We start from the raw sequence: 223,868 nt of genomic DNA, 5'->3' as shown, positions 1-223,868 counted from the left end.
TGGCGATTAAGAAGACCGGGATCACGCCCGACGTCACGCATTCCCAGCAGTTCATCTTCGACAAAGGCCACGCTACTGAAGCCCTGGCCCGCCCATTGACTGAAGCGTTGATCGGCGAAGAGCTCTATCCAATCGTTGCCACCGAGGGCAACCTGCTGGCATCCATGGACGGCGCCACGATGCTCGGCGAGACCTTGTTCGAGCACAAACTGTGGAATGAGTCGGTCGTGGCCCAGGTGAAAGCTGGCGATCTGGCTCCGCACTACTACTGGCAGCTTGAGCAGCAACTGCTGGTGAGCGGCGCTGAGCGAGTCATCTTTGTTTGTTCGGATGGCACGCCGGAGAACTTCGTGCACATGGAGTACCGGCCCGTCGCCGGGCACGCGGCCCAGTTGATCGAAGGCTGGAAACAGTTCGAGGCGGACCTGGCCAACTTCGAAATGGCCGAAGCTCCTTCAATCGTAGTCGGCAAGGCACCTGATGAGCTGCCAGCCCTGCGCATCGAGCTGACCGGCATGGTTACCGCCAGTAACCTGAAGGTGTTTGAAGATTCGGCCCTGGCTGTCATCGACTCGGTGAAAACCACTCTTTCCACGGACCAGGACTTCGCCGACGCGAAGAAGGCCGTCAAGTGGTGCGGTGATGTCGAAGAGGCCGTGTCGATCGCCAAGAAACAGGCTCTGTCACAGACCCAAAGCATCGACGAGCTGTTTTCGTCGCTGGATCGCATCAGCGCCCATGCTCGCGAGACTCGCCTGAAGGTCGACAAGCTGGTGAAGGCTCAAGAGCTGCTGGTGAAGACCAACATCAAGCAAAAAGCCGAACTGTCGCTGGCGGATCACATCGCCGGAATCAACAAGACGCTGGGCAAAGTCACACTGCCTCATATCGTTTCGGACTTCGCCGGCGCCATGAAGAACAAGCGCACCATCGCCAGCCTCCAGGACGCAGTTGATACCGAACTGGCCCGGGCAAAGATCGACGCAAGTCAGGCAGCGGACAGCATTCGCTTGAATCTGACCAGCCTGGCGGAGCTCGCCGTTGATTACGCCTTCCTGTTCAGCGACGTGCAGCAACTGGTGACCAAGGCCAATGATGACCTGGTGACGCTGATCAAATTCCGTATCTCGGAACACCAGAAGGCGGAACAGGATAAGGCCGACGCGAAGCGAATCGCCGACGAACAAGAGGCCCAGCGCCTGGCAGCCATCAAGTCAGATCCGGTCGTGGAGAAAGTTTCGACATCAGAGCCCGTCCGCACCGCTCCTGTCCAGACGGCGGCCCCCGTAGCCCAGGCCACAAAGATAGTAACGAGCCATGCGGTCGAGCAGGTAACGCTGCAGGCCAACGTGACGGACTTCGAGGCCCTGGTGAAAGCCGTGGCATATGGTCAGGCGCCAATCACCGTCCTCTTGGTCAACTGGGAAGCACTCGACGCGATGGTCGCGGCGCAGGGATCAACCTTCAGCATGGCCGGGGTGACGCTGGCCAAGGCAGCAGCATGATCAGCAACCACCTCAGCCTGGTCGAGCAGCACCGCCAGGACGCTTACTCGATATCGGAGCGCACGGCGGAGTTCTTGGACGCTGGCGGGACAGTCGCGAAGTTGCCAAGCCCACCACGCAAACCGCTGCCGCCGCCCCGCTCCACCAAGATCGATCCCGAAACCATCCTCAAGCGCCGCAAGCCGCCCATCACCCGGGCCGAGCGTAACGCGCTGCGCAAACTCGCGGAGACCTTATGAGCAAGCGCAAACCGCACAACTTCAAGGCTCGTATTGACCGGTCCTGTCGGTCGCTGCTGGCTGCCAACCACGTCGCAGTGGTGAACATCGACCCCAGCGGCCACCAGGGCATGATCAATTACAAGTCGCTGAAGAACATCGCGCCTGGGAAGATCGGCCAGGCTGTCTGCGGCATTCCGCACCGCTGGACGATCTACCTCAGCGCGCTTTGCATCGACGCCCGCGGCAACCGCTACAGCAAATCAGTGGAGGTGGCGCCCGATGGCGTTTACCTCTCCGACCACCTGGAAGACGTGATCGAGCATTGCTACAAGAAGCTGCGCGATGAGGCAAACCAAAGCCAGATGGTTGCTTCAGGCTGGATCGCCATTCCGGAAGCGATGTCGCTTGATGAGGCGCACGCCGCACGGATCTTCGAAGCGGTCGGCGCGTGGAATCAGCAGAAGGTCGCGGCTTGAAGCGAATCAATAAACAGGTCAGCGCGAGACGCCGACCAACCTGGCTCGCACTGCCGGCCAGCGGAATAGAAGAGGCAGGCCATGGCAGCCGAACAAAAGGAGCGCACGGCAAAGCTTGCCGAGAAGCGGCAGGAACTGGGCGAGCAGGAGTTGCGGCACACGGTACCGCACGGCACCCGGCAGATGCTCGACGAGTTGATGCTCTGGCACAAGGTCGATGAAGTCAGCGAGGCGGTGCAACTGCTGGTGCTGAATGGCCGGGCCGAGGATCTGCAACCGGCGCAGCCAAAGATCAAAGGCCCGTCAGACATCATCCGCCATTACTTCCGCCAGGGAATGCGCGACCGTCTGGCAGCGCTCACCGCCGAGCTGGGCGAAACAAAAGACCGGACTACCATCTGGCGGCTGATCGCACATGCCCACTCGCTTGGCGCCGAAAAGTCCGCCTGCCTCTTCGATATTCCGCGCCACGATTTGACTGTGTCTGAAAACGTGGCGCGCAAATTACGACAGGCAGGCTTTGCCGAATCGCTCCAAATGGACGCCGACGACGACGGCGAGAACGACTGACAACCCACCCTGCTCGCTGCATTCGGTAACCTAGCCCTCTAATCGGAGACGCTTGACTACCACCCAATACAAGACTACCTCGCGCGCAATGCAACGCCTCAGTAAATAATCATCAAGACCAGCTTATTGGGCGCTTTTTACTGACATAGATATTACCCGACTAAAGACAAATGCCTCGGATGCAACATCCTAGAGATCCTCAGCTGAGATTTCGCGACCAAATGAACCGTCCAACCTCTTACTCAGTAGTTCTCTTACAATTTTAACAATTTTTGGCGTTCCCATACCCATTTTTACGAATCTGTTTAGTATCTCGTCTTCGTCGAGGCCTTCAGATAAAAGCTGCTTTATTTGTTCACTAATTGTAGCTTCCCAAAGCTGCTGATTTACGGGGGGAAAAGATCTTCGCGTCATATCGGGCAAGCGCGATTCTTTCTCAAGGGATCCAATTCTCTTACCTAGCGCTCGAGTACTATCCAAGATTTCCGCCAAAATATCATTATCAGAACGGGGCGTTGCAACCTCGCGCGGCATGTTTTCCTCCAGAGCGCTTTTAAAGGAAGTAAGGAAGCTCGGCCAATAAACATTAAATATTTTCTCAAGCACTCTCTCCTCTAAAGCTTGCTCACCGAGACAAATATTGAGTGTTTTCACAAGTTCAAAAACACTGTCCTCGTTAGGAAGAGTGTGGTTGAACTGGGCTAGCGGATCTACTAAATCTGACGGCTGGAGATCGACCAAAAACGTACATACACGACTACTACTCAATCCCTTTGCAAGCGCCCCAGTCTCAAACAATATCCAGGGTTTGCTTTTATTCTCCTGCGTTAGACAAACAATGCCTACCGATATATCCCTGAGCTTTTCGTTTATTTCTGAAAACCAAAGTGATCCGCGCTCAATATGGCGTGTTGATATCCATGGCTGCGAGGCCTGGAGTACGCATTTTATCCAATCACTCATAACCTCTGCGACGGCCCTGCTGCGGTCGCCAGACCAACTAATGAATACTTTCAACTCTTGCTCCTTGATCCGGCTCCATGCCGGTCACCCGTAATACCCCATATCAACGAATCACGCCAGCCGGCGAGGATCCCCTATGTCCGCACAACAGAAGAAACACCCATTCGACTTCAAAACCCAATACGGACTCGGCTTCCACCCTCAGGACGATGAGATCGTTGTCGACTTCTTCTGTGGTGGTGGCGGCGCCGGTACCGGGCTGGAAATGGGCCTGGGCCGCGCGGTGAATGTGGCGAAGAACCACAGCCCGCAGGCGATCAGCATGCACACCGTCAACCATCCAGGCGCAAGGCACTTCACCACCGACGTGTTTGAGGGTGATCCGGACACCGAGTGCGACGGCAAGCCGGTGGGCTGGTTCCACATGTCGCCGGATTGCACGCACCACAGCCAAGCGGCCGGCGGCCAACCGCGCAAACGCGAGATCCGCAACCTGTCGTGGATCGGGCTCAAGTGGGCAGGCATGAAGCGCCCCCGGGTGATCAGCCTGGAGAACGTGAAGCAGATTTTGCAGTGGGGCAGACTGATCGCCAAGCGCGACAAGGCCACTGGCCGCGTGGTGACACTGGACCAGGTTCCGCACCCGACCAAGAAGGGAAAGACCACCAACCGCGTGGCAGCGCCTGGCGAACAAGTGCCGGTATCTAATCAGTTCCTTGTGCCTGACCCAAAGCAACGCGGCCGCACCTGGCGCCGCTTTGTGGCCCTGCTGGAAGGCATGGGCTACGTCGTAGAGTGGAAGGTGATCAGAGCATGCGACTTCGGCGCGCCGACCAGCCGGGAGCGCCTGTTTATGATCGCTCGGTGCGACGGCCAACCGATTGTGTGGCCTGAGCCAACTCACGCAAAGAACCCGGCCAAAGGCCAGCAGAAGTGGAAGACCGCCGCTGACTGCATCGACTTCAGCGACCTGGGCAAAAGCATCTTCGGGCGCAAGAAAGACCTTGCTGACGCCACGCTGCGCCGCGTCGCCAAGGGCATGAAGAAGTTTGTCATCGACAGCCCGGCGCCGTTCATTGTGCCGATTGCGAACTGGTCGGGTGAGTCGGTGCAGTCCGCCGGCGAGCCGCTGCGCACGATCACCTCCTACCCAAAGGGCGGCGCGTTCTCCGTAGTCAGCCCGGTTATCGCGCCTGCAACGCACCAGGGCAGCGACCGGATCAACGACCCGCTCGACCCCCTGCCCACGGTGACATGCGCCAATCGCGGCGAGCTGACACTGATCAGCCCGACGTTGATTCAATCAGGCTACGGCGAGCGCCCAGGACAAGAGCCACGCGTGCCGGGCGTTGATCAACCCTTGGGCACCGTTGTGGCCGGCGGCGTGAAGCACGCACTGGCATCCGCATGCATCGTCCAGGCTGGCCACGGCGAAGGCTCAGGCGCAAACAAACGCCGCTCCCACGGGGTGAACGATATCTGCGGCCCGGTGGGCACCGTCACGGCCAGCGGCGGCGGCCAGTCCGTCAGCACTGCGGTTATGATCCAGGCCAATGGCGGATTCAACACCGTGCACGCCAAGGACATCCGCGACCCGATGACCACGGTGACCAACACCGGCAGCCAGCAGCAGTTGGCTACGGCGCACCTGGTGCACATGCGCGGCAACTGTGATGCACGGGACGTGAGCGACCCGCTGCACACAATCAGCGCCGGGGGTCAGCACCACGGCCTGGTCAGCGCATTCATGGAGCGGGCATTCGGCGGCAGTATTGGCCAGGGCCTGGAAGATCCGGCACCGACCATTACCGCCGGCGGTGGCGGCAAGAGCTCCCTGGTATCGCTCACCCTGTCGCCTGAGCATGAAGCTGGTGCGTTGCGCGTTGCAGCCTTCCTGATCAGCTACTACGGCACTGAGAACGTCAGCGCTTGCGATGCACCGGCTCCCACCATCACCACCAAGGATCGCCTGGCACTCGTCACGGTGATGGTCCAGGGCACGCCATACGTGATCGTCGATATCTGCCTGCGGATGCTCAAGCCGGCTGAGCTCTACAAGGCCCAGGGGTTCCCAGCCGACTACATCATCACCCACGGCGCCGACGGCAAGCCCTTCACCATCACCCAGCAGGTGCACATGTGCGGCAACAGCGTCAGCCCGCCGCCGATGGCTGCCCTGGCGCGGGCCAATGACCCGTGGAGAATCGCCGAGCGTCAGGCGGCTGCGGCTTAAACGCGCTCAGCAATCAGCTTGGCCCCGACCTCACGCCCAGCAACCTGCGCCAGGCCACGGTCAACATAGGTACGGTCACCCGCAACAACCGGCACCACCACCTCACCACCGCGCTTTACCTCGACGTTGATACGCCAGGTCTCCCGGCCTTCCTCGTCCTTGTCGCACTCCATGTAGTTCCAAACCTGAAAGCCTTCTATCTCATCGTAAATATCGTGCTTGGTCATGGTCCTGCCCATTTAGAGGAAGGGGCCATCGTAGCACCACACCGCCTGGGCATGGCCCGGCAAGGACTCCCCATGCCTACAGAAAACAAAATCGCTGAGCCCGTGCCGAGCCTGGCAACCGGCCACGGCCTCGACGCTGCTACCTGGGCCGACTTCGTGAGCCGCCTTCGCCATGACTGCGTTGGTCCTGGTGTGCACGATCACTGCACCTCTGCGGCGATATTCATCGTGCAGGCTAGGCGCATCGTCTACGGGATAGACACCGACTACAGCGACAACCGCGTGCTTATCGATCACTGCAATGAGGGTGAGTGGTTCTCGCCAAAGGATTACTGGGACGAACAAGACGAAGATGAGCGGGCCTCCTTGAACAAGGCTATGCAGGTTTGGTCAGGATGCCAGTTCATGAAGGCGGACGAGTCGGATCAGTGGTACGTCCTCGGCGAGCTGGAAGGGCATGCGGTCACTGGCTGGTGCGAAAACTGGGAATACATCAACGCGCATTTCACCAAGGACGCCGCCGAGGCCTTCATCCGGCGCAAGAAGCACGACTATGGCAAAGGCATGCGGGTCTACGTCGAATCCCAGTATTACGCCTGGGAGTTCAACGCCATCAAGGAAGCGATCCTCGACGGCACGCTGACCTACACACCGAAGGAGGCCGCATGAAGCGCATCTACCTCAGCGGCCCCATGACCGGCCTGCCCGGCCTCAACTTCGCCGCCTTCCACGCCATGACCACCAACCTGCGCGCCGGCGGCCACACCGTCACCAACCCCGCCGAGATCAACCCAGACGGCGGCACCTGGAACGACTGCATGCGCCGCGACATTGCCGCCCTGATGGACTGCGACACCGTGGCCACCCTGCCCGGCTGGGAAGAATCGAAGGGCGCCCAGCTCGAAGTCCTGATTGCCCAGAACCTCGGCATGACGGTTGTGAGTGCCCATGATCTGGTAACGAGGGAGGCTGTACGAGCAGCGCCAGGAAACTCACACCTCTGAATAGCTACAAGCGCTCATAAGCTTTGATTTTCTTTTCTAGCCGCTCGATTTGCTGCAGCAGCAGAAAGTTGATGCTGTCCTCTGCATCATTTAACCGATGCGACTCAAAAGACCTCTCTAGCCTCCCGACAATTTCATTATTCATGCTTCGTCTGTCTGCCTTTGCTGTGGCTTTAATCTTCGCATGAAGGTGGCTGGGGAGGCGGACGATAAAAGGCTCAAGATCGTTAGTCATGTTGCGCTCTGCTATTTCAAAGGAGAAATATCATATGGATACCATCAGACCGAAAGCTGTAGGAAGCGTCTGAAAGTGGCGATGAATTTTCCCTGAGCACCTGAATCTTCACATCATCCTCTCTGATAGCAAAACAGCTGTAACCCCTCCCCCTTCAAAGTCAGCCGCTATAGCGGCAAGGACGAACTCGCCCATGAAAAGAACAGTCGTGCTCACCGGCAAAGCAGTCGTGAACTTCCGAAAGGTCATTGAGAACGTCGATGACGATGAAGTGGAGGAGCTGCTGACAAGCAATGACCATCGGGAATCGCAGATTGACGACGATGACCTGCTCGATATCGAGTGGATCCATGACGATGTCGATATCAAGGTGACGCCATGATCGCCCCCCTCTGGTTCGCCTACGTCTTCATCTACAAGGGGCCGAGGCCATGAATGCGCAAGTGCTGGATCCCTGCAGCGCCAGCCGAATGATGTGGTTCGACAAGGGCGACCAGCGCGCCCTGTTCGGTGATATCCGCGATGAAGAGCATGTGCTGTGTGATGGGCGGGTGCTGAAGGTCGAGCCCGACGTGATCATGGACTTCCGGCGCCTGCCCTTCCCTGACGCCAGTTTCAACATGGTCGTGTTCGATCCGCCTCACCTGGTGCGCGCCGGTCGTGAAAGCTGGTTGCGGCTGAAGTACGGAATACTCACCGACGACTGGCGCGACGATCTGCGCAAAGGTTTTGCGGAGTGCTTCCGGGTTCTTCGGCTCGGACAGTTCCTGATCTTCAAGTGGAACGAGACCCAGGTTCGGGTCAGCGAAATCCTAGCGCTTACCGACGAGCAGCCGCTGTTTGGCCACAAGTCCGGGAAGCGAGAGAAAACGCACTGGATCACCTTCATGAAACGCCCCTAACTCCAATCCCCCTACATGCCTGCCGGTCAGCAGACTCAAACATCAAGCTTGGAATGCTCAAATGCTGAATAGGCTTCCTGGGCTTGCAGAAGTTCGGCATGAAGAGCAGAAAACTCTTTCTTATCAGCCGCCCTCCAGGGATCAGGGACCCGCTGGAGAAAGTCCTCCAAACGTTTGCCAGCGCTGGCGACTTGCCGAACTAAACCCGCCACTTCGTTCCAGTAGGCGTTCATAGAGACTCTCCTCTACCTACTGACAAATGAACAAACAAGTAATGAAGCGCCAAGGCCAAGCAGCACCGGCGATTTTAAGAACAAACCAAACACCATAGAAGAGACACCCACCAAAAACCATGGATCTATAAAAACGCTTAACACCTTCATTAATGCACTCCGAGGCAAGGCGATGAACCTTGCTAAAGAATGAAGCTGATCACACAAGTCAAGAGTTCGCCCAGTCCAGAAGCAAGTCCCCCGGTAAAGGCTGCTGTAAATACCCTGGATGGGCGAACGGCAAAACTCTAACTGAAACCCCAACCGAAATATGTAGGAATTTTCCAGAAACTCACAACGAAAACAGCCTTCCGTTGATCGGCTGGCGAGGTGACCCTATGCCACAAGAAAAGAATGCATTCCGCGAGGCCGCTATCGAAGCGATCTCGGATATGGAGCAGCACCTGCCGCTCGATTGCGAGCTGCTGGCGGTGGCCTGCCGCCCAGCGCGGCGAGGACACCCCATGTACGCAACGAAACTCACCCTGCTCCTGACGGCCATCGTGTTGTACGTGGCGGGGTCCACCTTCTGGTTTTTCTGGCAGGTGCCGGAGCTGCTCTCCACCGGTACCGACCAACACCTGATCGCAGCATTTGCCGGCACCGTCGCCTGGATGCTGCTCACCTTCGGTTTCATCATCCACATCATCAAGACGGCGCGGCCCACTGCCGGCGGGAGGTAGAAGTGGGCGCTCAGCAGCTGATCCCCAGATTCATACGTGCAAAGGAAGCACCTGGCTACCTGGGCATGTGCAGAGCGATTTTCGACGAGACCGTCCGGCCTTACGTCAGCGAATTCCCTATCGGTGGCCGCGGCGTTGGGTTCGACCGGCAGGAGCTGGACGACTGGGCCACGGCGTACGTCGAGGCAAAGGCGATTGATAAAAAAGGCGCAACGGAGCAACAATCGCCCCGCAGCGAGCGCCATAAAGGAGATAAATCATGGCGCGAAAATCGATCACAGGGCTCTCCGAGAGGAAAGGCATCTGGCATATCGACAAAAAAATCAACGGAGAACGACTTTACGAAAGCACTGGAACTGGTGACCGGGAAGAAGCGGAGCGCTACCTGATCTTCAGGCTGGAGCAGATCCGGCAGCAGAAGGTGTACGGCGTTAAGAAGGTCAGAACCTGGCGGGAGGCGGCGACTCGCTTCCTGCTGGAGTTCAAGGACCAGCCTTCAATCAAGTTGTCGGCACACCACCTTTCCCAGCTGGACCCCTTCATAGGCGACATGCCGCTGACGCACATTGATGACCAGGCCCTGGTGCCATTCATCAAGGATCGGTTAGCGACGAAGAAGCTTGAAGGCGGGAAGGTGAAGAAGGGTGTCAGCAACAGAACGGTGAATATCTCGATCGAGCGTGTGGTTCGGGTTTTATCGTTGTGTGCCAGGAAGTGGCGAGACGATGAGCGCAGGCCGTGGCTGGATAGCGTGCCGATGCTCACGAAGCTGGAAGAGAAGAAGTCGAGCCGCAAGCCATACCCAATGTCATGGCCGGAGCAGTCGATTCTTTTCGGTGAGTTGCCGGCTCACCTGCAAACGATGGCGTTGTTCAAGGTGAACACCGGCACCCGGGAGCAGGAGGTCTGCAAGCTGAGGTGGGATTGGGAGATCGCGGTACCGGAACTCGGCACCAGCGTTTTTCTGATACCCGCCGACTTTGGTGGCAGGCATGAGCGCTCTGGCGTAAAGAACGGTGACGAGAGGCTGGTGGTGCTGAACAGCGTGGCCAGGTCGATCATCGAAAAGCAGCGCGGCATAAGCAAGGAGTGGGTTTTCCCATACAACGGCACCGCGATGCACCGCATGAACGACTCGGCTTGGAAGAAGGCTCGGGTGAGAGCGGCGAAACTCTGGCATGAGGAAAACCTTCGCCCCGCTCACCCTGGGTATGCATCCATTAGGATCCATGACCTTAAACACACGTTTGGCCGCCGGCTGCGTGCAGCAGGTGTAACCGAGGAAGATCGCAAGGCCCTTCTGGGGCACAAGAACGGCAGCATCACCAGTCACTACTCGGGCGCCGAGCTCGGGCATCTTATTGAAGCTGCGAACATGGTATCAGCAACCGATTCTCGCGGACCGGTCCTGACAATTTTGAAGAGGAAGCAGGCGTGAAAAAACGACAAGTCACGCAAAAGTCACGCACATGAAAAAGGCCAATGCTGTGAACATTGGCCTAAGTCATTGAATAATATGGTCGGGACGGAGTGATTCGAACACTCGACCCCTAGCACCCCATGCTAGTGCGCTACCGGACTGCGCTACGCCCCGACTAGGCGTGAAACTGGGTTCGCTTCATAACGAAGCGATCAGGAATATACCGCAAGCATTTGAAATGTGGAAGTATTTTAAAGGCTTGTTTCACTTTTTCAAAACCACCAGTACATCTTCCAATTCGGAGATCATCTGGCGGATCAGTTGCTTGTATTGGGTGGTGTCGTCTTTGGCTTCATCACCGGACATACGCTGGCGTGCGCCGCTGATGGTGAACCCCTGGTCGTACAGCAACGCGCGGATCTGTCGGATCATCAGCACATCCTGGCGCTGATAATACCGACGGTTCCCGGTGCGTTTGACGGGGTTGAGTTGAGGAAACTCCTGCTCCCAATAGCGCAACACATGCGGTTTTACCGCACAGAGTTCGCTGACTTCACCAATGGTGAAGTAGCGTTTGCCTGGGATGACGGGTAGCTCGTCGTTATGACTTGGTTCCAGCATAAGCCTCAACTCGGGCCTTCAACTTCTGCCCTGGACGAAAGGTGACCACACGGCGAGCCGTGATCGGGATTTCTTCTCCCGTTTTTGGATTGCGGCCAGGCCGCTGGCGTTTGTCCCGCAGGTCAAAATTGCCGAAACCGGACAATTTGACCTGTTCGTTGTCTTCCAGAGCGTGCCTGATTTCTTCAAAAAACAGCTCGACCAATTCCTTGGCCTCGCGCTTGTTCAGACCCAACTCTTCGTACAGACGTTCCGCCATCTCAGCTTTCGTCAAAGCCCCCATACGTCACTTCCTTAACGTGGCGTTCAACCTTTGTTCGAGCGAGGTGAGGATATTTTGCGTCGTGGTATTCACCTCATCGTCATTAAGAGTGCGCGATGGATGCTGCCAGGTCAAGCCAACTGCAAGGCTTTTTCTATGCGGATCAATGCCTTTACCCTGATAGACGTCAAATAGCCTGAGGTCCGTCAGCCATTCGCCTGCATTTTCTCGGATTACTTGCAGCACGGCGCTGGCCGCGACATCACGATCCGCCACCAGGGCCAGGTCACGACGCACTTCCGGGAAACGCGACAGCTCGCTGAATTTAGGCATCTTGCCCGCAGCGACTTCAGCCAACACCAGCTCGAAGACGAACACGGGACGGTCGAGACCGAGGGTTTTCGACAGTTCAGGGTGGATCGCACCGACGAAACCGACCAGGCGACCTTCGCGCTCGATGCGCGCAGTCTGGCCAGGATGCAAGGCCGGGTGGCTGCCAGGGACAAACGCGAAGGCATCCAGCGCGCCGGCAAAGCCCAGCACCGCTTCCACGTCCGCCTTGACGTCAAAGAAGTCCACTGGGTCGCGACCCTGCGCCCAACCTTCCGGCAAACGGCTGCCGCAGACCACACCAGCCAGCATCGGCTCTTGCTTCAGGCCGTCCAGTTGGCCGACAAAGCGCAGGCCGCTTTCAAACATGCGCACGCGGTCCTGCTGACGGTTCAGGTTGTGGGAAAGTGCTTTCACCAAGCCTGGCCACAGGGACGAGCGCATGGCTGCCATGTCGTTGGAAATCGGGTTGGCCAGCAACAGCGGCTCGACACCCGGGGTGAACAGTTCGAACTGCTTGGGATCAATGAAGCTGTAGGTCACCGCTTCCTGATAACCACGGGCGACCAGCAGGCGACGCAGCTCAGGCAGGTGTGCACGGGCTTCGGTCTTGGGTTGCGGGGCCAGGCGCGCTTGCGGGTAACGAACCGGAAGGCGATTGTAGCCGTACAGACGGGCCAGCTCTTCGATCAGGTCGACTTCAAGGCTGATATCAAAGCGATGGCTTGGCACTTCTACACGCCATTGCCCTTCCCCATCAGCGCTGATGCCCAGGCCCAGACCGGTCAGCAGGCGCACGATTTGCGCCTCTTCAATCACCAGGCCGAGCATTTGCTCGACGCGCTGAGCGCGCAACGTCACCGGTGCAATCGACGGCAAATACTGCTCGCTGACCGTCTCGATGATCGGGCCAGCTTCACCGCCGGTGATTTCCAGCAGCAGGCCGGTGGCGCGCTCCATGGCTTCACGGGCCAGTTGCCAGTCCACGCCACGCTCGTAGCGGTGCGAGGCATCGGTGTGCAAGCCGTAAGAACGAGCCTTACCTGCCACAGCGATCTGGTCGAAGAACGCGCTTTCAAGGAACACGTCACGGGTCGTCGCGGACACACCACTGTGCTCACCGCCCATCACACCGGCAATGGCCAGGGCGCGGGAATGATCAGCAATCACCAGGGTATCGCTGCGCAGGGTGACTTCCTGACCATCGAGCAAGACCAGCTTTTCGCCTTCCTCGGCCATACGCACGCGGATCCCACCGTTGATCTCGGCCAGATCGAAGGCGTGCAGCGGTTGACCCAGCTCCAGCATCACGTAGTTGGTAATGTCGACAGCGGCATCGATGCTGCGCACGTCGGCACGACGCAGGCGCTCGACCATCCACAGCGGGGTCGGCCGGGACAGGTCGACATTGCGGATCACACGACCCAGGTAGCGCGGGCACGCGTTTGGTGCCAGCACTTCGATGGAACGCACTTCGTCGTGGACTGCTGGGACCGCTGTCACTACCGGACGCGTGACAGGCACACCGTACAGCGCACCGACTTCACGGGCCAGGCCAGCCAGGGACAGGCAGTCGCCGCGGTTCGGAGTCAGGTCGACTTCGATGCTGGCGTCTTCCAGGTCCAGATAGACACGGATGTCCTGGCCCACTGGCGCATCAGCCGGCAGCTCCATCAAGCCATCGTTGCCTTCGCCAACCTGCAACTCCGCCTGGGAGCACAGCATGCCGTTGGACTCGACGCCACGCAGCTTGGCTTTCTTGATCTTGAAGTCACCGGGCAGCTCGGCACCGATCATCGCAAACGGGATTTTCAGGCCCGGGCGCACGTTTGGCGCACCGCACACGACCTGGAAAGTTTCCGCGCCATTGCTGACCTGGCACACACGCAGCTTGTCGGCGTCCGGGTGCTGCTCGGTGCTCAGCACCTCGCCCACTACCACGCCACTGAAAACACCGGCGGCCGGCGTAACGCTATCGACCTCAAGACCGGCCATCGACAGACGAGCAACCAGCTCATCGCGATTTACCTGCGGGCTTACCCAGCCACGCAGCCATTGTTCACTGAATTTCATCCTGCTCTCCTAAAGGTTCGTTACGACTAGCGAAATTGCGCGAGGAACCGCAAGTCGTTGTCGAAGAACAGGCGCAAGTCGTTCACGCCGTAACGCAGCATGGCCAGACGCTCGACGCCCATGCCGAAGGCAAAGCCCGAGAATTCTTCTGGATCGATCCCGGACATGCGCAGCACGTTGGGGTGAACCATGCCGCAGCCCATGACTTCCAACCAGCCAGTCTGCTTGCAGACCCGGCAGCCTTTACCGCTGCACATCACGCACTCCATATCAACTTCGGCGGATGGCTCGGTGAACGGGAAGTAGGACGGGCGGAAACGTACCGCCAGTTCTTTTTCGAAGAACACCCGCAGGAATTCTTCGATGGTGCCTTTGAGGTCGGCGAAATTGATATCGCGATCAACCAGCAGGCCTTCGACCTGGTGGAACATCGGCGAGTGGGTGATATCGGAGTCGCTACGGTACACACGGCCTGGGCAGACGATGCGGATCGGCGGCTGCTGCGATTCCATGGTGCGGACCTGTACCGGCGAGGTATGGGTGCGCAACAGCATGTTCGCATTGAAATAGAAGGTGTCGTGCATCGACCGGGCCGGGTGATGGCCTGGGATGTTGAGCGCCTCGAAGTTGTGATAGTCGTCTTCGACCTCAGGGCCTTCGGCAATGCCGTAGCCGATGTGGGTAAAGAACTGCTCGATACGTTCCAGAGTCCGGGTAACCGGATGCAGACCGCCAGAGGTCTGGCCGCGGCCAGGCAGGGTCACGTCAATGGACTCGGCGGCGAGCTTGGCCGCAAGATCGGCCTCCTCGAACAACGCCTTGCGCGCATTGAGAACCTCTGTGACACGCTCCTTGGCAACGTTGATCAGCGCGCCGACTTGCGGGCGCTGTTCGGCCGGCAGATTGCCCAGGGTCTTCATCACCTGAGTCAATTCACCTTTTTTGCCAAGGTAGTGAACCCGGATTTGCTCCAGGGCATTGATATCTTCAGCGCTTTGCACAGCCTCAAGAGCTTGAGCGACCAGCGCGTCCAGGTTTTCCATGTACAGACTCCAGATACAAAATAGGGGAAGAGCTTGAAGGCTCTTCCCCTATTTATGACGTTTACCACCTTGGACTACGGCGTAGCCCAGGGTGACTGTCGGGGGTACTTAAGCCAAGGTGGCTTTAGCTTTCTCGACAATCGCAGCAAACACCGCTTTTTCGTTCACGGCCAGTTCAGCCAGAACCTTACGGTCGATTTCGATGGACGCTTTTTTCAGGCCAGCGATGAAACGGCTGTAGGACAGACCGTTAACACGAGCACCAGCATTGATACGAGCGATCCACAGAGCGCGGAACTGACGTTTTTTCTGACGACGGTCACGGTAGGCGTATTGGCCTGCCTTGATTACCGCTTGCTTGGCAACACGGAATACGCGTGAACGCGCGCCGTAGTAGCCTTTAGCGAGTTTCAGAATTTTTTTGTGACGCTTACGGGCAATGACGCCACGCTTTACACGAGCCATGAGTTACTTCCTCTATTCTTGATCCAAAATTAACGAAGGCGCAGCATGCGCTCGACTTTTGCCACGTCAGACGGATGCAGCAAGCTGCTACCGCGCAGTTGACGCTTACGCTTGGTCGACATTTTGGTCAGGATGTGGCTCTTGAAAGCGTGCTTGTGCTTGATACCGTTAGCAGTTTTCAGAAACCGCTTAGCAGCACCACTTTTAGTCTTCATCTTTGGCATGTTCGGATACTCCGCATTCAGTTGATAAACATAATCAGAAGGCCTGCCGTGCCCTATTGATTACTTCTTCTTTTTCGGGGCGATGACCATGATCAGCTGGCGTCCTTCCATCTTAGGATGCTGTTCGACGGAACCGTACTCCAGCAGGTCAGCTTCAACCCGCTTGAGGAGTTCCATACCCAGCTCCTGGTGGGCCATCTCACGGCCGCGGAATCGCAAGGATACCTTGGCCCTGTCCCCATCACTCAGGAAACGTACCAGGTTGCGCAGTTTTACCTGGTAATCCCCTTCCTCCGTCCCTGGACGAAACTTGATTTCTTTAACCTGGATCTGCTTCTGGTTCTTCTTGGCTGCGGCAATCTGCTTCTTCTTTTCGAAGATCGATTTGCCGTAGTCCATCAGCTTGCAGACAGGAGGTACAGCATCGGCGGAAATCTCCACCAAATCGAGCTTGGCTTCTTCAGCCTTAAGAAGCGCGTCTTCAATTGACACAATCCCAAGCTGCTCACCCTCAGCCCCAATTAACCGAACCTCGCGTGCCGAGATATTCTCGTTGATCGGGGCTTTCGGTGCAGCTCGTTTATCTTGTCTCATTTCACGCTTAATAATAATTACTCCGAATCTGGGCGACCACGCCGGGAAACCGCTTGCGCGAGGAACTCAGCGAACTGGGCGACGGGCATCGAGCCCAGGTCAGCACCTTCACGAGTACGCACAGCGACAGTCTGCATCTCGACTTCCCGATCTCCGATAACCAAAAGATAGGGAACCTTGAGCAAAGTATGCTCGCGGATTTTAAAGCCGATCTTTTCATTTCTCAAGTCGGACTTGGCACGAAATCCGCTTTCGTTGAGTGTTTTTTCAACTTCAGCGGCAAAATCGGCCTGTTTATCAGTGATATTCATGATCACTGCCTGGGTCGGAGCCAACCACGCAGGGAAAGCGCCCTCGTAGTGCTCGATCAGGATCCCGACGAACCGTTCGAACGAACCGAGGATCGCCCGGTGCAGCATAACCGGGTGTTTACGGCTGTTGTCTTCGGAGACGTATTCGGCTCCCAAACGGATCGGCAGGTTAAAATCGAGCTGCAAGGTACCACATTGCCAGACACGGCCAAGGCAATCTTTCAGCGAGAACTCGATTTTAGGACCGTAGAACGCGCCCTCGCCCGGCTGCAGATCGTACGCAAGGCCCGCACTGTCTAGCGCTGCGGCCAGTGCAGCTTCGGCGCGATCCCACAGCTCGTCGGAGCCAACGCGTTTTTCCGGACGAGTGGACAGTTTCATTTCCACTTCGGTAAAGCCGAAATCGCGATAAACGTCCATGGTCAGCTTGATGAACGCGGCGGACTCGGCCTGCATCTGCTCTTCAGTGCAGAAGATGTGGGCGTCGTCCTGGGTGAAGCCGCGCACGCGCATGATGCCGTGCAGCGCACCTGATGGCTCGTTACGGTGGCAGGCACCGAATTCGGCCAGGCGCATCGGCAGCTCGCGGTAGCTCTTCAGGCCCTGGTTGAACACCTGCACATGGCACGGGCAGTTCATCGGCTTGATGGCGTAGTCGCGGTTTTCCGACTGGGTCGTGAACATGTTGTCGGCGTAGTTGGCCCAGTGCCCGGACTTTTCCCACAGGCTACGGTCAACGACCTGCGGAGTCTTGATCTCCAGGTAGCCGTTTTCGCGCTGAACCTTGCGCATGTATTGCTCAAGCACCTGGTACAGGGTCCAGCCGTTCGGGTGCCAGAACACCATGCCCGGCGCTTCTTCCTGGAGGTGGAACAGGTTCAGGCGCTTGCCGATCTTGCGATGGTCACGTTTTTCGGCTTCTTCGATGCGCTGGATGTAGGCAGCCAGCTGCTTCTTGTCAGCCCAGGCAGTGCCGTAGATCCGCTGCAGTTGCTCGTTCTTCGCATCGCCGCGCCAGTAGGCACCGGACAACTTGGTCAGTTTGAACGACTTGAGGAAGCGCGTGTTCGGCACGTGCGGACCCCGGCACATGTCGACATATTCTTCGTGGTAATACAGGCCCATGGCCTGCTCGTCCGGCATGTCTTCCACCAGACGCAGCTTGTAGTCCTCGCCACGGGCGGTGAACACGTCGATCACCTCGGCGCGCGGCGTGACTTTCTTGATGACGTCGTAATCTTTCTCGATCAGTGCGTGCATGCGCTGTTCGATGGCTGCCAGGTCGTCCGGAGTGAAAGGACGCTCGTAGGCGATGTCGTAATAGAAGCCTTCGTCGATGACCGGGCCGATCACCATCTTCGCGGTGGGGTACAGCTGCTTGACCGCATGGCCAATCAGGTGCGCGCAAGAGTGGCGAATGATCTCCAGCCCCTCTTGATCCTTGGGCGTGATGATTTGCAGGCTGGCATCGGAGGTGACCAGGTCGCTGGCATCAACCAGCTTGCCGTCGACCTTGCCGGCCACGGTGGCCTTGGCCAGGCCTGCACCGATGGATGCGGCGACCTCGGCTACGGAAACCGGATGATCGAATGAACGTTGACTGCCGTCGGGAAGAGTAATAGTTGGCATGGCGCCTCCTCTCCTAGTGGTGACCCCTACCAAAGGTCACGTGGGTTGGGATGAGCCAGTACAAGATCCAACACCAGGCCGCTCATTGCTGAGCGCCTGCCTTACAGCGGCAGGAGCCTTTCGGCCAACCGATAATCGAACCAGAGTGACTGGAGTTAAACAAAAGAAGCCTGGCATGAAAAAAGCCAGGTCGTGGATGCTAGCACAGATGAACGGTCATGGCGCTGCCCTACCGCCTTGTAGCGACAAACTCCAGGCTTTTGCAGCCAAAAGTGAACTTGGGCTGTACGACGGGCCTCAAACACACTGAAAATCGCCGTTCGTCATATCGACTCAAGGAGCATCTAACCATGCGCAGCACCTCGATCTTCGCCCTTGCCGCTTCCCTGGCCCTGTTCTCCATCGGCGCACAAGCCGCCGCGCCCTCCAACTGGCCTGCCGGCGCCCGGGACAGCTTTGTTCAGGACTGCAGCGCTGCTGCAAGCCAGAACGTTGATGCCAAAACCGCCAAAGCCCATTGCGAATGTGGCGCGGACAAGATCAACGCAGAATTGAGCACTGCGGAAATCAAGGAGCTGATGACCAACCAGAACGCCAGCCCGGAGCTTAGAAACAAAGCAGTCGCGGCTATTTCGTCCTGCAAGGTCGTAAAGAAAAAGTAAGCACGACGAGAATTCAGTCCATCAAAAAGACCTGAAAACCCTGTGAAAACTGCTATTTCGCACAATTTACACAGCTTTTACGGCTTTTTTTACTAGCGGATATTTCGTGCTAAAGCCCCGTAAACCGGGGCTTACAGCCAGCCATGGCACTGAAGAAAACGCGATTGATTAGCAAACAGTGCCTTGGGGGGGCTCCCAAGCCGAACATTTCGACTATGATAGCCCAGTGTGCCCAGTTGGCCTGAGCAGCACAGTACTACTGAAAATATATGTTTCTTGGAGATACACCATGTCTAATCGCCAAACCGGCACCGTTAAATGGTTCAACGATGAAAAAGGCTTCGGCTTCATCACTCCTCAAGGTGGCGGTGACGACCTGTTCGTACACTTCAAAGCTATCGAAAGCGACGGTTTCAAAAGCCTGAAAGAAGGCCAAACCGTTTCCTTCGTGGCTGAGAAAGGCCAAAAGGGTATGCAAGCTGCACAGGTTCGCGGCGAGTAATTCTCCGCTGAGCTAAAAAACCCCGTCCATGTGACGGGGTTTTTTATGGGCGATACAAAAGCGCTGCGTTATCAGCCGCAGTTGACGCGGGTGATCACCAGGTTGTCATCGGTATTGAGGTTCAGGCGATCGGAGCGGTATTCAAGGGTGATCATATCGTTGGGCTTGAGAATGCGTGCATTCTGCGCACCTGCGCGGGTACGGGCCTGCTCCAGCAATTGCGGCGAGGCTTTCTGCCCGATTGCAAACTCCGCAGCCTTCGATTCACAGCGTGTATGAACAGCCGCAGCCGTGTCTTTGGCCGGCTCAGAGGTACCCGAAGTGCTGCAGCCCGCCAGGACGGTTGCCGCCAACAAAGTACCGAATGATGCGAGCTTCCAAGGCATGAAGCCTCCTATGATAAAAATGGACAGAGATCGTGCGACCGTGATTTGGCCAATAGGTTTCAGAATTGTCACAATTGGCCGTAAGCGAGTCTGCCTGACTCGGCCCTACGGCCGGATGAATCATTCGTCACCAGATATGAACAAGTGTCAGTAGACGTCGATGTAGTCAAACGGCGGATTCGGCCAATTCTGTTTCAGCGCGTTATAAATCTGTGTCACCCATACCTCATCACTGGCCGCTATCCGGCCCACATAGCCAGACCCTGCCGCCCAGGTCTCCAGGCGAAACAACAGGCCGTTGACGTCCATCCCGCCCACCACGCAGGAGGAGATATAGGCGATACCAGCCTTGGTCACCCGCAATTGGGTGTGCTGGTCGTCGCTGGCACTGGCAATCATTTGGCGAACGGCTTCCAATGTGAGGCTCTTGGGGTTGGTCAAATCGATGTGCACGTGGCTTGTCCTGGCAATTAAACAAAGTACCAGTGTCGCACAGCCCTCCCCTCATGCCTAAGTAGCAGTGCCAAACGCGGCGCAAGATGGTTAACTCTGCAGGCCATTCCAGCCTTTGCGAACCGCGAGAACCCGATGACCATCGTTACCATCAATGCCGATATCAAAGCCAAGTGGCCCCAAGGGCAAAGCTCCTACAGCCCAGGCAGCCCGGAAGAATTGGCAATCATCGGCATAGACCTGCTGGTCAAGGAACTGGGCACCCAGGCCGCACAAGCCTTTATCGGCCAGATATTCGAAAAATACCCGGCCGACCATATGGGCGTCGAAGACCCCCAGCGCGAATAGAAACCCGCCAACAGGCCGCTTACTTCAGGCGCGCCAGGCGTTCGGTGAGCAGGTCGAAGAAGCCCTGGGCATCGCCGCTTTCCACCCAGAACACGTTCTTGTCGTGCTTGAGGCCATCGTACCAATCGACGATGGTCTGGCCGAACGTCGGGCCTTCGCGGCTATCAACCACCAAATTGGCCTGGCGCCCGGTGAACAGCTCAGGCTTGAGCAGGTAGCCGATCACGGTGGCATCATGCACCGGGCCGCCGCTCATACCGTAGTGCTCCATATCGCCTTTGACGTATTCATTGAGAATATCGCCCACCACTTTGCTGGCGTTGTTGTTCAGGTCGGCGATCTTCTTCAGGCGCGCGTCGCTGGTGAGTATCTTGTGGGTCACGTCCAGCGGCAGGTAGGTCAGCTTGACGCCACTTTTGAGGACAATTTCAGCAGCCGCCGGATCGGCAAACAGGTTGAACTCGGCCACCGGGGTAATGTTGCCGCCATTAAAATGCGCGCCGCCCATGACCACCACCTCCTTGATGCCCTGGGTGATTTGCGGCGCCTGGGTCAGTGCCAGCGCCAGGTTGGTCTGCGGGCCGAGCATGGCAATGGTGATGCTATGGGGCTTGGCGGTGCTCAGGGTCTTGATCAGGTAGTCCACCGCATTGCCTTCGGCCAGGCCTTTTTTCGGCTCATGTACGGTGACCCCGGAAATGCCTTCCTTGCCATGGATATTCTCGGCATAGATCGGCGTGCGCAGCAGCGGCTGCGGCGCGCCGGCATACACCGGAATCTCTTCACGGCCCGCCCACTCACGGGCCAACCGGGCATTGCGCGAGGTCTTGTCCAGGCGCACGTTGCCGGCCACGGTGGTCAATGCCCGGATATTCAGTTCCTGTGGCGACGCCATCGCAAACAGCAGCGCGACCACATCGTCTGCACCCGGATCGGTATCAATGATCAGGTCGATTTTTTCCGCCGCCTGGGCGCTTGCAGCAGTTAGTACGGACAAAAGCAGCACACTCCGAAACAGGTGTCGCAGGGTTGGGGTTCTACGTTGCATGACGCACTCCTTGTCATTGTGGGAAATGCTAGAAAGTCACGCCAGACACCAGCGCGATATTACAGTACGGCTGGCACTCGCCTGTACGCACCACCGCGCGTGCCTTGTGGCTGAGCAACTTGAATTGTTCATGACTGAGCAGGCGACGCTCACCCAGGCCACCCTGGTCGAGCGCGTTGAGATCCGCCAGCGCCGGCGGCTGCTTGAGCAGGATTTCCTCGGCCAATACGTGGCTTTCAACCTGCATCTCGCTGAGCACCACGCGCAGGGTGCTGATGAAATCGGGAATGCCCTGGGTCAGCGCCAGATCGATCAGTTCCACGCCCGGCGGCACTGGCAGACCGGCATCACCGATCACCAGGATGTCGCCGTGGCCAAGAGAGGCAATCAGCCGCGACAGGGCAATGTTGAGCAATGGAGTCTTTTTCATGGGCGAGCAACGCCTTGAACGTCATGCAGTGTAGGAATGGAGGGTTGCGCACCGGCACGGGTGACCGACAGGGCCGCCGCGACCTGGCCGAAACGAATGGCCTCGGCCTCACCCTGACCATTGGCCAGTGCCGCGGCAAAACCACCGACAAAGGTGTCGCCCGCCGCTGTGGTATCCACGGCCTGCACCTTGGGCGCCAGCAAATGCTCGAAGCCCTGGCCATCGGCGAACAGTGCGCCCTGCGAGCCAAGGGTCACAATGACCTTGCCTGCCCCGGCTTTTAGCAAATGGGCAGCCGCGACCTTGGCTGTTTCCAGCGAGTCCACCGGCACACCGCTCAAGGCCGACGCTTCACTCTCGTTGGGGATCAGGTAATCGATCGCGGCGTACCAGTCTGCCGGTAACGGGCCACTGGCGGGCGCGGGGTTGAGGATTACCGTCTTGCCCAGTTCACGACCGCGCTTGAGGGCATACCCCACGGTATCCATCGGCACTTCGAGCTGGCAGACAATCACCTGCGCCGCTTGCAGCACGGCGTCGAACGCCAGCAGCGACGCGGGTGTCAGCTGGCCGTTGCTACCAGCGACAATCACAATCGCATTCTGGCTACTATCATCGACCACAATCAGCGCGACGCCACTGGAGCCCTGCACCTCACTGACCGCCTGGCAGTCGATACCCTCCACCACCAGCGCATCGCGCAGTTGGGCGCCGTAGGCATCGCTGCCCACACAGCCAATCATCGCAACGTCAGCCCCCAGACGCGCCGCAGCGACCGCCTGATTGGCGCCCTTGCCGCCCGGCACCGTGGCAAACGACTGGCCCACCAGGGTTTCACCGCCGCGAGGCAGCCGGCTGGCCCGGGTCACCAGGTCCATGTTCAAACTGCCTACTACCACTACTGTTGCTGGCATACATCAATACTCATCAATTCGTTCAGCGGTTTGAGGCAAACACGCCAGCCAACGGCGCCGTTGACTCACGCAAGACAATGCTCGGCGTGACAATGCGCTGGTCAGCCGGCAATTGTGGTGTCGCAATCCGTCGCAATAACAACTCCGCCGCCGTTTCCCCCAATTGCAGGATCGACTGGCCCACGGTGGTCAACGCGGGGTACACATAGCGGCTCATTTGAATGTCATCAAAACCTATCACCGACAGCTCGGCAGGCACCCGCAGGTTGCGCTCGGCGGCCGCGCGCAGCACACCGAAACCGATCATGTCGTTGCCGGCGAATATCGCGCTGGGCGGTTGGTCCGCCAACAACTGCACCGCCGCCGCATAGCCGCCGGTACTGGTAAAATCGCTCTCCAGCACGCGACTGGCAGACACGACAATCCCGGCCTCCTGCAACGCACGCTGGTAACCGGCCAGGCGCATCTGCGCGACACGCGTGTGCGCGGGCCCACCGATACAGGCGATATCCCGGTGCCCCAGCTCCAGCAAATGCCGGGTTGCCAGGTACGCGCCCTGCTCGTGATCGATGCGCACCAGATCCACATCAACGCCCTCCAGGCCCCGGTCGACAATGACCATGGGCGTGCGCACCGCCTTGAGGCCCGTGGCCAGGCCACTGTCATCACCGCCGACCGAGGTGACGATCAAGCCGTCGACACGCTTCTCCAGCAGCACCCGCAAATAATTGCGCTGCTTCTCGGCGTTATCGTCGGAATTGCACAGGATCACGCAGTAGCCATTGCGCTCGCAGTAGTCCTCGATGCCCCTGGCCAGCTCAGCGAAATACGGGTTGAGGCTGTTGGGCACCAGCAAGCCGATGGTCGCGGTGGTCTTGGCCTTCAGCGAGCGGGCGACCGCACTGGGTACATAGTCCAGCTGCTTGATCGCAGCTTCGACCTTGAGCCGCACGGGCTCGCTGACCGGACGGGTCCTGTTCACCACATGGGATACCGTGGTGTAGGAAATGCCCGCCAGCGCCGCCACATCCTTGATGGTTGCCATGGCTCAGCCCCGCCGACTGGCGCGTTGACTGCGGTAGGTGTCGAGCACCACTGCAATCACGATCACGGCGCCGGTAATGATGCGCTTGGTCGGTTCGGTCGCGCCGATCTGCGCCAGGCCGGCCGCCAATACCGAAATGATCAGCACCCCGAAGAACGTGCTGATCACCGAGCCACGCCCGCCCATCAGGCTGGTGCCGCCGATCACCACTGCGGCAATCACCTGCAGCTCCAGGCCGGAGCCCGCATTCGGGTCGGCCGCTTCCAGGCGGGAAATCTGGAACAGTGCTGCCACCCCAGCCAACAGCCCCATCAGGCTGAACACCAGGATCTTGTAGGGTTTTGGATTGATCCCCGCCAGACGCACCGCTTCTTCATTGGTGCCGATGCCGATCAGGTAGCGCCCAAAGACGGTACGCGTCAGTACTGCCTGGGCGACGATAATCACCAGCAGCGCAATGATGAATGATGGCGAGATACCAAAGGCCACCGGGTTGGACAGCCAGGCGAAAGAGTCGCCGATATAGGCAGTGCGCGACCCGGTCATCTGGTAGGCCGCGCCACGGGCCATTTCCAGCACGCCCAGGGACACAATGAACGACGGAATCCGCCAGGCCACGGTGATCGAGCCGGTGATGGTCCCGGCCAGTGCCGCGCAACCCATGCCGAGCAGCGCTGCCGGGACCACGCTCCAGCCCCAGCCGAGGATCGCCACGCTGACCGCAGACGCGGCCAGGGCCAGCACCGAACCCACCGACAGGTCGATGCCGCCAATGATCAGGATGAACGTCATGCCCACCGCCAGCACCATCAGGTCGGGAATCTGGTTGGCGATGGTGCTGAACGTGTCATAGGACCAAAAGTGGCTGCTCAGAGCCGAGAACAGCGCGATCATGGCCAGCAAGGCGCCGGCCAGGCCCAGGTAAGTGCCCAGGCCGTAGAAATTACCGCCGGCTTTTGCGGTTGGAGTAGCTGTTTTCATGGGGTTGTCCTGGGCGCCGCTTCATTGAGCAGCGCATCACGTTTCTGATAGCCGGCAAATGCGGCGGCAAGCAATTCGTCCTGGGTCCAGCTGTCCCGCTCAAAGGTCTCGATCAGGCGCCCGGCAGACAGCACCCCGATGCGGTCGCAGATCAGCATCAGCTCGCGCAGGTCACTGGACACCACCACCAGCGCCTTGCCCTGGCGGGTCAAGTCACCAAGCAGCGCATAGATATCGAACTTGGCGCCCACGTCGATGCCACGGGTCGGTTCATCAAACAGCATCACCGCACAATCGCGCTCCAGCCAGCGGCCAATCACCACCTTTTGCTGATTGCCGCCCGACAACTCGGACACCAATTGCGCCGGGCTGGAACTGCGGATACGCATCGCGTCGATCTGGCGCTTGGCCAGGGCCGCTTCATCGCGGCCATTGACCAGGCCGGCGCTGGACACTTTGGCCATATTGCCCAGGGCCGTGTTGGCGCTGATGGACTGGCTGAGCAACAGGCCCTCGCCCTTGCGATCCTCGGTGATCAGCGCAATGCCATGCCCCACCGCGTCCACCGGCGAGCGAATGCTCACCACCCGCGCCGGCGAGCCAAGGGCGACCGTGCCACTGTCGGCCAGGTCGGCACCAAAGATCAGGCGCAGCAACTCAGTACGGCCGGCGCCGATCAACCCAGAGATGCCGTAGATTTCACCGGCCCGCACTTCAAAGGACACATCACGAACCTTGTCCGAACGGGTCAGGCCCGTCACCGTCAAGGCCGGCGCGCCGATGGTGCGCGGGCCGAGGTCGATGTGCTCGCCCAGCTCGCGACCGACCATCAACGTGACCAGTTGCTCGCTGTTGTAATTGGCCATCGGCTCGACACATACCAACTGGCCGTCACGCAGCACCGCAATGCGCTGGGCCACCCGTGCCAGCTCTTCCAGCCGATGGGAAATATAAATAATTGCCACCCCCCGGGCCTGCAGGCGGGTGATTTGTTCAAACAGCATCTCGACTTCACGGGCGGTGAGCATCGCCGTCGGCTCGTCGAGGATCAGCACATGGCAGTCGCCGATCAGGTTACGGGCGATCTCGACCATCTGTTGATGGCCGATGCCCAGGCTGCCGACCAGGGTGTCTGGATCGATGGCATCCAGGCCCACTTGCGCCATGGCCTCGATCGCGGCCTTGCGCAGTTGCTTGCGGCTGATCCAGCCACCACGGCTGGGCAGGTTGTCGAGGAACAGGTTTTCGGCCACGGTCAGGGTCGGCAGCAGGTTGAGCTCCTGCATCACCATGCGAACCCCCTGCTTTTCTGCCTGGGTGCGGCTGGCCGGGGCATAGTCCTGGCCGTTGAACTGCATCTGCCCAGTGGTTGGCGTGACCAGGCCGCCGATGATCTTCGACAGGGTGCTTTTGCCCGCGCCATTCTCGCCGGTCAGTGCCAGCACCTCGCCGCGATTGAGCGTCAGGGTGATGTCGGACAGGACGGGCTGGGCATAGGTCTTACCGATACCGCTGACCGAGAGGACAGTGGCCGGTGCGGAAGATGACATAGGAAAATCTCCAGGCGCCCGCTCGACCTGAGCGGGCGCTGTAGTGCGCAGCCAGGGATTATTGCTTGAGGACGAGTTCAACCGGTGTTTCGATCACACCGTCCACGGACTCGACTTTTTCACCCTTGACCAGCTTCAGCGCATTCTGGATACCAAACACTGCTTGTTGTGCAGCCGCCTGGTCGGCGGTAGCCAGGACGCGACCGTCGTTGAGCATCGGCTTGATCGCGGCAATGTTGTCGTAGCCAACTACCTGCACCTTGCCCGCCTTGCCCGCCGCGCGCACCGCAGAAACGGCGCCCAAAGCCATATTGTCGTTACCGGCCAGCAGTGCCTTGAGGTCCGGGTATTCGCTCAACATGGCCGCCGCGACCTTGTTGCCCTGGTCAATTTCCCAGTTACCGGACTGCACGGAGACAATCTTCATGCCGGCCGCATCCATCGCATCCTTGAACCCGGCGGTGCGTTGCTGGGCGTTGGTGGTGGTCGGCACACCTTCGATGATCCCAACCTTGTCACCGCTCGCCAGTTGCTTGGCCAGGTACTCGCCGACCAGGCGCGAACCCTTACGGTTATCCGGGCCGACAAAGGGAACGTCGAGGTTTTTGCTTTTCAGCACTTCAGGGTCGAGGCGGTTATCGATGTTGACCACCTTGATCCCGGCGTCGGAGGCTTTCTTCAGCACGTTGACCAACGCCTTGGAGTCGGCGGGCGCGATGACGATGGCGTCGACCTTGGCGAGAACCATTTGGTTGACGATATCGATCTGCGCCGAGGTATCGGTTTCGTTCTTGATGCCGTTGGTGATCATGTCGAAATCAGCGGCGTGGGCTTTCTGATAGTCCTTGGCACCGTCTTGCATGGTGACGAAAAACTCGTTGGCCAAAGACTTCATCACCAGGCCGACCTTGGGTTTGACGGCGGTGTCATCAGCGAATGCAGAGGAGAGAGGCAGGGCAGCGGATGCGGCAGCCAGTACAGCGGCAGCCAGTAAACGTCCAGCGAATGGCAGCTTCATGGGTTCACTCCGATCTTATGATTATTGTGAGCAACGCCTGCACCTTCACCTCACTCATGGAGTGCTCGTGAAACAGCTCGCAAACGTTTGCGCTAAACAAACTATGCGAAGACTGCTGAATTTTGTCAACGAGAGAAATGTGCTTTTCCTGCGCAGGCTCTAGCGCCTGCCTTACAACTTGACCGCGTGCGGGCTAAACATTCGGGTTGGGTAATCGTTCTCTAAAACGACAGTTGCGCAGGAACACTTCAGGAGGGTGGTGCTGATTTTTCCAGGGTGATTTTCGGACAACCGAACGCCGAAGCCGCCAGCGTTCGGAAATTCGGACACGAGTTAAAGCCAGCAAATTTTCTAAATGTAAAAAAATGATTTAAATCAATAAGTTAAAATCAAACCTAGAACAAAATCCGCCTGGTACAAATCCTGCTCTTAAACAGCACCTTGTGGCGCTCAGCGCAGCCCTGGGTGTTCTGGATGAACCTGCACACGCACTCATCAAAACTAGAGAGAAAAATAATGAAATCTGCACTCAAGAACTTTGTTCCGGGCGCCTTAGCCCTGCTGCTGCTCTTCCCGGTTGCCGCCCAGGCCAAGGAAGTTGAATCCAAGACCAAGCTGTCCAACGTGGTCGTGCTGGCCACTGGCGGCACCATCGCCGGCGCCGGCGCCAGCGCTGCCAACAGCGCCACCTACCAGGCCGCCAAAGTCGGTATCGAACAACTGATCGCCGGCATTCCCGAGCTCAGCCAGATCGCCAACGTGCGTGGTGAGCAGGTGATGCAGATTGCTTCCGAAAGCATCACCAACGAAAACCTGCTGCAACTGGGTCGTCGTGTCGCCGAACTTGCCGACAGCAAGGACGTGGACGGTATCGTGATCACCCACGGCACCGACACCCTCGAAGAAACCGCCTACTTCCTCAACCTGGTGGAAAAAACCGACAAGCCAATCGTAGTCGTGGGCTCCATGCGTCCAGGCACTGCCATGTCTGCCGATGGCATGCTCAACCTGTACAACGCCGTGGCTGTAGCCGGTAGCAAAGACGCACGCGGCAAAGGCGTACTGGTGACCATGAACGACGAGATCCAGTCGGGTCGCGACGTCAGCAAAATGATCAACATCAAGACCGAAGCCTTCAAAAGTGCCTGGGGCCCACTGGGCATGGTTGTAGAAGGCAAGTCCTACTGGTTCCGCCAGCCGGCCAAGCGTCACACCATGAACTCTGAGTTCGATATCAAGAACATCAAGAGCCTGCCGGATGTTGAAATTGCCTACGGCTATGGCAACGTCAGCGACACCGCCTACAAAGCCCTGGCCCAGGCTGGCGCCAAAGCCATCATCCATGCCGGCACCGGCAATGGCTCGGTACCGGCCAAGGTAGTACCTGCCCTGCAGGAACTGCGTAAGGAAGGCGTGCAAATCATTCGCTCTTCCCACGTCAATGCCGGCGGTTTCGTTCTGCGCAATGCCGAACAGCCTGACGACAAATACGACTGGGTCGTGGCTCATGACCTGAACCCGCAAAAAGCCCGCATCCTGGCCATGGTCGCCCTGACCAAGACCCAGGACAGCAAAGAACTGCAACGCATGTTCTGGGAATACTGAGTCACTGATATAACCCTTGCCGGCGATGGTGGTCCCAGGGATGCCATCGCCGGCAAGTCGGCTCCTACAAAAAATCCTCGCTGTACACCAATCCGCGTAAACCGTTGTCACACGGACTTCTTGAATTTTAAGCAGTTGCGAATTTCCTCACAGTTAAATACTGTATGTTCGTACAGCTAATTAAGGACTCCTCCGTGGCCAAGCCCTCCTCCGCAGCACCGACACCTCCCGACGCCTATCAACGCCTGGCGATCCGCGTGCAAAAAATCATCAATTCCACCAACGCGCAAAAAAACAAGGCCGCGCTGATTTTTCGCCTGCCCGAGGAACCCGAGGACGAATGGGCACGACTACTGGAGGAAATCGCAGAAAACGACAACGTCACCCTCGCCTATCGCGATGATGGCGGCGTGCAGATTTTCTGGGTCGTACCGAAGGAAGATTGAGTCAATGAGTGTCCGTTTTATCGCCCTGTTCTGTGTGTTTTTTGCCACCACCGCCCACGCCCAAGCCCCACGCACCTTCAGTGAAGCCAAGAAAATCGCCTGGAAACTCTACGCCCCGCAATCCACGGAGTTTTATTGCGGCTGCAAATACACGGGTAACCGGGTAGACCTGAAAGCCTGCGGCTACATTCCCCGTAAAAACGCCAACCGCGCGGCGCGCATCGAGTGGGAACACATTGTCCCGGCGTGGCAGATCGGCCATCAACGCCAGTGCTGGCAGGACGGTGGTCGCAAGAACTGCACACGTACCGATAGCGTCTTCAAACGCGCCGAAGCTGACCTGCACAACCTGGTGCCGAGCATCGGCGAGGTCAATGGCGATCGCAACAACTTCAGTTTTGGCTGGTTGCCGGTGCAGGGTGGGCAATATGGTTCATGCCTGACCCAGGTGGACTTCAAGGCCAAGAAGGTCATGCCCAGGCCATCCATCCGCGGCATGATTGCCCGGACGTACTTTTACATGAGCAAACAATACGGCCTGCGCCTGTCGAAACAGGACCGCCAGTTGTATGAAGCCTGGAACCGTACCTATCCCGTTCAGCCCTGGGAGCGCCAGCGCAATCAGACCGTGGCCTGCGTGATGGGGCGTGGCAATGAGTTCGTCGGCCCGGTGAACCTCAAGGCCTGCGGATAAACGCGAGCGGGATCCACGGATCCCGCCAACCACCGTATTACGGGCGGGCCTTGTGCTCGATCACCAGCGACTCGGCGTCGGTTTTCTTCTTTTTCACCAGCCTTTCCTGCAATTGGGCCTGCTTTGCTTCGGCCTCGGCCTTGCTGGCGAACGGCCCTAACAGCACCAGGTCCTTGCCGTCTTCCTTGGCCAGATAGAACGTGAAGCCGTTTTCCAGCAACCAGGCGGTCAGGTCACTCAGCGCCTGCAGCTTGTTGTCGGGCGAGCGCACCAGGATGTCCCACTGCACAGCGGCAACCGCAGGAGCCTGGGCCTTGGCGGCTTCAGCCTTGTCTCGGGGGGTGTCGAGATTGGGCCCGTCACCGCATCCGGCCAACGCCAATACCACAATTGCCATCGCTACTTTACGCACTGCCCTGCCCCTTTAAGGATCAAAGAGGCAACTTTATCATTCACTGTCTATTCTGGCCGTCATAAACGTTGGCTTAAACATTGCGAAGGATGTTTCCCAGACCTGTATGATGGCGCCATGGGAATTAATGCCGCCTCCATGCGTCCTAAAGAGGCAGCCACAGGGAAGCGCTTCACAGTAAGCTACACACAACCGACATCCGCCCTGTTAGAAACATGCGTCCTTCAAAGCAATCAAGGAGAAGTCCATGCTGATACTCACCCGCAAAGTCGGTGAAAGCATAAATATCGGTGATGACATTACTATCACCATTCTGGGCGTTAGCGGCCAGCAAGTAAGAATCGGCATCAATGCTCCCAAGGATGTTGCCGTGCATCGCGAAGAGATTTACCAGCGCATCCAGGCAGGCCTGACTGCACCGGACAAACGCGAAACACCTTGAAGCCTCCCCAGTAGCCAGCCCGCTCGCCCCTGTAACGGCTGGCGAAAGCCCCTTGGCCTGCCCACGGAATCCCGTGATCCGCGCAACTTGCGCCAGGCCCCGCCACCAGTGGTCAGCACACAGGTTCAGCCACGGAACTTGCTGCACATTTAGCAGACAAATCTCTCCAGGAACGTAACAAAACCTTACGGTGCATTCGGAGCGCGTTGATGAGGCGATCCCTCAAAGAGCCTTATGCCTACAAATCCTGGATGATTGCCCTACTGATTGCCCTGGCTTTCGTGACAATCGGATACGGCCTCAGGTTTTACATGGAAGGCAGTACCCCCGCGCAGGATGCCGATTCTTGGCCTGACCTGGCGCTGTTTCTCGGTGGCTATCTGTTCTGCTTCTGCCTCAAGCCCCTTCAGGCTGCGATCCAGCGCAAACTCAACCGCCGCGCATTTGGGCGTGGTCACCAGAAAACCCCTTCTTGAAACACCGACTGGATCCTATATTCAAACTATGAGGAACTATCCACGTCGGTAGCACCCATACCCATATCTTTCATAAAAAACATTATCGATATGGACATAGAACATAACGCCAAGCACCTACAGTCCCTGATCGAACAACTCTCGGTAGATAACCCGAAATCCTCCAGCGAACTGCGGGGCAAGCCCGAAGAAATCCTCGCTGGCCTGCGCGAGCTTTATCTGCTGAAACTGATCACGGGCACCTTCACCCTTGGGCACATTGTCGACCCTCTGGGCCACCAGTGGATTGGCGCGCAAAACATCCTGCTGACCCGGCGCGGCATGGCATTCAAGCCGTTGTAGACGGCAGCAGGCGCAGCCGGCCATCAGCATCGCACTGGGCACGCACGTCGTTATAATTTGCAATAGTCCCATGCTCCGTCAGCATCGGCTCGCCATGGGTGGATGTCACCACTACCACGTCCGCGCCCGCCGCCTCGCCTGCACGAATGCCCGCCGCTGCATCCTCGAACACCAGGCACTCGCCTATCGGCACTCCCAAACGCTGCGCGCCGAGCAGATAACAGGTCGGGTCCGGCTTGCCATTGGTCACATCCTCAGCCGTAACCATGACGGCCGGCGGGACCAGGCCTGCGGCGTGCATACGGCTCAACGCAAGGGCCTTGGGCGCAGAAGTGACCACGGCCCAGCAGTGCGCAGGCAAGCTCTGCAAAAAGGCCACGGCACCTGGGATTGCCACCACGCCCTCCACGTCCTCGATCTCTGCCTCGGTAATAGCGCGCGCTTGCGCGTGCGCGTCCACCCCTGGCAAGGCCTGGCGGCTGATCGTGTCGATAGCCCGCACGCCATGGATGGTGGTCAGGAACGCCTCGACGTCCAGGCCATGGCGCAGCGCCCAGGCAGCCCAGACCCGCTCTGCGGCGGCGATGGAGTTAAGGAGCGTGCCATCCATATCAAACAGAAATGCACGGTACTGGCGATCAAATACGGCCGGATGTTTGGCGGACACTGCTGGGTTTCCTCGTGCGCTCGTCGCCCGTGGTTGGGCCGTGATGCAATCTACGGATCAGCCCAGGCGTTGTAAACGGCGGATCGGCCGTCATCAGCAGACCTGGCCAGCGCTCTCGGCGATGTCACGTGGCGTATTCCAGGCGGCCAGGATTGCCACCCGCAGCCCTTCAACCGTTGTCGCCAACGCCATCGAGGGCTGAGGCTCGGCCGCCTGCCCTGGCAGAAAAGGCACATGGATAAACCCACTGCGCACTCCCGACCCCGCCAACGCATGCTGCAAGCTGTAGAACACCTGATTGCATACGAAAGTGCCCGCTGTGTGCGAGACCGAGGCGGCAATTCCGGCCGTGCGTAGCGCCTTGACCATGGCCTTGACCGGCAAAGTGCTGAAGTAGGCAGCAGGCCCCCCAGGAATCACTGCCGTATCCACGGGCTGGGCACCGAGGTTGTCCGGGATCCGTGCATCGTTGAGATTGATCGCAACCCGCTCGATGGAAATATCACTGCGCCCAGGCCCCAGCCCGGTAGCAATCACCAGTTGCGGTCGATGCTCGGCCAATAACTGTTCCAGGCAGGCGCCGACAGTGGCGAAGGCACAGGGCAATTGGCGGGCGACGATTGTCACACCGTCTTGCAGTTGCACCCCATCGAGCAGGCGCACTGCCTCCCAGGACGGGTTGATCAGGTCTTGATCGAACGGCTCGAAACCCGTCAGCAGCACAGTCCCCATCACCACCTCACATCAATACATAAAGAAGGACGATATTGACCAGCAACATCATCAACGCCGTGGGCATCTGCGCCTTGATCACCGCGTTTTTGTCCGGTAACTCCAGGAGCGCCGCAGGCACAATATTGAAGTTCGCCGCCATCGGGGTCATCAGCGTGCCGCAGTACCCGGAAAACATGCCGATGGCCGCCATCACCGCCGGGTTGCCGCCATAAATGCCCACCAGTACCGGCACGCCAACCCCGCCGGTCATGACCGGGAAGGCGGCGAAGCCGTTACCCATGATCACGGTGAACAGCGCCATGCCCAGCACGTAGACCATCACCGCCACCAACTTGTAATCCAGGTTGATGTAGGTGGTGGTGACATGAGCCACGGCCGTGCCAACGCCGGCTTCGTTGAACAGCAGGCCGAGCATGGCCAGCATCTGCGGCAGCACCATGGCCCAGCCCAGGGCTTCGGTCAGGCGTCGCGATTCACGCAAGGCCTGCACCGGCGTATCGCGGGTCAGCCAGCAGGCCAACCCCAGGGCAATCAGGCAACCGAGCCCCAGGGACACGAACGTGGTGTTCTTCGGATCCAGCAGCGGCACGCCACCAATCTCGGTGTTCTTGAGCAGCACCGAGCCAATCACCGTGGTCAACGGAATGGCCAGGGCCGGAATAAATAGTTTATGGCCCAGCCGGCCAGCGCTGGCGCGGGACGCCTTGTCATGCAACTCGGCATGGGTGCCACGCCCTACCCCGCCGAGCCCGGCGATCAGTGCCATCAGCACCACGCCAACACCCACCACCACCGACGGCAGGTGCTCGCCCACCAAAAACGGAATGGCGAACAGCAACCAGAACAACGCGCTTGACCAACGCTTGGGATGGGTCCGGTCAGCCAGGATCATGCCCGCCGTAATCAGCAACAAAACGCCGGCGAGCCAGTACAGGTATTGGATGGAAATGATCATTGCGCGGCCTCCGACTGAGCGGTGACTGGCGCAGTGGCCGTCAGCTCACGGGTCAGCCTTCGGTCAAAGCGATGCAAGCGTATGGCATGCACAATGAACGCACAAATCGCCGTGGGGATGCCCCACACCGCAATATGCAGCGGCTCGACATCAATACCCGAACCCAGCAGGAAGGTATGCATCAGGGCAATCGCACCAAAGGCCACGAAGATGTCTTCACCAAAAAACAGCCCCACGTTGTCTGTGGCGGCGCACATCGCCAGGACCTTGTGCCGCACCTTGTCCGGCAGTTTTCCGAAGCGTTTCTCGGCAGCGCCTTCCGCCATGGGCGCCAGCAACGGGCGCACCATTTGCGGGTGCCCGCCAAGGCTGGTCAGGCCCATGGCCGCCGTGGACTCACGAACAAACAGATAGATGATCAACAGGCGCCCGACGGTGGCGCGCTCGAAGCGCGCAATCCAGTTCTGCGCGTGCAGGCGCAGGCCATGGCGCTCCAGCAGGCCGATAACGGCCAGGGGCAGCAACAGGATCAGTTGCAAAGCGCGGGTCTGCAGGAAGCCATCGCCCATGGTGGCGAGGATTTTTTCCAGGGGGAAGTGCGCGGCAAATCCGGTGGCAATCGCCGCCGCCGTTACCACCAGCAACGGATTGAAGCGCAACACAAAGCCGACCACGATGACGAGCACGCCAATCAGCGGCCACAGGTTCACAACAGTTTGCATGGCGTTGAGTCCTTGATTGCGTGCTGCGACGCCTGCATCGCCGATAAACGATAACGGGCAGCCCGACGCGGATTTTTATTATTGACCGGGTAGGTCGAGGGTCACTGGCGGGCATCTTTGCCGCTTGGAGCGGAGGGTGTCCAACAAGAAAAATTGTTGCTGCAAATCAATAAAGTTTGTGAGGGGATGTAATCCAATCAGGGCTTGCCACGATGTGCAAGGCTCAAACCGTGGCAAGCCCTTTTGGGTCAACCTGCTTGATCAGGGCTGCCAAGCCTTGGAGCCGGCTGCAGCCTTGAATTTGGCGCTGTTTTGCGGTGTGGCGGGCGGCTCGGAATCACCAAAGATGGCTTTGAGCCAATGCCCATCGGTGGGGTTGGGGAAGAGAATAAACTTGCGCCCGAACTGTTGTTTATCCTCGGTCATCAACGCCATGCGTTGCTGCACATCAGACACGTAGTACTTGCGTTTGAAGTCATTGAGGTTGTCGCCCAGCATCACGACCACCTCATAATCCTTGGCAATTTCTATCTGCCGGGGCTCTTTATTGGAAGAGTCGCGATAAACCGTCAGGTGCTTTTCATCGGCAAAGGGCAGCTTGTTCTTGCGCAGGTTGGCCAAGGCGTACTCATAGGTTTTTTCGCCCTGGTCACGGCTCGTGACGTAGAAAACCTCGACCCCTTTGGCTTGCGCATAACTCAAGAACTCCACTGCACCGGGGGTGGCCACCGGGCCGTTTTCAGCCACCCATTGGTCCCAGGCGGCATCATCGAAGAACTCTTTGTCCGAATTGATCATGTAGCCCCAATAGCTATTGCTGCTCAACACGGTGTCGTCGATGTCACTGATAATCGCCAACGGCCGATCACCGGCCTTATGCGCTTGCAGAGCGCTGTCCAGGCGCATCTTGGCGACGTTGAAACCTTGATAGTAGAGCGCCTCGAATTCAGCAGCCGTCTGCCTCCAGGCAACGGCTGCCGTCAAATCATTGGAAACAGCGCCTGTGACTTGCCCGGACCATGCGGGCGCGCACTGAAGCATCAAAAGCGAGAAGAGAATGGGAGCGGCCAGGATCTTGTTGGTTTTCTCTACTTTCATTTTCAAACCCATAGTTAAGCTCTAGACAGCCTCAGCAGGCACTGCAAGGGTGTTGTTCTATAACACCCGGCAGGCCGGCTCAATATGGGTGTCGCGATCATGGATCAATCAGACGCAACTTGCGCACACACTGTGCGGTTTACCACTGATGTGTGTAGCTTGCCGTCAGTACGGTGCCTGGCGCAGGCAGGTGGCTGGTGTTGTTGCTGCTACGCATCAGTTGACTGTAAAGCGGGTAGTAACTGCGATTGAACAGGTTCTGGACCCCCATGCTGACCTGATCATTTTCACTGAGTTGGTATTGGCTGATCATATCGACGGTGGTGTAACTGTCGACCTTGCGTCGCCCAAAGCTGGCAACACCATCCAGGCGATAGTCGGCGCCGTCAAAAAAGTTGGCCTGCAAGCGGTTGCTCCAGGCTTCAGTCGGCTTGAACTCCAGGTACGCGGTCAGTTTGAGCGGCGGGATGCGATACCCGGTCATGTCTTGCCAGCCACGGCCTTCGGGCTGCTCCCGGCCTTTGATCCAGGTAAAGGTGCCGCCGGCGCCCCAGCGCTCATCGTCGGTCAGCCAGTCGGCACTGCCTTCCACACCGTAGATTCGCTCTTGGGTGCGGGTCAGGATCAGGCCATTGTTGAAACTCTGCACATCCCCAAGCTTGGACGTGGTGTAGAACACGGCCAGCGAGGCCAATGTCTGCTCGCCCAGCGCGCCGCGCCAGCCCAGTTCGTAGTTGTTGGTTTTCACCGGCTCCAGGTTGGAGGAGCCGATATCGAATCCACGCCGGGCATTGCGCATTTGCACCCCGATATCGGGCAACTGGAAGCCCTGGCTGAACGCCGCGTAGACCTCCTGGCCCGCTACCGGCGAGTAGGTCAGGCTGATGTTGGACAGCACCGAATCATAATGCACCTTGCCCCCGCGAACAGTGGCCGGCTGGGTCGCTGCCGACTCCGAGAGCGGGATAAAGTCATCGTACTGGGCAGTGGCATATTCGTAGCGTACGCCGCCTTCCACCGACCATTGTTCGTTGAGCTTATGCTGCAACTGTGCAAAGCCGCCGAGGCTGCGGGTTGTCAGGTCGGGCATGTAGGTGAGCTTGCCGATCTTGTCAAACACCCTGCCGCCGCTGGCGTCAAAGGCTCGCGGGTCGAAGATGTCGATGGGCATGTCGCTGCGCTCCTGGTTGAAGTCAGCGCCCCATAACAACTCTGTGTTGCCCAGGCTCCCCAGCGGCGTGCGTAGCGTGACCCGGCTGCCAAACACTTCACTGTTCTGCATGACCTGGTCGACATTGCGTCCACGGGTCGCCACTGCGCGGGCATCGAACGGCGTGAACCGGGTGAAGTAGTCCCGGTAGTAGATCTGCGCATTGAGCGTGCCGCCCAGCACGTCGGCATGGGCGTACTCCAGGTTGAGCAGGGTGTTCTTGATCTGGTTCTGCTCCTCCAACGACAGGCCGGACAACGGGCGCGCAGGCACCGAGCCCGCAGGAAGCCTGGCCACGGACGGGTCGGAGGTGTAGTCGCTGTTTTGCTCGGCGTTGTAATGGCTGGCAGAAAGCTGGATGCGCTGCACATCATCAAGGCGCAAGCCCAACTTGCCGCCGACATTGAAGGTATTGGAGTCGAACAGATCGCCCTGGCTTGGCTCTGGCGCAAGGCGGTGCCCCTTGGCGTCGTAGGAGGCACCAATGTGGCGGGCACCAAAGTCCAGTGCGTACTCCACCCGGCCCTGGGACCCGGCAACATGATGCTGCAACTGGCCGCCCAGGCCATCGCTACCCAGTTTGCTCAAGGGCGAGACGGCGCTCAGGCTGGTGGTCGCTCGCGGCTCGCCGCCTGCCGGACGCGTCGTGATGGAGATGATGCCTCCAGTCGCACCGGCGCCGTAGATCGCACTGCTGCCACGGATCACTTCGATACGCTCGATCAGCGCGGGGTCGATGTTCGCCAGGTTGCGCGAGGAATCGCGGTTGGTATTGAGCGGAACACCGTCGACCAGCACCAGCATCGTCCGCCCGCGCAAGGTTTGCCCGTAGTCGGTAATGGTCCGGCTTGAGTCGGCCATGCCCGGGATGCTCTTGGCCAGCAAGGTGGCCAGGCTGTCCGAGCCCTGGCGCAGTTGCTCCAACTGTTTGTGTTCGATGACATTGACCTGGCGAGCCTGGGGCACCAGGTCGCTGTCGAGCCGCGAGGCGCTGATGGTCAGGCTGGACAGCTCCATTGTGCCTGGCGTGGGGGCCGGCGCCTGGGAGGTGTTGGCGGTATGCCCCTGGACCACCAGGAACGTTTGCTCATCACGCGCCTGCACCGTCAGCCCGCTTTGGCCGAGCAACCGTTCAAGCGCTTCCTGCAATGTGTAGCGCCCGCGCAAGGCCGGTGCGGTCTTGCCGGCCGTGATTTCACTGGCGAACAGGATCTGTGCCGAAGATTGCCGGGCTACGGCATTCAGGGATTTCTCCAGCGATGCGGCCGGGACATCGAAATCAACCGGTGCAGATTCTGCCAACGACCATTGGCTCAGGAGCAAGCTGCTGGCCAGCAAGGACATGCGCACCGGCGCGCGCAGGAAGGACTGACTCACGTTTTTATTCTCCACGAAGTAGGGTTACAGGGAGATAGCCGTCAGCACTGCGGCGCAACCCTACCTCGGTTGAAGATTATTTTTTCTGGCCGGGGGAATCGATCAGGACCGAGCCATCGGTCGCAGTGGAAACGCGCACCGGCAGGATCCCGGGCAACAGCGCCAGCAAGCGATCAACGTGACCACTGTCAAACACACCGGAAACCGGCAGGCGCGCAAGCCTGGGGTCCATGAGCCTTATGGGCTGGCGGTGATAGCGCTGCAGTGTGTCGATGACGTCTTCGAGCGGAGTGCTTTCAAAGACCAGCCGGCTTTGTTGCCAGGCGGTGACGTCATCCACGTCCACCCGTCCCAACCGAGCCTCTTGCCCCTTATGCACACGCAACTGCTGCCCGGGCTCCAGCGCAGCCACTGCCCCCGTAGCGGCCGCACGCACGGCGACCCTGCCTTCAGCCACCGTGACCTGCACATCCTGTTCCTGGCGCCTGACGTTAAAACGGGTGCCCACCACTCGCACCACAGCCAACCCGGCATCGACCAGAAACGGCCGGTAGACCATCGGCGACACTTCAAACAACGCCTGCCCCGCCTTCAGCTCGACCTGGCGGCTGCGCAGGTGCCAACTGATCGTCATCTCGGTGTTGCTGTCGAGCAACACCTGAGTGCCATCAGCCAGCAGCAGCGCCTGGCGCTGCCCTACCTGGCTGGCAACATGCTCGCTGCGGTAAGCAGGATCAATCCAGGCCACACCTGCAACAATCGCCAACAGCAGCAGCCCGAGGGTTTTTCCTGCCGGGCGTTTGTTTTTCGCGGGCGTCGGCGAGGGCAACGGAAATCGTTGCTTGAGGTCCTCACGAACCCGTGCGATGGCCTCGTCTTCCTGGCTGAAGTCCTTGCTCTTGTGCGGGTCGCGACTCATGGCAAGACCTCCGAGCCTAGATGTGCGCGGCACATCCCCATACCCAGGCGTAGGTGCTTTTCGACGGTCTTCAGGGAAATACCCAGGCGCGCAGCCACTTCGGCCTGGGGCAGTTCATGCACTTTGTGCATGACAAACACCATTTGGCAGCGCGGCGGCAGACTGGCAATCGCCTCGGTCAGCAGCTCCAGGGCCCTTTCCCCATCAAGATGACGCTCCTGGCTCGGCGCACCGCAGACCACTTGTGGCAACACCGAAACACCGACCACCCAACCCTGGCGCCGACGCTCGCTGCGATACCGGCTGATCGCCATATCGCTGGCGATCTTGCGCAACAAGGCCACTGGCGTGCGCACACCTTGCTTTTCATCCTGCTCAAGCAACTGCAGGCACAAGTCGTGTATCACCTCACGAGCGAAAATCCGTTCGCCAAAACGCCGGCGCACATGATCCACCAACTCGTCGTAGTGCCGAACCAATGCTGCCAGCAGTGTGGGTTTTGGAGGGTCGGCCTGCACAATGACCTGCGCGATGAGAGGAACGGATGACCTGGAGAAAGGTGCGATTGCGCGCAGTATAAATGCGAATGTTTTACATTTGAAGCGTAGAGATGGACCTTTAGGCGCAATCGCTAAGCGGGTCAGAAATGGCAAATTTCTCGGGATAAGCAACGCTACCTCTACCGGGTAGGTCGTCGGCCTTCAAGCGCAGAAACATGAAGCTGAAAGCCGACCTGAAGGTGCAGTGCAATTGTCGGGGCGAAGCTTTGCATGAAATCCCAGACAACAAAAAAGGGCCCACCTTTCGGTGAGCCCTTCTAGACCGCCCAGCAGAGCGGATTTTGTTTGGTAGGCGCGATTGGACTCGAACCAACGACCCCCACCATGTCAAGGTGGTGCTCTAACCAACTGAGCTACGTGCCTGCTGTGAGGCGGCATTCTACGGAATTCCCGAGGGGTGTCAACACCTTTTTTGCAGCTAAGCCTATGAATATGCGAATTTTTTATTTTTTATTGGCGCCGCTGCTTTTTCCGGGTGGCTGGCAGGGCATTTTCAACTGAGGTAGGATCGGCGCACTCGTAAAAAATATAAAACAGAGGTTCCAGTATGGCGAACACCCCCTACCCCCAGTCCTATTACGCCGCCTCCGCCAATGCGGTACCTCCCCGGCCAGTGCTGCAAGGTGAAGTCGAAACCGATGTATGCGTGATCGGTGCGGGCTATACCGGGTTGTCGAGCGCGCTGTTTCTGCTGGAGAACGGCTTTCGTGTGACGGTGCTGGAAGCCGCGAAGGTAGGTTTCGGTGCATCCGGGCGCAATGGTGGCCAGATCGTCAACAGCTACAGCCGTGATATCGATGTGATCGAGCGTAGCGTCGGTGCGCAGCAGGCACAGCTATTGGGGCAAATGGCATTCGAGGGCGGCAGGATCATTCGTGAGCGGGTCGCCAAGTACCAGATCCAGTGCGATTTGAAGGACGGCGGTGTATTCGCCGCGCTCAATAGCAAGCACATGGGCCACCTGGAGTCGCAGAAGCGCTTGTGGGAACGCTACGGCCATACTCAATTGGAACTGCTCGACGAGCGGCGCATCCGCGAGGTGGTGGCCTGTGAGAACTACGTGGGCGGCCTGCTGGACATGAGTGGCGGGCATATCCATCCGCTCAACCTGGCATTGGGTGAAGCGGCAGCCGTGGAGTCCCTGGGTGGCACGATCTACGAACAGTCCGCCGCCGTGCGCATCGAGCGTGGCGCCAACCCTGTCGTCCACACCGCCCAAGGCAAGGTGAAGGCCAAATTCATCATCGTCGCCGGCAATGCCTACCTGGGCAACCTGGTGCCCGAGTTGGCGGCCAAGTCGATGCCTTGCGGCACACAAGTGATTACCACGGCGCCCCTGGGTGATGAGCTGGCTAAAAGCCTGCTGCCCCAGGACTTCTGCGTCGAAGATTGCAACTACTTGCTCGACTACTACCGACTGACCAGCGACAAGCGCCTGATCTTCGGCGGTGGCGTGGTGTATGGCGCGCGGGACCCGGCGAACATCGAAGCGATCATCCGGCCGAAGATGCTCAAGGCCTTTCCACAATTGAAGGATGTAAAAATCGACTACGCCTGGACCGGCAACTTCCTGCTAACCCTCTCGCGCCTGCCCCAGGTCGGCCGCATCGGCGACAACATCTACTACTCCCAAGGCTGTAGTGGCCACGGCGTGACGTATACGCACCTGGCAGGCAAGGTACTGGCCGAAGCCCTCAGAGGCCAGGCAGAACGTTTTGATGCGTTTGCCGACCTGCCGCACTACCCGTTCCCGGGCGGCCAACTGCTGCGCACGCCATTTGCGGCGCTGGGCGCGTGGTACTACGGGCTGCGGGACAAGCTGGGTTTCTGATCGATACCCTGTAGGAGCCGGCAAGCCGGCTCCTACAAGTTGCATCATCAAATCGCAGACACAAAAAACCCCGGTCTTTCGACCAGGGTCTTTGCTATCGATCCAATCAAGCATAAAGCTCTTCTTGGCGCTCTCAGGGTGTTCAGTGGACCCTGGAACAGATATGGCGCAGCGGACGGGACTCGAACCCGCGACCCCCGGCGTGACAGGCCGGTATTCTAACCGACTGAACTACCGCTGCGTATCGCTCAGACTGCCGAAGTGTCACCTTCAACCGCCTTCAAACATCTGACCGAGCAGCCTTGGCTGTTCAATCTCAAATCCGAAACATCGGACCTGGAAAATATGGCGCAGCGGACGGGACTCGAACCCGCGACCCCCGGCGTGACAGGCCGGTATTCTAACCGACTGAACTACCGCTGCGCGTCGGTGCAACCTTTAACGTTGCGTCTTGCCCTAGGGCAAAACTCTCAAGAAGTGGTGGGTGATGACGGGATCGAACCGCCGACCCTCTGCTTGTAAGGCAGATGCTCTCCCAGCTGAGCTAATCACCCTTTGCTTCGTTGAGGCCGCGAAATTTACGCAGGTAGCGGACCTAAGTCAAGAGCCTGCTTGAAGTTTTTCTGAAAAAGACAAAATCGCTTCAAGACCGCTCCCCGCTCTACTCGCTGTAAATCATCTTCTTGCTCATGCCACCATCCACCACGAACTCTTGCCCAGTGACAAACCCGGCGCTACGCGACAGCAGCCATGCCACCATGGCCGCCACATCCTCAACCGTGCCTACCCGGCCCGCAGGATGCTGCGCATGATCGGCGTCACTCAGTGGCTCTGCACGGCGCGCAGCGGGATCACGGGCGTCGATCCAGCCAGGGCTGACGGCGTTGACCCGCACCTCCGGCCCAAGACTGATGGCCAGCGCGTGCGTCAGGGCTAACAGGCCGCCCTTGCTCGCCGCATAGGCCTCGGTGTCCGGCTCCGACTGCCGGGCCCGGGTCGAGGCCAGGTTGACGATGGCGCCACCATGGGCCCGCAGATAAGGCGCGCAGTGCTTGGCCAGCAACATCGGCCCACTGAGGTTCACCGCCAGCACCCGGTTCCAGTACGCCAGGTCCAGGCTATCCAGTGTGATATTGCGCGGATCGGCCACAGCAGCATTGCACACCAGCGCATCCAGGCGCCCGAACTGGCCCAGCACCTCGGCAACTCCCAGCGCCACCTGCTGCTCATCGGCCACATCCATGGTGATAAACCAGGCGTTATCGCCCAGCACCTTGGACACCTTGGCGCCCCGCTCGCGATCCAGGTCGGCCAACACCACTTGCCAACCTTCGCTGACCAACCAGGCCGCGATCCCCAGGCCGATACCCCGCGCCGCACCTGTCACCAACGCGACCCTGCCATTACTGGCGCCAGCCGCCTCCAGGGACCACTCGATCACAAGGCAGCCAGCCCGCGAGCCAGGTCGGCCTGCAAGTCAGCCACGTCTTCCAGCCCCACCGCAACGCGGATCAGGCTGTCGCGGATACCGGCAGCCTCACGCTCCTGCGGGGCCAGGCGGCCATGGGAAGTGGTGCTTGGATGGGTAATGGTGGTCTTGCTATCACCCAGGTTGGCGGTGATGGAAATCAGGCGCGTGGCGTCGATAAAGCGCCATGCGCCCTCCTTGCCACCCTTGACCTCGAAACTGACCACCGCACCGAACCCACGCTGCTGACGCTGGGCCAGTTCGTGTTGCGGATGGCTCTTCAAGCCGGCGTAGTGGACTTTCTCGATGCCGTCCTGCTGCTCCAGCCACTCGGCCAGGGCCTGGGCGTTGGCGCAATGGGCCTTCATCCGCAGGCTGAGGGTTTCCAGGCCCTTGAGGAAAATCCAGGCATTGAACGGGCTCAGAGTCGGGCCAGCGGTACGCAAGAAACCTACTACTTCCTTCATTTGCTCGCCACGGCCGGCCACCACGCCGCCCATGCAACGCCCCTGGCCGTCGATGAACTTGGTGGCCGAATGCACCACAATATCTGCGCCCAGCTTCAGCGGCTGCTGCAAGGCAGGCGTGCAGAAGCAGTTATCCACCACCAACATCGCACCTTTGGCGTGGGCCACTTCGGCGAGGGCGGCGATATCCACCAGCTCTGCCAACGGGTTGGACGGCGATTCGACGAACAGCAATTTGGTATTGGCCTTGATGGCCCCATCCCAGGCAGAAAGGTCCGCCAGCGGCACGTAGTCGACTTCAATGCCAAAGCGCTTGAAGTACTTCTCGAAGAGACTGATGGTCGAACCAAACACACTGCGCGACACCAACACGTGGTCACCGGCACTGCACAGGCTCATGACCACCGCGAGGATGGCCGCCATGCCAGTTGCCGTGGCGACGGCCTGCTCTGCCCCCTCCAGTGCCGCGATGCGCTCTTCGAAAGCGCGTACCGTCGGGTTGGTGTAGCGGGAATAGACGTTACCCGGCACTTCGCCAGCAAAGCGTGCCGCCGCGTCTGCCGCAGTGCGGAACACGTAGCTGGAGGTGAAGAACATCGGGTCACCATGCTCACCTTCCGGCGTGCGGTGCTGGCCGGCGCGCACAGCCAGGGTATCGAAAGCCACGCCATCGAGGTCGCTGTCCAACCGACCGGCATCCCATTCCTGACTCATGCTGCCACTCCTTCACTCAATTCTTTATTTAAGATACAAAACCGGCCCCTCAGGGCCGGTAGTTACTCAGTTGTTGTACAGATCGATGATCGCGCTGACCGCCTGGGTCTTGATCTTGGAGGAGTCGTTACGCGCCTGCTCGATCTTGTTCAGGTAAGCCTCGTCGACATCACCGGTCACGTACTTGCCATCGAAAACTGCGCAATCGAAATGCTCGATCTTGATCTTGCCGCCGCCAACCGCTTCGATCAAGTCAGGAAGATCCTGATAGATCAGCCAATCAGCGCCGATCAGGTCAGCCACATCCTGGGTCGAACGATTGTGCGCAATCAACTCGTGGGCGCTCGGCATGTCGATGCCGTACACGTTCGGGTACCGCACCGCAGGCGCAGCGGAACAGAAGTACACGTTCTTCGCCCCGGCTTCACGGGCCATCTGGATGATCTGCTTGCACGTGGTACCCCGCACGATGGAGTCATCCACCAGCATCACGTTCTTGCCGCGGAACTCCAGCTCGATGGCGTTGAGTTTCTGGCGTACCGACTTCTTGCGAGCCGCCTGGCCCGGCATGATGAAGGTGCGGCCGATGTAGCGGTTCTTGACGAAACCTTCGCGGAACTTGACGCCCAGGCGAGTGGCCAGCTCCAGCGCGGCGGTACGGCTGGTGTCCGGGATCGGGATGACCACGTCAATGTCGTGCTCCGGACGCTCGCGCAGGATCTTCTCGGCGAGCTTCTCACCCATGCGCAGGCGCGCCTTGTACACCGAGACACCGTCGATGATCGAATCCGGACGCGCCAGGTAGACGTGCTCGAAGATGCATGGTGTGAGTTTCGGGTTGATCGCGCACTGACGGGTATGCAGCTTGCCGTCTTCGGTGATGTACACCGCTTCGCCCGGCGCCAGGTCACGCACCAGGGTGAAACCCAGCACATCCAGGGACACGCTTTCGGAGGCGATCATGTACTCGACGCCTTCGTCGGTATGGCGCTGGCCGAACACGATCGGGCGGATGCCGTGGGGGTCGCGGAAACCGACGATCCCGTAGCCGGTGATCATTGCCACGACCGCGTAGCCACCCACGCAGCGGTTGTGCACGTCTGTCACGGCGGCGAACACGTCTTCTTCGGTCGGCTGCAACTTGCCGCGCTGGGCCAGTTCGTGGGCGAACACGTTGAGCAGCACTTCCGAGTCGGAATTGGTGTTGACGTGGCGCAGGTCAGATTCGTAAATCTCCTTGGCCAGCTGCTCAACGTTGGTCAGGTTGCCGTTGTGCGCCAGGGTGATGCCATAGGGCGAGTTGACGTAAAACGGTTGAGCTTCGGCCGAAGTCGAGCTACCGGCAGTCGGGTAACGCACATGGCCAATGCCCATGTGCCCGACCAGGCGCTGCATGTGACGTTGATGGAACACGTCACGTACCAGGCCATTGTCCTTGCGCAGGAATAACCGGCCGTCGTGGCTGGTCACAATACCGGCAGCGTCCTGGCCGCGGTGCTGGAGGACGGTTAGCGCGTCATACAGCGCCTGATTGACGTTCGACTTACCGACGATACCGACGATGCCACACATGCGACGCAACCCCTACTTAATGAATCTTGACTGAACACTACTTACTGCGGCGTGTTGCCCGGCAAGAGGTGCTCCTTGAACGGAAGATCAGCGGGTACGCTGATTCCGCTGGCCAGCCACTGACTGCTCCACCCCAATATGAGGTTCTTGGACCAGTCTGCAACCAATAGAAATTTTGGCACGAGACTCGACTCCTGCCACCACGAATCCTGCTGTACCGGGCCCAGGCTCAACAGCCCGACCGCAATGACCACCAGCAGCGCGCCACGCGCGGCACCGAAGGCCATGCCGAGAAATCGATCGGTCCCGGAGAGGCCGGTGACACGTATCAATTCGCCGATAAGATAATTGACCATTGCTCCCACCAGCAGCGTGGCGATGAACATGATGGCGCAGCCCGCGATGACACGAGCCGAAGGTGTTTCGATATAACCGGCCAGGTAAACGGCCAGGGATCCGCCGAACATCCAGGCGACGACTCCTGCAACGATCCAGGTCAGCAGCGATAATGCTTCTTTGACGAAGCCGCGGCTTAGACTGATCAATGCGGAGATGGCGATGATGGCTACGATCGCCCAATCAACCCAGGTAAATGGCACAGTGCAGCCTACAGACGGATAAGGCGGCGCATTTTAGCAGAGCGCCGGGCTATCGGTAAGCGGTGTTTGGTGGTCCATTGCAAATCAATGGGTTGTGGCAAGCTACGACCATCTCAAGACAGGCACAAACCAATGTGGGAGCGGGCTTGCCCGCGATAGCGGTGTGCCAGCCAACTGTAATATCGACTGGTGCACCGTCATCGCGGGCAAGCCCGCTCCCACACTGAGACCGCATTGGCAGAATCAGCCGCGCTCTGGCTGGAAGCGCACCACAAAACCTTTCAGGTTCTGCTGGCGACCCAACAGGTCACGCAGGCGGTCCGCCTCGGCGCGCTCGATCAGCGGCCCGACAAATACCCGGTTCTTGCCATCAGCAGTCCGGATATACGCGTTATAACCCTGGCTGCGCAGGGTTTTCTGCAAGGCTTCGGCACTTTCGCGATTGGACAGGCTGGCGACCTGCACCGACCAACTGATCGGCAAGCCATTCGGATCAATACGACTTTGCCCCACATCAGGCTTGCCCGGGGCTGCCGGCTGCGGCGCCACTGGCTTCGGGGCCGGAGCAGGTGTAGCAGGCTTGGCCGCCACCACCGGTGCAGGAGCAGGCTTTACCACCGGCACACTCGGCTGGATCGGCGCCGAAGGTGCTTGCTGCTCGGCAATTTCCGTATCAGTCGGCACCGGCTCTTCCTCGGGCAACGCCTGCGGCTCAGGCACCACCACTGGCTCGACCTGGACCTGCGGCATCACCGGGGCCTGGGGCGCAGCCGGGGCCTCAACCGTGACCTGGCGCTGCTCGTCCTGGCGAGAAAACAGCATCGGCAGGAAAATCACCGCCAACGCCACCAATACCAGGGCTCCGACCATTCGCTGCTTGTATGCGCTATCCAGTAATGCCATGTGCAGCTTCCTCCGTGGAGCGCCGGGCCAACCACTCAAGCGCCTCGGCAACACAATAAAATGATCCGAACAACAGAATCTCGTCCTCGGCCGTTGCCACCGCGCATTGAGCCTCCAATGCAGCGGTTACGCTTGCATGGGACGTCACCGTCGCGCCAAGGTTCTGCAACACCGCCTGCACATCATCGGCCGTACGGGTGCGCGGCGTATCCAGCGGGGCGACTGCCCAGGCTTGCACACTGCCCAGCAACGGCGCGACCACACCATCCAGATCCTTGTCCGCCAGCAGGCCGAACACCGCCAGGCGCCGACCCGCTGGCACTTGGCCGGCCAAACGGCGTGCCAGGTACTGTGCAGCATGCGGGTTGTGCCCAACATCCAGCAACAGGTTCAAGCGCTTGCCTTGCCATTCGAACGAACGACGATCCAGGCGCCCGACCACCTGCGTACGCTGCAAGGTATCGGCGATCTGCGCGCCATTCCACGGCAGATCCAGCAACAAGTAGGCCTGCAGCGCGAGTGCCGCGTTTTCCATGGGCAGGTTCAGCAGCGGCAGGCCGTGCAACTCGACGTCCTGGCCCCGCGTATCGACACCGCGCCACGACCATTGGTCACCAGACACTTCCAGGGCAAAATCACGGCCCCGCAGGAAAAACGGGCAATCCAGCTCGCGCACCTTGTCCAGCAAGGTATGCGGCGGATCCAGGTCACCACACAAAGCCGGCTTGCCCTGACGGAAGATCCCGGCTTTTTCATAGGCCACGGATTCGCGGGTATCGCCCAGGTAATCGGCATGATCCACACCAATACTGGTGACCAACGCCAGGTCGGCATCCACCACATTGACGGTATCCAGGCGACCACCGAGGCCGACTTCCAGCACCACCGCATCCAGCTGTTCACGCTCGAACAGCCAGAACGCGGCCAGGGTGCCCATCTCGAAATAGGTCAGGGAGATTTCGCCACGCCCGGCATCCAGCGCCGCAAACGCTTCGCACAACTGCTCGTCAGTGGCTTCGACGCCGTTGAGTTGCACGCGCTCGTTGTAACGCAGCAGGTGTGGCGAGCTGTAGACGCCAACCTTCAAGCCCTGGGCCTGCAGCAACGCCGCGACAAAGGCGCAGGTAGAGCCTTTGCCATTGGTGCCAGTGACCGTGATCACCCGTGGCGCAGGCCGACCCAACCCAAGGCGGGCCGCTACCTGTTGCGAGCGCTCCAGACCCATGTCGATGGCTGACGGATGCAACTGCTCAAGGTAGGCGAGCCATTCGCCCAGGGTTCGTTGGGTCATAGGTTTGCAGGCACCGGCGGCACAACGATGGGTTCGACCTTGGGCGCGACGTACACTGGTGTCGGCAAGCCCATCATCTGTGCCAGCAGGTTGCCCAGGCGCGGACGCAGTTCGGAACGGGCGATGATCATGTCGATGGCGCCGTGTTCCAGCAGGAACTCGCTACGCTGGAAGCCTTCGGGCAGCTTTTCACGCACGGTCTGCTCGATCACGCGTGGGCCGGCAAAACCGATCAGCGCCTTGGGCTCGCCGACGATTACGTCGCCCAGCATCGCGAGGCTGGCGGAAACGCCGCCGTAGACCGGATCGGTCAGCACCGAGATGAACGGGATGCCCTCTTCACGCAGACGCGCCAGCACCGCAGAGGTCTTGGCCATCTGCATCAGCGAGATCAGCGCTTCCTGCATCCGTGCACCACCGGAGGCGGCGAAGCAGATCATCGGGCAACGGTTTTCCAGGGCGTAGTTGGCGGCGCGTACAAAGCGCTCACCGACAATGGCGCCCATGGAACCACCCATGAAGGAAAACTCAAACGCCGACACCACAACGGGCATGCCCAGCAGCTTGCCACTGACGGAAATCAGCGCGTCTTTCTCGCCGGTCTGCTTTTGCGCAGCGGTCAGGCGGTCCTTGTACTTCTTGCCGTCGCGAAACTTGAGGCGGTCCACCGGCTCCAGGTCAGCGCCCAGCTCGGCACGGCCATCGGCGTCGAGGAAGATGTCGATACGGGCGCGGGCGCCGATACGCATGTGGTGGTTGCACTTGGGGCAAACGTCCAGGGTCTTTTCCAGCTCCGGGCGGTACAACACCGCGTCGCAGGATGGGCACTTGTGCCATAGACCTTCAGGAACCGAGCTTTTCTTCACCTCGGAACGCATGATCGAGGGGATCAGTTTGTCTACTAACCAGTTGCTCATGCTTTCTTTCTCCAGTACCGGTGGCTTGAACACAGCCCCGCGTATGCCCTTGAGCTAAATTCATTGATGTGGCGATAACAACCACAGGACGGGGTCAGACGTTCGACCAGCCATTTCCTGCACCTGCCCTCAGCCTTCCAGACAACCCGCCAGTGCGTGGCTGCCACTTCATTGGCGCCGCCCGAGGGCAACGCCGGCCTGTTTTACACAGTGGTAGTTACTGACGGCGGCAGACTGCCAGCCGTCACATCGCGCCACTGCTGCTGCGCACTGCCTGCATGAATGCGTGAATCTTGCCAGGATCCTTGATGCCCTTGGCCTGCTCCACCCCGCCGCTGACGTCGACGGCATACGGGCGAACCTGGGCAATGGCCTGCGCCACATTATCAGCGCACAAGCCACCCGCCAGGATGATCGGCTTGCTCAAGCCCTGGGGAATCAGCGCCCAATCGAAGGCCTCGCCTGTACCACCGGGAATGCCCTCGACATAGGCATCGAGCAAAATCCCGCTGGCCCCGGCGTAGGCGGCGCAACTGGCGGCGATATCGTCACCGGCCTTGACCCGCAACGCCTTGATATACGGGCGATGGTAGCCGGCGCACTCCTCCGGGGTTTCGTCGCCATGGAACTGCAACAGGTCCAGGGGCACGGCATCCAGGGTTTCATTGAGCTCGCAGGCGCTGGCGTTGACGAACAGCCCCACCGTGGTCACGAACGGCGGCAAGCCGGCAATGATCGCCCGGGCCTGCTGCACCGTCACCGCGCGCGGGCTCTTGGCATAAAACACAAAACCAATAGCGTCAGCCCCCGCCTCGACTGCCGACAGCGCGTCTTCCATGCGGGTAATCCCGCAAATCTTGCTGCGAACGCCTGACATATCGTCAAAACCTCAGGGGGCTGTCCAGGAAAGTCCCGGATGGTAACAAATGCTTTTCCGGGCGTCAGCCGCCAAGTTCAGTGAAACCTGTGAGGAAGTGTGGCCCGATGAAACGCTGCGGCAGCTCGAACTCATCTCGGTACTCCACATCCACCAGATACAGGCCGAACGGGTGCGCCGTCACCCCGCCGGTCCGCCGCACCCGGCTCTCCAGCACTTCCCTGGCCCACTCCACCGGGCGCTCGCCAGTACCAATGGTCATCAGCACCCCGGCGATATTACGCACCATATGGTGCAGGAACGCTCCGGCGCGGATATCCAGGACAATCATCTTGCCGTGACGTGTCACCCGCAGGTGGTGGACTTCCTTGATCGGCGACTTCGCCTGGCACTGCCCGGCGCGAAAGGCGCTGAAATCGTGGATCCCCACCAGATGCTGGGCCGCCTCGGCCATGCGCTCGGCGTCCAGCGGGCGGTGGTTCCAGGTGATTTCTTCGTTCAAGTGCGCAGGACGGATCTGATCGTTGTAGATCACATAGCGGTAACGCCGGGCAATGGCCTTGAACCGCGCATGGAAGTGCGCCGGCATGACTTTGGCCCAACTGACGCTGACATCGTGGGGCAGATTGATATTGGCGCCCATGACCCACGCCTTCATCGAACGCTCGGCCTGGGTGTCAAAATGCACCACTTGCCCGCAGGCATGCACGCCCGCGTCGGTGCGCCCTGCGCACATCAATGAAACCGGCGAGTCGGCGACCTTCGACAGGGCCTTCTCCAGGGTTTCCTGCACAGTCGGCACGCCAGAGGCCTGGCGCTGCCAGCCGCGATAGCGCGAACCTTTGTATTCCACGCCCAGGGCGATTCTGAAAAAGCCGGCGGCCGCCATTTCGGCGGCCGCGTTATCTATATTTGCCAAGAGCTGAGAGCCTGATAGTTGCGCAAAGGCGGCCATTATAAAGTGCCGGGCCTGGTCCTGGGGCATTTTGTGGAAGCTGGCTGGCCTGCGATAGCCTCGCCTCGACTCTACCGAAGGACCGAGTCGCCTCTATCGCGGGCAAGCCCGGCTCCCACCTTTAAATGCAAAACGGCGACCCGAAGGCCGCCGCTGCGTTAATTGCCAGTAATCACGCCAGGCGGCTAAGCATTTCCTTGGCTTCGCTGCGTTGGCCGTCGTCGCCTTCGGTGAGGACTTCGGCCAGGATGTCACGTGCACCACCCTCATCGCCCATGTCGATATAGGCCTGGGCCAGGTCGAGCTTGGTGGCGACTTCGTCGGTGCCCGACAGGAAGTCGAACTCTGGCTCATCGTCGCCCTTGGCGGCATCTTCAGCGGTGAAGCTCGGCTCGATCGACGGGCTTTCCAGGCTCTGGGACAGGCGCTCCAGCTCGGCGTTGACATCGTCAAGCTCGGAGGTGAACGCATCAGGCTTGTCCGATGGCGCAGGTTCGTCGGCCAGGGACAGGTCGAAGTCTTCCGGCAGGTCAAAATCTTCCAGCGCGGCGGGTGTCAGGGTCGGCGGCTCTACCGGTGGCAGGTCCTTCATCTCTTCTTCCAGGCCCGAGAGGAAGTCGTCGTCGGACTGGGAAGCCGGTGCATCCAGTTGCAAGTCGAGATCAAAGTCAGACAAGTCGTCCTCGCTGGCCTTGGCTTCGGTCTGCTGCTGCAAGACCGAGTCGAAGCTCAGGTCATCGACCTCGGGGGCGACCACCGCCGGCGACGCCGCCTCCAGGTCGTCCAGGCTCAGGTCGAAGTCGGTGTCGAACGCATCGGCTTGAGGTGTGGCGGCAGGCGCCGGTTCTTCCTGGAGCAGATCCTTGACGTACTGCGCATCCAGCGCGGCAGCGGCGACTGCAGCACTCACACCCGCAGCCAGCACGGCCATGGCCGGGTAGCGATTTTTCAACAGTTCGACCTGGGCGTGGTTCTCGCCATTGGCGACCAGTTGGCGCTCCTGGGTCACGAAACCATCCTTGTCGCCCTGCTGGCCGTAGACCTCCAGGAGTTTGAGGCGCAGATCGCTGCGCTTGGGCTCCAGCTTGATCGCTTCTTCCAGCACCGCAGCGGCCTGGTTCAAGTGACCACGGTCCAGATGGGACTGGGCCTGGGCCAGGGCATCAGAGGAACCGGGCTCGATGATGGGCTTGCTCGGCGGCGCCATGCTGGTCGCAACTGCAGCTACAGGCGCCACGGCAACCGGAGCTGGAGCTGGAGCTGGAGCTGGAGCCAGCTTGACGTTTGCCGCCGGGACTTCAAGGCCTTCGAAGCTATCGAGCGACAAGTCTTGTTCAAGTTTTGCGGAAAACTCTGGCTCTTCCGCCAGCGCCCGCGCCATGCGCAGGTGTTTTTCCTCTTCCAGGCGCGCATTGCGATGACGTGCCCACAGCAGCAGGAGCAACAGCACTAGGAGGCCGGCAGCGCCGCCGATCACCCCGAGAACAATGGGGTTGGTCAGCAGGTCATTGAATTTGCCTTCGGCGCTGGCCTCGGGCGCAGACTCAGCCGGGCTTTGCACGGGCGCAACCGCCGGCGTTTCGGCCGCCGGAGCAGGCGCAGTCGGCGCCGCAGCCAGTTCGGCAGGTATTACCGCCGGCTGCGCCGGGGCGCCGCCTTCGGCCTGCAATTTGGCCAATTGGTTGTTCTTCAGTTCGATCAGCCGCTGCAGCTTGTCCAACTGACTTTGCAGGTCAGACATGCGGCTTTTGAGTTCTTCGTTTTCGCGGCGGGTCGAATCCAGGCTTTCCTGGGTCACGGCCAACTTATTGTTCAGGGCCTTGCTGTCACCTGCGGCGCCTTTGACGCCGGCCTTGGCAGCCTCGGCCGAGACCAGGCTCAGGTTGTCCTTGGCGGCCGTTTGCGACGGCGCTGCGCCAGCCTGGGCGCGCTTGGTGGCGTCCAGCTGCTGACGCCCCGCTGCTTGATTAGCGGCACCGCGACGCCCCTGGCGCCAGGCCGCATTCTGCGCGGTCACTTCGGCAATCGCCTGGGGTTGCGGCAGGCTGGTGCTTTGCACCGGATCCGGCAGGCGCAATACCTGGCCGGTCTTCATGCGGTTGATATTGCCGTCGACAAAGGCGTCCGGGTTCAGCGCCTGGATCGCCAGCATGGTTTGCTGGATCGAGCCGCCATTGCGGTTTTTCGCGGCGATTTCCCACAGGGTGTCGCGAGAAGTCGTGGTGTGTTCAGCCGCCTTGGTCACGCTGGCAGCAGCCGGTGTGGCAAGGCGCGGCGCTGGGGCAATGACCTCTGGAGCCTTTTGCTCGAACTTGGCCGGGTCCAGCAAGACGCTGTAGTCCCGCATCAACCGGCCATTGGGCCATTGCACCTGCAACAAGAAGCGTACGTAGGAGTCGGGCAACGGCTTGCTGGAGGTGACGCGCACCACACTGCGGCCACTGGGGTTGAGCACCGGGGTAAAGGTCAGCTCATCGAGGAACGCCTGGCGATCGACACCCGCATCCACAAAGGCCTGGGAAGACGCGAGGCTGGGCACGATATCGGAGGCGCTGAGCCCGCCCACATCGAGCAGCTCGATCTCCACCGACAACGGCTGGTTCAACTTCGACTTGAGGGTCATCTCCCCAAGTTGCAGCGCTTGCGCCATACCGGAGGACAGCGCCGAGACGGCCGCTATTGCTAACACCAGTTTGCGAACTTGAACCATAGCCTCATCCTTTGTTTGAACACTCCTCGGCCCGCGAGAAGGTTGGGTACCGCTGCCATTCGGCATGGCGAGCCGATAGGTCACCGACGCGCAACTTTTCCTGCATGGGGCCAAGCATAGCGCTTGGCTAGAATCAATCTACAAATTGCCGCCAAGTATCTTTTACACAAGGTGTTTTATCAACAACTGTGCCAGTTGCACCGCGTTAAGCGCCGCGCCTTTGCGTACGTTATCTGACGTCAGCCACAAGTTTAGTTCCGCCGGGTCATCAATACCGGCCCGCACCCGACCCACGTAGACCACGTCCTGACCGACCGCATCCCCAACAGCGGTGGGGTAATCGCCCTCTTCCACCAGTTCGATGCCCGGCGCCGCCTCCAACACGCGATTGACGGCGCCAAGGTCCACGGCCCCCGCCAGTTGCAGGGACACGCTCAGGCTATCGCCAAAAAACACCGGAGCTTGAACGCAGGTTGCGGAAATCTTCAGTAAAGGTAATTCAAGCAGGCTACGCAGTTCGTGGACCAGGCGTTTTTCCAGGGCGGTGTGGCCCTGCGCATCCGGCGTGCCGACCTGGGCCAGCAGGTTGAAGGCCATCTGCCGATCAAAGAACTTGGGCTCCAGGGGCCGCACATTCAGTAGCTCGGCGGTTTGCCGGGCCAGTTCGCTGACGGCTTCACGGCCCTGGGCAGACACGGCCAGGTTGGCGGTGACGCTCACGCGCTGGATGTCCAACAGGCCGCGCAACGGTGCGAGCACCACCGCCAGGTGGGTGGCGCAAGGGCTTGGACTGCCCACCTGGAACGGCTTTTTCAAGCCGTCCAGTACCTGGGCATTGGCTTCCGGCACCACTTGGGGCGCCTGTTCGGCCGGCAGGGCGCCGGACAGGTCGATCAATGAGCAACCGGCTGCCGTGGCGCGCGGCGCGAAACTCAGGGTGACCGCCGGGCCTGCGGCGAAGAAGGCCAGTTGCACCTTGCTGAAATCGAACTCATCGACTTCCCGTACCCGCACGTTTTTGCCGCGAAACGGCACCGACGCGCCGGCCGACTCGCTGCTGGCCAGCAGGTGCAGGGCGCCTACCGGGAACTCCAGTTCTTCGAGGATCTGCACCAGGGTTTCGCCCACCGTGCCGGTGGCGCCGATCACGGCGATATCAAAGGTCTGGGTCATGGAGGCTGCCTCGGGCATTGCGGGGGGAGCGGCACTTTACCGGGTGGTGGGGGGTGAGGCAATTGGCCTGGGGTTTGTGGTGTGGCGCGGGCCGTCATCGCGGGCAAGCCCGCTCCCACATTTGGATTTGTGAACACATTCAAGTGTGGGAGCGGGCTTGCCCGCAATGACGGCCTCAGGCGCAATAAAAAACCCGCGCCTGTCACCAGAACGCGGGTTTCTTCAACACCACTAAGCGATCAACGCTCCAGCAGAATCCGCAACATCCGACGCAGCGGCTCGGCCGCACCCCACAGCAATTGGTCACCTACAGTGAAGGCGCCCAGGTACTGGGTGCCCATGTTCAGCTTGCGCAGACGGCCCACCGGTACATTCAGGGTGCCGGTGACCTTGGTCGGGCTCAGCTCCTGCATGCTGATATCACGGCTGTTGGGCACCAGCTTGACCCACGGGTTGTGCTGGCTGATCAGCCCTTCGATATCGGCGATCGGCACGTCTTTATTGAGCTTGATGGTCAGCGCCTGGCTGTGGCAGCGCATGGCGCCGATCCGCACGCAAATACCGTCCACCGGGATCGGGTTCTTGAAGCGCCCGAGGATCTTGTTGGTCTCGGCCTGGGCTTTCCACTCTTCGCGGCTCTGGCCGTTCGGCAGTTCCTTGTCGATCCATGGGATCAGGCTGCCGGCCAAGGGCACGCCGAAGTTCTCGGTCGGGTAGGCTTCGCTGCGCATGGCCTCGGCCACACGGCGGTCGATGTCGAGGATCGCACTGGCCGGGTCGGCCAGTTGATCGGCGACGGCCGCGTGGGTCGCGCCCATCTGCTTGATCAGCTCGCGCATGTTCTGCGCGCCGGCACCGGAGGCCGCCTGGTAGGTCATGGCGCTCATCCACTCCACCAGCCCGGCTTCGAACAGGCCACCCAGGCCCATCAGCATCAGGCTGACGGTGCAGTTGCCGCCGACATAGTTCTTGGTGCCGGCGTCAAGTTGCTGGTCGATGACCTTGCGGTTGACCGGGTCGAGGATGATCACCGCGTCGTCCTGCATACGCAGGCTGGACGCTGCATCGATCCAGTAGCCCTGCCAGCCGGCTTCGCGCAGCTTGGGGAAGACTTCACTGGTGTAGTCGCCGCCCTGGCAGGTCAGAATGACGTCGAGGGTCTTGAGCTCTTCAATGTTGTAGGCATCCTTGAGCGGGGCGATATCCTTGCCCACGGACGGCCCTTGGCCACCGACATTCGAAGTGGTGAAAAACACCGGCTCAATAAGATCGAAATCCTGCTCTTCCAGCATCCGCTGCATGAGCACGGAACCGACCATACCGCGCCAACCGATCAGACCTACACGTTTCATCGCAACTACACCTTGTTAAAAAGTGGGCCGCCTTGCAGCAACAACTGCAAGCGGGCCCGAGAGATTACAGATTCCGCAGCGCGGCGACTACTGCGTCGCCCATTTCCTGCGTCCCGACCTTGGTGCAACCCTGCGACCAGATGTCGCCGGTACGCAGGCCCTGGTCCAGCACCAGGCTCACCGCTTGCTCGATGGCATCCGCCGCTTCGCTGAGGTTGAAGCTGTAGCGCAGCATCATCGACACCGACAAAATCGTCGCCAGCGGGTTGGCAATGCCCTGGCCCGCGATGTCTGGCGCCGAACCGTGGCATGGCTCGTACATGCCCTTATTGTTGGTGTCCAGGGACGCCGACGGCAGCATGCCGATGGACCCGGTGAGCATCGAGGCCTGGTCGGACAGGATGTCGCCGAACAGGTTGTCGGTGACGATCACGTCGAACTGCTTGGGCGCACGCACCAACTGCATGGCGGCGTTGTCGACGTACATGTGGCTGAGTTCGACGTCCGGATAGTCCTTGGCCACTTCTTCGACGATCTCGCGCCACAGCTGGCTGGAGGCCAGGACGTTGGCCTTGTCTACCGAGCAGACCTTCTTGCCGCGCACGCGGGCCATGTCGAAACCGACACGGGCGATACGGCGGATTTCACTCTCGCTGTACGGCAGGGTGTCGTAGGCCTGGCGCTCGCCATTTTCCAACTCACGCACGCCCCGTGGCGAGCCAAAGTAGATACCGCCGGTCAGCTCACGCACGATCAGGATATCCAGGCCCGCCACCACTTCCGGCTTGAGGCTCGACGCGTCGGCCAGTTGCGGGTAGAGGATTGCCGGGCGCAGGTTGCCGAACAGGCCCAGTTGCGCACGGATTTTCAGCAGGCCGCGCTCCGGACGGATGTCACGTTCGATCTTGTCCCATTTCGGCCCACCCACGGCGCCGAGCAGCACCGCGTCGGCAGCACGGGCACGGTCCAGGGTTTCGTCGGCCAGGGGCACGCCATGCTTGTCGATGGCAGCGCCGCCGATCACGTCGTGACTCAGTTCAAAGCCCAGGCTGTACTTGCTGTTGGCCAATTCCAGGACCTTGACCGCTTCGGCCATGATTTCCGGACCAATGCCGTCGCCAGGGAGAATCAGAATCTGCTTGCTCATGGGTTCCTCATTTCATCAAGCGACCCGCCCTCGGGCAGGTCGGGAAAATTATTAGCGTTCGGCCCAGACCACCAGCACGTCGGTGCTGAAGGTGCCATCGGCTTGAATCTCAAAATAATCGCGCACTTCCTGGCCCATCGCCTTTTGCAGCTCCAGGATCGCGGCGCGCAATACCTCTGGCGTGCGCATGCGCTCGACCCACGAGGTGTATTCCAGGCGCAGGCGCTGGCGATTGCTGTTGCGTACATGCAGGCCGGCTTCGCTGAGCTGGCGCATCCACTCGCCGGCGGAGTAATCGCGCACATGGCTGGTGTCGCGCAGCACTTCGACGGTTTGCAGGTAAGTGTCCAACAGCGGGCTGCCCGGTGACAAGACATCGACAAACGCCGCTACGCCGCCCGGCTTGAGCACCCGGCGCACTTCGCGCAGGGCCTGGCCCAGGTCGCTCCAGTGATGGGCCGAGTAGCGGCTGAACACGAAGTCGAACTCGCCATCGGCGAACGGCAGGCGCTCGGCGGCGCCGTGCAGGGTACGAATATTGTCCAGGCCACGCTCTGTGGCAGCGGCGGCGACCACGTCGAGCATCTGCTGCGACAGGTCGTAGGCCACCACTTCCTTGACCAGCGGTGCTACGTGGAAACTCACGTGACCGGCACCACAGCCCAGGTCCAGCAGTCGTGCAGCGCCCTGCCCGGCCAGTTCGGCCTGCAGCAGTGCGAATTCGCTGCCCTGGGCGTGCACGGCACTGCTCAGGTAGGCCGAGGCCTGTTCGCCGAATTGTTTTTGCACGACTTGGGTGTGGGCGGTGTTGGTCATGGTGGCTTTCCTCAGGTTTTGGGGTGGCTGTACGGGCGCTATCGCAGGCAAGCCAGCTCCCACAGTTGGAATGCATTCCAGTGTGGGAGTCGGGCTTGCCCGCGATGGGGCCCGCACGGTTACCGCAAATCAGGCATCACGAAACAACCAAGGCTGGCTGGCCCGGTGCTTGGCTTCAAACGCGGCAATTGCCTCGCCGTCCTGCAAGGTCAGGCCGATGTCGTCCAGGCCGTTGATCAGGCAGTGTTTACGGAAGGCATCCACTTCAAAGTGGTACACCTTGCCATCCGGACGGGTCACGGTCTGTGCAGCCAGGTCGACGGTCAACTGGTAGCCCACGTTGGCTTCCACTTGCCCGAACAACTCGTCCACTTCGGCATCGCTCAGGATGATCGGCAACAAGCCATTCTTGAAGCTGTTATTGAAGAAGATATCGGCGTAGCTCGGCGCGATGATGCTGCGAAAACCATATTCTTCCAGGGCCCACGGCGCGTGTTCGCGGCTGGAGCCGCAACCGAAGTTTTCCCGGGCCAGCAACACGCTGGCGCCCTGGTAGCGCTCGGCGTTGAGTACGAAATCCTTGTTCAACGGGCGCTTGGAGTTGTCCTGGTAGGCGTAGCCCACGTCCAGGTAGCGCCACTCATCGAACAGGTTGGGGCCAAAGCCGGTGCGCTTGATCGACTTCAAGAACTGCTTGGGGATGATCTGGTCAGTGTCCACGTTGGCACGGTCTAACGGCGCGACCAGACCTGTGTGTTGGGTAAAAGCTCTCATCGGGTATTCCTCAGATCAATTCGCGAACGTCGATGAAACGACCGTTGACGGCAGCCGCAGCGGCCATGGCCGGGCTGACCAGGTGAGTACGACCACCGGCGCCCTGACGCCCTTCGAAGTTACGGTTGGAGGTGGACGCGCAATGCTCGCCGGACTCCAAACGGTCCGGGTTCATCGCCAGGCACATCGAGCAGCCCGGCTCGCGCCATTCAAAGCCGGCTTCGAGGAAGATTTTGTCCAGGCCTTCGGCTTCCGCCTGGGCCTTCACCAGGCCCGAACCTGGCACCACAATGGCCTGCTTGATGGTCGAGGCCACCTTGCGGCCCTTGGCGATCACCGCCGCGGCGCGCAGGTCTTCGATCCGCGAGTTGGTGCAGGAACCGATAAACACACGGTCCAACTGGATGTCAGTGATCGCCTGGTTGGCTTTCAACCCCATGTACTTCAAGGCGCGCTCGATGGAGCCGCGCTTGACCAGGTCGGCTTCCTTGGCCGGGTCCGGCACGTTCTGGTCAACGGCCAGGACCATTTCCGGCGAGGTGCCCCAGCTGACTTGCGGCTTGATCTGGGCCGCGTCGAGTTCAACCACCGTATCGAACACCGCATCCTTGTCGGACACCAGGTCTTTCCAGGCTTCTACGGCGGCATCCCAATCGGCGCCCGCCGGTGCAAACGGACGACCCTTGACGTATTCGACGGTTTTTTCATCCGCCGCGACCATGCCCACGCGGGCACCGGCTTCAATGGACATGTTGCAGATGGTCATGCGGCCTTCGATGGACAGGTCGCGAATGGCGCTGCCGGCGAATTCGATGGCATGGCCGTTGCCGCCAGCGGTGCCGATCTTGCCGATCACCGCGAGCACGATGTCCTTGGCGGTGACACCAAAGGGCAAGGTGCCTTCGACCAGCACCAGCATGTTCTTCATTTTTTTAGCAACCAGGCACTGGGTGGCGAACACATGTTCCACCTCGGAAGTGCCAATACCGTGGGCCAGGGCGCCGAACGCGCCGTGGGTCGAGGTATGGGAGTCGCCGCAGACCACGGTCATGCCCGGCAAGGTCGCGCCCTGCTCCGGGCCGATTACGTGGACGATGCCCTGGCGCACGTCATTCATCTTGAATTCGGTGATGCCGTACTCGTCGCAATAGTCGTCGAGGGTCTGGACCTGCAAACGCGAGACCTGGTCGGCAATGGCTTCGATACCGCCCTTGCGCTCCGGGGTGGTCGGCACGTTGTGGTCCGGGGTGGCGATGATCGAGTCGACGCGCCATGGCTTGCGCCCGGCCAGTCGCAGGCCTTCGAACGCTTGGGGCGAGGTCACTTCGTGGATGATGTGACGGTCGATGTAGATCAGCGACGAGCCATCATCGCGCCGTTTCACTTCATGGGAATCCCAGAGTTTGTCGTAAAGCGTTTTGCCGGCCATCAGTCGGTCCTCATCAGCGTCTTTCTATGCCCTGGGCGTTGAACGATTCAATAACCCTTTGGCTTGTGAGGCTGATGCTATGGCGTTACATTAAATAACTCAAATTCATATTTTTCATGCTTTGGATAACCAGCTGGAATACGACCATGGACCTGGCCAACCTCAATGCTTTTATTGCCATCGCCGAAACCGGCAGCTTCTCCGGGGCCGGGGAACGCCTGCACTTGACGCAACCGGCAATCAGCAAGCGCATCGCCGGCCTTGAGCAACAACTGAAGGTGCGCCTGTTTGATCGACTGGGCCGGGAAGTGGGCCTGACAGAGGCCGGGCGTGCCCTGCTGCCCCGCGCCTATCAGATCCTCAATGTGCTGGATGACACCCGCCGCGCCTTGACCAACCTGACTGGCGAAGTCAGCGGACGCCTGACCCTGGCGACCAGCCATCACATCGGCCTGCACCGCCTGCCCCCGGTGTTGCGCACGTTCACCCGGGAATACCCGAACGTGGCACTGGATATTCAGTTCCTGGATTCGGAAGTCGCCTACGAGGAAATCCTCCATGGCCGTGCCGAAGTGGCCGTCATCACCCTGGCCCCGGAGCCCCACAGCCTGGTGCGAGCCACCCCGGTGTGGGACGACCCCCTGGATTTCGTGGTGGCGCCCGAACATAGCCTGGCCAGCAACGCCAGCATCAGCCTGGCCGACATTGCCCGGCACCCGGCGGTATTCCCCGGTGGCAACACCTTTACCCACCATATCGTGCACCGGCTGTTCGAGGCCCAGGGCCTGACGCCGAACATCGCCATGAGCACCAACTACCTGGAAACCATCAAGATGATGGTCTCCATCGGCTTGGCCTGGAGCGTGTTGCCGCGCACCATGCTCGATGATCAAGTGGCCAGTATCGCTTTACCGGGCATACAGCTCAGTCGCCAGCTAGGCTATATCGTGCACACCGAAAGGACGCTGTCGAACGCTGCGCGGGCTTTCATGAGCCTATTGGATGCACAGGTCGATCCGGCTGGGATGCCGGCATGAGGCCGTGCGGCCTGTAGACCCTGCTCCCGCGCCGAACGCCCATCGAGCCAAGGCCCCTTGATAATGCCCAACCCTGTCGATCCCGTGCCGCCGCTGCCGCGCATTCACGCCCTGGACCCCCAGCAGGCGGAACAAAGCTGGGAAAACGCCCCGCAACTGCTGGCGGCGCTCAATGCCGCACGGCTCGGCGCCTGGAGCTGGGATATCGACAGCGGGCGGATCAGTTGGTCGCGCGGCACCCAGGCGCTATTCGGCTTCGACCCCCGGCAGCCATTGCCCAAGGACCTGGACTACCTCGACCTGCTGGCCGCCGAGGACCGCGGCCGCGTGATCCGGGCGTTTCACGCGGTCCTGGCCGGCGCACCCTTCGAACAAGCCATGCATCACCGCATCCAGTGGCCGGACGGCAGCCTGCACTGGCTGGAAATCAATGGCAGCCTGCTGCCGGATGCGTCCGGGCGCCGGCGCATGATCGGGGTGATCCGCGAAACCACCCAGCAGCGCGAACGCGAACATGCCCTGGGCCACTCCGAAAAACGCTTCGCCACGCTGTTCCACCTGTGCCCGAACATGGTCCTGCTGACCCGCCAGGAAGATGGCCTGATCAGTGAAGCCAACCAGTATTTTGAAAGCCTGTTCGGCTGGCCGGTGGCCGATGCCATTGGCCGCACCACCCTCGACCTGGGGCTGTGGGTCCACCCGGAGCAACGGGCCCTGTTGGTCAGGGCGACCCAGCGCAAGGGCGAGCCCATCACCATGGAGGTGCAATTTCGCGCCAGCAACGGGCAAATCCATGACGGCACCCTCAGCGCACAAAAGGTCGAGCTCGAGGGCCAGGCCTACCTGATCAGCACCTTCCTCGACACCACCGAACGCAAGAACGCCGAGCAGGCCCTCAAGGACAGCCAGGAACGCCTGGATCTGGCCCTGGACTCGGCCCAGTTGGGCACCTGGGACTGGCATATCCCCAGCGGCATGCTCTACGGCTCGGCGCGGGCCGCGCAGTTGCACGGCCTGGATCCGCACCCGTTCCATGAGTCGTTCGACGCGTTTTTTGAAGGCATGCCCGATGAAGAGCGCGCCAGCATGCGCGATGCCTATCGCACCTTGCGTGAGGGGCCGGCGGGCAACTACCAACTGACCTACCGCGTGCAACTGGAAGACGGCAGCTCGCGCTACCTGGAAAGCCGCGCCCGCCTCTACCGTGACGCGCAGGGCACGCCGGTGCGCATGGCCGGCACCTTGCTGGATATCACCGACCAGGTGGAACGCGAACAGCGCCTGAGTGCCTCTGAAGAGAAGTTCGCCAGCCTGTTCCTCGCCAGCCCCGACCCGATCTGCGTCACACGCCTGGCTAGCGGCGAGTTCATCGAAATCAACCCCAGTTTCAGCCAGACCTTTGGCTGGGCCGCCGCCGAAGTCATCAACCACACCGCCGAGCAGATCGGCCTGTGGGATCAGCCAACCCAGCGCCTGCAGCGCATCGAGCAGGTGATCCGCGAGCAGGCGCTGAACAACGTGGCGATCATCGTCCACCACAAGAACGGCCAGCGCCTGACCTGCATGATTTCCAGCCGGCTGATCAAGGTCGGCAACCAGCCCTGTGTGGTCACCACCCTGCGCGATATCACCCAGCAACAGCGCTCGGAGGCGGCGCTCAAGGCCAGTGAGGAGAAATTCGCCAAGGCCTTCCATTCCAGCCCCGATGCGGTGTCCATTACCGAGCGCGACACCGGGCGCTATGTGGAGGTCAATGACGGCTTCTGCCGCCTGACCGGCTACCGCGCCGAAGAAGCCATTGGCCTGACCCTGTATCAGATCGGCATCTGGGCCGATGAAAACCAGCGCGCCGCGCTGTTGGCCGAATTGCAGATCAAGGGCCGCATCCATCACCTGGACATGCTCTGGCACAACAAACGTGGCGAGTTGCTGGCGGTAGAAGTGTCGGTCGAGCCGATTACCCTCAATGAAACCCCGTGCCTGCTGCTGACCGCACGGGATGTCAGCCTGCTCAAGAGCGCGCAGGCGCAGATCCGCCACCTGGCCTATCACGACCCGCTGACCAACCTGCCCAATCGCGCCTTGCTGATGGACCGCCTGAGCCAGCAGATCGCCCTGCTTAAACGCCACAACCTGCGGGGTGCGCTGCTGTTTCTGGACCTGGATCACTTCAAGCACATCAACGATTCCCTCGGCCACCCGGTGGGCGACACCGTGCTGAAAATCGTCACCGCGCGCCTGGAGGCCAGCGTGCGCATGGAGGACACCGTGGCGCGCCTGGGAGGGGACGAATTCGTGGTGCTGCTCAGCGGGCTGGAAGGTACTCGGTTAGAGGTCAGCAAGCAGGTGCAGTTGCTGTCCGACACCCTGCGCGAACTGTTGTCCGAGCCGATGTTTCTCGATGGCCAGCGCTTGCAGGTCACCCCCAGCATCGGCGTGGCGCTGATTCCCGACCACGGCTCGACCCCGGCCGACCTGCTCAAGCGCGCCGATATTGCCCTGTACCGGGCCAAGGATTCGGGGCGCAATACCACGCAGATGTTCCATAACAGCATGCAACGCACCGCCAGCGAGCGCCTGCGCATGGAGACAGACCTGCGCCTGGCGTTGTCGCGGGGCGAGTTCAGTGTGCATTACCAACCCCAGGTCGATGCCCGGGGCAATCGCATTGTCGGCGCCGAGGCCCTGGTGCGCTGGCAGCATCCGCAGTTGGGTGCGCAATCGCCGACGGAGTTCATCAAGGTTCTGGAAGACAGCGGGCTGATTCTCGAGGTGGGCACCTGGATCCTCGACGAAGCCTGTGGTGCCTTTGCCCGGCTGATCGCCGAAGGCCTGGTGGAGCCGGACGGCTTCAGTCTGTGCGTGAATATCAGCCCCCGACAGTTTCGCCAGAACGATTTTGTCGAACGGGTAGAGCGCAGCCTCAAGCAGCATCAACTGCCGTTCACCTTGCTGAAACTGGAAATCACCGAAGGCATCGTGATCCAGAACCTGGACGACACCATCGGCAAAATGCGCCGCCTGAAAAAACTCGGGGTCAGCTTCGCCATGGACGATTTCGGCACCGGTTATTCGTCATTGACCTACCTCAAGCGCCTGCCGGTCGATGCCTTGAAGATCGATCAATCGTTTGTGAGGGACGCCACCCACGACCCGAACGACGCCGAAATCATCCGCGCGATCGTGGCCATGGCGCGCAGCCTGAACCTGGAGGTGATTGCCGAAGGCGTAGAAACGCCCGAGCAACTGGCGTTCCTGCAGGGGCTGGGTTGCCATCTGTATCAGGGTTATTTGCACAGCCGGCCGTTACCCCTGGATGCATTTATAGAGCTGTTACGGCCAGGCGCCGGGACCTGAAGAGCGCTCTGGGTCCCTGCGCCGGGTATCACACTAATTTCAATGCCCGGTGGAAGTGCCCCTGCCAGTGCGAGTTTTCCAGGCTGAGTTTTTGCCCATACAGGTCCAGCTTGCCGTCGATCACCGCCACCGAGTGGTAGGTGTTGGCCAAGGTGCCCGTGGTGCCACGAGCCAGCTCTTCAACCGTGCTTTCACGGATATAGGCAAACAACCCAAGCCGACGCAATGCGGCGCCGGGGTATTCACCATCGTTGAGTGTTGCCATGGCAACCTCGTAACTTTGGTTGCCACGCGAATCGTTGTTTTCCACCTGGGCCCGCTTGGCACTCACGGCGTACAAGAAGTTGGCATCGTCCAGCAGCGCCGGATTGCTACCCTTCAAGTTTGAGGCAGCCTTGGCCTGTTTCAGTTCATCGTGGGTCAGGGTCAGCTTGAAGGAATCCCTCATGAGCACTTCATAACCCTCAGCCGTGGCGGTGATCTTTTTAAAGATGCCTTGGGGATTTTGTCCAAACCGCATCATGGCCGCCTTGATCGCTGACACGGTGACACAGTTGCCTTCTGCCCCCTGGTAAAAACCGTTCCAGATATCTGCGGGCTGGGTGCCTATGGGCACACTGGATAATTTCAGGTCAGGTAAATCGACGGTTGCGGGCGATACGCCAGGCACAGTCTGGTCATTGAATAACATATAACCGTAACTTCTATCAACCCGCTGTTTTTGCCCATAATTATGTTGGGTATTGTCCATGACAAACGCGGAGCCAAAATTATGGGTTTCCACCACACCTACGGCGCCGCTGGCGGCCATGTAAGTGGCAGGCACAAACTGGGCAAAACCAATCATCCCCATGCCCCGCAGGCAGTTCTGCATCGTTTCACCCTCAAGGCTCTTGTGCAGGACCTTGTCGAAACTGTCATAGCCACCTGCTTGTTGTTTGCGCTTGGCAAAAGCGGCGAGTACAACGTTGGCGTCGTTGATGGCTGCTCGGTCGTTGCCGGAAAATCGCGAGGCCTGCGCCGTAAGTTTTAGTTCATCATGGGACACATGAACCTTAAACTCATCTTTCATCGTAATGTCATAACCATCACCGGTCGATTTAATCTCATCAAACATATCGCGGGGGCTTTGACCAAAGGTCATCATCATCATTTTGATAACAGCCGCATGGGTACTATTGTCAAAATGCTCACCGAATCCACGGGGGGTGGCGGTAAAGGCATTCACGATATCTTGGGGCTTCTCCCCGCCACTAGTTGAAAAAACGTCAGCAGAAACAGCATTGACAGGTTTATCACCCAGCCTATAACTGTCAGTAAATGACCGATTGAGCATATTCACATTCATGACAACCTCCTAACCACAGACTTATTGAAAGTATGACAAGCAAGACATCGCGCAAACCCGCGCATGCCAAGCATCAGGAAAACCCAAAGTAAAATTAACGTTAAAAACCTGCGCAGGAAAACAACAGCCACTCTTATAATTTAAAACGACAACTACACAACACTACTGATCACCCGATTAACGCCACTGCATCCCCATACCGCGGCGCCCTGCCTTTTCGACCCCATAACTCTTCCTTGCCGTCGATCACTGCGACCGAATGCCGGGCGCGGTTGACCATCCCGACCTGGCCGCGGGCCAAGGTATTTACCGGGACATTTTTTATATGCTTCTTTAAGCCCAAGCGCTCGAACCCTTCCCCTGCGCCACGCTCATCTTCACCATCATTGAGACTGCGGATGGCCGCGCTGAAACTTCTCGCCGCTCGACCATCGTTGTTTTCTATCTGCGCACGCTTGGCACTGGCAGCAAACAAAAACTCAGCGTCCTTGAGCATGCCCCTGTCGCGCCCAAAAAAACGTGCGCCCGCTGCCGCCTGTTTCAACTCCTGGCTGGTCAACGTCAAATGAAAACCGTCACGCATCGTCACGTCATAGCCGCGCTCGGTTTTACTGACATTTTTGTAGATATCAGTGGGGCTTTGTCCAAACTTGTGCATGGCGGCCTTGATCGCTGAAACCGTTACGCAATTGCCATCCGGCCCTTGGCGAAAACCACCCCAGATATCATCGCATTTGGCCCCATTGCGCTTGGTCGACAAATCCGGAAGAGGTGTCTGGGGCTTTGGCACTAACGGTATGGGCTTGATTTCAGGCGTGACAGGCGCGGGAACAACCTTGGCTTTATCAAGCTCCTTGCCACCCGACAGCAGCGCTGTAATTTGGCTCAAGAACGTACTGAACATTGAAATGATGGTTTGCAAATCCGCCGCCTGGTTTGCCCCACAGCCGTCCAGGTCAGCGACATGCCTGGGCGAGTGCTGATGGGAAAACCTGCTGACAGCCGAGCCCTGTAGCGAGGGGCTAGCGCTCTCAATACTAAAAGCTCCTGCCAAGTACCCGGAACCATTACACATGACGCTGGAAGCACGGTTAACGCTTGAAACAGACATGTTTTTTCTCGCACAAAGTGCCCCTCCGGCCGATCGCTGACCGGAGAAGCAACTGATTGAAGTTAGAGGTCTATTGGCCCAAGAGGCGCGTTAAAACCGGCGATAGGGACGCGCCGACCACCCCATTTCATCAGGGCGGCATTCCGGCCCCGCAGCGGTCACATCCGGCTCAGGCCCAGGCTTATCCGGTAGCACTTCAGGGTTTGGTAGCGGGGATACCTCAGGCGTTACGCGACTGTCATTCGGGACGGTCGGTTCAGGCACCGCGTCGGGTGTCACCGCTGCAACACGGTTGGGCACCAAGCCCGGCCTCGCCCGACCATCACTCCCAGGCACCTGGGTATCAGGCGTCACCTTCGCATCGTTACCGGGCACTACCGTCGGCTTGGACTGCGGGCCAGGCCTCAGCTGAGCGTCGTGGCGTATCACCACACCTGGCTCGGGTTCGAAACGAGGCGTCACTGTGACGCCGCCGCGCGGGCTGGGTGGCTGGTAAGTCGATGGGCAGTGGCAGTTGTTCACATTCACGTTCACCTGCACATGGTTGTCCGACGACACCTTGGCCTGCGCTTCTGGAGTCCCTGGCATAACCTTGACCTGCGGCAGCACCACAGGTTGTTTGCCGCCATCCAACAGTACCTTGACTTCTTTGCCGGGAGTCGCGGGCTTGGTGTCCGTGTCCAGTTTTTGCTCGGGCTTCTTATCGCTATCAACCAGGACCTTGGCGTCCTTGCCCGCGGGCACGGGCTTGCTTTCGGCGTCCGGTTTTAGCTCCGGTTTCTTGTCGCTATCAACCAGGACCTTGGCGTCCTTGCCCGCAGGTACGGGCTTGCTTTCGGCGTCCGGTTTTAGCTCCGGTTTCTTGTCGCTATCAACCAGGACCTTGGCGTCCTTGCCCGCAGGTACGGGCTTGCTTTCGGCGTCCGGTTTTAGCTGGGGCTTCTTGTCTGTATCAAGCAGTAGTTTGGTGTCGTTGCTCGCAATCGCAGGCTTGCTCTCAGTGTCGGGCTTCTTCTCGGCTAGCTTGTCCGCATCGAGCTGCTTTTTTAAAGCCTGGCCTGAAATCAACAGTTTGCCGGTGGTCTGCGGTGTGTGCGTAGTAGGTTTGTCTCCACCCACCTGTGCCTTTGCATCCTTAGTGGAAATGGCGGCTCTGTCCCCAAGAGCGGGTCTGGTTTCAGACGGTTTATCCGCCGTGGGCAAGGCCTCGGAAGGATGCTTTTTACCCGACAACACATCTCGCATTGCCTTGAAGAGCAGTTCGAACATATCCAGCAGCTTTGCAAGAGCATCCGTACTGACAGTTGTATTTTCCCGCCCAACTTCAACATGCCGAGTGTGTTCCGGCACTACGCTCGACTTAGTATTTAACAACTTACTCACATCACCACTTCCAGGCGGCGCGACCAGATCAAGCTGATGATTAGCAACATTGACGCTCGGAGGATTATTAACAGACAGATAAGACATTATTCATCCCTCTTTCAGAAAAGCACCAGGACGTTCAGACGCCCATGACAAACACTGTTTTTTTATGACTTGAAACGGCAGCGACCGTATCGAAGTCACTGGATTCGTGGGGAAATAAGCGTTCTGGTTCCAGATATCGCGGAAAACATAAGGACACTAAAAGGTAACTTAGGACTTTTACCCATGGACTTCTGCCGAAAACCTGCTTTTCTACGGCTTGTGCCTGATAAAAACACGTCATACCCGTTAATAAACTGCTGCGAGGAAAAAAACCGTTATGATTCGCCGAGTGTGCATGACAGCGCCCATGATATTTCCCGCGCGACTAAGACTGCTGCCATGCATCCAAACAAAGAAACACTCTAACTATGCAAACACGCACCCAACCAAGAAAGTTACACACACCTGCTAGCAAACAAATAAAACAACACACCCTCAACTAAACAAAACTCCCCTCGCTATCGATTAAAACACCTGCAACCTCCTTCAAGCCCCTAAACAAAAAAAGGGCGCCAGAGGCGCCCTTTTTGCAGATGATGAAAGATTTAAAAATATGCGCTTAGTGTTGCAGCGCCGGCTTCTGCGCCCCATTGATCGGGATACGCTTGGCCTTCGCTTCTTCCGGCACGACCCGCAACAGATCGATGCTCAGCAAACCGTTACTCAGGTCCGCAGCCTTGATCTCGATATGGTCCGCCAAGCGGAATGACAGCTTGAAGGCCCGCTGGGCAATGCCTTGATGCAGATAGGTGACACTCTCAGCCCTGGTGTCGCGCTTGCCGCCGCTGACGGTCAACACGCCCTTCTCCACCTGCAACTCCAGATCGTCTTCCTGGAAACCGGCGGCCGCGATCACAATGCGGTATTGGTCTTCGCCATGTTTCTCCACGTTATAAGGTGGGTAGCTGCTGCCCGGCTCATTGCGCAATGCGGTCTCGAACAGGTCGTTGAAACGGTCGAAACCCACGGAAGAGCGGAACAACGGCGCCAGGGAAAATGCGGTACTCATAGGTCAAATCTCCTGAAATATCAGCAAGGTTCTTTATCTCCACGACCCGAGTTCGGCATCGTGTAATCCCTAGATAAGGACCACCCATTACATTTCAAGAGAGGCTGTAAGAAAAATTTCAGGCCGCTTGCGGGTGAGGCATACCGAGCAAACGACTGACCTGCAGCAGATCGGTTTCCCGGCGCAGCGCAGTAAACAGCTCCACGGCTTGCGGGTAATTGCGCGTCAGCATCGCCAGCCACTGCTTCAAACGGCCAGGAGCCTGGCGCTCAGTCAGTTGCGCTACAGACTGCGTCCAGAACTCCCGGAGCATGGGCTGCATCTCCTCCCAAGTCATCTCTACCACCTCTTCACCTGCACGCGCAGCGGCGATTTGCCGGGCCAGGTCGGGACGCGCTACCAGGCCGCGGCCGAGCATGATGTCTTCGACCCCACTGATCTCGCGGCAGCGCCGCCAGTCCTCGACGCTCCAGATATCACCGTTGGCAAATACCGGCACCTTGACCACGTCCTGCACGCGCGGGATCCATTCCCAATGGGCGGGGGGCTTGTAGCCATCGGCTTTGGTCCGCGCATGCACCACGATGTGCGCCGCGCCACCTTCGGCCAGGGCCGTGGCGCACACCAGTGCGCCATCCGGGCTGTCGAAGCCCAGGCGCATCTTGGCGGTCACCGGGATATGCGCCGGCACCGCACGACGCACGTGCTCGACGATCTGGTTGAGCAGCTCCGGCTCCTTGAGCAGCACCGCACCGCCACGGGATTTGTTGACGGTCTTGGCCGGGCAGCCGAAGTTCAGGTCGATTACCTGCGAACCCAGCTCGCAGGCCAGCGCGGCGTTTTCCGCCAGGCACACGGGGTCGGAACCAAGCAACTGCACGCGCAACGGCACACCCGCAGCGGTCTTGGCGCCGTGCAGCAGTTCAGGGGCAAGCTTGTGGAAATAGGCCGGGGTCAGCAGGCGGTCGTTGACCCGGATAAATTCGGTCACGCACCAATCGATACCGCCCACCTGGGTCAGCACATCCCGCAGGATGTTGTCGACCAACCCCTCCATGGGCGCCAAGGCAATTTGCATGGAAAACACTCAACGAAAAACGTGGCGCAGTTTACTGGGTTTCCCACAGTAACCGTTAACCCCCTTGTCAGATGTGCAACGCCACGCCATAGCCCTCGATAAACTCCGCCGGCATGCGCTTGGGCTTGCCACTGGAGAGTTCGATACAGACAAAGGTGGTTTGTGCACGCAGCAAGGTGGTGCCATCACTGGGGCGTATCAGTTGGAAGCGCCGGGTCATTTTCAGGCGCTGGTCCCAATCGACGATCCAGGTCGCCAATTGCAACTCATCACCTTCGTAGCCCGCCGCCAGGTAATCGATTTCATGGCGCACTACCGCCATGGCCCGATCCAGGCGCCGGTACTCGCTGAGGTCCAGGCCCAGGCGCTGGGAATGGCGCCAGGCGCAACGCTCCAGCCAGGAAACGTAGACGGCATTATTGGCATGCCCCAGGCCGTCGATATCCTCAGGGGCCACCTGCAGATCGATGATAAACGGCTTTGCCAAGTCCCAGCCCATGCCCTGCTCCCGGTCGATTAATGTCGGCGGCGAGCAGTGTAACCCATCGTTCGGCTCAAGCGGTTTGCCGCGCTGGTTCACGACAGCCGGCCAGTAGCGCCAGTACGCCTTCGACCACCCGGGGATCGGCCAGGACTTTCTGGTGCCCGCCTTGCTCCAGGCGCAACAGGCGGCTGTCGAACCAGGCCTCGTGGATCATCTGCGAAGCCTTGACCGGGACGAAGGTATCGTCTTCGGCATGCACGATCAGGCCCGGGATATTCATTTGATAGTGCGCCACATCCAGGTGCTTGAGCGGGATGCCCAGGGAGTACTCGACCTCTTGGATAAACGCCGCCCGTGCCCGCGCCGGCATGCCGACCACTCCGGCAAAGCCGCGCAATACATCGAGCAAGCGGGAAGGCGCGGCAATGCTCACCAACGCATTGGTGCGCAGGCCCAACTGGATGGCCAGCATCGCACTGGCGCCGCCCATGGAGTGGCCGACCACCGCGTGCAACGGCGGCAACTCAGCGGCAGCCTCCAGCATCGCCCGGGCAAACAGCACCACGTGGGCCTCGCGGCCCGGCGAGCGGCCATGGGCCGGACCGTCGAGGGCAATCACCGAGTAGCCGGCACCCACCAATGCGTTGATCAGGCTGGCGAACTGGGTCGGGCGCCCTTCCCAGCCATGCATCATCAGCACCGCCGGGCCCTGGCCCCAGCGCAGGGCCGACAGGCCAAAGCGCAAGGTGATGCGCTCGGCCTGCGCCAGCAGCGGCAATTCCCAATCACGCGGCGGCAGGTCCCGCGGCGTCATGAAAGCGCGACGCATCTGGTTGGCGATGGTCTGCGGCGCCAGCCTGCCCACGGTGCCGTTGACACGACGAATCCAGCTCAAGGTGCTCATCCATTCACTCCCCAGGCCCGCAAGCCTTGTTCAGCGCACTGCCGACTTGGAGGCGCGTAATACACGGTCCGACAATTCGCCAGGCCCCAGCGCCCGGGCCAATGCCAGGCCACCAATCATCAAGGCCATGTCGGCCAGGGCCTTATCGGTGTCTTCCGGGCTGGCAGCCAGTTGTGCGGCCATCAGTTCGACGTGCCGGTTCAATACATCGCGAAATTCATCTGGCAGGCGGCTCATCTCGCCGACCGTGGCCGGGATCGGACAGGCCTGGGCGGTGGAATCACGGTGCTTGCGCGACAGGTAGAACGCCGCCACCAGGGCTCGGCGCTCTTCGCCTGTCAGGCTGGGGTCCATATCGTCGATAGACGCCCGACGCGTGGCCAATAGCTGCTCGAACGCCTCCAGCATCAAGGCGTCCTTGCTTTCAAAGTGGGCGTAGAAGCCACCAACGGTCAGCCCCGCCGCCCCCATGACTTCACCCACACTCGGTTCGGCCGGGCCACGCTGGATCAGCGCGGAGCTGGCGGCCTGCAAAATACGTTCACGGGTTTGCGCTTTCTTATCGCTCATGACGGCCTCCGAATATTACGGTTAAAATATTATCTTCATAATAATTTTTAGCAAGCGCTGAATTCGACCGTTGGTCAGAAGAAGTTCTTTGAAAGAGGGAGGGAGAAAACCCAAACGCCAGACAAACAAAAGGGCCATTCAATAATTGAATGACCCTTAAAAATCCCGCAGAGCGGGTAATCGTGGCGTCCCCTAGGGGACTCGAACCCCTGTTACCGCCGTGAAAGGGCGGTGTCCTAGGCCACTAGACGAAGGGGACACAAACCTTCTATACAACTGATCAGGCTGAACCTGATCGATCCAAGGACGGTGTGGCCGGAACCTTGAACCTGTAAATTGGTGGAGCTAAACGGGATCGAACCGTTGACCTCTTGCATGCCATGCAAGCGCTCTCCCAGCTGAGCTATAGCCCCGATTTTTCGCCTGGCGGCGCAGCAGATCTTGCGAGCTGCTTGTTGAAACTGGCGTCCCCTAGGGGACTCGAACCCCTGTTACCGCCGTGAAAGGGCGGTGTCCTAGGCCACTAGACGAAGGGGACAAAACCTTCTGTACAACATGATCAAGCTGGGCCTGATCGATTCAAGGACGGTGTGGCCAGACCTTGAACCTGTAAATTGGTGGAGCTAAACGGGATCGAACCGTTGACCTCTTGCATGCCATGCAAGCGCTCTCCCAGCTGAGCTATAGCCCCTCATCGGTGAGGACGGGGCGAATCTTAATGGCGCTTTGAAAGGCTGTCAAATTTATTTTCAACAATTTCCAAAGTTTTTTGCCGGGATAACAATCACTTACCGTCAAAACCCCGCAAAGCCGGGGTTTTGCCCTCACCAACGCTTAACTAGGCGATAGCAGCCAGCAGCTTTTCCCATTCCTTGTTTTCTTTCTTTGATACACCGCCAAGCAAATCAAGGGCTTGGCGCAGACGGAAACGGGTCAGGTCCGGACCGAGGATTTCCATCGCATCGAGTACCGACACCGAGCTGGCTTGCCCGGTAATCGCGGCAAACATCAGCGGCATGGCATCGCGCAGCTTCAGTTCCAGGGATTCGACCACAGCCTGGATGGTCGCGGTGATGGCCTCTTTTTCCCACTGGCGCAGGCTTTCGAGTTTCCACAGGATCAACTGCATCAACTGGCGAACCTGGTCAGCCGAGAGTTTTTTCGACTCGAACAGCTTGGCATCCGGGTTCACGCCACCGGCAAAGAAGAAGCTGGCCAGCGGGGCGACCTGGCTGAAAGTCTCCACCCTGCCCTGCACCAGCGGTGCGATCTTCATCATGTACTCGGGGTTCAACGCCCACTGCTGCACACGGCTGGCGAACTCTTCCACCGGCAGGTCACGCAGCCATTGGCCATTGAGCCACGACAGCTTCTCGATATCGAAAATCGGCCCGCCCAGCGAGACGCGGGACAGGTCGAAGTTATCGACCATCTCCTGCAGCGAGAACTTCTCGCGCTCGTCCGGCATCGACCAGCCCATGCGGCCCAGGTAGTTGAGCATCGCTTCAGGCATGAAGCCCATACGCTCGTAGAAGGTCACCGAAGTCGGGTTCTTGCGCTTGGACAGCTTGCTCTTGTCCGGGTTACGCAGCAGCGGCATGTAGCACAGCTGCGGCTGTTCCCAGCCGAAATATTCGTAAAGCAGGATCAGCTTGGGTGCCGACGGCAACCATTCTTCACCACGCAACACGTGGGTGATGCCCATCAAGTGGTCGTCGACCACGTTGGCCAGGAAGTACGTCGGTAGGCCGTCGGTCTTCATCAGCACTTGCATGTCCATGCGGTCCCACGGGATCTCCACGTCGCCACGCAACATGTCCGGCACCACGCACACGCCTTCGCTCGGCACTTTCATACGGATCACGTGCGGCTCACCGGCGGCCAGGCGCGCGGCCACTTCTTCCTTGGACAGCAGCAGCGCGCGGCCGTCGTAGCGCGGGGTTTCGCCGCGGGCCTGTTGCTCGGCGCGCATCTGGTCCAGTTCTTCGGCAGTGCAGAAGCACGGGAAGGCGTGGCCCATATCGACCAGTTGCTGGGTGTATTGCTTATAGATGTCGCTGCGCTCGCTCTGGCGATACGGGCCGTGCGGGCCGCCAACATCCGGGCCTTCAGCCCAAGTGATGCCCAACCAGCGCAGGGCATCGAAAATCTGCTGTTCCGACTCACGGGTCGAACGCACCTGGTCCGTGTCTTCGATCCGCAGGATGAATTCACCGCCGTGCTGCTTGGCAAAGCAGTAGTTGAACAAGGCGATGTAGGCAGTACCGACGTGGGGATCCCCAGTAGGCGATGGCGCGATGCGCGTGCGGACGGTGGTCATGGCGGGTCTCGAATGGGCAATAAAGCTGAAAATAAAACAAGGGGCGAATGGTAACAGCCCCAAGCCCCCTGGCTCCAGCGTAGGCCGATCAACAAAGGGCATATAAGCCAAGGTTGGGGCTGGAACCTCGACATGGCTATTTGCCAAATCGTTAGCTGGCTATATTCCATTACCTTTTGTAACTGACACTGCGCCGCCATGCCTGCCCAACTCAAACGCCGCCTGTTTATCTTCCTGTTTATCGTCGCCCTGGTCGCCGCGGGCTTCTTTGCCCATTGGTTCTTCAAGGGACGTTTTTATGAAAGTACCGATAACGCCTACGTGCAGGGCGAGATCACCCGGGTCTCCAGCCAGCTTGGCGCGCGCATCGCCGAGGTGAAAGTGGGCGATAACCAGCACGTAGAAAAAGGCCAGTTGCTGGTCATCCTGGAGCAGGACGACTTCCTGCTGGCCATCGACCGCGCCAACGCCGCCCTCGCCACCCGCGAAGCCGAGCGTTTGCAGGCCACGAGCAAGCTGACCCAACAAGCCAGCCTGATCGCGGCCGCCGATGCCCAGGTGGCGTCCAGCCAGGCGACCCTGGGCCGCGCGCAGATCGACTTGTCCCGCGCGCAAACCCTGCGCAAGCCCGGCTATGTCTCGGAAGAACGCGTCACCACCCTGTCTGCCGACAACCACATCGCCCGCTCCCAGGTCGCCAAGGCCCAGGCTGACTCCCAAGGCCAGCGCCAGCAAGTCAGCGCCCTGAACGCCGAGATCAAGCGCCTCGACGCGCAGATCGCCAATGCCCGCGCCGACATCGCCCAGGCCGAACTGAACCTGACCCGCAGCGAAATCCACGCGCCCATCAGCGGCCTGGTTGGCCAGCGCGCCGCGCGCAACGGCCAGTATGTGCAGGCCGGCGCGTACCTGCTGTCCATCGTTCCCGACCAGGACATCTGGATCCAGGCCAACTTCAAGGAAACCCAGATCGGCCATATGGCCCCTGGGCAGACGGCCGAGTTGACCTTCGATGCCTACGGCGATACCCCCATCGAGGCGCGGGTCGACAGCCTGTTCGCCGCCTCCGGCGCGCAGTTCAGCCTGCTGCCGCCAGACAATGCCACCGGCAACTTCACCAAAGTCGTACAACGAATCCCGGTAAAACTCACCTTTGCCGCCGACAACCCACTGCACGGCAAGATCCGCCCTGGCATGTCGGTGACCGTCAAAGTGAAGATCCAAGACCCTGACCATGGCCGGTGATCAACTGCTGCGCCCGGTCGGCGAACCGACCCGGCGCGACTGGATCGCGGTAATGAGCGTCATGCTCGGCGCCTTCATGGCGGTGCTCGACATCCAGATCACCAACTCCTCGCTCAAGGACATCCAGGGCGCGCTGTCGGCCACCCTGGAAGAAGGCTCGTGGATTTCCACCTCCTACCTTGTAGCCGAAATCATCATGATCCCCCTCACCGCCTGGCTGGTGCAGTTGCTCTCGGCACGGCGCCTGGCGGTGTGGGTCTCGGTGGGGTTCCTCATCGCTTCGCTGATGTGTTCCATGGCCTGGAGCCTAGAAAGCATGATCGTGTTCCGCGCCCTGCAAGGCTTTACCGGCGGTGCGCTGATCCCGCTGGCCTTCACCCTGACCCTGATCAAGCTGCCCGAACACCATCGTGCCAAGGGCATGGCGATGTTCGCCATGACGGCCACCTTTGCCCCCTCCATCGGCCCGACCATTGGCGGCTGGCTCACAGAAAACTGGGGCTGGGAATACATCTTCTATATCAACGTACCGCCAGGGCTGCTGATGATCGCCGGCCTGCTGTATGGCCTGGAGAAAAAGGCCGCGCACTGGGAATTGCTCAAAAGCACCGACTACATGGGCATCTTCACCCTGGCCGTGGGCCTGGGTTGTTTGCAGGTATTTCTTGAAGAGGGGCATCGCAAGGACTGGCTGGAATCGAGCCTGATCGTCAGCCTGGGCAGCATTGCCCTGTTGAGCCTGATCACCTTCGTCATCGTGCAGTTGTCCAAGCCCAACCCGCTGATCAACCTGGGCATCCTCGCCAACCGCAACTTCGGACTTTCAAGCATTTCCAGCCTGGGCATGGGCGTGGGGCTGTATGGCTCGATCTACCTGCTGCCGCTGTACCTGGCGCAGATCCAGAACTACAACGCCCTGCAAATCGGCGAAGTGATCATGTGGATGGGGGTGCCGCAGTTGTTCCTGATCCCGCTGGTGCCGAAACTGATGAAATACGTGTCGCCGAAGTGGCTTTGCGCGGTGGGATTTGGCCTGTTCGGCTTTGCGAGTTTTTCCTCGGGCGTGCTCAACCCGGACTTTGCCGGCAGCCAGTTCAACCAGATCCAGATCATCCGTGCCCTCGGCCAGCCGCTGATCATGGTCACCATTTCGCTGATCGCCACCGCGTACATCCTGCCCCAGGACGCAGGCTCGGCGTCGAGCCTGTTCAATATCCTGCGTAACCTGGGCGGTGCCATCGGTATTGCGCTGCTGGCAACGTTACTGGATGCGCGGACCAAGACCTACTTTGACTACCTACGCGAAGCCATTGTGCCGACCAACCCGCAGGTGGCCGAGCGCATGGCGATGCTGACCCAGAAGTTTGGCAATGAGACGGCAGCGCTGGGCAAGCTCAGTGAGATTGCGCATCAACAGGCGCAGATCATGGCCTACAACGATGCATTTCACTTTGTGGGGTTGGCGTTGGCGGTGAGCATGCTGGCGATCTTTCTGACCAAGGCGTTGCCGGCGGGGCTCAAGGCTGGGGAAGTCCACTAGACCGAGTTGCCCCTATCGCGAGCAAGCTCGCTCCCACATTCGACTGCATTCCAAAGGTGGAACTCGATCAAATGTGGCAGCTGGCTTGCCTGCGATGAGGCCCGAGCAGTCAACGCAAATTCAGACCGCCAGCAACCGCTCGCGCAACTTGCCAATCTCATCGCGCATCTGCGCTGCCGCTTCAAACTCCAGGTCCCGCGCCAACTGGTACATCTTCTCTTCCAACTGGCGGATACGCTTGGTGATTTCACTCGGCGAGCGCAATTCGTTTTCGTACTTGGCGCTTTCCTCGGCAGCCTTGGCCATGCCTTTGCGCTTCTTGCTGCGCGAACCCGGTACGGTGGCGCCTTCCATAATGTCGGCGACGTCCTTGAACACGCCCTTGGGGGTGATGCCATTGGCCAGGTTGAACGCAATCTGCTTGTCGCGGCGGCGCTCGGTCTCGCCGATGGCGCGTTCCATGGAGCCGGTGATGCGGTCGGCGTACAGGATCGCGCGGCCGTTGAGGTTACGCGCCGCACGGCCGATGGTCTGGATCAACGAACGCTCGGAGCGCAGGAAGCCTTCCTTGTCCGCATCCAGGATTGCCACCAGCGACACCTCGGGCATGTCCAGGCCTTCACGCAGCAGGTTGATGCCCACCAGCACATCGAAGGTGCCCAGGCGCAGGTCGCGGATGATTTCCACGCGCTCCACGGTGTCGATGTCCGAGTGCAGGTAACGCACGCGCACGCCGTGGTCGGCCAGGTAATCGGTAAGGTCTTCAGACATGCGCTTGGTCAGCGTGGTGACCAGCACCCGCTCTTCCAGGGCCACGCGCTTGGTGATTTCCGACAGCAGGTCATCGACCTGGGTCAGGGCCGGACGGATCTCGATTTGCGGGTCGACCAGGCCGGTGGGGCGCACCAGTTGCTCGATCACCCGGCCCGCATGCTCGGCCTCGTAGTTGCCCGGCGTGGCGGACACAAAGATGGTCTGCGGGCTGATGCTTTCCCATTCGTCAAAGCGCATCGGCCGGTTATCCAGCGCCGAAGGCAGGCGGAAGCCGTATTCCACCAGGGTTTCCTTGCGCGAGCGGTCGCCTTTATACATGGCGCCGACTTGTGGCACGCTGACGTGGGATTCGTCGATCACCAGCAAAGCATCCGCCGGCAGGTAGTCGTAGAGGGTCGGCGGCGGCGCACCGGACTCACGGCCCGACAGGTAGCGCGAGTAGTTTTCGATGCCGTTGCAGTAGCCCAGCTCGAGAATCATCTCCAGGTCAAAACGCGTGCGCTGCTCCAGGCGCTGGGCTTCCACCAGCTTGTTGTTGGCGCGCAGGTATTCGAGGCGCTCGGCCAGCTCGGCCTTGATCCCTTCCATGGCATCCAAAAGGGTTTCACGGGGCGTCACATAGTGGCTTTTTGGATAGAAGGTAAAGCGCGGCAGTTTGCGGATCACTTCGCCGGTCAACGGGTCGAAGGCCGACAGGCTCTCGACTTCATCGTCGAACAGCTCGATCCGGATCGCTTCCAGGTCCGACTCTGCCGGGTAAATGTCGATCACATCCCCACGCACGCGGAAGGTCGCGCGGGCAAAGTCCATGTCGTTGCGGGTGTACTGCAAATCCGCCAGGCGTCGCAGCAAGGCGCGCTGGTCGAGTTTGTCGCCGCGATCGACGTGCAGCACCATCTTCAGATAAGTTTCCGGGCTGCCCAGGCCGTAGATGCAAGAAACGGTGGTGACGATGATCGCGTCCTTGCGCTCCAGCAGCGCCTTGGTCGCCGACAGCCGCATCTGCTCGATATGGTCGTTGATCGACGCATCCTTCTCGATAAAGGTATCGGAGGACGGCACATAGGCTTCCGGCTGGTAGTAGTCGTAGTAGGAAACGAAGTACTCCACCGCGTTGTTCGGGAAGAACGCCTTGAACTCCCCATACAACTGCGCGGCCAGGGTCTTGTTTGGCGCCAGCACCAGGGTCGGGCGGTTGATCTGCGCGATCACGTTGGCGATGCTGAAGGTCTTGCCCGAACCGGTCACCCCGAGCAACGTCTGGTGAGCCAGGCCGGCCTCGATGCCTTCGACCATCAGGCGGATGGCCTCGGGCTGGTCGCCAGCAGGTTCAAAGCGGGTGACTAGTTGGAAATCCGACATAACGTACCTCTTGAAGTCACCCCAGACTGTAAACCCGTCGGGGACGAAAAAGACCACAGCCCGCGAAGTTTCAGAGCAGACCGTAGGAAAAAACCATGATAGCTGTAGAAGTGGAGGCGAATGTGACGGGTTTCAAGGCACTCGCCCTACATGCCTGTGGCCATCAATGTTGCAATAAGACTAACGGTCGATAAATAAACCGAAAAACTTGGCCGAAAAGCCGTTTCGGCTGTCGCCGCGAGCGGTGTTGGCCTCTATACTAGCTCCCCGTTTGTGCACCGCTCTAGTGCATTCGGCTGGAGCGCGACACGTCCCTCCATTCCCCCATAGAGCTGCCGCAAAAATGAGCCTGTTCTCCGCTGTCGAAATGGCACCACGCGATCCTATCCTGGGCCTCAACGAAGCATTCAACGCCGATACCCGTACTACCAAGGTCAACCTTGGCGTAGGCGTTTACTGCAACGAGGAGGGGAAGATTCCACTCCTGCGTGCCGTTGCCGAAGCGGAAGCCATTCGCGTGGCGCAACACGCCGCTCGTGGCTACCTGCCGATCGATGGCATTGCCGCCTACGACCTGGCCGTACAGAAGCTGCTGTTTGGCGCCGAGTCGCCACTGCTGAGCGCTGGCCGGGTGATCACCGCCCAGGCCGTTGGCGGCACCGGCGCGCTGAAAATCGGTGCCGATTTCCTCAAGCAGCTGCTGCCCAATGCCGTGGTTGCCATCAGCGACCCGAGCTGGGAAAACCACCAGGCGCTGTTTGAAAAAGCCGGCTTCCCGGTGCAGACCTATCGTTACTACGATGCCGCCACCCACGACGTGAACCGCGCCGGCCTGCTGGAAGACCTCAACGCCCTGCCCGCCCAGTCCATCGTCGTGCTGCACGCCTGCTGCCACAACCCGACCGGCGTCGACCTGAGCCCGGCCGACTGGAAAGACGTGCTGGAAGTGGTCAAGGCCAAGAACCTGGTGCCGTTCCTCGACATGGCCTACCAGGGCTTTGGCGACGGTATCGACGAAGATGCCGCCGCTGTGCGCCTGTTCGCCGAGTCGGGCCTGACCTTCTTTGTGTCCAGCTCGTTCTCCAAATCGTTCTCGCTGTACGGCGAGCGCGTGGGCGCACTGTCGATCGTCAGCGAGTCGAAAGAAGAAAGCGCGCGCATCCTGTCCCAGGTCAAGCGCGTGATCCGCACCAACTACTCCAACCCGCCGACCCACGGCGCGGCGATTGTGGCGGCGGTGCTCAACAACCCAGAGCTGCGCGCCCAGTGGGAAGCGGAACTGGCCGAAATGCGCCTGCGCATCCGCGGCATGCGCGAGCAGATGGTCAGCGAGCTGGCCAAGGCAGCGCCGGGCCACGACTTCAGCTTCGTCGGTCGCCAGCGCGGGATGTTCTCCTACTCCGGCCTGACCGTAGAGCAAGTCACCCGCCTGCGTAACGAGTTCGGCATCTACGCCCTCGACACCGGCCGCATCTGCGTGGCGGCGTTGAACCAGGCGAACATCGCTGCCGTGACCAAGGCGATTGTGCAGGTGCTGTAAGCCTGAGCGCGGGGTACGAAGGGGGAAGCCAATGGCTTCCCCTTTTTTGTGCGAGACTCTGTAGGAGCCGGCTCCTACAGAGGCCGTGTTCCTTCACCATTGATATGAGCCGCCTATGAGAAACGACGACCTGGACCTGCGTGCCGACCGCGACGAACTGGACCACTTCACCCCGCGCACGCCCCCAGCCAAGCGGCCAAAAAGCCTGGTCCTGCAAGTCGCCCTGGGCGTCTTCCTCGGCGGCCTGGCCCTGTGGCTGGTACAGCTGGGCGCCACGGCGCTGATGGCGAAACTGGCGATGGGCACCCTGCAATTTGGTGGCTAGCTTGCCGCCTCCTGCAGAGGAATGCGTTCCTCCAGCAGTTGCACAAAGCTGTCCAGACTCTGCGACACCGTGCCCCGGCGCCAGATCAGCCAGGTGTTGAGCAGGCGGAACTCGTCCGCCAACGGCCACACGCTGACCGTGGTAAACCCCGGCATGCTCTCCAGCATACTGCGTGGCATCAGCGCCAAACCGGCGCCGGCGCTGACGCAGGCGAGCATGCCGTGGTACGACTCCATCTCGAAAATCTTCCCCGGCACCGCGCCATCCTGGGAAAACCAACGCTCAAAGTGATGCCGGTACGAGCAGTTGGAGCGAAAGGTATAGATGCTCGCCCCGTTCACATCCTGCCCACGGGTGATCGGCCCGTGATGCAACGGCGCAATCACCACCATTTCCTCTTCAAACACCGCCACGCCTTCCAAGGTGGGGTGCAACACCGGGCCGTCGACAAATGCCGCCGCCAGTCGGCCCGATAGCACGCCTTCGATCATCGTCCCCGAGGGCCCGGTGGTCAGGTCCAGCTCGACCTTGGCGTGTTTCTGGTTGTAGGCCGCAAGCAACGCCGGGATGCGCACGGCGGCGGTACTTTCCAGCGACCCCAGGGCAAATGGCCCCTGGGGTTCCTCACCCGCCACGGTGGCGCGAGCCTCTTGCACCAGGTCGAGGATGCGCCGCGCATAGCCGAGGAAACTCCAGCCGGCAGGCGACAGGCGCAGGCGACTTTTCTCACGGATAAACAACTCCACACCCAGGTCCTGCTCCAGTTGCTTGATACGCGTGGTCAGGTTCGACGGCACCCGATGAATCAATTGTGCGGCAGCGCTGATGCTGCCTTGCTCGGCCACGGCCTTGAAAATCTCCAGTTGCACCAGATCCAAGTCATTCTCCAATCGTGAACGTATTGCTTAATATTATTCAGTTCCCGGAAAAGATACAGCCCCGTACGCTGGGCATCTTCTCCAACACTGCGCAGGACGGTGCCATGACCGCTATTTCTCACCAGACCCATGCCTTGTCGATCAACCCCGCCAATGGCGAAACCGTCGGCAGCTACCCGTACGAATCCGCCGCACAACTGGACGCCGCCCTCACCCGCGCCAGCACCGCCTTTCGCAAAGGTCGCCATACACCCGTGGCACAGCGCGCCGAATTGCTCCTGGCCCTGGCCGGCGCCCTGCGCGAACAAGCTGAAGAAATGGCGCAAATGATCACCCTGGAAATGGGCAAGCCCATCGCCCAGGCCCGTGGTGAAATCGAGAAATGCGCCTTGCTGGCCGAGTGGTACGCCGCCCACGGGCCGGCCATGCTCGCGCCGGAGCCGACCCTGGTCGACAACGGCAGCGCCCGGATTGAATATCGCCCGCTGGGCCCGATCCTCGCCGTAATGCCGTGGAACTTCCCGGTCTGGCAGGTACTGCGCGGTGCCGTGCCGACCATGCTCAGCGGCAACACCTACGTGCTCAAGCACGCGCCCAACGTGATGGGCAGCGCCTACCTGATGCAACGGGCCTTCCACACAGCCGGCTTCGCCGAAGGCTTGTTTGAAGTGATCAACGTCACCGCGCACGGTGTGTCCCAGGCCATCGCCGACCCGCGCATCGCCGCCGTGACCCTGACCGGCAGCGTGCGCGCGGGTATCGCCATCGGCTCCCAGGCCGGCGCGGCGTTGAAAAAATGTGTGCTGGAACTGGGCGGCTCCGACCCCTTCATCGTGCTCAACGACGCCGACCTCGATGCCGCCGTGCAAGCCGCGGTGACCGGCCGCTTCCAGAATTCCGGCCAGGTCTGCGCCGCCGCCAAGCGCCTGATCATCGAGCAAGGCGTGGTCGAGGCCTTCACCGCCAAATTCCTTGAAGCCAGCCGGCAACTGGTGATGGGCGACCCGACATCGAACGACACCTATATCGGCCCCATGGCCCGCTTCGACCTGCGCGACGAACTGCACGCACAAGTCCAGGCGACGCTGGCCGAAGGCGCCAGCCTGCTGCTGGGCGGCCACCCCATCGACGGGCCAGGCAACTATTACGCCCCCACCGTCCTGGCCGATGTCACCGACCAGATGACCTCGTTCAAGCAGGAACTGTTCGGCCCCGTCGCCTCGATCATCACCGCCCGCGACGCCGACCACGCCGTGGCCCTGGCCAACGACAGCGAGTTCGGCCTCACCGCCAGCGTCTTTACCCGCGACCCGGCCAAGGCGCGCGCGATCGCCAACCAGTTGGAAACCGGCGGCATCTTTATCAACGCCTACAGCGTGTCCGATCCTCGGGTGGCGTTTGGCGGGGTGAAAAAGAGTGGATTTGGCCGCGAATTGTCACATTTCGGCGTGCGCGAATTCTGCAATGCGCAGACGGTTTGGGTAGATCGGCGGTAGGCCGATCATCAAGATTCCTCGTTGCCAGCTTGCGGGTTCAGGATATGATCAGGCCGTTATTTGAACCGGACTGCACTGACCCATGCCCGTTGACCTGCAAGCGCTCTATCCCAAACTGATCCATCTGATGCTGGATACGGTTTTCGTGGTCGACAGGGACAACCGGATTGCATTTGTCAGCGACGCCTGCGAGGCACTGCTCGGCTACCGTGCCGACGAGCTGACCGGCAGCCTGATCACCGACTACATGCACCCCCAAGACCTGGCAGCCACCCGGGCCTCGATTATTCGGGTGATGAACGGCCAGCCCCACGTGGATTTCCGTAACCGCTATATCCGCAAGGATGGCAGCCTCGTCCATATCCTGTGGGCGGCGTTCTGGTCCGAGGATGTCGGCGCGCGGATCGGCGTGGCACGGGACATCACCGCCCTCACCCAGGCCGAGGAAGAACTGCGCTTCCTCGCCCATCACGACCCGCTGACCGCCCTGACCAACCGCTCGCTGTTCAATGATCGCCTCGATTCGGCCCTGCGCAACGCGCGCCGGCAGAAGAGCACGCTGGCGCTGCTGTTCCTGGATATCAATGACTTCAAAGGCATCAACGATGTGCATGGGCATGTCGCCGGCGACCGCGTGCTGTGCACCATCGCCAGGCGCCTGGAAGCCTGTGTGCGCGAGACCGACACGGTGGCGCGGATGGGTGGCGATGAGTTCACCGTGCTGTTGACCGACCTTCATTGCGAAAACGCCGTGGCCGAGAAGGTGCAGCAGATCCTCGCCATCATGGCCGCCCCCCTTGGCCCTGAGTTTGGCCCGGTGAAAATGCCATCATGCAGTATCGGCGTAGCGCGTTACCCGGATGACGGGGAAGATGCCGACACCCTGCTCAGCCATGCCGATGGCGATATGTACCGGGTGAAAAAACTGCACCGCGCGGCGGGGTGAAAGTCGCCCCTGCCCTGGCGATTACCCACGCTGGCCATCAACGGTTACTGCGCAGGATCGAAAAATTCAACGCCGCGGCAACACACAGCCACGCCAGGTAAGGGAACAGGATCAACCCGGTTATCAGGTCCAGGCGCACCGCCAGCACCACCATGGCCGCCACGGTGAGCCAAAGCAGGGTGATAACCACCATCGCGGCGAAAATCCGATGTGCGCCGAAAAACACCGGCGTCCACAGGGTATTCAACGCAATCTGCGCCGCCCACAAGGCCAGCACCGTTTGACTGCCGGGGATCAGGCTCAGGCGGTAACCGGCCCAGGCGAGCAGCAGGTAAATCAGCGTCCAGGCCACCGGGAACAGCCAGTTGGGCGGGGTGAAGCGGGGTTTGACCAGGGACTCATACCAGGCACCGGGCTTGAACATGATGCCGGTGCTGGCAGCGGTGGCGCAGGCAAGCAGGAAGATAAAGAAGGTCATTGGCGGTCCTTGGCTCAAGTCAGCAATCTGGAAAGTGTCCCAGGATTGGACGCCCCGGGGGCCCTGAAAAGTTCAGTATTTCCCGGTACGACAATCTGAACCGCAACGGTACTGGCTAGCCCTTCAACTCGCCGGCGCGATTACTCGCGGCGTCGTCATAAGCCACATACAGCGACTCGGCGACCTGGCTCTTGATGGCCTTGCTGGCCTCCAGCCCCAACACAAAGCCTTCGGCCTTGCCGCCAGCGCGGTTCAGGTCTTCGGCGGTGCTGGCGCCAGTGATCGCGTCCAGCAATTTGGTAGCGTGCGGGCCAACGCCCTTGGGCAGGCTGATCTGGTCGATGCTCATTGCACCACCTCGCAGAAGGTTGGGGATGGGGTGCTGCGGGTAAACGAGGTCATATGCGATACCTTGATGGCTTGGGGCCGATAGCGCGTGGAACCACTGCCGGGCAGGCATGGTAGACCGGGACGGAGGAAAAGGGTTGTATAAACGATCAGGCGCCGATGCTGTAGGATCTTTCACCTTTCGTCGCATCGCCAAGGTAATGGAGCGCAGGTCTAAATGGAAAACCCGCAGGGCAAACGAGTCGTGGTGATTGGCGCCGGTATCGTCGGCGCATCCTTGGCCTATCACCTGGCGCAAAAGGGCGCGCAGGTCAGCCTGGTCGAGGCGCATGAGATTGCGTCAGGCGTCACCGCCACGTCATTCGCCTGGCTCCACGCCACCCATCCGGGGCCCGACCCCATTGCCCAATTACGCGGCGCCGCAATCCAGGAATACCACCGCCTCCAAACCCAGCTGCCCGGCTTGCAGATCCAATGGACGGGCGCCTTGTCTTACGATGGCTCGCCACCGGCCTCGACAAACCGGGTATCACACGCGCAGATTCTTGAGCTTGAGCCCAACCTCAAGCAGCCCCCTGACTATGCAACGTACGTAGCCGAAGAAGGTGCCCTCGACGCAGTGGCGGCAACCCATGCGCTGGTCGCCGGCGCCCAGGCGCATGGCGCGAAGCTGCTCACTCAGACGCCGGTGCTGGGGTTTGTCACCGAGGGCCAACAGGTGACCGGCGTCGAAACCTCACGGGGCATCATCCACGCCGATATCGTTGTACTGGCAGCCGGGACAGGCACCACCAGGCTGACAGACATGTTGCACGTATCCCTGCCGATAACCGCATCGCCGTCCATCTTCATCCGCTACAAGCCACAACCCAAGCTTGTGCACACCCTCATTTCCAACCCGCACATGGAAGTGCGGCAAAACGCGGATGGCGCATTGCTGGCAGCCGAGGATTACCTGGGCGACGCCGAGGAAAACCGGGCAGACGCGATAGCACTACGCACAGCCAAGGCGATCGACCATGAGCTCAATGGGCTGGTGTGCCTTGAGCCGGAGCTGGCCTGTGTCGGGCTCAGGCCAATTGCTGCCGATGGCATCCCGATCATTGGGTATCTGCCCCAGGTGGCAGGTGTGTACGTTTGCACCATGCACCCTGGGGTCGCACTGGCTGCGGTCGTGGGTCGGCTTGCCAGTGAAGAGATGCTTGAAGACAACCCAGCAGAGGCGCTTGGGGGATGTCGTCCGGGTCGATTTTTCCGCGGGTAGGCGCCGGCTTGCCTAAGGCAAGGTCGCGCTCTTGAAAATCGGTTCGCTGTGCAGCACTCGCACCCCATCCGGACCGCTTTCAAGCAGCCGGCGCTCGCTATCGGCGACCAGCAGTTCAAGGCCGTACCCTGCAGCCGCCAGGCACCGCGCGATTTCCTGCGCGGCGTCGTGCGCCCACGGGGTGGCGGATTCGAAATGCCCCAGCAGCCTGTCGTTGCTACTAATCATGAGTCGGTATCTATTCATTCTGTTCTCACACGTTCAATGCGGCCAAAACTGACGTTGAGGCCAAGCGGGGAAATGGCCAGCAATTGGTCAAGTCGCACCTCACACTGGCCACTGTCGCGGGCCAGCAGCAAAAACTCTTCCTTGCTCGCCGCAGTTCGCGTAGTCAGCGCCCTGGCGACGAAGCTGCGCCCGTCGATCAGTTCTACCTGCAGGCGGTAACGGTGCATGCAGGCGATCTCCAGGTAGTCGTGCACATCGCAGTTCAGGGGCTGATACGCGTTCATGATGTTTTCCAGCGCCTTATTTCAGGTCATCGATGGACGCACCGAAATTCAGGTGCAACACCTGGCCGTCGTGAACAAACGCAGGGACTGACTTGACCCCGGCCAGTTCGGCTTCGCCAATGCGCTGGGGTTGTTGGCCAAGGTGGACGACCTCGACCTTGAGTGCCGGGTCCAGCAGGTTGAGCAAGGTCTGCTCAGCGGAAATACAGACGGAGCAACCAGCGTGGTAGAAGCGTGCGTTAGACATTTTGCGTCTCCTTCATTGAGTTGGTATCGATTCGATACCTAACCAAGAATTACGCGCGCGTCGGTATTTGTCAATATAGTATTTAATCGATACTATATGTCGACAGGAGTGACTCATGTCCGACACAACCCTTTTCGATCTGCTTGAACGGCTTGCCAGCCTCAGCCGCATCTGGTTCCGCCAGCACCCGTTGCTGGCCGATTTGCAACCCATCCAGTTGAGCGCGCTGATGTACCTTTCGCGCTGCAACCGCTACTCCAATACACCGTTGGGCGTGACTGACTATTTGGGCCTGACCAAAGGCACAGTGTCGCAGTCACTCAAGGCGCTGGAGGCCAAGGGGCTGATCGTCAAAACCCAGGATGTGCACGACAAGCGCAGCGTGCATCTGCAGTTGACGGACACGGCGCGCGGCCTGCTGGACGCGTTGTTGCCGCCGGACTTCCTCGCCGCCGGTGAGGCACGCATGGGCGCGCGCGGCGGGCAACTTCAGGCACTGCTTGGCGAGTTGCTGCGCGAAGTGCAGCGCAGCGCGGACGTGCCCAGCTTTGGCCTGTGCCGCACCTGCCGCTTCCATCAGCACGTCGACGATCTGCCGTTCTGCGGCCTGACCCAGGAACCCCTGGCGCCGAGCGATACCGTGCTGATCTGTCGTGAACATCAAACCCCGCAGGTGCCTGCATGAGCCTGACCACGATTCGCCTCGACACCCTGCTCACCGGGCGTGCGCAGCCTTTCACCCGGCCCGGTTCCCGCAGCGCCATCGACAAACAGCCGCGACCCGGCCCCCTGAAGGTCGCCACCCTGGGCCTCAGTGGCGACGAACAGGGCGACCTGCGCATCCATGGCGGAGTAGAAAAAGCCATCCACCACTACCCGCTCGAGCATTACGCCCGCTGGGCCGAGGAATTGGGGGCCCATCCATTGCTCGCCCAGCCGGGAGCCTTTGGCGAGAACTTCAGCACCACCGGCTGGAGCGAGCATGACGTCTGCCTGGGCGATCGCATCCGGGCCGGGACAGCGTTGCTTGAGGTGTCCCAGGGGCGTATGCCGTGCTGGAAACTCAGCGACCGCTTCGCCGTGGCCGAACTGGCCCTGCGCGTGCAGCAGTCGGGCCGCACCGGATGGTACTACCGGGTGCTGGAGGAAGGTGTGGTGAGCGCCGGCGACAGCCTGCAACTGGTCGAGCGGCAATTTGCCGACTGGTCATTGGCACGCTTGTCCGCTGTGCTGTTCGACAAGCGAATGGAGAGCGAACTGTTGCGCGAATGCCTGGCGCTGCCGTTGGTGCCGTCATGGCGGCGCACGCTGGAGCGGCGCCTGGAAAAAGGCATGACCGAAGACTGGGGGCCCCGCCTGTTGGGTTGAAGCGCGGCGCGGGAGCGAGTGCTGCTGCCCCGCCAGATTGTGCGAACAACCCGGCAGATGCCCAGGTTTTTCGCCGCAAAGCCGGCGCCTACTGGGGGTTGAGCTGATATCATCCAGGCATTAACGCGCTGAGTAGAAAGCATGAACCGTCGTAAGAAACTCAATCAGATATTGAAAGCCAACGCCAAAAAGGCCAATGCCAAACTGGCCCCCAAAAGCAAAGAGAAGTACATCAGCAAGGCCGATCGCCTGAAACTGGAGACCGAGCCCGCTCAGGACGCGCCGATTTCCTCTGACACGCCCAGCTGATTCAGGGCACTCTACGCCGGCGCAGCAGTCTGCTTACAGACACCCACTCTCGCCCGGCGGAGCTTCCCATGATGATTGTTCACCACCTCAACAACTCACGCTCGCAGCGCATTCTCTGGCTGCTCGAAGAACTCGGCCTGCCCTACGCGCTCAAGCTCTACCAGCGCGACCCAAAGACCAACCTCGCCCCACCAGAGCTCAAGGCGATCAACGCATTGGGCAAATCGCCGGTGCTTGAAGACGGCACCCGCGTGGTGATCGAGTCTGGCGCCATTGTCGACTACCTGATCCGCCGCCATGGCCAGGGCCGCCTGCAACCCGACCCGGCCACCGCTGCCTACGACAGCTACGTGCAATGGCTGCACTTTGCCGAAGGCTCGGCCATGCTGCCGCTGATGCTCAACCTGTACGTCGGCCGCCTGGGTGAAGCCGGCGCGCCTTTGCACCCGCGGATCGAATCGGAACTGGCCAACTACCTGGGTTACCTGAACGACGCCCTGGCGCAGTCGCCATACCTGCTGGGCGAGGAACTGAGCGGCGCGGATATCCAGATGAGCTTTATCGGCGAAATCGCCAAGGCCCAGGGCAAGTTGCCGGCGTACCCGAACCTGGCCGCGTGGGTCCAGCGGTTCCAGGCCCGGCCGGCCTATCGCAAGGCGCTGGAGAAGGGTGGGGAATACGCGTTTGCCCAGTAAATCACCGGGCGTTTGACTCCTCTTCCAGAGCCGGCATAATTGCCGGCTTTTTTCGGGACGTCCCCATGCAACGGATTGTAATTCTGGGCAACGCCGGCAGCGGCAAATCCACCCTCGCCCGCGCCCTTGGCCAGCGCCTCGGCCTGCCCGTCGTACACCTGGACACCCTGTTCTGGGAACCCAACTGGGTCGAGACCGACGCCGAACAATTCCGCACACGGGTACGCGAAGCCGTCGCGTCGGACACCTGGGTGTGTGAAGGCAACTACGCCCGACGCACCTTCGACCTGCGCCTGCCCCGTGCCGACCTGATCATCTGGCTGGATACACCGCGACTCACCTGTTTCACCCGGGTACTGATACGCAGCGCCATGAAACGCCCTCGCGCGGATCGGCCCGTGGGGTGTACCGACAAGCTCGACCGGGAGTTCCTGACGTTTCTGGACTTTGTATGGAATTTTGATCGCGGCTATCGGCCGGGTATCGAGGCGATGCGCCTGGCAGTGGGGCCGGCTGTTCCGACAGTGCATTTGCGCGGTAACCGGCAGGTGGCAGATTTTCTCGACCGCTTGCCTGGCCTGGCTGGGCCTGAATATGCTGCTGCGCCCACGCACCTCCCTGACGGTCGGTGAGGCTCACGCCCAACCCGGCACCCGCTGGTTCTTGAAAGGCATGCTGGGCAATGTGCTCAACCCCAAGATCGGGATTTTCTATGTGTCGTTCCTGCCGCAGTTCATTCCCCAGGGCCATTCGTTGATCGCCTGGACATTCGGCCTGGTGAGCATCCATGTGGTGCTCGGCCTGGCATGGTCCTTGACCCTGATCGGCGCTACCCAGCCACTGGCCGCAGTGCTGCGCCGGGGCAAGGTGATCACCTGGATGGACCGCAGCACCGGCCTGCTCTTTGTGCTGTTCGCGGCCCGCCTGGCATTGAGCAAACGCTAATCAGGGCTTGGACAAAGATCCAGCTGGGCGCTGGGGATCACTGCGGCTTCGGGGCCGTCATGTACTGGCTGAAGTTGTTGATGTGATCATCCAGATTGTCTTCGAGCATCATCCGGTACTGCTCACAGAAGTACTTGAGCATCGCTTCTCGCGCTTCGGCCATCTCGGCGCCGGACTTGAAGTTGCGCGCACTCGCCCAGGCGTTGAAACGGGTGGTGCCGAACATCATCGAGGCACTGACCTGGCCCAGGTTCTCGAGGGTTTTGAGTTGCTCGTTCGACAGCTCGATGTGCGCGTCGGCACGGTCATAAAAGGCTTGGTCTGTAGCGTCTGGCATGGTGGAGCACCTGGATGGATTAAGGGTGTCATCAAAATATTTACCGCAGGCAAGACCCTAGACCGGGTGCGTCGCCTCCAGCAACTGGGTAATCCAGCGCACCTCTTGCGCCAGTTCCTGTACTTTCTGTTCGGGCAACGCTTGTCGTGCCTGGGCCAACTGATCCAGGGTGCGTTGTTTGTAGCGCAGCAGGCGCTGCCACTTGGCCAGGAAGGCCGGGCTGCGCGCCTGCATCTGCAAGGGGCCGAAGTACAGTTGCTCGGCGCTGTAGCTCACCGGCCCGCTGCGCTCGGCGACGATGATTTCGTAGTCGAAGCGGTTTTCCCGCAGCAACTCCTCGCAAAGGATGCGGTAGCCGTTGTCCATCAGCCACACACGCAACGGTTGTTCGCCGCCGTTGGGTTGCAGGATCAGGCGTTCCCGGCCGCTGAGATGCGCCTTGCCGCGCTCGAGGATGTCGCGGATGGTCTCGCCGCCCATGCCGCAGATACTCACCGCATCGAGCAGGTCGGCCGGTTCGATAGCCGCCAGGCCATCGGCCAGGCGCACGTGGATGTGCAGTTCGTGGCCGTTGTCGCACACGGTGCGCTGGGCCGCGCGAAATGGCGTCAACGCCACCTCGCCGGCCACTGCCGCGACAATCGCGCCGCGGTTCATCAACGCTACCGGCAGGTAGGCGTGATCCGAGCCGATGTCGGCCAGGCGCGCACCGGCTGGCACCTGCGCCGCCACGCGCTCCAGGCGCTTGGACAATGTGTTGTGGTTCAACTGCTGTTCCTTTTCAAGGCACCGTTGGCCTCGCTGAGGGCCGCAGGGTAAAGCCTCGGCGCCCGCCAGGCCAGCGCCTTGTACAGGTCCACCGCATTGCCATAGGACGCAGCCTGCGCCTGGGCAATGGCCTGGCGCAGGTTGAGCAGGTCGCGCAGGCTTTGCTGCACCGACAGGTAACTGCCGGAACCCGCGCCATAACGGCGCTGGGCGATGTCCAGTGCAGCCTCGGCATGCCGTGCCGATTGCACCAGGTTGAGCAGGTGTCGCTGATGCTCGGCCAGTTGGGTGATGGCACCCTCCACTTCTTCCACGGCCACCAGCAGCACCTGTTCAAAGTGCGCGGTCTCGCGCTGCGATAGCGCCTGGGCGCCCCGCAGGCGCGCACGCACGGTGCCCAGGTTGAGTGCCGGCCAGGTCAGGCCTGGGGTCAGCTCGAATGCCCGGGATGCACTGCCCAGGTCACCGTCGCGCAAGGCGAAAAAACCGACAAACCCACCCAGGTTCAAGCGCGGGTACAGGTCGGCAGTCGCCGCGCCCACATCCTCGACACGCGCCGCCAGCAGCCGCTCGGCCTGCACCACGTCCGGTCGATTGCGAATCAACTGGTCGACATCTCCCAACGGCAATTGTCGCGCTACAGGCCCCGGCGCCAGGGCGTCGAGGTCGACGCTAAAACTGCCCGGCCGCTGCCCCGCCAACACCTGCAAGCGGTACAGGCTGCGTTGCAGCTGGCTTTGCAGCGGCGCAATCGCCGCTTGGGCGCGCAGCGCATTGCCGCGGGCGCTCTCCAACTCTTCAGGCAAGCCACTGCCGGCCTGGCTTTGCGCCTCGGTCAGGGCCACCGTCTCTTGCCAACTGCGCACCGCATCCTGTGCCAACCGTAGTTGTTCGCGCTGGCCCTGCGCCGCGTAATAGGCATGGGCCACTTGCGCGGCAATGCTCAATTGCACCTGCTCAAGGTCAGCCTGCGAAGCCTCGGCACGGGATTGCGCGGCACGGTTCAAGTGATCGAGACGGCCAAACAGATCCAGCTCCCATTGCAGGTCCAGGCCGGCACGCCAGGACTCGGACAAGCTGCGGCTCGGCCGCGCGCCCGTCACCGCCTGCTGCTCCAGGCTGCGCTGGTACGCCGCCGTACTGGTGACCGTCGGCAGGCGCTGCAACGCTTGCTCGTCGACATACGCGCGAGCCAGCAGCAGGTTTGCGCGCGCCTGGCGCACATCGTGGTTGTGGGCCACGGCGCTATCGATCAGGCGCGCCAGCTGGGCGTCGTCGAAAAAAGTCCACCACGCAGCCACCGGCTGCACCGCAGGCCCGGCGAATTCCTGGGCCTGCGGGCTGGCCAGTTGAATCGGCGCGATCTCGGGCACGCGGTAGTGTGGCCCCACCGAACACCCGCCCAGGCCGGCCAACGCGCCAAGCAACAGCGGGTAATGGATAAACGTCTTCATGGGCGTACCTCGACATGCCCGGGCGCCAGGTACTGCTCGGCATCGGCCAATTGTTGCTGGCGCAGGCCCCGCACCCGGTGATCACGGGCCAGCCAGGCATAAATAGTGGGAAGGACAAACAGCGTAAACAACGTACCGACCAGCATCCCGCAGACGATCACCACGCCCAGGCCAAAGCGGCTATTGGCCCCGGCACCGTTGGCGAACAGCAGCGGCAGCACGCCGAAGGTCATCGCCGCCGTGGTCATCAGCACTGGCCGCAGACGGATCTGCGCGGCGCGGATGATCGCGCTGGCGCGGTCGAGGTTCTCGCGCACCTGGAGCTCATTGGCGAACTCCACCATCAGGATCCCGTGTTTGCTGATCAGGCCAATCAAGGTCACCAGCCCGATCTGCGTGTAGATATTCAACGTGGCCCAACCCAGCGCCAGCGGAATCAACGCGCCGCAAATGGACAAGGGCACGGTGACCAGAATGATCAACGGATCGACCAGGCTCTCGTACTGCGCCGCGAGCACCAGATAAATCACCACCAGGGCGGCGAGAAACGCCAGCACCAGCGCACTGCCCTCCTGCACGTATTGGCGCGACTCGGACTGCCAGTCGTGGCTGAACCCCGGCGGCAATTCGCCGGCCAGTTGCTCCAGCAGGGCTACCGCCTGCCCCTGGGAAACGCCCGGCGCCGGAATGGCTTGCAAGGTGCTGGCGTTCTGTTGATCGAACTGCAGCAAGCGGTTCGGCGCCACCGTGATATCCAGGTGCACCAGCGCCGACAGCGGGATCAACTGCCCGCCTTCGGTGCGCACATACTGGCGGGCCAGGGCCTGCGGGGTCAGGCGCTGCTCCTCGGTGCTTTGCGCAATCACATCATAAGAGCGTCCATACAAAGCGAAGCGGTTGATGTACTGCTCGCCCACCAGCACCGCCAGCGAATCGCCGATGTCGCGCATGCCAATGCCCAGGCTCGCGGCCTTGGCCCGATCGACCGTGACTTTGACCACCGGGTTGTTGTAGTCCAGGTCGCTGTCGACCACGGCAAACAGGCCGCTGTCACGGGCACGCTGCTTGAGGGTTTCCATGGTCTGGTACAGCACCGGGTAGTCCTGGGCGCTGCGTAGCACCATCTGCACCGGCAGGCCGCCGCTGGAGCCGGGTAGCGCCGCCACTTGGAAGGCAAAGATGCTGCTGCCCTCGACCTCGCCCACGGCCTGCTGCAACTGGGCCTGGACCTGCTCGGCCGAGCGCTCGCGGGCCTGCCAGGCGCTGAGGTTGATCCCACCGAAACTGGCCGCCGGCCCGTCGGTACCATTGATGATCCAGGTGTCGGTGGTTTCCGGCAGGCTTTCCATGACCCGATTGAGCTTGCTCGCAAAGCGTTCCGCGTAGTCGAGGTTGGCGTACTGCGGTGACTTGATGGCGGTCAATATCGCCGCCTGGTCCTCGGGCGGCGCCAGTTCGCGCTGCGGTAGCGTGTACAACCACGGCAGGCTCAGGCACACCAGCACTGCAACGCCGCCGCTGATCCAGCGTCGCGCCAGGGAGTAGCCCAACACCCGGCCATAGGTCGCGGCCAGTGCGCCAAACACCCGCTCGGCCAACTTGGCCATGCGTCCTTCCTGTTGCCCGGGCTTGAGCAGCAGCGAGCTCATCACCGGCGACAGGGTCAAGGCGACCACGCCCGAGACAATCACCGCCCCTGCCAGGGTCAGGGCAAATTCGCGGAACAGCGTGCCGGTCAGCCCGCCGATCAGGCCGATGGGCGCATACACCGCCGCCAGCGTCAGAGTCATGGCAATCACCGGCCCGGCGATTTCCCGGGCGCCGACCAACGCGGCGGCCACCGGCGTCAGGCCTTCTTCGATATGCCGGTGGACGTTTTCCACCACCACAATCGCATCGTCCACCACCAGGCCGATGGCCAATACCATCGCCAGCAGGGTCAGCAGGTTGAGACTGAAGCCGAAGAGCAGCATCAAGGCTGCTGCGCCGAGCATCGACAACGGAATCGCCAGCACCGGAATCGCCACGCTGCGCAGCGAGCCCAGGCACAGCCAGATCACCAGCACCACGATCAGCATGGCCTCGAGCAAGGTATGCAGCACCTCCTCGATGGACGCCTCGATAAACCGTGCGGTCTCGTAGGCCAGGGCCACATTGACCCCCGGTGGCAAGGTTTGCTGGATTTGCGGCAGCAGTTTGCGGATCCCATCAACGATCACCAAGGGGTTTCCCGAAGGCGTGGGGAACAACCCCAGGTGCACCGCCGGGCGGCCATTCATGGTGGCGCTGGTCTGGGTTGCCGCAGCGCCCAGCTCCACGATGCCGACATCGCGCAGGCGTACCAGGGCCGTGCCATCGTTGCGGATCACCAGGTCACGGAAGGCCTCGACGCTGGTCAGGTCGGTGTCGATATGAATGTCGGCCAGCACGAACTGGCCACGGATCTGCCCCGGCGTGGCCTGGTAGTTATTGCGGCGCACCGCTTGCGCCACGTCGGCGGCGGTCACTCCGCGCCCGGCCATGCGTTCACTGTCCAGCCACAGGCGCATCGCCAGGTTCTGCCCGCCGAAGGTCTGCACCTTGGCTACCCCGTCGATCCCGGACAGCTGCGGTTCGACCACCCGCGACAGGTAGTCGCTGAGCTCGGGAATCGACAGCGTGTCACTGGCAAACCCCACGTAGGCGACGGCGGTGGAGTCGCCGGCCGACAGCTCGACCACCGGGTCGTAGGCATCGTCGGGCAAGCGGTAACGCACCTGATTGACCTTGGCCATGGTCTCGGCCAGCGCCTGGGTCGAATCGCGGTTGAGGGTCATGCGCAGGGTGATCACGCTGCGCCCCTGGACCGACGACGACGCCAGGTAGTCGATGCCCTCTACCGACGACACGGCCTGGGTGATCGGCTGGGTGACGAAGCCTTGCATCAATTCGGCCGAGGCCCCGGGGTACTCGGTACTCACGGTGATGGTCGAGCTTTCCAGCAGCGGGTACTGGCGTACCGGCAACTGGCCGAGGGCAAACAGGCCGGCGAGGACGATCAGGCTACTGACCACCAGCGCCAGCACCGGGCGCCGCACAAAACTGTCGGTGAAGTTCATGAGGCGGGTTTCCCTTCAACGTCCAGGGTGTTTTGCTCGACCGCTTCGACGGGCATGCCGTCGCTGAGCTTGAGCTGCCCGGAGACCACCACCTGGTCGTCCAGCGCCAGGCCCGAGGTGACTTCCACCAGGCCCTGCCAACGCTCCCCGGTAGTCACCTGGCTGCGACGCACACTCAAGGCGCCGGCCGGATCGGCATTGGCGACAAACACAGTCTGCCCGTAGGCGGTATAGGTGATGGCCGTTTCCGGCACCACCAGCACCCTGGGCGACTGCACCGCCGACAGGCGCACGCTGGCATACATGCCGGCCTGCAACGGCCCGCCGGGGTTGGCCAGGGTCGCTTGCACCCGCACCGAGCGCGACTGGCCGATCAGCGGGTCGATGGCGTTGATCTGCGCCGAAAAATGCTGGCCGGGCAAGGCATCCACCGTGACTTCGGCGGTCTGGCCGATGCTCAAGCCTGGGGCCGACTGCTCACTCAGGGCGAAATTCACGTGCAGGCGCTGGGCATCCACCAGGCTGGCGATGGCTTCGCCGGTCTGCAGGTATTGGCCTTGATGCACACGGCGGATGCCCAGTTGCCCGGCGAACGGCGCGCGGATGGCTTTTTGCGCAATCCGCGCGTCGACCTGTTGCAGCTCGCCCTTGGCCATGTCCAGGGCGGCGGTGGCGTTGTCCAGTTGCTCCTGGGTCGCGACATTCACGGCCTCAAGCTTTTGAATGCGCTGGAACAGAGTCTGGGCATTGCGCAGTTGCGCGTGCAGGCGCAAGCGGTCGGCCTGCTCGGGGGCGTCATTGAGCTGCACCAGCAACTGCCCGGCCTTGACCGCTTGCCCGGACTCGAACGCGATCCGCGTGATCCGCCCTGGGGTTTCCGCCGCCACCTGCACCTGGTTGGCCGCCTCCAGTTCCCCGGCGGCAAAGGCCTGGCGAGGCGCCTCGCCCTGGCGCACCTTGGCCAGCGCCACCTTGGCTACCGGCCACGCCGCTGCTGCCTGGGTTGAGGGTTGATTGCCCCATAACGTGATAACCAGGGCCAGCACCGCTACCGCTGCCACGCCCCCGCCCACTAGCATCCTTCTGCCCATGCCCTGCTCCGCTGATTTGTGGTGTGTTCGCTACCGCTCTACCCCACACAGGCGCAAAGCGGTTGCAGCAAAGATCGGGCAGGACTATAAAACCTCAACTTAACTTGAGGGCAACCCCCATGGCAGCAGAAAAGCACCCGGACGGCGTGCGCTCACTCACCATTGGCGAGGTGGCCAGGCGCAGCGGCGTACCGATCTCCACCTTGCACTTCTACGAGTCCAAGGGCCTGATCGCCAGCACCCGCAACGCGGGCAACCAACGGCGCTTCCCGTCGCTGGTGCTGCGCAGCATCGCGATTATCAAAGTGGCGCAACGTACCGGCATCCCTCTGGAAGAGATCAAGCGCGCCCTGGGCCGCTATCCGCCGAACAGCAAACTGACCGCCGCGCAATGGTCAGAAATGTCCTCGGCCTGGCGCGACAACCTCAACGAACGCATCCGAACCCTGCAAGCCCTGCGCGACAGCCTGGACAACTGTATTGGCTGCGGTTGCCTGTCGCTTAACGACTGCCCGTTGCGCAACCCCGGCGATACCTTGAGCCAGGAAGGACCGGGCCCGAGGATCCTCGAGCGCGCCGCTAGCGCATCTGAAATGCAATCATCCAATCCCTGAAGATCAAGGTGGGAGCTGTCGAGCCTTGGCGAGGCTGCGATGGCGGCGGTATTGCTGGGGTTGATGCTGGCTGACCCGCCGCTATCGCTGGCAAGCCAGCTCCTACATTGGATCTTCAGTACATTGAGTACCGTGTGCATCCTGCGGTGGCAGTGAAATGCAATCCTCCAAACCCTGAAAATCGAGGTGGGAGCTGTCGAGCCCCAGCGAGGCTGCGATGGCGGCGGCATTGCTGGGATTGATGCTGGCTGACCCACCGCTATCGCTGGCAAGCCAGCTCCTACATTGGATCTTCAGTACATTGAGTACCGTATGCATCCTGCGGTGACAGCTGAAATGCAATCCTCCAATCCCTGAGGATCAATGTAGGAGCTGTCGAGCCCCGGCGAGGCTGCGATGGCGGCGGCATTGCTGGGATGGAAGTTGGCTGACCCACCGCTATCGCTGGCAAGCCAGCTCCTACATTGGATCGTCGTACATTGAGTGCCGTATGCATCCTGCGGTGGCAGTGAAATGCAATCCTCCAGACCCTGAAGATCAAGGTGGGAGCTGTCGAGCCCCGGCGAGGCTGCGATGGCGGCGGCATTGCTGGAGTTGATGTTGGCTGACCCGCCGCTATCGCTGGCAAGCCAGCTCCTACATTGGATCGTCGTACATTGAGTGCCGTATGCATCCTGCGGTGGCAGCTGAAATGCAATCCTCCAATCCCTGAGGATCAATGTAGGAGCTGTCGAGCTCCGGCGAGGCTGCGATGGCGGCGGCATTGCTGGAGTTGATGTTGGCTGACCCGCCGCTATCGCTGGCAAGCCAGCCACATTTGATCTTCAGCGCCTTGCCAGGTCGGTGCTGACTACGCCGATGACACTTTTGAAGTAAGCCGCCCCGGGCGCTTTCCCGATAATCGAGGGCTTACTGACAAAATGCCGAGGCCCCGCCATGACGCGCGCATCTACCGAACAGGTCCCGCCGCAAACCCTGAGAAAAGTCATCGTCGCCGCCGGTATCGGCAATTTTGTCGAGTGGTTCGACTTCGCCGTGTACGGCTTTCTCGCCACCACTATCGCGCAACAGTTTTTCCCCAGTGGCGATGCCAGCGCGGCGTTGCTCAAGACGTTCGCGGTGTTTGCCGTGGCTTTTGCCTTTCGGCCCCTGGGTGGAATTTTTTTCGGCATGCTGGGCGATCGCATCGGCCGCAAGCGCACCCTGGCGATGACGATTTTGCTGATGGCCGGGGCCACCACCCTGATCGGCCTGCTACCCACGTATGCCGCGATTGGCGTTACCGCGCCGATTCTGCTGTCGTTGATCCGCTGCGCCCAGGGCTTTTCCGCCGGCGGTGAATACGCCGGCGCCTGCGCCTACCTGATGGAACACGCGCCCAGCGATAAACGGGCGTGGTACGGCAGCTTTATCCCGGTGTCGACCTTTGCCGCCTTCGCCTCGGCGGCGGTGGTGGCCTATGCGTTGGAGGCCTCGCTGTCGGCCCAAGCCATGGGCAGTTGGGGCTGGCGCCTGCCGTTCCTGATTGCCGCACCACTGGGCCTGGTTGGCCTGTACCTGCGCTGGCGGCTGGATGAAACCCCGGCGTTCCAGGCGGTGAAGCAGGAGCACGCGGTGGCCCATTCGCCGCTCAAGGAAACCCTGCGCAACCATGGCGCGGCGATCTGCTGCCTGGGCGCCTTTGTGTCGCTGACGGCGCTGTCGTTTTATATGTTCACCACCTACTTTGCCACGTACCTGCAAGTGGCCGGTGGCCTGAGCCGGGCGACGGCGTTGCTGGTGTCGCTGATTGCACTGATCTTCGCTGCGGCAATGTGCCCGCTGGCCGGCTGGTATTCCGACCGCGTCGGGCGGCGCGTCACGGTGATGACCGCCTGCGGGCTGTTGATGGTGGTGGTGTATCCCTCGTTCCTGATGGCCAGTTCCGGCTCGTTCGCCGCGTCCATCGTCGGCGTGATGCTGCTGGCGGTGGGCGCGGTGTTGTGCGGTGTGGTCACGGCGGCCCTGCTCTCGGAAACCTTCCCGACCCGCACGCGCTACACCGCCTCGGCGATTACCTACAACATGGCCTACACGATCTTTGGCGGCACTGCGCCACTAGTGGCGACGTGGCTGATCAGCACCACCGGCAGCAACCTGTCCCCGGCGTTTTACCTGATTGCCGTGGCCCTGCTCGCGCTGGCCGGGGGCCTGGCCTTGCCGGAGACCTCGCGCATTTCCCTGCACGACGCGTAAGGCGCGGCGAACCTTTCTTGCGCAAACACCGTCCGAGCTAGGGCACTGATGCTTTTCGCCCGCTCGGAGGTTTGTGTTTGAAAGCTGCCATCGTCAAAAAGTACCGCCTGATTATCAAGACCATGGGTTATGTCGGCTGGGCACTGTTCTGGCTGCTGCTTTGGGACATTGCGGTCACCGTGGACTTCATGCTGTTTCTCAACGCCAAGATCAACCTACCGCTGATGCCCCTGACGCTGCTCGGTTCAGCGCTGGTGGTGCTGATCAGTTTTCGTAACACCAGCGCCTACAACCGCTGGTGGGAAGCGCGCACGCTGTGGGGCGCGATGGTCAACAATTCGCGCAGCTTTGCGCGGCAGGTGCTGACGTTGCTCGATGACCCCGACAGCGAGGTCAACCCGATCAAGTCGACCCTGCTGCGCCGCCACGTGGCCTATGTGAACTGCCTGGCGGCGCACCTGCGGGGCGAGCCGTGCCCGGAGGAAGTGCGGGCGTTTATTCCTGGGGATGAGTTTGCGCGCAACGGCGCTACCAACAACTTTGCCAACGATATCCTGACCGGCTCCGCCGCCCTGCTGGCGCGCGAGTACAAGGCCGGGCGCCTGGACAGTATTCGCCTGGCGCGGCTCGAATCAACCATGGTGGACTTGTCCAACAGCCAGGGCGGCATGGAGCGCATTGCCAATACGCCACTGCCCTACCCGTATGTGTATTTTCCACGGCTGTTTATCTCGCTGTTCTGCCTGATCGTGCCGGTGGGGCTGGTGGAGTCCCTGGGCTGGTTCACCCCGCTGGCATCGACGGTGGTGGGGTTTATGCTGCTGGCCATCGAACGTATCGGCACTGACCTGCAAAGCCCGTTTCGCTCCAGCGAACACCAGATCCAGACCGAAGCCATCTGCGAAACCATCGAGAAAAACCTGCAGTCGATGCAGCGTGATTCGTTGGGGGATGTTCGCAGGGGCCACTAAAAAGCCTGCATTTTTCGGGCATCTATATAATAATGCGTCGCATTAAACGATTCGTTTATCACACCGCGCTCTTCCCCGCCGAGTGAGCGTCGCATTAGTCAGAAGGATCTCTATGCAAGGCTTTTACCTGCCCTCTGTGCGCCTGCTGGGCGCACTGTTTTTGGCTGTCTGTTCACTGACGGCCCAGGCCGCTACCGATGAAACCGACCACTCGGCCACCTTCGAAAAAAACCAACAGTCCTACGTGATCAATGCCGATGGCAGTTTCGTCCAGACCATCGAGCTGGTCACGCGGATCAACGAAGAACGGGCGATCAAGCACAACGCGCAACGTTCGCTGAGCTACAACCGCTCCCTGGAAAACCTCGAAGTGCTGCAAGCCTTCACCCAGAAACCCGATGGCCGCAAGGTGAAGGTGGGCGCCGAACAGATCAAGGAGCAGCAGGAAACTGCCTCTTCCCAGGCGCCGATGTTCCAGGACTCGCGGGTCAAGGTGGTGATTTTTCCAGAGGTGGCGGTCGGTGACCGGCTGGTCCTGCGCTACCAGCGCCAGCGCACTACGGCGCTGTTCCCGCAGCAGTTCGAAGACTTCTTCGTGCCGGACTTCTACGATGCCGAGCAGTTGAGCCTGAGCTACGACTTGCCAGCCGACAAGCCGCTGTTCGTCGATGCCCGGGGCTTCAAGGCCAGCACCCCGGCCGCGGCAGCCGGGCGCAAGGTGTACCGTTGGGACTACGTACCGCAGGAAAAAGCTCGCATGGAAACCGGCGCCGTGTCCTATGTCGATTACGGCCAATTCCTCGCGGTCTCGACGTTCGCCAGCTACAAGGACTTCGCCCAGGCCTATGAGGCCAGGGCCCAGGTCGAAGTGACGCCGGCCATTGCCGCCCTGGCCAAGCAACTTACGGCCAACCTGAGCACCCCGCGCAGCAAAGCCCTGGCCCTGAGCGACTGGGTGCGTAAGAACATTCGTTATGTCGCGGTGTATGTCGGCGCGGGCGGCGTAGTACCGCATCCAGCCCAAGCCGTGCTGGACAACCGCTATGGCGACTGCAAGGACCATGTGGCCCTGCTGGAAGCCATGCTGCGCGCAGTAGCGATCGAGAGTTCGCCGGTGCTGGTCAACCTGGGTAACAGCTACACCCTGGCCAAAGTACCCACCCTGGGTGTGCTCAACCATGCGATCACGTATGTGCCGGCCCTGGATCTGTACCTGGACTCTACCGCCACGGCCATCGCCGCCGGCTACCTACCGATCCCGGTGCTGGGCAAGCCGGTGCTGTTGACGCAATCGGGCGAACTGGCCAAGACCCCGGCCGCGCAAACCGGCAAGGTTACCAACGACCTGCTATTCAAGGTCGACAGCAACGGCGCGGCGGACTTTGTGCATGCCACCACCGTGGAAGGCTGGGGCTCGGAGTTCAATCGCTACCTGCTCAATGCGATGAAACCGGCTGACCGCGACTCGATGATCCGCAACGTCCTCGGCTGGTACGGGCAAACGGGCCAGGGCACGTTCAAAAGCGACTCCCTGCAGGATGAAGTCAACCCGTTCAAGAACACCCTTGAAGGGCGCACCGACAACCTGGTCAACCTGCCAGGCCCCACCGGCGTGCCAGCGCTCAGCAGCCTGGTCGGCGGCATTGCGCAGAACGTGTTTGCCTTCGCCTCCGAGAAAGACCGCACCCAAGGCTTCGGTTGCCTCTCCGGAGAAACCCAGGAGCAGGCCCGTTTCGAGTTCCCCAAGGAAGTCACCGTGCTCGCCGTGCCCAAGCCGCAGTCCCTGCAACAGGCCGGCTTTGACTACCAGGCCACCTACGCCAAGGAAGGCAACACGGTGCTGATCACCCGCCACTTCAAGTTCGCCCATGCCAATACGGTGTGCAGCCCCGAGGACTTCAAGGCGATGAAGCCGGTGATCGAAAGCATGGTCAACGACCTCAAGAGCCAGATCATCGTGCAGACCCTGTAAGCAGGAGCAGCGCCCAGGCGGCCAGATACAGACCCACCCCAAACACCCCATGTGCCACCGTGCTGCGCAACCGCGCAGTATTGGGCCTGGGGGTTCTGGACGCTGCGATGCCGGCACCCATCGCCGGTTGCAAGATGAAGAACGGCGCGACCACCGATAGCACACCGAAGGTCAGGGCCGGCAGCAACGTAGGCTGTCGCGCCCATTCAAGACCCACCATCAACAGCAGCAACGCCGCAAAGAACACCCCGATCAGGTAATGGGTGACCCAACCCAGCAGCCCCTCCCCCGGCACGGGTGATGATTGGGCGATACCGGCATGCATCCAGCGCCCACGCGGCAGGTGGCCGACCCAACGACCGACCATGGAAAAATCCAGGGACGGCATGCCAAGGCAGCGCTTGAGCAACAACGCCCAAAGATCCATGACCAGGGTCGCACCGGCCCCGATAAACACCGAAAACACAACAAACTCAAGCACGTCCCTACTCCCTTTGACCATTGGCGGTGAGCGCAGCAGCGGTGCTGAAGCGCCAGCAAAAAGACATTCAATTAATTGATTGAATGTTTGGCCGATGCTAGGATCTTTGCCATGAAACCGTCAAGCCCCTTATTCCCCGCCGATCACTTCATCGCCCTGGCCGACATTGCCCGGACCCTGGGCCACGCCCATCGCCTGGCGCTGCTTGAACACATTGCCCAGGAGGAGCGCTCTGTCGAACAACTGGCGCAACTGTCCGGCGTGTCTGTGGCCAATGCTTCGCAGCATTTGCAGCAACTCAAGCGCGCGGGCATCGTGCAGACGCGCCGTGATGGCAAACGGGTGCTGTACAGCCTGGGGGCCGGTCCGGTGGCGCCTTTGCTGGAAGCATTGCGTGGCTACCTGGCGTTCCAGCATGCCGAGATACGCGAGGTAGCCCTCGATAGCCTGTCGCGACGTGACCGCCTGGAGGGTATATCCATCGAGGAGTTGCTGCTGCAGATGCAAAGCCAGAGCGTGGTGCTACTGGATGTGCGCCCCGAAGACGAGTTCGCTTCAGGGCACTTGCCAGGCGCGCTCAACATCCCGGCTGAGGCCCTGCAACAGCGTTTGGCAGAGCTGCCCAAAGGCAAGCACGTGGTCGCCTACTGCCGCGGGCCTTATTGCGTGCTGTCCACCGATGCCATCAACACCTTGCACGCCCATGGCTTGCCCGCACGCCGGCTGCGCGCCGGGTTTGACGACTGGAAAGCGGCCGGCCTGAGCGTCGAATAACCCATCGCAAGACTTAAAAAATGATCAGACCCCTTGACCCCAAAGACCTCGATTGCGTCCTGCAGATCTGGCTGGATGCCTCGCTCATAGCCCACGACTTTATCGACGCCGCCTTCTGGCAGTCGCAGGTCGAGAACATGCGCAACCTTTACCTCCCTGCATCCCAGACCTTCGTCATTGAGCGTCAATCGACGGTGGTGGGGTTTTACTCGTTGATCGAGCAGCAGATGGCCGCGCTGTTTGTCGCCCCCGACTGCCAGGGCCAAGGCCTCGGCAAACAGCTGGTGGCGCACGCCAGGAAGCAGCAGCCCGTACTGACCTTGGCGGTTTATAAAAACAACCGCGCCAGTTACCAGTTCTACCTGTCACAAGGGTTTGTGGTCACCCATGAGGAGATCGATGAGCACAGCGGCCAAGCGCAATACTGGATGAGCAGCGTCGCCAGCACACCTCAGTAATCCGTCATCACCACCATCACTTCAGCGTCCGCCTCGCTTTCGGCGAGGTAGATATGGCCGATGCCGCTATTGAAATAAGCGGTTTCGCGACAGCCAATGCTGATGGACTCGCCCGTTTCGAATTGAATCCGCACCCGTCCGGACAGCACCACCGCGAACTCCTGGCCGGGGTGGCGGATGTAGTCGTCAAACTGGGTCAGTTCACGGGCGAAGATGCGTGCGTACATCGGCGTCATGCGCCGCCCGGGGAAGTCCCCGGCCATCGGGTGATAGTCATAATTGCCCGTGCTGTAGCCCGCCGCGCTATCTATGGCGGTGCTGACCACGGTGGGCTGGACCTGGTTGGGCGCGGTCGTTTCCGGGATGAATAACTGCGCAATATCCACGCCCAGCGCCCGCGCCGCCGCCGCCAGTTTTTCGTAGCTCACCGATACCTGCGCCAGTTCCATCTTCGACAAGGTCGACAGCGCCACGCCCGAACGCTCAGACAATTGCTTGAGCGTCAGTTGCTGGTTTTTGCGGATCCCCCGCAGGCGGGCGCCTACCTGGCTGCGATCTATCAGCGGATGGGCCGTGGAACACGAAGCGGGCGCTGTCTGATCGGAACTCATGCTGACTCTCTGTCGTGGACCAAGCCCGGAATATTAACCCACGAGGAAGGCTTGACTGGGAAATTCTCATACCCTACATTTCTCTTATGTGAGAATTATCAAAAACGAGAAAACCCATTCGCACACAGAAGGTACTCAGGCATGCAGGACCGCGATTGTTTCGATTTCGCCATTATCGGCGGGGGCATTGCAGGCGCTTCACTGGCCTATCGCCTGGCAAGTGAGGCCAGTGTGGTGGTGCTCGAGCGTGAGAGCCAGCCGGGTTATCACGCCACTGGCCGTTCTGCCGCCATGTTCATGGAAACCTACGGCACCCCGCAGATTCAAGCGCTGACCCGCGCCAGCCGGGCCTTCTACGAGCAACCACCGGCAGACTTTACCGAGCACGCACTGCTTGAACCTCGCGGCTGCCTGTATGTTGCCAATCACGGACAGCAGCCATTGCTGAAAAAAACCTTCGACAGCCACTTGGCTACCGCAGCCAATGTGTCGCTGATCGATCGCGAACAGGCGCTGTCACTGGTGCCTTGCCTGCGCCCGGAGGCGATCGCCGGTGCCATGCTTGAAACCGAGGCCCGTGACCTGGATGTGCATGCGCTACACCAGGGTTTCCTGCGGGCGATGCGCCGTGCCGGTGGGGTCTTGCAGTGCAACGCGCAGTTGAGTGGCGCCACCCGCCAGGGCCGTTACTGGCTGCTGACATTGGCCGACGGTCGGCAAATACGCGCACGTAACCTGGTCAACGCCGCTGGCGCCTGGGCCGACCAGGTTGCACAGCTATGCGGCGTAGCACCGGTCGGCTTGCAAGCGTGCCGCCGTACCGCATTCACCTTCGATGGCCCCGAGGGCGTCGACTTTTCACGCTGGCCCGCCGTTATCGGTATCGATGAAAGCTTCTACTTCAAACCCGACGCCGGCCAACTGCTGGGCTCACCGGCCAACGCCGACCCGGTCCCGCCACAGGACGTGATGCCCGAAGAGCTGGATGTTGCCACCGGGATTTATCACATCGAAGCCGCCACTTCCCTGAGCATTCGACGGCCACGCCACAGCTGGGCCGGCCTGCGCTCATTCGTGGCCGATGGCGACCTGGTGGTCGGCTGGGACGAACAGTGTGAAGGCTTCTTCTGGCTCGCCGCCCAGGGCGGTTATGGCATCCAGTCGGCGGCAGGCGTCTCGCAACTGGCCTGCGCCCTATTGCTCGATCAACCCTTGCCTGAAGCGCTGCGGCGCCAGGGCGTAGAACCACAGCGCCTGGCTGCGGCCCGCTTGCGCTGATCATTCACTCTGCCGAGGTTCCTTGTCATGTCAGAAAGTCTCCAGCGTTATCCCAGTCACCTGCCCTACCCGTTCTCCAAAGCCATTCGGGCGGGCGATCAGCTGTACCTCTCCGGGCAAGTACCCATGGACCCAAAGGGCGAAGTGGTACGCGGTGATATCCAACTGCAAACCGAAGCCGTCATGAGCCGCATCGGCGAAACCCTGGCCGAATGCGGTGCCGGGTTTGACCAGGTGGTGAAGGCCACGGTGTGGCTATCAGATATGCAGCATTTCGCCGGTTTCAACGAGGTGTACGCACGCTACTTCAAGCAGGGTTTCCCGGTGCGCTCCACGGTGGGTGGTACGCAACTGGCGCTGGGGGTCGATGTAGAAATCGAAGTCCAGGCCTGGGTCGGCCCGCCTACCCGCTGATAGTTCGCCACAAACCTCAAGGCAACGCGTTGGTTCAAGGACTGCGCGTTACGCCTGCGGTGTTTCACAAGCAAGCTCGCACGCCCCTTAACAAAAACAATTCAAGGGAAGTCGTCATGAAAGAGAGTCTGAAGATTGCTGGTGCATTTGTCGGCGTGATCGTTGGTGCGGGATTCGCCTCGGGTCGGGAACTGTTGCTGATGTTCGTCGATTTCGGCGTATGGGGATTGCTCGGCGCAGTGCTCAGCGCGGCATTGTTCACCTTCCTTGGGATGGCGCTGGCGGGCATGGGAAACCGCCTGCGCGCCACCTCCCATAAAGATGTGGTGTATGCGTTGTGCGGGCGGCACCTGGGGGTGCTGGTCGACCTGATGATCACCTTTTTCATGTTTGCGGTAACGGTGGTGATGCTCGCGGGCGGCGGCGCATTACTGGAACAGCAGTTCGGCATCCCGGCCACCCTGGGCAGCGTGGCGGTCACCCTGGTGGTGATCGTTATTGTGTGCCTGGATGTGCACAAGGTCATCGGCCTGATCGGCTCGGTCACCCCGTTCTTGATCCTCACGGCAGTCGGCGTGGCGCTGTACGGCGTTGCCACCCGAGGCCTGAGCTTTCCTGAACTGGACCAACTGGCCGCCCGCCAGAGTGCCGGCGCCAGCCATTGGCTGCTCGGCGCATTGCTGTACGTGTCCTACAACATTGTGGCCGGCGTACCGATCCTGGCAATCATGGGCGGCGCGGCGAAAAGCGAAAAACAGGCAGTCTGGGGCGGAATTCTCGGCGGTGCCATATTGGGCCTGCTGATGCTGGTCATGAGCCTGGGGTTGTTGTCGCGCCTGGACAGCGTGGCGGATCTGCCGATGCCGATGCTGTCCATCGCCAGCGAAGTCTCGCCGGCGCTCGGGCTGCTGATGGCGGTGATTATCTTCCTGATGATCCTCAATACCGCCGTCGGCACTTTGTACTCCTTCTCGGCCCGCCTGCTGCCACCCGGCACCCGTACATTCCGGGTCGGTTCGGCGGCCTTTGCCACACTGGCCTTTGCCGGCAGCCTGATCGGTTTTATCAGCCTGGTCGGCCAGGTTTACCCGCTGTTTGGCTACCTGGGTTTCTTGCTGATCGCGGCCGTGTTGATTGGCTGGTTGCGCCTCGGGCGCCTGGCCGGGGCCACAAGCTAAACCCAAGGCTGATGGCTGGTCACGCAGTGAATGCCACCACCGCCGGCCGCAATGGCGTCGATATCCAGCTGCACCACCTTGCGTCCCGGATAGAGTCGGGACAACAGGTCGAATGCCTTGCGGTCGGCGGCCTTGTCGCCAAACTGCGGGGCGATCACGGCGCCATTGATCACGAAGTAGTTGATGTAGCCGGCGGCGTAGTCCGGATTGTCACGGCTGAAACGGTTGCTGCGCGGGTTGAGCGGCGGCGATACGGTGTGTATTTGCAACGGCCGGCCATCGGCATCGGTGGCCTGCTTGAGAATCTCCAGGTGGGCCAAGGTCACCTGGTGGTCGTAGGACTCGGGGTCGGTGTCCAGGTTGGCGATGACCACGCCCGGCGAGACAAAGCGTGCGTAAAAGTCGACATGGGCGTCGGTAATGTCCTTGCCCTTGATGCCCGGCAACCAGATGATCTTGCGCAAGCCCAGCCGGCTCTTCAGTTCGGCCTCGACGTCGGCCTTGCTCCAGCCGGGGTTGCGGTTGCTATTGATCCAACTGCTTTCGGTCATGATCCCGGTGCCGTGGCCGTCCACTTCGATGGCACCGCCCTCGCCCACCAGTTCGCTGCGGATATAGGTGGCGCCTGCCAGCTCGGCAACGTGAGCCGCCAGTTCGGCATCGTCGGCGTGCTGCTGCTTGTTGCCCCAGCCGTTGAAGTTGAAGTCCACCGCGCCCAACTGGCCATTGTCATCCACGACAAAGTTGGCGCCGGTGTCACGCATCCAGATGTCATCCAGTTCGGTGTGCACGAAGGTGATGTTGCGGGTGCCGCATTTTTCTTCGGCCAACTCACGCTCTTCTTCGCGGCAGAACACCGTGACCGGCTCATACGCGGCAATCGCCCGGGCGATACGGCCCAGGGCGTCCTGCACAGCGGGGGTAAAGTCCTGGTGAATCGCCTCCTGGGCGCCGAAGGCGATAAAGGCACGCTGGTGTTTCTCACCCTCGTCGGGCATGAACCAGCGGCCCAGGAGTGCCGCCTGCACGGGCAGCCCCATGGAGGCGGCGGCGCCCAGGCTGGCCACCACAGCGGCCTGTTTGATGAATTGGCGACGTGTGCTCATGTGTACCTCTGTAGGTGCCGTCATTGACCGACGGCCGTCTTGAATTTAGTCCAAACCCGCATGCGTGCGCGCATATCGGCCTGGGGAATATCCTGGCCGGCCACCAGTCGCTTGAAGGTGGCGTCGTCCGGGTAAATGTCCGGGTTGTTGCCCATGGCCGGATCCACGCTGGCGCGGGCCTTGGCATTGGCCGTGGGGTAGCCGGTGAAATTGCTGATGGCCGCCATGTTCTCCGGGCGCATGACAAAGTTGATAAACGCGTAGGCATATTCCGGATGCCGCGCATCCACGGGAATGGCCATGGTGTCCATCCACACCGTCGTGCCCTCGCGGGGGATGTGGTATTGGAAGCGCGCCTTTTTACCCGCCGCATCCGCCGCCCGTTGCGCCTGGGTCATGTCGCCGCTGTAGCCCAGGGACAGGCACAGGTTGCCATTGACCAGGTCAGTCACCGGCTGCGACTGGAACTTGCGGATGTATGGCCGCAGCTTGAGCAACAGGGCGCTGGCCGCGGCCAGGTCTTCGGGCTTGGCACTGCGCGGTTCGCGCCCCAGGTAAATCAGCGCGACGGCCAGTACTTCGTCGGGCGAGTCGATCAGCGAAATGCCGCAATCGGCAAATTGGCGCGCCAGTTCCGGCTTGAACAACAGGTCCAGGCTATTGACCGGCGCATTCGGCATGCGCTGTAGGATTTGCTCGGCGTTATAGGTCAGGCCAATCGTGCCCCAGGTGTAGGGCACTGTGGCCTGATTTGACGCGCGGTAATGACTGCGCAGTTGTTGCAGGCCTGGTTCGATATCCTCCAGCGCCGCAAGTTTCGCCGGATCCAGCGGTTGCAGGCTGCCGGCGCGCATCAAGCGCTCGCCCACCGTATCGCCGGGGAAGATCAGGTCATAGCCACTGCCACCAGCCATCAGCTTGGCCTCCAGGGTCTCGCTGCCATCCATCACGTCGTAGATCACCTGGATCCCGGTTTCGGCAGTAAAGCGAGCCAGGGTGTCCTCGGCAAAATAGTCGGCCCAGTTGTACAGGCGCAGGATCTTTTCGTCGGCCTGTACCGTCGGGATGACGATGCTCAGGGCCAGGGTGCAGTGGATCAGCTTCATGTCATACCCCTTGGGTCTGCCAGCGTGGATGCAGATGGCGACCGTCCTGGGTCAGCAAGCCGCCATACATGTCCGGGCGGCGGTCGCGGTAGATGCCCCAGGTCAGGCGCTCTTCGGCCATGGCCGCCAGGTCCAGGCACTGGAGCAGCACGCCGCTGCTGGCGCGGTCGGCCTCGGCCAGCAGTGCGCCTTTGTGGTTGCAGATAAACGACGAGCCGTAGAACGCCATCTGCAAGGCCGGGTCGCTGGTCGCCACTTCCCGGCCGACACGATTGGCCGCCACCACCGGCAACAGATTGGCGGCGGCGTGCCCGCGCATGGTCATCTGCCAGTGATCACGGGAGTCCAGGCTGGCACAACCCGGCTCGGAGCCGATGGCGGTGGGAAACAGCAACACCTCGGCGCCCAGCAACGCCAGGCAACGCGCGGTCTCGGGGAACCACTGGTCCCAGCAGATACCCACGCCGAGGCGGCCGAACGCGGTGTCCCAGACCTTGAAGCCAGTGTCGCCGGGGCTGAAGTATTCCTTCTCCTGATAGCCAATGGCGTTGGGGATATGGGTCTTGCGATACACCCCCAGCAGTTGCCCGTCGGCATCGGCCACGCTCAGAGAATTGAAGTAGGCGTTGCCGGCCTTTTCGAACCAGCTCAACGGCAGCACCACGCCCAGCTCCCCGGCCAGCGCGGCGAAGCGCTTGAGCACCGCGCTATGGCGGTACTCCTCAGCCAAGGCCAGGTGTTTGTGTTGCTGTTCGATGCAGAAATACGGCGTGGCAAACAGTTCTTGCAGCAGGATGACCTGGGCGCCCTGGCTGGCCGCTTCACGCACCAGCCGTTCGGCTTGATCAAGGTTGTGCGGCAAATCCCAGGTGCAGGGCATCTGGGTGGTGGCGATGGTCATCAAGGTCATGGCATCAGCCCTCCACCGGCCAGGCCGGCTGCTGCTGGGTGATGCAATGCACGCCGCCGCCATGGGCCAGGTGGTTGATACGCACCGGTACCACCACGCGATCCGGGAATGCCTGGGCCAGTACCTCGGCGGCCACCTGGTCGGCCGCAATGCCATAGGCCGGCATGATGATCGCGCCGTTGGCGATGTAAAAGTTGGTGTAGGACGCGCAAAACACCTCGGCGTCGGCATCCACCGCCTCGCTGGCCTCAAAGAGTTCGATCAACTCGAACCGGCGGCCCTTGGCATCGGTCGCCAGCTCCAGGGCGCGGCGGTTTGCCCGTGCCACCTCGGCGTACACCGAACCCTGGTCGTGGGTGGCGTCCACCAGCAACACGCCGGGGCGGGCAAAGGCGCACACACCATCGACATGGCCGTCGGTCATATCCCCGGTGACGTAATCCGGATCGCCCGGCAGCCAGATGGTTTTTGTCACCCCCAGCCAGCGCGCAAAGAACGCCTCCATCTCGGCCTTGCCCATGCCCGGGTTGCGATTGGGGTTGAGCAACACCGACTCGGTGGTAATCAACGTGCCCTCACCGTCCACATGAATCGCCCCGCCTTCATTGCTCAACGGCGTGCCAAAGCATGGCAGGCCCAAGTGGTTGAGGGTGCGCCGGGCCAGGCTGTCGTCCAGGTCGTGGGCCGACTTGCCGCCCCACGCGTTAAAACGCCAGCTCACACCGGCCAGGCCCAATTGCGGGTGGCCAATAAAGCTGGGGCCGGAGTCGCGGCACCAACTGTCGTTGACCGCCAGCGCGATCAGTTCGATGTTGGGGCCGCACAGGGCTTTGGCCGTGTCGAGTGCACAAGGGTCAACCACCAGCTTCACCGGCTCGAACCGCGCGATGGCATTGGCGACCCGCGCAAAATCCGCCTGCACCTGGGCCAGGGTCACGCGCCATCCCGCCTCCCAGAGTGCCTGGTTATGGGGCCAGACCATCCAGGTCGCAGCGTGCCTGGCCCATTCCGCCGGCATCCTCCAGCCGCTGTGTGGCATCTCGTTCTGCAGCATGACAACCCCCTTCTGAGTTAAGCCTTTGTGTTCACCGAAAACGACGTACACGCTATGGGGATCCATGCTACGTTTGGCCAAACCGCCAAACAAACGATGGATTTTGCAGGTAAATGATTAGAGAAACTTATCAGCATGCTTAAACACTGGCCGCCCCTGGGGGCACTGCGCGGCTTCGAAGCGGCGGCGCGGTTGGGCAGTTTTCACAAGGCTGCCAACGAACTGCACCTGACCCAATCGGCCATCAGCCAACAGATCCGCAGTCTCGAAGCGTACCTGGAACAGCCGCTGTTCTTTCGCAACGGGCGCAGCGTCGCCCTGACCGATGCCGGCCATGATTTCCTCAGCACCACCCAGGCCCTGTTGCAACAGTTGTCAGTGGGCGTACGTCGGCTGGGGCAGTACCGCAAGGCCAATCAACTGGTACTCAACACCACGCCCGCCTTTGCCCGCCACTGGCTGTTGCCGCGCCTGGCCGACTTCCGCCGACACCACCCGGACGTGGATTTATGGCTGTTCAGCACCGACGAAGTACCCGACATGGCCACCCAGACCATCGACCTCGCCGTGCGCGACGACATCAGCGCCCAGGCCGAGTGCAGCTTCAAAGTGCTGCACACCGACCGCCTGTATCCCGCCGCGCACCCCAGCGTACTGGCCCTGCCCCACGAGCAACGCACCACCCTGCATGGCGAGCGGGAAATGGACTGGAGCCATTGGGCGGTGGAAGCCGGGATCGACGTGGGCCAGCAGGACCAGGGCCTGAACTTCTCCGACCCCGGCCTGCTGCTGGACGCAGCCTGCGGTGGCCTGGGCATCGCACTGGTCAGCCAGTTACTGAGCCAGCACGCGCGGGACAACGGCCTGCTGCAACCTTTGGTCGACGCGACCATTCGCGGCCCCAACTGGGCCTTGCTGACCCACCGCGACAGCGAAAACGACCCACTGGCGCGCAGCTTCAGCCAGTGGTTGCTGGACAACCTGGCGCAGGGTGCCCCGACATGAGTCAAGGACTGGAAGACATCCTGGCCGAGCGGCTGGCCGTGATTTTTTGCGGGATCAATCCGGGCCTGCTGGCAGCCGCCCAGGGCCATCATTTTGCCGGACGCAGCAATCGCTTCTGGCGCACCTTGCACCTGGCTGGGTTTACCCCACATCAAGTTCAGCCCGAGAATGATCGGACAATCTTGCAGTACCACTGCGGGCTGACGACCGTCGTGGAACGGCCAACGGCGCGGGCCGATCAGTTGTCCCAGGATGAATTCAAGGCGGCGGCCGAGGGCTTTGAAAACAAAATCCGCCAGTATGCACCGCGCTATGTGGCGTTCCTGGGCAAGGCGGGTTATTGCGCGCTATCGGGGCAGCGCGAGATCGCGTGGGGGCTGCAACCGCGGACGTTGGGGGATGCCGCGGTGTGGGTACTACCCAATCCCAGCGGGCGGAATCTGGCGTTTACGTTGGAGCAGTTGGTGGCAGCGTATGGGCGGCTCTGTTTGGCAGCATTCCCCGAGACGGGCAAGTAGCGTCAGGGACCAAATCGCGAGCAAAAAAAAGCCTGCATCGCTGCAGGCTTTTCTCTATCTGGCTCCACGACCTGGACTCGAACCAGGGACCCAATGATTAACAGTCATTTGCTCTACCAACTGAGCTATCGCGGAATGCGGCGTATCTTACTGATTGAAAAGGATAAGTCAAATATTTAATGCACTTTTACGTACGCGATTCCAGCGAGTCTGGCAAATTTGGGGAGATTCAACTTTCAGCAGCCTCACTCACAACCTACAAAAAAGCAGGAACCCTCCGACTGGATCATCAAAGCGCTTGAGCTGAATATTTCGCCGGTGTCGCCGAAACTCTTTACCATCCCAGCCAACATTAACCCACCAAGACCTACCCATTCGACAAGGAGTCGGACTACGTGAAAAAACTGCATGACCATCCCTTTTTCAAACCGCGCCACCCCATCACTCCCCTGACGCCGGAAACACCCAAGCTATCTTTAGGCACGCTGCTCTCACTGGCAGCCGTGGTGATCTCGATTGCCGCCGCGTCGATTTCCTTCTGGCAACTGGACCTGATGCGTGAGCACAACCGACTGTCCGTACGGCCCTACCTGATGATCACTCCGCATTTAACGGCACAAAAAAGCGGCCTGTACCTGTCCAATGAAGGGATTGGGCCGGGCATCATCACTGCGTTCAGCATTCGCGTTGGCGATGAACACTTCGATGGGCTGGGGGACAGTCGCTGGCCCGCCGTGCTGGAGAAAGCGCGCTTGAATCCTGAATGTTTCGCCAAAGGCTGGCCCACCAAAGGCTCAGCCGTAAGGCCGGGAAATGACATCGTGATTCTGGAGCCGACTAAAAGCACCCAGTTCGGCCCCTTGTGCCTGCTGCAAATGAGCCTGTTCCTACAAAGGAATGACGTATTTGTGCAGATGGACTACGAGTCACTCTACAAGGAGCCCTTCACCTTTTCTGCGCCCTTAAAAATGAATGAAGCCATGGATATGGGCGCGTTGAGCAAAATATTTCAGTAGCAACCCAACGCGCGCCCATCACGGCAACTGCTCAATAACCCCGTTACTCTTCAGTTGCCCCAACTCCTCACCAGACAACCCCAACCGCCCCGCCAACACCTCATCCGTATGCTGCCCCAGCATCGGCGCTGGTCGCACGTACTCCACTGGCGTGCCAGACATCTTGATCGGGCTGCCAACCATGGCGAAGTCGGGGTTTTGCGGATGGGGGATCTTCACCATCAAGCCACGGGCAATCACCTGCGGCTCTTCCAGGGATTGCGCGATGTTGTTGATCGCACCCACCGGCACTTTCGAGGCATGGATGCAGCTGACCCACTCATCTGCCGTGCGGCCAAGGAAGTGCGCCGACAGCAGCTCGACGATTTCGGCCCGATGGGCGACACGGTCGGCATTGCGCCGAAAACGCGGGTCGTCCGGCAGGTGTGGCAGACCGATGCTGTGGCACAAGGCGATAAATTGGCTGTCGTTGCCACAGGCGATGATGAAGTCGCGGTCGGCGGCGCGAAACACCTGGTACGGCACGATATTGGCGTGGGCATTGCCAAAGCGCTGGGGCACTTTGCCGGAGGCCAGGTAGTTCATGCTCTGGTTGGCCAGGGTTGCCACTTGCACATCCAGCAGGGCCATATCGATGTGCTGGCCGACGCCGGTGCGTTCGCGGCTGAGCAGCGCGGCCTGGATCGCCACGGTGGAATACAGCCCGGTCATCAGGTCAGAAAATGCCACGCCGACTTTTTGCGGGCCGCCGCCCGGCAAGTCGTCGCGCTCACCGGTAATACTCATCAGGCCGCCAATGCCCTGGATGATGAAGTCGTAGCCGGGCTCTTGCGCACGCGGGCCGGTCTGGCCGAAGCCGGTGATGGAGCAATACACCAGGCGCGGGTTGATCTGGGCCAGTGTCGCGTAGTCCAGGCCGTAGCGCGCCAGGGAACCGGCCTTGTAGTTTTCGATCAGCACATCGGAGCTGGCCGCCAGCGCCCGCACCAGTTCCTGGCCTTCGGTACTGGCCAGGTCGATGGCCACCGACAGCTTGCCGCGGTTGGTGGATTGGTAATACGACGCCTGCCCGGACGACTCGCCGGTGTCGGTCTTCATCCATGGTGGCCCCCAGCCCCGAGTGTCATCGCCGCTCTGCGGGCGCTCGATCTTGATCACTTCCGCGCCGAGGTCCGCCAACACCTGGCCACACCATGGGCCGGCCAACACCCGGCTCAAATCCAGTACACGCAAACCTGTTAATGCACCCATTGTTTTTATTCCTGAAAGTCTGTGTCAGCCGATTGCCGGCTCTGGATGGCGCAAGGAAATCCCCAGCAACGCACGGCGTCTCAGCCAGGGGCTGGGGCGGTAGCGTGGGTCGTGGGTGATCTCGCACAGGCGCTGCAAAATCGTCAAAATCCTGCGGGGCCCGAGGGCGTCGCCCCAAGCCAGCGGGCCATGGGGGTAACCGAGGCCCAGGTGTACCGCCTGATCGATATCCTCGACGCTGGCGATGCGCTGCTGCGCAATGTCGCAGGCCAGGTTGACCACCATCGCCAAGGTACGCTGGGCCACAAAGCCAACACTGTCGCCAATCACCGTCACTCCCACGCCATCCCTGGCGAGCAAGGCGTGGGCAGCGTCGCGCATCGGCGCGGCGGTCAGCGGGTTTTGCATCAGGGTGCGATGGCGCGACAGGTCGGGCAGAAGGTCAATGCACAAGGTGCGCGCCGGATCGGTGTGGAACCACTCGCAGGTGGCGGTCGCGTCACGGCCGTAAGGTGCCAGCAGGCACAACGCAGCGGGCGACGGCTGCGCGCCCGTCTCCAATTGCGCGCCGAGGTTGATCAGCAAGGTGCTGAGGCATTCGTGGTCTTCGGGGTTTTCCGTGGCGATCCACACCGCTGGCAGCGTGGTAACAGTTGGCACCGGCTGCGGCTGTGGGCCGTCGATCCTCTGGCCATTTTCGTAGCGGTAGAAACCCTGGCCGGTCTTGCGCCCCAGGCGCCCACCCACCAGCATCTGCCGGGTCAGGGCCGAGGGTTTGTAGCGCGGCTCCTGGTAGAACTGGTTGTAGATTGACTCCATGACCGGGTGGGAAACGTCCAGGCCGGTAAGGTCCAGCAGCTCCAGCGGCCCCATGCGAAAACCCGCACCGTCGCGCAGGATGCGGTCGATATCGCCCCCCTCGGCAATGCCTTCATCCAGCATCTTCAAGGCTTCGGTGCCGTAGGCACGGCCGGCGTGGTTGACGATAAAACCGGGAGTGTCCTTGGCCCGCACGCCACGATGGCCGGTGCGCGCGACAAATCCCAGCAAGGCCTCGCCGACGGCTGGCGCGGTGGCCAGGCCGTCGATGACTTCCACCACGCGCATCAGCGGCACCGGGTTGAAAAAGTGCAGGCCGGCGACTCGCCCAGGATGCTGGCAACCCGCGGCAATCGCCGTGACCGACAGCGATGAGGTGTTGCTGGCGAGGATGCACCCCGGCGTCACGATGGCCTCCAACTGGTGCAGCAGGCCACGCTTGGCATCGAGGTTTTCGACAATGGCCTCAACCACCAGGTCGCAATCGTGCAAGGCGTCAAGGCTGGTGGCCACGTGCAGGTTGTGCAACGCGCTGTCCATGGCCGCCTGGGTGAGCTTGCCCTTGCCGACCAGCTTGGCGAAGGTCGCGTCGAGACTGTCGCGAGCCGCCTGCGCCGCGCCATCGCGGGCGTCGAACAAGCGCACGCGCACGCCGGCCTGGGCGGCAATCTGCGCGATGCCGGCGCCCATGACGCCAGTGCCCACCAGGCCCATGATGTTGATCGAATCGGCCATGGTTATTCCCCGAGGTAGTTGGGTGTGCGTTTCTCGAAGAACGCCGCGGCGCCCTCCTTCTGATCCGCAGAATCGAACAGCAATTGGAACGCCTTGCGCTCCAGTACCAGGGCGCTTTCCAGCGGCAGGTCGGCGCCCGCAAGCATCACTTCCTTGATCTGCTCCACCGCCAGCGGCGGCAGCGCGGCGATCTGCGCCGCCAGCTCCAGGGCTCGTGGCAAGGTCTGGTCGTCGGCCACCACCTCACTGAGCATGCCCATGGCCAGGGCTTCGGGGGCCTTGACCATGCAGCCAGTCAGGGCAATACGCATGGCCTGGAATTTTCCCACCGCACGCACCAGGCGTTGTGTGCCGCCGGCACCCGGCATCAGGCCGAGCTTGACCTCAGGTTGGGCAAAACGCGCCGATTCGCCGGCCACGATCATGTCGCAATGCATCGCCAACTCGCAGCCACCGCCCAGGGCAAAGCCGTTGACCGCAGCGATCACCGGTTTCGGGCAACGGCTGATGGCTTCCCACAGGTACTCGGTGTGCCGGCGATACATCTCGATAGGACTGGCGCTGGCAAACTCCTTGATGTCGGCGCCCGCCACAAAAAACTGCTCGCCACCGGTCAGCACAATGACGCGCACATCCCGGCGCCGGGCCAAGGCACGAAAGTGCCCGGCCAGTTCCTCACGCACCTGGGCGTTAAGGGCATTTTTGACGTCGGGGCGATGGATGCGCACCACGGCAACGCCATTGTCCTGGACGTCGAGGTAGACCACGGGTTGATCAGGATTAGCCACATGTACTCCTGCTGCAATGTTCTTGTTAGTGCGGTCAATGTTAGTTTCGCTATGCGAAATAACATTCCGTATTTAGCCATGATCATAGGTATCGACCCGGCGGGTGTAAATGCAAAAACCGCAACGCCCAATGAAATCTCGATTAACTCATTGTTTATTGAAGGTTAATTAGGAGCGCACGGAGAAAACCAATCAGTTGCTTAGTTTCGCACTGCGGAATACAATTTTGTTTTGTTGATTTTATAAAAAAAGAGGGACTACCATGCGCCGCACACCAGAGGCACCTGCAGGCAGCAACGGGTTCGAACATCTGCGGGTGGATCCGATGAATAGCGAGGAGGAGGAAGACAAGGACCGCCAGTTCATCACGGCCCTGGCCCGTGGCCTGGAACTGCTGCGCTGCTTTACCCCCAGCGAAAGCGTGTTGGGTAACCAGGAACTGGCGCGCAAGACCGGCCTGCCCAAGCCGACGATTACCCGCATGACGCACACCCTGACCCGCTTGGGTTACCTCAAGCACCTGCCGCAGTCGGGCCGGTACCAGTTGGATGTGGGGGTGATGGCGTTTGGTTACGCGATGCTTTCCAACCTGTCGGTGCGGGCCGTGGCCCACCCGCTGATGGAAACCATGGCCAAGTACGCCCAGGCCGCCGTCGCAATGGCCACCCGGGACCGCCTGGACATGGTGTACCTGGACGTGGTCCAGGGCGAAGCGAACATGACCATGCGCCGCCAGGTCGGTACGCGCCTGCCGCTGCACTTGAGTTCGGCGGGCCGCGCTTGCCTGGCGGCGATGCCGGAAAACGAGCGTGAGTTCATGCTCGACCATATCCGCCAGCGTCATCTGGAGGATTGGCCGACGATTCGCAAAGGGCTGGAGCGCGCGTTCAGGGACTACACCGACTTCGGCTATTGCATGTCGATCGGGGAATGGCACCGCGATGTCAACGCCATCGCCGTGCCCATGCTGCACGCACAACATGGGCTGTTGACGTTCAACTGTGGCGGGCCGAGTTTCCACCTTTCCCGGGAAAAACTCGAAGACGACATCGGGCCGCGTCTCAAGCACATGGTCAACAACATCGAGGCCGCCGCCCGCTAGACAGATCGGTGCACGGCCTCGGCAGATCAAACAACAGGCCCGCCGAACGGGCCGCCGAGGAATGCACATGATCCGAGACCCGCAAACGCTGCATCTGCTGCTGGATTCCATTCGCCAGTTCGTCAATGAAGCGCTGATCCCACGGGAAAACGAAATCGCCGAGGCCGATGAGATCCCGGCGGACATCGTCCAGCAATTCCAGGACATGGGCCTGTTCGGCCTGACCCTGCCCGAAGCCTATGGTGGCCTGGGCGTGACCATGGAAGAAGAAGTCTGCATCGCCTTCGAGCTGGGGCGCACCTCGCCGGCATTCCGTTCCTACTTCGGCACCAATAATGGCATCGGCTCCATCGGCATTCTGCTGGACGGCACCGAGGCGCAGAAACAGCACTACCTGCCCAAGCTGGCCAGTGGCGAGTTGCTCAGTTCGTTCTGCCTGACCGAACCGGACGCAGGCTCCGACGCCGCCTCGCTGAAGACCACCGCCGTGCGCGATGGCGAGCATTACCTGATCAATGGCACCAAGCGCTTTATCACCAATGCACCCCATGCCGGGATTTTCACGGTGATGGCCCGCACCAACCCGGATATCAAGGGCTCGGGCGGGATCAGCGCGTTTATCGTCGAGCGCAATACGCCGGGGGTGTCCCTGGGCAAGCGCGACCACAAGATGGGCCAGAAAGGCGCCCATACCAGCGACGTGATTTTCGACAATGTGCGGATCCCCGTCGGGCAACTGATCGGCGGCGTCGAAGGCGTGGGGTTCAAGACCGCGATGAAGGTGCTCGACAAGGGCCGCCTGCATATCGCAGCGGTCAGCGTCGGCGCCGCCGAACGCATGCTCGACGATGCCCTGCACTACGCCATCGACCGCAAGCAATTCGGCCAGCCGATTGCCGAGTTCCAGTTGATCCAGGCGATGCTCGCCGACAGCAAGGCTGAAATCTACGCGGCCCGCTGCATGGTGCTGGACGCGGCGCGCAAGCGTGACGACGGCTTGAACATCGGCACCGAAGCCTCCTGCGCGAAGATGTTCGCCACCGAGATGTGCGGCCGGGTGGCAGACCGCTGTGTGCAGATCCATGGTGGCGCAGGTTATGTGAGCGAGTATGCGATCGAACGGTTCTATCGCGATGTACGGCTGTTCCGGCTGTATGAGGGTACGACCCAGATCCAGCAGTTGGTGATTGCACGCAACATGATTCGCGAGGCCCAGCACTAACCCCGCCTCTACGGTGGGAGCCGGCAAGCCGGCTCCTACAAACCCCCATAAACCGTGCCCTACAACTACAACAAGGTATCGCTATGGAAGTCGCCGCATCGGCGGGTGCGTTGTCGCCCGCAAAAAACAACCTGTGGATCATTGTTTTCATTTTCTGCTTCCTCGGCCTCTTGATCGATGGCGCAGATTTGATGCTGCTGTCCTACAGTCTCAGCAGCCTGAAAGCCGAGTTCGGCCTGACCAGTGTCGAGGCCGGCAGCCTGGGCAGTTTCACCCTGGCCGGGATGGCGGTCGGCGGGATTTACGGCGGCTGGGCCTGTGACCGCTTTGGCCGGGTCAAGACCGTGGTGTGGAGCATCGTGCTGTTCTCGGTGGGCACCGCGATCCTTGGCCTGACCCACAGCTACTGGCAGTTTGCGGCCACCCGTTTCTTCGCCTCCCTTGGCCTGGGCGCGCTGTATGTCGCCTGCAACACCCTGATGGCCGAATACGTGCCGACCCGCTACCGCACCACCGTGCTTGGCACCTTGCAGGCCGGCTGGTCGGTGGGCTATATCGTCGCGACCTTGTTGGCCGGCTGGATCCTGCCGGACCACGGCTGGCGCTGGCTATTCTACGTGGCGATCATCCCGGTGATCCTCGCCGTGCTGATGCAACGCCTGGTGCCGGAGCCCCAGGCCTGGCTCAACGCCCAGGCCGAACGCGCGCGGGAAAAAGCCGAAGGCACCCAGCGCGTCGCGGCGAAAAAGCCCGATGGCATGTTCAAGCTGATTTTCAGTGATCCCAAGGCCAGCCGCATGTTCCTGCTCTGGGCGCTGACCGCAGGCTTCCTGCAGTTTGGCTACTACGGGGTCAACAACTGGATGCCCTCCTACCTCGAAGGCGAGTTGGGGATGAACTTCAAGTCGATGACCAGCTACATGGTCGGCACCTACGCGGCAATGATTTTCGGCAAGATCCTCGCCGGCCTCGCGGCCGATCGCCTGGGGCGGCGCGTGGTGTTTGCCTTCGGGGCATTGGGGACGGCGGTGTTCCTGCCGGTGATCGTGCTGTACCAGAGCCCGGAGAATATCCTTTGGCTGCTGATTGTCTTCGGCTTCCTGTATGGCATTCCCTACGGCGTGAACGCGACCTACATGACCGAGAGTTTCGAGGCGAAATTCCGCGGCTCAGCCGTGGGCGGCGCCTACAACATCGGGAGGATCGGCGCGGCGGTCGCGCCGGCGGCCATTGGCTTCCTGGCGTCCCACGGCTCGATTGGCGTGGGCTTTTTGGTGATGGGCGCGGCGTACTTCATCTGCGGGGTGATCCCGGCGCTGTTCATCCGCGACAAGCAGTTTGACCCGCAAAAACAATAACCCCGCTGTCGGCGCCGGCTTGCCGGCGATAGCGGCGCGCCGGGCCAATACGCTATCGCCGGCAAGCCGGTTTCTCCAATGGGCACTCACACCAATCCCCCTGGAAAACCTAGCCGTTTTGCCAGTTACTTAAACGTTTTGTTCAAACTATCGTGTACCCCACCAATTTTTGATGGCAGGGCCGGAAATGGAATTCATCGAACAGATCCGCCAGGGCTACGCCGCCTTTCGCGGTTACCAGACCTGGTACCGCGTGACCGGCAATCTCGACAGCGGCAAGACCCCACTGGTCGTCCTCCACGGCGGCCCCGGTGGCACCCATGACTACCTGGACGCCTTCAAGGACGTGGCCGCCAGTGGGCATGCGGTGATTCACTACGACCAACTGGGCAATGGCCACTCCACCCACCTGCCCCACCAGCCCGCCGGCTTCTGGACGGTTGAGCTGTTTCTCGAAGAGCTGGACAACCTGCTCGACCATCTGCGCATCAGCGACCATTACGCAATCCTTGGGCATGCCTGGGGCGGCAGGCTCGGCAGTGAACACGCGCTTCGCCAACCCCGGGGCTTGCGCGCCTTGATCGCCGCCAACCTGGCGGCCGGCTTCGATGACCAACCCTTGTGCCGGATCAACCCGTGGCCCGAAGAAGTGGCACGTACCTTCGCCCAGATGGCGGCCGATCCTACGGTTTACAACGCCCTGCACGGCCCGATCAGCATTGGCCGGCTGACGCAGATCCAAGTGCCAACCCTGATAATTTCCGGGCGGCATGACCAGGCCACACCGCTGGAATTCAAGGCATTCCTCGATGAAATCGCCGATGTACGCGCAGCGCTGTTTGAAGACTCCAGCCATATGCCCCATGTGGAGGAGCGCCAGCCGTGCATGGGCACGGTGGTGAAGTTTTTGGATGAGGTGTGCTCACCAACGGTCTTCTAAACACCACCAATCAAATGTAGGAGCGGGCAAGCCCGCTCCCACATTCAGTTTTTTGCGGTGTTTTGGCTACACCTCGCTCGTTTCAGCCCGCCCCGCCACCGTCGCTTTCTGCAGTGATGCATCCACCAGCGGGATCTCCTTGCCCTCGGCATCAAACAATTTGCCCTTGCTGAAATAATCCCCGTCGCGCAGCGCCGCCACATCCTGGAAGCACAGGCTGCGCTCGGTGCCGGCGACGAACACCGACTGCTGGTCCGAGTTGCCGGCAGTGAAGTGGTTGAACGCCAGGTTCAGCAGGATCGCCATGATCGCCGAGGAACTGATCCCCGAGTGGAAGATGGTCGCGAACCAGCTGGGGAACTGATCGTAGAAGCTCGGCGCGGCGATGGGGATCATGCCGAAACCGATGGAGGTGGCGACGATGATCAGGTTCATGTTGTTACGGTAATCAACCTTGGACAGCGTACGTATCCCACTGGCCGCCACGGTGCCAAACAACACGATCCCGGCGCCGCCCAGCACCGAGGTCGGTACTGCGGCAATCACCCGGCCCATGAAGGGCAGCAGGCCAAGGATCACCAGGAACAGGCCGCCCGTGGCCACCACATAACGACTCTTGACCCCGGTCACCGCCACCAGGCCGACGTTCTGGGCGAAGGCGCTTTGGGTGAACGAACCGAAGATCGGCGCGAACATGCTCGACAGCATGTCGGCACGCAGGCCGTTGCCCAGGCGCTTGGAGTCAACCTTGGTGTCGATGATCTCGCCCACCGCCAGAATGTCCGCCGAGGTTTCCACCAGGGTCACCATGACCACGATGCACATGGACAGGATCGCCGCCACATGGAAGGTCGGCATGCCGAAATGGAACGGCGTAGGGAAGCCGATCATCGGGCCCTGGGTCACGGTAGAGAAGTCCGCCATGCCCAAAAACACCGCGATCAATGTGCCAAACACCATCGCCAGCAGGATCGACAGGCGCGAGATGGTGGCGCTGCCCACTTTGCTCAGCAACAGCACCAGCACCAGGGTGATGGCCGCCAGGCCGATGTTCGGCATGCTGCCAAAATCAGCGGCACGGCTGTTACCGCCCATGGCCCAGCGGGCGGCGACCGGCATCAGCGTCAGGCCGATGGTGGTAATCACGATCCCGGTCACCAGCGGCGGGAAGAACTTGGTAATTCGCGAGAATATCGGGGTAATCAGCAGCCCGATCAGCGACGCGGCCATCACCGCCCCCAGGATCGCCGGCACACCGCCTGCGCCATCGCTGCCGACAATCGCCACCATGGTCGCCACACCGGCAAACGACACCCCTTGCACCAAGGGCAACTGACAGCCAAAAAACGGCAGGCCCAGGGTTTGCAACAGCGTGGCCAGGCCACCGGCAAACAACGACGCGGCGATCAACAGGCCAATATCGGCGGGGGATAACCCGGCCGCCTGGCCGACAATCAACGGCACGGCCACGATACCGCCGTACATGGTCAGTACATGCTGCAGGCCGTAAGCCATGTTGGCAGCGACGCCAAGATTCTCATCTTCTGGCCGTTGCGGTGACGCCTTCGGGATAGTCATGGTGAGGGGATCTCTGTTTTTGTTGTGCGCTCACTGTATGCAATAGAAAGATTGGATGTCCATAGAGTTGTATACAATCATTTCCACAAGATACCCGGCATCGACGTTACAAAAATCCATTCAGCCGCCCTGCCCCAAGGCTTGAAGCCGTGCCCACAAGGATCTGAAAAAAATGCTCAACCGCACGCTGCGTATTCACTCTGCGGCCATTTGCTACTTCGATATGGTCCGCCGCTGCCATTCGATCCGCGAAGCTGCGCGCCGGCTGAACGTGGCGTCGTCGGCGGTGAACCGGCAGATTCTCAAACTTGAAGACGAAGTCGGCGCGGCCTTGTTCGAGCGCTTGCCCGGTGGGTTGCGCCTGACCGCTGCGGGGGAAATCCTGACCCGCCATGTCACCCTGGTGTTGCAGGATGTGGAACGGGTGCGCGGCGAACTCGAAGGCCTGAACCAGGTGCAGACCGGGCATGTGGAAATCGCCACGGTGGAAGGCGCGACAGTGGAGTTGCTGCCAGCCGTGCTCAAGCGCATGCGCCAGCGCTACCCGGCGGTGACCATCGGAGTGACCGTGCAGGGTTCACAATCGATTCCGGCGGCGGTGATCAACGGCCAGGCAGACCTGGGGCTGGCCTTTGCCCTACCACGCAGTGCGGAAACCACACAGTTGTGTGTCGGGCATTTCCGCCTGGGTGCGTTGGTGGCACCGGGGCATCCACTGGCCTCACACGCCAGCGTCAGCTACACCCTGTGCGCTGAACACGGGGTGATCCAGGCCAACAGCGAGCTGTCGATCCATCACCTGATTGCCCCGCTGCACAAACGTTCGCCGGCTGCGCACAAGCCGTTGCTGCAAAGCAATTCCATGGAACTGGCGCGGCAGTTGGCGCGCCAGCAATTGGGGGTGGCGTTCCAGACGCGGATCGGGATCGAGGCCGATTTGGCCAGGGGTGAGTTGCTGCACATCCCCTTGAGCGACCAGGGCGGGATGTTCAGCGACCTGGGGCTGTATGCGCGCAAAGGTCGGGATTTGCCTACGGCAGTGGAGTCGATGGCCCACCTGATCAGCGAGGAAATCGCTTTGCGCGAACGCGAAGAATCACCCTGTACACCGCGTATTTCCTGACCTTCAGGCCAGCTTCAGTGCTGCCGATTCGGCAGCAGCCCAGTCGATATTCTGTTCTTTGAGCAGCACGGCGGTTGTGTCGATACTGCGCCCGGCGGCCCCTGCACGGCTGCCATGAGCCAAACGCCAAAGGAACTAAAACAATGAAAAAGGCACTGCACGGCGCAACCGTATTACTCACACTCCTCGGCGGCGGGGAGGCTGTCGCGGTGGAATGGATGAACAACAGCGTAGGATTTCGCTACGGGCAACAGTTCACCAATCCCAACAACCCTGACGAGTTCAGCAAGCGCATCTACAGCTTCACCCACGCCAGCGGCTACCAGTACGGCAGCAACTTCCTACATCTCGATGTATTCCTGTCCGACAGCCGCGATCCGCGCAAGGGCACCGATCACGGTGGCAGCGAGGTGTATGCGGTCTACCGGCACCAGTTGTATGCATCACGGGTATTCGACATGCCGCAGGGCACCGGGCTGATCAAGGATTACGCGCTGACCCTGGGGTTCGACGCCAACCGCAACAACAACCTGGCGTCGGCGAAAAAACGCGCCCTGGTGATCGGGCCGACCCTGAAGTTCAATACCGTCGGGGTGCTGGACCTGAGCCTGATGTACTACAAGGAAAACAACCATTCCGGCATCCCAGGCGCGAAAGATCCGAACCACACCTTCGACGACACCTACATGCTCAACCTGACCTGGATGCGCCCGTTCGAGCTCGGCAACCATGGGGCGAAGTTCCAGGGGTTCATCAACCATGTCGGCGACAAAGGCCACGACTACAACAGTCGCGACACCGCCGCAGAAACGCTGATGCGCACGGCACTGATGGTCGCCGTCCGGCCGGGCAAAAGCGTCAAGCCCAACCTGTACCTGGGCGTGGGCTACGAATACTGGCATAACAAGTTTGGCGTGGACGGCGGCCGTGGCAGCCGCACCTCAACGCCAACCCTGAATATGGAAGTGACGTTTTAAGCTGCCGCCAACTGCGACTCGTCCGACTTGGGCCGCGCCAGCCAGTAACCCAACACCGCCAGCGGCGCGGTCGCCAGCATCACGATCACCGTGACCAGCAATGGCTGCTCCAGCAACGACGACACCAGCAGGCTGGCGACAAAGCACAAGCCCAGTTGCAGGGTGTTTTGCAGTGCCGCAGCCTTGCCGGAGTTTTCCGAAAAAGGCATCAGCGCATTCGCCACTACAATCGGGTAGCTGGCGCCGTTGACCAGGGCCATCAAGCAGAACGGAATCAGCAAGGTGGTCAGCGTCGGCACCGTCAAGGTCGCTACCAAATACAGCGCCACCATGCTTACGCAATACGCCACCAGCAACCAGGGCAACAAGAGTTTGCCCTGGAACCGTTGCAAGGCGCTGCGGCAACTGTAGCCACCCACCAGAAACGCCAGGGTCGGCAGCACATAGCTCAGGCCGATGTCATTAGGGCTGTAACCCATGCCACCGAGAATAAACGGCGAGGCCGTGAGCCAGGCGAAGAAGCTGGCGGAGCACGCGGCGAAGATCAGCACATTGCCGATGAACACCCGCGACTTGAACAGTTGCCCGTAGCCCAACCTGGGTTTTTCGCCGTCGGCGGCCAGGCGTTTGGGCATGGATTTGAGAAACAGGGTCGGTAATAGCAGCAACAGCGAAATACCCAGCAACACGGCGAAGATCGCCTGCCAGCCCCAGTGATTCAATACCACCGCGCCCAACAGCGGCGCCAGCGCCGGTGACAGGGACATCAGCGGCATGATGCTGGCAAACACCCGGTGCGCCTTGTCAGCCGGGTACCGGTCAATCACCAGCGCCTGCCAACTGACTGCGGCGCTGCACACCCCAATCGACTGTACAAAACGCAAGGCCAGCAGTTGCGGCGCGGTCTCGACCCAGAACATCCCCAGGCAGCCGAGCACGAACAGACTCAGGCCGGCCAACAGGATCGGCTTGCGCCCCAGGCGATCAGACAGCGGGCCCCAGAGCAGTTGCCCCACGGCAAAACCGGCGAGGAAGATGCTCAAACTGGCCCCCACCGCACCGGGGGAAATCTGCAAGTGTTCGCCCATGGCGCCGAACGCGGGCAAGTACATATCCATGGCCAGATAGCCGAGCATGCTCAGCCCCGCCAGGTACCAGGTGAAACCAAAAGAGTTTTTCATTGAAGCCTTGTTAATCCTGCCATCAAACAATTTGCTGACTGGCGCCTATTATGAGGCTGACAGTTGCGCTGTGAAGCGATAATAATTGAACACTCTTATCAATATTTTTGAAGGCAATGCCCATGTGGTCCGAATACTCCCTGGACGTGGTGGATGCCGTGGCCCGTCACGGCAGCTTTAGCGCCGCCGCCCAGGAACTGCACCGCGTACCCTCGGCCATCAGCTACACCGTACGGCAAATCGAAGAGTGGTTGGCGGTGCCGTTGTTTATCCGTCGCCACCGGGATGTGGAACTGACCCCCGCCGGCCGCCTGTTTATCGACGAGGCCCGTGGCGTGATGAAAACCATGCTGGGCACCCGCCGACTGTGCCAGCAAGTGGCCAATGGCTGGAGCGGCCAGCTGAAAGTGGCGGTGGATTCCATCGTCAAACAGCAACGCTGCCGGCAACTGGTGCTGGATTTCTATCGCCAGTTCCCGGAAGTGGAACTGCTGCTGGAGTACGAGGTGTACAACGGTGTGTGGGATGCCTTGGCAGACGAGCGCACCGATATTGTGATCGGCGCCACCAGCGCGGTGCCGGTGGCCAGCCACTTCACGTTTCGCGACATGGGCTTGTTGAACTGGCTGTGCGTGGTCAGCGCCCGGCATCCGCTGGCACAGGTCGAGGGTTTGCTCAGCGACGATCAATTGCGGCCCTTTGCGTCGCTGTGCATGACCGACACCTCACGCAACCTGCCCAAGCGCGACACCTGGACCCTGGATAACCAGCGACGCCTGGTGGTCCCCAACTGGGCCTCAGCCATGGATTGCCTGCAGGACGGGCTGTGCGTGGGCATGGTCCCGGCGCACCTGGTGCAGCCATTGATCGACAGCGGCGAACTGGCCGCCCTGGAACTGTCCCGGCCCTTCCCGGCCAGCCCATCCTGCGTGGCCTGGGCCCAGGACAAACTGTCACCGGCCATGGCCTGGCTCCTGGACTACCTGGGGGATAGCCAGACCATGAACCAGGAGTGGCTCAACGGGCCCGTTTCACAGTAACCGAGCGATGCCCCGCACAATCATCTCCACTTCCTTGCTATCCAGGGTCAGGGGCGGCAACAGGCGAATAACCTTGCCCCGCGTGACATTGAGTAACAATCCCTGTTCGCGTGCGGCCCGTTCGGCCAGGTCGCGCTGCGGCGTGGCCAGTTCAATGCCGATCATCAGTCCGCGCCCACGGATCGCCAGCACCTGCGGATGTTCGCTCAATTCCACCCGCAGCCGCGCCAGGAGGCGCTCGCCCTGACGCGCGGCGTTCTCCAGCAGGCCTTGTTCCTCGATGATATCCAGCACCGTACAGCCCACGCGACACGCCAGCGGATTACCGCCAAAGGTGCTGCCATGGCTGCCGGGGGTGAAGAGTTTGGCCACCGAGGCACGGGCCAGGCAGGCGCCAATCGGAATACCGTTGCCCAGACCTTTGGCCAGGGTCATGACTTCCGGGACAATGCCCTCCTGCTGGAAAGCAAACCATGTGCCGGTCCGGCCAATGCCAGTCTGGATCTCATCGAGCATCAATAACCAACCGTGCTGGCTGCAGTGGGCGCGCAAGGCCTGCAGATAACCCGGCGGGGCCAGTTGCACGCCACTTTCGCCCTGGATCGGTTCCAGCAATACAGCCACTATCCTGGGCCCGAACTCACGGGTCACCGCGTCCAGTGCCGCCAGGTCGCCAAAGCCGACCTTGATGAAATCTCCCGGCAAGCGCTGGAACCCCAGGCGCACCGATGGCCCGTCGCTGGCGGCCATGGTGCCCAGGGTGCGGCCGTGGAAGGCGTTCTCCATGACCACCACCAGCGGCTGCTCGATGCCTTTCTTCCAGCCATGCAGACGCGCCAGTTTCAGCGCGGTTTCATTGGCTTCGGCGCCGGAGTTGTTGAAGAACGCCTGGTCCAGGCCGGATAGCCGGGCCAAGCGTTGGGCCAGGCGCTGCTGCCAGTCGATGCCATACAAGTTGGAGGTATGCAACAGCAAGCCGGCCTGCTCGCTGATTGCCGCCGCCAGTCGCGGATGGGAGTGACCGACATTGGTCACGGCGACACCGGCCACGGCATCCAGGTACTCACGACCCTGCTGGTCCCACAGGCGGGTGCCCAGGCCACGGGTGAAGCTCAGGGGCAAGGGTTGATAGGTGTTCATCAGGCAAGCGGCGGTCATGGCATCGGGCTCCATCGTAGTCAGGGCCTCAGTATCGTTAGCCACTCAAGCTGGATAAACTGCGCAGATCTGCAATGACTTTAAACCAAGGCTTGATAATGGACCTGTTCCAGGCAATGACCGTCTACGTCAAAGTGGTGGAGACCGGCAGCATGACCGCAGCGGCCCAGGCGTGCGGCCTGTCGACCACCATGGTCGGCAACCACCTACGCGCCCTGGAGCAACGCCTCGGCGTCAGCCTGCTCAAGCGCACTACCCGCAAGCAAAGCCTGACCGAGTTCGGCGGCCTTTATTACCAGCGCTGCCTGGAGGTGCTGGGGTTGGTGGCCAACTCCGAGCAGTTGGCTGAACAGATCCACAGCGAGGCGCCACAAGGGCTGCTGCGCATCACCGCGCCGCCCGCGTTCGGTGCAGAGCGCCTGGCACCGGCGCTCAGCGAGTTCTCCCGGCGCTACCCGCAGATCCAGCTGTACGTGGTACTGAGCAATCAAGCGATGGATCTGATCGACAGCGGCTTCGACGTCGCAATCCGCCTGGGAGAGCTGCAGCCTTCCAGCCTGATCGCCCGGCCCTTGCAGGACTACACCATGACCCTGTGCGCGTCGCCGGATTACCTGGCCCGCCGGGGTACGCCGCAGCAGCCCATGGATTTGCAGGAGCATGACTGCCTGGCATTCGCCTACCCATCGACCGATGACTGGCGCAACGCCGACAAACTCTGGCGCCTGCGGGGGGCAGCAGGTGAAGTCGAAGTCGCCGTATCCGGGCCCATGACCATCAACAGCTCCCAGGCCCTGCACCGCGCGGCCGTCGAAGGCATGGGCATCGTGATGCTGCCCGACGCGCTGGTTGGCGCCGACCTGCAGGCCGGCCGGCTGGTGGCGCTACTGCCAGGCTATCAGTCACCCTCGCGCTCGATGCACCTCTTATATGCACAGGATCGCTATCGCCTGCCCAAGCTGCGGGCCTTCGTCGACTTTGCGATCGAACAATGGGCGCGCTAGAAACTCACTCCCAGGGCCTGTAGCTCACGACGGGTCTGCGCGGGTGATACGTGATGAATACCGTGCCAGCCCAGGGCGCTGGCGGCATGGGCGTTTTCGGCCACATCGTCGATAAACACCAGCTCCTCGGGCTGGATATCCGGCAGATGGGCGCACACCTGGTCGAGGCTGGCATGGTAGATCGCCGGGTCAGGCTTGATTAGCTTTACCTCGCCGGACACCACGATATTGCGAAAGTGTTTCAGGAAGGGATAGTTGGCGCGGGCGTAGGGGAAGGTTTCTGCGGACCAGTTGGTCAGGCCGAACAGCGGCACTTTGGCCTCATGCAAGTCTTCGAGAATCGCCACGCCGTCGGCGAGCGAGCCGCGCAGCATTTCATGCCAGCGGTCGTAGTAGGCCCGGATCAGCGCCTCATGTTGCGGGTGTTTGGCAATCAGGCTGTGGGTGCCTTCAGCCAGGGTGCGTCCAGCGTCCTGTTCGGTATTCCAGGCCTGGGTGCAGATGTTCTCGAGGAACCATTGGCGCTCCTCGTCACCGGTAATCAGTTTGCGGTACAGATGCTGCGGGCTCCAATCGAACAGGACACCGCCAAAGTCAAAAACTACTGCACGAATCGTCATGAAGATCCTCCGTTAGCCGAGTGTGATAACGGACGCAGTCTGGCACACCGAGGTCAAGAAGGGGCAAGCAAGGAAAGGTAGGACGGTTCCTAAATGTGAGCTTTTGTAGGAGCCGGCTTGCCGGCGAAAAACCCGAGAACGCCACGGGGCGCCAAGCACCTCGCGTAATCGTTGACGATTTTCGCCGGCAAGCCGGCTCCTACAAGGGGTTAAGCCTGGACCAGACCTTCGATCTTCACGGTCGGATTGACGTCAGCGTCGTAATCCACGCCATCAATCTCGAAACCGAACAGGCGCAGGAACTCTGCCTTGTAGCCGGCAAAATCGCTGATCTCGTTGACGTTGTCATCGGTCACCTGGTTCCACAGCGCCGCCACGGCGTCCTGGACTTTCGGTTCCAGCTCAGCCAGGTCAGCACGCAGGCGGCCATCGGCATCAAGCTTCGGCTCGCTGCCGTACAGGCTGTCCTTGAACAGGCCGTAGACCTGCTCGATGCAGCCTTCGTGGGTGCCCTGCTCTTTCATCACCTTGAACAGCAGCGACAGGTACAGCGGCATGATCGGGATCGCCGAGCTGGCCTGGGTAACCACGGCCTTGAGCACCGAGACACGGGCATCGCCCTTGAGTGCGGCGAGGTTGTCGCGCAGGGTCAGGACTTTCTTGTCGAGGTCTTTCTTGGCCTCGCCGATGGAGCCGTTCCAGTAGATATCCTGGGTGAGCTTTTCGCCCAGGTAGGTGAACGCGGTGGTCTTGGCGCCTTCGGCCAGCACGTCGGCGTCACGCAGGGCGTCGATCCACAGCTGCCAGTCTTCGCCGCCCATCACTTTGACGGTGCCGTCGATTTCTTCCTGGGTTGCCGGCTCCAGCGTGGTGTCGACCACAACGCCCTTGTCGGTGTTGATCCCGCGCAGGGTCACGGCCTTGCCGATCGGCTTGAGGGTGGAGTTGTGCACCACGCCCTGCGGGTCGGTACGGCGTGGCGCGGCCAGGCTGTAGACCACCAGGTCGATCTTGCCCAGGTCTTTCTTGATGGTTTCGATGGTCAGGCGCTTGATCTCGTCAGAGAACGCATCGCCATTGATGCTCTTGGCGTACAGGCCTTTTTGTGCAGCAAACTTGTGGAAAGCGGCGCTGTTGTACCAGCCGGCAGAGCTGAGCTTGCCTTCCTCGCCTTCTTTTTCAAAAAACACACCAAGGGTGTCGGCGCCACAACCAAAAGCGGCACTGATACGCGCAGCCAGGCCGTAACCGGTGGACGCACCGAGCACCAGGACTTTCTTCGGGCCGCCTTCGATGGCACCGTGCTGGGTCACGTAGTCGATCTGCTCTTTGACGTTCGCTTCGCAGCCAACAGGGTGGGCGGTCACACAGATAAAGCCACGAACCCGCGGTTTGATGATCATAAAATTTCTGCCTCTTCCAAGGTGCCGATGGCCAATGGTGGCCATTACGGCGTCAATCGTACTGGTCTATGACGTCCGAAAAACCGAAGCGTCACGATAGTCGCAATTCTTCTGTTCGCAAAATCCAATCCACACTGGCCAAAGGCACTATATTTTTCCGACAAGGGCGTGAATTCAGCAAATTCTGCGGCATGATGAGGCAGAGCGGAGTTTGCGTCCTGCCTGTAGGGCAGGGAAAATGCCCGTCCTGTGCGACCGTATTCGGCGCTCGTCATCCTCATGCCACTGGCTGTTCAGCGCCCGGTGGCTGCGCTTTCAGGGAATAAGAATGCCTCAACGCCAAGTCATCAATGCCTCCGTCAGCCCCAAGGGCAGTCTCGAAACGCTGTCGCAACGTGAAGTCCAGCAACTGAGCGAAGCCGGTTCCGGCAGCATCTATACGCTGTTTCGCCAGTGCGCCCTGGCAATTCTCAACACCGGCGCCCATATCGACAATGCCAAGACCATCCTCGACGCCTACAAGGACTTTGAAGTACGCATCCATCAACAGGATCGCGGCGTGCGCCTGGAACTGTTGAACGCGCCCGCCGACGCGTTCGTGGATGGCGAAATGATCGCCAGCACCCGGGAAATGCTGTTCAGCGCCCTGCGCGACATCGTCTACACCGAAAACGAGCTCGATAGCCAACGCATCGACCTGAGCACCTCCCAGGGCATCACCGACTACGTGTTCCACCTGTTGCGCAACGCGCGTACGCTGCGCCCGGGTGTCGAGCCGAAGATCGTGGTGTGCTGGGGCGGACACTCGATCAATACCGAAGAATACAAATACACCAAGAAAGTCGGGCACGAACTGGGCCTGCGCAGCCTCGATGTGTGCACCGGTTGCGGCCCTGGCGTGATGAAAGGCCCGATGAAGGGCGCGACTATTTCCCACGCCAAGCAACGCATCACCGGCGGGCGCTACCTGGGCCTCACTGAGCCTGGCATCATCGCCGCCGAAGCGCCGAACCCGATCGTCAACGAACTGGTGATCCTGCCGGATATCGAAAAACGCCTGGAGGCCTTTGTGCGTGTCGGCCACGGCATCATTATCTTCCCGGGCGGCGCCGGTACGGCCGAAGAATTCCTGTACCTGCTGGGCATCCTCATGCACCCGGACAACCGTGACGTGCCCTTCCCGGTCATCCTCACCGGGCCAAAACAGGCAGCGCCGTACCTGCAACAGTTGCATGCGTTTGTCGGCGCGACCCTGGGTGAGGCGGCCCAGGCCCACTACCAGATCATCATTGATGACCCCGCCGAAGTCGCCCGGCAGATGACCGCGGGCCTCAAGTCCGTCAAACAGTTCCGCCGCGAGCGCAACGATGCCTTCCACTTCAACTGGCTGCTGAAGATCGACGAAGGCTTCCAGCGCCCGTTCGACCCGACCCACGCCAACATGGCCAGCCTGCAACTGAGCCATGCCCTGCCGCCCCATGAACTGGCGGCCAACCTGCGTCGGGCGTTCTCGGGGATTGTGGCGGGTAACGTCAAGGACAAGGGCATCCGCCTGATCGAACAGAACGGCCCGTACGAGATCCACGGCGACCCGAGCATCATGAAGCCGCTGGATGAACTGTTGAAGGCGTTTGTGGAGCAACACCGGATGAAACTGCCCGGTGGCGCGGCGTATGTGCCGTGCTATCGCGTGGTGCAGTAAGGCACATCGCCAGATCATAGGTTGGATTGCTTTAGGGCTGTCTGATGGGTGTCGAGGGTATGAAGGCGGACTAGGGTTTTACCTATTCAGACCAGCGACACCTACCATAGCGTCCAGGACCTCAAGGGCCTGATTCGCAAACCCGCCACGGCCGTCAGCATTGAACAGGTGAGCCAGGCAGTCGCCGCGCAGGGAGCAAAAGCGCGATGATTGGCCAAGATACCTTGGCGTTGCTGCAACGGACCTGCTTTGGTAAAACCTGTGTTCCACCGCCCTTATTAGAGACTGCCCAACGTGCGCACGCTTCTGCTCGCTGCCCTGCTCCTGACACCCACCCTCGCCCTGGCAGAAACCATCGCCTGGCCGGACCTTCCAGAGACCTGTTTCGTCAGCGGCCGTTCTGCCACCAACGACGATGTCGACAATGGCTGTGCGGCGTTTCTGATCAATGTGAAAGGCAAGGCGGCAGGCACGCCCATCAAGCTGGATATCCCCCAATACGCCATGCACGTCGAAGCAGTTACAGGCAAGGAGACGCCGGTGATCATCATCCAGGCGGAAGAGAACGGCGAGATCAAGGCGGTTGGGTACAAGGAGCTAGGTACCGAACAATTGGGGGCGGCACTGCTCAAGGAAGTGCGGCTGCTGGGAACGAAAAAGCCGGGCTAAAGCCAGCCCAGTTGCGCTCCAATAAAGCTCCACAATCAAAAAACCCGCTGACCGTTACCGGTTCAGCGGGTTTTTAACTGTCGATTCAATCCTGTCTCAGGACTGTGTCGACCGCTTACAGCGCGATGTCAGCCGCCGGCTTGCTCGGCTCGGCCGCAGGCTTGGCAGCCTCGGTCGCCTGTGGGGCAGCCATTTGCGGAATGGCTGGCGGAGGCGTCAGTTGCAGAACCTTGGCAGTGTAGGCCCATTCTTGCGCAACGCGCTCAGGGCTGCCGTTCAGCTTGGTGCCATAGCTCGGCACGATCTGCTTCAGCTTTTCCTGCCAGGCCGGAGTAGCGACCTTGTCCTTGAACACTTTTTCCAGCACGGTCAGCATGATCGGCGCTGCAGTGGACGCACCTGGCGATGCACCCAACAGGCCGGCGATGGTGTTGTCGGCGGAGCTGACCACTTCGGTACCGAGTTTCAGGACGCCGCCCTGCTCTTCGTCACGCTTGATGATCTGCACACGCTGACCGGCTTGCCACAGGCGCCAGTCTTCTTTCTTGGCGTTCGGGAAGTACTCTTGCAGCGCCTTGAAGCGGTCGTCATCGGACTGCATCAGTTGGCCAGCGAGGTACTCGACCAGTGGGTATTCACGAATACCGACTTTGGTCATTGGCCAGATGTTGTGGGTGGTGGTGCTGGTCAGCAGGTCCAGGTACGAGCCTTCTTTGAGGAACTTGGTGGAGAAGGTCGCGAATGGGCCAAACAGGATCACGCGCTTGCCATCCAGCACGCGGGTGTCCAGGTGCGGTACCGACATCGGTGGCGCGCCAACCGAAGCTTTACCGTAGGCCTTGGCCAGGTGCTGTTCGGCAATCGTTGGGTTCTCGGTCACCAGGAACGAGCCACCCACCGGGAAGCCTGCGTATTCCTTGGCTTCAGGAATGCCCGACTTCTGCAACAAGTGCAGGGCACCGCCGCCCGCGCCGATGAATACGAACTTGGCGTCGGTCTCGGTCTTGCTGCCATCTTTCAGGTTTTTGTAGCTGACACGCCACGAACCGTCGGCGTTCTTGGTGATGTCCTGCACTTCGCTCGACAGTTTCAGGTCGAACTTGGGCGTGGTCTGCAGGTGAGCGACGAACTGGCGGGTGATCTCGCCGAAGTTCACGTCAGTACCGATTGGTGTCCAGGTCGCGGCGATTTTCTGGTTCGGGTCACGCCCTTCCATCATCAGCGGAACCCACTTCTTGATCTGTACCGGATCTTCGGAGTATTCCATGCCAGCAAACAGCGGGCTCGCCTGCAGCGCTTCGTAACGTTTTTTCAGGAACTTGATGTTGTCATCGCCCCACACAAAGCTCATGTGCGGAGTGGAGTTGATGAACGAACGCGGGTTCTTCAGAACGCCTTGCTGAACCTGCCACGACCAGAACTGGCGGGAGATCTGGAACGCTTCGTTGATCTCGACCGCTTTCGGGATCTCAACGGTGCCGTCCTTGTTTTCCGGGGTGTAGTTCAGCTCAGCCAGCGCCGAGTGACCGGTACCGGCGTTGTTCCAACCATTGGAGCTTTCTTCGGCGACGCCATCCAGGCGCTCGACCATCTCCATCGACCAATCCGGCTGCAGCTCATTGAGCCATACACCCAGGGTCGCACTCATGATGCCGCCGCCGATCAGCAGCACATCGACTTTCTTTGCCTCTTCCGCCTGGACGGAAGTAATCCCCATCGACAAAGCCAGACCCAGCAGGGCAGTGTTCACTTTTTTAAACATCGTAGCACCTATGATAAAACGCCTTCCGCCCTACCGCCCTCGACCTTCCGGCAACCGTGGTGCGCCAAACATCAGGCAACGTCTGGCGGGTTCCCGTACTCGCAAGTACTGCAGGGTGGGCACACAAGGCCGACGTATCGACCTCACTTTTATGTCCCTTCTGCGCTGACTTCTTATCATTATTGGCTTCAGCTACCTCGGCGACAGCTACCCTGCCGGTACGCATTCGGGAGTGCGTACCAGAGAGAGAATAGACCAAGATGGCGCGCAGAATATCATGCTCCGGCGGGATCGGGCGTCTGTTCTGGACTTGACGGTCGTGTTGGCAACAGGCTCAGCGCCACCTCGACAGACTGGCGAAGACGCTCAGGTGTAACGCCATCCCTCGCCTGGATGGAAATACCGTGCAAAAAGGTCGCATAAAAGTCCCCCAGTGCCTGCACGTCGGCACCCGCGCCAAGCTCGCCGCTTTCCTGCCCGCGCTGCAACCTGTCGATAATCGACTGGGTACGTTGCAGGCGGTGCTCGCGCAGCCATTGCTGAACTTCGGCGCCGTCCGGGCTGGTACTGCTTGCGGCACTCACCACCAGGCAGCCGCCGGGCCGACCCGATTGCGTGTAAGTGCTGATGGCATCGTCCAGCATGCCCCTGATCGCGCTTTTCAGGTCTGCCTGCGCCAGCGCATAGTCGGCAAAACCACCCTCGCCGCTTTCATATAACGCCACCGCCTCACGGAACAGCGCCTGCTTGCTGCCAAAAGCGGCGTAAATCCTCGCCGAGGCAATGCCCAGCGCCTCAACCAGCGCCGACATGCTGGTGCCCTCGTACCCTTGCTCCCAGAACAACAACATGGCGCGCTGCAATGCCGCTTCCCTATCAAATTCGCGCGGACGTCCGGCCATTAATTGCTTACCTGTGGGTGTGATTTCATCACTTTAACCCATATCGAGTTGACGGTAATGAATGGACGGGCCTATTCTTTGTCAATCAACAAACAATAGGAACACATGATGCGTACACTTAAAGGACCCAGTTTGCACCTGGCACAATTCAGTGCCGCCGAGCCGCCTTTCAACAACCTGGAGAACATCGCTCAGTGGGCCAAGGCGCAAGGTTTCAAGGCGCTGCAGATTCCGGCCTGGGACAGCCGACTCTTCAATATCGAACTGGCCGCGCAAAGCCAGGCGTACTGCGATGACATCAAGGGCATGCTCGGCGACCACGGCCTGCAGATCAGTGAATTGACCAGCCATATTTTTGGCCAACTGGTGGCGGTGCATCCTGCCTACGACGCGTTGTGGGACGCATCCATTCCAGCACCGCTGCGGGGCAAACCACAGGCCCGTACCGAATGGGCGATCGAACGCATGAAATGGACCATCACGGCCTCGCAACGGCTTGGCCTTGAAGACCTGGGCACGTTTTCCGGCTCCCTCGCCTGGCCCTATCTGTTCCCCTTCCCGCAACGCCCGGAAGGTCTTATCGATGCCGCATTCGATGAGCTGGCCCGACGCTGGCGACCGCTGCTGGACCTTGCCGACGAGCAAGGCGTCAACCTCTGCTACGAAATCCACCCCAGCGAGGACCTCCACGACGGCACCAGTTTCGAGCGTTTCTACGAACGGGTTGACCAGCATCCGCGCTGTCGGATCCTGTTCGACCCCAGCCACTTCGTGCTGCAACAACTGGACTACTTGAGCTACCTCGACATTTACCAGTCGTTCATCCGCATGTTTCATGTCAAGGACGCCGAGTTCAACGCCACCGGCCGCCAAGGTATCTACGGTGGCTACAGCGACTGGGCCAACCGTGCCGGGCGTTTTCGCTCACTGGGTGATGGCCAGGTGGATTTCAAAGGCATTTTCTCCAAACTCGCCCAATACGACTATCCGGGCTGGGCCACGCTGGAATGGGAGTGCTGCTTGAAAAACCAGGAGGACGGAGCCCGCGAAGGCGTCGAGTTCATCAATCGACATATCATTAAAGTCACCGACCGGGCCTTTGACGACTTCGCCGGTGCGCCGGTCGATCAGCGGCAGATCCAGGCCATGCTCGGCCTTCAGCACGAGGCACGACCATGAACGCTCGCACCGCCCTATCCCTCGATACCAGTGACGATTTCACACACCAATACGTGCGAATCGACGGCAAGAAAATCCACTGCGTCATGGCCGGCGCCGGGCAACCGGTGTTGCTGGTCCCGGGCTGGCCACAAACCTGGTACGCCTTCCGGCATATCATGCAAGCCCTGGCAATTCAGGGCTTCCAGGCCATTGCCGTCGACCCGCCAGGCCTGGGCAACTCAGACCGTCCTGCACTGGGCTTCGACACCGGCAATATTGCCGACGTGCTCCATCGGACGATGCTGGGGCTCGGCATCCCGCGCTATCACCTGGTCGGGCACGATGTCGGCATGTGGATCGGCTATGCGCTGGCAAGTGACCAGCCACACGCCGTGCGCACACTGACCGTAACCGAAGCCGTCATACCCGGCCTGGCCCCACCGCCGCCGATTTTTGTTGCGCCGGAACAAAACATCTTCCTGTGGCACTTCCTCTTCAACCAGATCCAGGACCTGCCCGAAGCCCTCACCACCGGGCGGGAGGAAACGTACCTCAACTTTATGTTCGACCGCTGGTCATTTCACCGCGACTCCGTTGCGTCCGACGTCTACATTCGCGCCTATTCGACACCCGGTGGCTTGCGCGCAGGGTTCGACTATTACCGCGCGATTCCCGAAACCATCCGGCAAAACACCGAGCGCGCTACCCGCATGCTGGAAATGCCGGTACTGGCCATCGGCGCCGAACATGCCACTAACGACGCCCCCCTGGTGACGCTCCAGGGGCACGCAACCGACCTGCGCGGGGCGATCGTCGCCGATTGCGGGCATTTTGTGATGGAGGAGGCACCGCAGGCATTCGTGGAGCATCTGCTTGGTTTTCTGCAGGCGCATCCTGAAAGCTAAAGGCTCAGGCCAGAGGAGTGACGGAACAACCTTGGGCGTGCTGGAATCAGGAAAGTCGATGGGAATCATCAAGTTTTCATGGTTTTCATCCCTGCCCGATTGTCGATAATCGCGCCTACTCAAAAGGGAGGCGCGTATCCAGATGACACAGGCAAAAAGCTATACAGCCACGGCAAAGTGGCTGCACTGGAGCATGGCACTCATCTGGATTGCTGCCTGGCTGGTGGGAATCGTGGCCGTTCACTGGCGCGATGAATTAAACCCGCAGCATCAACTCACTTTTTTACACAAGGCGATGGCTAGCACCCTGCTATTGCTTATCGTCCTATGCATCGCCTGGCGCCTGACCCATGCAGCGCCGGCGATGCCCGACACCATGACACCGATAGTCAAGCGTGCTGCGCTCATTGGCCACCTGTTGCTGTATATCGTGGCGCTAGTCGGACTGCCGATATCCGGCTGGTACTGGAGTTCGGTGGCGGACAAACCCATCCTGGTTGCCGGCTTATTCCTACTACCGCCGCTGGTGGAGGCGGATAAGAGTCTCTATGACCTGGCAAAGGCAATTCATACCTACAGCGCGTGGTTATGCGGTGCTCTTGTGGGAGGGCATATGATGGTGGCGCTGAAGCATCACTTTGTTGATAAGGACAAGGTACTGGCGGGGATGCTGCCGGGGCGCGTCGACTGATGTGGAAACGCCCCGGATACCTGGCCTCAACGAGGCCACTCCGTTCCTGATAAACTGATCGCCCTTCGCCTTCCCCGTCCAGATACTTCAATGCCCCTACAAATTGCATCAATGCCACTTTCCCGCCGGTTTTCGGTTGCGCCGATGATGGATTGGACCGACCGCCACTGCCGCTTTTTCCTACGCCTCCTCTCCAAGCACGCCCTGCTCTACACCGAAATGGTCACCACCGGCGCCATCCTCCGCGGTGACCACGAACGCTTCCTGCGTCACAACGAGGCCGAGCACCCACTGGCGTTGCAACTGGGCGGCAGTGTTCCAGCCGATTTGGCTGCCTGTGCCCGCATGGCCGAGGATGCAGGCTACGACGAAGTGAACCTGAACGTCGGCTGCCCCAGCGACCGGGTGCAGAACAATATGATCGGCGCGTGCCTGATGGGGCACCCCGCTCTGGTGGCGGACTGTGTAAAGGCGATGCGTGATGCGGTGTCGATTCCGGTGACGGTCAAGCACCGTATCGGGATTAATGGCCGGGATAGTTATGCCCAGCTGTGTGATTTCGTCGGGCAGGTGAAAGACGCGGGTTGCACCAGTTTTACAGTGCATGCGCGGATTGCGATTCTGGAGGGGTTGTCGCCCAAGGAGAATCGGGACATTCCGCCGTTGCGTTATGACGTAGCGGCGCAATTGAAGCGGGATTTTGCCGAGTTGGAGATTATTCTCAATGGCGGGATCAAGACGCTGGAGCAATGCGAAGAGCATTTGCAGGTGTTTGATGGGGTAATGCTGGGGCGTGAGGCTTATCACAATCCGTATTTGCTGGCAGAAGTGGATCAGCGGCTGTTTGACAGTACGGCGCCGGTGATCAGTCGGGCCGAGGCGTTGGCGAAGTTGCGGCCTTATATCGCCGAGCACCTGGCCACTGGTGGGGCGATGCATCACATTACGCGGCATGTGTTGGGGTTGGGCACCGGTTTTTCGGGGGCGCGCAGGTTTCGGCAGTTGCTGTCGGTGGATATTCATAAGGCCAGCGATCCGTTGGCTTTGTTGGATCAGGCTGGGGCGTTGCTGGAGGGCCACTGACGGAGCGGGTCAGTCGGTTTATTGGACGACTGGTCCAGCGCTATCGCGGGCCAGCCCCACATTTTGATCGCGGTGCAGGCGGAACCTGATGGCGATTCTGCCCTCCTATCTAGCAGCACGGCCGGTCATTCAAACGGCTGTTTTCAGGTTGTTGCCCTCGCAAACGATCGAACGCATTTGCGCCCTTGAGCGGCTAGCAACCCTCGGGTAATGTCATCAGACCCATAGGACAGAGCACGCCCATGACTTCCAAGCTGGAACAACTCAAGCAATTCACCACTGTAGTTGCCGACACCGGCGATTTTGAAGCTATCGCTCGCGTCAAGCCACAGGATGCCACCACCAACCCTTCCCTTTTGCTCAAGGCTGCGTCAATTCCAGGCTACGCCAAGTTGCTGGATGCCTGCGTGCAGGATTGCAACGGTGATGTGGGCCTGGCCAGTGACCGCTTTGCGGTGGCTGTGGGCCAGGAGATCCTGAAAGTGGTGCCAGGACGCATTTCCACCGAGGTGGATGCGCGCCTGTCGTTCGACACTGACGCGGTACTCAAGCGTGCGCATCGTCTGATCGACCTGTACGAAAAGGCAGGTATTGGCCGCGACCGCGTGCTGATCAAGATCGCGTCCACCTGGGAAGGCATTCGTGCCGCCGAGCAACTGGAAAAGGAAGGCATCCAGACCAACCTGACCCTGTTGTTCTCCTTCGCCCAGGCCGTGGCCTGCGCGGAAGCCGGGGTGTTCCTGATTTCACCGTTTGTCGGTCGTATCTACGACTGGTACAAAAAGGCCAACGGCAACGACTACATCGGCGCCGATGATCCAGGCGTGCAGTCGGTCACCCGCATCTACAACTACTACAAGGCCAATGGCTACAAGACTGTGGTGATGGGCGCGAGCTTCCGCAACCTGAGCCAGATCGAGGAGTTGGCCGGTTGCGACCGCCTGACCATCAGCCCGGACTTACTGGAGAAGCTGGCGGCCGACAATGGCAAGCTCGAGCGCAAGTTAGCGCCAGGCCACGCCGGCGAACCTCGCGTGCATATGACCGAGGCGCAGTTCCGTTGGGAGTCCAACGAAGATGCGATGGCCACTGAGAAGCTGGCTGAGGGGATTCGTCAGTTTGCCCGGGATCAGGAGAAGCTGGAGGCGTTGTTGAGCGCCAAGCTGTAAAAAGCGAGCGCGGCAAAAAGGGCGGCATCTTTGAGATGCCGCCCTTTTTTGTACCCGCTCAATATGGGTGGTTGGGCTGGCGCTATCGCAGGCAAGCCAGCTCCTACATTTTGACCTTGCTCAACAGTGAGATCAGTGACGCTCCAGGGCGTTGACCAGGTCGTGAAATGCCTCGCGGTTGGATTCGTTCAGGCCCATCAGGATCTTGTGCGCTTCCAGCACCTTGAGCCGCACCACTTCCTCGGACTGGTCCTGGGAAGGCAAGTCGGTCAGGCATTCCGGACAGGGGATCGGGCGATCGACGATGTTGAACACCTGGTCGAAACCCATCGACTGCAACAGCCGGGTGATGTCTTCGTGTGTGGTGACGACGGTCGGCAGCAGTCCAACCTTCTGCCGCGACAGAATGGACAACTTGGCCAACAGCCCAAGGGTGGTGCTATCGATGCTGCGGGTTTCGGTCAGATCGATCACGATCGCCGAGAAATTCAAGGCTGTGAAAATCCGCTCAATCGTTGCATCCAGCGCCGAACACAAGGTCAGGCGCACTTCACCGACAAACTTCAGGACGAAGGTCCCGTCTTGCTCGGCGAATTGGATTCTTCCGGTACTCATCAAAGATTCCTGCTCAACACCAATAGGGCGATATCATCCGGCATCTCCCCTAGCGTGGCCAATCCAAAAACCTGCCGCAGGCCATCCAGGCTGCCGCCCGCCGACCTTACCCGTTGGGGCAAGGCGGCTTCTTTCTCTTTGAGTGTAGGCTCTGGAAGAAGGTCCAGGATGCCATCGGACATCAGCGTCAGGCTGAAGGCCGGCGGCAGTTCCAGGATGTGATCTTCATAGGTGGCTTCGTTGAACAAACCCACCGGCAGACCACGCCCTTCCAGATAACGCACACTGTCTGGAGTGTATAAAACCGGCAATGGCAGGTGACCGCCAATGCTGTAGGTCAAAAGACCCGTTTCTTCATCAATCACGCCGCCCACCATCGTCACGTGCTTGCCCAGCTTGCAGCTGATCAGGCCCCGGTTGATGTGGCCCAGCACTTGCGAGGGAGTGAACTCCGGCAAAGTGCCGTTGCGCTTGGATTCGAACAACAGCCGTGTGGTCATGAACTTCAACAACACAGTTACGAATGCAGAAGATGCTCCGTGCCCGGAGACATCGGCCAGGTAGAACGCGACACGGCGCTCATCAACGCGAAAATAGTCGACAAAATCACCCGACAAATACAATGAAGGGATGATCTGGTGAGCAAATTGGAACTCGTCGATGCTCCACGGGCTGACCGGCAGCATGTTCATCTGCACCTGGCGACCGGCGTTCTGGTCTTCCTGGAGCAGGTTGAGGCTGGCTTCGAGTTCACGGTTGGCGGTTTCGAGCTTTTCGCGGTAGCGCTGGTTTTCCAGCAGCAGGCGGGCACGGTCCAGTGCACGGCGCACCGAGTGTTCCAGGACGGCCAGGTCTTCCAGGGGCTTGATCAGGTAATCGGCGGCGCCCAGGCGCAAGGCTTCCACGGCGTCGTTCATCACTCCGGCACCCGACACGACAATGACCGGCGTCTGCGGGGCAAGCTCGGTCACCTGGCGGATCAGCTCAAGGCCGCCCATCTGGGGCATGCGCAGGTCGCAGATCACCAGGTCGGGCTGGTCGCGCTCGAACACCTGGAGACCCTGAAGACCATTGCCGGCCTGCAGGACGCTGAAGCCACTGTCTTCCAAATAGGCCGCGAGGCTCGCGCGCACTACTTCGTCGTCATCGATTATCAGCAGCGTGGCACTGGTTTTTTGCATGTGGGCAAACGGCGCCAGAATTAGGTTGGCGTAGGCAGTCAGGCAATGGCCCGGCTCGCACTACTGGATTCGCTTTCTAGCCTCTCTGTCCTACAAAACATGAGCTGTTGGCCCACGCACAAAGGTAAAGCAGAGGTGCCCTTCTAAGGCGCAGACGGTACTCCCATCCGCCAGGGGTTTCAAGCTCATGCCGATGGTCGCTGGGCGTCTTTACATCGCAAATCACCGGGAGTTATAAGAACAGGCAAAACCACAACGCAATGGAAGGATGAAAGCTATGAGCGCAAATGAACGTGACTACGCAGAAAAGCGCGATTTCATCCGCATGCGGGTGGATGCGGACGTGTCGCTGATCCATGCCGGGCAAGAGATTGCCGGGGTCTGCCTGGACCTCTCCAGCTCTGGCATGCAGGTCCAGGCGCAGCATCCATTCAACGTTGGCGACCAACTGAAGGTGCGTATCGACTCAGAACACGCCGCGCTCAAGGGCCTTGAGGCAGACACCGAGGTGGTCTGGGCCAGGAAAGAAGGCGACGACCAACACCTGGGCCTGAAAATCCTCACGATGTACTGAAATCAATGCACACAAAAAAGGCGGCCTCAAGGGCCGCCTTTTTCATTCAAGGTTTAACCTTAAAAGTCATCCACTACATTGCCGTCCTTGACCTTGAACTCGCGGTTCTGCAGATAGGCATTGCGAATAAAGGTGTATTTGTCGCCGTTGATCAGCTTTTCAGCCGACAGCAGGCTGGCGCGGGTATCGATGATATCCAGGCCCATGGCGCTGTTGCGCGTAGGAATGTCGTTCATGTAGCGGTAGGGTTCGGTGTAGCTGTCGACATACTTGGACGGTGCATCACGCAGGGTGCTCGGGCCCAGCAGCGGCAGCATCACGTACGGACCGCTGCCCACGCCCCAGTAACCGAGGGTCTGGCCAAAGTCTTCATCGCTGCGCTGCAGCCCCATTTTGGTGCCGACATCAACCAAGCCCAGCACGCCAAACGTGGTGTTGACCAGCAAGCGCGCGGTATCGACACCGGCCTGATGCGGCTTGAGTTGCAGCACGTTGTTGGCCAGGTTGCCCACATCGCCGATATTGCGGAAGAAGTTGTGGATACCGTCTTCGACAAATTGCGGGGTGATGAACTGGTAGCCCTGGGCCAATGGCTTCAGTGCATAGGTATCAACGGTGTCGTTGAACGTGAAGATCGGGCGGTTGATGCTCTCCCACGGATCTTCTTCTGCGGCCTGGGCGGCGAAAGGCACCAGCAGGACACTGGCACATACCGATAGTTGAGCAAGACACTGGCTCCAGCGCATAGCTTGAACTCCTTGAATGATCTGTCATGGGCGCTATGCCCTGAATAAGGCGGCAGTATATGACGGAAGTGTAGGATTAGGCAGCTTGACGGAATTGTCATTCAGAAAATGTACAAATTCCCTACAATCTCATCAGGTGTCATCTGCCTGTCACGGACCTCCGATAGCGTCACAGCTATTTTCAGGGACGTCGAAATGCCCCACCCCCAGATCGTTGCAGACAACGCCCCTTCCCTGACCGCCGTGTTGTTTGGGCTCAGTGGTTGCCTGGTGGACTTCGGTTCCACGGCCCACGCCAACACCATCCCCGCAGCCGAAACCCTGGCCACCCCTGGTGCCCTGAATATCCTGCAATGGCTCAACACCCAAGGCACCCCCTGCGCCTGGCTGGATGAGTTGCCTTGCGCCGTCACCACCCCGCTGGCCGCAGCCCTGCCCGGCTGGGTGCATGGCTGCCGCCCTGCGACCGCCCCCTGGCCTGCGCCCCATGCCTGCTGGCAAGCGTTGATGGAGTTGAACATCGCACACCTGGATGGCTGCGTGCTGGTCAGTGGCGAGCCGCGGCTGCTGCAATCAGGGCTCAACGCTGGGCTCTGGACAATTGGCCTGGCGTCCTGCGGCTCCCTCTGCGGGCTCTCCCCTGGCCAATGGCAAGCGCTGGACGAACAGGCACGCGAACACAAGCGCGCCAAGGCCACCGTCGCGCTATATGGGCTTGGCGTGCACTCGGTGATTGATCACCTGGGTGAACTGGGCACCTGCCTGGCGGACATCGGCCTGCGCCGGCTCAAAGGCGAGAAGCCCTGATCAAGATCATGCACAGTCGCCGCCAGTGGATTAATCTACAGGTCGTCCCGTAGACCTTTCTCGGCGTGCCGTGGTCTATGCCAGTGCCTATTGATAAAAGGAAGAACGCCATGCCTGCCCGCGAAAAACTGCAAGAACAGGTTTCCATCCTGCGCGAGCAATTGAACCAGGACCCGCCTCTGTCGCTGGAAAAACGCGAAGCGCTGGAAGCGTTGATTGCCAAGTTTGAAGTGCAACTGGAACTAGAACCTGCCACTCAGAACCCCAGCCTTGCCGACGGTGTCAACCTGGCTGTAGAACGCTTCGAGCTGGAGCATCCGGGCATAGCCGGGACATTGCGCAATATTGTGGTGACCCTGGGCAATATCGGGATCTAATCCGCATCCAGGCCAAACCCAGAACCAAAAAATGTGGGAGCGGGCTTGCTCGCGATAACGGAGTGCCAGTCACCGAAGATATTGACTGAAACACCGCTATCGCGAGCAAGCCCGCTCCCACATTTGTGTGGTGTAAAGCTTACTGGCGAGCCAGGCGCAGGTTCTGGAACTGCACAGCCTCGGTACTGCGATAGGGGTTGATATCCAACCCACCGCGACGCACATACCGCGCATACACCGTCAACTTCTGCGGCTTGAGCAACCGCTGCAGGTCGAGAAAGATCCGCTCCACGCACTGCTCATGAAAGTCCGAGTGCTGGCGGAAGCTCACCAGGTATGCCAACAGGCTCGCATGGTCCAGCGCCGCGCCACGGTATTCCACCGCCACGCTGCCCCAGTCCGGCTGGCTGGTCACCGGGCAGTTGGACTTGAGCAGGTGGCTGTGCACGCTCTCCTCCACCACACGGGAATCATCGCAACGCAGCAATTCCGGACGCGGATGCTCGTAGTTGCTGACACTGATATCCAGGTCATCGATGCACACCCCCGGCAGGCGCACCACGCCTTCGTCTTCCACCTCGGCCAGGCTGCGGATGCGCACACCCACGGGTTTGCCGGCCGCCGCGCTCAAGTCGGCACGCAAGGTCGCCTCAAGGTTGGACACATCGGCAAACGGCGTCTGGTTCAACGAGTTGAGGTAGAGCTTGAAGGACTTTGACTCGATGATGTTCGGCGAGTCAGCCGGGATGCTGAACTCACCGATAGCCACCACCGGCTTGCCAGACGGCAGCAGCCAGGACAGTTCAAAACAGTTCCAGAAATCCACGCCCTTGTAAGGCAGCGTCTGGGCGGTGAGGCCCAGCTCGGCCCATTTGGCGGCGCGAGGGATAGGGAACAGCAATGAAGGGGTGTAAGTGGAGATGTATTCACTGGACTTGCCCAGCGGCGAATGTTCGGCTGCGGGATGCATGGCGGAAACCTGGCTAAATAAACCCCGCCAGTCTACCAGCCTTTGCTCCCGGCCTTAACCCGCGCGTCAGGGGGCAACAGTCAGCTTGCCGACCATCCCCGCCTGGTAATGCCCGGGGAGGTTGCAAGCGAACTCCAGGGCCCCAGCCTTGCTGAAGGTCCAGGTCAATTGCGCGGTCTTGCCTGGCTCCACCAGCACGCTGTTGGGATCGTCATGCTTCATGCCACCCATATCACCATGGCCCATCGCCGCGTGATCCATCTGGCCCATGCCGGTGGCGGTCAACATGCCACTGGCTTGCATCTTGAGCATTTCTTTCTGGTGATCGGCATGCATGCTTGCGTCACCCAGGTTGAACTCATGCAGCAACTGCCCCTTGTTGACCAGCACAAAGCGCACCGTCTCACCGGCCTTTACATCAAGTGAGGTGGGTGCAAAGGAAATATCCTGCAGCACCACTTCCACCGTACGAGTGGCCTTGGTCGCCGGCGCCGCCTCGCCAAAGGCAAACGTGTGAGCGCCATCGGCCAGCGCCGGGACGCTCAACATCATCAAGCAACCTGCCAGCCACCCAGATTTACGCAAAAACATGTTTATCCTCCAAAGGTATAAGACCAGCCTGTGGGACACTCTAATAATGCACCGCTGCCAGTTACCTGACTGCTAGATTACAACTTTGTCAGGTTGCGCCAGCCCACCGGCGCACACGGTATAAAGCCCGCTGCTACCCCGCCATGAGTCGCCTATGAAACTGCTGATCGTCGAAGACCAACCCAAAACCGGCCAATACCTGCGCCAGGGCCTGGCCGAAGCCGGGTTCAATACCGAACTGGTGGCCGACGGCACCACCGGCCAGCACTTGGCGCTGACAGGTGACTACGACTTGCTGATTCTCGATGTGATGCTGCCGGGCCGCAGCGGCTGGCAGATCCTGCAGGCGGTGCGCAGTGCCGGCCTGGAAATCCCGGTGCTGTTCCTGACGGCACGGGATGCGGTGGAAGATCGGGTCCACGGCCTGGAGTTGGGCGCTGACGACTACCTGGTCAAGCCATTCGCGTTCTCCGAACTGCTGGCCCGGGTGCGCAGCCTGTTGCGCCGCGGCAGCAGCACACCCCAGGAAACCAACCTGCACCTGGCCGACCTGCGCCTGGACCTGATCCGGCGCCGCGTGGAGCGCAGCGGCCAGCGTATCGACCTCACCGCCAAGGAGTTCGCCCTGCTGGAAATGCTCCTGCGCCGCCAGGGCGAAGTGTTGCCCAAGTCGCTGATCGCCTCCCAGGTCTGGGACATGAATTTCGACAGCGACACCAATATCATCGAAGTGGCCATCCGCCGCCTGCGCTTGAAGATCGATGACGGCTTCCCCAACAAGCTGATCCACACCGTGCGCGGCATGGGCTATGTGCTGGAAGAGCGGTTCAGTTGATGAAACGCCTCTCCCTGGCCAGCCGCCTGGCCCTGCTGTTTGCCGGCTGCACCGCCGTGGTCTCGCTGCTGGCGGGCGTATTGTTCAGCCAGGCCAGCGAAAAGCACTTCATCGAACTCGACCAGCAATTGCTCGACAGCAAGCTGCTGGCCCTGCGCAGTGCCCTGCAAGGCGCCGACACCCCGGCGCTGTTCGCCCAACGCGTGGCCGCACTGACAGACGAACTGAGCCATCAACCGGACCTGGCCGTGCGCGTCAACGCCGCCGACGGCCAGCGCTGGTTTGACAGCGCGCCGCGCATCCCCGCCGACCTGCCCACCGCGCCCGGCCTGCACAGCCTGCAAAGCGCCGGCACCAGCTACCGGGTGTACAACGCTGCGTTGAACCCCGCCCAGCCCGGTTCTGCGCAGTTGGTCCTGATGCTCGACATCACCCATCACCAGCACTTCCTGCAACGCATGCAACACCTGATCTGGCTGACAGTCGGCCTGTCCGCCCTGGCGACCGCGCTCCTTGGCGCCTGGGCCGCGCGCAGCGGGCTGCGGCCCCTGCGGCGAATGACCGAAGTGGCCAGCAATATCCGCGCTCACTCCCTGACCCAGCGCCTGCCCCAGGAACAGATGCCCGCCGAACTGGCGGAACTGGCCCAGGCCTTCAATGCGATGTTTGGCCGCCTCGATGATGCGTTCCAGCGGCTATCGGCGTTCTCTGCCGATATCGCCCACGAACTGCGCACGCCGTTATCCAACCTGCTGACCCAGACCCAGGTGATCCTCACCCAACCCCGGCCGCTGGAAGACTACCGCGAAGCGCTGCACAGCAATCTGGAAGAGCTGCAATGGATGGCCCAACTGGTCAACGACATGCTGTACCTGGCCAAGGCCGACCACGGTTTGCTCAACCCCAAACGCGAACCCCTGGCCCTGGCCGACGAGGTGGATGCCTTGCTGGAGTTCTTCGCGCCGTTGGCCGAGGACGCCCAGGTCAACCTGCTGCGCGACGGCAGCGCCAGTGCCGCCGGTGACCGCAGCATGCTGCGCCGGGCGTTTTCCAATCTGTTGGACAACGCCGTGCGCTTTACCCCGCCGGGTGGCGAAGTACGAGTGAGGATCAGCGAAAACGCCCAGGGCGTGACACTAAGTGTGGAAAACACCGGGACCGGGATTCCCCAAGGGCTGCTGCCCAAGCTGTTTGACCGGTTCTACCGCGCAGATCCGGCTCGGCATGAAGGCAGCAGTGAGCATGCGGGGCTGGGGTTGGCGATTACCCAGTCGATTGTGCGGGCGCATGGGGGGAGGATTTTCTGTGAATCACAACCGGGGTGGACGCGGTTTGTGATTGAGTTGCCACAGGGGGTTTGAGGCAAGCTGGGCGGGCCTCATCGCGGGCAAGCCCGCTCCCACATGTTGATTTGCGAACACCGTCAAATGTGGGAGCTGGCTTGCCTGCGATAGCGATCTCAAGACCTACGAATATCTCAGGGCATGCGCCGGCTCGATCTTCGCCGCCCGATACGCCGGGTAGATCGTCGCCAAAAAGCTCAACACAAACCCCGCGCTGCAAATCAGCAGCACATCGCCACCTTGCAGCTCCGATGGCAGGTTGCTGACGAAATACACGTCCGAACTGAAGATATGCTGCCCGGTCACACGCTCCATCCAGCCCACCAGCTCACTGACGTTGAGCGCGGCTATCACCCCCAGCACGCCGCCAATCAGAGTGCCGACAATACCGATCACCGTGCCCTGGACCATGAAGATCGCCATGATCTGCCGTGGCGTGGCGCCGATAGTGCGCAGGATCGCGATGTCCGCGCCCTTGTCGTTCACCACCATGATCAGCGTGGCGATGATATTGAAGGCCGCGACGGCGACGATCATCAGCAGCAACAGGCCGATCATGGTCTTTTCCATCTTCATCGCGCTGAACAGGCTGCCCTGGGTATGGGTCCAGTCATCGGCCTTGTAGGCCGCACCCAGCCCACTGGCGATGTCTGCCGAAACCTTGGGCGCCGCATACAGGTCCTTGACCGCCAGGCGCACGCTTTGCACCTGGTTGGGCTGCCAACGCAGCATCTGCGCGGCATCGGCGACGTGGATCAGGGCCATCGAGCCGTCCAGCTCGGCACCGACCTTGAACACACCGACCACATTCAAACGCTGCATACGCGGAGTAATGCCGCCGGGAGCCGTGCTGATTTCCGGGACGATCAATGTCAGCTTGTCACCCACATTCAGGCGGAAACGGCGTGCGGTGATTTCCCCGATCACCACGCCAAACTCACCCGGCTGCAGGTCTGCCAGGTTCCCCTGGACGATATGCTGGGTGACGATGGAGACCTTGCCTTCCTGCGCCGGGTCGATCCCGCTGATCTGGATCGGCTGCATCGAACCCTTGTAGGACAGCATGCCCTCCATCTCGGTGAACGGCACGGCGGCGGTCACTTCGGGGTTTTTCAGGGCGGCGGCGGCCACGGGCTGCCAGTCGCTGATCGGGTTTACGCCGACGATGGTGGCGTGCGGCACCATGCCCAGAATGCGTGAACTCATTTCCCGCTGGAAACCGTTCATCACCGACAACACCACGATCATCGCCAGCACGCCCAAGGCGAGGCCGATCATCGAGGTCATCGAAATAAACGAGACAAAACGGTTGCGGCGCTTGGCGCGGGTATAGCGCGCGCCGATAAAAATCGATAACGGTCTGAACATTCGCTTGCACCGCCTGAAAAAAAAGAAAACCCAGGCACAGGCGCCCGGGCTTGAAACAGGTCAGATGGCGACCAGATGACCTTCCTGCAGGTGCAACACGCGGTCCATCTGCCGGGCCATGCTCATGTCATGGGTCACCACCAGGAACGCGGTGCGCATCTGGGTGCTCAGCTCCAGCATCAAGTCCTTGATGCCCTGGGCGGTGTGGGAGTCAAGGTTGCCGGTCGGCTCGTCGAGCATCACCAGGCCTGGGTTGTTCACCAGGGCGCGGGCAATCGCCACACGCTGGCGCTCGCCACCGGACAACTCTGAAGGCTTGTGCTCCAGGCGATGGCCAAGGCCGACGCGCTCCAGTAACGCCGTGGCACGCTGGCGCGCCTGCGGGATCGCGGTCTTGCCGATCAAGAGCGGCATGCACACGTTTTCCAGGGCGGTGAACTCTGGCAGCAAATGGTGGAACTGGTACACAAAGCCCAGGGAGCGGTTGCGCAACTGGCCACGGGCCTTCTCGTTCAACGCCGAGAGCTCTTCACCGGCCAGCCACACGCTGCCGTGGGACGGCGTATCAAGGCCGCCCAACAGATTGAGCAAGGTACTTTTGCCGGAGCCGGAACTGCCGACGATCGCCACGCGCTCGCCGGGATGCAGTTCCAGTTGCAGGTTGGACAGCACCACTACCGATTCCGGGCCTTCCTCGTAGGATTTGCCCAGGTTGCGGCAGCTCAGGATTGCTTTTTCACTCATGCCCGATTCACTCATAGCGTAAAGCCTGCGCCGGCTGGGTACGTGCCGCGCGCCAGGCTGGATATAGGGTGGCAAGGAAACTCAGGACCAACGCGGCGCCGCCGACCATCAGCACATCCTGGCTCTGCACCTGGGATGGCAAATAGTCGATGAAGTAGACGTCGGCGTTGAGAAACTTGTGGCCGATCAGGGTTTCGACGCCGGCGATGGCGGCGCTGACGTTCAGCGCGGCAAAAATCCCCACCGCCGTACCGATCAAGGTGCCGACCACGCCAATCACCGTGCCCTGGACCATGAAAATCGCCATGATCTGCCCCGGCGTGGCGCCAAGGGTACGCAGGATGGCGATATCGCCCTTCTTGTCGTTCACCACCATCACCAGGGTGGAGATGATGTTGAACGCGGCCACGGCGACGATCAGCAGCAACAACAGGCCGATCATGGCTTTTTCCATGCGGATCGCCTGGTACAGGTTGCCGTGGGTACGGGTCCAGTCGCGGGCGTAGTACTGGCTTTCACCCAGGTGCTGGGCAATTTCCCAAGCGCCGCGCGGTGCTTCGAACAAGTCGTTGAATTTCAGGCGCAGGCCCTGCACCTGGTCCGGCTTCCAGCGATGCAGGCGGGCCAGGTCGGTGAGGTTGGTCAGGCCGAGGAAGCCATCGATCTCGCCGGCGCCGACATGAAAGATGCCGACCACGGTAAAGCGCTTCATGCGCGGGAACATCCCGGCCGGGGTCACCGTGACCTCGGGGGCGACAAACGTCAGCTTGTCGCCGATAGCCACGCCCAGCTTGGCTGCCGCCCGGTCGCCAATCACGATGCCGAAGCTGCCAGGCGTAAGGGCATCGAGTTGGCCCTGCTGCATGAACTGGTCAATGATCGAGACCTTGCGCTCCTGCGCCGGGTCGATGGCATTGAGCAGGACTTTCTGCACCTTGCCGTCGTTGGTCAGCAGGCCCTGCATCTGGGTAAATGGCGCGACGGCCAGCACCTTGGGGTTCTGCTTGACCTTGTCGGCCAGGCCTTGCCAGTCACCCAGGGGCTCGCCGGACTCGATGGTCGCGTGGGGCACCATGCCCAGCACGCGGGTGCGCATCTCATGATCGAAGCCATTCATCACCGATAGCACCACGATCATCACGACAACGCCCAGGGCGAGTCCGATCATGGAGGTCAGGGAAATGAACGACACAAAATGATTGCGACGCTTTGCACGGGTATAACGCGTGCCGATAAATACGAAGAGAGGTCTGAACATGTCGGGGCTTGTTCGGAGGAAAAGAAGACGTCCCGGTGGCGGGGTCTGGTAAGCAGCTTTACACTCAGACCATTACCGTTACCTGGGGTTCGCCATGACGCCATTAGATGAAGAAGATCGCCGCGAATACTACCGTATCGACGACATGATCGCACTCCAAATCAAAAGCCTGTCGGCCCCGCAAGCGGCGAGCAAGGAAGTGTTGCTGGATGATTCCCCGCTGTTCAACCTGCTCAGTGAACTGCACCTGAGCGAATTCGAGTCCCAGCACCTGCTGCGCCAGCTCGGCGAGCGCGACCGCACCCTCGCCGCCTTCCTCAAGGTGCAGAACAAACGCATGGACCTGCTCAGCCAAGTCATGGCGCAAAGCCTGCTGGGTGAGATCGGTGCGCCGCAGCCGGTGATCATCTCCGAAGGCGGTATCGACTTCCAGCACCCCACGGTGCTCGCGCCGGGCAGCCACCTGGCAGTCAAGCTGGTGCTGATGCCCCAGGCGCTGGGCCTGTTGTTACGGGCCAAGGTCACCCACTGCGATCCAAAGGGCGATGGTTTTGACGTGGGCACCGAATTCGAATCCATGACCGACGCCCAGCGCCAGTTGCTGGCGCGCTATATATTGCAAAAACAGGCCCAGGAACGGCGCCTGGCCCGGGAACAAAGCGACGGCCAAGACACCTGATTTGATATTTATCCAGCCATACACCTGGCGAAAAGGAGCAACTGTGACCCTGATTTACGGCCACCGCGGCGCTAAAGGCGAAGCACCGGAAAACACCCTGACCAGCTTCCAGCAATGCCTCAAGCACGGCGTGCGCCGTTGCGAGCTGGACTTGCACCTGTCCATGGACGGCGAGCTGATGGTAATCCACGACCCAACCCTCAAGCGTACCGCCGACCGGCGCGGCAAGGTGGTGGAATATGCCGCTGCCGACCTGGTGAAGATGGACGCGCGCAACGGCGGCCCAGGCTGGGTCAGCCCCTGCCCGATCCCGCGCCTGGAAGAGCTGTTCGAGAAGTGCGACTTCGATCACTGGCAACTGGAAGTCAAGAGCGCCTCGCGCACCCGCGCCGCGACCACTGTGCTGGCGATCCGCGAAATGGCCCAGCGTTTTGGCTTGCTGGACAAGGTCACCGTGACCTCAAGCTCGCGGGAAGTGTTGAAGGCTGCCCTGGAGTTGACGCCGGACCTGTCCCGTGGACTGGTGGCCGAATACGCCTGGCTCGACCCGCTGAAGGTCGCGCAGAACTATGGCTGTGAGATTTTGGCGTTGAACTGGACGCTGTGTACCCCTGAACGCCTGGCCAAGGCCCAGCGCCAGGGGTTGCACGTGTCCGTGTGGACAGTCAACGAACCCGCGCTGATGCGCAGGCTCGCCGACTTCGGCGTAGATAGCCTGATTACAGACTTTCCCGGTTTGGCCACTGCCACTCTCGGGAATTACTGAAATCGGTCTCCCCGGCCGGCTCAGGCCACCGGCCGGAGCCGCTCAAAAAAGCCGGTTGAGGCCGTCGTAGGCCGCTACCCGATAGGCTTCGGCCATGGTCGGGTAGTTGAACGTGGTGTTGACGAAATACTTCAGGGTATTTTGCTCGCCCGGCTGGTTCATGATCGCCTGGCCGATGTGCACGATCTCCGAGGCCTGGTAGCCGAAGCAGTGCACGCCGAGCACTTCCAACGTCTCGCGGTGGAACAGGATCTTCAGCATGCCTTGCGGCTCGCCGGCGATCTGCGCACGCGCCATGCTCTTGAAAAACGCCTTGCCCACTTCATAAGGCACCTTGGCCTTGGTCAGTTCGTGCTCGTTCTTGCCGATGGAGCTGATCTCGGGAATGGTGTAGATCCCGGTCGGCACGTCGTTGACGTAACGCCAGCTGCCGTTGTCGACAATGCTGCCAGCGGCAGAACGGCCCTGGTCGTGGGCGGCACTGGCCAGGCTCGGCCAGCCGATCACATCGCCGGCACCATAGATATTGGTGACGCAGGTGCGGTAGTTCTCATCCACCTCGATCTGGCCACGGCTGTTGACCTTGACCCCGATGTTTTCCATGCCCAGCTTGTCGGTGTTGCCGGTACGGCCGTTGCACCAGAGCAAGGCGTCGGCCTTGATCTTCTTGCCGGACTTGAGGTGCAGGATCACCCCGTTGTCCAGGCCTTCAACGCGATCGTATTCCTCGTTGTGGCGCACGGTGATGTTGTTGTTGCTGAAGTGGTAGCTCAACGCCTGGGAAATTTCCGAGTCGAGGAAACTCAGCAACTGGTCACGGTTGTCCACCAACTCCACCAGTACACCCAGGCCACTGAAGATCGAGGCGTATTCACAGCCGATCACGCCGGCGCCGTAGATGATCAGTTTGCGTGGGGTGTGGCCCAGGCTGAGGATGGTGTCGCTATCGTAGATACGCGGGTGGTGGAAATCGATATCGGCCGGGCGATACGGGCGCGAGCCAGTGGCGATGATGATGTGCTTGGCCACCAGTTTCTCGACCACGCCATTGGCGCAGACCACTTCGACAGTTTGCTCGTCGGCGAAGCTGCCGGTGCCGAAGAACAGGTCGACACGGTTACGGGCGTAGTAGCCGGTACGCGAGGCGACTTGCTTGGAAATGACTTTCTCGGCGCTTTTCAGCACATCCGGGAACGAGAACCAGCGCGGCTCACCAATGGCCCGGAACATCGGGTTGGTGTTGAACTGCATGATCTGGCGCACCGAGTGACGCAAGGCCTTGGACGGGATGGTGCCCAGGTGGGTGCAGTTACCGCCGACCTGACGACGGCTATCGACCATCGCCACCTTGCGTCCTGCTTTGGCGGCATTCATCGCCGCACCTTCTCCAGCTGGGCCAGAACCCAGTACCACCACGTCGTAGTTGTAGACAGCCATGCGTACTCCTCAGAACAGGCCAGGGCGCACGGTTGGGCGCCTGGCTAAATCATGCCGCGGCCAGCGGTCATGAAGGATCAAATAGGCTCAGGTGTGTGAGCCGGGGCACAGTCTATATAAGGCTCAACGCCGCGCACATTAACCCTTGGTCGCGTCGTAGGCCAGTTTTGCCTTTACTACACAGTATTGATTACGGCTTGACCGCCGTCAGTTGTTCGAACGCTTTGTTGCTGCGTGTGACGAAAGCATCCCCCTCTCGCATCACAAAAAACGCCGCGATCTGGTGTTTTTCTGCATAGTCCCAGCCTTCTTCAGGCCCCAGCACCAGCAGCAACGTCGACAAGCCATCGGCCATCAACGCCGAAGCCTCCAGCACCGTGACCGACGCCAGGTGATGGGTGATCGGCGCACCGGTTCGCGCATCGAGGGTGTGGGAATAGCGGCGACCATCCTGCTGGAAATAATTGCGATAGTCACCTGAAGTAGACACGCCAAAGCCGTCCACTGCGATAACGCGCTCAGCGACCTGCTGGTCATCGCGGGGCTCCTCCAGGGCCACACGCCAGGGCGTACCGTCAGGTTTGCGCCCGGCGGCCTTGAGCTCGCCGGTCACTTCGACCAGGTACCGCTCAATGCCCAACTGATCAAGCCGCTCGGCAATCCGGTCCACCGTATAGCCGGCGGCGATGCTGTTGAAGTCCACCTGTACCGCCGCATCCTTGCACAACTGGCCAGCGTCGATACGCAGGTGTTGATGGCCGACCCGCTGGCGCGCCAGGGCCAGCGCGATGGGCTCCGGGACTTTTACCTGGCGCGCCTGGGGGCCAAAACCCCACAGGTTCAGCAGCGGCTCGACCGTCAGGTCAAAAGCGCCGCCACTGGCCTGGGACAGTTGCTCGCCCGTGCGCACCAACCGCAGGATCGATTCGGGCATCGCCTGACAGCGGTTGGCCGGCAGGTCGTTGAAACGCTCGATATCGGAATCGCTGCGATAGGTCGACATCTGCCGGTCGACCTCGGCAAGGATGCGCTCGACTTGCGGCTGTACAGCACTGGCCGCCGGCGTACCGGGGGTGCGGACGTACTTGATCGAATAAGTGCTGCCCATGGTCGGGCCGCCAAAAGCCTCCAGGGGCTCACCTTTACCGCAGCCCGCCAGGATCGCCAGTGCAGCGCCCACCACTACGTATCGCAAACCGCCCATAAGCCACACAACCTTCTCGCTGCTGAAAACCAAAATGATGCCGCACTCAAGCATATTTCCCGGGCGAGCCATTATGCGGCATGTCGTCGCCTGCTCAGGACCACTTGCGGCAAATAGCCAGCGTGCTAACGGTTTTTGTTGCTCGGCAACACGGATACACATATGGTTACAAAACTCTTTGGCGCCACCGCGCGCCCAGATTCTGCAGCACGGACGAACAACAACCAGGGATTTCCAACAAGATAGCCAGTTGAGTAAATGACATGTCCAGCACCACGGGCAAAGGCAAGGCGATCTTTCGCGTTGTCAGCGGTAACTTCCTCGAAATGTTCGACTTCATGGTCTACGGCTTCTACGCCACGGCCATCGCCAAGACCTTCTTCCCTGCCGACAGCGCCTTTGCCTCCCTGATGTTGTCCCTGGCGACCTTCGGTGCCGGGTTCCTGATGCGCCCGCTGGGGGCGATTTTTCTCGGTGCCTACATCGACCGCCATGGCCGTAAAAAAGGCCTGGTGATCACCCTGGCCATGATGGCCGCCGGTACGGTGTTGATCGCCTGCGTGCCCGGCTACGCCACGCTCGGGGTGGCCGCGCCGCTGATCGTGCTGCTTGGCCGGTTGCTGCAAGGCTTCTCCGCGGGTGTCGAGCTGGGCGGGGTTTCGGTGTACCTGGCAGAAATCGCCACGCCGGGGCGCAAGGGCTTCTTCGTCAGTTGGCAGTCCGCCAGCCAGCAAGCCGCCGTGGTCTTCGCCGGCCTGCTGGGCGTAGGCCTGAACCACTGGCTAAGCCCCGAGGAAATGGGCGAATGGGGCTGGCGCGTGCCGTTCCTGATCGGCTGCCTGATCGTGCCGGTGATCTTCGTGATTCGCCGCTCCCTGGAAGAAACGCCTGAGTTCCAGGCGCGCAAACACCGCCCTACCCTGCAGGAAATTATCCGTTCCATTGGTCAGAACTTTGGCATCGTCGTGGCAGGCATGGCGCTGGTGGTGATGACCACCGTGTCGTTCTACCTGATCACTGCCTACACACCGACCTTTGGCAAAGCCGAGTTGCACCTGTCGGACCTGGATGCGCTATTGGTCACCGTGTGCGTGGGCATTTCCAACTTTATCTGGTTGCCGGTGATGGGCGCCGTGTCCGACAAGATCGGCCGCAAACCCTTACTGCTCGGCGCGACGATTCTGGCGATTCTCACGGCATACCCGGCGTTGTCGTGGCTGGTGGTCAATCCGAGTTTCAGCCACCTGCTGATCGTGCTGTTGTGGCTGTCCTTCCTGTATGGCTCGTATAACGGCGCCATGGTGGTAGCCCTGACCGAAATCATGCCAGTGGAGGTCCGCACAACAGGTTTCTCCCTGGCCTACAGCCTGGCGACCGCAACCTTTGGCGGCTTTACCCCGGCCGCCTGCACTTACCTGATCCATGTGCTGGATAACAAGGCAGCGCCGGGGATCTGGCTCAGTGGGGCGGCGGTGCTGGGGTTGATTGCGACCCTGGTGCTGTTCAAGGGGAATCGGCATGAACTGCGCACTGCACAGGCTTCGGTAGTCGGTGGGGCCTGATAGATCGCTATCGCGGCGATGCGGCGGCCCGACAAGCCCGCCCCCACATTTGAATGTATTCGCAAATCAAACTGTGGGAGCGGGCTTGCCCGCGATGAGGCCTTCAAATCCAACACAATCCCCCAGACACAAAAAAGCCCCGAACCAGTCGGGGCTTTTTCATCTACCGCTAATGCTTAGCGCGGAAACGCCGGCGGGTTGACCCCAGCCATGTCTTCCATCACGCGCACCACCTGGCAGCTGTAACCGAATTCGTTGTCGTACCAGACGTACAGTACAACGCGGTTATCCTGGGTGATGGTCGCTTCAGCATCGACCACACCGGCGTGGCGCGAGCCAACGAAGTCGGTGGACACCACTTCCTGGGAATTGACGAAGTCGATTTGCTTATGCAGATCGGAGTGCAGCGCCATGTAGCGCAGGTACTCGTTCATCTCTTCACGGGTGGCGGCTTTCTCAAGGTTGAGGTTGAGAATGGCCATCGACACGTTCGGCGTAGGTACACGGATCGCGTTACCGGTCAGCTTGCCGGCCAGCTCAGGCAGGGCCTTGGCAGCAGCGGTGGCAGCACCGGTCTCGGTGATCACCATGTTCAGCGCGGCGCTACGGCCACGGCGATCGCCCTTGTGGAAGTTGTCGATCAGGTTCTGGTCGTTGGTGTACGAGTGAACGGTTTCGACGTGACCGTTGATGATGCCGAACTTGTCATTCACAGCCTTGAGCACCGGCACGATGGCGTTGGTGGTGCAGGAAGCGGCAGACACGATCTTGTCGTCAGCGGTGATTTCGTTGTGGTTGATGCCGTGAACGATGTTCTTCAGCTTGCCCTTGCCAGGCGCGGTCAGCACAACGCGGTCGATACCTGGGCACGCCAAGTGCTGGCCCAGGCCGTCGGCATCACGCCAGACGCCGGTGTTGTCCACCAGCAAGGCGTTCTGGATGCCGTACTGGGTGTAATCCACCTCGGTCGGGTTCTTCGCGTAGATCACCTGGATCAGGTTACCGTTGGCGGTGATGGTGTTGTTTTCTTCGTCGATGGTGATGGTGCCATTGAACGAACCGTGTACCGAGTCGCGGCGCAAGAGACTGGCGCGCTTGGTCAGGTCATTCTCGGCGCCTTTGCGCACGACAATGGCCCGCAGGCGCAGGCCGTCACCACCGCCGGTTTTTTCGATCAGGATGCGTGCCAGCAGGCGGCCGATACGACCGAAGCCGTACAGCACCACGTCGGTACCTTTGCGGGACGCGGCATTTTGCTGGCCAACCACGTCGGCCAGCTCTTCACGCACGAACTGCTCGGCGCTGCGGCCATTGCCTTGAGCGCGGAATTTGAACGCCAACTTGCCCAGGTCTACCGAGGCCGCGCCGAGCTTGAGCTCGCTCATGGCTTTAAGCAGAGGGAATGTTTCGTGGACGGAGAGTTCGCTATCGTCGGCAGAACGATGGCGAGCAAAGCGATGAGCCTTGAGAATCGCGATGACTGATTGGTTGATCAGGCTGCGGCCATAGATCGAGCTCACCACATTGTTATTGCGGTACAGCTGACCGATAAGCGGGATCATCGCTTCTGCGAGTGCTTCACGGTCGATCCATTCACCAAGACACTGGTCGGGCTTCTGAGTCACGGGAACCTTCCACATGTAGGGGCTGAAAAAAGGGGCTACATTATGCCGCCCGACCGCCCCCTGAGCAATGCGCGTCACGCAACAAAAGCCCTTGCAAATAATTTTCACCGCGCTACAGGCCAGTAAATACGCGGCTTCCAGCGAACCCCTCGGAGAGAGCCCCAGGCGACTTATCCGTAACCCTCCGAAACATATGTGCATTTCGGCACTACATATTGAGTCAAAACCGCGCATTGTTTGTCTTAGCCACTACATTTCCTACAAACCGTAATAGGCACAGTCAGCAACTGACAGGCGGCACTCCAGGCCGTTACAATTACCGACTTTGTCGCAACGCTGGAGCTCAACCTTCCGTGCCCGTCCTGCGTCTACCGCTACTCCCTGCCCAGGCAGGTAAACAGCATTGGGGCAATCTGCCCGGTGCCGCCCTGAGCCTGGCCATAGCCGAGGCTGCCAGTGCAGCCAAGCGCTTTACCCTGCTCCTGACCGCCGACAGCCAAAGTGCCGAGCGGCTGGAGCAGGAGCTGAGCTTCTTCGCCCCCGATTTGCCGGTGCTGCACTTCCCGGACTGGGAAACCCTGCCCTACGACTTGTTCTCGCCGCACCAGGACATCATCTCCCAGCGCATCGCCAGCCTGTACCGCTTGCCGGAACTGGCCCACGGTGTACTGGTGGTGCCGATCACTACGGCGCTGCACCGCCTGGCGCCGACCAAGTTCCTGCTGGGCAGCAGCCTGGTGCTGGATATCGGCCAGAAGCTCGACGTGGAGCAAATGCGCACGCGCCTGGAAGCCAGTGGCTACCGCTGCGTCGATACGGTGTACGAACATGGTGAGTTCGCCGTGCGCGGGGCACTGATCGACTTGTTCCCGATGGGCAGCAAACTGCCCTACCGCATCGACCTGTTCGATGACGAAATCGAGACCCTGCGCACCTTCGACCCGGAAAACCAGCGTTCCATCGACAAAGTACAGTCGATCAAACTGCTGCCGGCCAGGGAGTTCCCCCTGCAAAAAGACGCGGTCACGCGCTTCAAGGCGCGCTTTCGCGAGCGCTTTGACGTGGACTTCCGTCGTTGCCCGATCTTCCAGGACCTGAGCAGCGGGATTACGCCCGCCGGTATCGAGTACTACCTGCCGCTGTTCTTCGACGAAACCTCGACCCTGTTCGATTATCTGCCCCAGGACACTCAGGTGTTCTCGCTGCCGGGCATCGAGCAGGCGGCGGAAAACTTCTGGAACGACGTGCGCAACCGTTATGAAGAACGCCGCGTCGACCCCTCCCGGCCTTTATTGCCGCCTGCCGAGCTGTTCCTGCCGGTAGAGGACTGCTTCGCCCGCCTGAAAAACTGGCCGCGCGTGGTCGCCAGCCAGCAGGATGTGGAAGCCGGCGTCGGTCGCGAGCGCTTCCCGGCCCAGGCCCTGCCCAACCTGGCCATCGAGGCCAAGGCCAGCCAGCCGCTGCAAGCGTTGTCCGACTTCCTCGGCGACTTCCCCGGTCGTGTGCTGTTTACCGCCGAATCCGCCGGGCGCCGCGAAGTGCTACTGGAGTTGCTGGAACGCCTGAAGCTGCGACCAAAAACCGTCGACAGCTGGCCAGACTTTGTCGCCGGCAAGGATCGCCTGGCGATCACCATTGCGCCGCTGAACGAAGGCCTGCAACTGGATGATCCGGCCCTGGCGTTGATTGCCGAGAGCCCGCTGTTCGGCCAACGCGTGATGCAGCGCCGGCGCCGGGAAAAACGCGCCGACGCCAACAACGACGCGGTGATCAAGAACCTCACCGAACTGCGCGAAGGCGCGCCGGTGGTGCACATCGACCACGGCGTGGGGCGCTACCTGGGCCTGCAGACCCTGGAGATCGACAACCAGGCCGCCGAATTCCTCACCATGGAATACGCCGAGGGCGCCAAGCTCTACGTGCCGGTGGCCAACCTGCACCTGATCGCGCGCTACACCGGCAGCGACGACGCCCTGGCGCCGTTGCACCGCCTGGGCTCCGAGACCTGGCAGAAGGCCAAGCGCAAGGCCGCCGAGCAGGTGCGCGACGTGGCCGCCGAACTGCTGGACATCTATGCCCGCCGTGCGGCCCGCGAAGGTTATGCGTTCGCCGACCCGAAGGCCGACTACGCCACGTTCAGCGCCGGCTTCGCCTTCGAAGAAACCCCGGACCAGCAAACCACCATCGATGCGGTGCGCGCCGACATGCTTGCGCCCAAGCCCATGGACCGCCTGGTCTGCGGCGACGTGGGCTTTGGCAAGACCGAAGTGGCGATGCGCGCCGCGTTCATCGCGGTGCATGGCGGCCGCCAGGTAGCAATCCTGGTGCCGACCACCCTGCTCGCCCAGCAGCACTACAACAGCTTTCGCGACCGCTTCGCCGATTGGCCGGTGACCGTGGAGGTGATGAGCCGCTTCAAGTCGGCCAAGGAAGTCAACGCCGCCGTCGCCGACCTGGCCGAAGGCAAGATCGATATCGTGATCGGCACGCACAAGCTGCTGTCGGACGATGTGAAGATCAAGAACCTGGGCCTGGTGATCATCGACGAAGAGCACCGCTTTGGCGTGCGCCAGAAGGAGCAGCTCAAGGCCCTGCGCAGCGAGGTCGATATCCTGACCCTGACCGCCACGCCAATCCCGCGCACGTTGAACATGGCGGTGTCGGGCATGCGCGACCTGTCGATCATCGCCACGCCGCCGGCGCGACGCCTGTCGGTGCGCACCTTCGTCATGGAGCAGAACAACAGCACGATCAAGGAAGCCCTGCTGCGCGAGTTGCTGCGCGGCGGCCAGGTCTACTACCTGCACAACGATGTGAAAACCATCGAGAAATGCGCCGCCGACCTCGCCGAACTGGTGCCGGAAGCACGGATCGGCATCGGCCACGGGCAGATGCGCGAGCGCGAACTCGAACAGGTGATGAGCGACTTCTACCACAAGCGCTTCAACGTGCTGATCGCCTCGACCATCATCGAGACCGGCATCGACGTGCCGAGCGCCAACACCATCATCATCGAGCGCGCCGACAAGTTCGGCCTGGCGCAACTGCACCAATTGCGTGGCCGGGTCGGTCGCAGCCACCACCAGGCCTATGCCTACCTGCTGACGCCACCACGCCAGCAAATCACTGGCGACGCCGAAAAGCGCCTGGAAGCCATCGCCAACACCCAGGACCTGGGCGCAGGCTTTGTGCTTGCCACCAACGACCTGGAAATCCGTGGCGCCGGCGAACTGCTGGGCGACGGCCAGAGCGGGCAGATCCAGGCCGTGGGCTTTACCCTCTATATGGAGATGCTCGAGCGGGCGGTAAAGGCCATCCGCAAAGGCGAGCAACCGAACCTCGATCAACCCCTGGGCGGCGGCCCGGAAATCAACCTGCGCCTGCCGGCGTTGATTCCCGAGGACTACCTGCCGGATGTGCATGCACGGCTGATCCTGTACAAGCGCATCGCCTCGGCCACCGACGAAGAAGGCCTCAAGGACCTGCAAGTGGAGATGATCGACCGCTTCGGCCTGTTGCCGGAACCGACCAAGAACCTGGTACGCCTGACCCTGCTCAAACTGCAGGCCGAGCAACTGGGGATCAAGAAGGTCGACGCCGGGCCGCAGGGCGGGCGTATCGAGTTCGAAGCGCAGACGCCGGTAGACCCGCTGGTCCTGATCAAGTTGATCCAGGGCCAGCCCAACCGCTACAAATTCGAAGGCGCCACGCTGTTCAAGTTCATGGTGCCGATGGAACGTGCAGAAGAGCGCTTTAATACATTGGAGGCGCTGTTTGAGCGCCTCATCCCGAAATCTGCTTGAAGGACGCCCCATGCGCCTGCTTCGTATCCTGAGCCTGTTGTTGGTGGTAGTTGCACCTTCGGCGTTTGCCGACAGCCTCTACCAGGTGGAAATGATCCTGATCCGCCAGAATGCGGAGCCGGTGATCAACAGCCGGCCAGCCCCGGAAGACTGGGCCGCCGGGGCGCCACGCCAAGGGGTCGAGAAAATCAGCCCGCCGCGCCTGAACAACATCGTCGAGAAACTCCAGGCCAATGGCGACTACACCGTACTGCTGCACAAGGCCTGGGAACAGAACCTGGGCGAGCAGCCGGTGAAGGTGAAAATCACCGACGGCCAGGAACAGTTCGGCCAGTACCCCATCCAGGGCACCCTGGACCTGCAACTGGGGCGCTTTACCCGTATTGACGCAAGCCTGTGGCTCAATCAGTTCGACAACAACGGCAGCGTGATTGCCAGCGAACACCTGAGCCAGCCAGACGTGCGCACCAAGAACAACCAACTCAACTACCTGGACGGCGGCCACCTGGCCTTGCTGATCAAGATCACCTCCCTCACCGCCAAGCCACCGAGCGCACCGCCGCCCGGCCTCGCGGACTGATCCAGCGCCATGCCCCTGACGCCCTCGCTGACCAAGCCCCTGGCCCCCTCCTGGGCCAACCGCTTCAAGGAACAAAGCCTGGAGCGCGGCCGGCGCTACGCCCTGGAAAACCGCGTGCGGATTGTCGAGTCGGGCGACAGCACCATCATCGCCAGTTGCGAAGGCTCGGGCGGCAATGTGTATCGCCAGACCATCTCTCTGCGCGAGTCGGCCAAAGGCACCCTGATCCTGGTGGACAGCCGCTGCACCTGCCCCGTGCACACCAATTGCAAACACATCGCGGCGGTGCTGCTGCAGGTCCAGGAAACCCTGGCCTACCCGGCAGCGGCCAAGGATGCCGAACTGCTGGAGAAGCTGCAGGCCGTGCTGGATAACCGCGTGGTCCTGCCGCAAGTGGTGCTTGAGGACGTGCAGCCGATTCCACGGCTGTGGCTGGCCAGCATCGAGTTCAGCGCCTTTGAGCCGCGCAACGGCAAGATGCAGCGCTATATCCAGCACCGGGCGGCGCTGTCGTTCAATTACCTGGGCAATTACGTCAGCGGCCAGAAAAACGCCGATATCATCGTGCGCCAGGAAACCCAGAGCCTGCGGATCAAGCGTCACCCCGAGGTGGAACAAGGCTTTCGCGAACACCTGCGCCTGCTTGGCTTCAAGATCGCCACCCGCCAGAGCAAGGCCCTGCCGGAAAGCGCCGGCGAGTTGTTTGAGATGGTCAATGACAGCGCCTGGCTGAACTTCACCCTCAACGCCTCGCCGAGCCTGCGCGCTGAAGGCTGGGAGCTGCAGATCGATGAGGATTTCGGCTTTGACCTGAGCCCGGTCGATGACTGGTACGCCAGCGTCGATGAAGTGCCGGAGCGCGACTGGTTCGACCTGGAGCTGGGGATCATCGTCAATGGCGAACGGCTGAGCCTGTTGCCGATCCTGTTGAACCTGATGCGCTCCCACACCGAAATCCTCAACCCGGAAAAACTCGCGCGCCGTCGCGACGACGAACTGATCCTGGTGAACATCCCCGGCCTACCCAACGGTGGCCACGGCCCACTGCAAGTCGCCCTGCCCTATGGCCGGCTCAAACCGGTGCTGGCGACCCTCGGCGAGTTCTACCTGCAAGAGCCCGGCACAACTACCTTGCGCCTGGCCAAGGCCGACGCCACTCGGCTCAACCCGCTGGAGGACCTGCCCCTGCAATGGGAAGGCGGCGAGCAGATCCGCAGCTTTGCCCAGCGCCTGCGCGACATCAAGGACTTCACCTGCACCGCCCCCAAAGGCCTGAACGCCACGTTGCGCCCCTATCAGCTCGAAGGCCTGAGCTGGATGCAGTCCCTGCGCCAACTGGAAGTGGGCGGGATTCTCGCGGACGACATGGGCCTGGGCAAAACCCTGCAGACCCTGGCACATATTCTCAGCGAAAAAATCGCCGGGCGCCTGGACCGGCCGTGCATGGTGGTGATGCCCACCAGCCTGATCCCCAACTGGCTCGACGAGGCCGCGCACTTCACCCCGCAGCTCAAGGTATTGGCGCTGTACGGTGCCGGGCGCAAGAAACACTTCGCCCAGTTACAGGATTACGACCTGCTGCTGACCACCTACGCCCTGTTGCCCAAAGACATCGAGCAACTGGCCGCGCAGCCGCTGCATGTGCTGATCCTCGACGAAGCCCAATACATCAAGAACCCCACCAGCAAGGCCGCCCAGGCCGCCCGCGAGCTGAATGCACGCCAGCGCCTGTGCCTGAGCGGCACGCCCCTGGAAAACCACCTGGGCGAACTGTGGTCGCTGTTCCACTTCCTGCTGCCGGGTTGGTTGGGCGATGTAAAAAGCTTCAACCGTGATTACCGCGTGCCCATCGAAAAACGCGGCAGCGACGTGCGATTGCAACACCTCAACGGTCGGATCAAGCCGTTCCTGCTACGCCGTACCAAAGAACAGGTGGCCACTGAATTGCCGCCCAAGACTGAGATCATCCACTGGGTCGATCTCAACGAAGCCCAGCGTGATGTGTACGAAACCATGCGCCTGGCCATGGACAAGAAGGTGCGCGACGAGATCACCCGCAAGGGCGTGGCTCGTAGCCAGATCATCATTCTGGAAGCGCTGCTCAAGCTGCGCCAGGTCTGCTGCGACCTGCGCCTGGTGAACGACGCCACCCCGCCCGCGCGCGGCAGCAGTTCCGGCAAGCTCGACAGCCTGATGGAGATGCTCGACGAGCTGTTTGCCGAAGGGCGCAGGATTTTGCTGTTCTCGCAGTTCACCTCAATGCTCAGCCTGATTGAGATCGAACTAAAAAAACGCGGGGTCGCCTATGCCTTGCTGACCGGCCAGACCCGCGACCGGCGCACGCCGGTCAAGGACTTCCAGAGTGGCAGGCTGCAGATCTTCCTGATCAGCCTCAAGGCTGGCGGCGTGGGGCTTAACCTGACCGAAGCCGATACCGTGATCCACTACGACCCCTGGTGGAACCCAGCCACGGAAAACCAGGCGACTGACCGTGCGTATCGCATCGGCCAGGAGAAGCCGGTATTCGTCTACAAGATGATTGCCCGGGGCACCGTGGAAGAGAAGATCCAGGCGTTGCAGCAAGAAAAGTCAGACCTGGCGGCGGGTGTGCTGGATGGTCGTACCACGGGCGACTGGAAGTTGGGCAACGAAGATATCGAGGCGCTGTTCGCGCCATTGCCCCAAAAGCTAGAGAAGCGTTGATAGTTAGATAGCTATCGCGGGCAAGCCCGCTCCCACAGGGGGGGCTCACTGGGGCAGAGATTTTTGGTACCGCCACAAATCAAATGTGGGAGCGGGCTTGCCTGCGATGGGCGCAGCTCAATCTCATTCGATCAACTGCGCATCCCGAAGCGCGCCGAGCGCCGCCAACCAACGTGGGTGCTGCTTGTAGTCAGTCGACGCAATCGCCTGCCCACGCATACGGGCAATGCGCGCCGACGGCGTGACCTTCATGCGCTGGGCGGCACTCAGGGCCAGCTCGGCGGCCGCACGGTCATTGCACACCAGGCCCATGTCGCAGCCAGCACTCAACGCAGCCTCGATCCGACTCGCCGCATCCCCCACCACATGGGCACCGGCCATGGACAGGTCATCACTGAAAATCACCCCGTCGAACTGCAACTCGCCGCGCAGAATGTCTTGCAGCCAACGGCGCGAGAAGCCGGCCGGTTGGTTATCGACCTGCGGGTAGATCACGTGGGCCGGCATGACCGCGGCCAATTGCTTGCTCAGGCGCGCAAAGGGCACCAGGTCGTGGGTGCGAATCTGTTCCAGGCTACGTTCATCATTGGGAATGGCGACGTGGGAATCTGCCTCCGCCCAGCCATGCCCCGGGAAGTGCTTGCCGGTGGCGGCCATGCCGGCGCTGTTCATACCCCGGATAAAGGCGCCGGCCAGCAGCGCTGCACGTTCGGGATCACCTTCGAACGAACGCGTGCCTACGACGGCGCTACGCTGGTAGTCGAGGTCCAGCACGGGGGCGAAGCTCAGGTCCAGGCCAACTGCCAGTACTTCCGTGGCCATGACCCAGCCACACTGCTCGGCCAGGTATTCGGCGTTCGGATTGTCCGCCAGCGCACGCATGGCCGGCAGGCGTACAAACCCCTGGCGCAGGCGCTGGACCCGACCGCCTTCCTGGTCGACGGCCAGCAGCAGGTCCGGGCGCACCGCACGAATGGCGGCGCTCAATTCCCGCACCTGGCGCGGATGCTCGATATTGCGCGCAAAAATGATCAGGCCGCCCACTTCAGGCTGGCGCAACAAGTGGCGATCTTCAGCTGTCAGCCAGGTGCCGGCGACGTCCACCATCAAAGAGCCTTGCAGGGCAGCAGTCATAAATTTTCCTTGAATGACGCGCGCACCCCGCCGCTTCGCCAGGTCGAGCCGGGCAAGGCGATGGGGTGCGGGTAACTAGTTGAAATCGGCATGGGCGGCTAGCTTAGCGGATGCAAGCGGTTGCGCCCAGACGCCAGTGGCTAAACCTTGGCCGCCACCGGTACGGACTTGCTGCGCGGGCGCAGTTGGGCGGCCGCCATGGCCGGGTCGGTAACACCGCTTTCAGCGCGCATGCCAGCGGCCAGGAACGGCACCATCAGGCGCATGACCTGCTCGATGGAGGTGTTGACTCCAAAATCGGTCTCGGCGATGGCGCGCAAAGCCTTGATCCCGGACATGCTGAACGCCGCTGCGCCGAGCATGAAGTGCACGCGCCAGAACAATTCGATAGGCGGAATACGTGGCGCCGCCTCGTTGACCAGCAACATATAGCGACGGAAGACCTTGCCGTACATGTCTTCGAGGTAACGGCGCAAGTGGCCCTGGCTCTGGCTGAAGGCCAGGCCCAGCAGGCGCATGAAGATCGACAGGTCGTTGCCGCTGCGTGGCTGCACCACCAGGGCTTGTTCGACGAGGATTTCCAGCAGGTCTTCCAGGCTCGGCTTATTGTCGGGCTTGGCTTGGCGCCGCTCCAACTCACGGTCGAGGCTGATGCAGAACGGCCCCAGAAAACGTGAGAAGACGGCCTGGATCAGGGCTTTTTTCGAGCCGAAATGATAGTTCACTGCCGCCAGGTTGACCCCGGCTTTGCTCGTGATCAGGCGCAATGAGGTTTCAGCAAATCCTTTTTCCGCGAACAACTGCTCGGCAGCATCGAGAATGCGTTCAACGGTTTCCGACTGGGCCATGGCTACTCCGCCTGACAAACACTTGTTTGAAACATACGTTTCACCTTGTGCAATGTCAAGCCTGCAGGTCCGTTTTCCGGCCGGGCAGTCACCCGATTCGCACCTATTTAATCACATCTTCAACGGCCTGTAGGCCGCGCTATCTCCGGGCTTTGCAAGGACCGACGGATGACCGTCCGGCGGAGTCGGCAAAAACGATGATTGCCAAGCGCAGTTCACTGTATATAATCCCAGTCACTGTATAAAAAGACAGAGCGATCAACATGCTAAAACTGACGCCACGCCAAGCTGAGATTCTCGCTTTTATCAAGCGCTGCCTCGACGACAACGGCTATCCGCCGACCCGGGCAGAAATCGCCCTGGAGCTGGGGTTTAAATCCCCCAATGCTGCCGAAGAACACCTGAAGGCCCTTGCCCGCAAGGGCGCAATCGAAATGACCCCGGGCGCATCCCGTGGCATTCGTATCCCTGGCTTCGAAGCCAAGGCTGACGAATCGACGCTGCCGATCATCGGCCGGGTCGCTGCCGGTGCGCCGATTCTTGCACAACAGCACGTCGAAGAGTCCTGCAATATCAACCCGACCTTCTTCCATCCTCGCGCCGATTACCTGTTGCGGGTCCATGGCATGAGCATGAAGGACGTGGGTATCTTCGACGGCGACCTGCTGGCCGTACACACCACCCGCGAAGCGCGCAACGGCCAGATCGTCGTGGCCCGCATCGGCGATGAAGTGACGGTCAAGCGCTTCAAGCGCGAAGGCAGCAAAGTATGGCTGCTGGCAGAAAACCCCGAGTTTTCGCCAATTGAAGTCAACCTGAAGGATCAGGACCTGGTGATCGAAGGCTTGAGTGTCGGCGTTATTCGCCGCTAACGGAGGCATCATGCAGTTCCCACATGCGCAACAACATACACAACTGCCACTGTTTGAGGCCTTTTTGGCCCAGCCGCTTGCACCTATCCTCAGCGAGACGGTGGAGTCCCCATGGACCGCCCCCGCCGAACCGGAGGTATTCAGTGAATTGTCGTTGCGTGGCGCTGCCGGGAACTGCCTGAGCTTGCTGGCGCCAATCCTGCGTGACCTGAGCGAGGAACAGGACGCCCGCTGGCTGACCCTGATCGCCCCGCCGTCCAGCCTGACCCAGGCTTGGCTGCGGGATGCAGGCCTGAACCGCGAGCGTATCCTGCTGCTGCAACCGCGCGGCACCCAGAGCGCCCAGCAACTGACCTGCGAAGCGTTGCGCCTGGGGCGTAGTCACACTGTTGTCAGCTGGCTGAACCCGCTGGGTGCTTCGGCCAAGCAGCAGTTGATCAGCGCAGCGCGCACGGGCGACGCACAAAGCTTGAATATTCGATTGGGATAAGCCCGAGACTGACGCGCAACGCGTTATCGGGAGTGGTACAGGTCGTCCGATTGCAGCCTGACGTCAGGTCAGTGCCTGCGATGGACGCAAGGCTTCTACAGAATTGAGAAGCCGATTGAACATTTGAATCTTAAAAACGACAAACGGACTCAGTGAAGAACCCGTGGACCGTCGTCTTTCTCTGGCTCACCTTCAGCCAGGCGCCCCGCCATCTGCACACCCACGCTCAACATGGCTTTTGCCACTTCCACATGCTGGCCTTGCAGGAACGCCTTGGCGTCCTCGGAAAAGTCCAAAGTCACCAGAGAACCCTCGTCCTCAGCCCTGCGCAGCTCAATTCGGCCGTCGGGCAATTCAACAATTTCCAGAAAGGACGTTGGCATAAAAATCTGTTCTCCACGAAAGGCCGGCATTATATCAGTCATCAACGCGGCCTCGCTCAGGATCTGAACAGCTTTCTTTACGGCTTGATGAATGGTCTGTAGGCGTTGGCTTGCCAGCGATAGCGCTCCGGCAGTCAACTTGGCATTGCTCGGCAAGCTGGCTCCTACAGTGCCCTGCCGCTCAGCACTCGTTCAAGCCATCCCGAAAGCGGATCGCCAGCTTCTTCAGCTCCTGGCGCCAGCTCTCCAACTCAGCCCGGCTCAGCGGCTCCGGCCCTTCTTCTTCCAGGCTGACCGCAACGATCAACGGCTGGGTCACATCGCCCTTGGGCTTGTGCGGCACACGCGGCGGCTGGAACAGCGCCGAATGGGCAGCCAACAAGCGAGCCAGCCAACTGTCAGGGCTGCGGGCCATTTCCACCAGCTCGGCCAACTCGGGGATGGCCATAGACTCGAGCACCTCACGGGTCAGGATATCCTCGGCCCGAGGCGCATTCGCCTGGGGCAGGCGATAGAAACCGGCAATTTCATGACACAACCCCAGCAAAGCCCCATACAGATGGAACAAGGCCGACTCTCGCCCCGCCTGGACCAGCGCAATAGCATTCATCTCCTTCCCTTCCTCGGCACGACCAAGGGCTTCCAGGGACAAACCCGCGAAGTAAATTTTCTGGTTGGTACGGGTATAGAGTTCGTTGGCCATGACGGCAGTCTCCACAACGACATAAACGTGATGCTGGCTGAACAGTGTCACGGATGAGACAAGCCCACTGCAAGCGCAAAACAAAAGGCCGCCTGTGAAGGCGGCCTTTATTTCAATGCAGGAGCGGGATCAAGCGCCCTGGCGCTTGTCCTCGACCTTCCACTTGCCACCGTCGTAGAACGCCTTCCAGCCCGTAGGCTTGCCGTCCACTTCAGTCTGCACGTACTGCTCCTTGGTCTTGCGGCTGTAGCGGATCACGGCCGGACGACCGTCGGGATCCTTCTTCGGCGCTTCGCACAGGAAGTGGTACTTGGGATCGATCTCGTCCTTGTGCGGCACGATCTCCATCACCAGCGGTGCACGGGTCTCGCGGTTTTTCGGGAACTGGCTGGCGGCCAGGAACAGGCCCGAAGCGCCGTCACGCAGGATGTAGGTGTCGTTGACCTTCTCGCACTTGAGCTCGGGCATCTTCACCGGATCCATCTTCGGCGGCGCCGCGTCACCGCTTTTCAGCAGCTTGCGGGTGTTCTTGCAGGTCGGATTGGTGCAACCGAAGAACTTGCCGAAGCGACCGGTCTTGAGCTGCATCTCGCTGCCGCACTTGTCGCATTCCAAGCTCGGGCCTTCATAGCCCTTGATGCGATAGGTGCCTTCTTCAATCTCGTAGCCGTTGCAATCGGGGTTGTTACCGCAGATGTGCAGCTTGTGCTTCTCGTCCAGCAGGTAGGCATCCATGGCCGTGCTGCAGATCGGGCAACGGTGCTTGCCACGCAAAACCAGCGACTCGGATTCACCCTCGTCGTCAGCGGCGATTTCATCACCCGGCACCAGGTTGACGGTGGCCTTGCAGCGCTCTTTGGGCGGCAGGCTATAGCCCGAGCAACCCAGGAACACACCGGTAGACGCGGTACGGATCTGCATCGGCCGGCCGCAGGTGGTGCACGGAATATCCGTCATCACCGGCTGGTTGGCGCGCATGCCGTTTTCCGGGCTCTCGGCTACTTCGAGTTTTTTCTTGAAGTCACCATAGAACTCGTCGAGGACGTTTTTCCAATCGCGCTCGCCCTGGGCCACGTCATCGAGGTTCTCTTCCATGCCGGCGGTAAAGCCGTAGTCCATCAGGTTGGAGAAACTCTCGGACAAACGCTCGGTAACGATATCGCCCATCTTTTCCGAATAGAAACGACGGTTATGCAGGGCCACGTAGCCGCGGTCCTGGATGGTGGAGATGATCGCCGCGTAGGTCGAAGGACGACCAATACCGCGTTTTTCCATTTCCTTGACCAGGCTGGCTTCCGAATAACGGGGTGGCGGCTTGGTGAAGTGCTGGCTCGGGTCGAGCTTGATCAGCTTCAGCGCATCGCCCTGGGCCATGTCTGGCAGGACGTCGTCATCGCCCGGCTTGGCAATTTGCGGCATCACGCGGGTATAGCCGTCGAACTTGAGGATACGACCCTTGGCGCGCAGCTCGAAGTCCCCGGCACCCACTGTGACGGTCGTGGACAGGTATTGCGCCGGCAGCATCTGGCAAGCCAGGAATTGGCGCCAGATCAACTCGTAGAGGCGCTCAGCGTCGCGCTCCATGCCGCTCAGCTTGCTTGGCTCGGTATTGGCATCGGAGGGACGAATCGCTTCGTGGGCCTCTTGTGCGCCTTCCTTGCTGCTATAGACGTTTGGCTTCTCCGGCAGGTACTTCTTGCCGAATTCGCTTTCAATATAAGTACGCGCCATCGCCACCGCGTCCACCGACAGGTTGGTGGAGTCGGTACGCATATAAGTGATGTAGCCCGCTTCGTACAGACGCTGGGCCATCATCATCGTCTTCTTCACGCCAAAGCCCAGGCGGTTGCTCGCGGCCTGTTGCAGGGTGGAGGTGATGAACGGCGCCGACGGCTTGCTGCTGGTGGGCTTGTCTTCACGCTTGACGATGCTGTAGCTGGAAGCTTTGAGCTTCTCCAGCGCGGCCATGGCCTGGGCTTCGTTGAGCGGCTTGAAGGCCTCGCCTTTCTCGCGGGCCACTTCAAAGCGCACGTTATTGCCCTTGGCGGTGCCGAGGTCCGCGTGGACTTCCCAGTACTCTTCAGGGTTGAACGCACGAATCTCGCGCTCACGCTCCACCACCAGCTTGACCGCTACCGATTGCACACGACCAGCGGACAGGCCACGGGCGATCTTCGCCCACAACAGCGGCGAGACCATGTAGCCGACCACGCGATCGAGGAAGCGCCGAGCCTGCTGGGCATTGACGCGGTCGATGTCCAGTTCGCCCGGCTTGGAGAAGGCTTCCTGGATCGCCTTCTTGGTGATTTCGTTGAACACCACGCGTTTATAGCGGCTGTCGTCCCCACCGATGGCTTCGCGCAGGTGCCAGGCAATGGCTTCCCCTTCGCGGTCCAAGTCCGTCGCGAGATAGATGGTGTCAGCATCCTTGGCGAGCCGGCGCAGCTCCTCGATCACCTTTTCCTTGCCCGGAAGGATTTCGTACTTGGCCTTCCAGCCATGATCCGGGTCCACACCCATGCGCGAGACCAGCTGCTTGCGCGCCTTCTCTTTAGGCGAGAGCACCGGACCTTCGCCCGCAGCCGCCTTGCCGCGCTTGGCAGCAGGCTCCTTGCTGGCGCTAGCCGAACCGCTGGTGGGCAGGTCTCGGATATGGCCGATACTCGACTTCACCACGTACTCGTTACCCAAGTACTTGTTGATGGTCTTGGCCTTAGCCGGGGATTCCACAATGACCAGCGATTTGCCCATGGATCGGAAAATTCCTGAATTCGAGAAGAGAAAGGCGGTTGGCGCCTGACGCGGCAACGCTATATATAGTGGCAACACAGCGAGGTCAAGCACAGCATTCTGCGCAACCTGCCGTTATTGCCCTGAAAAAAGACTGGGTTCGACCTGCACCAAAGCAAAGCGCGGGACCTGCTTGCCGTCAACTTCGACGGTCTCCAGGAACATGCTCAAGGGGCGCACCCAAAAGCCGTAATCGCCATACAGTGCTTGGTAGAACACCACTTCTTCTTCGGTCTCGGAGTGCCGCGCCACATTAAAAACGCGGTACTTGGGACCTTTATAATGCTGGTAGAGCCCTGGTTCGACTTTCATGCTCTGGCCCTCTTACAAAATTTATAAAAAAAAATTAAAAATTCCAAAAAACAAAAGCCGGGGCACTGGGCCCCGGCTTCCGTCAACCCAACGCTTAGACGCGTTCGAAGACGGTAGAAATGCCTTGGCCGAGACCAATGCACATGGTTGCAACCCCAAGGTTGCCGCCATTTTGCTTCATCACGTTAAGCAAGGTGCCGGAGATACGCGCACCGGAGCAACCAAATGGGTGGCCCAGGGCGATTGCACCGCCGTGCAGGTTAACCTTCTCGTTCATCTTGTCGAGTACTTTCAAATCTTTCAGCACTGGCAGGGCCTGTGCGGCGAAAGCTTCGTTGAGCTCGAAGAAGTCGATGTCGGAGATACTCAGACCTGCGCGCTTCAAGGCTTTTTGTGTGGCCGGTACTGGACCATAGCCCATGATCGCCGGGTCCACACCCGCCACAGCCATGGAACGGATCACTGCCAGAGGCTGGATCCCCAGGTCCTGGGCACGCTGGGCCGACATCACGATCATGCACGAAGCACCATCGGTGATCTGCGACGAAGTACCGGCAGTCACGGTGCCGCCCTTTGGGTTGAATGCCGGCTTCAAGGCCGCCAGGCTTTCCAGGGTGGTGTCCGGACGAATGGTTTCGTCGTAGTCGAACAGTTTCAGGAAACCGTTCTCGTCATAGCCGTTCATCGGGATGATTTCATCCTTGAACTTGCCTTCCACAGTCGCCTTGTGGGCCAACTGGTGGGAGCGCAGGCCGAAGGCGTCCTGGGCTTCACGGGTGATGCCATGCATCTTGCCGAGCATTTCTGCGGTCAGGCCCATCATGCCCGAGGCTTTCGCCGCGTACAGCGACATGTGCGGGTTAGGATCGACGCCGTGCATCATGCTGACGTGGCCCATGTGCTCCACGCCACCGACCACAAACACATCACCGTTGCCGGTCATGATCGCCTGGGCGGCGGTGTGCAGTGCGCTCATGGACGAACCACACAGGCGGCTGACGGTCTGGCCGGCAGCGGTGTGCGGGATCTGGGTCATCAAGGAGGCCATGCGCGCGATGTTCCAGCCCTGCTCCAGGGTCTGGTTGACGCAGCCCCAGATCACGTCCTCGACTTCGTTCGGGTCGACCTTGACGTTGCGTTCCAGCAGCTTGCTGATCAGGTGCGCCGACATGTCTTCGGCACGGGTGTTGCGGTGCATGCCGCCCTTGGAGCGGCCCATCGGAGTACGACCGAAGTCGACAATCACGACGTCTCTTGGATTCAAGCTCATAAATATTCTCGCTCTAGTCGTCTGGGCACTTAACCGAAGAAGCTCTGGCCATTCTTGGCCATCTCGCGCAGCTTCGCGGTCGGGTGGTACAGCGGGCCCAGATCAGCGTACTGATCAGCCAGGGCAACGAACTCGGCCACACCGATCGAGTCGATGTAACGCAGCGCACCACCACGGAATGGAGGGAAGCCAATACCGTACACCAGGCCCATATCGGCTTCGGCAGCGGTTTCGACGATGCCATCTTCCAGGCAACGCACGGTTTCCAGGCACAGGGCGATCATCATCCAGTTGATGATGTCCTCGTCGGACACCTCACGCTGCTCGTAGACGATTGGCGCCAGCACTTCGTGAACCGATGGATCGGCAACTTTCTTCTGCTTGCCTTTCTTGTCGGTCTCGTAGGCATAGAAACCCTTGCCATTCTTCTGGCCCAGGCGCTTGGCTTCGTACAGCGCATCGACAGCCGAGCGACGGTCGTCTTTCATGCGGTCCGGGAAGCCTTCAGCCATGACGTCGCGACCATGGTGGCCGGTGTCGATACCGACCACGTCCATCAGGTACGCCGGGCCCATTGGCCAACCGAATTTTTCCATGACCTTGTCGATACGCACAAAGTCCACGCCAGCACTGACCAGCTTGGCGAAACCACCGAAGTACGGGAACAGCACGCGGTTGACCAAAAAGCCCGGGCAGTCGTTGACCACGATCGGGTTCTTGCCCATTTTCTTGGCGTAGGCAACGGTGGTGGCAACTGCCAGCTCGCTGGACTTCTCGCCACGGATCACTTCTACCAGCGGCATCATGTGCACCGGGTTGAAGAAGTGCATGCCGACGAAGTTTTCCGGACGCTTGAGGGCCTTGGCCAGCAAGGTGATGGAAATGGTCGAGGTGTTGGAAGCCAGGATCGTGTCTTCTTTGACCTGGGCCTCAACTTCAGCCAGGACCGCCTGCTTGACCTTCGGGTTCTCGACAACCGCTTCGACCACCAGGTCGACGTGGCCGAAATCACCGTAGGACAGCGTAGGACGAATGCCGTTAAGCACTTCAGCCATCTTCGCAGCGGTCATGCGACCTTTATCAACGCGGCCTACCAGCAGCTTGGCGGCTTCCGCCAGACCTTGCTCGATACCGTGCTCGTTGATGTCTTTCATCAGGATCGGCGTGCCTTTGGACGCCGACTGATAGGCAATACCACCGCCCATGATCCCGGCGCCGAGGACGGCAGCCTGTTTCACGTCTTTGGCAATTTCGTCGTAGGCCTTGGCCTTTTTCTTCAGCTCCTGATCGTTCAGGAACAGGCCGATCAGGCTCTGCGCAGCAGAAGTCTTGGCCAGTTTGACGAAGCCGGCGGCTTCGATTTCCAGGGCCTTGTCGCGACCGAAGTTCGCGGCTTTCTGGATGGTCTTGATCGCTTCGACCGGGGCCGGGTAGTTAGGGCCCGCTTGACCGGCGACGAAACCCTTGGCGGTTTCGAACGACATCATTTGTTCGATGGCGTTGAGCTTGAGTTTTTCCAGCTTCGGCTGACGCTTGGCCTTGTAGTCAAATTCGCCGCTGATGGCGCCCTTGATCAGGTTCAGTGCAGCTTCTGCGAGTTTGTCCGGAGCAACCACGGCATCCACGGCGCCGACTTTCAGCGCGTCTTCAGCACGGTTTTCCTTGCCGGCGGCAATCCACTCGATGGCGTTGTCGGCACCGATAATACGCGGCAGGCGTACGGTACCGCCGAAGCCCGGGTAGATGCCCAGCTTGACTTCCGGCAGGCCGATTTTCGCGCTGGAGGCCATGACGCGAAAGTCCGCGGCCAGGCACATTTCCAGACCGCCGCCCAGAGCGATGCCATTGATCGCGGCAACGGTCGGCACGTTGAGGTCTTCGAAATCGCTGAAAATCTTGTTGGCTTCGAGGTTGCCAGCCACAAGCTCGGCATCGGGCAGCTTGAAGTTGTCGACGAATTCGGTGATGTCAGCGCCGACGATGAACACGTCTTTGCCGCTGGAGACGATCACACCCTTGATCGATGCATCAGCCTTGATGGTGTCTACGGCCTGACGCAGTTCGTTCAGGGTTAGACGGTTGAACTTGTTGACGGACTCACCCTTGAGGTCGAATTTCAATTCGACGATGCCACTTTCAAGAGCCTTAACCGTGATGGCTTTACCTTCGTAAATCATCAACTGATCTCCACGATATGGAAGCTGAACAGTACACATCGGACGCTGGCCCCTGGTCGGGCATTGATCACTTCGTCAATGCTCATACCAACGCGCCAGGCACACCCGCCAATGCGATAGTCGGGATTATGTATGAGATGCCTGACAGACAAACACTCAATTCATACGCCCGTTTGATTTGGGTACGCCACCTTCAGCCAATTCCGGGCAATTGTCAATCGCCCGAAAGCGCCGTAAAAACGCGACTTTTCAGTCATTTCATAACCGCCAAGGCTAATCAATGCGCAGGCATTCACCCGATCAATAATGCGAAAGAGCCAGCAACGGCCTGTACAGCGGCGGATATCCGGCTAGGCTAGCCGCATGTGAGAACGCCTGTGCGAATGCGCGGCGTGACGAATTACAGATTTACCGGCCTGCCTGGCCAGTTCCAGCCCGATGATGATGTCGGGCTTTTTATTGCCTACGTTTTATTGCCGGCGATGGCGTGCTCAACGGCCCTATCGCCGGCAAGCCGGTTCCTACGGGTGTGTCAGGCCAAGGCCTTGAGTAACGCACTGATGGCCTGCAAGTCGCTGGACTCGCCCTTCTCACCCCAATACACGGCGATCATTTGCTTGTCCGCCTCCACTTTGTAGACATTGGCCGGCAGCGTTGCAAAATGCGGCAACAACTTCTCGTCCACGCAGGTTTCCTGCCATTGGTTGACCCACACCCCCGGCTCCTGCTGCCAGTAAACCCAGAGTGCGGGTTTGCTGCCGCGCCGTGGCCGACAGTACTGCGCACAGGGGCTGGGCGGCTCTTGCTTGAGCCAGTGCGGCCACTCCTGGGGCGACAATTGCATCGCCAGGCCGATGCGGCGCGCCTCCATGCGCAGGGCCATGCGCCCGCTCTGGTGGCGCGACGGTCGCAACCATGCCAGGGGGCTCAAGACCACTAGAAGGATTGACACCACTATCCAGACCGTCATATGTGTACTCCCGAATTTCTAGATGAGCGGATTTGACCTGACTCAACCCCATCCGCTTGAAAGCAGCCATACTGAACTTATTGCAGTCCCCTGGAGGAACGCCTCATGACTTACGAACATATTCTGGTCGCCGTGGACCTGACCGAAGAGTGCGATCCGGTGATCAAGCGCGCCGTGGCCATTGCCGGCGATACCGTGAAGCTGTCCCTGGTGCATATCGTCGAACCCATGGCCATGGCCTTTGGCGGCGACGTGCCGATGGATCTTTCGCAACTGCAACAGCAGCAGTTCGACCAGGCCAAGGAGCGCCTGGACCGACTGATTGACAAGTATCCCGCGCTGAAAAAAGACCAAAGCCACCTGACCTATGGCCAGCCGCGCCAGGAAATCCACCACCTGGCCAAGGAACAGAGCTGCGACCTGATCGTGGTCGGCAGCCATGGTCGTCACGGCTTGGCGTTGCTGCTGGGCTCCACTGCCAACGATGTACTGCACGGCGCGCCTTGCGACGTACTGGCAGTGAAGCTGGTAAAAAGCTCGTAAGAACACTGCAAATCAAATGTAGGAGCTGGCTTGCCTGCGATAGCAGTCTGTCAGTTGATACATCTGGTGGCTGGCATACCGCTATCGCAGGCAAGCCAGCTCCTACCTATTGAAATGCATTTCATATAAAAAAACCGGTGCTCGTAAGAGCGCCGGTTTTTTATTGCCGCTTAATCAATCAGGCATCCAGCTCGGCCCAACGCTCAACCAATACTTCCAGCTCCTGGTTCAGCTTCTCAAGGGACTCGATGACCTTGGCCGTTTCTGCCGCAGGACGCAGGTAGAAACCCGCGTCAGCCATGTCGGCCTCCACGCCAGCGATCTGCTTTTCCTTGGCCTCGATCTCACCCGGCAGGGCTTCGAGCTCACGCTGCAGCTTGTAGCTGAGCTTCTTCTTGGCGGCCGGCGCGGCTTCTTGAACCGGCGCAGCAGCCGCCGGTGCAACCACCGCAGAGTTCAAGTCGGCCTTGCCGGACTTGCTCTCGGTCACACCCAGCAGGCGCGGCGAGCCGCCCTGGCGTAGCCAGTCCTGGTAACCACCGACGTATTCGCGCACCTTGCCTTCACCCTCGAAGACCAGGGTGCTGGTGACCACGTTGTCGAGGAATGCCCGGTCGTGGCTGACCATCAGCACGGTGCCGTTGAACGTCAGCAGGACCTCTTCCAGCAACTCCAGCGTTTCCACGTCGAGGTCGTTGGTCGGTTCGTCGAGCACCAGCAGGTTGGCCGGCTTGCTGAACAGCTTGGCCAGCAGCAGGCGCGCACGCTCACCACCGGACAACGCCTTGACCGGCGTACGCGCACGTTGCGGGCTGAACAGGAAGTCGCCGAGGTAGCTCAGCACGTGGCGGCTCTGGCCGTCGATGTCGATAAAGTCGCGGCCTTCAGCGACGTTGTCGATCACGGTCTTTTCCAGGTCCAACTGGTGGCGCAGTTGGTCGAAGTAGGCCACGTCGATGCGCGTGCCCTCTTCCACGGTACCGCTGGTCGGTTGCAGGCCACTGAGCATCAGCTTGAGCAAGGTGGTCTTGCCGGTACCGTTGGCGCCCAGCAGGCCGATGCGGTCGCCGCGCTGCAGGACCATGGAGAAGTCCTTGATCAGGAACGGGCCATCCGGGTGATGGAAGCTGACATTCTCCAGGACCATGACCTGCTTGCCCGACTTGTCGGCGGTATCGAGCTGGATATTGGCCTTGCCAGTGCGTTCGCGACGCTCGCTACGCTCCACACGCAAGGCTTTCAGGGCCCGTACGCGGCCTTCGTTACGGGTGCGGCGGGCCTTGATGCCCTGGCGGATCCAGACTTCTTCCTGGGCCAGTTTCTTGTCGAACAGCGCGTTGGCGGTTTCTTCGGCGGACAGCGCGGCCTCTTTGTGCACGAGGAAGCTGGCGTAGTCGCCGTTCCAGTCGATCAGGCCGCCGCGATCCAGTTCGAGGATGCGCGTGGCGAGGTTCTGCAGGAAGGACCGGTCGTGCGTGATGAACAACACGGCGCCCTGGAAGTCCTTGAGGGCTTCTTCAAGCCAGGCAATCGCGCCGATATCCAGGTGGTTGGTCGGTTCGTCGAGCAGCAGCAGGTCCGGCTCGGAAACCAGGGCCTGGGCCAGCAGGACGCGGCGACGCCAGCCGCCGGACAATTCGGCGAGGGTCTTGTCGGCCGGCAGTTGCAGGCGGCTCAGGGTGCTGTCGACCAATTGCTGCAAGCGCCAGCCATCACGGGCTTCGAGGTCTTGCTGGACGTGCATCAGTTTATCCAGGTCGGCATCGGTGACGCAGTTCTGCGCCAGGTGATGGTATTGGGCAAGCAATGCGCCCACGCCGTCGAGGCCTTCGGCAACCACGTCGAACACGGTCCGTTCGTCGGCCACCGGCAATTCTTGCGGCAATTCGCCGATCTTCAGGCCCGGGGCGCGCCACACGGAGCCGTCATCGGGCTTCTGGTCGCCTTTTACCAGCTTCATCATGCTGGACTTGCCGGTGCCGTTGCGGCCGATGATGCACACCCGCTCACCACGGGCGATCTGCCAGGACACCTTGTCCAACAACGGCATAGCGCCGAAAGCAAGGGACACATCGCTGAATTTGAGCAGGGTCATACGCTTCTCCAAAAACTGGGCGCGCATTCTACCTGAGTTGGGGGGTGAAGCGGCCGGCATTTTCGTGCCCGACACGTTCTGTAGGACATTTCTTTAGAACTTCAGCGAAGCGGCCTGCAAAGCTTTCACCGGCTGCGGGCAAAAGGCTAAGCTAGGGGCAATCAGTGTCGGCGGCGCCGGCACTAGTCCTGATTTCTTTGCACGGACGTCTCATGCGCAGTCGCCTTTTCAGCTTTTTATCTTGCCTGCTTCTTTCCTCCACCGCCGTCCAGACCGCCCAGGCAGTGGACCTGACCACCCAACGCCAATATTACGACCAAGCCAAGCGCGCCCTGGCCAAAGGCGATACCGGCCCCTACATGCAATACAGCCAGGCCCTGGCCGATTACCCGCTGACGCCGTACCTGGCCTACGACGAACTGACCGCTCGCCTGAAGTCCGCGAACAACCAGGAAATCGAACAGTTCCTGGCCAAGCATGGCGACCTGCCCCAGGCCAACTGGATGAAGCTGCGCTGGTTACGCTGGCTGGCCGAGCGTGGTGATTGGCAGACCTTTGAAAAGTACTACGACGCCAAGCTCAATTTCACCGAGCTGGACTGCCTGCATGGCCAGTACCAGTTGAGCCACAACCTCAAGGCCGAAGGCTACAAGACTGCCGAAGCCCTGTGGATGACTGGCAAATCCCAACCGGCCGCCTGTGATGCCACGTTTGGCCAGTGGGCCGCCGCTGGGCAATTGACCGAACAGAAAATCTGGGACCGCGCCAAGCTGGCCGCCGAGGCCCGCAACTATCCCCTGGCCAACAGCCTGGTGAAAACCCTGCCCACCCTGGGTGCCCAGGGCCGCCTGATGGTGGATGTAGCGCAAAAGCCCACCATGCTCAGCGACCCATCGCGCTTCCTGCCCGCCACTGAAGCCATGTCCGACGCCGTCGGCCTGGGCCTGCGCCGCCTGGCGCGCCAGGACCCGGAACAAGCCATGGCCCTGCTGGATGGGTATGCCAGCAGCATGCACTTCTCGCGCGACGAAAAAGTGTCCATCGCCCGGGAAATCGGCCTGACCCTGGCGCGCCGCTACGACCCGCGCGCCCTGGATGTGATGACCAAATACGACCCGGAACTGCGTGACAACACCGTCTCCGAATGGCGCCTGCGCCTGCTGCTGCGCCTGGCCCGCTGGGAAGATGCCTATCAGTTGACCCGCAAGCTGCCCCAGGACCTGGCCACCACAAACCGCTGGCGCTATTGGCAGGCCCGTGCCCTGGAGCTGGCCGAGCCGAAGAACCCGCAAGCGCTGGTCCTGTACAAAGGCCTGGCAAAGGAGCGGGATTTTTATGGCTTCCTTGCCGCAGACCGCTCCCAGGCTCCGTATCAACTGAATAACCAGCCGCTGGTGATGAGCCAGGCCCTGGTCAACAAGGTGCGCAATACCCCGGGTGTACGCCGCGCCCTGGAATTTTATGCCCGCGGCCAGATCGTCGACGGCCGCCGCGAGTGGTATCACGTCAGCCGTCACTTCAACCGTGACGAAATGGTCGCCCAGGCCAAGCTCGCCTATGACATGAAGTGGTACTTCCCGGCGATCCGCACCATCAGCCAAGCCAAGTACTGGGACGACCTGGACATCCGCTTCCCCATGGCCCACCGCGACACCCTGGTGCGTGAAGCCAAGGTCCGTGGCCTGCATTCGAGCTGGGTGTTTGCTATCACCCGCCAGGAAAGCGCGTTTATGGATGACGCCCGTTCCGGCGTGGGCGCCAGCGGCCTGATGCAATTGATGCCCGCCACCGCCAAGGAAACCGCACGCAAGTTCAGCATTCCGCTGGCATCACCGCAGCAGGTGCTGGACCCGGACAAAAATATCCAGCTCGGCGCCGCCTACCTGAGCCAGGTCCACAGCCAGTTCAACGGCAACCGCGTGCTCGCTTCCGCCGCCTACAACGCCGGCCCTGGGCGCGTACGCCAATGGCTGCGTGGCGCGGACCACCTGAGTTTCGACGTGTGGGTGGAAAGCATCCCGTTCGACGAAACCCGCCAGTACGTGCAAAACGTGCTGTCTTATTCTGTGATCTACGGGCAAAAGCTCAATTCACCACAACCGCTGGTGGACTGGCACGAACGTTATTTCGATGACCTGTAGGAGCCGACCTGGCGATGGCGATCTCACGGACGCCATCGCCAGCCCCCCTACACGGGTTCTTCGCTAAATTGCAGGGCCGCCAGCCGCGCATACAACGGGTTACTGGCAATCAGTTGCTGATGTGTGCCCACAGCCACCAATTTCCCCTGATCCATCACCGCAATCCGGTCGGCGTTTTTCACCGTGGCCAGGCGGTGGGCGATCACCAGGGTGGTACGCCCCTGCATCAATTGCGGTAATGCCTGCTGGATCAGGTGTTCACTCTGCGCGTCCAGGGCGCTGGTGGCCTCGTCCAGCAACAGGATGGGCGCATCCACCAGCAAGGCCCGGGCAATCGCCAGGCGTTGGCGCTGGCCGCCAGAAAGGCCCATGCCGCCATCCCCCAGGTGGGTCTGGTAACCGTCAGGCATTTGCAGGATGAAATCGTGGGCGTGGGCAATGCGCGCCGCCTCTTCGACCTGGGCAAAACTGGCCTTTGGGTTGCCGTAGCGAATGTTGTCTTCGACGCTGCCAAAAAACAGCGCCGGGCTTTGGGACACCAAGGCAAAACAGCGGCGCAGGTCCAAAGGATCGAGGCTGGTCAGCGGTTGGCCTTCGAGCAGCACCTGCCCCTGTTGCGGGTCGTAGAAGCGCAGCAGCAAGTCGAACAGAGTGGACTTGCCCGCCCCGGACGGCCCGACCAGGGCCAGGGTTTCTCCGGCCTTGATACTCAGGCTCAGGCCCTCGATGGCAAAACGATCGGGACGCGACGGGTAGGAAAAGTACAGATCCTGTAGCTCCAGGCGGCCACTGACCCGCTGCGGTAACGTGATCACGCCCGTGGCAGGCGCGTGGATGTCATTGTTCGACTGCAACAGCTCGGCAATCCGCTCCGCCGCCCCGGCGGCCCGTTGCAACTCGCCGATCACCTCGCTCAAGGTGCCAAAGGCGCTGCCGACGATCAGGCTGTAGAACACAAAGGCCGCCAGCTCACCGCCGGAGATGCGCCCGGCGATCACATCCATGCCACCCACCCACAGCATCACGCCGACAGCGCCCAGCACCAGCACAATCACCAGGGTGATCAGCCAGGCACGCTGCACGATGCGTTTGCGCGCCGTGGTGAACGCCTCCTCCACCGTCACCGCGAAGCGCTGCTCATCCTGCACCTGATGGTTGTAGGCCTGCACGGTCTTGATCTGGCCCAGGGTCTCGGACACGTAGCTGCCGACGTCGGCAATCCGGTCCTGGCTCTGGCGCGACAGGCTGCGCACGCGGCGGCCAAAGACCAGGATCGGCGCCAGCACCAGCGGCAATGCCACCACCACAATGCTGGTGAGCTTGGGGTTGGTGATAAACAGCAACACAATCCCGCCGATCACCATCAACGCATTGCGCAGGAACAGCGACAGGGATGAGCCGATCACCGATTGCAGCAAGGTGGTGTCGGCGGTCAGGCGCGACTGGATTTCCGAGCTGCGATTGTTCTCGTAGAACCCCGGATGCAGGTAGATCAGGTGATTGAACACCTGCCGGCGAATGTCCGCCACCACCCGCTCGCCGATCCACGACACCAGGTAGAAGCGTGCAAACGTGCCCACCGCCAGGCCCAGCACGAGGATCATGAACAGACCGATGGACTGGTTGAGCAGGTGCGGCGACTGGGTCATGAAGCCCTGGTCCACCAACAGGCGGATGCCCTGGCCCATGGACAACGTAATGCCTGCGGTGACGATCAGCGCCAGCAAGGCGCCGACGGCCTGCCAGCGATAGGGGGCGATAAAGCGCATGGCCAGGCGAATGGCGCGGCGTTGACGGGCTGAAAGCATGGAGAGCATCACCTGAGGAAGACAACCTCAAGCCTACACCGCAATCGGATTGAACTTGGGTAAATCACAATGAGTCAGGTTAATTATGCCCGGCAAGACTAGGCCCTAGAGGCTATCGGTCTAAAGTGCGGCTGGAAATCCAAAGTGATTTCTGCTGGACTGGGCATTCGATCCGTCGACGGGCCATGGAGTTGTAACAGCTCGGTCACGCGGGGGAATTAGAGTAGGTACACAACCTGATGAGGAGACAGGCCATGTCCTTGCAAAACAGCAGCACTGACAAAGTTGAAGTAATCCGCCAGCCGCAGCAGTTGCCATGCTCGTACATCGATGCCCAGGGCCGCGAAGTGCAGATTACCGAAGAGATGATCCAGGGCGCGTGCGCCGAACTGGAGCAGAAACTGGTCAAGCCTGCCCAGCAAGGCTGATACGCCCCAGCTCTTTCAGACCCGGCCCCGGTGGCCGGGTTTTTTATGCCTGCGCTGTGTACATCAGCAAAGGTTTGCGCCCAGGGCGTTGACGAGGCTGTGCAACGCCGCCGACTCCCCGCTGACCCGCACCTTCAAGCCGTCAATCTCGCGGCGATCCGGGTAGTGCTTGCGCAGCAGGTCGAAGGCCTTGCGCTGCTGCTCCACAGTGCCCACCAGGCTGCGGCGAAAATCCGCATCGTCACGGCGCGGGTCGTAGACGCTGCGGCACAACGTCGCCAGGGCCCAGGCCGGGTCGGTGCTGGCATGCAGGTTGACCTCGGCCAGCCAAGGCTCGGGCAGCAAGTCACTCAGTTGGATGCGCGCCGGCTGGCCAAGGTGCGCGCACAGCGCCTGGTAGATCTGCGCCGTGCCGCGCTGCTTGCCGTCCAGGCTGTAGCCGGCGATATGCGGGGTCGCCAGCACGCACAACTCGGCCAGCTCGACATCCACCTCAGGCTCGCCTTCCCACACGTCCAGCACCGCCTGCAGGTCTTCGCGCTCCAGCAACACCTCGCGCAGCGCCGTGTTATCCACCACCGGGCCACGGCTGGCGTTGATCAGCCAGGCACCGGGCTTGAGTTGCTCCAGGCGCTGGCGATCCAGCAGGTGCCAGGTCGAGCCACTGCCGGATTTTTTCAGCGGGGTATGCAGGCTGATCACATCACATTGCTCGATGATCTGCTCAAGGCTGACGTAATCACCGTCTTCGGCAATCTGGCGGGGCGGATCGCAGACCAGCACCTTCCAGCCCAGGCCCCTGAGCACCTTTACCAGGCGCCCGCCCACTTCACCGGCACCGACGACGCCATAGGTGCGCTGGGTCAGGTCCGCACCCTCGATTTCAGCCAGGGTCAGCAGGCTGCCCAGCACATAGTCCACCACCCCACGGGCGTTGCAGCCCGGCGCGCTGGACCATTGGATACCGGCCTTTTGAAAGTAGTCGAGGTCCAGGTGATCGGTGCCGATGGTGCACGTGCCGACAAACCGTACCGGCGTGCCTTCGAGCAGCGCCCGGTTGACGTTGGTCACCGAACGCACCAGCAGCACATCGGCCTGTTCAATGGCGGCGCGGTCGATGGCGCGGCCCGGCACCCGGCGGATCTCGCCAAAACCTTCAAAGAACGCATCGAGCAGCGGGATATTTTCGTCGGCAACAATCAGCATGGCAGGCTCCTTTGGCGGACCCGCAGTGTACAGGCACCAGCCTGTGGCGCGTTTACAAATCCGCTACACAGGTATTTTCCTGACCTACCCGTCAAGGCGTAGAATGCGCCGTCCTGCGCTCCCCCTTATCGGACATCTGCACGTGAACACTGCCACTCTGCCCCTCTCCCGCCCTGCCCGCGTTCGCCGGGAAGTCCACAGCCTGCTGGCGCTGGCCCTGCCGATCATGATCGGGCAACTGGCAACCACTGCCATGGGGTTTGTCGATGCAGTGATGGCCGGGCGCGTGAGTGCGCGGGACCTGGCGGCGGTGGCCCTGGGCAATTCCATCTGGATCCCGGTGTATCTGTTGATGACCGGCACCTTGCTGGCCACCACCCCCAAAGTCGCCCAGCGCTTTGGCGCCGGCAGCCACACCGAGATCGGCCCGCTGGTGCGCCAGGCGTTGTGGCTGGCGCTGGTGGTGGGGTGCACCGCGGCATTGCTGTTGATCAGCGCCGAGCCGATCCTGCATGCGATGAACGTCGACCCCGAGCTGATCGCCCCCTGCATGGGCTACCTGCACGGCATCGCGGCGGGCATGCCGGCGGTGGCGCTGTATTACGTACTGCGTTGTTTCAGTGACGGCCTGGGCCGCACGCGCCCGAGCATGATCCTCGGCCTGGGCGGGCTGGCGTTGAATATCCCGCTGAACTACGTGTTCATCTATGGCCATTTCGGCGTGCCGGCCATGGGCGGCGTGGGCTGCGGCTGGGCCACCGGGATCGTGATGTGGGCAATGATGCTGGGCTTCGCCGCCTGGACGCGCTGGGCCCCGGTCTATCAAGCCAGCGAGCTGTTCAAGCGCTTCGACTGGCCGAAATGGTCGGTGATCAAGCGCATCCTGGGCATCGGCCTGCCGATTGGCATCGCCGTGTTTGCCGAATCGAGCATCTTTGCGGTGATCGCCCTGCTGATCGGCAGCCTGGGCGCAACTGTAGTGGCCGGGCATCAGATCGCCCTGAACTTCAGCTCCCTGGTGTTCATGATTCCCTACTCCCTGAGCATGGCCGTGACCGTGCGGGTCGGCCAGGCCCTGGGCCGTGGCGAACCCCGTGAAGCGCGCTTCGCCGCAGGCGTGGGGATGGGCACCGCACTGGCTTATGCCTGCCTGTCGTGCAGCCTGATGCTGTTGTTTCGCGAGCAGATCGCCACGATCTACACCGCCGACCCACAGGTGGTCCAGGTGGCGGCGATGCTGATTGTGTTTGCGGCGCTGTTCCAGTTCTCCGATGCGATCCAGGTGACCGCCGCCGGCGCCCTGCGTGGCTACCAGGACACCCGCGTGACCATGATCCTGACCCTGTTCGCCTATTGGGGCGTGGGCCTGCCGGTGGGTTACTTGTTGGGCCTGACCGACTGGCTGGGCCAGGCCAACGGCCCGAGCGGCTTGTGGCAGGGGCTGATCGTCGGCCTCAGCTGCGCGGCGGCGATGCTGGTAGTGCGCCTGGCACGCAGTGCGCGCAAGCGCATCCGCACGGCGGTTTAAGCGAGCTTCTTGCGGATCCAGTACAGGTAAGTACCGGCCTCTTCGCGCTGTTCTACCAGTTCATGGTCCAGGAACACGCAGAACTTGGGGATATCGCGACGGGTCGAGGGATCGGTCGCGATGACCTTGAGCAGGCCGCCCGGTGCCAGGTCGCGGATATGCTGGTGCAGCATCATCACCGGTTCCGGGCAGTTGAGGCCGGTGGCGTCGAGGGTGCCGTCGACGGGTACATCCGAAAACTGACTCATACTTCACTCCGAAAACAGATCCGCCCCTGTGTGGGAGCGGGCTGCCCGCGATGACGTGGGCACATTCAACATTGATTTCGATTGTTATAACGCTATCGCGGGCAAGCCCGCTCCCACATTTTGGAGCGGTGCCCGCCACAGGATCAACGGGCCTTGGGTTTCTTTACGTCCAGGCGGCGCAGGTGGCAGGTCACTTCCTCGCGGTCGTGGTACAGCTGCTTGCAACCGATTTCCACGCGAATGCCTCGCGCCTTGAAGCCTTCTTCGATGCGCTCCAGCAGGCGCTTCACTTCGGCATAACGCTGTTTCATCGGCAACTTGAGGTTGACCACCGCTTCGCGGCAATGCCCCTCGCCAATCCAGGTTTCCAGCAGGGCTGCGTTGCGCGCCGGCTTCTCGACGATATCGCAGACCATCCAGTCCACCGGCTGCTTGGGGGTGAAGGTAAACCCATCCGCCATCAGGTGTTGCACCAGGCCGGTGTCCATCAGGCTTTCGGCCATGGGGCCGTTATCGATCGCCGTCACCAGCATGCCACGGTTGACCAACTGCCAGGTCCAGCCGCCCGGCGCTGCGCCAAGGTCCACGCCAGTCATGTCGCCGTGCAGGCGCTCGCCCCACTGGTCCCGGGGGATAAAGTGGTGCCAGGCCTCTTCCAGCTTGAGGGTCGAGCGGCTTGGCGCGTCACGGGGGAATTTCAGGCGCGGGATGCCCATCGGCCACATCGCCGAGTTATTTGACTCGGCCAGGCCCATGAACACTTCGCGGCCGCTCTTGAAGGTCAGCAGCAGGCGCGGCTTGCTCGGGTCTTCGACCAGTTTGCCGGCGGCCAGCAGGGCCTTGCGCAGGTGCACTTCGAATTTCTTGCAGAAGTTCGACAGTTCCTTGCCGTCGTTGGTATCGACCATTTCCAGCCACAGGCTGCCGCACACCGGGAAATCGCGCAGGTGCGCGAGGATCACGCTGATGCGGTCGGTCTCTGGCAAGTCGATGAACACCCCACGCGCCCACTGCCTTGGGAAGATCAGCTCGGCAAAGCGTTGGCCGCGCATCAGGCGCTGGGCGCCGTCTTCTTCGGTGCAGACAAATTCGGCGCAGGCGCTGCCGGTCTTGGCCTTGGCATAGCCGGAAACGTTCAGGCGCGCGGCGTGTTCCGCGATCTCGGAACAGACTTCGCCTTCAAAACCCGGGCGGCAGTGCATAAAAAGGGTGTTCATTGAATCTCCTGGCAACTGGCTTGCTCTATCGCAATGCCTGTCATGAAAACGCGCGCATGATAGCTGAGTTCGGAACCTTGGACTTGTCCATAGAGTCCAGTTATTAGCCTGCTACTGAAAACAGGGCTAAGTTGAAAGCTCTGTTCGTCCCGTCAGGTCCGTAGCCGTGCGGACCATAAGGAGTCATGTAATGTCATCCGTTGATAGCCTGAGAACCCTTAAGACCCTGCAAATCGACAGTAAGACCTACCACTACTTCAGCTTGCCCGAAGCCGCCAAGAGCCTGGGTGACCTGGACAAGTTGCCGATGTCCCTCAAGGTGCTGCTGGAAAACCTGCTGCGCTGGGAGGACGAAAAAACCGTGACCGGAGCCGATCTCAAGGCGCTGGCCGCCTGGCTCAAGGAGCGTCGCTCCGACCGCGAGATCCAGTACCGCCCGGCCCGGGTACTGATGCAGGACTTTACCGGCGTACCCGCCGTGGTCGACCTGGCCGCCATGCGCGCCGCCGTGGCCAAGGCCGGTGGCGATCCGCAGCGCATCAACCCGCTGTCGCCGGTGGACCTGGTGATTGACCACTCGGTGATGGTCGACAAGTTCGGCAACGCCGATGCCTTCGAGCAAAACGTCGATATCGAAATGCAGCGCAACGGTGAACGCTATGCGTTCCTGCGCTGGGGCCAGAGCGCCTTTGATAATTTCAGCGTGGTGCCACCGGGGACCGGCATCTGTCACCAGGTCAACCTGGAATACCTGGGCCGCACGGTGTGGACCAAGGACGAGGACGGCCGCACCTACGCCTTCCCGGACACCCTGGTGGGCACCGATTCCCACACCACCATGATCAACGGCCTCGGCGTCCTGGGCTGGGGCGTGGGTGGGATCGAGGCGGAAGCGGCGATGCTCGGCCAGCCGGTGTCGATGCTCATCCCGGAAGTGATCGGCTTCAAGCTCACCGGCAAGTTGAAAGAAGGCATCACCGCCACCGACCTGGTGCTGACGGTCACGCAAATGCTGCGTAAAAAAGGTGTGGTGGGCAAATTCGTCGAGTTCTATGGCGACGGCCTCGCCGACCTGCCCCTGGCCGACCGCGCGACCATCGCCAACATGGCCCCGGAATACGGCGCCACCTGCGGCTTTTTCCCCGTCGATGAGGTGACCCTGGACTACTTGCGCCTGTCGGGCCGGCCTGCGGCCACCGTCAAGCTGGTCGAGGCGTACACCAAGGCCCAGGGCCTGTGGCGCAATGCCGGTGAAGAACCAGTGTTCACCGACAGCCTGGCCCTCGACATGGGCACCGTAGAAGCCAGCCTGGCCGGGCCCAAACGCCCGCAGGACCGAGTCTCGCTGCCGGATGTGAGCCAGGCGTTCACGGACTTCCTCGACTTGCAGTTCAAACCTGCCAGCAAGGAAGAAGGTCGCCTGGAAAGTGAAGGCGGCGGTGGTGTCGCGGTGGGTAACGCCGACCTGGTCGGTGAAGCCGACTACGACTTTGAAGGCCAGACCTATCGCCTGAAAAACGGCGCGGTGGTGATCGCCGCGATCACCTCCTGCACCAACACCTCCAACCCCAGCGTGATGATGGCTGCAGGCCTGGTCGCGAAAAAAGCCGTGGAAAAGGGCCTGAGCCGCAAGCCCTGGGTAAAAAGCTCGCTGGCGCCAGGCTCCAAGGTGGTCACCGACTACTACAACGCCGCCGGCCTGACCCCCTACCTGGACCAATTGGGCTTCGACCTGGTGGGTTATGGCTGTACCACCTGCATCGGCAACTCCGGGCCATTGCCCGAGCCTATCGAGAAAGCCATCCAGAAAGCCGACCTGACCGTGGCGTCGGTGCTGTCCGGCAACCGTAACTTCGAGGGCCGCGTGCATCCGCTGGTGAAAACCAACTGGCTGGCCTCGCCGCCGCTGGTGGTGGCCTATGCCCTGGCCGGGACCGTGCGCATTGATATCAGCAGCGAGCCCCTGGGCACCGGCAAGGATGGTGCGCCGGTCTACCTGCGCGATATCTGGCCCAGCAGCCAGGAGATCGCCGACGCGGTGGCCCAGGTCAGCACCAGCATGTTCCACAAGGAATACGCCGAGGTGTTCGCCGGTGACGCACAGTGGCAAGCCATTGAAGTGCCACAGGCCGCGACCTATGTATGGCAAAAAGACTCCACCTATATCCAGCACCCGCCGTTCTTCGATGACATCGCCGGACCGCTGCCGGTGATCAAGGATGTGCCGGGCGCCAATATCCTGGCCCTGCTTGGCGACTCGGTAACCACCGACCACATCTCCCCGGCCGGCAATATCAAGGCCGACAGCCCGGCCGGCCGTTACCTGCGCGAACAGGGCGTGGAACCGCGGGACTTCAACTCCTACGGCTCGCGCCGTGGCAACCATGAAGTGATGATGCGCGGTACCTTCGCCAACATCCGTATCCGCAACGAAATGCTTGGCGGCGAAGAAGGGGGCAACACCCTCTACATTCCCACCGGCGAGAAGATGCCGATCTACGATGCGGCCATGAAGTACCAGGCGTCCGGCACGCCACTGGTGGTGATCGCCGGCCAGGAATACGGCACTGGCTCCAGCCGCGACTGGGCCGCCAAGGGCACCAACCTGCTGGGGGTCAAGGCGGTGATTGCCGAGAGCTTCGAGCGCATCCACCGCTCCAACCTGGTGGGCATGGGCGTGCTGCCGCTGCAGTTCAAGCTGGACCAGAACCGCAAGGCGCTGCAACTGACCGGTAAGGAGAAGATCGACATTCTCGGCCTGACCGATGCCCAGATCGAGCCACGGATGAACCTGACGCTGGTGATTACCCGCGAGGATGGCCGCAGCGAGAAGGTCGAGGTGCTGTGCCGGATCGACACCCTCAATGAAGTTGAATACTTCAAGGCGGGTGGGATTCTGCACTATGTACTGCGTCAACTGATCGCTTCGTAAACCGCGCAGCACACCTCTCGCTGAGGGGTGTGCTGTTTGTTCAGCACAGGTTTATTGGTCTTTAAATCCCAGTTGTTTGAACAACGTGGCCATATTGTAGTAATCCGTGCACTCGATGATTTTACTATTGGCGGTTTTAATCACGCACACCCCGCGAACCAAAATCTCTTTATGGGTTGCAGCCCGATCAAACAACGTCCCTTTGTGCGTGCCTGTCATATGCCATTGAATAGTGCCGCCGCCCTCTCCCAGGCTGATCACTTCCTCGAACACCTTGAAGTCCGGCAAGGCTTGCCTGATCAAGTCGAAAAACCCGCCTAACTCGGGTTTTCCCTTCATTTTCATTTCAGCCGCGACATCCTCGTAAATGCAATCATCTGCAAAGATCGCGAGAAATCGCTGTTTGGAGGAAGTGGACCATGCGTCGGCCCATTCTTTAATCAGTTGATGATCATTCATTGTAAAAGCCTCTGAAAGTCGGGAACACGCCTCTTGCGCTGCATACTCCGCCTGACAGATACACCTTCAACTCCTGCTGAGCAGATACTCCCTCTGTTCGTAAGCGTGAAAAAAGCTTAGTTGCCGCCGCGCCATCCAACCAATGTCCAGATGGCGGTTTTTTCATTTAAGTGATCAATGGCGCTCCGTATAATCGGCCGCTGATTCCTGGGCGCCGATTAATGCTGAGCGCCCGCTTGACCGTCACAAGGACTTCTCATGTTTGCTGCTTTACCCTGGCTGTACCTGGCGCTTCTTTCGATTGGCTATGCGCTGGCCCTGACCTATGGACAACTGGGGTTGCTGGCGCTGGTATCGGTCGGTTTACTGGGGGGCGCCGGGTATGCCGTGCGCCAACAACACATCCCCTGGGCCCGCTACCTCGGCCATGGCCTGTTCATCGTATTGGCCCTGGGCCTGGCGATGCACTGGCTGCCCGGTTTCTACAACGGTCGCGGCATCGACCCACAGCGCTTCACGGCCGATGCCGTGCCCTTCTCGATGTACCTGAACCAGGACAAGCCGCTGATCGGCTTCTGGCTGCTGCTCGCCTGCCCGTGGATCGTCGCTCGCCGCCCGTTGCGCCTGTCGATCTACGCCACGGCCCTGGCCTTGACCCTGACCACCATCGCCGCCCTTGGCGGTGCGGTACTGCTGGGCATCATCAGTTGGGCCCCCAAATGGCCGGACCAGGCCTGGCTCTGGGTGTTGAACAACCTGTTGCTGGTGACCCTGGTTGAGGAGGCACTGTTTCGCGGCTACATCCAGGGCGGCCTGAGCCGGCGCTTCAAACAACTGCCCTATGGCGAAAACCTCGCCTTGCTACTGGCTTCGCTGCTGTTTGGCCTGGTGCATGTGGGCGCGGGTTGGCAGTGGGTGCTGCTGGCCAGTATCGCCGGCGCGGGGTATGGCCTGGCCTACCGCTTCGGCGGCCTGGGCGCAGCGATTGCCACGCACTTTGGCTTGAACCTCCTGCATTTCGGCTTGTTTACCTACCCGATGCTGGCGGGCTGAGCAGTCCCTCTGCACTGAACACAAAAGCCGCCTTCGGGCGGCTTTTGTGTGTTCGGCGCTCGATAAAACCTAGCCGGACGGTCAGTGGTCGCCCCTCCCCCCGTTCGGCAGAATGCCTAGGAGCTTTCGTACTCACCCAACCAGCAGCGTTTCAATTGCCGGGGTTGCGATGAGGCAACCCACGCCTGTGTGTCAGGCATCCAATAAGAACCCACGCCCATGCCTCTCAAGACCCTGTCCATCTTCGGCACTCGCCCGGAGGCCATTAAAATGGCACCGCTGGCGATCCAACTGGCAAGCGATGCCCATTTCGACTCGAGGGTCTGCGTCACCGCGCAGCACCGCGAGATGCTGGATCAAGTTCTCGAGCTGTTTGAACTGGTGCCGGACTATGACCTGAACATCATGAAAGCCGGGCAAAACCTGACAGATGTGACCACGGCCATCATCCAGGGGCTCCAGGCAGTGCTGGATGACTTCAAGCCGGATGTGATCCTGGTCCATGGCGACACCGCTACCACCTTCGCTGCCAGCCTGGCGGCCTATTACCGGCAGATTCCGATTGCCCACATCGAGGCCGGGCTGCGTACCAACGACCTGTATTCACCCTGGCCGGAGGAAGGCAATCGACGCCTGACCGGCAGCCTGGCGACGCTGCACTTTGCCCCCACGCAAACCTCCCGGCAAAACCTGCTCAAGGAAGGCGTGGCCCCGGACAGGATCCATGTCACGGGCAATACCGTGATTGATGCGCTGCTCAGCGTGGTAGAGAAGCTGATGCCGATGCGCGCCCGGCTTGATCGACAGTTTTCGTTCCTGCCCAAGGGGCAACGCATGGTGCTGGTAACCGGGCATCGCCGGGAAAACTTTGGCGAGGGTCTGGAGCGTATCTGCCAGGCCCTGGCAGACAGCGCCCGGTGCTTTCCAGAGGTGGCCTTTGTTTACCCGATGCACCTGAACCCCAATGTGCAGAAGCCGGTAAAACGCCTGTTGGCCGGGATCGACAATGTGTACCTGATCGCCCCGCAGGATTACCTGCCCTTCGTGTACCTGATGACCCGCGCCTACCTGATTCTCACCGACTCGGGCGGCATCCAGGAGGAAGCGCCCGCCCTGGGCAAGCCGGTACTGGTGATGCGCGATACCACCGAGCGCCCCGAGGCTGTGGCGGCAGGCACCGTCAGGCTGGTCGGCACCGAGGTCAGTTGCATCACCCACCACCTTAACCAGTTGCTGGAGAACGAGGCCGCCTATCGGCAAATGAGCATCGCCCATAACCCTTATGGCGACGGGAATGCTTGCGTGCGTATCCGGGCTGCGTTGCTGGACCTGCCGCAAAAAAGCGAGGCCGCTGCATGAATGTCGAGAAGATTTGCGTCATGGGCCTGGGCTACATTGGCCTGCCCACCGCGGCCATTTTTGCCTCGCGCAAAAAGCAGGTGATCGGCGTGGATATCAACCAGCGCACCGTGGACATCATCAATCGCGGAGCCGTGCATATTGTCGAGCCCGAGCTGGAGCTGCTGGTCCACGGGGTGATCACCCAAGGCTACCTACGGGCAACCACTACGGTGGAGCCTGCCGAGGCGTTCCTGATCGCCGTTCCCACGCCGTTCACGGGCAACCATGAACCTGACCTGAGCTACATCCGGGCCGCTATCGAAGCCCTGGCTCCGGTGCTGAAAAAACACGACCTGGTCGTCCTCGAATCCACCTCACCAGTGGGCACCACCGAGCGCATGGCCCAGTGGCTCGCCCGGGCACGACCCGACCTGACCTTCCCGACGACCCACGGCCAAGCCAGTGATATCCGCGTTGCCCACTGCCCGGAGCGTGTGTTGCCGGGCCATGTACTGCGCGAGCTGGTGAGCAATGACCGGATCATCGGCGGCCTGACGCCGGCGTGCTCGGCGGCCGCCACCCAGTTGTACCGGACATTCGTCAAAGGCCAATGCATCGAGACCGACGCACGCACGGCAGAGATGTGCAAGCTCACGGAAAACAGCTTTCGCGACGTCAATATCGCCTTTGCCAATGAGCTTTCAATGATCTGCGCACAGTTGAAGATCAACCCCTGGGAGCTGATTCGCCTGGCCAACCATCACCCGCGGGTGAACATCCTCCAGCCAGGGCCGGGTGTGGGCGGGCACTGCATTGCCGTCGACCCGTGGTTCATCGTCAGCAAGAGCCCGGACCTGGCGCGTTTGATCCGCACGGCGCGGGAGGTCAATGAGCATAAGCCGCAGTGGGTGATCCAGCAGGTCAAGCTGGCGCTGGCATCCCTGCTGCTCAAGCGTACCGACCTGCAGGCCGGCAGCGTGCGCATTGCCTGCTATGGCCTGGCATTCAAGGCCGATATCGATGACTTGCGTGAAAGCCCGGCCTTGAGTATCGCCCGGCAACTGGGCCAGGAACTGGGGGTCAAGCTGCTGCTGGTGGAGCCCAACATCGAGGCGCTGCCCGCCGACATGGCCATGCACTCGCTGACTGACACCGCCGACGCCCTCGAGCGCGCACAGATTCATGTGTTGCTGGTCAGGCACCGCGAGTTCGTCTCGATGCCCGCCCTGCGCGATGGCCTTCTGGTGATTGATGCTGCCGGCGTGCTGGCAGCCTGAGAGGTACCGATAATGAATGCGATGGAACGCGCCGCACACAAGCAAGTGCGCCACGACCTGGAGGAGCAACGCGCTACCAGCGAACAGCTGCAGGCTGCCCTCAGCCAAGCCCGTGAGCAGATCGCCACGCTCAACGACAACCTGCACAGTGCCAATGCCAAGCGCCATCTGGCAGAACAGCGGCTGATCAAGACGCGCGCCAGCCTCACCTATCAATTGGGTTATCAATTGAAGGCCGGCACCCGCTCGCTGGGCGCATTGCTGCGCCTGCCAGCGACCTTGTTCAGGCTGTACCGCCAGGCCCGCAGGAGCCGTCCGATCACCCAGCAAGCAAGCGCTGAGCACCCACGACAGCCGCTGCCAGCCACGGCACCGGTTACAGCGACACCCCGGCCCCGTCCGCTGGCAGAGGCCGACTACATCCACGACCACCTGTTGCCAGGCGCCCAGGGCAATGCCCAGCCACTGAGAGTGGCCTGCGTGATGGACCCGTTTACCTACGATGCCTACCGCCACGAATGCCAGTTGCTGCAACTGACCCCGGCCCACTACCTGGCAGAACTTGAAGCGTTCCAACCCGAGCTTCTGTTTATCGAGTCGGCTTGGCGCGGCAAGGATGACCTGTGGCACAACAAAGTGGGGCACAACTGCGAGGAACTGCGGGGCACCTTGCAGTGGTGCAAGGAGCACGGCGTGCCCACGGTGTTCTGGAACAAGGAAGACCCCGTGCACTACGAAACCTTCCTCAATACGGCCAAGCAATTGGACTTTGTATTCACCACCGATATCGACTGCATTCAGCGCTATAAAGGCGCATTGGGACACGAGCGTGTCTACCTGCTGCCCTTTGCGTGCCAGCCCGTGGTGCACAACCCGATTGAGCTGTATGAACGCAAGGACGGGTTCTGCTTTGCCGGTGCCTACTACGTCCGTTATCCCGAACGGACCCGTGACCTGGTCAATCTCATCAGCGAACTGCCACGCTTGCGCCCCTTGGAGATCTTTGATCGCAACTTCGGCAAACAAGACACCAACTATCAGTTCCCCGCCGAATATCAACCCTACATCGTCGGCACGTTGAGCCCTGCACACATGGACCTGGCCTACAAAGGCTATCGCTACGGGGTCAACCTCAACTCGATCAAGCAATCCCAGTCCATGTTCGCGCGGCGCGTCTTCGAGCTGCTGGGCTCCAACACCCTGACTGTCAGCAATTTTTCCCGTGGCCTGCGCGTATTGCTGGGTGATCTGGTAATTACCACCGACAACAGTGCGCACATGCTCAACCGGCTCAAGGCGCTGGCGGATAACCCGCAACATAGCGCCAGACTGCGCCTGGCCGGTTTGCGCAAGGTGATGCAGGAACATACCTACGCCCATCGCTTGCGCTATGTCATGGCCAAAGTCAGCGGCACGCCCCAAGACGATCCCTTGCCCACGATTTGCATCATCGCCAATGCGCGCAACAATGCCGAGCTGCAGGCACTGACCCGGCACCTGCAGCGCCAGCGCTACAGCAATATCATCATGAAGGTCGTGGTGAACACGGGCGCAACCGCTACAGACCCGCGATTACACCTGATCAGCCGCACGCAGTTGAACGCCGTTACCGTGGCTGAACTGGCCAACGGCGCCGCCTGGGTTGGCGCGATGGTCGCGCAGGACTACTACGGCCCCCACTACCTGCTCGACCTGGCCCTGGCCACGCGCTACAGCCAGGCCAACGTGATCGGCAAGGCGGCGCACTACGTAGCCGATGAACATGGCATCCACCTGCACAATGCCGGGCAGGACTACCGCTGCGCCAGCGCCATCGCCGCCCGTTGCGCGCTGATCAAGCCCTCATTGCTGGCCAGCCAAACGGTTGGCGACTGGCTCCGCGCCCTGCCCTCCCTTGAGTACCGCAACCCGAAGGCCCTGGCGAGCGACGTCTTCAACTATTGCAAAAACGCGGCGGGCACCCACCCGCAGCAGGTCAGCGCCATGGTGGATGATCTTGCGGTGGATAGCGGTGTGAGCCTCGCCACCCTGCAACGGCACGCCGAAACCATTCCCCCGCTGCAAGCGAGCGCCAGTACGCCGTACATCAGTGGTGCAGCCCTGGCGAAACTGTTTGCCCCCATCGCCAGCAAGTTCCTGCAAACCAAGGTCGATGCCGATACCTGGCATATCTCCTCATCCCTGGCGGACGGTAGGCACGAGTACCATTACGCCAGGCAGGAACTGCCCGTGGCCCAACTGGCAACCGACGCGCCTCTGCAACTGTTCCTCGACGCCACCCCAGGCCTGAACATTCAGTTGGTCGTCCTGTTCCTGGATGCACAGAAACAACGCATCAGCCATCTGCTGCAAACGGCCAATCGCAACCAGAGCTGCGGGGTCCCTCCCGAAACCGCCTACGTGCGCCTGGGAATCCGTGCTTACGCAAGCGGCAGTTCCACGATCAAGGAACTGGTCCTCGGCCATCGTGATATCCAGCCATCCACCCTGCTCGCCAAGGCCGGGCACCTACTGCTGACCAACCACTACCCGGCCTATGACGATCTGTACCGCAACGGCTTTTTGCACACCCGTGTAAGCGCCTATCAAGCACAAGGCTTGCCGGTGGATGTGTTTCGCCTGCGCGCAAATGAGCCGGTCAGCTATCAAGAGTTTGAAAACGTCGATGTCATCACTGGCTCCCAGGCAGCCCTGGCCAACATGCTTGGGTCAAGGTGTTATCAATCGGTGCTGGTGCATTTTCTGGACCCGCAGATGTGGGAAGTCCTGCGCCTGCACGCCATCCCCACCATCGTCTGGGTGCACGGTTCCGAAATCCAGCCATGGTGGCGTCGGGCGCACAACTACGGCAGCGATGCGCAACGGCAGCTGGGCAAGCTCGAAAGCGAGCGGCGCATGGGCTTCTGGCGCAAGCTGCTCAACCCCATGCCGGCCAATTTGCAGTTGGTGTTCGTATCGCATCACTTTGCCGAAGAGGTCATGGAAGACCTGGGCTTTCGCCTGCCAAAAGGCCAGTACCGGATCATTCACAACCCGATCAACACCCAGTTGTTTTCCTATCAAGAAAAACCGCCGGAACAGCGTAAGAAAATCCTCTCGATCCGCCCTTATGCATCGCGCACCTATGCCAATGACCTGAGCGTCAAGGCCATCCAGTTGCTGGCGCAAAAGCCCTGGTTCAGTGAACTGCAGTTTCGCCTGATCGGGGATGGGCCGTTATTCGAGGAGACATTGGCGCCCCTGCGCCAATACCCCAACGTACAGATTGAAAGGGGCTACTTGAAACAGTCCGAAATCGCCGAACTGCACAAACACTATGGGGTATTCCTGTGCCCCAGCCGCATGGATACCCAAGGTGTCTCTCGTGATGAAGCAATGGCCTCGGGCCTGGTACCGATCACCAATCGAGTCGGGGCAATACCGGAGTTTGTCGATGACAACAGTGGTTTTCTAGCGGCCCCGGAAAGTTTCATCGAGCTGAGCGAAGCCATTGAAACCCTGTTCCTGCACCCCTGCACTTTCCAGGAAAAATCCCTGAGCGCCAGACAACGCGTGGTCATGCAAAGCGACACGCTGCAGATTTCAAAAGCTGAACTCAACCTCATACGAGACACAAATGACCATCGAGAAAGAGTCGACACTCCAGATAATCCTGCTATCGACACTCGGCTGGTGCATGTCATTGGCTCGTAAATTCATACGAGTCACTCCGACCGCAACTTTCACCGCCCATACCGCACATTTTTGCGCGCAAGGCCTATTGATCGTAACGTTCCTGTTACCGCTGAAAATCCTCATCCTGCTGGGCTCCGAGTCAATTCCCGAATATTTGCCGCAGGCATTCAAGTCGTTCAGCAAACCCTGGCTGATTATTGGCCTCAGTTTATTGACCGCTGTGTTTTATGGCCTCTATTTGCTGTCGGAAGTTATCGCGTCACGTTATTCGAGAACGGGCGCCTACCAACTAATGAACCACAACCAGAAGTCCAACAGTCTGGGTAACCAGCGACCTCTGGCAGTACTGGCGTTCTCCAGGTTCACCCGGGGCTTGTCTGCGGCCAGTTTTGTGACCATTGCCCTGAGCCTATTGCTTTACATCTACCCGGCGCTGCTGACCATTGCCCTGGCCTATATTGCGGGGGTCACGACACTGATCATCGTTTTATACAATCGCAAACACCGCATACGTTCAATTGTGCAGCGCCACCATCATGCGTTGCTCAATGCACTTTCGTCCCTGGGGTTCCTGGGGACATTTGCCTTCATGGTCATGGACTTTCTGTACATGACACCTGCCCCCATCTCTATCGCGCTCATTTCATTGATTCTGGTCCGGCAAAGCCTTGCCCGGCTCAAGTCGATGATTGAGGACGCTATCTACCTGAAAAACCATCAACAGAAAATCAATGCGCTGTTCTTCGCCTATTGATTGCCAACGTGCCGAACAGGAGTGGGTTCCCGTGAATCGTATTGCCATGCTCGTATGGAACGAATTTCGTAACGACGCCCGCGTGTTGAAACAGGCCCAGACACTTCAGTCGGCGGGCTATCAAGTCACGGTTTTTGCCCTGCATACCCCAGGTATAACCTGCCAAAAAGAAACCCTCGCGGATGGCACTCAGGTGATACGAGTCGCGCGGCGTCCGTTATGGCGGTGGCGCAGCGCCAAGGCGCAACAATCGAGGGGCGCGTCGGCGACTGGCAAGCCAATGTCAGTGCTGCGCGTACTTGCGCGGGTATGGACACATATCGGCCTGGTGACCCGTATCGCCTGGCATCGCGCAACGGTGATCCACGCCCATGACGTCAATACCCTGCCCAGCGCCTGGCTCGCCGCCCGGCTCAGCGGGGCCAAGCTGGTGTATGACGCCCACGAAATCAGCACCAGCCGCGAAGGTTACGGGCGCTATCGCCAGTGGGTGGCGCGGGTCGAGCGCACGCTGATGCCCAGGACTGACGGCAACATCACCACCACCGAGACGCGGGCGAAGTTCTTTGCCCGCGCCTACGCCATCGCCCGCCCGCTGGTGCTGCAGAATCGGCCACGGTTGAGCAGCAGCCCGCCAACACAACGGATCCGCCATGAACTGGGGCTGGTACAGCCCTGGCCGATCATCGTCTATCAGGGCGGATTGCAGCAGGGACGCGGGCTGGAGCGCCTGCTGCGGGTAGCGGCAAGCGTACCGGATGCCTATTTCGTGTTGATTGGGGGCGGAAATCTGTGCGGGCCGCTGCTGGCATTGCGCGATGAACTGGGCCTGGCCGAGCGCGTGCATTTTATCCCCGTGGTGCCCCTGGCGGATCTGCCCAGCTACACCGCATCAGCCGATATTGGCGTGCAACCCATCGAACACACCTGCCTGAACCACTTCACCACCGACTCCAACAAGCTGTTCGAGTACGTGATCGCCGGGCTGCCGGTAATAGCCACGGACTTCCCGGAGATTCGCCGGATTGTCAAAGCCCATGACATCGGGTTGCTGGTGCCGGCCGGTGACGACCTGCAATTGCGCGCGGCTCTCAGGCATTTGCTGGATGACCCGGTGCTACGCCGCAGGTATGCCGGCAACACACGAATTGCCGCCAGGTACCTGAACTGGGAACAGCAGGAGCCAGAGCTCGTGACGCTGTACTACCGGTTGACGGGCATGGGCCAGGTGCATCCATGACGATGCGTATCCTGTTGTTGAGCTACTACTACCCACCTGACCTGGCAGCATTTCGGGTCGAAGCGATGGTCGAGGCCCTGCTCGCACACCCTGGCGGCGAGGCGCAGATCGACTTGCTCACCACTTGTCCCAACCGCTATGCCGCCTCTTACGTGGCAGGCAGCGATGGCCCACAACGACCGGGGCTTTGTATTACGCGCATAGCCCTGCCCAGGGCCCCCAACAACTTCCGCGATCAGGCAAGGGGGTTTGCGGCCTATGCCCATGGCGTACGCAAGGCGATAAAAGGCAAGGAGTACGACTTGATCCTTGCCTCCTCCTCGCGGCTGATGACCGCCGCGCTGGCGGCCTCTATTGCCCGGGCTCGCAAGACCCCGCTCTACCTGGATATCCGCGATATTTTCGTCGATGTGCTGCCCGAGCTTTTCCCTGGCCTGCGTGGCAACATCCTCGCCCGGCTGTTTGCCGTGGTCGAGCGACTGACGATCAACCAGGCCTCGCGGATCAACCTGGTGTCACCGGGGTTTCTCGGTTACTTCGTCGCACGCTATCCGCACAAGAGGTTTGCCACCTTTACCAATGGCATTGACGATCTGTTTTTCCAGTCAGCGTTCCCCCAAGGCATACCCTGCGCACCTGCCGGCCGATTGAAAATCGTGTATGCCGGCAACATCGGCGCCGGCCAGGGCCTGGAGAAAATCATCCCGCAACTGGCGCAACGGTTGGCCGACCGTGCCAGCTTTTATGTGATTGGCCATGGCGGCACACTGCACAAGTTGCGCGATAAGCTGCAACGCCTGCACATCACCAATGTCGAGCTGATTGCCCCCATGCCCCGCGCCCAGCTCATCAATCACTATCGCCAGGCCGATGTGCTGTTTTTGCACCTGAATACGTTCAAGGCATTCCTCAAAGTCATACCCTCAAAACTGTTCGAGTACGCCGCCACCGGCAAGCCGATCCTGGCGGGCCTGGATGGTTACTCAAAACACTTCGCCACCACCCATATCGCCAACACCGCAGTGTTTGCCCCCGCAGACCTGGAGTCCGCCATCGCCGCCCTGGCTCGACTCAGGCTCGAACCCACCGACCGTTCGGCATTCATTCGCGATTACGCGCGCACGACCATCCAGCAACACATGGCGATCGACATTCTGAGCACCCGATAAGCGCCCGCCGATTATTGCAAAAATAAGTTAAATAAAAGCCCGCCGGGGCCGACAACCTGTCAAAGCCTTGCGGATTGATCAATCATGCGTAATAACCAACCCGTTACCCAGCGCGAACGTACCTTCCCCGCTCAACAACGGTTGATCTCCACGACCGATGCCAAAGGCGTGATCACTTACTGCAACGACGCGTTCGTCGAAATCAGTGGGTTTTCCCGGGATGAACTGATGCGCGCCCCGCACAACCTGGTTCGCCACCCGGATGTGCCGGCCGCGGTGTTCGCGCATATGTGGGCGACGCTCAAACAAGGCTTGCCATGGATGGGCATCGTCAAGAACCGCTGCAAGACCGGCGATCACTACTGGGTCAACGCCTATGTGACCCCGGTGTTCGACGGCGAACAGGTGATCGGCTACGAGTCGGTACGGGTCAAGCCGACCGCCGAGCAGATCCGCCGTGCCGAAGCGCTGTACCAGCGGATCAACCAGGGCAAGTCGGCCATCCCGCGCAGTGATAAATGGCTGCCGGTGTTGCAGGACTGGCTGCCGTTTATCCTGGTCAGCCAGTTGAGCTTCCTGATCGGCATCTGGTTCAACTCCCACTGGGGTTTTGCCCTGGCCGCCGCACTGTCGGTGCCGCTGGGCCTGCTCGGCCTGAGCTGGCAGCAGCGCGGTCTCAAGCGCCTGTTGCGCCTGGCCGAACAGACCACCTCCGACCCGCTCATCGCGCAGATGTACACCGACAGCCGTGGCGCGCAAGCACGCCTGGAGATGTCGATCCTCAGCCAGGAAGCCCGCCTGAAGACCTGCCTGACCCGCTTGCAGGACACCGCCGAACACCTCAACGACCAGGCGCGTCAGTCCAACACCCTGGCCCACAACAGCTCGACCGGCCTGGAACGCCAGCGCGTGGAGACCGAGCAGGTAGCCACCGCCGTCAACCAGATGGCCGCCACCACCCAGGAAGTCGCCAGCCATGTACAACGTACGGCTGACGCCACCCAGGAGGCCAATCGCCTGACTGGGCGCGGGCGTGATATCGCGGGCGAAACCCGCGAAGCCATCCAGCGCCTGTCAGTGGTGGTTGGGGAAACCGGCGTGACCGTGACCCAACTGGCCAAGGACAGCGACGAGATCGGCGGCGTGGTGGATGTGATCAAGGGCATTGCCGACCAGACCAACCTGCTGGCCCTGAACGCCGCCATCGAAGCGGCGCGCGCCGGTGAAATGGGCCGCGGGTTTGCGGTGGTGGCCGATGAAGTGCGGCAACTGGCGCAACGTACCAGCGAATCCACCGGGCAGATCCATGCCCTGATCGCCAAGTTGCAACAGACCGCCAGCACCGCCGTGCAGACCATGGATGCCGGGCATCGCCAGGCCGAAGAAGGCGTGGCGCGAGTGATGGAAGCGGACGCGGCGCTGGTGGGGATCAGCGAGGCGGTGGCGCACATTACCGACATGACCACCCAGATCGCCGCCGCGACCGAGGAGCAAAGCTCGGTCGCCGAAGAGATCAGCCGCAATATCAGCACCATTGCGCTGCTGGCGGACCAGACTTCGGAGCAGGCGTTGAATTCGGCGCAGTTGAGTGAAGAGCTGACCCATACGGCCAATACGCAGTATTCGCTGGTGGAGCGGTTTAACCGCTAAATTGCTATCGCAGGCAAGCCAGCTCCCACATTTTGATCTGTGAATACATTCAAAATGTGGGAGCTGGCTTGCCTGCGATGAGGCCCTAACGGGTGCCGAGAAAACCAGCCACCTTCCCCGCCGCAGCTTCCAGATGCTGCTCATGGGTAAACCCCGAAGCCTTCAACGGCTTCAAATCGTGATCCCCCGCCACCAGCCACATCACCTCGATGCTCGGCGACAATACATACCCCTCCACCGCCGCCCGATTGCCCAGCGCATCGCGTTCGCCCTGCACAATCAAGGTCGGGGTCTTTAGCCCTGCCAGATGCTCGACCCGTGGCTTCTCTGGCTTACCCACCGCATAGAACGGATACCCCAGGCACACCAGTGCATCTGCCGCCAATTCATCGGCCAATAAACTGGCCATCCGCCCGCCCATGGACTTGCCGCCAATCGCCAAAGGCCCAGCGACATGACGTCGCACCTGGGCATATACCTCGCGCCAGCATTCCAGCAGTTTTGGCGCCGGGTTCGGCGGGCGTTTGCCGCCATCCACACGGCGCTGGGCCATGTAGGGAAACTCGAAGCGCAACACGTTCACGCCATGCCCGGCAAGGCGTACAGCCATGTCGTCCATAAAGCCCGAGTCCATCGGCGCGCCGGCACCGTGAGCCAGGATCAGCGTTGGTGATTGGCCCGCGTCAACGCTCGTGGCCGCATTCCATAACCACCCGTGTTCACGCACACACTGCGCCCATTGATCCCCGTCAATACTGGCCTTGTGCTCTTTGCCCATGCTTGCCTCGCTTTTTAGTCTGCCTATAACTCCAGCCCAAGTGCCGCATCTGCTTGGGTTGAACCGTGGATGGGGAACCATGAACACTACTTTAAGTACCGCCTATAACTACAAGGTGGTCCGCCAATTCGCCATTATGACGGTGGTGTGGGGCATCGTCGGCATGGGGCTCGGGGTTTTTCTCGCCGCCCAGTTGGTATGGCCCGAACTCAACTTCAACCTGCCTTGGACCAGTTTCGGTCGATTGCGCCCACTGCACACCAACGCGGTGATTTTCGCGTTTGGTGGCTGCGCGCTGTTTGCCAGCTCCTTCTACGCGGTGCAACGCACCTGCCAGACCCAGCTGTTCGCGCCGAAAGTCGCCGCGTTCTGCTTCTGGGGCTGGCAGTTGGTGATCCTGCTGGCAGCAATCAGCTTGCCACTGGGCTACACCAGTTCCAAGGAATACGCCGAGCTGGAATGGCCGATCGACATCCTGATCACCATCGTCTGGGTCGCCTACGCCATCGTGTTCTTCGGCACCGTGGCCAAGCGCAACACCAAGCACATCTATGTCGGTAACTGGTTCTTCGGTGCGTTCATCATCACCGTGGCGATCCTGCATATCGTCAACAACCTGGAAATCCCGGTCAGCCTGACCAAGTCCTACTCGCTGTACGGCGGTGCGACGGATGCCATGGTGCAGTGGTGGTATGGCCACAACGCCGTAGGTTTCTTCCTCACTGCGGGCTTTTTGGGGATGATGTACTACTTCGTGCCCAAGCAGGCCGAGCGTCCGGTTTACTCCTATCGCTTGTCCATCGTGCACTTCTGGGCACTGATCACCCTGTACATCTGGGCCGGTCCTCACCACCTGCACTACACCGCGCTGCCGGACTGGGCACAGTCCCTGGGCATGGTGATGTCACTGGTTCTGCTGGCGCCAAGCTGGGGCGGCATGATCAACGGCATGATGACCCTCTCGGGCGCCTGGCATAAGCTGCGCAGCGACCCGATCCTGCGCTTCCTCGTTGTATCGCTGGCGTTCTACGGCATGTCGACCTTCGAAGGGCCGATGATGGCCATCAAGACGGTCAACGCCCTGTCCCACTACACCGACTGGACCATCGGCCACGTACACGCCGGCGCCCTCGGTTGGGTAGCGATGATCTCCATCGGCGCGCTGTACCACATGATCCCGAAAATCTTCGGTCGCGAGCAGATGTACAGCCTCGGCCTGATCAACGCGCACTTCTGGCTGGCGACCATCGGCACCGTGCTCTACATCGCTTCGATGTGGGTCAACGGCATTGCCCAAGGCCTGATGTGGCGTGCGGTCAACGAAGACGGCACCCTGACCTACTCCTTCGTCGAAACCCTGGTGGCCAGCCACCCAGGCTTCATCGTGCGGTTGGTGGGCGGAGCGATCTTCCTCAGCGGCATGTTCCTGATGGCTTACAACACTTGGCGCACCGTGCGTTCGGCACAACCTGCCGAAGTGGCCGCTGCGGCGCAGATGGCCTGAGGAGTCGATGATGAAACACGAAACGATTGAAAAGAACGTCGGCCTATTGATGCTGCTGATGGTGCTTGCCGTGAGTATCGGCGGCCTGACGCAGATCGTCCCGCTGTTCTTCCAGGACGTCACCAACAAGCCGGTCGAAGGCATGAAGCCCTACACCGCGCTGCAACTGGAAGGCCGTGACATCTACATCCGCGAAGGCTGCGTACAGTGTCACTCGCAGATGATCCGGCCGTTCCGCGCCGAGACCGAACGCTACGGCCACTACTCGGTCGCCGGCGAAAGCGTGTGGGATCACCCGTTCCTGTGGGGTTCCAAGCGTACCGGTCCGGACCTGGCCCGTGTTGGCGCGCGCTACTCCGACGACTGGCACCGCGCGCACTTGTACAACCCGCGCAACGTTGTGCCTGAGTCGAAGATGCCGGCCTACCCTTGGCTGGTCACCGCCCAGGTCGACAGCAGCCACACAGAAACCAAGCTCAAGGTCATGCGCACCCTCGGCGTGCCGTACACCGACGCAGACATCACCGCGGCCGTGGACAGCCTCAAGGGCAAGACCGAAATGGACGCCCTGGTCTCCTACCTGCAAGTGCTCGGCACTGCAATCAAGAGCAAGAGGTGAACCATGGGTTTTGAACTGGATACCGGAATGATCCGCGGCCTCGGCACGCTGGTGGTGGCAATTGCCTTCATCGGCCTGTCGCTGTGGGTGTTCAACTCCAAGCGCAACCCGGAGTTCGCCGAGGCCTGCCTGCTGCCATTTGCCGATGAGCCTAAGCCTGACGCCATCGACACCCCATCCGACGCTCAAGAAGAGCCTGTAACAAGGAGCATTCGGCCATGACTACCTTTTGGAGTACATGGATCTGTGTACTGACCCTCGGCAGCCTGATCGGCCTGACCTGGCTGCTGTTCGGCACCCGCAAGGGCGAGACCAAGGGCAGCGTCGACCAGACCATGGGCCACGCCTTCGACGGGATTGAGGAGTACGACAACCCCCTGCCCCAGTGGTGGTTCATGTTGTTCGCCGGCACCCTGGTGTTTGCCGTCGGCTACCTGATCCTCTATCCGGGCCTGGGCAACTGGAAAGGCGTGTTGCCGGGCTATGAAGACGGCTGGACCCAGACCAAGGAATGGGACAAGGAAATGGCCAAGGCCGACGCCAAGTTCGGGCCGATCTTCGCCAAATTCGCAGCCATGCCCGTGGAAGAAGTAGCCAAGGACCCGCAAGCGTTGAAAATGGGCGGCCGCCTGTTTGCCTCCAACTGCGCGGTGTGCCACGGCTCCGATGCCAAGGGCGCCTATGGCTTCCCGAACCTGGCGGACGACAACTGGCGCTGGGGTGGTTCGGCAGACGCGATCAAGCTGACCATCATGAACGGGCGCCACGCCGCCATGCCGGCCTGGGGTGAAGTGTTGGGCGAGGACGGGGTGAAAAACGTCGCGGCCTATGTGCGCCACGACCTGGCCAAGTTGCCGCTGCCGGCTGACAGCAAGGTCGACCTGGCTGCTGGCAAGCAAGCGTTCGACACCACCTGCGTGGCCTGCCACGGCCCAGAAGGCCACGGCGTTGAAGCCATGGGCGCGCCAAACCTGACGCAGCCTGCCGGTTTCATCTACGGCACCAGCCTTGCGCAGTTGCAGCAGACCATCCGTCACGGCCGCCAGGGCCAGATGCCGGCGCAGGAAGCTCTGCAAGGCAACGACAAGGTCCACCTGCTGGCGGCCTACGTCTACAGCCTGTCGCAGAAAGAGCAGAAGTAAGCTTCAAGCTGCACGCTGCAAGAGAAGAGTTCTCAACTCGGCTCTTGCAGCCCTCCCTCTCCCCGCTCCAAACCTGCCCCTTGCAGCTTGCTACTAACCGCTGCGCCCTGCGCCAGATTGTCACACCCTTCTAAAGCACACCTTTCCCCTCTCGCCATTCGGGTCTACGCTTGTTTCCACAGTGGGCCGGTGTTGATCGGTCGCAGCTCGACTTGCACTCGATGAGTCAGACACTCCAGCAGGGTGACAGGCGCAAAGGCTGGCAGTTACCGGCTGTCGTGCCATTGACCATTCGTCACTCCGCCAGCTTGTTTGTACATACCTCGCTACAAGTACCTGCGCCCCCTCAAAATTCCTGTCCAACCCGTCAGCTTTTCATTTTTGATTTTGTCCTTACGCCAAACATGGAAAGGGCGCAGAATCTGGTTTGTAAAGCATTGACGCAGGTCAGCGTTACGTTGCAATGGCACCTCGCTTTCTCCATACTTGCGACCGATTTTTATCCTAATAAAACACCTAAACCGTGGAACCTTAGAATGAGCACAGCAATCAGTCCGACTGCTTATAACTATAAGGTAGTCCGCCAGTTCGCCATCATGACGGTGGTCTGGGGGATCCTTGGCATGGGGCTCGGTGTCTTCATCGCCTCGCAACTGGTCTGGCCGGAGTTGAACTTCGACCTGCCATGGACGACGTTTGGACGCCTACGCCCACTGCACACCAACCTGGTGATCTTCGCCTTCGGCGGATGTGCACTGTTTGCCACTTCCTACTATGTCGTGCAGCGAACCTGCCAGACGCGACTGATTTCCGATGGTCTCGCCGCCTTCACCTTCTGGGGATGGCAAGCGGTGATTGTCGGCGCCATCATCACCCTGCCAATGGGCTTCACCACCACCAAGGAATACGCGGAATTGGAATGGCCCCTTGCCATCCTTCTGGCGATCGTCTGGGTGACCTACGGCATTGTGTTCTTTGGCACCATCGTCAAGCGCAAGACCAAGCACATCTATGTCGGTAACTGGTTCTACGGCGCATTCATCGTCGTGACGGCGATGCTGCACATCGTCAACCACGCGTCCCTGCCGGTGAGTTTCTTCAAGTCCTACTCGGCCTACGCCGGTGCGACCGATGCGATGATCCAGTGGTGGTACGGCCACAACGCCGTAGGGTTCTTCCTGACCACCGGCTTTTTGGGGATGATGTACTACTTCGTGCCGAAACAGGCCGAGCGTCCGATCTACTCCTATCGCCTGTCCATCGTGCACTTCTGGGCGCTGATCACCCTGTATATCTGGGCCGGTCCGCACCACCTGCACTACACCGCACTGCCAGATTGGGCACAGTCCCTGGGCATGGCCATGTCGATCATCCTGCTGGCTCCAAGCTGGGGCGGCATGATCAACGGCATGATGACCCTGTCGGGCGCCTGGCATAAGCTGCGCACCGACCCGATCCTGCGCTTTTTGGTGGTATCGCTGGCGTTCTACGGCATGTCGACCTTCGAAGGGCCGATGATGGCCATCAAGACGGTCAACTCGCTGTCCCACTACACCGACTGGACCATCGGCCACGTCCACGCCGGCGCCCTCGGCTGGGTAGCGATGATCTCCATCGGCGCGCTGTATCACATGATTCCCAAGCTCTATGGCCGGGCGCAGATGCACAGCACCAGCCTGATCAATACCCACTTCTGGCTGGCCACCATCGGCACCGTGCTCTACATCGCCTCGATGTGGGTCAACGGCATCACCCAGGGCCTGATGTGGCGTGCGATCAACGACGACGGCACCCTCACCTACTCCTTCGTCGAAGCGCTGCAAGCCAGCCATCCTGGTTTCATCGTCCGTGCCCTCGGTGGTGCGTTCTTTGCCAGCGGCATGCTGTTCATGGCCTACAACGTGTGGCGCACCGTGCGTGCCTCCAACCCTGTAGAGGCTGAAGCCGCCACCAAGATCGCCGTCGTGGGAGCTCACTGATGAAGCATGAAGTAGTCGAGAAGAATATCGGCCTGCTGGCCTTCTTCATGGTCATCGCCGTGAGTATCGGCGGCCTGACCCAGATCGTTCCGCTGTTTTTCCAGGACGTCACCAACAAGCCGGTCGAAGGCATGAAGCCACGTACCGCCCTTGAACTGGAAGGTCGCGATGTGTACATCGCCAACGGCTGTGTCGGCTGCCACTCACAGATGATCCGCCCGTTCCGTGCTGAAACCGAACGCTATGGCCACTACTCGGTCGCCGGCGAAAGCGTGTGGGACCACCCGTTCCTGTGGGGCTCCAAGCGTACCGGTCCGGACCTGGCCCGCGTGGGTGGTCGTTACTCCGATGACTGGCAGCGTGCGCACTTGTACAACCCGCGCAACGTGGTGCCCGAGTCGAAAATGCCGGCGTACCCGTTCCTCGTGGAAAACAAGCTCGACGGCAAAGACACTGCCAAGAAAATGGAAGTCTTGCGCACCCTCGGCGTGCCTTACACCGACGAAGACATCGCCGGTGCCCAGGCAGCCGTCAAGGGCAAGACCGAAATGGACGCGCTGGTGGCCTACCTGCAAGGCCTGGGCACCATCATCAAAAGCAAACGGTGATCTGAATGGATATCGGGATGATTCGAGGCCTGGGCACCGTTGTCGTGATGGTGGCCTTTATCGGCCTGGCGTTGTGGGTGTTCAGCCCCAAGCGCAAGTCAGAGTTTGAAGACGCGACCTTGCTGCCTTTTGCGGATGATCCCGAAGCCATCAAGCACGTCGAGCAAGCTTCTAGGAGTAACAAAGAATGACTACGTTCTGGAGTCTGTACGTCACAGTCCTCAGTCTGGGTACCATTTTTGCCCTGACCTGGCTGCTGCTGTCGACCCGCAAGGGCCAGCGCGCCGAACAAACGGACGAGACGGTTGGCCACTCGTTCGATGGCATCGAGGAATACGACAACCCACTGCCAAAGTGGTGGTTCATGTTGTTCGTCGGCACCATCGTGTTTGCCCTGGGCTACCTGGTGCTGTACCCGGGCCTGGGCAACTGGAAAGGCCTGCTGCCGGGCTATGCCTACCTCGATAACGACAAGCAAACCCCATTCGCCAACGGCCAGAGCGGCTGGACTGGCGTGCACGAGTGGGAAAAGGAAATGGCGCGCTCGGACGCCAAGTTCGGGCCGATCTTCGCCAAATTCGCGGCCATGCCTATTGAAGAAGTGGCCAAGGACCCGCAAGCCCTGAAGATGGGAGGCCGCCTGTTCGCCTCCAACTGCTCGGTCTGCCACGGTTCCGACGCCAAGGGTGCCTACGGCTTTCCCAACCTGACCGACGCCGACTGGCGCTGGGGCGGCGAGCCGGAAACCATCAAGGCCACCATCATGGGCGGCCGCCATGCAGTGATGCCGGGCTGGGCTGAAGTCATCGGCGAACAAGGCGTGGCTGATGTGGCCGGCTTCGTGCTGACCAACCTCGATGGCCGCAAGCTGCCGGAAGGCGCCAAGGCCGACGTGGCCAACGGCGAGAAACTCTTCGCCGCCAACTGCGTGGCCTGCCACGGACCGGCCGGCAAGGGTACGCCAGCAATGGGCGCACCCGACCTGACCCACCCGGGCGCGTTCATCTACGGCTCCAGCTTCGCCCAACTGCAGCAGACCATCCGTTACGGCCGCCAGGGTCAGATGCCTGCGCAAGAGCAACTGCAAGGTAACGACAAGGTGCACTTGCTGGCGGCGTATGTTTACAGCCTGTCGCACAAAGAGCAGCAAGAGCAGAAGTAAGCTGCAAGCCCCAATAAAAAGCCCCGTACAGCGCATGCTGGCGGGGCTTTTTTGGTTCTGGTGAAGCCTATCGACCGTTTGTAGCTTCAAGCTTGTGGCTTACAACTGCGTAGTAGTAACGTAACTACATTCACCCATCCCGCTGGGAGGCGCCCCATGACTATCACGACAATCTCCAGCCGCGAATTCAACCAGGACACAAGCGGTGCCAAAAAAGCCGCGCGCCAAGGACCGGTTTTTATTACCGATCGAGGCAAGCCTGCCCATGTACTGCTAAGTATTGAGGACTACCAAAAATTGACAGGCATCAACGCCGATATCGTTGACCTGTTGGTGATGCCCGAAGCGGCGGATATCGAGTTTGAAACCGAGCGTGCCGTGATTACACACCGACCCGTGGACCTCTCCTGATGTATCTGCTCGATACCAACGTCATTTCCGAGTTACGCAAACCCCAAGCCGACAAAAATGTGGTGGCCTGGGCCAGAACCGTCGCCGCACCGCGCATGTATATTTCGGCGATTACCTTGAAGGAACTCGAGACGGGGGTGCTGCGAATGGAGCGCCGTGACCCCGCGCAGGGCAAGGTCTTGCGCACCTGGCTCAAACGCCACGTCATGCCGGCCTTCGATGCCAGAATCCTGCCAATTGACGCTGCCGTGGCATTGCGCTGCGCCAGCCTGCATGTGCCCGATTGTGCCAACGAAAGTGATGCGCTTATCGCCGCAACCGCTCTGGTTCACGGCCTGACCGTGGTCACCCGCAATGTCACCGACTTCCAAAGCAGCGGTGTGACACTGATCAACCCATGGGACGAATGACCTTCGAGCCCTGAAAAACCGTCCATACTCATCCTGTCAATTGATTCAAGTCACGTACACCATCAATTGATTTCCCCCAACGCGACCAAAGGTCGCACCCGTTCATCGGTACTACAGGCGTATCATTACGCCACTGCAAGACCCCTATTTTGACCCCGGCTGGCACGTACTGGCCGAGGCAAATCTCCACTGCCGTGGGATGCAATGATGAGCAACCAGATTCCGGTACATGACGTTACCCCGCCTGCCAAAAAAACCAGCGACACCGTCGATCTCTACGCCTCGCGGGAGAAAATCTACACCCGTGCGTTCACCGGGATGTTCCGCAATCTGCGGATGCTCGGCGGTGCCGGGTTGTTCCTGCTGTACTTCGGTACGGTGTGGCTGAACTGGGGCGGGCACCAAGCCGTCTGGTGGAACCTGCCAGAGCGTAAATTCTTCATTTTCGGTGCGACATTCTGGCCCCAGGACTTCATCCTGCTGTCGGGCATCCTGATCATCTCGGCCTTTGGCCTGTTCTTTATCACCGTGTACGCCGGGCGGATCTGGTGCGGCTACACCTGCCCGCAAAGCGTGTGGACCTGGATCTACATGTGGTGCGAAAAGGTCACCGAAGGCGACCGCAACCAGCGGATCAAGCTGGACAAGGCGCCGATGAGCGCCAACAAGTTCCTGCGTAAACTCAGCAAGCACAGCCTGTGGCTGATCATCGGTTTTGTTACCGGCATGACCTTTGTCGGCTACTTCTCGCCGATCCGCGAACTGGTCTTCGACTTCTTCACAGGCCAAGCCGATGGCTGGTCGTACTTCTGGGTCGGCTTCTTCACCCTCGCCACCTACGGCAACGCCGGCTGGCTGCGTGAACAAGTGTGCATCTACATGTGTCCGTATGCGCGCTTCCAGAGCGTGATGTTCGACAAGGACACCCTGATCGTCTCCTATGACCCGCGTCGTGGCGAAGTGCGTGGCCCACGCAAGAAAGGCATCGACTACAAGGCCCAGGGCCTGGGGGATTGCATCGACTGCACCATGTGCGTGCAGGTCTGCCCCACCGGGATCGACATCCGTGACGGCCTGCAGATCGAGTGCATTGGCTGCGCGGCCTGCATCGACGCCTGCGACACCATCATGGACAAGATGGACTACCCTCGCGGGTTGATCAGCTACACCACCGAACATAACCTGTCGGGGCAAAAGACCCACAAGTTGCGCCCGCGCCTGATCGGCTATGCGCTGGTGCTGCTGGCGATGATCAGCCTGCTGGCCACGGCGTTTTTCATGCGCTCGCTGGTGGGTTTCGACGTCAGCAAGGACCGCGTGCTCTACCGCGAAAACGCCGAAGGGCGGATCGAGAACGTCTACAGCCTGAAAATCATGAACAAGGACCAGCACGACCACACCTACGTGCTGGACGCCAGCGGCCTGCCGGACCTCAAGCTGCAAGGCAAGCGCGAGATCAAGGTCGCCGCCGGGGAAATCTTCACTATGCCGGTGGAGCTGTCGAGCGCGCCGGAACAATTGCCATCGAGCACCAACGAGGTGAAATTCATCCTCAAGGATGCTGACGATGACAGCGTCCACGTTGAAGCCAAGAGCCGGTTCATCGGCCCACAAATTCGTTAAAAGAGAGCAGAACAATGCCCGTAGCAACTGCCGCAAGCCCCTGGTACAAGCACCTCTGGCCCTGGATCATCATTGCCATCCTGGCCTGCTCGGTGACGCTGACCTTGTCCATGGTGACCATCGCGGTGAACAACCCGGACAACCTGGTCAACGACAACTACTACGAGGCCGGCAAAGGCATCAACCGCTCCCTGGACCGCGAACTGCTGGCCCAGACCCTGCAAATGCGCGCCACCCTGCACCTGGATGAACTGACCGGTGAAGTGGAACTGTTCCTCACCGGCAACAGCGGGCCGACTACTCTGGAGCTGAACCTGATTTCGCCGACCCAGCCGGAGAAAGACCGCAAGGTCGTGCTCACCCGCAGCCAGAGCGAGCCGGGGCGGTACATCGGCCAGGTGACCGACAAGGTCGAGGGGCGGCGCTTCGTCGAACTGCTGGGGGTCGAAGGCGACAGGACCTGGCGCATGTTTGAAGAGGAAGAAGTCAGCCATGGCACCGACTTGAAGTTAGGTGACGAGCCGTTGCAGGGTGCTGAAGACCTGAAGAACTGACAGCCGCGCTTCGCGCATCGCCGGCAAGCCGGCTCCTACAGGGAGTGTGCGATAACCTTGTAGGAGCGGGCTTGCCCGCGATGAGGCCCTTCCCGCCCACACAGATCCAAAACCATGACCACCCCAACCCCCTGCTACCACTGCGCCCTCCCCGTCCCGCCCGGCAGCCGCTTCACTGCGGTGATCCTTGGCGAGTCCCGCGAGCTCTGCTGCCCGGGTTGCCAGGCGGTGGCCGAGGCGATTGTCGCAGGCGGGCTGGAAAGCTATTACCAACACCGCAGCGAGGCCTCGGCCAACCCCGAAGCGCTGCCCGTGCAGTTGGTCGACGAACTGGCGCTGTACGACCGCGCCGATGTGCAAAAACCCTTCGTGCGCCACGACGGCGACCTGGCCGAAGCCACCCTGTTGATGGAAGGCATCAGTTGCGCCGCCTGCGGCTGGCTGATCGAAAAACACCTGCGCAGCCTGCCCGCCGTGGCCGAGGCGCGACTGAACCTGTCCAACCATCGCCTGCATGTGCGCTGGGCCGATGGGCAGTTGCCGTTGAGCCAGGTGCTCAGCGAGCTGCGCCAGATCGGCTACGCCGCCCACCCCTATCAAGCCGACCGCGCCGCCGAACAACTGGCCAGCGAAAACCGCCTGGCCCTGCGCCAACTCGGCGTCGCCGGCCTGCTGTGGTTCCAGGCGATGATGGCAACCATGGCCACCTGGCCGGAATTCAATATCGACCTGAGCCCCGAGCTGCACGTGATCCTGCGCTGGGTCGCGCTGTTTTTGACCACCCCCATCGTGTTCTACAGCTGCGCGCCGTTTTTCAAGGGCGCCATGCGCGACCTGCGCACTCGCCACCTGACCATGGATGTCTCGGTGTCACTGGCCATCGGCGGCGCTTACCTCGCGGGAATCTGGACCGCGATAACGGGAGTGGGCGAGCTGTATTTCGATGCCGTGGGCATGTTCGCCCTGTTCCTGCTGGCCGGCCGCTACCTGGAGCGCCGTGCCCGCGAGCGCACGGCCGCCGCCACCGCCCAGTTGGTCAACCTGCTACCGGCCTCGTGCCTGCGCCTCAAAGGCGATGGCCAGAGCGAACGCATCCTGCTCACCGAACTGGCCCTGGGCGACCGGGTGCTGGTGCATCCGGGCGCGATCCTGCCGGCTGACGGGGTGATCCTGGAGGGCCAATCGAGCATTGATGAATCCCTGCTCACCGGCGAATACCTGCCACAACCGCGACAGGCCGGCGATAGCGTCACCGCTGGCACCCTCAACGTCGAAGGCGCGTTGACCGTGCAAGTGCGCGCCCTGGGACACGACACCCGCTTGTCGGCCATCGTGCGCCTGCTGGAGCGGGCCCAGGCCGAAAAACCGCGCCTGGCAGAAATCGCCGACCGCGCCGCGCAATGGTTCCTGCTCTGCTCACTGATCGCCGCCGCTGTGATCGGCCTGCTGTGGTGGGAGCTGGATTCATCGCGAGCATTCTGGATTGTCCTGGCGATGCTGGTGGCGACTTGCCCGTGCGCCCTGTCCCTGGCAACCCCCACGGCCTTGACCGCCGCCACCGGCACTCTGCATAAACTCGGCCTGCTGCTGACCCGTGGCCATGTGCTGGAAGGCTTGAACCAGATCGACACAGTGATTTTCGACAAGACCGGCACCCTCACCGAAGGCCGCCTGGCCCTGCGCGCCATCCGGCCGCTGGGCAGCATGAGCAGCGATCTCGCCCTGGCCCTGGCCGCCGCCCTCGAAAACCGCTCCGAACACCCGATTGCCCGGGCCTTTGGCCGCGCGCCGCTGGCAGCTGAAGAGGTGCTCAGCACCCCTGGCCTGGGGCTCGAAGGGCGGGTCGGCGAACGCCTGCTGCGGATCGGCCAACCCGCTTTTGTCTGTGAATTAAGCGGCTGTGGGATTCCCGATTCGCCGCAAGACGCTGGCCAATGGCTGCTGCTGGGCGATACCGGCGGGGCCCTGGCCTGGTTTGTCCTGGATGATCGCCTGCGCAGCGATGCACCGGCGCTGCTGGCCGCGTGCAAGGCGCGGGGCTGGCGTACCTTGCTACTGTCGGGTGACAGCTCGCCGATGGTCGCCAGCGTCGCCGCCGAACTGGGGATCGACGAAGCCCGTGGCGGCCTGCGCCCGGATGACAAGCTGCAGGTGCTGCAACAACTGCACAAGGAAGGCCGCAAGGTGCTGATGCTCGGGGACGGCGTGAATGACGTGCCGGTATTGGCCGCCGCCGATATCAGCGTGGCCATGGGCTCGGCCACTGACCTGGCGAAAACCAGCGCCGATGCGGTGCTGTTGTCCAACCGCCTGGACGCCCTGGTGCAAGCCTTCAGCCTGGCCCGGCGCACGCGCCGGGTAATCATTGAAAACCTGCTGTGGGCCGGGCTGTACAATGGCCTGATGTTGCCGTTCGCCGCCCTCGGTTGGATCACGCCGATCTGGGCTGCGATCGGCATGTCCCTCAGTTCGTTGACCGTGGTGCTCAACGCCCTGCGCCTGACACGCCTGCCGCGCGCCAGTGCCGCGAGCACCACCCCACAGCCCCGCCCGCTGCCGGCTTGAGCCGCGCGGGCATGGAGTAGCGATGCCAGCTCTTTACGTAATGATTCCTGCGGCGCTGCTGATCGTCGCCATCGCCATCTACATCTTCTTCTGGGCGGTGGACAGCGGCCAGTATGACGACCTCGACGGGCCGGCCCACAGCGTGTTGTTCGACGACCAGGACCCCAAGCACCTGGCCGCTGTCGACGAAGCCAGCAGCCATGCGCAACCACCGACCAAGCCTGACGAGCCGGCGCCGCCCCATGCTTGACCTCGCGCCGCTGCTGGTTTCTGCGCTGATCCTCGGCCTGCTGGGCGGCGGTCATTGCCTGGGCATGTGCGGCGGCCTGATGGGCGCGCTGACCCTGGCCATCCCCCCGGAGCAACGCAGCCGGCGCTTTCGCTTGCTGCTGGCGTACAACCTGGGACGCATCCTTAGCTATGCCTGCGCCGGCGTATTGATTGGCCTGGCCGGCTGGGCCGTGGCCAACAGCCCGGCGGCGATGTTCATGCGCATCCTCGCGGGCCTGCTGTTGATCAGCATGGGCCTGTACCTGGCCGGCTGGTGGAGCGGCCTGACCCGTATCGAAAGCCTCGGCCGCGGCCTGTGGCGCCATATCCAGCCGTTTGCCAACCGTTTGCTGCCGGTGTCCAGCCTGCCCCGCGCCTTGCTGCTGGGCGCGCTGTGGGGTTGGTTGCCGTGCGGCCTGGTCTACAGCACCTTGTTGTGGGCGGCCAGCCAGGGCAATGCGATGGATAGCGGGTTGCTAATGCTGGCCTTCGGCCTTGGCACCTGGCCGGTCTTGCTCGCCACCGGTCTGGCGGCGGAGCGTGTCACCGCGCTGTTGCGCAAGCGCAGTGTGCGCGTGGCGGGCGGCCTGCTGGTGATGGTGTTCGGGATCTGGACCCTACCCGGCCCCCATCAGCACTGGCTGATGGGCCACTAAAAGGCCATGTGGCATAGCGCCGCTCCCCTTTGATACAAATCAAGATGACCGCCCGGCCATGCCCCTAGACTCGGCCCACTAGCCAATCCGGGGAACGCC

General features: G+C 60.8%; 214 protein-coding genes, 10 tRNA genes and 2 pseudogenes (1 of these 226 running past the window's edge). 106 read left to right on the top strand and 120 right to left on the bottom strand.

The features are described from left to right. The 4 genes from HBO11_RS02110 to HBO11_RS02095 form a co-directional block, all read left to right on the top strand. Nucleotides 1–1,505, top strand: the 3' portion of a protein-coding gene (locus HBO11_RS02110; protein WP_170058718.1) for a YqaJ viral recombinase family protein. It extends 124 nt beyond the left edge of the window; the window shows 1,505 of its 1,629 coding nt (coding positions 125–1,629); its start codon lies off the left edge, out of view; it ends in the stop codon at nucleotides 1,503–1,505. Further along, nucleotides 1,502–1,744, top strand: coding sequence for a hypothetical protein (locus tag HBO11_RS02105; protein ID WP_170058717.1), 243 nt, complete (start codon nucleotides 1,502–1,504; stop codon nucleotides 1,742–1,744). The genes HBO11_RS02110 and HBO11_RS02105 overlap by 4 nt, the downstream gene beginning before the upstream one ends. Next, entirely contained in the window at nucleotides 1,741–2,202 is a 462-nt protein-coding gene (locus tag HBO11_RS02100; RefSeq protein ID WP_170058716.1) for a hypothetical protein, read from the top strand. The genes HBO11_RS02105 and HBO11_RS02100 overlap by 4 nt, the downstream gene beginning before the upstream one ends. An 81-nt stretch (nucleotides 2,203–2,283) precedes the next feature. After that, entirely contained in the window at nucleotides 2,284–2,772 is a 489-nt protein-coding gene (locus HBO11_RS02095; RefSeq protein WP_170058715.1) for a hypothetical protein, read from the top strand. A 189-nt stretch (nucleotides 2,773–2,961) separates the two neighbouring features. Here the strand turns inward: HBO11_RS02095 and HBO11_RS02090 are convergent, their stop codons facing one another. Then, complete coding sequence (locus HBO11_RS02090; RefSeq protein ID WP_170058714.1) at nucleotides 2,962–3,789, bottom strand: TIR domain-containing protein; 828 nt, start codon at nucleotides 3,787–3,789, stop codon at nucleotides 2,962–2,964. A gap of 82 nt (nucleotides 3,790–3,871) precedes the next feature. Here HBO11_RS02090 and HBO11_RS02085 point away from each other — a divergent pair, with 82 nt between their 5' ends. Then, entirely contained in the window at nucleotides 3,872–5,968 is a 2,097-nt protein-coding gene (locus tag HBO11_RS02085; RefSeq protein ID WP_170058713.1) for a DNA cytosine methyltransferase, read from the top strand. Here HBO11_RS02085 and HBO11_RS02080 read toward each other — a convergent pair. Continuing rightward, a complete protein-coding gene (locus HBO11_RS02080) occupies nucleotides 5,965–6,195 on the bottom strand; it encodes a hypothetical protein (RefSeq protein ID WP_170058712.1) in 231 nt (76 codons plus the stop codon). The genes HBO11_RS02085 and HBO11_RS02080 overlap by 4 nt on opposite strands. Nucleotides 6,196–6,267: 72 nt before the next feature. Here HBO11_RS02080 and HBO11_RS02075 point away from each other — a divergent pair, with 72 nt between their 5' ends. Next, the gene (locus tag HBO11_RS02075; RefSeq protein WP_170058711.1) at nucleotides 6,268–6,864 is read left to right on the top strand and encodes a hypothetical protein; all 597 of its coding nucleotides are present in this window, start codon (nucleotides 6,268–6,270) and stop codon (nucleotides 6,862–6,864) included. Continuing rightward, on the top strand, nucleotides 6,861–7,199 hold the full coding sequence (locus HBO11_RS02070) for a DUF4406 domain-containing protein (protein ID WP_170058710.1): 339 nt from the start codon (nucleotides 6,861–6,863) through the stop codon (nucleotides 7,197–7,199). Before HBO11_RS02075 ends, HBO11_RS02070 begins: the two co-directional genes overlap by 4 nt. 4 nt (nucleotides 7,200–7,203) lie before the next feature. Here the strand turns inward: HBO11_RS02070 and HBO11_RS02065 are convergent, their stop codons facing one another. After that, nucleotides 7,204–7,434 carry an Arc family DNA-binding protein gene (locus HBO11_RS02065; RefSeq protein ID WP_170058709.1) on the bottom strand — a complete coding sequence of 77 codons (231 nt, stop codon included), beginning with the start codon at nucleotides 7,432–7,434 and terminating at the stop codon, nucleotides 7,204–7,206. A 193-nt stretch (nucleotides 7,435–7,627) separates the two neighbouring features. On the opposite strand from HBO11_RS02065, the gene HBO11_RS02060 reads away from it, so the two are divergent. Together HBO11_RS02060 and HBO11_RS02055 are read left to right on the top strand one after the other, a co-directional pair. Then, nucleotides 7,628–7,816, top strand: a complete 189-nt coding sequence (locus HBO11_RS02060; RefSeq protein WP_170058708.1) for a hypothetical protein — start codon at nucleotides 7,628–7,630, stop codon at nucleotides 7,814–7,816. 49 nt (nucleotides 7,817–7,865) lie between these two features. Beyond that, nucleotides 7,866–8,336: a class I SAM-dependent methyltransferase gene (locus HBO11_RS02055; RefSeq protein ID WP_170058707.1), complete on the top strand. Its 471-nt coding sequence runs from the start codon at nucleotides 7,866–7,868 to the stop codon at nucleotides 8,334–8,336. 35 nt (nucleotides 8,337–8,371) lie between these two features. Here the strand turns inward: HBO11_RS02055 and HBO11_RS02050 are convergent, their stop codons facing one another. Beyond that, nucleotides 8,372–8,569, bottom strand: coding sequence for a hypothetical protein (locus tag HBO11_RS02050; RefSeq protein ID WP_170058706.1), 198 nt, complete (start codon nucleotides 8,567–8,569; stop codon nucleotides 8,372–8,374). Nucleotides 8,570–8,946: 377 nt separating this feature from the next. Here HBO11_RS02050 and HBO11_RS28780 point away from each other — a divergent pair, with 377 nt between their 5' ends. Together HBO11_RS28780 and HBO11_RS02040 are read left to right on the top strand one after the other, a co-directional pair. After that, the gene (locus HBO11_RS28780) at nucleotides 8,947–9,291 is read left to right on the top strand and encodes a hypothetical protein (protein WP_346266868.1); all 345 of its coding nucleotides are present in this window, start codon (nucleotides 8,947–8,949) and stop codon (nucleotides 9,289–9,291) included. A gap of 259 nt (nucleotides 9,292–9,550) precedes the next feature. Beyond that, a complete protein-coding gene (locus HBO11_RS02040) occupies nucleotides 9,551–10,729 on the top strand; it encodes a tyrosine-type recombinase/integrase (RefSeq protein ID WP_170058705.1) in 1,179 nt (392 codons plus the stop codon). Nucleotides 10,730–10,808: 79 nt separating this feature from the next. Here the strand turns inward: HBO11_RS02040 and HBO11_RS02035 are convergent. The 9 genes from HBO11_RS02035 to thrS all read right to left on the bottom strand — a co-directional run bounded on the left by HBO11_RS02035 (nucleotide 10,809) and on the right by thrS (nucleotide 18,263). After that, nucleotides 10,809–10,885 (bottom strand) — tRNA-Pro (locus HBO11_RS02035). A gap of 90 nt (nucleotides 10,886–10,975) precedes the next feature. After that, a complete protein-coding gene (locus HBO11_RS02030) occupies nucleotides 10,976–11,332 on the bottom strand; it encodes a MerR family transcriptional regulator (RefSeq protein WP_003174972.1) in 357 nt (118 codons plus the stop codon). Further along, the gene (gene ihfA / locus HBO11_RS02025) at nucleotides 11,313–11,615 is read right to left on the bottom strand and encodes an integration host factor subunit alpha (protein ID WP_002553164.1); all 303 of its coding nucleotides are present in this window, start codon (nucleotides 11,613–11,615) and stop codon (nucleotides 11,313–11,315) included. Before ihfA ends, HBO11_RS02030 begins: the two co-directional genes overlap by 20 nt. Nucleotides 11,616–11,618: 3 nt before the next feature. Further along, nucleotides 11,619–13,997, bottom strand: a complete 2,379-nt coding sequence (pheT, locus tag HBO11_RS02020; protein WP_169953515.1) for a phenylalanine--tRNA ligase subunit beta — start codon at nucleotides 13,995–13,997, stop codon at nucleotides 11,619–11,621. A 26-nt stretch (nucleotides 13,998–14,023) separates the two neighbouring features. Then, nucleotides 14,024–15,040, bottom strand: coding sequence for a phenylalanine--tRNA ligase subunit alpha (gene pheS / locus HBO11_RS02015; protein WP_169953514.1), 1,017 nt, complete (start codon nucleotides 15,038–15,040; stop codon nucleotides 14,024–14,026). 108 nt (nucleotides 15,041–15,148) lie between these two features. Continuing rightward, the gene (rplT, locus tag HBO11_RS02010) at nucleotides 15,149–15,505 is read right to left on the bottom strand and encodes a 50S ribosomal protein L20 (protein ID WP_003174975.1); all 357 of its coding nucleotides are present in this window, start codon (nucleotides 15,503–15,505) and stop codon (nucleotides 15,149–15,151) included. A gap of 29 nt (nucleotides 15,506–15,534) precedes the next feature. After that, the gene (gene rpmI, locus HBO11_RS02005; RefSeq protein WP_002553160.1) at nucleotides 15,535–15,729 is read right to left on the bottom strand and encodes a 50S ribosomal protein L35; all 195 of its coding nucleotides are present in this window, start codon (nucleotides 15,727–15,729) and stop codon (nucleotides 15,535–15,537) included. Nucleotides 15,730–15,789: 60 nt separating this feature from the next. Then, nucleotides 15,790–16,341, bottom strand: coding sequence for a translation initiation factor IF-3 (gene infC / locus HBO11_RS02000; protein WP_169851780.1), 552 nt, complete (start codon nucleotides 16,339–16,341; stop codon nucleotides 15,790–15,792). Continuing rightward, nucleotides 16,341–18,263 carry a threonine--tRNA ligase gene (thrS, locus tag HBO11_RS01995; protein ID WP_169953513.1) on the bottom strand — a complete coding sequence of 641 codons (1,923 nt, stop codon included), beginning with the start codon at nucleotides 18,261–18,263 and terminating at the stop codon, nucleotides 16,341–16,343. The genes infC and thrS overlap by 1 nt, the downstream gene beginning before the upstream one ends. Before the next feature lie 350 nt (nucleotides 18,264–18,613). Between thrS and HBO11_RS01990 the strand changes: the two genes are divergently transcribed. Together HBO11_RS01990 and HBO11_RS01985 are read left to right on the top strand one after the other, a co-directional pair. Continuing rightward, on the top strand, nucleotides 18,614–18,925 hold the full coding sequence (locus tag HBO11_RS01990) for a hypothetical protein (RefSeq protein WP_169953512.1): 312 nt from the start codon (nucleotides 18,614–18,616) through the stop codon (nucleotides 18,923–18,925). Nucleotides 18,926–19,214: 289 nt separating this feature from the next. Continuing rightward, nucleotides 19,215–19,427 (top strand): cold-shock protein, encoded by a 213-nt coding sequence (locus tag HBO11_RS01985; protein ID WP_003234260.1) that lies wholly within the window; start codon nucleotides 19,215–19,217, stop codon nucleotides 19,425–19,427. Nucleotides 19,428–19,498: 71 nt separating this feature from the next. Here the strand turns inward: HBO11_RS01985 and HBO11_RS01980 are convergent, their stop codons facing one another. After that, nucleotides 19,499–19,813 (bottom strand): I78 family peptidase inhibitor, encoded by a 315-nt coding sequence (locus HBO11_RS01980; RefSeq protein ID WP_169953511.1) that lies wholly within the window; start codon nucleotides 19,811–19,813, stop codon nucleotides 19,499–19,501. A 147-nt stretch (nucleotides 19,814–19,960) separates the two neighbouring features. Further along, a complete protein-coding gene (locus tag HBO11_RS01975) occupies nucleotides 19,961–20,266 on the bottom strand; it encodes a hypothetical protein (RefSeq protein ID WP_169953510.1) in 306 nt (101 codons plus the stop codon). A 135-nt stretch (nucleotides 20,267–20,401) separates the two neighbouring features. Here HBO11_RS01975 and HBO11_RS01970 point away from each other — a divergent pair, with 135 nt between their 5' ends. Continuing rightward, nucleotides 20,402–20,614, top strand: a complete 213-nt coding sequence (locus HBO11_RS01970) for a hypothetical protein (protein WP_169953509.1) — start codon at nucleotides 20,402–20,404, stop codon at nucleotides 20,612–20,614. Between the two features lie 19 nt (nucleotides 20,615–20,633). Here HBO11_RS01970 and HBO11_RS01965 read toward each other — a convergent pair whose 3' ends face one another. From HBO11_RS01965 to HBO11_RS01935, 7 genes are read right to left on the bottom strand one after another with little or no spacing between them, the layout of a single operon-like run. Continuing rightward, complete coding sequence (locus HBO11_RS01965) at nucleotides 20,634–21,662, bottom strand: nucleoside hydrolase (protein ID WP_169953508.1); 1,029 nt, start codon at nucleotides 21,660–21,662, stop codon at nucleotides 20,634–20,636. Between the two features lie 28 nt (nucleotides 21,663–21,690). Then, nucleotides 21,691–22,092, bottom strand: a complete 402-nt coding sequence (rbsD, locus tag HBO11_RS01960; RefSeq protein WP_169953506.1) for a D-ribose pyranase — start codon at nucleotides 22,090–22,092, stop codon at nucleotides 21,691–21,693. After that, entirely contained in the window at nucleotides 22,089–23,006 is a 918-nt protein-coding gene (rbsK, locus tag HBO11_RS01955) for a ribokinase (RefSeq protein ID WP_169953504.1), read from the bottom strand. Before rbsK ends, rbsD begins: the two co-directional genes overlap by 4 nt. A 22-nt stretch (nucleotides 23,007–23,028) precedes the next feature. Next, nucleotides 23,029–24,051, bottom strand: a complete 1,023-nt coding sequence (locus HBO11_RS01950; protein WP_169953502.1) for a LacI family DNA-binding transcriptional regulator — start codon at nucleotides 24,049–24,051, stop codon at nucleotides 23,029–23,031. A gap of 3 nt (nucleotides 24,052–24,054) precedes the next feature. Further along, nucleotides 24,055–25,032 carry an ABC transporter permease gene (locus tag HBO11_RS01945; RefSeq protein WP_169953500.1) on the bottom strand — a complete coding sequence of 326 codons (978 nt, stop codon included), beginning with the start codon at nucleotides 25,030–25,032 and terminating at the stop codon, nucleotides 24,055–24,057. Then, on the bottom strand, nucleotides 25,029–26,582 hold the full coding sequence (locus HBO11_RS01940) for a sugar ABC transporter ATP-binding protein (RefSeq protein WP_169953498.1): 1,554 nt from the start codon (nucleotides 26,580–26,582) through the stop codon (nucleotides 25,029–25,031). Before HBO11_RS01940 ends, HBO11_RS01945 begins: the two co-directional genes overlap by 4 nt. A 58-nt stretch (nucleotides 26,583–26,640) precedes the next feature. Next, a complete protein-coding gene (locus tag HBO11_RS01935) occupies nucleotides 26,641–27,600 on the bottom strand; it encodes a sugar ABC transporter substrate-binding protein (RefSeq protein WP_169953496.1) in 960 nt (319 codons plus the stop codon). Nucleotides 27,601–28,116: 516 nt separating this feature from the next. Here HBO11_RS01935 and HBO11_RS01930 point away from each other — a divergent pair. The 3 genes from HBO11_RS01930 (at nucleotide 28,117) to HBO11_RS01920 (ending at nucleotide 30,345) form a co-directional block, all read left to right on the top strand. Continuing rightward, complete coding sequence (locus tag HBO11_RS01930) at nucleotides 28,117–29,205, top strand: asparaginase (protein WP_057438625.1); 1,089 nt, start codon at nucleotides 28,117–28,119, stop codon at nucleotides 29,203–29,205. Between the two features lie 194 nt (nucleotides 29,206–29,399). Then, nucleotides 29,400–29,651, top strand: a complete 252-nt coding sequence (locus HBO11_RS01925; RefSeq protein WP_057438624.1) for a DUF1654 domain-containing protein — start codon at nucleotides 29,400–29,402, stop codon at nucleotides 29,649–29,651. A 4-nt stretch (nucleotides 29,652–29,655) separates the two neighbouring features. Continuing rightward, nucleotides 29,656–30,345 (top strand): endonuclease I family protein, encoded by a 690-nt coding sequence (locus tag HBO11_RS01920; protein WP_169953494.1) that lies wholly within the window; start codon nucleotides 29,656–29,658, stop codon nucleotides 30,343–30,345. Nucleotides 30,346–30,382: 37 nt separating this feature from the next. Here the strand turns inward: HBO11_RS01920 and HBO11_RS01915 are convergent, their stop codons facing one another. Continuing rightward, nucleotides 30,383–30,757: an SPOR domain-containing protein gene (locus HBO11_RS01915; RefSeq protein WP_346266867.1), complete on the bottom strand. Its 375-nt coding sequence runs from the start codon at nucleotides 30,755–30,757 to the stop codon at nucleotides 30,383–30,385. Between the two features lie 247 nt (nucleotides 30,758–31,004). Between HBO11_RS01915 and csrA the strand changes: the two genes are divergently transcribed. From csrA to HBO11_RS01900, 3 genes are all read left to right on the top strand, one after another. Beyond that, complete coding sequence (csrA, locus tag HBO11_RS01910; RefSeq protein ID WP_007920550.1) at nucleotides 31,005–31,199, top strand: carbon storage regulator CsrA; 195 nt, start codon at nucleotides 31,005–31,007, stop codon at nucleotides 31,197–31,199. Between the two features lie 209 nt (nucleotides 31,200–31,408). Beyond that, entirely contained in the window at nucleotides 31,409–31,675 is a 267-nt protein-coding gene (locus HBO11_RS28540) for a hypothetical protein (protein ID WP_170043459.1), read from the top strand. Between the two features lie 90 nt (nucleotides 31,676–31,765). Beyond that, nucleotides 31,766–32,017: a hypothetical protein gene (locus HBO11_RS01900; protein WP_169953490.1), complete on the top strand. Its 252-nt coding sequence runs from the start codon at nucleotides 31,766–31,768 to the stop codon at nucleotides 32,015–32,017. On the opposite strand, the gene HBO11_RS01895 is transcribed toward HBO11_RS01900, so the two are convergent. From HBO11_RS01895 to HBO11_RS01855, 9 genes are all read right to left on the bottom strand, one after another. Continuing rightward, nucleotides 32,004–32,684 (bottom strand): HAD family hydrolase, encoded by a 681-nt coding sequence (locus tag HBO11_RS01895; protein ID WP_169953488.1) that lies wholly within the window; start codon nucleotides 32,682–32,684, stop codon nucleotides 32,004–32,006. The genes HBO11_RS01900 and HBO11_RS01895 overlap by 14 nt on opposite strands. A gap of 93 nt (nucleotides 32,685–32,777) precedes the next feature. Beyond that, entirely contained in the window at nucleotides 32,778–33,416 is a 639-nt protein-coding gene (gene pcp, locus HBO11_RS01890) for a pyroglutamyl-peptidase I (RefSeq protein WP_169953486.1), read from the bottom strand. A gap of 7 nt (nucleotides 33,417–33,423) precedes the next feature. Then, a complete protein-coding gene (locus HBO11_RS01885; protein WP_169953484.1) occupies nucleotides 33,424–34,374 on the bottom strand; it encodes a DUF979 domain-containing protein in 951 nt (316 codons plus the stop codon). Next, nucleotides 34,371–35,096, bottom strand: coding sequence for a DUF969 domain-containing protein (locus HBO11_RS01880; protein WP_169953482.1), 726 nt, complete (start codon nucleotides 35,094–35,096; stop codon nucleotides 34,371–34,373). The genes HBO11_RS01885 and HBO11_RS01880 overlap by 4 nt, the downstream gene beginning before the upstream one ends. A gap of 261 nt (nucleotides 35,097–35,357) precedes the next feature. Then, on the bottom strand, nucleotides 35,358–36,194 hold the full coding sequence (locus HBO11_RS01875) for a 5'-nucleotidase, lipoprotein e(P4) family (protein WP_169953546.1): 837 nt from the start codon (nucleotides 36,192–36,194) through the stop codon (nucleotides 35,358–35,360). 139 nt (nucleotides 36,195–36,333) lie between these two features. Beyond that, complete coding sequence (locus HBO11_RS01870; protein ID WP_169953542.1) at nucleotides 36,334–38,748, bottom strand: TonB-dependent receptor; 2,415 nt, start codon at nucleotides 38,746–38,748, stop codon at nucleotides 36,334–36,336. A 109-nt stretch (nucleotides 38,749–38,857) separates the two neighbouring features. Beyond that, nucleotides 38,858–39,700, bottom strand: coding sequence for a FecR domain-containing protein (locus HBO11_RS01865; protein WP_169953479.1), 843 nt, complete (start codon nucleotides 39,698–39,700; stop codon nucleotides 38,858–38,860). Next, nucleotides 39,697–40,218 carry an RNA polymerase sigma factor gene (locus HBO11_RS01860; protein WP_169953477.1) on the bottom strand — a complete coding sequence of 174 codons (522 nt, stop codon included), beginning with the start codon at nucleotides 40,216–40,218 and terminating at the stop codon, nucleotides 39,697–39,699. Before HBO11_RS01860 ends, HBO11_RS01865 begins: the two co-directional genes overlap by 4 nt. Nucleotides 40,219–40,546: 328 nt before the next feature. Continuing rightward, nucleotides 40,547–40,623: transfer RNA gene (locus tag HBO11_RS01855), tRNA-Val, on the bottom strand. 184 nt (nucleotides 40,624–40,807) lie between these two features. On the opposite strand from HBO11_RS01855, the gene HBO11_RS01850 reads away from it, so the two are divergent. After that, nucleotides 40,808–42,091, top strand: coding sequence for an FAD-binding oxidoreductase (locus HBO11_RS01850; RefSeq protein ID WP_169953476.1), 1,284 nt, complete (start codon nucleotides 40,808–40,810; stop codon nucleotides 42,089–42,091). A 164-nt stretch (nucleotides 42,092–42,255) separates the two neighbouring features. Here the strand turns inward: HBO11_RS01850 and HBO11_RS01845 are convergent. From HBO11_RS01845 to leuC, 19 genes are all read right to left on the bottom strand, one after another. Then, nucleotides 42,256–42,332, bottom strand: a tRNA-Asp gene (locus HBO11_RS01845). Between the two features lie 105 nt (nucleotides 42,333–42,437). Continuing rightward, nucleotides 42,438–42,514: transfer RNA gene (locus HBO11_RS01840), tRNA-Asp, on the bottom strand. 55 nt (nucleotides 42,515–42,569) lie between these two features. Then, nucleotides 42,570–42,645: transfer RNA gene (locus tag HBO11_RS01835), tRNA-Val, on the bottom strand. A gap of 107 nt (nucleotides 42,646–42,752) precedes the next feature. Next, the gene (locus HBO11_RS01830) at nucleotides 42,753–43,517 is read right to left on the bottom strand and encodes an SDR family oxidoreductase (protein ID WP_170058831.1); all 765 of its coding nucleotides are present in this window, start codon (nucleotides 43,515–43,517) and stop codon (nucleotides 42,753–42,755) included. Nucleotides 43,518–43,528: 11 nt separating this feature from the next. Beyond that, nucleotides 43,529–44,740 carry an O-succinylhomoserine sulfhydrylase gene (locus HBO11_RS01825; RefSeq protein ID WP_169953475.1) on the bottom strand — a complete coding sequence of 404 codons (1,212 nt, stop codon included), beginning with the start codon at nucleotides 44,738–44,740 and terminating at the stop codon, nucleotides 43,529–43,531. Nucleotides 44,741–44,806: 66 nt separating this feature from the next. Further along, a complete protein-coding gene (gene purF / locus HBO11_RS01820; RefSeq protein WP_169953473.1) occupies nucleotides 44,807–46,312 on the bottom strand; it encodes an amidophosphoribosyltransferase in 1,506 nt (501 codons plus the stop codon). A gap of 41 nt (nucleotides 46,313–46,353) precedes the next feature. After that, the gene (locus tag HBO11_RS01815; protein WP_169953471.1) at nucleotides 46,354–46,911 is read right to left on the bottom strand and encodes a CvpA family protein; all 558 of its coding nucleotides are present in this window, start codon (nucleotides 46,909–46,911) and stop codon (nucleotides 46,354–46,356) included. A gap of 243 nt (nucleotides 46,912–47,154) precedes the next feature. Beyond that, nucleotides 47,155–47,814: an SPOR domain-containing protein gene (locus HBO11_RS01810; RefSeq protein WP_169953469.1), complete on the bottom strand. Its 660-nt coding sequence runs from the start codon at nucleotides 47,812–47,814 to the stop codon at nucleotides 47,155–47,157. Continuing rightward, on the bottom strand, nucleotides 47,798–49,105 hold the full coding sequence (gene folC / locus HBO11_RS01805) for a bifunctional tetrahydrofolate synthase/dihydrofolate synthase (protein ID WP_169953467.1): 1,308 nt from the start codon (nucleotides 49,103–49,105) through the stop codon (nucleotides 47,798–47,800). The genes HBO11_RS01810 and folC overlap by 17 nt, the downstream gene beginning before the upstream one ends. Beyond that, on the bottom strand, nucleotides 49,102–50,022 hold the full coding sequence (gene accD / locus HBO11_RS01800; protein ID WP_038442050.1) for an acetyl-CoA carboxylase, carboxyltransferase subunit beta: 921 nt from the start codon (nucleotides 50,020–50,022) through the stop codon (nucleotides 49,102–49,104). The genes folC and accD overlap by 4 nt, the downstream gene beginning before the upstream one ends. A 244-nt stretch (nucleotides 50,023–50,266) precedes the next feature. Further along, the gene (locus HBO11_RS01795) at nucleotides 50,267–50,899 is read right to left on the bottom strand and encodes a phosphoribosylanthranilate isomerase (protein WP_169953465.1); all 633 of its coding nucleotides are present in this window, start codon (nucleotides 50,897–50,899) and stop codon (nucleotides 50,267–50,269) included. Between the two features lie 64 nt (nucleotides 50,900–50,963). Next, complete coding sequence (gene truA / locus HBO11_RS01790) at nucleotides 50,964–51,788, bottom strand: tRNA pseudouridine(38-40) synthase TruA (protein WP_169953538.1); 825 nt, start codon at nucleotides 51,786–51,788, stop codon at nucleotides 50,964–50,966. A gap of 238 nt (nucleotides 51,789–52,026) precedes the next feature. After that, nucleotides 52,027–54,564 carry a FimV family protein gene (locus tag HBO11_RS01785; protein ID WP_169953463.1) on the bottom strand — a complete coding sequence of 846 codons (2,538 nt, stop codon included), beginning with the start codon at nucleotides 54,562–54,564 and terminating at the stop codon, nucleotides 52,027–52,029. A gap of 162 nt (nucleotides 54,565–54,726) precedes the next feature. Next, nucleotides 54,727–55,737, bottom strand: coding sequence for an aspartate-semialdehyde dehydrogenase (locus HBO11_RS01780; RefSeq protein ID WP_169953461.1), 1,011 nt, complete (start codon nucleotides 55,735–55,737; stop codon nucleotides 54,727–54,729). A gap of 239 nt (nucleotides 55,738–55,976) precedes the next feature. Further along, the gene (asd, locus tag HBO11_RS01775) at nucleotides 55,977–57,089 is read right to left on the bottom strand and encodes an aspartate-semialdehyde dehydrogenase (protein ID WP_169953460.1); all 1,113 of its coding nucleotides are present in this window, start codon (nucleotides 57,087–57,089) and stop codon (nucleotides 55,977–55,979) included. Nucleotides 57,090–57,153: 64 nt separating this feature from the next. Further along, on the bottom strand, nucleotides 57,154–58,236 hold the full coding sequence (gene leuB, locus HBO11_RS01770; RefSeq protein WP_169953458.1) for a 3-isopropylmalate dehydrogenase: 1,083 nt from the start codon (nucleotides 58,234–58,236) through the stop codon (nucleotides 57,154–57,156). Between the two features lie 51 nt (nucleotides 58,237–58,287). Further along, nucleotides 58,288–59,052: a class I SAM-dependent methyltransferase gene (locus tag HBO11_RS01765; RefSeq protein WP_169953456.1), complete on the bottom strand. Its 765-nt coding sequence runs from the start codon at nucleotides 59,050–59,052 to the stop codon at nucleotides 58,288–58,290. A 129-nt stretch (nucleotides 59,053–59,181) separates the two neighbouring features. Next, the gene (leuD, locus tag HBO11_RS01760) at nucleotides 59,182–59,826 is read right to left on the bottom strand and encodes a 3-isopropylmalate dehydratase small subunit (protein ID WP_169953454.1); all 645 of its coding nucleotides are present in this window, start codon (nucleotides 59,824–59,826) and stop codon (nucleotides 59,182–59,184) included. Between the two features lie 10 nt (nucleotides 59,827–59,836). Further along, entirely contained in the window at nucleotides 59,837–61,255 is a 1,419-nt protein-coding gene (gene leuC / locus HBO11_RS01755) for a 3-isopropylmalate dehydratase large subunit (RefSeq protein ID WP_169953452.1), read from the bottom strand. A gap of 146 nt (nucleotides 61,256–61,401) precedes the next feature. On the opposite strand from leuC, the gene HBO11_RS01750 reads away from it, so the two are divergent. Continuing rightward, complete coding sequence (locus tag HBO11_RS01750) at nucleotides 61,402–62,292, top strand: LysR family transcriptional regulator (protein ID WP_169953450.1); 891 nt, start codon at nucleotides 61,402–61,404, stop codon at nucleotides 62,290–62,292. A 63-nt stretch (nucleotides 62,293–62,355) separates the two neighbouring features. Then, nucleotides 62,356–65,649 (top strand): EAL domain-containing protein, encoded by a 3,294-nt coding sequence (locus HBO11_RS01745; RefSeq protein WP_169953448.1) that lies wholly within the window; start codon nucleotides 62,356–62,358, stop codon nucleotides 65,647–65,649. Nucleotides 65,650–65,677: 28 nt separating this feature from the next. Here the strand turns inward: HBO11_RS01745 and HBO11_RS01740 are convergent, their stop codons facing one another. The 13 genes from HBO11_RS01740 to gltX form a co-directional block, all read right to left on the bottom strand. Continuing rightward, entirely contained in the window at nucleotides 65,678–66,997 is a 1,320-nt protein-coding gene (locus HBO11_RS01740; protein WP_262380933.1) for a hypothetical protein, read from the bottom strand. A gap of 169 nt (nucleotides 66,998–67,166) precedes the next feature. Further along, nucleotides 67,167–67,919, bottom strand: a complete 753-nt coding sequence (locus HBO11_RS01735) for a hypothetical protein (protein ID WP_346266866.1) — start codon at nucleotides 67,917–67,919, stop codon at nucleotides 67,167–67,169. A 279-nt stretch (nucleotides 67,920–68,198) separates the two neighbouring features. Beyond that, complete coding sequence (locus HBO11_RS01730; protein ID WP_169953446.1) at nucleotides 68,199–69,578, bottom strand: hypothetical protein; 1,380 nt, start codon at nucleotides 69,576–69,578, stop codon at nucleotides 68,199–68,201. Nucleotides 69,579–70,137: 559 nt separating this feature from the next. Further along, the gene (locus tag HBO11_RS01725; RefSeq protein WP_169953444.1) at nucleotides 70,138–70,587 is read right to left on the bottom strand and encodes an Hsp20 family protein; all 450 of its coding nucleotides are present in this window, start codon (nucleotides 70,585–70,587) and stop codon (nucleotides 70,138–70,140) included. 118 nt (nucleotides 70,588–70,705) lie between these two features. Then, nucleotides 70,706–71,665, bottom strand: a complete 960-nt coding sequence (locus tag HBO11_RS01720) for a tRNA-dihydrouridine synthase (RefSeq protein ID WP_169953442.1) — start codon at nucleotides 71,663–71,665, stop codon at nucleotides 70,706–70,708. 67 nt (nucleotides 71,666–71,732) lie between these two features. Then, nucleotides 71,733–72,164, bottom strand: a complete 432-nt coding sequence (locus HBO11_RS01715; RefSeq protein WP_169953440.1) for a thioesterase family protein — start codon at nucleotides 72,162–72,164, stop codon at nucleotides 71,733–71,735. A gap of 55 nt (nucleotides 72,165–72,219) precedes the next feature. Beyond that, nucleotides 72,220–73,053 (bottom strand): alpha/beta fold hydrolase, encoded by an 834-nt coding sequence (locus HBO11_RS01710; protein WP_169953439.1) that lies wholly within the window; start codon nucleotides 73,051–73,053, stop codon nucleotides 72,220–72,222. 30 nt (nucleotides 73,054–73,083) lie between these two features. Beyond that, entirely contained in the window at nucleotides 73,084–73,623 is a 540-nt protein-coding gene (locus HBO11_RS01705; protein ID WP_169953437.1) for a TetR/AcrR family transcriptional regulator, read from the bottom strand. Between the two features lie 183 nt (nucleotides 73,624–73,806). After that, nucleotides 73,807–73,882 (bottom strand) — tRNA-Glu (locus tag HBO11_RS01700). A gap of 78 nt (nucleotides 73,883–73,960) precedes the next feature. After that, a tRNA-Ala gene (locus HBO11_RS01695) sits at nucleotides 73,961–74,036 on the bottom strand. Between the two features lie 49 nt (nucleotides 74,037–74,085). After that, nucleotides 74,086–74,161 (bottom strand) — tRNA-Glu (locus HBO11_RS01690). Between the two features lie 77 nt (nucleotides 74,162–74,238). After that, nucleotides 74,239–74,314 (bottom strand) — tRNA-Ala (locus HBO11_RS01685). Nucleotides 74,315–74,461: 147 nt separating this feature from the next. Beyond that, nucleotides 74,462–75,943, bottom strand: coding sequence for a glutamate--tRNA ligase (gltX, locus tag HBO11_RS01680; protein WP_169953435.1), 1,482 nt, complete (start codon nucleotides 75,941–75,943; stop codon nucleotides 74,462–74,464). Nucleotides 75,944–76,141: 198 nt separating this feature from the next. On the opposite strand from gltX, the gene HBO11_RS01675 reads away from it, so the two are divergent. Together HBO11_RS01675 and HBO11_RS01670 are read left to right on the top strand one after the other, a co-directional pair. Then, nucleotides 76,142–77,188, top strand: coding sequence for an HlyD family secretion protein (locus HBO11_RS01675; protein ID WP_169953433.1), 1,047 nt, complete (start codon nucleotides 76,142–76,144; stop codon nucleotides 77,186–77,188). Continuing rightward, entirely contained in the window at nucleotides 77,178–78,728 is a 1,551-nt protein-coding gene (locus HBO11_RS01670; RefSeq protein WP_169953431.1) for an MDR family MFS transporter, read from the top strand. Before HBO11_RS01675 ends, HBO11_RS01670 begins: the two co-directional genes overlap by 11 nt. Before the next feature lie 120 nt (nucleotides 78,729–78,848). On the opposite strand, the gene uvrB is transcribed toward HBO11_RS01670, so the two are convergent. Next, the gene (gene uvrB, locus HBO11_RS01665; protein WP_169953429.1) at nucleotides 78,849–80,864 is read right to left on the bottom strand and encodes an excinuclease ABC subunit UvrB; all 2,016 of its coding nucleotides are present in this window, start codon (nucleotides 80,862–80,864) and stop codon (nucleotides 78,849–78,851) included. A gap of 343 nt (nucleotides 80,865–81,207) precedes the next feature. Here uvrB and HBO11_RS01660 point away from each other — a divergent pair, with 343 nt between their 5' ends. Next, complete coding sequence (locus HBO11_RS01660; protein ID WP_169953427.1) at nucleotides 81,208–82,404, top strand: amino acid aminotransferase; 1,197 nt, start codon at nucleotides 81,208–81,210, stop codon at nucleotides 82,402–82,404. 115 nt (nucleotides 82,405–82,519) lie between these two features. Next, entirely contained in the window at nucleotides 82,520–82,729 is a 210-nt protein-coding gene (locus HBO11_RS01655; protein ID WP_169953425.1) for a hypothetical protein, read from the top strand. Here HBO11_RS01655 and HBO11_RS01650 read toward each other — a convergent pair. Beyond that, nucleotides 82,726–83,607 carry a LysR family transcriptional regulator gene (locus HBO11_RS01650; RefSeq protein WP_169953423.1) on the bottom strand — a complete coding sequence of 294 codons (882 nt, stop codon included), beginning with the start codon at nucleotides 83,605–83,607 and terminating at the stop codon, nucleotides 82,726–82,728. The genes HBO11_RS01655 and HBO11_RS01650 overlap by 4 nt on opposite strands. Before the next feature lie 104 nt (nucleotides 83,608–83,711). Between HBO11_RS01650 and HBO11_RS01645 the strand changes: the two genes are divergently transcribed. Both HBO11_RS01645 and HBO11_RS01640 read left to right on the top strand, forming a co-directional pair. Further along, nucleotides 83,712–85,103, top strand: a complete 1,392-nt coding sequence (locus HBO11_RS01645; RefSeq protein WP_169953421.1) for an aldehyde dehydrogenase family protein — start codon at nucleotides 83,712–83,714, stop codon at nucleotides 85,101–85,103. Between the two features lie 82 nt (nucleotides 85,104–85,185). Further along, a complete protein-coding gene (locus HBO11_RS01640) occupies nucleotides 85,186–86,049 on the top strand; it encodes a sensor domain-containing diguanylate cyclase (RefSeq protein ID WP_169953419.1) in 864 nt (287 codons plus the stop codon). 37 nt (nucleotides 86,050–86,086) lie between these two features. Here the strand turns inward: HBO11_RS01640 and HBO11_RS01635 are convergent, their stop codons facing one another. Then, nucleotides 86,087–86,527 (bottom strand): TspO/MBR family protein, encoded by a 441-nt coding sequence (locus HBO11_RS01635; protein ID WP_169953417.1) that lies wholly within the window; start codon nucleotides 86,525–86,527, stop codon nucleotides 86,087–86,089. A 115-nt stretch (nucleotides 86,528–86,642) separates the two neighbouring features. Continuing rightward, on the bottom strand, nucleotides 86,643–86,876 hold the full coding sequence (locus HBO11_RS01630; RefSeq protein ID WP_169953415.1) for a hypothetical protein: 234 nt from the start codon (nucleotides 86,874–86,876) through the stop codon (nucleotides 86,643–86,645). Between the two features lie 216 nt (nucleotides 86,877–87,092). On the opposite strand from HBO11_RS01630, the gene HBO11_RS01625 reads away from it, so the two are divergent. Beyond that, nucleotides 87,093–88,139, top strand: coding sequence for an FAD-binding oxidoreductase (locus HBO11_RS01625; RefSeq protein WP_169953413.1), 1,047 nt, complete (start codon nucleotides 87,093–87,095; stop codon nucleotides 88,137–88,139). Nucleotides 88,140–88,151: 12 nt separating this feature from the next. Here HBO11_RS01625 and HBO11_RS01620 read toward each other — a convergent pair whose 3' ends face one another. The 3 genes from HBO11_RS01620 to HBO11_RS01610 are packed head-to-tail and all read right to left on the bottom strand — an operon-like array spanning nucleotide 88,152 to nucleotide 88,898. Further along, entirely contained in the window at nucleotides 88,152–88,367 is a 216-nt protein-coding gene (locus HBO11_RS01620) for a cytoplasmic protein (RefSeq protein WP_346266496.1), read from the bottom strand. Nucleotides 88,368–88,381: 14 nt separating this feature from the next. Further along, the gene (locus tag HBO11_RS01615) at nucleotides 88,382–88,651 is read right to left on the bottom strand and encodes a Rho-binding antiterminator (RefSeq protein WP_169953410.1); all 270 of its coding nucleotides are present in this window, start codon (nucleotides 88,649–88,651) and stop codon (nucleotides 88,382–88,384) included. Nucleotides 88,652–88,667: 16 nt separating this feature from the next. Then, nucleotides 88,668–88,898 carry a thioredoxin family protein gene (locus tag HBO11_RS01610; protein ID WP_169953408.1) on the bottom strand — a complete coding sequence of 77 codons (231 nt, stop codon included), beginning with the start codon at nucleotides 88,896–88,898 and terminating at the stop codon, nucleotides 88,668–88,670. Between the two features lie 115 nt (nucleotides 88,899–89,013). On the opposite strand from HBO11_RS01610, the gene HBO11_RS01605 reads away from it, so the two are divergent. From HBO11_RS01605 to HBO11_RS01580, 6 genes and pseudogenes are all read left to right on the top strand, one after another. Beyond that, the gene (locus tag HBO11_RS01605; RefSeq protein ID WP_169953406.1) at nucleotides 89,014–89,583 is read left to right on the top strand and encodes a MarR family winged helix-turn-helix transcriptional regulator; all 570 of its coding nucleotides are present in this window, start codon (nucleotides 89,014–89,016) and stop codon (nucleotides 89,581–89,583) included. Further along, on the top strand, nucleotides 89,580–90,266 hold the full coding sequence (locus tag HBO11_RS01600) for an MOSC domain-containing protein (protein WP_169953404.1): 687 nt from the start codon (nucleotides 89,580–89,582) through the stop codon (nucleotides 90,264–90,266). The genes HBO11_RS01605 and HBO11_RS01600 overlap by 4 nt, the downstream gene beginning before the upstream one ends. A gap of 141 nt (nucleotides 90,267–90,407) precedes the next feature. After that, on the top strand, nucleotides 90,408–90,575 hold the full coding sequence (locus HBO11_RS01595) for a DUF2986 domain-containing protein (RefSeq protein ID WP_169953403.1): 168 nt from the start codon (nucleotides 90,408–90,410) through the stop codon (nucleotides 90,573–90,575). Nucleotides 90,576–90,643: 68 nt separating this feature from the next. Then, nucleotides 90,644–91,270 (top strand): glutathione S-transferase, encoded by a 627-nt coding sequence (locus tag HBO11_RS01590; RefSeq protein WP_169953401.1) that lies wholly within the window; start codon nucleotides 90,644–90,646, stop codon nucleotides 91,268–91,270. 65 nt (nucleotides 91,271–91,335) lie between these two features. Beyond that, complete coding sequence (locus tag HBO11_RS28535; RefSeq protein WP_262380932.1) at nucleotides 91,336–91,902, top strand: AAA family ATPase; 567 nt, start codon at nucleotides 91,336–91,338, stop codon at nucleotides 91,900–91,902. After that, nucleotides 91,838–92,215, top strand: a pseudogene (locus HBO11_RS01580) (LysE family translocator); the annotation flags it as partial. The gene HBO11_RS28535 and the pseudogene HBO11_RS01580, both read left to right, overlap by 65 nt. Before the next feature lie 37 nt (nucleotides 92,216–92,252). Here HBO11_RS01580 and HBO11_RS01575 read toward each other — a convergent pair. From HBO11_RS01575 to HBO11_RS01555, 5 genes are read right to left on the bottom strand one after another with little or no spacing between them, the layout of a single operon-like run. After that, a complete protein-coding gene (locus tag HBO11_RS01575) occupies nucleotides 92,253–92,552 on the bottom strand; it encodes a DUF3144 domain-containing protein (protein ID WP_057438578.1) in 300 nt (99 codons plus the stop codon). 57 nt (nucleotides 92,553–92,609) lie between these two features. Continuing rightward, on the bottom strand, nucleotides 92,610–93,320 hold the full coding sequence (locus HBO11_RS01570; RefSeq protein WP_169953397.1) for a tRNA (adenine(22)-N(1))-methyltransferase TrmK: 711 nt from the start codon (nucleotides 93,318–93,320) through the stop codon (nucleotides 92,610–92,612). Next, the gene (locus HBO11_RS01565; protein ID WP_169953395.1) at nucleotides 93,317–94,774 is read right to left on the bottom strand and encodes a TolC family protein; all 1,458 of its coding nucleotides are present in this window, start codon (nucleotides 94,772–94,774) and stop codon (nucleotides 93,317–93,319) included. The genes HBO11_RS01570 and HBO11_RS01565 overlap by 4 nt, the downstream gene beginning before the upstream one ends. Next, on the bottom strand, nucleotides 94,771–97,872 hold the full coding sequence (locus tag HBO11_RS01560) for a MexW/MexI family multidrug efflux RND transporter permease subunit (protein ID WP_169953393.1): 3,102 nt from the start codon (nucleotides 97,870–97,872) through the stop codon (nucleotides 94,771–94,773). Before HBO11_RS01560 ends, HBO11_RS01565 begins: the two co-directional genes overlap by 4 nt. After that, nucleotides 97,869–98,963: an efflux RND transporter periplasmic adaptor subunit gene (locus HBO11_RS01555; RefSeq protein ID WP_169953391.1), complete on the bottom strand. Its 1,095-nt coding sequence runs from the start codon at nucleotides 98,961–98,963 to the stop codon at nucleotides 97,869–97,871. The genes HBO11_RS01560 and HBO11_RS01555 overlap by 4 nt, the downstream gene beginning before the upstream one ends. 119 nt (nucleotides 98,964–99,082) lie before the next feature. On the opposite strand from HBO11_RS01555, the gene soxR reads away from it, so the two are divergent. The 4 genes from soxR to HBO11_RS01535 all read left to right on the top strand — a co-directional run bounded on the left by soxR (nucleotide 99,083) and on the right by HBO11_RS01535 (nucleotide 104,755). Beyond that, nucleotides 99,083–99,577, top strand: coding sequence for a redox-sensitive transcriptional activator SoxR (gene soxR / locus HBO11_RS01550; protein WP_169953389.1), 495 nt, complete (start codon nucleotides 99,083–99,085; stop codon nucleotides 99,575–99,577). A gap of 936 nt (nucleotides 99,578–100,513) precedes the next feature. Then, on the top strand, nucleotides 100,514–101,812 hold the full coding sequence (locus tag HBO11_RS01545; protein WP_169953387.1) for an MFS transporter: 1,299 nt from the start codon (nucleotides 100,514–100,516) through the stop codon (nucleotides 101,810–101,812). Between the two features lie 77 nt (nucleotides 101,813–101,889). Next, nucleotides 101,890–102,783 (top strand): bestrophin family ion channel, encoded by an 894-nt coding sequence (locus HBO11_RS01540; RefSeq protein WP_169953385.1) that lies wholly within the window; start codon nucleotides 101,890–101,892, stop codon nucleotides 102,781–102,783. A gap of 112 nt (nucleotides 102,784–102,895) precedes the next feature. After that, nucleotides 102,896–104,755, top strand: coding sequence for a DUF3857 and transglutaminase domain-containing protein (locus HBO11_RS01535; RefSeq protein ID WP_169953382.1), 1,860 nt, complete (start codon nucleotides 102,896–102,898; stop codon nucleotides 104,753–104,755). On the opposite strand, the gene HBO11_RS01530 is transcribed toward HBO11_RS01535, so the two are convergent. Continuing rightward, nucleotides 104,736–105,236 (bottom strand): DUF2938 domain-containing protein, encoded by a 501-nt coding sequence (locus tag HBO11_RS01530; protein ID WP_346266865.1) that lies wholly within the window; start codon nucleotides 105,234–105,236, stop codon nucleotides 104,736–104,738. The genes HBO11_RS01535 and HBO11_RS01530 overlap by 20 nt on opposite strands. Before the next feature lie 111 nt (nucleotides 105,237–105,347). Between HBO11_RS01530 and HBO11_RS01525 the strand changes: the two genes are divergently transcribed. Continuing rightward, nucleotides 105,348–106,010 (top strand): metalloregulator ArsR/SmtB family transcription factor, encoded by a 663-nt coding sequence (locus HBO11_RS01525; protein WP_169953377.1) that lies wholly within the window; start codon nucleotides 105,348–105,350, stop codon nucleotides 106,008–106,010. Nucleotides 106,011–106,030: 20 nt separating this feature from the next. Next, nucleotides 106,031–106,468: an N-acetyltransferase gene (locus tag HBO11_RS01520; protein ID WP_169953375.1), complete on the top strand. Its 438-nt coding sequence runs from the start codon at nucleotides 106,031–106,033 to the stop codon at nucleotides 106,466–106,468. Here HBO11_RS01520 and HBO11_RS01515 read toward each other — a convergent pair. Further along, on the bottom strand, nucleotides 106,462–107,079 hold the full coding sequence (locus HBO11_RS01515; protein WP_169953373.1) for an XRE family transcriptional regulator: 618 nt from the start codon (nucleotides 107,077–107,079) through the stop codon (nucleotides 106,462–106,464). The genes HBO11_RS01520 and HBO11_RS01515 overlap by 7 nt on opposite strands. A 141-nt stretch (nucleotides 107,080–107,220) precedes the next feature. On the opposite strand from HBO11_RS01515, the gene HBO11_RS01510 reads away from it, so the two are divergent. The 3 genes from HBO11_RS01510 (at nucleotide 107,221) to HBO11_RS01500 (ending at nucleotide 109,949) form a co-directional block, all read left to right on the top strand. Further along, entirely contained in the window at nucleotides 107,221–108,357 is a 1,137-nt protein-coding gene (locus HBO11_RS01510; protein WP_169953371.1) for an FAD-dependent oxidoreductase, read from the top strand. A 27-nt stretch (nucleotides 108,358–108,384) separates the two neighbouring features. Beyond that, entirely contained in the window at nucleotides 108,385–108,771 is a 387-nt protein-coding gene (locus HBO11_RS01505) for a Rid family detoxifying hydrolase (RefSeq protein WP_169953369.1), read from the top strand. A gap of 116 nt (nucleotides 108,772–108,887) precedes the next feature. Then, nucleotides 108,888–109,949 carry a hypothetical protein gene (locus HBO11_RS01500; RefSeq protein ID WP_169953367.1) on the top strand — a complete coding sequence of 354 codons (1,062 nt, stop codon included), beginning with the start codon at nucleotides 108,888–108,890 and terminating at the stop codon, nucleotides 109,947–109,949. Here HBO11_RS01500 and HBO11_RS01495 read toward each other — a convergent pair. From HBO11_RS01495 to HBO11_RS01480, 4 genes are read right to left on the bottom strand one after another with little or no spacing between them, the layout of a single operon-like run. Then, nucleotides 109,946–111,055, bottom strand: coding sequence for an agmatine deiminase family protein (locus HBO11_RS01495; protein ID WP_169953365.1), 1,110 nt, complete (start codon nucleotides 111,053–111,055; stop codon nucleotides 109,946–109,948). The two genes, HBO11_RS01500 and HBO11_RS01495, sit on opposite strands and share 4 nt — an antisense overlap. 20 nt (nucleotides 111,056–111,075) lie before the next feature. Further along, nucleotides 111,076–112,161: an extracellular solute-binding protein gene (locus HBO11_RS01490; protein ID WP_169953363.1), complete on the bottom strand. Its 1,086-nt coding sequence runs from the start codon at nucleotides 112,159–112,161 to the stop codon at nucleotides 111,076–111,078. 1 nt (nucleotide 112,162) lies between these two features. Beyond that, nucleotides 112,163–113,071: an N-carbamoylputrescine amidase gene (aguB, locus tag HBO11_RS01485; RefSeq protein ID WP_169953361.1), complete on the bottom strand. Its 909-nt coding sequence runs from the start codon at nucleotides 113,069–113,071 to the stop codon at nucleotides 112,163–112,165. Nucleotides 113,072–113,075: 4 nt separating this feature from the next. Next, nucleotides 113,076–114,125: an agmatine deiminase family protein gene (locus tag HBO11_RS01480; RefSeq protein ID WP_170058704.1), complete on the bottom strand. Its 1,050-nt coding sequence runs from the start codon at nucleotides 114,123–114,125 to the stop codon at nucleotides 113,076–113,078. A 135-nt stretch (nucleotides 114,126–114,260) separates the two neighbouring features. Here HBO11_RS01480 and HBO11_RS01475 point away from each other — a divergent pair, with 135 nt between their 5' ends. After that, nucleotides 114,261–115,130, top strand: a complete 870-nt coding sequence (locus HBO11_RS01475) for a LysR substrate-binding domain-containing protein (RefSeq protein WP_169953357.1) — start codon at nucleotides 114,261–114,263, stop codon at nucleotides 115,128–115,130. Beyond that, nucleotides 115,127–115,648: a G/U mismatch-specific DNA glycosylase gene (gene mug, locus HBO11_RS01470; RefSeq protein ID WP_170058703.1), complete on the top strand. Its 522-nt coding sequence runs from the start codon at nucleotides 115,127–115,129 to the stop codon at nucleotides 115,646–115,648. The genes HBO11_RS01475 and mug overlap by 4 nt, the downstream gene beginning before the upstream one ends. Before the next feature lie 59 nt (nucleotides 115,649–115,707). Here the strand turns inward: mug and HBO11_RS01465 are convergent. Continuing rightward, nucleotides 115,708–115,783, bottom strand: a tRNA-Asn gene (locus HBO11_RS01465). A 260-nt stretch (nucleotides 115,784–116,043) separates the two neighbouring features. Here HBO11_RS01465 and HBO11_RS01460 point away from each other — a divergent pair. Beyond that, a complete protein-coding gene (locus HBO11_RS01460) occupies nucleotides 116,044–116,664 on the top strand; it encodes a hypothetical protein (RefSeq protein ID WP_169953352.1) in 621 nt (206 codons plus the stop codon). 18 nt (nucleotides 116,665–116,682) lie between these two features. Here the strand turns inward: HBO11_RS01460 and HBO11_RS01455 are convergent, their stop codons facing one another. From HBO11_RS01455 to HBO11_RS01445, 3 genes are read right to left on the bottom strand one after another with little or no spacing between them, the layout of a single operon-like run. Beyond that, complete coding sequence (locus tag HBO11_RS01455; protein ID WP_169953349.1) at nucleotides 116,683–117,915, bottom strand: CaiB/BaiF CoA-transferase family protein; 1,233 nt, start codon at nucleotides 117,913–117,915, stop codon at nucleotides 116,683–116,685. Between the two features lie 24 nt (nucleotides 117,916–117,939). Continuing rightward, complete coding sequence (locus HBO11_RS01450; protein WP_169953347.1) at nucleotides 117,940–119,469, bottom strand: 3-hydroxyacyl-CoA dehydrogenase; 1,530 nt, start codon at nucleotides 119,467–119,469, stop codon at nucleotides 117,940–117,942. Nucleotides 119,470–119,471: 2 nt separating this feature from the next. Further along, nucleotides 119,472–120,257, bottom strand: coding sequence for an enoyl-CoA hydratase (locus HBO11_RS01445; protein WP_169953344.1), 786 nt, complete (start codon nucleotides 120,255–120,257; stop codon nucleotides 119,472–119,474). 262 nt (nucleotides 120,258–120,519) lie between these two features. On the opposite strand from HBO11_RS01445, the gene HBO11_RS01440 reads away from it, so the two are divergent. From HBO11_RS01440 to HBO11_RS01425, 4 genes are all read left to right on the top strand, one after another. Beyond that, nucleotides 120,520–121,359 carry an IclR family transcriptional regulator gene (locus HBO11_RS01440; RefSeq protein WP_169953341.1) on the top strand — a complete coding sequence of 280 codons (840 nt, stop codon included), beginning with the start codon at nucleotides 120,520–120,522 and terminating at the stop codon, nucleotides 121,357–121,359. A gap of 67 nt (nucleotides 121,360–121,426) precedes the next feature. Beyond that, a complete protein-coding gene (locus HBO11_RS01435) occupies nucleotides 121,427–122,581 on the top strand; it encodes an acyl-CoA dehydrogenase family protein (protein WP_169953339.1) in 1,155 nt (384 codons plus the stop codon). Nucleotides 122,582–122,664: 83 nt separating this feature from the next. After that, entirely contained in the window at nucleotides 122,665–123,939 is a 1,275-nt protein-coding gene (locus HBO11_RS01430; protein WP_169953336.1) for an MFS transporter, read from the top strand. A 187-nt stretch (nucleotides 123,940–124,126) separates the two neighbouring features. After that, nucleotides 124,127–124,879 (top strand): alpha/beta fold hydrolase, encoded by a 753-nt coding sequence (locus HBO11_RS01425; protein WP_169953333.1) that lies wholly within the window; start codon nucleotides 124,127–124,129, stop codon nucleotides 124,877–124,879. Between the two features lie 66 nt (nucleotides 124,880–124,945). Here HBO11_RS01425 and HBO11_RS01420 read toward each other — a convergent pair whose 3' ends face one another. After that, nucleotides 124,946–126,457 (bottom strand): nucleobase:cation symporter-2 family protein, encoded by a 1,512-nt coding sequence (locus HBO11_RS01420; RefSeq protein ID WP_169953331.1) that lies wholly within the window; start codon nucleotides 126,455–126,457, stop codon nucleotides 124,946–124,948. A 172-nt stretch (nucleotides 126,458–126,629) separates the two neighbouring features. Between HBO11_RS01420 and HBO11_RS01415 the strand changes: the two genes are divergently transcribed. After that, a complete protein-coding gene (locus tag HBO11_RS01415) occupies nucleotides 126,630–127,580 on the top strand; it encodes a LysR family transcriptional regulator (protein WP_076961310.1) in 951 nt (316 codons plus the stop codon). 143 nt (nucleotides 127,581–127,723) lie between these two features. Then, nucleotides 127,724–128,557: a nucleoside-binding protein gene (locus tag HBO11_RS01410; RefSeq protein ID WP_169953330.1), complete on the top strand. Its 834-nt coding sequence runs from the start codon at nucleotides 127,724–127,726 to the stop codon at nucleotides 128,555–128,557. On the opposite strand, the gene punC is transcribed toward HBO11_RS01410, so the two are convergent. After that, nucleotides 128,554–129,738: a purine nucleoside transporter PunC gene (gene punC / locus HBO11_RS01405; RefSeq protein WP_169953329.1), complete on the bottom strand. Its 1,185-nt coding sequence runs from the start codon at nucleotides 129,736–129,738 to the stop codon at nucleotides 128,554–128,556. The two genes, HBO11_RS01410 and punC, sit on opposite strands and share 4 nt — an antisense overlap. 122 nt (nucleotides 129,739–129,860) lie before the next feature. Between punC and punR the strand changes: the two genes are divergently transcribed. Beyond that, the gene (gene punR, locus HBO11_RS01400; protein ID WP_169953328.1) at nucleotides 129,861–130,778 is read left to right on the top strand and encodes a DNA-binding transcriptional activator PunR; all 918 of its coding nucleotides are present in this window, start codon (nucleotides 129,861–129,863) and stop codon (nucleotides 130,776–130,778) included. Here the strand turns inward: punR and HBO11_RS01395 are convergent. Beyond that, nucleotides 130,770–131,936: an aspartate aminotransferase family protein gene (locus HBO11_RS01395; RefSeq protein ID WP_169953327.1), complete on the bottom strand. Its 1,167-nt coding sequence runs from the start codon at nucleotides 131,934–131,936 to the stop codon at nucleotides 130,770–130,772. The two genes, punR and HBO11_RS01395, sit on opposite strands and share 9 nt — an antisense overlap. Before the next feature lie 98 nt (nucleotides 131,937–132,034). Between HBO11_RS01395 and HBO11_RS01390 the strand changes: the two genes are divergently transcribed. Beyond that, nucleotides 132,035–132,940 (top strand): LysR family transcriptional regulator, encoded by a 906-nt coding sequence (locus tag HBO11_RS01390; protein WP_169953533.1) that lies wholly within the window; start codon nucleotides 132,035–132,037, stop codon nucleotides 132,938–132,940. Here HBO11_RS01390 and HBO11_RS01385 read toward each other — a convergent pair. Together HBO11_RS01385 and fabV are read right to left on the bottom strand one after the other, a co-directional pair. Next, on the bottom strand, nucleotides 132,937–133,560 hold the full coding sequence (locus HBO11_RS01385) for an HAD family phosphatase (RefSeq protein WP_169953326.1): 624 nt from the start codon (nucleotides 133,558–133,560) through the stop codon (nucleotides 132,937–132,939). The genes HBO11_RS01390 and HBO11_RS01385 overlap by 4 nt on opposite strands. Before the next feature lie 209 nt (nucleotides 133,561–133,769). Beyond that, nucleotides 133,770–134,963, bottom strand: a complete 1,194-nt coding sequence (fabV, locus tag HBO11_RS01380; protein WP_169954153.1) for an enoyl-ACP reductase FabV — start codon at nucleotides 134,961–134,963, stop codon at nucleotides 133,770–133,772. A 328-nt stretch (nucleotides 134,964–135,291) separates the two neighbouring features. Between fabV and ppnN the strand changes: the two genes are divergently transcribed. The 3 genes and pseudogenes from ppnN (at nucleotide 135,292) to HBO11_RS01370 (ending at nucleotide 137,334) form a co-directional block, all read left to right on the top strand. Then, the gene (gene ppnN / locus HBO11_RS01375; protein WP_169954154.1) at nucleotides 135,292–136,665 is read left to right on the top strand and encodes a nucleotide 5'-monophosphate nucleosidase PpnN; all 1,374 of its coding nucleotides are present in this window, start codon (nucleotides 135,292–135,294) and stop codon (nucleotides 136,663–136,665) included. Between the two features lie 111 nt (nucleotides 136,666–136,776). Continuing rightward, nucleotides 136,777–136,875: pseudogene (locus tag HBO11_RS28530) on the top strand (AbrB family transcriptional regulator); the annotation flags it as partial. 84 nt (nucleotides 136,876–136,959) lie between these two features. Beyond that, nucleotides 136,960–137,334: a hypothetical protein gene (locus HBO11_RS01370; protein WP_169954155.1), complete on the top strand. Its 375-nt coding sequence runs from the start codon at nucleotides 136,960–136,962 to the stop codon at nucleotides 137,332–137,334. Nucleotides 137,335–137,449: 115 nt separating this feature from the next. Here the strand turns inward: HBO11_RS01370 and mqo are convergent, their stop codons facing one another. Together mqo and HBO11_RS01360 are read right to left on the bottom strand one after the other, a co-directional pair. Beyond that, a complete protein-coding gene (gene mqo, locus HBO11_RS01365) occupies nucleotides 137,450–139,096 on the bottom strand; it encodes a malate dehydrogenase (quinone) (protein ID WP_169954289.1) in 1,647 nt (548 codons plus the stop codon). Nucleotides 139,097–139,371: 275 nt separating this feature from the next. Then, nucleotides 139,372–139,998, bottom strand: coding sequence for a TetR/AcrR family transcriptional regulator (locus tag HBO11_RS01360; protein ID WP_169954157.1), 627 nt, complete (start codon nucleotides 139,996–139,998; stop codon nucleotides 139,372–139,374). 108 nt (nucleotides 139,999–140,106) lie between these two features. Here HBO11_RS01360 and HBO11_RS01355 point away from each other — a divergent pair, with 108 nt between their 5' ends. The 5 genes from HBO11_RS01355 (at nucleotide 140,107) to tal (ending at nucleotide 145,007) form a co-directional block, all read left to right on the top strand. Then, nucleotides 140,107–141,177: a sugar phosphate isomerase/epimerase family protein gene (locus HBO11_RS01355; RefSeq protein WP_169954158.1), complete on the top strand. Its 1,071-nt coding sequence runs from the start codon at nucleotides 140,107–140,109 to the stop codon at nucleotides 141,175–141,177. Continuing rightward, entirely contained in the window at nucleotides 141,174–142,064 is an 891-nt protein-coding gene (locus tag HBO11_RS01350) for an alpha/beta hydrolase (protein ID WP_169954159.1), read from the top strand. The genes HBO11_RS01355 and HBO11_RS01350 overlap by 4 nt, the downstream gene beginning before the upstream one ends. Before the next feature lie 142 nt (nucleotides 142,065–142,206). Next, the gene (locus tag HBO11_RS01345) at nucleotides 142,207–142,755 is read left to right on the top strand and encodes a cytochrome b (RefSeq protein WP_170058702.1); all 549 of its coding nucleotides are present in this window, start codon (nucleotides 142,207–142,209) and stop codon (nucleotides 142,753–142,755) included. Between the two features lie 90 nt (nucleotides 142,756–142,845). Continuing rightward, nucleotides 142,846–143,838: a tRNA dihydrouridine(20/20a) synthase DusA gene (gene dusA / locus HBO11_RS01340; protein WP_169954161.1), complete on the top strand. Its 993-nt coding sequence runs from the start codon at nucleotides 142,846–142,848 to the stop codon at nucleotides 143,836–143,838. 242 nt (nucleotides 143,839–144,080) lie between these two features. Further along, nucleotides 144,081–145,007 (top strand): transaldolase, encoded by a 927-nt coding sequence (gene tal, locus HBO11_RS01335; RefSeq protein WP_169954162.1) that lies wholly within the window; start codon nucleotides 144,081–144,083, stop codon nucleotides 145,005–145,007. A 132-nt stretch (nucleotides 145,008–145,139) separates the two neighbouring features. On the opposite strand, the gene rssC is transcribed toward tal, so the two are convergent. Both rssC and rssB read right to left on the bottom strand, forming a co-directional pair. Beyond that, complete coding sequence (gene rssC / locus HBO11_RS01330) at nucleotides 145,140–145,622, bottom strand: anti-sigma factor antagonist RssC (RefSeq protein WP_029293846.1); 483 nt, start codon at nucleotides 145,620–145,622, stop codon at nucleotides 145,140–145,142. Beyond that, entirely contained in the window at nucleotides 145,622–146,803 is a 1,182-nt protein-coding gene (rssB, locus tag HBO11_RS01325; RefSeq protein ID WP_032863287.1) for a two-component system response regulator RssB, read from the bottom strand. The genes rssC and rssB overlap by 1 nt, the downstream gene beginning before the upstream one ends. 277 nt (nucleotides 146,804–147,080) lie before the next feature. Between rssB and HBO11_RS01320 the strand changes: the two genes are divergently transcribed. Then, the gene (locus tag HBO11_RS01320) at nucleotides 147,081–147,377 is read left to right on the top strand and encodes a PilZ domain-containing protein (RefSeq protein ID WP_169954163.1); all 297 of its coding nucleotides are present in this window, start codon (nucleotides 147,081–147,083) and stop codon (nucleotides 147,375–147,377) included. Nucleotides 147,378–147,436: 59 nt separating this feature from the next. Here the strand turns inward: HBO11_RS01320 and HBO11_RS01315 are convergent, their stop codons facing one another. Further along, nucleotides 147,437–148,123 (bottom strand): VacJ family lipoprotein, encoded by a 687-nt coding sequence (locus HBO11_RS01315; RefSeq protein WP_169954164.1) that lies wholly within the window; start codon nucleotides 148,121–148,123, stop codon nucleotides 147,437–147,439. Between the two features lie 195 nt (nucleotides 148,124–148,318). Here HBO11_RS01315 and HBO11_RS01310 point away from each other — a divergent pair, with 195 nt between their 5' ends. Continuing rightward, nucleotides 148,319–148,930 carry an HAD family phosphatase gene (locus HBO11_RS01310; protein WP_169954165.1) on the top strand — a complete coding sequence of 204 codons (612 nt, stop codon included), beginning with the start codon at nucleotides 148,319–148,321 and terminating at the stop codon, nucleotides 148,928–148,930. 110 nt (nucleotides 148,931–149,040) lie between these two features. Next, nucleotides 149,041–149,307: a DUF4404 family protein gene (locus HBO11_RS01305; RefSeq protein ID WP_076961288.1), complete on the top strand. Its 267-nt coding sequence runs from the start codon at nucleotides 149,041–149,043 to the stop codon at nucleotides 149,305–149,307. A gap of 139 nt (nucleotides 149,308–149,446) precedes the next feature. On the opposite strand, the gene queF is transcribed toward HBO11_RS01305, so the two are convergent. Next, nucleotides 149,447–150,277, bottom strand: coding sequence for an NADPH-dependent 7-cyano-7-deazaguanine reductase QueF (gene queF, locus HBO11_RS01300; RefSeq protein ID WP_169954166.1), 831 nt, complete (start codon nucleotides 150,275–150,277; stop codon nucleotides 149,447–149,449). A 66-nt stretch (nucleotides 150,278–150,343) separates the two neighbouring features. Continuing rightward, the gene (locus HBO11_RS01295) at nucleotides 150,344–150,868 is read right to left on the bottom strand and encodes a cupredoxin family protein (protein WP_169954167.1); all 525 of its coding nucleotides are present in this window, start codon (nucleotides 150,866–150,868) and stop codon (nucleotides 150,344–150,346) included. A 154-nt stretch (nucleotides 150,869–151,022) separates the two neighbouring features. On the opposite strand from HBO11_RS01295, the gene HBO11_RS01290 reads away from it, so the two are divergent. Then, nucleotides 151,023–151,703, top strand: coding sequence for a heavy metal response regulator transcription factor (locus tag HBO11_RS01290; RefSeq protein ID WP_169954168.1), 681 nt, complete (start codon nucleotides 151,023–151,025; stop codon nucleotides 151,701–151,703). Continuing rightward, a complete protein-coding gene (locus HBO11_RS01285) occupies nucleotides 151,703–153,064 on the top strand; it encodes a heavy metal sensor histidine kinase (protein WP_169954169.1) in 1,362 nt (453 codons plus the stop codon). Before HBO11_RS01290 ends, HBO11_RS01285 begins: the two co-directional genes overlap by 1 nt. A gap of 105 nt (nucleotides 153,065–153,169) precedes the next feature. Here the strand turns inward: HBO11_RS01285 and HBO11_RS01280 are convergent, their stop codons facing one another. From HBO11_RS01280 to HBO11_RS01270, 3 genes are read right to left on the bottom strand one after another with little or no spacing between them, the layout of a single operon-like run. Beyond that, nucleotides 153,170–154,414 carry a lipoprotein-releasing ABC transporter permease subunit gene (locus HBO11_RS01280; RefSeq protein WP_169954170.1) on the bottom strand — a complete coding sequence of 415 codons (1,245 nt, stop codon included), beginning with the start codon at nucleotides 154,412–154,414 and terminating at the stop codon, nucleotides 153,170–153,172. A 60-nt stretch (nucleotides 154,415–154,474) separates the two neighbouring features. Then, nucleotides 154,475–155,158 carry a lipoprotein-releasing ABC transporter ATP-binding protein LolD gene (lolD, locus tag HBO11_RS01275; RefSeq protein ID WP_169954171.1) on the bottom strand — a complete coding sequence of 228 codons (684 nt, stop codon included), beginning with the start codon at nucleotides 155,156–155,158 and terminating at the stop codon, nucleotides 154,475–154,477. Between the two features lie 7 nt (nucleotides 155,159–155,165). Further along, nucleotides 155,166–156,416 (bottom strand): lipoprotein-releasing ABC transporter permease subunit, encoded by a 1,251-nt coding sequence (locus HBO11_RS01270; protein ID WP_169954172.1) that lies wholly within the window; start codon nucleotides 156,414–156,416, stop codon nucleotides 155,166–155,168. Nucleotides 156,417–156,510: 94 nt separating this feature from the next. Between HBO11_RS01270 and HBO11_RS01265 the strand changes: the two genes are divergently transcribed. Together HBO11_RS01265 and HBO11_RS01260 are read left to right on the top strand one after the other, a co-directional pair. After that, complete coding sequence (locus HBO11_RS01265) at nucleotides 156,511–157,095, top strand: PilZ domain-containing protein (RefSeq protein ID WP_169954173.1); 585 nt, start codon at nucleotides 156,511–156,513, stop codon at nucleotides 157,093–157,095. A 43-nt stretch (nucleotides 157,096–157,138) separates the two neighbouring features. Further along, a complete protein-coding gene (locus HBO11_RS01260) occupies nucleotides 157,139–157,861 on the top strand; it encodes a glycerophosphodiester phosphodiesterase (RefSeq protein WP_169954174.1) in 723 nt (240 codons plus the stop codon). 42 nt (nucleotides 157,862–157,903) lie between these two features. Here the strand turns inward: HBO11_RS01260 and sthA are convergent, their stop codons facing one another. Both sthA and HBO11_RS01250 read right to left on the bottom strand, forming a co-directional pair. Continuing rightward, nucleotides 157,904–159,298 carry a Si-specific NAD(P)(+) transhydrogenase gene (gene sthA, locus HBO11_RS01255; protein WP_024074093.1) on the bottom strand — a complete coding sequence of 465 codons (1,395 nt, stop codon included), beginning with the start codon at nucleotides 159,296–159,298 and terminating at the stop codon, nucleotides 157,904–157,906. A 190-nt stretch (nucleotides 159,299–159,488) separates the two neighbouring features. After that, the gene (locus HBO11_RS01250; protein ID WP_169954175.1) at nucleotides 159,489–160,502 is read right to left on the bottom strand and encodes an FAD:protein FMN transferase; all 1,014 of its coding nucleotides are present in this window, start codon (nucleotides 160,500–160,502) and stop codon (nucleotides 159,489–159,491) included. Nucleotides 160,503–160,765: 263 nt separating this feature from the next. Between HBO11_RS01250 and HBO11_RS01245 the strand changes: the two genes are divergently transcribed. Further along, on the top strand, nucleotides 160,766–162,064 hold the full coding sequence (locus HBO11_RS01245; RefSeq protein WP_169954176.1) for an MFS transporter: 1,299 nt from the start codon (nucleotides 160,766–160,768) through the stop codon (nucleotides 162,062–162,064). Between the two features lie 176 nt (nucleotides 162,065–162,240). On the opposite strand, the gene HBO11_RS01240 is transcribed toward HBO11_RS01245, so the two are convergent. Continuing rightward, on the bottom strand, nucleotides 162,241–163,704 hold the full coding sequence (locus HBO11_RS01240; RefSeq protein ID WP_076961276.1) for a glyceraldehyde-3-phosphate dehydrogenase: 1,464 nt from the start codon (nucleotides 163,702–163,704) through the stop codon (nucleotides 162,241–162,243). Nucleotides 163,705–164,042: 338 nt separating this feature from the next. On the opposite strand from HBO11_RS01240, the gene mfd reads away from it, so the two are divergent. Genes mfd through HBO11_RS01225 form a run of 3 tightly spaced genes read left to right on the top strand, consistent with a single transcriptional unit; the run spans nucleotide 164,043 to nucleotide 170,775 of the window. Then, complete coding sequence (gene mfd / locus HBO11_RS01235; protein WP_169954178.1) at nucleotides 164,043–167,492, top strand: transcription-repair coupling factor; 3,450 nt, start codon at nucleotides 164,043–164,045, stop codon at nucleotides 167,490–167,492. Nucleotides 167,493–167,502: 10 nt separating this feature from the next. Continuing rightward, entirely contained in the window at nucleotides 167,503–168,072 is a 570-nt protein-coding gene (locus HBO11_RS01230) for a CsiV family protein (RefSeq protein WP_169954179.1), read from the top strand. 9 nt (nucleotides 168,073–168,081) lie between these two features. Further along, nucleotides 168,082–170,775: a DEAD/DEAH box helicase gene (locus tag HBO11_RS01225; RefSeq protein ID WP_169954180.1), complete on the top strand. Its 2,694-nt coding sequence runs from the start codon at nucleotides 168,082–168,084 to the stop codon at nucleotides 170,773–170,775. A gap of 123 nt (nucleotides 170,776–170,898) precedes the next feature. On the opposite strand, the gene nagZ is transcribed toward HBO11_RS01225, so the two are convergent. Both nagZ and HBO11_RS01215 read right to left on the bottom strand, forming a co-directional pair. Beyond that, nucleotides 170,899–171,909, bottom strand: coding sequence for a beta-N-acetylhexosaminidase (gene nagZ / locus HBO11_RS01220; protein ID WP_169954290.1), 1,011 nt, complete (start codon nucleotides 171,907–171,909; stop codon nucleotides 170,899–170,901). 140 nt (nucleotides 171,910–172,049) lie between these two features. Further along, nucleotides 172,050–172,757 (bottom strand): TetR/AcrR family transcriptional regulator, encoded by a 708-nt coding sequence (locus HBO11_RS01215; RefSeq protein ID WP_169954182.1) that lies wholly within the window; start codon nucleotides 172,755–172,757, stop codon nucleotides 172,050–172,052. Between the two features lie 263 nt (nucleotides 172,758–173,020). On the opposite strand from HBO11_RS01215, the gene lexA reads away from it, so the two are divergent. Then, on the top strand, nucleotides 173,021–173,629 hold the full coding sequence (gene lexA / locus HBO11_RS01210) for a transcriptional repressor LexA (RefSeq protein WP_029300096.1): 609 nt from the start codon (nucleotides 173,021–173,023) through the stop codon (nucleotides 173,627–173,629). A 10-nt stretch (nucleotides 173,630–173,639) separates the two neighbouring features. Further along, a complete protein-coding gene (gene sulA / locus HBO11_RS01205) occupies nucleotides 173,640–174,119 on the top strand; it encodes an SOS-induced cell division inhibitor SulA (protein WP_169954183.1) in 480 nt (159 codons plus the stop codon). A 149-nt stretch (nucleotides 174,120–174,268) separates the two neighbouring features. Here sulA and HBO11_RS01200 read toward each other — a convergent pair whose 3' ends face one another. The 6 genes from HBO11_RS01200 to fadB form a co-directional block, all read right to left on the bottom strand. Further along, nucleotides 174,269–174,502 (bottom strand): hypothetical protein, encoded by a 234-nt coding sequence (locus tag HBO11_RS01200; RefSeq protein WP_026136850.1) that lies wholly within the window; start codon nucleotides 174,500–174,502, stop codon nucleotides 174,269–174,271. Nucleotides 174,503–174,683: 181 nt separating this feature from the next. Continuing rightward, nucleotides 174,684–175,205: a DUF6586 family protein gene (locus tag HBO11_RS01195; protein WP_076961269.1), complete on the bottom strand. Its 522-nt coding sequence runs from the start codon at nucleotides 175,203–175,205 to the stop codon at nucleotides 174,684–174,686. 129 nt (nucleotides 175,206–175,334) lie between these two features. Continuing rightward, nucleotides 175,335–177,956, bottom strand: coding sequence for a type I DNA topoisomerase (gene topA, locus HBO11_RS01190; protein ID WP_169954184.1), 2,622 nt, complete (start codon nucleotides 177,954–177,956; stop codon nucleotides 175,335–175,337). Nucleotides 177,957–178,070: 114 nt separating this feature from the next. Then, entirely contained in the window at nucleotides 178,071–178,307 is a 237-nt protein-coding gene (locus tag HBO11_RS01185; RefSeq protein WP_029300088.1) for a DUF1653 domain-containing protein, read from the bottom strand. A gap of 94 nt (nucleotides 178,308–178,401) precedes the next feature. Further along, a complete protein-coding gene (fadA, locus tag HBO11_RS01180; RefSeq protein ID WP_005786153.1) occupies nucleotides 178,402–179,577 on the bottom strand; it encodes an acetyl-CoA C-acyltransferase FadA in 1,176 nt (391 codons plus the stop codon). A 29-nt stretch (nucleotides 179,578–179,606) separates the two neighbouring features. Then, complete coding sequence (gene fadB, locus HBO11_RS01175; RefSeq protein ID WP_029300084.1) at nucleotides 179,607–181,754, bottom strand: fatty acid oxidation complex subunit alpha FadB; 2,148 nt, start codon at nucleotides 181,752–181,754, stop codon at nucleotides 179,607–179,609. 17 nt (nucleotides 181,755–181,771) lie between these two features. On the opposite strand from fadB, the gene HBO11_RS01170 reads away from it, so the two are divergent. Continuing rightward, on the top strand, nucleotides 181,772–182,113 hold the full coding sequence (locus HBO11_RS01170; RefSeq protein ID WP_169954185.1) for a hypothetical protein: 342 nt from the start codon (nucleotides 181,772–181,774) through the stop codon (nucleotides 182,111–182,113). A gap of 173 nt (nucleotides 182,114–182,286) precedes the next feature. On the opposite strand, the gene HBO11_RS01165 is transcribed toward HBO11_RS01170, so the two are convergent. Next, a complete protein-coding gene (locus tag HBO11_RS01165; protein WP_169954186.1) occupies nucleotides 182,287–182,724 on the bottom strand; it encodes a hypothetical protein in 438 nt (145 codons plus the stop codon). Nucleotides 182,725–182,829: 105 nt separating this feature from the next. On the opposite strand from HBO11_RS01165, the gene HBO11_RS01160 reads away from it, so the two are divergent. Then, complete coding sequence (locus HBO11_RS01160) at nucleotides 182,830–183,267, top strand: universal stress protein (RefSeq protein ID WP_169954187.1); 438 nt, start codon at nucleotides 182,830–182,832, stop codon at nucleotides 183,265–183,267. 178 nt (nucleotides 183,268–183,445) lie between these two features. On the opposite strand, the gene HBO11_RS01155 is transcribed toward HBO11_RS01160, so the two are convergent. Then, a complete protein-coding gene (locus HBO11_RS01155; RefSeq protein WP_169954188.1) occupies nucleotides 183,446–185,362 on the bottom strand; it encodes an ATP-binding cassette domain-containing protein in 1,917 nt (638 codons plus the stop codon). 212 nt (nucleotides 185,363–185,574) lie between these two features. On the opposite strand from HBO11_RS01155, the gene HBO11_RS01150 reads away from it, so the two are divergent. Continuing rightward, nucleotides 185,575–187,503: a transglycosylase SLT domain-containing protein gene (locus HBO11_RS01150; RefSeq protein ID WP_169954291.1), complete on the top strand. Its 1,929-nt coding sequence runs from the start codon at nucleotides 185,575–185,577 to the stop codon at nucleotides 187,501–187,503. 47 nt (nucleotides 187,504–187,550) lie between these two features. Here the strand turns inward: HBO11_RS01150 and HBO11_RS01145 are convergent, their stop codons facing one another. Further along, nucleotides 187,551–189,320: an ABC transporter transmembrane domain-containing protein gene (locus HBO11_RS01145; RefSeq protein WP_169954281.1), complete on the bottom strand. Its 1,770-nt coding sequence runs from the start codon at nucleotides 189,318–189,320 to the stop codon at nucleotides 187,551–187,553. A gap of 245 nt (nucleotides 189,321–189,565) precedes the next feature. Here HBO11_RS01145 and HBO11_RS01140 point away from each other — a divergent pair, with 245 nt between their 5' ends. Further along, the gene (locus HBO11_RS01140; RefSeq protein WP_029300072.1) at nucleotides 189,566–189,739 is read left to right on the top strand and encodes a PA1571 family protein; all 174 of its coding nucleotides are present in this window, start codon (nucleotides 189,566–189,568) and stop codon (nucleotides 189,737–189,739) included. Between the two features lie 63 nt (nucleotides 189,740–189,802). Here the strand turns inward: HBO11_RS01140 and pdxB are convergent, their stop codons facing one another. Then, entirely contained in the window at nucleotides 189,803–190,945 is a 1,143-nt protein-coding gene (gene pdxB / locus HBO11_RS01135) for a 4-phosphoerythronate dehydrogenase PdxB (protein WP_169954190.1), read from the bottom strand. Between the two features lie 142 nt (nucleotides 190,946–191,087). Between pdxB and HBO11_RS01130 the strand changes: the two genes are divergently transcribed. Beyond that, nucleotides 191,088–192,473 carry an MATE family efflux transporter gene (locus HBO11_RS01130; RefSeq protein WP_169954292.1) on the top strand — a complete coding sequence of 462 codons (1,386 nt, stop codon included), beginning with the start codon at nucleotides 191,088–191,090 and terminating at the stop codon, nucleotides 192,471–192,473. On the opposite strand, the gene tusA is transcribed toward HBO11_RS01130, so the two are convergent. Continuing rightward, entirely contained in the window at nucleotides 192,470–192,721 is a 252-nt protein-coding gene (gene tusA, locus HBO11_RS01125; protein ID WP_076961259.1) for a sulfurtransferase TusA, read from the bottom strand. The two genes, HBO11_RS01130 and tusA, sit on opposite strands and share 4 nt — an antisense overlap. A 143-nt stretch (nucleotides 192,722–192,864) precedes the next feature. After that, on the bottom strand, nucleotides 192,865–193,938 hold the full coding sequence (gene rlmM / locus HBO11_RS01120) for a 23S rRNA (cytidine(2498)-2'-O)-methyltransferase RlmM (protein ID WP_169954192.1): 1,074 nt from the start codon (nucleotides 193,936–193,938) through the stop codon (nucleotides 192,865–192,867). A 190-nt stretch (nucleotides 193,939–194,128) separates the two neighbouring features. Between rlmM and acnA the strand changes: the two genes are divergently transcribed. After that, nucleotides 194,129–196,870 carry an aconitate hydratase AcnA gene (acnA, locus tag HBO11_RS01115; RefSeq protein WP_169954193.1) on the top strand — a complete coding sequence of 914 codons (2,742 nt, stop codon included), beginning with the start codon at nucleotides 194,129–194,131 and terminating at the stop codon, nucleotides 196,868–196,870. Between the two features lie 51 nt (nucleotides 196,871–196,921). Here the strand turns inward: acnA and HBO11_RS01110 are convergent, their stop codons facing one another. Beyond that, complete coding sequence (locus HBO11_RS01110) at nucleotides 196,922–197,329, bottom strand: ester cyclase (RefSeq protein ID WP_169954194.1); 408 nt, start codon at nucleotides 197,327–197,329, stop codon at nucleotides 196,922–196,924. A 258-nt stretch (nucleotides 197,330–197,587) separates the two neighbouring features. On the opposite strand from HBO11_RS01110, the gene HBO11_RS01105 reads away from it, so the two are divergent. From HBO11_RS01105 to HBO11_RS01070, 8 genes are all read left to right on the top strand, one after another. Further along, the gene (locus HBO11_RS01105) at nucleotides 197,588–198,382 is read left to right on the top strand and encodes a CPBP family intramembrane glutamic endopeptidase (RefSeq protein ID WP_169954195.1); all 795 of its coding nucleotides are present in this window, start codon (nucleotides 197,588–197,590) and stop codon (nucleotides 198,380–198,382) included. A gap of 219 nt (nucleotides 198,383–198,601) precedes the next feature. Then, nucleotides 198,602–199,741 carry a UDP-N-acetylglucosamine 2-epimerase (non-hydrolyzing) gene (wecB, locus tag HBO11_RS01100; protein ID WP_169954196.1) on the top strand — a complete coding sequence of 380 codons (1,140 nt, stop codon included), beginning with the start codon at nucleotides 198,602–198,604 and terminating at the stop codon, nucleotides 199,739–199,741. Then, nucleotides 199,738–201,000, top strand: a complete 1,263-nt coding sequence (gene wecC, locus HBO11_RS01095) for a UDP-N-acetyl-D-mannosamine dehydrogenase (RefSeq protein ID WP_169954197.1) — start codon at nucleotides 199,738–199,740, stop codon at nucleotides 200,998–201,000. The genes wecB and wecC overlap by 4 nt, the downstream gene beginning before the upstream one ends. Before the next feature lie 12 nt (nucleotides 201,001–201,012). Continuing rightward, nucleotides 201,013–204,693 carry a glycosyltransferase gene (locus tag HBO11_RS01090; protein ID WP_169954198.1) on the top strand — a complete coding sequence of 1,227 codons (3,681 nt, stop codon included), beginning with the start codon at nucleotides 201,013–201,015 and terminating at the stop codon, nucleotides 204,691–204,693. After that, on the top strand, nucleotides 204,617–205,429 hold the full coding sequence (locus HBO11_RS01085; RefSeq protein ID WP_169954199.1) for a hypothetical protein: 813 nt from the start codon (nucleotides 204,617–204,619) through the stop codon (nucleotides 205,427–205,429). The genes HBO11_RS01090 and HBO11_RS01085 overlap by 77 nt, the downstream gene beginning before the upstream one ends. Nucleotides 205,430–205,460: 31 nt before the next feature. Continuing rightward, nucleotides 205,461–206,669, top strand: coding sequence for a glycosyltransferase family 4 protein (locus HBO11_RS01080; RefSeq protein WP_346266864.1), 1,209 nt, complete (start codon nucleotides 205,461–205,463; stop codon nucleotides 206,667–206,669). Next, on the top strand, nucleotides 206,666–207,838 hold the full coding sequence (locus tag HBO11_RS01075; protein WP_169954200.1) for a glycosyltransferase family 4 protein: 1,173 nt from the start codon (nucleotides 206,666–206,668) through the stop codon (nucleotides 207,836–207,838). The genes HBO11_RS01080 and HBO11_RS01075 overlap by 4 nt, the downstream gene beginning before the upstream one ends. 84 nt (nucleotides 207,839–207,922) lie before the next feature. Then, nucleotides 207,923–209,488 carry a PAS domain-containing methyl-accepting chemotaxis protein gene (locus HBO11_RS01070; protein WP_038442232.1) on the top strand — a complete coding sequence of 522 codons (1,566 nt, stop codon included), beginning with the start codon at nucleotides 207,923–207,925 and terminating at the stop codon, nucleotides 209,486–209,488. Nucleotides 209,489–209,573: 85 nt separating this feature from the next. Here the strand turns inward: HBO11_RS01070 and HBO11_RS01065 are convergent, their stop codons facing one another. Continuing rightward, nucleotides 209,574–210,266: an alpha/beta family hydrolase gene (locus tag HBO11_RS01065; RefSeq protein WP_262380930.1), complete on the bottom strand. Its 693-nt coding sequence runs from the start codon at nucleotides 210,264–210,266 to the stop codon at nucleotides 209,574–209,576. A gap of 79 nt (nucleotides 210,267–210,345) precedes the next feature. On the opposite strand from HBO11_RS01065, the gene ccoN (HBO11_RS01060) reads away from it, so the two are divergent. From ccoN (HBO11_RS01060) to HBO11_RS00990, 15 genes are all read left to right on the top strand, one after another. Next, on the top strand, nucleotides 210,346–211,770 hold the full coding sequence (gene ccoN, locus HBO11_RS01060) for a cytochrome-c oxidase, cbb3-type subunit I (RefSeq protein WP_169954201.1): 1,425 nt from the start codon (nucleotides 210,346–210,348) through the stop codon (nucleotides 211,768–211,770). Nucleotides 211,771–211,780: 10 nt separating this feature from the next. Beyond that, entirely contained in the window at nucleotides 211,781–212,389 is a 609-nt protein-coding gene (gene ccoO / locus HBO11_RS01055; RefSeq protein ID WP_029300055.1) for a cytochrome-c oxidase, cbb3-type subunit II, read from the top strand. Between the two features lie 3 nt (nucleotides 212,390–212,392). Then, entirely contained in the window at nucleotides 212,393–212,611 is a 219-nt protein-coding gene (locus tag HBO11_RS01050; protein ID WP_169954202.1) for a cbb3-type cytochrome c oxidase subunit 3, read from the top strand. Then, the gene (gene ccoP, locus HBO11_RS01045; RefSeq protein WP_169954203.1) at nucleotides 212,608–213,531 is read left to right on the top strand and encodes a cytochrome-c oxidase, cbb3-type subunit III; all 924 of its coding nucleotides are present in this window, start codon (nucleotides 212,608–212,610) and stop codon (nucleotides 213,529–213,531) included. Before HBO11_RS01050 ends, ccoP (HBO11_RS01045) begins: the two co-directional genes overlap by 4 nt. Nucleotides 213,532–214,067: 536 nt before the next feature. Continuing rightward, entirely contained in the window at nucleotides 214,068–215,510 is a 1,443-nt protein-coding gene (gene ccoN / locus HBO11_RS01040; RefSeq protein WP_057439486.1) for a cytochrome-c oxidase, cbb3-type subunit I, read from the top strand. Continuing rightward, nucleotides 215,510–216,118: a cytochrome-c oxidase, cbb3-type subunit II gene (ccoO, locus tag HBO11_RS01035; protein ID WP_029300047.1), complete on the top strand. Its 609-nt coding sequence runs from the start codon at nucleotides 215,510–215,512 to the stop codon at nucleotides 216,116–216,118. Before ccoN (HBO11_RS01040) ends, ccoO (HBO11_RS01035) begins: the two co-directional genes overlap by 1 nt. 5 nt (nucleotides 216,119–216,123) lie before the next feature. Next, entirely contained in the window at nucleotides 216,124–216,309 is a 186-nt protein-coding gene (locus HBO11_RS01030; RefSeq protein ID WP_003175465.1) for a CcoQ/FixQ family Cbb3-type cytochrome c oxidase assembly chaperone, read from the top strand. Continuing rightward, nucleotides 216,306–217,280: a cytochrome-c oxidase, cbb3-type subunit III gene (ccoP, locus tag HBO11_RS01025; RefSeq protein ID WP_169954204.1), complete on the top strand. Its 975-nt coding sequence runs from the start codon at nucleotides 216,306–216,308 to the stop codon at nucleotides 217,278–217,280. Before HBO11_RS01030 ends, ccoP (HBO11_RS01025) begins: the two co-directional genes overlap by 4 nt. Before the next feature lie 156 nt (nucleotides 217,281–217,436). Further along, the gene (locus tag HBO11_RS01020; RefSeq protein WP_169954205.1) at nucleotides 217,437–217,691 is read left to right on the top strand and encodes a type II toxin-antitoxin system Phd/YefM family antitoxin; all 255 of its coding nucleotides are present in this window, start codon (nucleotides 217,437–217,439) and stop codon (nucleotides 217,689–217,691) included. Further along, a complete protein-coding gene (locus HBO11_RS01015) occupies nucleotides 217,691–218,101 on the top strand; it encodes a type II toxin-antitoxin system VapC family toxin (RefSeq protein ID WP_169954206.1) in 411 nt (136 codons plus the stop codon). Before HBO11_RS01020 ends, HBO11_RS01015 begins: the two co-directional genes overlap by 1 nt. A gap of 207 nt (nucleotides 218,102–218,308) precedes the next feature. Next, on the top strand, nucleotides 218,309–219,724 hold the full coding sequence (ccoG, locus tag HBO11_RS01010; protein ID WP_169954207.1) for a cytochrome c oxidase accessory protein CcoG: 1,416 nt from the start codon (nucleotides 218,309–218,311) through the stop codon (nucleotides 219,722–219,724). 14 nt (nucleotides 219,725–219,738) lie between these two features. Next, the gene (locus HBO11_RS01005) at nucleotides 219,739–220,278 is read left to right on the top strand and encodes a FixH family protein (RefSeq protein ID WP_057960318.1); all 540 of its coding nucleotides are present in this window, start codon (nucleotides 219,739–219,741) and stop codon (nucleotides 220,276–220,278) included. A 114-nt stretch (nucleotides 220,279–220,392) separates the two neighbouring features. Next, entirely contained in the window at nucleotides 220,393–222,843 is a 2,451-nt protein-coding gene (locus HBO11_RS01000) for a heavy metal translocating P-type ATPase (RefSeq protein ID WP_169954296.1), read from the top strand. 22 nt (nucleotides 222,844–222,865) lie between these two features. Then, nucleotides 222,866–223,093 carry a cbb3-type cytochrome oxidase assembly protein CcoS gene (gene ccoS, locus HBO11_RS00995; protein WP_169954209.1) on the top strand — a complete coding sequence of 76 codons (228 nt, stop codon included), beginning with the start codon at nucleotides 222,866–222,868 and terminating at the stop codon, nucleotides 223,091–223,093. Continuing rightward, nucleotides 223,086–223,769, top strand: coding sequence for a sulfite exporter TauE/SafE family protein (locus tag HBO11_RS00990; protein WP_169954210.1), 684 nt, complete (start codon nucleotides 223,086–223,088; stop codon nucleotides 223,767–223,769). The genes ccoS and HBO11_RS00990 overlap by 8 nt, the downstream gene beginning before the upstream one ends. Nucleotides 223,770–223,868: the final 99 nt, after the last annotated feature.

Origin of the sequence: Pseudomonas sp. WS 5010, assembly GCF_012985565.1 — a bacterium.
GTDB lineage: Bacteria > Pseudomonadota > Gammaproteobacteria > Pseudomonadales > Pseudomonadaceae > Aquipseudomonas.
This window is presented reverse-complemented; position numbering and strand designations above follow the sequence as displayed.

What these genes read in the sequence shown, in the direction of transcription:
- HBO11_RS01630 (WP_169953415.1), bottom strand. Translation starts at nt 86,876, where the DNA reads ATGAGCATCGACCAGATCAGCCTGCCCAAGGGCGTTGGCCCGCACGCT.
- HBO11_RS01355 (WP_169954158.1), top strand. Translation starts at nt 140,107, where the DNA reads ATGCGTACACTTAAAGGACCCAGTTTGCACCTGGCACAATTCAGTGCC.
- fadA (WP_005786153.1), bottom strand. Translation starts at nt 179,577, where the DNA reads ATGAGCTTGAATCCAAGAGACGTCGTGATTGTCGACTTCGGTCGTACT.
- HBO11_RS01350 (WP_169954159.1), top strand. Translation starts at nt 141,174, where the DNA reads ATGAACGCTCGCACCGCCCTATCCCTCGATACCAGTGACGATTTCACA.
- HBO11_RS01765 (WP_169953456.1), bottom strand. Translation starts at nt 59,052, where the DNA reads ATGACCAACACCGCCCACACCCAAGTCGTGCAAAAACAATTCGGCGAA.
- HBO11_RS01945 (WP_169953500.1), bottom strand. Translation starts at nt 25,032, where the DNA reads ATGAAAACAGCTACTCCAACCGCAAAAGCCGGCGGTAATTTCTACGGC.
- HBO11_RS01545 (WP_169953387.1), top strand. Translation starts at nt 100,514, where the DNA reads ATGACGCGCGCATCTACCGAACAGGTCCCGCCGCAAACCCTGAGAAAA.
- HBO11_RS01185 (WP_029300088.1), bottom strand. Translation starts at nt 178,307, where the DNA reads ATGAAAGTCGAACCAGGGCTCTACCAGCATTATAAAGGTCCCAAGTAC.
- gltX (WP_169953435.1), bottom strand. Translation starts at nt 75,943, where the DNA reads ATGACCACCGTCCGCACGCGCATCGCGCCATCGCCTACTGGGGATCCC.
- soxR (WP_169953389.1), top strand. Translation starts at nt 99,083, where the DNA reads ATGGCAGCAGAAAAGCACCCGGACGGCGTGCGCTCACTCACCATTGGC.
- HBO11_RS01850 (WP_169953476.1), top strand. Translation starts at nt 40,808, where the DNA reads ATGGCGAACACCCCCTACCCCCAGTCCTATTACGCCGCCTCCGCCAAT.
- HBO11_RS01510 (WP_169953371.1), top strand. Translation starts at nt 107,221, where the DNA reads ATGCAGGACCGCGATTGTTTCGATTTCGCCATTATCGGCGGGGGCATT.
- ccoN (WP_057439486.1), top strand. Translation starts at nt 214,068, where the DNA reads ATGAGCACAGCAATCAGTCCGACTGCTTATAACTATAAGGTAGTCCGC.
- ccoG (WP_169954207.1), top strand. Translation starts at nt 218,309, where the DNA reads ATGAGCAACCAGATTCCGGTACATGACGTTACCCCGCCTGCCAAAAAA.
- HBO11_RS02075 (WP_170058711.1), top strand. Translation starts at nt 6,268, where the DNA reads ATGCCTACAGAAAACAAAATCGCTGAGCCCGTGCCGAGCCTGGCAACC.
- HBO11_RS01265 (WP_169954173.1), top strand. Translation starts at nt 156,511, where the DNA reads ATGACGCCATTAGATGAAGAAGATCGCCGCGAATACTACCGTATCGAC.
- HBO11_RS01000 (WP_169954296.1), top strand. Translation starts at nt 220,393, where the DNA reads ATGACCACCCCAACCCCCTGCTACCACTGCGCCCTCCCCGTCCCGCCC.
- HBO11_RS02065 (WP_170058709.1), bottom strand. Translation starts at nt 7,434, where the DNA reads ATGACTAACGATCTTGAGCCTTTTATCGTCCGCCTCCCCAGCCACCTT.
- HBO11_RS01020 (WP_169954205.1), top strand. Translation starts at nt 217,437, where the DNA reads ATGACTATCACGACAATCTCCAGCCGCGAATTCAACCAGGACACAAGC.
- HBO11_RS01280 (WP_169954170.1), bottom strand. Translation starts at nt 154,414, where the DNA reads ATGTTCAGACCGTTATCGATTTTTATCGGCGCGCGCTATACCCGCGCC.
- HBO11_RS01065 (WP_262380930.1), bottom strand. Translation starts at nt 210,266, where the DNA reads ATGGGCAAAGAGCACAAGGCCAGTATTGACGGGGATCAATGGGCGCAG.
- HBO11_RS02070 (WP_170058710.1), top strand. Translation starts at nt 6,861, where the DNA reads ATGAAGCGCATCTACCTCAGCGGCCCCATGACCGGCCTGCCCGGCCTC.
- HBO11_RS01825 (WP_169953475.1), bottom strand. Translation starts at nt 44,740, where the DNA reads ATGAGTCAGGAATGGGATGCCGGTCGGTTGGACAGCGACCTCGATGGC.
- HBO11_RS01985 (WP_003234260.1), top strand. Translation starts at nt 19,215, where the DNA reads ATGTCTAATCGCCAAACCGGCACCGTTAAATGGTTCAACGATGAAAAA.
- HBO11_RS01455 (WP_169953349.1), bottom strand. Translation starts at nt 117,915, where the DNA reads ATGGGTGCATTAACAGGTTTGCGTGTACTGGATTTGAGCCGGGTGTTG.
- HBO11_RS01720 (WP_169953442.1), bottom strand. Translation starts at nt 71,665, where the DNA reads ATGCAAATTGCCTTGGCGCCCATGGAGGGGTTGGTCGACAACATCCTG.
- rssB (WP_032863287.1), bottom strand. Translation starts at nt 146,803, where the DNA reads ATGCAAAAAACCAGTGCCACGCTGCTGATAATCGATGACGACGAAGTA.
- tusA (WP_076961259.1), bottom strand. Translation starts at nt 192,721, where the DNA reads ATGAGTCAGTTTTCGGATGTACCCGTCGACGGCACCCTCGACGCCACC.
- HBO11_RS01360 (WP_169954157.1), bottom strand. Translation starts at nt 139,998, where the DNA reads ATGGCCGGACGTCCGCGCGAATTTGATAGGGAAGCGGCATTGCAGCGC.
- HBO11_RS01900 (WP_169953490.1), top strand. Translation starts at nt 31,766, where the DNA reads ATGGACATAGAACATAACGCCAAGCACCTACAGTCCCTGATCGAACAA.
- fadB (WP_029300084.1), bottom strand. Translation starts at nt 181,754, where the DNA reads ATGATTTACGAAGGTAAAGCCATCACGGTTAAGGCTCTTGAAAGTGGC.
- HBO11_RS01495 (WP_169953365.1), bottom strand. Translation starts at nt 111,055, where the DNA reads ATGAGCACACGTCGCCAATTCATCAAACAGGCCGCTGTGGTGGCCAGC.
- HBO11_RS01385 (WP_169953326.1), bottom strand. Translation starts at nt 133,560, where the DNA reads ATGACGATTCGTGCAGTAGTTTTTGACTTTGGCGGTGTCCTGTTCGAT.
- HBO11_RS01420 (WP_169953331.1), bottom strand. Translation starts at nt 126,457, where the DNA reads ATGACTATCCCGAAGGCGTCACCGCAACGGCCAGAAGATGAGAATCTT.
- HBO11_RS01415 (WP_076961310.1), top strand. Translation starts at nt 126,630, where the DNA reads ATGCTCAACCGCACGCTGCGTATTCACTCTGCGGCCATTTGCTACTTC.
- pdxB (WP_169954190.1), bottom strand. Translation starts at nt 190,945, where the DNA reads ATGCTGATTGTTGCCGACGAAAATATCCCGCTGCTCGATGCGTTCTTT.
- sthA (WP_024074093.1), bottom strand. Translation starts at nt 159,298, where the DNA reads ATGGCTGTCTACAACTACGACGTGGTGGTACTGGGTTCTGGCCCAGCT.
- ppnN (WP_169954154.1), top strand. Translation starts at nt 135,292, where the DNA reads ATGCCTCAACGCCAAGTCATCAATGCCTCCGTCAGCCCCAAGGGCAGT.
- HBO11_RS01310 (WP_169954165.1), top strand. Translation starts at nt 148,319, where the DNA reads ATGCCCCACCCCCAGATCGTTGCAGACAACGCCCCTTCCCTGACCGCC.
- HBO11_RS01740 (WP_262380933.1), bottom strand. Translation starts at nt 66,997, where the DNA reads ATGAATGTGAATATGCTCAATCGGTCATTTACTGACAGTTATAGGCTG.
- HBO11_RS01560 (WP_169953393.1), bottom strand. Translation starts at nt 97,872, where the DNA reads ATGAACTTCACCGACAGTTTTGTGCGGCGCCCGGTGCTGGCGCTGGTG.
- rssC (WP_029293846.1), bottom strand. Translation starts at nt 145,622, where the DNA reads ATGAGTACCGGAAGAATCCAATTCGCCGAGCAAGACGGGACCTTCGTC.
- sulA (WP_169954183.1), top strand. Translation starts at nt 173,640, where the DNA reads ATGCAGTTCCCACATGCGCAACAACATACACAACTGCCACTGTTTGAG.
- HBO11_RS01535 (WP_169953382.1), top strand. Translation starts at nt 102,896, where the DNA reads ATGCAAGGCTTTTACCTGCCCTCTGTGCGCCTGCTGGGCGCACTGTTT.
- HBO11_RS01965 (WP_169953508.1), bottom strand. Translation starts at nt 21,662, where the DNA reads ATGCAACGTAGAACCCCAACCCTGCGACACCTGTTTCGGAGTGTGCTG.
- HBO11_RS01230 (WP_169954179.1), top strand. Translation starts at nt 167,503, where the DNA reads ATGCGCCTGCTTCGTATCCTGAGCCTGTTGTTGGTGGTAGTTGCACCT.
- HBO11_RS01990 (WP_169953512.1), top strand. Translation starts at nt 18,614, where the DNA reads ATGCGCAGCACCTCGATCTTCGCCCTTGCCGCTTCCCTGGCCCTGTTC.
- HBO11_RS01425 (WP_169953333.1), top strand. Translation starts at nt 124,127, where the DNA reads ATGGAATTCATCGAACAGATCCGCCAGGGCTACGCCGCCTTTCGCGGT.
- ccoS (WP_169954209.1), top strand. Translation starts at nt 222,866, where the DNA reads ATGCCAGCTCTTTACGTAATGATTCCTGCGGCGCTGCTGATCGTCGCC.
- HBO11_RS01150 (WP_169954291.1), top strand. Translation starts at nt 185,575, where the DNA reads ATGCGCAGTCGCCTTTTCAGCTTTTTATCTTGCCTGCTTCTTTCCTCC.
- dusA (WP_169954161.1), top strand. Translation starts at nt 142,846, where the DNA reads ATGCCCCTACAAATTGCATCAATGCCACTTTCCCGCCGGTTTTCGGTT.
- ccoP (WP_169954203.1), top strand. Translation starts at nt 212,608, where the DNA reads ATGACTACCTTTTGGAGTACATGGATCTGTGTACTGACCCTCGGCAGC.
- wecB (WP_169954196.1), top strand. Translation starts at nt 198,602, where the DNA reads ATGCCTCTCAAGACCCTGTCCATCTTCGGCACTCGCCCGGAGGCCATT.
- HBO11_RS01980 (WP_169953511.1), bottom strand. Translation starts at nt 19,813, where the DNA reads ATGCCTTGGAAGCTCGCATCATTCGGTACTTTGTTGGCGGCAACCGTC.
- HBO11_RS01225 (WP_169954180.1), top strand. Translation starts at nt 168,082, where the DNA reads ATGCCCCTGACGCCCTCGCTGACCAAGCCCCTGGCCCCCTCCTGGGCC.
- HBO11_RS01440 (WP_169953341.1), top strand. Translation starts at nt 120,520, where the DNA reads ATGCGCCGCACACCAGAGGCACCTGCAGGCAGCAACGGGTTCGAACAT.
- HBO11_RS00990 (WP_169954210.1), top strand. Translation starts at nt 223,086, where the DNA reads ATGCTTGACCTCGCGCCGCTGCTGGTTTCTGCGCTGATCCTCGGCCTG.
- leuC (WP_169953452.1), bottom strand. Translation starts at nt 61,255, where the DNA reads ATGGCCGGCAAAACGCTTTACGACAAACTCTGGGATTCCCATGAAGTG.
- HBO11_RS01005 (WP_057960318.1), top strand. Translation starts at nt 219,739, where the DNA reads ATGCCCGTAGCAACTGCCGCAAGCCCCTGGTACAAGCACCTCTGGCCC.
- HBO11_RS01160 (WP_169954187.1), top strand. Translation starts at nt 182,830, where the DNA reads ATGACTTACGAACATATTCTGGTCGCCGTGGACCTGACCGAAGAGTGC.
- HBO11_RS01660 (WP_169953427.1), top strand. Translation starts at nt 81,208, where the DNA reads ATGAGCCTGTTCTCCGCTGTCGAAATGGCACCACGCGATCCTATCCTG.
- HBO11_RS01285 (WP_169954169.1), top strand. Translation starts at nt 151,703, where the DNA reads ATGAAACGCCTCTCCCTGGCCAGCCGCCTGGCCCTGCTGTTTGCCGGC.
- HBO11_RS01920 (WP_169953494.1), top strand. Translation starts at nt 29,656, where the DNA reads ATGAGTGTCCGTTTTATCGCCCTGTTCTGTGTGTTTTTTGCCACCACC.
- HBO11_RS01865 (WP_169953479.1), bottom strand. Translation starts at nt 39,700, where the DNA reads ATGAGTCGCGACCCGCACAAGAGCAAGGACTTCAGCCAGGAAGACGAG.
- HBO11_RS01395 (WP_169953327.1), bottom strand. Translation starts at nt 131,936, where the DNA reads ATGACCGCCGCTTGCCTGATGAACACCTATCAACCCTTGCCCCTGAGC.
- lolD (WP_169954171.1), bottom strand. Translation starts at nt 155,158, where the DNA reads ATGAGTGAAAAAGCAATCCTGAGCTGCCGCAACCTGGGCAAATCCTAC.
- rlmM (WP_169954192.1), bottom strand. Translation starts at nt 193,938, where the DNA reads ATGAACACCCTTTTTATGCACTGCCGCCCGGGTTTTGAAGGCGAAGTC.
- HBO11_RS01750 (WP_169953450.1), top strand. Translation starts at nt 61,402, where the DNA reads ATGGACCTGGCCAACCTCAATGCTTTTATTGCCATCGCCGAAACCGGC.
- pcp (WP_169953486.1), bottom strand. Translation starts at nt 33,416, where the DNA reads ATGGGGACTGTGCTGCTGACGGGTTTCGAGCCGTTCGATCAAGACCTG.
- aguB (WP_169953361.1), bottom strand. Translation starts at nt 113,071, where the DNA reads ATGACCTTGATGACCATCGCCACCACCCAGATGCCCTGCACCTGGGAT.
- HBO11_RS01950 (WP_169953502.1), bottom strand. Translation starts at nt 24,051, where the DNA reads ATGGCAACCATCAAGGATGTGGCGGCGCTGGCGGGCATTTCCTACACC.
- HBO11_RS01595 (WP_169953403.1), top strand. Translation starts at nt 90,408, where the DNA reads ATGAACCGTCGTAAGAAACTCAATCAGATATTGAAAGCCAACGCCAAA.
- HBO11_RS01140 (WP_029300072.1), top strand. Translation starts at nt 189,566, where the DNA reads ATGTCCTTGCAAAACAGCAGCACTGACAAAGTTGAAGTAATCCGCCAG.
- truA (WP_169953538.1), bottom strand. Translation starts at nt 51,788, where the DNA reads ATGGCGGCCGCCGGCTTTTTCAGAATCGCCCTGGGCGTGGAATACAAA.
- HBO11_RS01110 (WP_169954194.1), bottom strand. Translation starts at nt 197,329, where the DNA reads ATGAATGATCATCAACTGATTAAAGAATGGGCCGACGCATGGTCCACT.
- HBO11_RS02100 (WP_170058716.1), top strand. Translation starts at nt 1,741, where the DNA reads ATGAGCAAGCGCAAACCGCACAACTTCAAGGCTCGTATTGACCGGTCC.
- HBO11_RS01240 (WP_076961276.1), bottom strand. Translation starts at nt 163,704, where the DNA reads ATGTGGAAGGTTCCCGTGACTCAGAAGCCCGACCAGTGTCTTGGTGAA.
- topA (WP_169954184.1), bottom strand. Translation starts at nt 177,956, where the DNA reads ATGGGCAAATCGCTGGTCATTGTGGAATCCCCGGCTAAGGCCAAGACC.
- HBO11_RS01315 (WP_169954164.1), bottom strand. Translation starts at nt 148,123, where the DNA reads ATGCGCTGGAGCCAGTGTCTTGCTCAACTATCGGTATGTGCCAGTGTC.
- HBO11_RS01780 (WP_169953461.1), bottom strand. Translation starts at nt 55,737, where the DNA reads ATGACCCAGACCTTTGATATCGCCGTGATCGGCGCCACCGGCACGGTG.
- HBO11_RS01165 (WP_169954186.1), bottom strand. Translation starts at nt 182,724, where the DNA reads ATGACGGTCTGGATAGTGGTGTCAATCCTTCTAGTGGTCTTGAGCCCC.
- HBO11_RS02085 (WP_170058713.1), top strand. Translation starts at nt 3,872, where the DNA reads ATGTCCGCACAACAGAAGAAACACCCATTCGACTTCAAAACCCAATAC.
- HBO11_RS01565 (WP_169953395.1), bottom strand. Translation starts at nt 94,774, where the DNA reads ATGAAGACGTTTATCCATTACCCGCTGTTGCTTGGCGCGTTGGCCGGC.
- mqo (WP_169954289.1), bottom strand. Translation starts at nt 139,096, where the DNA reads ATGTTTAAAAAAGTGAACACTGCCCTGCTGGGTCTGGCTTTGTCGATG.
- HBO11_RS01515 (WP_169953373.1), bottom strand. Translation starts at nt 107,079, where the DNA reads ATGAGTTCCGATCAGACAGCGCCCGCTTCGTGTTCCACGGCCCATCCG.
- HBO11_RS01670 (WP_169953431.1), top strand. Translation starts at nt 77,178, where the DNA reads ATGGCCGGTGATCAACTGCTGCGCCCGGTCGGCGAACCGACCCGGCGC.
- rbsD (WP_169953506.1), bottom strand. Translation starts at nt 22,092, where the DNA reads ATGAAAAAGACTCCATTGCTCAACATTGCCCTGTCGCGGCTGATTGCC.
- HBO11_RS01525 (WP_169953377.1), top strand. Translation starts at nt 105,348, where the DNA reads ATGAAACCGTCAAGCCCCTTATTCCCCGCCGATCACTTCATCGCCCTG.
- csrA (WP_007920550.1), top strand. Translation starts at nt 31,005, where the DNA reads ATGCTGATACTCACCCGCAAAGTCGGTGAAAGCATAAATATCGGTGAT.
- HBO11_RS01520 (WP_169953375.1), top strand. Translation starts at nt 106,031, where the DNA reads ATGATCAGACCCCTTGACCCCAAAGACCTCGATTGCGTCCTGCAGATC.
- HBO11_RS01605 (WP_169953406.1), top strand. Translation starts at nt 89,014, where the DNA reads ATGTCCGACACAACCCTTTTCGATCTGCTTGAACGGCTTGCCAGCCTC.
- HBO11_RS02050 (WP_170058706.1), bottom strand. Translation starts at nt 8,569, where the DNA reads ATGAACGCCTACTGGAACGAAGTGGCGGGTTTAGTTCGGCAAGTCGCC.
- HBO11_RS01810 (WP_169953469.1), bottom strand. Translation starts at nt 47,814, where the DNA reads ATGGCATTACTGGATAGCGCATACAAGCAGCGAATGGTCGGAGCCCTG.
- HBO11_RS01620 (WP_346266496.1), bottom strand. Translation starts at nt 88,367, where the DNA reads ATGATTAGTAGCAACGACAGGCTGCTGGGGCATTTCGAATCCGCCACC.
- rplT (WP_003174975.1), bottom strand. Translation starts at nt 15,505, where the DNA reads ATGGCTCGTGTAAAGCGTGGCGTCATTGCCCGTAAGCGTCACAAAAAA.
- HBO11_RS01450 (WP_169953347.1), bottom strand. Translation starts at nt 119,469, where the DNA reads ATGGCCGATTCGATCAACATCATGGGCCTGGTGGGCACTGGCGTCATG.
- HBO11_RS01435 (WP_169953339.1), top strand. Translation starts at nt 121,427, where the DNA reads ATGATCCGAGACCCGCAAACGCTGCATCTGCTGCTGGATTCCATTCGC.
- HBO11_RS01475 (WP_169953357.1), top strand. Translation starts at nt 114,261, where the DNA reads ATGCTTAAACACTGGCCGCCCCTGGGGGCACTGCGCGGCTTCGAAGCG.
- HBO11_RS01875 (WP_169953546.1), bottom strand. Translation starts at nt 36,194, where the DNA reads ATGAAAGTAGAGAAAACCAACAAGATCCTGGCCGCTCCCATTCTCTTC.
- wecC (WP_169954197.1), top strand. Translation starts at nt 199,738, where the DNA reads ATGAATGTCGAGAAGATTTGCGTCATGGGCCTGGGCTACATTGGCCTG.
- HBO11_RS01725 (WP_169953444.1), bottom strand. Translation starts at nt 70,587, where the DNA reads ATGAGTACCGCATTTTCCCTGGCGCCGTTGTTCCGCTCTTCCGTGGGT.
- HBO11_RS01940 (WP_169953498.1), bottom strand. Translation starts at nt 26,582, where the DNA reads ATGTCATCTTCCGCACCGGCCACTGTCCTCTCGGTCAGCGGTATCGGT.
- ccoO (WP_029300047.1), top strand. Translation starts at nt 215,510, where the DNA reads ATGAAGCATGAAGTAGTCGAGAAGAATATCGGCCTGCTGGCCTTCTTC.
- rpmI (WP_002553160.1), bottom strand. Translation starts at nt 15,729, where the DNA reads ATGCCAAAGATGAAGACTAAAAGTGGTGCTGCTAAGCGGTTTCTGAAA.
- HBO11_RS01655 (WP_169953425.1), top strand. Translation starts at nt 82,520, where the DNA reads ATGAGAAACGACGACCTGGACCTGCGTGCCGACCGCGACGAACTGGAC.
- uvrB (WP_169953429.1), bottom strand. Translation starts at nt 80,864, where the DNA reads ATGTCGGATTTCCAACTAGTCACCCGCTTTGAACCTGCTGGCGACCAG.
- asd (WP_169953460.1), bottom strand. Translation starts at nt 57,089, where the DNA reads ATGAAACGTGTAGGTCTGATCGGTTGGCGCGGTATGGTCGGTTCCGTG.
- HBO11_RS02040 (WP_170058705.1), top strand. Translation starts at nt 9,551, where the DNA reads ATGGCGCGAAAATCGATCACAGGGCTCTCCGAGAGGAAAGGCATCTGG.
- HBO11_RS01030 (WP_003175465.1), top strand. Translation starts at nt 216,124, where the DNA reads ATGGATATCGGGATGATTCGAGGCCTGGGCACCGTTGTCGTGATGGTG.
- HBO11_RS01785 (WP_169953463.1), bottom strand. Translation starts at nt 54,564, where the DNA reads ATGGTTCAAGTTCGCAAACTGGTGTTAGCAATAGCGGCCGTCTCGGCG.
- HBO11_RS01215 (WP_169954182.1), bottom strand. Translation starts at nt 172,757, where the DNA reads ATGGCCCAGTCGGAAACCGTTGAACGCATTCTCGATGCTGCCGAGCAG.
- HBO11_RS01270 (WP_169954172.1), bottom strand. Translation starts at nt 156,416, where the DNA reads ATGTTCAGACCTCTCTTCGTATTTATCGGCACGCGTTATACCCGTGCA.
- leuB (WP_169953458.1), bottom strand. Translation starts at nt 58,236, where the DNA reads ATGAGCAAGCAGATTCTGATTCTCCCTGGCGACGGCATTGGTCCGGAA.
- HBO11_RS01640 (WP_169953419.1), top strand. Translation starts at nt 85,186, where the DNA reads ATGCCCGTTGACCTGCAAGCGCTCTATCCCAAACTGATCCATCTGATG.
- HBO11_RS28780 (WP_346266868.1), top strand. Translation starts at nt 8,947, where the DNA reads ATGCCACAAGAAAAGAATGCATTCCGCGAGGCCGCTATCGAAGCGATC.
- ccoO (WP_029300055.1), top strand. Translation starts at nt 211,781, where the DNA reads ATGAAACACGAAACGATTGAAAAGAACGTCGGCCTATTGATGCTGCTG.
- HBO11_RS01290 (WP_169954168.1), top strand. Translation starts at nt 151,023, where the DNA reads ATGAAACTGCTGATCGTCGAAGACCAACCCAAAACCGGCCAATACCTG.
- HBO11_RS01635 (WP_169953417.1), bottom strand. Translation starts at nt 86,527, where the DNA reads ATGACCTTCTTTATCTTCCTGCTTGCCTGCGCCACCGCTGCCAGCACC.
- HBO11_RS01500 (WP_169953367.1), top strand. Translation starts at nt 108,888, where the DNA reads ATGAAAGAGAGTCTGAAGATTGCTGGTGCATTTGTCGGCGTGATCGTT.
- nagZ (WP_169954290.1), bottom strand. Translation starts at nt 171,909, where the DNA reads ATGACTGCTGCCCTGCAAGGCTCTTTGATGGTGGACGTCGCCGGCACC.
- HBO11_RS01625 (WP_169953413.1), top strand. Translation starts at nt 87,093, where the DNA reads ATGGAAAACCCGCAGGGCAAACGAGTCGTGGTGATTGGCGCCGGTATC.
- HBO11_RS01105 (WP_169954195.1), top strand. Translation starts at nt 197,588, where the DNA reads ATGTTTGCTGCTTTACCCTGGCTGTACCTGGCGCTTCTTTCGATTGGC.
- HBO11_RS01705 (WP_169953437.1), bottom strand. Translation starts at nt 73,623, where the DNA reads ATGAGCGATAAGAAAGCGCAAACCCGTGAACGTATTTTGCAGGCCGCC.
- HBO11_RS01710 (WP_169953439.1), bottom strand. Translation starts at nt 73,053, where the DNA reads ATGAGCACCTTGAGCTGGATTCGTCGTGTCAACGGCACCGTGGGCAGG.
- fabV (WP_169954153.1), bottom strand. Translation starts at nt 134,963, where the DNA reads ATGATCATCAAACCGCGGGTTCGTGGCTTTATCTGTGTGACCGCCCAC.
- HBO11_RS02105 (WP_170058717.1), top strand. Translation starts at nt 1,502, where the DNA reads ATGATCAGCAACCACCTCAGCCTGGTCGAGCAGCACCGCCAGGACGCT.
- HBO11_RS01730 (WP_169953446.1), bottom strand. Translation starts at nt 69,578, where the DNA reads ATGTCTTATCTGTCTGTTAATAATCCTCCGAGCGTCAATGTTGCTAAT.
- HBO11_RS01015 (WP_169954206.1), top strand. Translation starts at nt 217,691, where the DNA reads ATGTATCTGCTCGATACCAACGTCATTTCCGAGTTACGCAAACCCCAA.
- HBO11_RS01145 (WP_169954281.1), bottom strand. Translation starts at nt 189,320, where the DNA reads ATGCTCTCCATGCTTTCAGCCCGTCAACGCCGCGCCATTCGCCTGGCC.
- HBO11_RS28540 (WP_170043459.1), top strand. Translation starts at nt 31,409, where the DNA reads ATGAGGCGATCCCTCAAAGAGCCTTATGCCTACAAATCCTGGATGATT.
- HBO11_RS01195 (WP_076961269.1), bottom strand. Translation starts at nt 175,205, where the DNA reads ATGGCCAACGAACTCTATACCCGTACCAACCAGAAAATTTACTTCGCG.
- HBO11_RS01305 (WP_076961288.1), top strand. Translation starts at nt 149,041, where the DNA reads ATGCCTGCCCGCGAAAAACTGCAAGAACAGGTTTCCATCCTGCGCGAG.
- HBO11_RS01155 (WP_169954188.1), bottom strand. Translation starts at nt 185,362, where the DNA reads ATGACCCTGCTCAAATTCAGCGATGTGTCCCTTGCTTTCGGCGCTATG.
- HBO11_RS01600 (WP_169953404.1), top strand. Translation starts at nt 89,580, where the DNA reads ATGAGCCTGACCACGATTCGCCTCGACACCCTGCTCACCGGGCGTGCG.
- HBO11_RS01795 (WP_169953465.1), bottom strand. Translation starts at nt 50,899, where the DNA reads ATGTCAGGCGTTCGCAGCAAGATTTGCGGGATTACCCGCATGGAAGAC.
- HBO11_RS01480 (WP_170058704.1), bottom strand. Translation starts at nt 114,125, where the DNA reads ATGCTGCAGAACGAGATGCCACACAGCGGCTGGAGGATGCCGGCGGAA.
- HBO11_RS01345 (WP_170058702.1), top strand. Translation starts at nt 142,207, where the DNA reads ATGACACAGGCAAAAAGCTATACAGCCACGGCAAAGTGGCTGCACTGG.
- acnA (WP_169954193.1), top strand. Translation starts at nt 194,129, where the DNA reads ATGTCATCCGTTGATAGCCTGAGAACCCTTAAGACCCTGCAAATCGAC.
- HBO11_RS01970 (WP_169953509.1), top strand. Translation starts at nt 20,402, where the DNA reads ATGACCATCGTTACCATCAATGCCGATATCAAAGCCAAGTGGCCCCAA.
- HBO11_RS01715 (WP_169953440.1), bottom strand. Translation starts at nt 72,164, where the DNA reads ATGGGCTGGGACTTGGCAAAGCCGTTTATCATCGATCTGCAGGTGGCC.
- HBO11_RS01390 (WP_169953533.1), top strand. Translation starts at nt 132,035, where the DNA reads ATGGACCTGTTCCAGGCAATGACCGTCTACGTCAAAGTGGTGGAGACC.
- HBO11_RS01250 (WP_169954175.1), bottom strand. Translation starts at nt 160,502, where the DNA reads ATGGGCGGTTTGCGATACGTAGTGGTGGGCGCTGCACTGGCGATCCTG.
- ccoN (WP_169954201.1), top strand. Translation starts at nt 210,346, where the DNA reads ATGAACACTACTTTAAGTACCGCCTATAACTACAAGGTGGTCCGCCAA.
- mug (WP_170058703.1), top strand. Translation starts at nt 115,127, where the DNA reads ATGAGTCAAGGACTGGAAGACATCCTGGCCGAGCGGCTGGCCGTGATT.
- pheS (WP_169953514.1), bottom strand. Translation starts at nt 15,040, where the DNA reads ATGGAAAACCTGGACGCGCTGGTCGCTCAAGCTCTTGAGGCTGTGCAA.
- HBO11_RS01070 (WP_038442232.1), top strand. Translation starts at nt 207,923, where the DNA reads ATGCGTAATAACCAACCCGTTACCCAGCGCGAACGTACCTTCCCCGCT.
- HBO11_RS01880 (WP_169953482.1), bottom strand. Translation starts at nt 35,096, where the DNA reads ATGCAAACTGTTGTGAACCTGTGGCCGCTGATTGGCGTGCTCGTCATC.
- HBO11_RS01615 (WP_169953410.1), bottom strand. Translation starts at nt 88,651, where the DNA reads ATGAACGCGTATCAGCCCCTGAACTGCGATGTGCACGACTACCTGGAG.
- HBO11_RS01200 (WP_026136850.1), bottom strand. Translation starts at nt 174,502, where the DNA reads ATGCCAACGTCCTTTCTGGAAATTGTTGAATTGCCCGACGGCCGAATT.
- punR (WP_169953328.1), top strand. Translation starts at nt 129,861, where the DNA reads ATGTGGTCCGAATACTCCCTGGACGTGGTGGATGCCGTGGCCCGTCAC.
- HBO11_RS02080 (WP_170058712.1), bottom strand. Translation starts at nt 6,195, where the DNA reads ATGACCAAGCACGATATTTACGATGAGATAGAAGGCTTTCAGGTTTGG.
- HBO11_RS01085 (WP_169954199.1), top strand. Translation starts at nt 204,617, where the DNA reads ATGACCATCGAGAAAGAGTCGACACTCCAGATAATCCTGCTATCGACA.
- HBO11_RS02095 (WP_170058715.1), top strand. Translation starts at nt 2,284, where the DNA reads ATGGCAGCCGAACAAAAGGAGCGCACGGCAAAGCTTGCCGAGAAGCGG.
- HBO11_RS02030 (WP_003174972.1), bottom strand. Translation starts at nt 11,332, where the DNA reads ATGCTGGAACCAAGTCATAACGACGAGCTACCCGTCATCCCAGGCAAA.
- accD (WP_038442050.1), bottom strand. Translation starts at nt 50,022, where the DNA reads ATGAGCAACTGGTTAGTAGACAAACTGATCCCCTCGATCATGCGTTCC.
- thrS (WP_169953513.1), bottom strand. Translation starts at nt 18,263, where the DNA reads ATGCCAACTATTACTCTTCCCGACGGCAGTCAACGTTCATTCGATCAT.
- HBO11_RS01075 (WP_169954200.1), top strand. Translation starts at nt 206,666, where the DNA reads ATGACGATGCGTATCCTGTTGTTGAGCTACTACTACCCACCTGACCTG.
- HBO11_RS01930 (WP_057438625.1), top strand. Translation starts at nt 28,117, where the DNA reads ATGAAATCTGCACTCAAGAACTTTGTTCCGGGCGCCTTAGCCCTGCTG.
- HBO11_RS01505 (WP_169953369.1), top strand. Translation starts at nt 108,385, where the DNA reads ATGTCAGAAAGTCTCCAGCGTTATCCCAGTCACCTGCCCTACCCGTTC.
- ihfA (WP_002553164.1), bottom strand. Translation starts at nt 11,615, where the DNA reads ATGGGGGCTTTGACGAAAGCTGAGATGGCGGAACGTCTGTACGAAGAG.
- HBO11_RS01050 (WP_169954202.1), top strand. Translation starts at nt 212,393, where the DNA reads ATGGGTTTTGAACTGGATACCGGAATGATCCGCGGCCTCGGCACGCTG.
- HBO11_RS28535 (WP_262380932.1), top strand. Translation starts at nt 91,336, where the DNA reads ATGCAACGGATTGTAATTCTGGGCAACGCCGGCAGCGGCAAATCCACC.
- punC (WP_169953329.1), bottom strand. Translation starts at nt 129,738, where the DNA reads ATGAAAAACTCTTTTGGTTTCACCTGGTACCTGGCGGGGCTGAGCATG.
- HBO11_RS01935 (WP_169953496.1), bottom strand. Translation starts at nt 27,600, where the DNA reads ATGAAGCTGCCATTCGCTGGACGTTTACTGGCTGCCGCTGTACTGGCT.
- HBO11_RS01245 (WP_169954176.1), top strand. Translation starts at nt 160,766, where the DNA reads ATGTCCAGCACCACGGGCAAAGGCAAGGCGATCTTTCGCGTTGTCAGC.
- HBO11_RS02060 (WP_170058708.1), top strand. Translation starts at nt 7,628, where the DNA reads ATGAAAAGAACAGTCGTGCTCACCGGCAAAGCAGTCGTGAACTTCCGA.
- HBO11_RS01590 (WP_169953401.1), top strand. Translation starts at nt 90,644, where the DNA reads ATGATGATTGTTCACCACCTCAACAACTCACGCTCGCAGCGCATTCTC.
- HBO11_RS01170 (WP_169954185.1), top strand. Translation starts at nt 181,772, where the DNA reads ATGGAAGCTGAACAGTACACATCGGACGCTGGCCCCTGGTCGGGCATT.
- HBO11_RS01295 (WP_169954167.1), bottom strand. Translation starts at nt 150,868, where the DNA reads ATGTTTTTGCGTAAATCTGGGTGGCTGGCAGGTTGCTTGATGATGTTG.
- folC (WP_169953467.1), bottom strand. Translation starts at nt 49,105, where the DNA reads ATGACCCAACGAACCCTGGGCGAATGGCTCGCCTACCTTGAGCAGTTG.
- ccoP (WP_169954204.1), top strand. Translation starts at nt 216,306, where the DNA reads ATGACTACGTTCTGGAGTCTGTACGTCACAGTCCTCAGTCTGGGTACC.
- HBO11_RS01870 (WP_169953542.1), bottom strand. Translation starts at nt 38,748, where the DNA reads ATGTCCTTGCTGGCCAGCAGCTTGCTCCTGAGCCAATGGTCGTTGGCA.
- purF (WP_169953473.1), bottom strand. Translation starts at nt 46,312, where the DNA reads ATGTGTGGCATCGTCGGTATCGTCGGTAAGTCGAACGTCAATCAGGCG.
- HBO11_RS01745 (WP_169953448.1), top strand. Translation starts at nt 62,356, where the DNA reads ATGCCCAACCCTGTCGATCCCGTGCCGCCGCTGCCGCGCATTCACGCC.
- HBO11_RS01430 (WP_169953336.1), top strand. Translation starts at nt 122,665, where the DNA reads ATGGAAGTCGCCGCATCGGCGGGTGCGTTGTCGCCCGCAAAAAACAAC.
- pheT (WP_169953515.1), bottom strand. Translation starts at nt 13,997, where the DNA reads ATGAAATTCAGTGAACAATGGCTGCGTGGCTGGGTAAGCCCGCAGGTA.
- HBO11_RS01645 (WP_169953421.1), top strand. Translation starts at nt 83,712, where the DNA reads ATGACCGCTATTTCTCACCAGACCCATGCCTTGTCGATCAACCCCGCC.
- HBO11_RS02055 (WP_170058707.1), top strand. Translation starts at nt 7,866, where the DNA reads ATGAATGCGCAAGTGCTGGATCCCTGCAGCGCCAGCCGAATGATGTGG.
- HBO11_RS01610 (WP_169953408.1), bottom strand. Translation starts at nt 88,898, where the DNA reads ATGTCTAACGCACGCTTCTACCACGCTGGTTGCTCCGTCTGTATTTCC.
- HBO11_RS01885 (WP_169953484.1), bottom strand. Translation starts at nt 34,374, where the DNA reads ATGATCATTTCCATCCAATACCTGTACTGGCTCGCCGGCGTTTTGTTG.
- leuD (WP_169953454.1), bottom strand. Translation starts at nt 59,826, where the DNA reads ATGAGAGCTTTTACCCAACACACAGGTCTGGTCGCGCCGTTAGACCGT.
- rbsK (WP_169953504.1), bottom strand. Translation starts at nt 23,006, where the DNA reads ATGCCAGCAACAGTAGTGGTAGTAGGCAGTTTGAACATGGACCTGGTG.
- lexA (WP_029300096.1), top strand. Translation starts at nt 173,021, where the DNA reads ATGCTAAAACTGACGCCACGCCAAGCTGAGATTCTCGCTTTTATCAAG.
- HBO11_RS01320 (WP_169954163.1), top strand. Translation starts at nt 147,081, where the DNA reads ATGAGCGCAAATGAACGTGACTACGCAGAAAAGCGCGATTTCATCCGC.
- queF (WP_169954166.1), bottom strand. Translation starts at nt 150,277, where the DNA reads ATGCATCCCGCAGCCGAACATTCGCCGCTGGGCAAGTCCAGTGAATAC.
- HBO11_RS01555 (WP_169953391.1), bottom strand. Translation starts at nt 98,963, where the DNA reads ATGGGCAGAAGGATGCTAGTGGGCGGGGGCGTGGCAGCGGTAGCGGTG.
- HBO11_RS01675 (WP_169953433.1), top strand. Translation starts at nt 76,142, where the DNA reads ATGCCTGCCCAACTCAAACGCCGCCTGTTTATCTTCCTGTTTATCGTC.
- HBO11_RS01410 (WP_169953330.1), top strand. Translation starts at nt 127,724, where the DNA reads ATGAAAAAGGCACTGCACGGCGCAACCGTATTACTCACACTCCTCGGC.
- HBO11_RS01090 (WP_169954198.1), top strand. Translation starts at nt 201,013, where the DNA reads ATGAATGCGATGGAACGCGCCGCACACAAGCAAGTGCGCCACGACCTG.
- HBO11_RS01575 (WP_057438578.1), bottom strand. Translation starts at nt 92,552, where the DNA reads ATGCCAGACGCTACAGACCAAGCCTTTTATGACCGTGCCGACGCGCAC.
- tal (WP_169954162.1), top strand. Translation starts at nt 144,081, where the DNA reads ATGACTTCCAAGCTGGAACAACTCAAGCAATTCACCACTGTAGTTGCC.
- HBO11_RS01490 (WP_169953363.1), bottom strand. Translation starts at nt 112,161, where the DNA reads ATGAAGCTGATCCACTGCACCCTGGCCCTGAGCATCGTCATCCCGACG.